Genomic DNA, 230,686 nt, shown 5'->3' on the forward strand with positions numbered 1-230,686 from the left:
TCATTTTGGAAGACTTCTTTAATACTAGTAGCCACTTTCTCAGAAATCCCTAACTTTTTAATGTCATCGAGACTTGCTTGACGAATATTAGTCATAGTTTTAAAGTGACGCAAGACTTTAGTACGTGTTTTAGGACCGACACCATCAATGTCATCCAGTAACGATGAAAAGCTATTTTTACCACGAATCTGACGGTGGAAAGTAATCGCAAAACGATGGACTTCATCTTGGATACGTTGAACAAGGTGGAAGGCCTGACTACGAGGGTCGAGATCAATCACGTCATTGTCATCACCATACATGAGGGAGGCCGTTTTGTGCTTTTTATTTTTAACCATACCTGCAATAGGAATATGAATGCCTAGCTCATCTTCTAGCACTTCCTTGGCCGCTCTAATTTGAACTTTACCACCATCCATCAAAATGAGATCAGGTAATGGTTTGCGTTCTCTCAATAGTCGACTATAGCGACGTCTAATCACTTCTTGGGTAGTCGCAAATTCGTTGGCACCTTCAACCGTTTTGACCTTATATTTACGGTAAGACTTGCGGTCTGGCTGGCCATCTTTATATACGACCATGGCCGATACCGGGTTCGTTCCTTGGATGTTAGAGTGGTCAAAGGATTCAATCGTTTCTAAATAATTCAAGCCGAGTGCCTCAGATAATTCTTGAATCGCCCCAACAGTTTTGTTTTTGCTGCGCTCAATTAACATGAACTTTTCAGTCAGAGCCAATTCACTATTGGTAATTGCTAAATCAAGGATACTTTTTTTACTGCCACGTTTAGGAACGTGAACTTTAATATCGAGTGCTTCAGCTAGTAAGTCCACATCAACGCCTTCAGGAACGAGGATTTCTTTTGGTAAAATATGATTTTGCTCCTGATAGAATTGCATAATAAAAGAAAGCAGTTCTTCCTCAGGATTGCCATAGCTCGGGAAAAGGGCAGCTTCACGTTTGATAACCGTAGATTGACGAAGTAAAAAGACTTGAATCGAAATCCAGCCTTTATCCATATGAAAGGCAAAGACATCCCGGTTGGTATAATCGCGTGACATAATGGTTTGTTTTTCCACTGTTGCTTCAATGTAACGGATTTGGTCGCGGTATTCAGCTGCTTGCTCGAAGTTCATATCATTGGCGGCAACTTGCATTTTAGTGACAAGATTTTGTTTAATCTCTTTCACATCACCATTTAAAAAGTGTGAAATACGTTTGATTTGTTCATCGTATGCTTCTCTAGGAACCTCGTGGTCACAGCAACCGATACACTGTCCCATGTGGTAGTAGAGACAGGCACGCTTTTGTCCCTTATTGCATTTACGAAGGGGATAGACTTTTTGAATAAATTGTTGTGTTTCGCTAGCTGCGTAAACGTTTGGATAAGGTCCAAAATAAACCCCGCCATCATCTTCTACAATAGAGGTGATAATGAGTTGAGGGTCTTTTTCATTGGTTATTTTTAGATAAGGATACATCGTTCCTTGTTTTAATTTAATATTATATTTGGGCTGGTATTGCTTGATTAAATTAATTTCAAGTAGCAAAGATTCTTTGTCCGTCTTTGTTACGATGATTTCAAAATGATCAATATCCGCTACTAACAAAGCTGTTTTACCTTCATGCTTGGAGTGAAAGTAGGATTTCACGCGTGACCGAAGATTTTTAGCTTTACCAATGTAAATAATGTCGTTATCCTTATTACGCATAATATAGCAGCCTGGCAATTCGGGAAGAATCGCCAATTTTTGGTTAATTTCTTCTCTGCTCATATGTTCAAATCCTTTATAATCTAGTACTGACAGTATACCATGACTTGATTGAAAGCAAATAACTGTAAGCTTTAGCAGTTTAGAGTGAATAGAGAGTCAAAAATCAGTTTCTACTCACTCAAAAAGGCATTTTACGGAAGTTCAGTGCAAAAATACCCCCCGAACTTCCAAAACATACACAAACCACACAACATAAAGAGAGCGAAGATGCTAAAACCGTCTTCGCTCTTTTTTTAACTCATTATTACAAACCGCACTTTAATTGTGCAGCACAGTTATTACATGTATTACAGCCACCTAAGTCTTCAACCGTACCAATTCGGCAAATTGGACAAGTATCGCCAATTTCATTTCCGATTGTCACATCTGTTGATTCTAGGTCAGCAATTGTTTCAACTAAGAATGTTTTATCTTTATTCACTTTAGCTGATTCATTTGTTTCGTCAACATCGTCGAATTGATTTTCTTCAGCCTTCAATGTCAACACTTGCGAATCACGGCTACCATCAACATAAACCGTGCCACCCTTAGCACCACCATCATAGAGGCGCTCGTAAATCTTCTCAACTTGCTCAACCGTATAACCGCGAGGCGCATTAACCGTTTTAGAAATCGAGCTATCAACCCAACGTTGAATGGTTGTTTGAACATCAACGTGTTCCTCTGGCGACAATTCCATAGCCGTTGTAAAGAAATCAGGCAGGTTATTCGGATCTGTTTCTGGATGACGATCCAAATACTCCTGAACGATTTCAGCCTTCACCTCAATAAATTTACCAAGACGACCAGAGCGGAAGTAAGAAAAACTGAAGTATGGCTCTAAACCAGTTGAAACGCCAGCCATCGTACCCGTTGAACCAGTTGGTGCCACCGTTAATAGATGAGAGTTACGGATACCGTGTTTCAAGACACCTTCACGTACATGTTCAGGCATTCCTTTCATATAACCTGAGTTAACAAACTTCTCACGGAGTTGTTGTGTTTCACGACCTGTTTCACCAACAAGGAATGGGAAGCTGCCACGTTCTTTTGCCAATTCAATACTTTCTTCATAAGCTGTTACAGCGATCGTTTCAAAGACTTGATCGATTAATTGGTTACCTTCTTTAGAACCATAACGAACACCACAGTAGATTAACATATCAGCCAGTCCCATAATTCCTAAACCAACACGGCGCTCGCCTAAAGCTTGCTTGCGGTTTTCTTCTAGGAAGTAAGGCGTTGAATCAATAACGTTGTCTTGCATATGAACACCCATACGAACTGTTTTTTCCAATTTAGCAAAGTCAACCATTTGCAGGTCTTTGTTGACCATCTCAGCCAAGTTAACAGCAGCTAGGTTACATACTGAATACGGTGCAAGAGGTTGCTCACCACAAGGGTTAGTTGCCACAACTTGTTGGCCGTATGCCGATGCATTTGTCATCTTATTAGCATTATCAATAAAGAAAATACCAGGTTCTGCAGCATAAGTAGCACAAATATTAATTAGTTTCCACAGATCACGCGCTTTAATCGTACGGTAAGTACGGACCGCATGACCCATTTCTTCCCATTTACGGACATCACCAACGTTTACCCATTCCGTGTCGTAAATTGCCATCTCTTCTTTGGAATAATGTTCAACATCTGGGAAGCGTAGAGCATAGTCACTATCCTGTTTAACAGCCTCCATAAAGTCATCGGTAATGCATACCGAAATATTAGCGCCTGTTAAGAATTCAGGATCGTTAACGGAATACGTACCGCCGTCACGTAACTTGATTTCAGCATCACGAATCACTGACTCGTCAAAACCACCGTTACCTGCTATATTTTTGTAATTCACAATACCTGTATACATATTTGTTTCTTTTGCAGTAAATGGGGTGAATTTTAATTTATCATGCGCCAACGTACGGATTTGTTCATCGTCAAAGTTTTCGATAATGTAACGTAAAATACGTGGGTTTTGCATTTTAGAAATAATAAACTCAGCGATATCTGGGTGCCAGTCTGATAACATAATCATTTGAGCACCACGACGTGAACCACCTTGTTCAACTAAGTGAGTTAGCTTCGCAATATCATCTAACCAAGAAACCGATCCAGATGAGCGACCATTAACACCTCTCGCTAGAGCATGACGGGGACGAAGGGTTGAACCATTTGTACCGACACCGCCACCACGACTCATAATTTCCATTACTTCCTTGCGGTGATCAGAAATCCCACCACGTGAATCCGGAACAAATGGCATCACATAGCAGTTAAAGTAAGTCACATCTGTACCCGAACCAGCTCCGTATAAAACGCGACCAGCAGGGATAAAGTTTTTCACTTTTTGTTCTTCATAAAACTTTACAAAAGCGTCATAACGTTTTTTAGGAGAAATCTCAACTTGAGCCAATCCATGGGCATTACGCATGGCGATTTGTTCATAAAATAATTCAAGCGGTTTATCAAGAGTGATAATGGAACGTGTGACAATACCTTCTTCTTCCATTCCAAATGTGTCGATGTTTTGTTGGTATTCTTCAGAAACTAAAATACGAGCGGTTCCTTTATCCCAATCAAGCGATAGAATAGTACCCGTACCACGAGCAGGATATTTAGGATCCTCTTTTACCGTTAAAAGGACGAAGTCTCCCTCTTTTAGAGTGACTTTTTTCGTATCTTTAAAGGAGTAGCGATCCAGCATCACTAAGCGCGCAACACCGTCATAAGTAATATGCATGTCTTCCGTAATTGGAAAGACAGCCTCGAATTGCTCGATATCTTGATTCAATGAGTCAAACCCTTTTTTTAAAGTGGAGGAAATTTCTGTAGCCACTACCATCACTCCTATCATACTGATTAAACACCATATATAGTGTTTATCTATTGAAAACTTCACTATATATACTATATCTAAAGATATATAAAAGCTAGGGGAACATTTTTTGAAAAAAATTGAAAACTGGTGAGATAGATGTTTATAAGAAAAAATAGTCAATTTATAATTTAAAACGAAAAATATGACACAGAATGTTGTATATTTTTACTAATCACTGATGTAAAATGAAGACATATTATAGTAATAGGAGGCTTTACAATGGGAAAACTAGATGGAAAAGTTGCTATTATTACAGGTGGCGCAGCAGGTATGGGCGAAGCACACGTTCGCTTGTTTATCGAAGAAGGTGCCAAAGTTGTCTTAACTGACATTAACGAAGAGAAAGGCCAAGCTATAGCTGAGGAATTGGGCGAAACAGCGCACTTTATTAAGCATGATGTGACCAACGAAGAAGGTTGGAAACAGGTTGTAGCAGAAACAGAAGAACAGTTTGGGCCAGTTGATATTTTAGTAAATAATGCGGGTATCAGCCCTGTACTATCTGTAGAGCATTCTTCATTGGACGATTATATGAAAGTGGTTACAATTAACCAGGTCAGCGTTTTCCTTGGTACCAAGTATGTGGTGCCATCGATGAAGAAAATAGAAAACGGCTCAATCGTTAATATTTCTTCAATCAACGGTTTAGTAGGAGGTGCATTTGGTTATACGGATACTAAATTTGCTGTTCGCGGTATGACTAAAGCGGCTGCAAAAGAATTAGCACAATACAATATCCGCGTTAATTCTGTCTATCCTGGTGTAATTAACACACCAATGGTTCAACAAAGTGATGCCTTCGATCAAATCCAAGCTATGGTTGGTATGATTCCATTGAAACGTATGGCTGAACCTAGTGAAGTCAGCAAACTAGTCTTATTCTTAGCTTCAAACGATTCAAGCTATTCAACAGGAGCTGAATTCGTTACAGACGGTGGGATTACTGCATAAAAAATGAATTGACAAAGCCTATTTTCAAGTGTATCATTCTTTTAAATGAAAAATAAATGAGAATGATTAAAAAAACACAATGAAAAGAAAAGTACAGATAATCAATATATGACAGAAAACCTCGGTAGCTGAGAAGAGGGGATGGCGATTGTTTGGAAAATGATCTTTGAGTGGCTTTGTCGACCGTTTAGCTAGCTAAACCTGAGACATTGACGGGCGTTCCCGTTACAGAAACAGGGTATTATAATTGTACCTGGTGAGGTGCTTGCTGTGAGGCGGCACAAAATAAGGTGGTAACACGTAAAGACTAACTATAATCTTTTCATCCTTAACAAACGGATCTGTTTGTTAAGGACTTTTTTGTGTTCAAGACAATTTTATTTTTCATTCTGATCATTAAAAGGAGGATGTAGACGTGATTCAAATTGATTTAAGTCAGCAGGTGGCTTTAGTCACAGGTGGTAAAAATGGCATCGGGGCAGCTATTGTTGAGAAATTACGCCAAGCAGGTGCCGCAGTTATTTCAGCAGACTATGCTTACCAAGAAGACTTTAAACTAGAAAATAAACAGTTTGCGACCGCAAAAGTCGATATCACTGATGAAGCCGATATTGATAAATGGCTTCAAACAAGCTTAAATTATTTTGGCAAAATCGATATATTAGTCAACTGCGCAGGCATTTCCACTATGGATTTAGTTGTGGATAGCAGTCTAGAAGATTGGGATAAAGTAATGGCCGTTAATGCACGTGGCGTATTCCTCACTTCCAAAAAGGTCGGTAAACTATTGCAGAAAAAGCAAGCAGGTGGGCGTATTATTCAGATTGCCTCCCAAGCCGGAAAAAATGGCTATACCGCAATGGGTAGCTACGTTGCATCCAAACACGCCGTCTTAGGCCTCACCAAAACCATGGCCAAGGAACTGGCGGCCGACCAGATATTAGTCAATGCCGTCTGCCCCGGTATCGTGGAAACAGAAATGAAACACCGTGAAAGAATTGAAGGTGGCCTCATCCGCAAGATGACTGCCGACGACATATATAAAGAAGATTGCTCGCAAGTGCCACTTGGAAGAACCGCTCAGCCCGAAGAAGTCGCTAATGTTGTTCTATTTCTAGCTAGTCCGCTGGCGTCTTATATGACCGGACAAGCGATTAATGTAACCGGCGGCATGACCATGCATTAAAAAATAGGAGATGATGATATGAAAAAGAAGCATTTATTTTTATCAATAACAGCACTATCCACTTTATTTTTAGCAGCTTGCCAAGACCAAGCACCAGCAGAAGAAACATCCCAACAAGCAGCCGAAGAGCGTACTATTGTTGTGGGCTCACAGGCATCAGATGCACAAATTTGGGAATTTATTGCCAATTCAGATGCTGCTAAGGCTGCAGGTATCACAATCGAGGTTGAAGAAATTGATGGCGGTCCACAGTTGAACCTAGCTACAGCTGATAAAGAAGTCGATGTCAATGCCTTTCAATCATGGGCCTATTTAACATCTTTTAATGCTGAGTCGGGGGAATCCTTAGCTGCCTTTGCGACCACTTATTTAGAACCGATGGGCGTTTATTCCGACCAATACACTAGCTTAGACGACTTGCCAGATGGGGCGGTCATTGCGATTGCGGACAATCCATCGAATGCGTCGCGTGGCTTACTCTTATTACAAAAAGCAGGGCTGATTACGTTAACAGATGATTTTGATGCCCTTGGTACAACTAGTGATATTACAGACAATCCTAAGAATTTGGTCTTTAAAGAAATCGACGATACAACAGGACCGCGTGTGTTGGCGGATGTGGATGCGGCTCTTATTAGCAATACGATTGCCCTTGAAGGTGGACTGAATGTGTTGGAGGATTCGCTTTTCTATGAGGAAGCAGGCGAAGATACTAAAAATAATATTAATATCCTAGTCACTCAAACGGAAAACGCTGATGATCCAGACATTTTGAAACTAGGTGAGCTTTACCACAGTCAAGAAGTGCAAGACTATATCGAAGAAGAATTTGGTGGTACGAAAGTAGCCGTTAATATTGAGATTAGCGAACTCGAAAACCAGTGACCAAAGAACTAATGAAAGTTAGAGGATTAAAATGACACAACCCATTATTCGCTTGGCAAAGGAAACGGATATCGATGACCTATTGGCTATTTTCACACCCTATGTGACCGATACGGCGATAACCTTTCAATACGACATTCCAAGCCGGCAAGACTTTCTTGAAAAATACCAGAGCATCAGCCAAGATTTCCCCTTTATAGTGGCAGAGGAAGCGGGCGAAGTGGTCGGTTATGCCTACGCCACACCCTTTCGAAAGGAAGCAGCCTACGCTTGGTCCGCTGAACCGAGCATCTACTTAAAACAAGACAGGCGCGGAAACGGCCTTGGCAAACGACTTTACCAGATATTAGAAGAATTGTTAAAAAAACAGCATATTCTGCAAATCGTTGCTTGCATCGCCTACACAGAAGGAGATAATCCTTACTTAACCAATAATAGCCCCGATTTCATGAGAAGCTAGGCTATGAGACCATTGCCCATTTTCCAAAGTGTGGCTATAAGTTCCAAAATTGGTATGATTGCATTTGGATGAGAAAACTGCTCGTCGAGGAAATCCCCGTCGTACCACAAGAAATCATTCCTTTTTCAAAATTAAATCATGACTTGGATAAGCTTTTAGAGAATAGTGGCGTTCTTTGATGTATAATAAGTAAGAACTCATTATAGAAGCGAGAAGGAGCAAGACATGACGAACAACTATCAGGAACTTCCTGTTAAAAAAAATGAAAAGATTAAGGTAAACTTCGAAGATTTAACCTCTGAAGGCTTAGGCGTGGCGAAAGTTGACGGCTACCCATTATTTGTGGTTGATGGTTTACCAGGCGAAACGGCAATTGTAAAGGTAACGAAATTAGGCAAATCATATGGCTTCGCTCGTATTGAAGAACGCTTAACGACATCGCAAGATCGTATCCCAACGCGTGACGTGTTAGGAACACGTGTCGGAACGATGCCACTTCAACACTTGCGTTATGAAGCGCAACTGGCATTCAAGCAAAATATGGTAACGCAAGACTTCAAACGTATTGCAAAATTACCAGATATCGAAGTTCTACCAACAATCGGTATGAACGAGCCATGGGGCTACCGTAACAAGGCACAAATTCCGGTTCGTGAAAAAGAAGGAAAACTGCAAACAGGTTTCTTCCGTAAAAATACTCACGAATTGATTCCAATGGAAAACTTCCATATTCAAGATCCAAAAATTGATGAAGCGATTGTAAAAGTTCGTGACATTCTGCAAGAATTCAATGTGAAAGCTTACGACGAACGTAAACATATCGGAAATATCCGTCACATTATGGTTCGCCGCGGTTATTACACTGGCGAAATGATGATTGTTTTAGTAACACGTACAGCGAAACTATTCCCTATGAGCAAAATTATTCCAGCTATCTTGGAAGCTTTGCCAGAAGTAGTCAGTATCGTTCAAAACGTTAACCCAAAACGAAGCAATGTGATTTTAGGCGAAGAAACGATTATCTTGCACGGCGAAGATCGTTACCATGACCAATTATTAGGCTTAACATTTGGTGTTAGTTCAAAATCTTTCTACCAAATTAACCCACTACAAACTGAAATCCTTTATAAGCTTGCACTAGAAGCCGCTCAACTAAGCGGTGAAGAAACAGTGATTGATGCTTATTGTGGTATTGGTACAATTTCATTGGCATTAGCTCAAAAAGCGAAACAAGTTTACGCAATGGAAATCGTTCCTGACGCGATTGAAGTAGCCAAAGAAAATGCAGCAAACAACCAAATTGACAATGTTGTCTTTGAAGTCGGTGCTGCAGAAGAAGTTATGCCGAAATGGGCAGAAGCAGGTATTAAAGCAGACGTGATCGTTGTTGATCCACCAAGAAAAGGATTGGATGCAGCCTTCATTGAAGCAGCCGTAGCTGTAAACCCTGAACGCATCGTTTATGTCAGCTGTAACCCAGCGACACTAGCTCGCGATTTAAGAATCCTAGCTGACAACGGCTATGAAGCAACTCAAGCCCAACCAGTAGACTTGTTCCCACAAACACTACACGTTGAGACGGTAGTATTGCTAACTAGACAAAAATAAGGCTAAAATGCTTATTTTATAAGGGGTTAAGGCTCTCAGGATTTCGGACTTGAGGGTCTTTTTTAGTGCTGAAAAGCCCGAAATGACGCGGTTTTAGGGGGTACCCTTGACACTGTAGATTTGCTATTGCGGTCGAGATTGGACTGACATTGTGGAATGGATAGGTTTGAGGAATTTTGTGATTCGTACCGTTCCGGTGCTCTACGGTGAGGATATAATCACAGCGAAATTGATACTAATAAATATGCTTGAGACAGCTTACTACTAAGGCTTTTCACTTGTTATATTGAGTGGGAAGTCTTTTTATTTTGCCTTTTTTGAAAGTGAGGAGAGTGACCGATTTTCAGGGTTGTGTGGGGTGTGTAGGGGATGAATCCTATATCGAAAATAGTGGAGAAAAATTTTCAACACTGTCAATCAAATACAAAAATGTTTACGTTCGCGACTATTATTCACTAATCGGATAAAAATTTTACTCGTTGGATGATATAATAGACAATAGTGAGGTGTAGTTTATGTCGATTTCTTATAATAAATTATGGAAATTATTGAGTGATTTAAATTTGAACAAAACCCAGCTTCGTGAAATATCTGGAGTTAGTCCCAACGTAATAGCTAAACTTGGGAAGAATGAATTAGTGTCGATGGAGTCGTTGCTAAAAATTGCGAAAGCGCTTAATGTTGATGCCAGCGAGATAATTAGCTCGAATGTAGATAGGGCGGAGGGTGACAAGTAAATGGCTAAGAATAAGGTATTAAATATCACAGAGATTGAAGATGGATTAAAGAAGTTAATCTCTGATCGCAGAAGCGGTGAATTCATCACAAGTTTTCTAGGCTTTTATGATATTCCGAAAACTTCAATCACTCGTGCCCTCAAGAAGTTCAACGAAGGCGAGCCGTTTGTTATTAAGAACAAGCTCCACTACGAAGAAATTGAAGGGGATGTCGTTGTAGCAATTGATGCTATCCAGCATGATATAGCCGATCAAAAATCCAAACCAAGATATATTATGGTCAACGATTTTTCGGATATCGCAGCGATTGATACCAAAACTGGTGAGACTCTAAACATTCCGATTGCTGAGCTGCCAGCTAATGCTGATTTCTTCTTAGCCTGGAACGGGATTGAGAAAGCGGATTATCAAGCGGAAAATCCAGCCGATCGGAAAGCTGCGGAACGTTTTGCTAAGTTATACGACGTTGTAGCTAAAGATAATCCGGATGCTAATGAGCATGCCTTCAACCTATTCTTAATCCGAGTACTCTTCCTATTGTTTGCTGAGGATACGGGCATTATGAATAAAGGCTCATTCACTAATGTACTAAAAACAAGAACTTCTGAAGATGGTTCGAATTTCAATGCAGTCATCAAAGACCTTTTCGAAGTTCTTGATATCAACCAATTAGCGAGAAATGGCAAAGAAGCCTGGTTGTTAGAGTTCCCTTATGTCAATGGGAAACTCTTCGGTGAGCCACACGTAGACTTAGTTTTCTCAAAAGTTTCAAGAGAACTATTAATTGAGGCCGGGGAGATGCTAAATTGGGATGAAATCAACCCAGATATCTTGGGAGCAATGATTCAATCAGTAGCTTCTGCAGAAGACCGCCATGTTGCTGGTATGCACTATACGAGCGTGCCAAATATCATGAAGGTCATTAAGCCTTTGTTCCTAGATGAACTTACTGAAGCTTTTGATAGCCTCAAGACCAGATACGAAGGAAATGAACTCAAGGATATTACCGAGAAAACCCGAAAGGAAAATAAGAAGGGAATCATCAGTGAGCTTCATGCATTAATTGATAGGATTTCAAAAATCAAGTTTTTGGATCCTGCTAGCGGATCAGGAAATTTCTTAATCATCGCTTACAAAGAGATCCGACGACTTGAAATTAAGATACTTCAACTATTGGAAGAAATAGAAGATGATCCGAACATGCCGTTATCATCAATTCACTTGGGTAATTTCAACGGTATTGAGCTCGACGATTTTGCTCATGAAGTAGCTAAACTATCACTCTGGATTGCTGAGCACCAGATGAATAAGGAACTCGAAGAAGCCTTGCCGGGTACGATTGCAGAATTGCTTCCACTGAAAGATGCAGGAAATATTCTATGTGCCAATTCACTTAGAGTTGATTGGAATGAAGTTCTCCCACACAAAACTGACGATGAAATATATTTGATGGGGAATCCGCCATATTTGGGATCAAAACTCCAAAATAAGGAACAGAAAGCAGATTTGGAATATGCTCTTGAGGGAAAGATAAACTCGAAAAGGGTTGATTATATAACCGGTTGGTTTTACAAAGGAACCAAGTTCATTGCTAATTCCAGCAATAAGCTAGCTTTTGTCTCGACGAATTCTATTAATCAGGGTGAGCAAGTATCCTATATCTGGCCAACATTGCTTAAAAAATCAGATATTAGTTTTGCATATAGTTCGTTTAAGTGGGGAAATAGTGCTAAAGGAAATGCAGGCGTAACTGTTGTGATAATAGGTTTGTGCGATGCGAAAAATAGTTTGCGGAAGTATCTATTTAATGAGAATGGTAGACTTGAGGTTTCGTATATAAATCCTTATCTAACTTCAGGAAAGATATCACTTGTGTCTACTCATAATAAAAGCATAAGTGGTTTACCTGATATCATGTTCGGAAGCATGCCAAATGCCAATGGCTTATTTGATATTTCTCCCGAAGAATATAGCAAAATGGCAGCAAACGAGACACGATTTGTAAAGAAAATTGTTGGTGGGAAAACCTTTATTGAGGGTACCATCAATTACACTTATTGGTTTGAAGACGATGAGTTTGCAGTTGCTAAGTCAAATCCAAAATTTGTTGCACTATTCAATTCGATAAAAGAATATAGAACGAAAAGCAATCGTGCTGCGACCAAAAAACTTGCAAATAGACCTTGGTCATTTGGTGAAGTTAGATATAAGAAAATGCCTGGGATAATTATACCTGCGACATCATCAGAGGCACGTGATTACGTACCAATGGGCGTGGTTGATGAGGATACGATTGTAAACAATTCCGCATATGTAATCTACGGAGGTGAGATCTGGCTTCTAGGTCTCCTCGAATCTCGCATGCACATGGTTTGGTTGGAGTCTGTAGGAGGGAAACTTGAAACTCGTTATCGATATTCAGCTGGATTGGTTTATAACACCTTCCCGGTAAATAATCTTTCAACACAGCGCAAAAACGAAATCGCACGTGTGATGACAGAAATTCTTGATTTACGTGAATACGAAGGCGGCACGTTAGCGGATTTGTATAATACCGCAACCATGCCTGAATCCCTCCGTAAGAAACATGAAGAGTTAGATGGAATTGTGGACCGTGCCTATCAACAACGAACATTTGATTCAGACGAGGAGCGACTTGCGATTTTGCTCAAACTTTATCAGGAGATGACCAATAATGACTAGTAACCTATTTGAAATTAATTTTGACAAGAACCAAACCAAGACGACGAATGATCTTGGTATGCGCGAGATGCAAGAACGCGTTTATGAAAAACGTAATTCTACGTATCTTTTAGTTAAGGCTCCACCAGCTTCAGGGAAATCACGAGCGCTCATGTTTGTTGGATTAGATAAGCTTCATAATCAAGGTATTAAAAAGGTCATCATTGCCGTTCCAGAACGCTCAATTGGTAAGTCGTTTAGGGATACTGAGCTTACTAAATATGGCTTCTATTGGGATTGGAAGGTTAAACCAAGCAATAATCTGACCATCGGTGGTGGTGAGAAGTCTAAGGTTCAGCATTTTGTTCAGTTTATGAACTCAACTGACCCAAGTGACAATATCTTGATTGCGACCCATGCCACTCTTCGCTTTGCCTTTGAGGAATTGGATGATGCGACCTTTGATGATACTTTACTAGCTATTGATGAGTTTCATCATGTTAGCCGTGACGATAACTCGGTTTTGGGAAATGTTCTCCGTAGTATCATGGCGAATTCAACTGCCCATATCCTTGCTATGACTGGGTCGTATTTCCGTGGTGACTCTGTTCAAATTCTGGAACCAGCTGATGAAGATAAATTTGACAAAGTGACTTATTCCTACTATGAGCAACTCGAAGGCTATAAATATCTAAAATCCTTCGCAATGGGTTATAGTTTCTATCGCGGAAAATATACTGATGCTTTGGATAAAGTAATTGATGTCAATAAGAAATCCATTATCCATATTCCCAACGTTAATTCGGGTGAGTCTACTAAAGACAAGTATGCAGAAGTGGATGAAATACTTGATTTATTAACGGACGGTGGTAATATCACACAGAACGAGGACGGCATTTATGAAATCGAACGTCCTGACGGAAAAAAACTATTAGTGGCCGACCTCGTGAATGAAGAAGGACGTGAAAAAGTCTCAGCCTATCTAGCAAGTATTACGGATGACATCCAGGATCTTGATAAGTTAGATATCATTGTTGCTTTGGGAATGGCAAAAGAAGGCTTCGATTGGCCGTTTGCGGAATATGCATTGACAATTGGCTATCGTAACTCGTTAACTGAGGTGATTCAAATCATTGGTCGCGTTACGCGTGATAGCGCCAATAAGACTCATGCACAGTTTACAAACCTTATTGCGCAGCCAGATGCACAGGATGATGAAGTGCTCTTTGCGGTTAATAGCATCATGAAGGCAATTTCTGCTTCATTGCTTATGGAACAGGTGCTTGCACCAGTTTACAAGTTTAAACCAAAAGATGATAAGCCAGACAAACCAGGGGATCTTTCAATTAGAGGATTGAAACCTGCTGATACTACGGAACGCACGAAAAAAATCATCGAAAATGATATGGAAGACTTGAAATCGAGTATTTTACAAAGCCAGGATATTCAAAACGCCATTGTTTCAGGTGCTGATGCGAAGATGATTAATAAGACGTTGATTCCACGGGTCATCATTGAACGGTATCCTGATTTGACGAATGAAGAGTTAGAAACTGTTCGCCAACATACGGTTGCTGATATCAATATTGCTGCTGGGCGGACAACAACCTCTGAAGACGGTAGTCGTGAAATTATCAAGATGGCCGACCGGTTCATTAATATCGATGAATTGAATATTGATTTAATTGATCAAGTGAATCCGTTCCAACGTGCTTACGAAGTAATTAGTAGCGATATCGACGCACCTACTCTTCGGTTCATTCAGGATTATTTGTCATTAAACAAGTATGATTTTACTGACGAACAATTGGTTGCGGCTTATCAAGCTGCTAAGAAGTTCCGTGCAGAAAATGGTCGAAATCCTGATCGAAATAGTAAAGATGATGGTGAGAAATACTTGGCCTTTGCTTTGCTACGACTTGCTGAGATAAAACGTGAAAGGGAGGCAGCGAAAGAAGATGGCGAATAGTTTAGATAGCATCTTTGAAGATGACGCTTTTGATGATTTAACCAAGCAAGTTGAAAAAAAGAAAGTTGTAAAACAAGATCCTGAAGTTGCTAAATTTCAGGAGATTATAGACTTTGTGAATGAAAACGGACGAGAGCCGGAAAAAACACCTGAATGGTCTAGTGAACGTGCATTGTGGGCCCGTCTTAGCGGATTTCGAGGTAAAACTGAAAGAGCTGAGAAGGTTAAGAAGTATGACACTTTAGGTTTATTGGAAAAAGAATTCGAGCCAGATGGAGAATTTCTTGCTGACTCAGTTGAAATAGATGACGAGTTGAATTTAGATGATATCTTAGGCTCAGATGATATGATTGATGATTTTTCAGACTTGTTGGATGTTTCCCGCTATCGTAGAACTGTGAATGCTGCAGATAAAATTGGTCGGAGAAAACATGCAAGTCACTTTGAGAAATATAAGAACTTATTCGATCAAGTTCATGCAGATATCGCATCTGGTAGACGAAAAATTATCCCGTTTGAACAGTATGATATTCATGAAAATAGATTCTACATCCAAAATGGTGTAATGATGTATATTGTTTCCATTTCAAAGGATACATTTATAGCTGATAATGGGAAAACAAATGCCAGAATGCATGTTGTTTATGAGAACGGAACAGAGAACAAGAATTTGTTGCTGCAATCATTAGCTTCATCGCTTTATTCTACTGAACGTCATGGACGGATGGTGACAGAACCGGTAGATGAAGAAACGTTGGCTGAAAGTTTTGGAGAAGAATTTACGACAGGTTATATCTATGTGCTGAAATCATTAAGTACTAATCCAGATATTAGTAAATGGAACAATCTGTATAAAATTGGATTCACTCGAAATGATGTGGAAAGCAGAATTGCTAATGCAGAAAATGACGTGACCTATTTAAATGCACCAGTGAGAGTTATGCTTTCTGCTGAGGTGCAAAATGTGAATGCTCAGCTTCTTGAGCGCACCCTACATCATGCATTCCAGGACAAACAAGTTGTCTTTCAGGATGGAAATTTCAAAAAAGCGACTGAATGGTACATGGTTCCATTGAATGATATTGAATCAAAAATCAATGAAGTAATCGCTGGATTACAAAAATAGTGAAGTAAAAGGCACTGTATTCGATTATGAGTACAGTGCCTTTTTGATATTTAATCGCGAACGATTTCTACGATATCCGATAAATCACAATCAAGTGCTTCACAGATGCGAAGTAAGATATCTGTTGTTACATTTTCGCCTTTATTTAGTTTTGATAGTGTGGCTGAACTAATATCAGTCATTTTTCTGAGTTGTGCTTTATTCAGTCCTCTGTCGATTAGGAGCTTCCAAAGCGGATTGTAGCTAAACTTCATGTAATCATTCCTGTTCTAGTTATAAATATCGTATAGATATCCATAGCGTCCATTGTTTTTATCTTCAGTGAAAACAATCTGATTTACTTGTTTATCATCATAGTTTAGCGCAGGCAAGTTCGTTGTGTTCTCAACGATGATAAGTTGCCCTTCGTTTTGATGATCCATAAAGTATTTGAAGAGTCCTTCTTTCATACTGTCATCGCCATCTTGTTTTTTTCGTTCGTCCAATCCCAGAAGGGGGGAATCGATAATGAACACAGAAGGTGTGTACTTAGCGTGATTATACAAGAGATGTCGATATGCCATTACCACTACTGAATTGATAAACGCTGTATATCCATGTCCATTTTCGGTCCATTTTAGATTTCCATTGATTTTGATGTCGAAAATATCCTTGGCGAAAAACGCGTTACGAAATTCATTAGGCTTATAATGCATATTACGTAACATCGAGTCCAGTAATTCAGTCATCTCTTTGTAAAACTCTGCATCAAATTTTTCTTTAGGTTTATAAAGGATACGTTCGTCTTCCGGCTCGTTCTCAATTTTTTCAAGATCACTTTTAAGTTTCTTTTGCATTTTTTCCATCGAGATGAGCTGTTGTTTAATATCTCTGTAAGTTTCGATTTTATTGATTCGATCCTTTAACGTCTCAGCTTTCGGCTTCAGTTCATCGTTGATTGAAGCATCAAGTGATTTCTTTCTTGATTTGAGATCATTAAGCTGTTCCATTAGCTCTTGCAGTTCAACTTCGGTATCATGAGATTCTTCCGTCAAATCTGATAATTGTGAGAGCAATGAATGTAATTCTGAACGTGCAGTATCAATGTAGGTTGTTTGAACAGGCTTACTTAAATCGCCATTACAGAAAGGACAGCTATGTGAAGCGTCGTGTTCATTATGATCATTTAATAATCGCTCACCATCTACGATTAGTGTTAGTCGTTCAATATCGGATTGATATTGATAATGTAACTGTTTGTACCTATTCAAAAGTAGTTGAGTTTCATGAAGATACTGTTCCTTTTGATAAATCTCTTTTATTAAGCTTTTGCTGCTGGCTAGCGCATCATTGATTTGCTTTTCAATTGTTTCAAGTTCAGCGAACATTCCATCGACAATTTGTTGAAAATCATCAGAGGGCGCCTCAGGTAATTCTGATTTAGCCACTTCGTAGTTTTCATATAATTCAGAAAGGCTTGAATTGATGTAGTTAATCACCGAGTTCCGTCTAATTTTTTTATGCTCTTTTGTTTCGTTTTCTTCTGAGTTTGAAAAATCTGAACCGTATAGCAGAAGTAACAACGATGATAAAAAAGCTGTACGTTGTGTTGTTTCCCCAGGAAAAAGAACAGAGGAACTGGTATTGACTCTATCTTGTGGAATTAAAGTGCTAGGCGCTAATGTCCGCCAAGTTAATTTTTGACGTTTGAAATCCTCATTCTTGATAATTTGATAATCATCATTGATTCCTAAAAGTCGTAACCAAAAATTGCTAATTGGATTTTTCCCAGTTCGTGCATTATATTTTTCATGATCTACATATTCACCTGAACTTGTTATTTTGGATACTATAATGGAGTTGCTGTCAAATTCACGTGTTAAGGCATATTTATCATTAGTCGATTGAATTATCAGTTCAACTTCACTGTATCCTGTTGCATCAGTTGAAAAGGGAGCGGCGTCTTTTTTCGCGCCATAGAGAAAATCGATTGCCGTTACAATGCTAGTTTTTCCAGTATTTGAAGGACCAGAGATTATGTTTAGCCCCTTAGTGAATTTGACAGTTGCATCTTCACGATCTTTGCCTTTTATGGTAACACGTTCAATATAATAATTTTGCATTATCATTGCTCTCCTTTGAATTCCTTTGCGCGTTGGTTTATTTGTCGCAGAAGCTCAACATCACTTTTATCTTGAATGTATTTAACAGATTCGTCAGCTGTTTGTAAGTATTTTTCCGCATACACTGATATGAACTGTGGAATCAACTTAAGGCCGTCTTCTGATAAAGCATACTTAAAACCTTCTTTGCTTTGTGATGGCTGGATAACATGTTGTAGCACAAGGTTTTTGACTGCATCTTTTACCAATTCACGTCGCGCAATGAATTCACTGAGTCTATAGCTGTTATCACCATTTAAGTTGTAATCAGAAATTTCAAAGTCGCGACCATACGTGGTAATGAAGTCTGTGATTAGAATTCTATCAGCGCTGACAGGCTCTTTAAATTCAGAGAGCAGTAACATGACTCGAACCGAAATTTCAAATGGAGTATTAAATAAACTATTCATCTTCAGTCACCCATTTGATCTTTCCGTCATTAACCAGCATATGACAAATGCCTTTTTTAGCAGAATTTTGCAGCAATCCTGGTATAAACGATAAGATTGAACCATTTAATGTTATGACAGACGACTGCTGTAGAACGGCTTTAAGTCTCTCAACGCCATCATCGTAATCTTCCTCGTATACTTCCTCGATGCCGTCGTACATATCTTCTTTCAAAGCTTCAAAGTGCTCAGTTCCTTCCTCTTGCGTAAAGTTATCACGGACCCCACGACGGATGCTTTCAGCTTTATAGTAATTTCTTCGCTGTCTCTTGAAATCCTTTAGCCGCGAATTTGGCAGGTCGTTTGTATGCTTGTATACTTCGCATCCATCAGCATCCGCGTATGCTGAAAAAAGAGCTATGACATACGTCATCTCCTCAGGTCTGATATCAAGGGGAACAGGCAAATTGTCAAAGAATCTCTTCACGTCATTATTAAAGGAGAAATCACCATTCGTGTTGATTCTTAAACTTGCAATTTCTATTTCGCTAAGCTTCGGCTTGGCCTTTTTTGTTTTGACTTTGGTTTGGGAAGCAATCGAGGTAATTTCATCAATTAAAAGTCGTGCCATAATTTCAGCAACGTCTGTATCTTCTGGTATTACCACACCTTTAGTAATCAATTGTTGCTTAAGGACAGTTGGAGCATCATCTATAAGACGTTCATAAATAAAAGTCGTGCATTTATCAATGTAGAATTTTCCTGACACAAGGACAGCATATTCCTGTGTTAATTTGCGCTTCCCGTTGTAGATTCTTCGTAAGTTATCATCTGAAAATCCAAAAATTGTGGCTTCATCATCATTTGAAACGCTATCCAGCAACTCAATTAGAAATTTTTGTGGCTTTTTATATTCGCTTCCCATGAACGGATAAAGCGTTTGAGCAATTTCACTTATTTCCAAAACACAACCTCCTTTGTTACGTCCGCCGTTGACCGCCGTTTGCCGCCGATGACTGACGAAAACAAGGGAGGCCTTTTTTTATAATTAAAACATAGTAGTTCAACTATTTAATTTTATCATTTATGGTTCATAAACACTACATTATGTTTCAAGAAAGTGAACGAATTTATCTTAAAAGCGAATAGACCTACTAATTAAATATAACAATGCCTGAGTTGCAATAGGGCAAGGTTACAAATACTGAAAAGAACTGGTTACCCAGAAAATTTTTCAGATATTGTATACCTTACTTTATTGCGCTCTTTTTTCGTGATGGGGGACGGTGTACATATTGGCACGGTCCTTGTTTGTTTTCCTTGCTCTAAAACTCTTTCAGGCAAGAGAGAGGAATCTAATGAGTAAATTTAAGAAAACACACCAAAACGACCGCAACACTTATAAGTACGTGTTTGAGCGTACTGATGCCAATGGACGCATCCAAAAAGAAGTAGTTGAAATTCGTCCGGGAGAAGAAGGCGTCACTGAACTTAACATCCAGGAGTTGCACCGCGCTGACGACCGTGCGATTTACAACTTTTATAAAAATGCACGGCCCGAACGTACTGAAGCAGAAAAAGAGAAAATCAAGACTTGGAAAGAAAAGTTCCGTGAAGACTTCAACAACGAGCACGGCTATTATCCACTGGACGAATATGTGGATGGTGAAGCAAACGATTACTTCAAACGTAACTACAATTTGTCTCTGAACGAATTTGATGATGTATGCGATGAAGGTGACAACCCAATTCAATCATTGGTTTACGATGCCTTTCAGACTAATGAAGAAGATCCTCGTGTCGATCGATTGCGCGAAGTCGTGGCGCAATTATCACCGTACCATCAAGAAATCTATCACATGCTCGTCACTGATGAGATGTCTCAGACTGAAGTGGCAGCCAAACTTGGGAAACAAAAACAGTCCATCAATCGCACCTTCGGAATCATCAAAGACAAGATCAAAGAATTATTTTAGAAAAATTTACAGGGAGAGTTTACTTTCCCTGTTTTACTTCGCCTGTATGGTGTAAGGGAGTGAATCCTAAACAAATAAAAATGAAGGAGGAGCCATCATGAACCTAAAACACAAAGTTCGTATCAACGTGACAGATGAGGTCGGCAACAAACAAACTGTGCTGCAAGGTGGCGTGCGTTATTTACCAAGCAAGATTGCCCATTGGTTATTCGGAGAACGCACGTCGATTCTGGTGTTAACGCCAGGAGACTCGGAGTCAATTGAATCAATCGAAATCCATGAAGTTAAGAAGGGAGCGTAATGGCGTGAGTAGAATGAAATTATTGCTTCAGGTTGTTGAGGATGTGCAAGCATTGGCCGATAGCTTACAGGAGTTGGCTGTGGCGATGCAAATCAACGAATCAGAACCGCAACAAGTTGAAACACCAGAACCACCAGTAAAAACAAAGCCGGAAGTCAAACAACCAACGCTTGAAGAAGTCCGCGGCTTGCTGGCTCGTAAATCACAAGAAGGTAAATCATCTGAAGTGAAAGCACTGATTGAAAAGTATGGTGCCAGCCGCTTGAGTGAAATACCAAAAGAGAACTACGCTGCTTTGGTTGCGGATGCGGAGGGATTGTAAATGCCAACACAACATGCCGTCTTATCGGCTTCATCAAGTAACCGCTGGATTCATTGTCCGCCAAGTGTTCGCTTGTCAGAGCACTTTGAAAACAAGTCGAGCCCGTATGCTCAACAAGGCACTGATGCTCATACCTTATGTGAGTACAAACTGAATAAGTTCATTGGTAATGACGTCACAGACCCAACATCTACGCTTGAATTCTACGACGAGGAGATGGAGCAGTGTGCTGAAAGTTATGCGACCTTCGTGATGGAAGAAGTCGCTAAGGCGAAACAGACAACAGTTGACCCTATTGTAATAGTAGAACAGCGGCTCGACTTCTCAAGGTACGTCCCAGACGGCTTTGGGACCGGCGACTGTCTCGTCATTGCGGATGGAACGCTATCTGTTATTGACATGAAATACGGTCTAGGAATTTTGGTAGATGCGTATCAGAACCCACAGATGATGTGTTATGCCTTGGGAGCGTTGGAGCTTTTCGATGGTATTTATGACATTCAAGAAGTCAAGATGACCATTTTCCAGCCAAGGCGTGAGAATGTGAGTACGTACACACTGCTGAAAGAAGAATTACTTCAGTGGGCAAAAGATGTGTTGTCGCCTGCCGCAGATTTAGCTTTCAAAGGTGAGGGTGAGTACCAATGCGGGAAATGGTGTGGATTCTGTCCGGCGAAGAATAGCTGTCGTGCACGAGCAGACCATAACTTGAAACTGGCGCAATATGAGTTCAAACCACCAGAGCTTCTTAGTGATGATGAAATCGAAGAAATCATCGGTAAAGTGGATGACCTGGTTTCTTGGAGTAACGATATCAAGGACTGTGCTTTGAAACTTGCACTCGGTGGCAAACAATGGACTCATCACAAATTAGTCGAGGGTCGCTCTACTCGTAAGTACTCTAATGACAATGATGTCGCTGCGGCGGTCATCAAGGCTGGATACGACCCATATGATAAAAAGTTACTTGGTGTCACAGAAATGACGAAGGCACTCGGTAAAGAGAAATTCAATGAAATCTTGGGCGAATACATCATCAAACCAAAAGGCAAGCTGACGCTAGTCGATAGTTCAGATAAACGACAAGCGGTCACAGTAAACAACTTAAACGAAGAATTTAAACCATTAACGGAGGAACAATAATATGTCTAAAACAAGCAAAGTAATCACTGGTACAAACACACGTCTCTCATACTTCCACGGTTGGGAACGAGCATCCATCAACGGGGGCGCAGAGAAATATTCAACAGCAGTCTTGATTCCAAAATCAGATAAGAGAACGATTGATACCATTGAAAAAGCAATCGATGCAGCAATCGAAGAGGGACTTGCGAAATTCGGTGGGAAGAAACCAAACAAAGCAGCAATCAAGCTGCCATTACGTGATGGGGATATCGAACGCGACGATGAAGCATACCAAGGTCATTACTTCATTAATGCGAACTCAACCACTGCACCACAAATCGTGAATCAGCACGTTCAACCAATCTTGGATCGTTCACAAGTGTATAGTGGTTGCTACGCTCGTGTGTCGATTAATTTCTATGCCTTTAACGCAAATGGAAATCGCGGGGTAGCGGCAGGGCTTGGGAATATCCAGTTTGTACGTGACGGCGAACCACTCGGCTCACAAGTATCTGCAAGCGATGAGTTTGAAACCTTGGCGGATGATGATTTCTTGGCTTAATCATTAAAACAAAAACGGCGATGGCAGAAGTGCTGTCGCCTGTTTGATTGGAGGAAGAAAATGAAACATTTGTCATTGGATTTGGAAACGTATAGTAGTGTCGATTTATCGAAATGTGGTGTCTACAAATATTCAGAGTCCCCCGATTTTGAAATACTGCTATTTGCATACAGTGTAGATAGTGGTCCCGTCGAAGTGGTTGATCTGAAGATGGACGAAACTATCCCGGCTGAAATATTAACTTCGCTATCAGATGAAACAGTGATTAAACACGCCTTCAATGCGAGTTTTGAACGTGTGTGTTTGTCACGCTTTCTGGGGTTGGATGGCTTTTTGAATCCACGAGGGTGGCAATGCACAATGGTGTGGGGTGCGACATTAGGTTTGCCGTTGTCACTTGTAGGAGTTGGTGCTGTTCTTGGTTTGGATAAACAAAAGCTCACAGAAGGAAAAGACCTCATCCGATACTTTTGCGTGCCATGCAATCCGACCAAAGTTAATGGTGGACGCACGAGGAACTTACCACACCATGCGCCAACTAAATGGTCAGCATTTAAGACATACAATGGTCGTGATGTGGAAGTTGAAATAGCTATCCAAGGAAAACTTTCCAATTTTCCAGTGCTTGATTCTGTTTGGAAAGAATACTGGCTGGATCAGGAAATCAACGACCGAGGAATTGAGATTGATAAGGACTTTGTGGAAGCTGCCGTTCAGTTGGATGAATTATCAAAAGCTGGCTTGAATCAACAATTGCAAGAATTAACTGGACTAGAAAATCCAAACAGCGTGCTTCAAATGCGGGGATGGTTACTAGACCACGGACTTGAAACCGAGTCACTCGGTAAAAAGGCAGTGGCCGAACTACTCGAACAACCTATTGATGAAAATTTAAAGCAAGTCCTGGTCTTACGTCAGCAACTCGCCAAGTCATCCGTGAAAAAGTATCAAGCCATGCAAAACTTTGCGTGTTATGATAATCGTTCTCGTGGCTTATTCCAATTCTATGGAGCCAACCGTACCGGACGCTTTGCAGGACGTGGCATCCAGCTTCAAAACTTGCCTCAGAACCATATGTCAGATTTATCTGAAGCGCGTAGTTTAGTAAAACAAAGCAATTTTGAAATGCTTAACATTCTCTACGGCAATGTCCCGAACGTACTCTCAGAACTCATCCGGACAGCGTTTGTACCACGTGAAGGGATGAAATTTATCGTATCTGACTTCTCAGCGATTGAAGCACGTGTGATTGCTTGGCTGTCGGGTGAGAAGTGGCGTCAAGAAGTATTCAAAAATGGTGGCGATATTTACTGTGCGTCTGCCAGTCAGATGTTCGGTGTGCCAGTTGAAAAGCATGGCGTGAATGGGCACCTACGTCAAAAAGGGAAAATTGCTGAGCTTGCTCTAGGGTACGGAGGATCGGTGGGTGCATTGAAAGCAATGGATGCTCTTGAAATGGGACTAACTGAGGATGAATTACAGCCGCTTGTTAATTCTTGGCGAGACTCAAACATTAACATAACGGAGCTTTGGTGGGCTGTTGATAAGGCAGTAAAGACTTGTGTGAAAGAACGACGGAGCACATCGACGCATGGCATCAAGTTTGAATACAAGTCGGGTTTTCTGTTCATCCAACTCTTGTCAGGACGTAAATTAGTTTATGTAAAACCAAAGATTGGTGAGAACAAATTCGGCGGTGAAGCTGTTACCTATGAAGGTGTCGGTGCTACCAAGAAATGGGAACGTCTTGAAAGCTATGGTCCCAAGTTTGTCGAAAACATCGTGCAGGCAATAGCTAGAGACATTCTCTGTTTCGCAATGGAGAATCTTCGTAAGTATCGCATTGTCGGGCACGTCCACGACGAAGTGATTATCGAAGTGCCAACGGAATCGAAGGTTGAAGACATCTGTCAGTTGATGAGTCAAACGCCTAAGTGGGCTGAAGGCTTGCTACTGAACGCTGATGGATACGAGTGTGAATTCTATCAAAAGGATTAGTCAATGTGGAGTCAGAAATGGCTCCATATTTTTTTCAAATTTTTTTATCAAAAATAAGGTTCGAATTGGGTTCTTTCTTCGCTTATAGACGAAGGCAAAAAAATCAAAAATAAATTCGAGCCAGAGTTTACTTTCGACCATTTTCTTCGCCTGTAAGTTAGAAGGGGCAAAATGCCTCTCCTGAAAATTCTATTACAGGAGGTTCACAAGATGAACGAATTGAAAGTTTTTGAAAATGCGGAGTTTGGCTCTGTACGCACGGTGATGATTGGCGATGTCCCTCACTTTGTTGGTAAAGATGTAGCATCAATTCTTGGCTACACAAATCCACAAAAAGCATTACGAGATCATGTTGATGAGGAAGATAAGACGGTGAACGAATCGTTCAGCGTTAATGGGACAATGGCTATCCTTATCAACGAAAGTGGATTGTACTCACTCATCATTTCTAGAAAGATGCCGAACGCGAAGAAATTCAAGCGTTGGGTGACAAATGAGGTCTTGCCGTCTATCCGCCAACACGGTGTGTACGCGACAGAAGATTTCATCACAAAGTCAATCGAAGATCCAGCATGGGCCATTTCAGTGTTGCAGCGGCTACAAGAGAAAAAAGAAATGGTGGCGATGCAACAACAAATGATTTTGGAGATGAAACCAAAAGTTAGCTACTACGATTTGATTCTTCAAAACAATTCTGTGATGTCGATTTCTAAAATCTCGAAGGACTACGGTATGTCACCACAGGCAATGAACAAGTTGCTTCATGAACTGGGAATTCAGTACAAGCAAGGCAAGATGTGGTTGCTTTATCAGAAGTATGCCAATCAAGGCTACACACAATCAAAAACTCATGCGATAGATGCAGAGCGCAGCGTGATGCATACCTACTGGACGCAGAAAGGTCGTTTGTTCTTGTACGACTTGCTGAAATCTAAGAAGAATATCTTACCAGTGATTGAGCGAGGTGATGGCAATGCCTAGACGTAAAGATTATCGCAAGACTGTATATGTCTGCTCGCCGTTTTCAGGGAATGTAGCAGTCAACGTTGCAAACACAAAGCGTTACTGCCGGTTTGCTCTTGACCATGGCTACATGCCAGTCGCATCGCATTTGCTCTATCCCCAATTCATGGATGATAAGACGGAGCGTGATGTGGCGATGCATATGTCTCTTGTCTTAATGGGAAAATGTGAAGAAGTCTGGGTGGTGGGTAACACCATCACTCAGGGCATGGCTGTTGAAATTGAACAAGCAGAGTATTGGAAGAAGCATATCCGGTACTTTGATGAGGAGATGAAGGAGGTCTCAAATGCTTAAGATGACGTTATTTACATCCAACCAGGTGGGAAATTCCAAGAATGGGTTGTTCCCAACGAAGCATGTGGTGACGAATAAAGAATCACTTGCAGCAGCAGTGAGCATTGATCATGTGATGGCTGAGTACAAAGGAAACTATCGCAAAGGTGACAATTTCATCCAGTCTGATGTGATCCCGCTTGATTGCGACAATGACCACTCAGACAATCCTGATGAATGGGTGACACCGTTTGACGTGGCGATGCAATTTCCCGACGTAATGTTTGAGGTCAGCTACTCTCGCAACCACATGAAAGAAAAGGGCGGAAAGTCTGCTCGTCCACGCTTTCACGTTTATTTCCCAATTCCTCTCACAACCGATAAGGTTGAATACGTGGAACTCAAGAAAGAAATTCAATCTAAGTTCCCATATTTTGATAACAATGCGATGGATGCAGCACGGTTGCTTTTTGGGACACCAAATGCTGAAGTTGAAATCTATGAAGGTACTAAGCTAATCACCGATTTTATCGAAGATGATGCTTTCGCTGATTGGGATAATACGCAGTCTGAGATTGGTGAAGGCAGCCGTAACTCGACCATGAGCCACATCGCTGGAAAGCTCATCAAACGCTACGGCGCAACGGAAGATACCTATCACAAGTATCTCGAACAAGCTGAAAAGTGTAACCCACCATTGCCCGATGAGGAACTCAAGACGATCTGGAATAGTGCGGTCAACTTCGGGAAAAAAGTGAAGTAGCAAGATGGATATATCCCACCGGAGCAGTACAACGCTGACCTATCGCTTGAGCCAACCGACTACTCGGATTTAGGACAAGCTACTGTCTTGGCGCGTGAGTATGAGTGCAAACTTCGTTACTCACCATCTACAGACTACCTTGTCTACAACGGTAGCTACTGGGAAGAATCGAAACCAAAAGCTCAAGGTGTAATTCATGCTTTGACAGAACGCCAACTGGAAGAATCAGAAATCGAGATTGAGAAACGCACCAAGGAAATGGTGAGTAACGGTGCGTTTGGTGTACTTGCCAGTGTTGGCCCGAAAAAAGCAGTCACCATGTTTAACTCAGTGCAGCGTCACAGTTTTGATTTGTACCAGCACGCGCAAGAGTATAAGAAGTTTGCGGTAAAACGTCGTGACAGCAAGTATCTCTCGTCTGCACTTACTGAAGCGAAGCCAATGCTTGAAATCGAACAACGATTGCTGGATGTGAACGAATTCTTGCTGAATACACCGACCACCACTTTTGATTTACGAACAGGAGAATCGCAAGAACACAACTCAGAAGATTACATCACGAAGCAAACCGAGTGTGCCCCAAGTGATGCCAATCAACAGATTTGGTTGGATGCACTGAACACCATTTTCGTTGGTGACCAAGAACTGATTGATTACGTCCAGATGATTGTTGGTCTAGCAGCGGTCGGGAAAGTTTACGTCGAAGCTCTTATTATCTCGTATGGTGAAGGGCGTAACGGGAAGTCCACGTTCTGGAATGTCATCAGCCGTGTGCTCGGTAATTACTCTGGCAGCATCTCAGCTGATATTCTTACAAGTCAAATCCGACGCAATGTGAAACCTGAACTTGCGGAAGCGAAGGGGAAACGCCTACTCATCGCAGCCGAGCTTGAAGAGGGGATGCGACTCAACACATCTAACATTAAGCAGCTCTGCTCGACGGATGAAATTGCGGCTGAGAAGAAATACAAAGACCCATTCAAGTATGTCCCAACGCATACTTTGGTGCTCTATACCAACCACCTCCCAAAAGTTGGAGCGATTGATAAAGGAACCTGGCGTCGTTTAATTGTGATTCCATTCCTTACTACGATTGACGGCAATAAGGACATCAAGAATTATGCGGACTATCTTTTTGAAAATGCCGGCGGAGCCATTTTGCAATGGATCCTTGACGGTGCGAAAAAAGTCATCGCCGCAGACTTTCATTTAACGGTTCCACAAGTTGTCGCTAATGCAATTTCTGAATATAAGACGGCGAATGATTGGCTTGGCCATTTCTTAGACGAGTGCTGCGAGACTGCTGTTGATTTTGAAGAAAAATCTGGTGAGTTGTATGCAGAGTATCGTGCGTTTTGTACGCGAACTGGTGAGTACATTCGTAGTTCAGCCGATTTTTACACGGCTCTGGAGGCGGGCGGATTTAAGCGCCGGCGAACTAATAAAGGAAACAAGATTGTTGGTTTGCAACTCAAATCCGAGTTCTTGGAATAGTTGATTTTAAAGGAAAGTGTAACCTGTGTAGGTCTTATATAGAACTTTTCTTAAGGGATAAAAAATTACCACCTATATAAAGTTATGTATTGGGTATTCACGGGTTACACCATACTTGCAGATTGGAGAATATCTAAATGAAATTTAAACAGCGGTTACAAATTGGAATCGGTAAACGTGATTTACGATTTGATGAGTTTTACGAGTTTGCCATGTCGGATGTCACGTATCCTTGGAAGAAATCATTCGATAAGCAAGTCGCACATCTGATGATTCACTGCGCAGAAAAGGAATACTTGGAAATCTTGCGTGATGCGTATTTCGAGTATTTGACGGTGTGGCTATGAGAGAAAAGCAGGTTGAGCAAGCACTAGTGAAAGCCGTCAAAAGGGTAGGTGGTATTTGCCCGAAGTTTACATCACCGGGGCTTGCTGGTGTGCCTGACCGATTGGTACTTATGCCAAATGGGAAACTTGGATTTGTCGAAGTGAAGGCGCCAGGGAAGAAGCCACGGTCTTTACAGCTTTTTCGTATGAAACAACTGACAGATTTAGGGTTTCAGTGTTTCGTGCTTGATGAGATTGAACAGATACCAAAGTTACTTGAAAGAATAGGAGGTGATGCCTAATGAAGTTCATACCACATGACTACCAGAAATATGCGATTGATTTTATCAAGAACAACAAGACAGCAGCACTTCTGTTGGATATGGGTTTAGGTAAGACAGTCACAACACTGACGGCTATCAAAGATTTGATGCACGATGACTTCACAATCCGACGTGTGTTAATTATTGCACCGTTGCGCGTGACGCAATCAACATGGCCAACTGAAATTGAAAAATGGGATCACTTGAAAGGATTAACATATTCGGTCGTTTTAGGAACGCCAAGCCAACGAATAGCAGCTCTACAAAAGAACGCCAATATCTATCTGATTAATCGTGAGAACCTAGACTGGCTGATTAACAAATCTGGATTTGCTTTTGATTTTGACATGGTGGTAATTGATGAATTGTCATCATTCAAAAATTTCAAAGCTAAACGGTTTACGAGTTTCATGAAGGTACGTCATAAAGTTGACCGAGATGAACTTGCAAGCCAAATATTTTCACTAAGAGATGAACGAGATGCGGTTGCAAAACAAATAGCAGCGAATACTAATTTGCAACAACGGGTTGATGAGATGGTAGTCTTTGTAAAAGAACACGATGTCATCAATGAGTATAGTGAAGTGCTTGTTAGAAGGTTGATTGAGAAGGTCACCATTTTTGAAAAGAACATTGTTGTTGATTTCAAAAGTGGGGTGAGAGTGACTGTAGAAATTTAATTTGAATAGATAGGACTAGACGTTAATGTGGGTAGCCATATTAACGTCTTTATTGATTGGATTTCATAAAATGATTGATGATATAATATATTATGTAAAAAATATGCTGGGGGCGAAGTTCTGTGAGCAAATGGAATACGATTGATGAATTAAGGGATATTTTTATTCGTAAATATACGGATTCTGAGTTGAGTAATGAACTTGAAAAGGCCTGCAGCGAAGAATATGAATTGATGCGTGATTATAATGGGCGTCAGATTTTAGAGTTATTACAGAATGTAGACGATGCCTATGGAGATATAAAATCAGAAAATGATGCTAGCAATGACGAAGTGAAAGTTCAGATAACATATAAAAATAATATCTTGGAAGTTGGGAATACAGGCACTTCATTTTCAAAAGATACAATTGAAAGATTGTGCTTAGGAAGAGCGAGTAATAAATCATCACAAAATATCGGAAATAAGGGGACTGGTTTTCGTTCCTTGCTAAACGATGCTGAGTGGGTCGAACTGTATTCGGGAGAATTTGCTATTCGATTTAGTGAAGAATTCACAAAAAAGCTTTTTGAGCAGTATGTATCAAGAGATTCTGACAAATTCAGTGAATTAATTTTTGAGCAGAAGAAAAATTGGAAAAAAGAAGATTATGATTTATGTTTTCCAATAATGAACTGTCCTCAACCAATAAACAAAATTGATTCTGGTTTTGATACATTAATTCGAGTAAAACTAAAAGAAACTAATTTAAGTAAAGGCACGAGTGTTTCTAAACAACTTCAGCAGCCATTTTATAAGTCACTGTTATTTTTACCAAATATAACAAAAATTGTTATTGAAACAACTGATGATGAAAAAATATCAGAGAAAATTGTGGATGGAAATGATGTATTGATAGAAAAAAGTGATGTTACTGGTCAATCGCCGTCTGAAGAATATTTTGTTTTTTACAAAGAATCTAGGATAGGAGATAAAGTTGCTAAAATTGCACTAGCCGTTTCTAAAGATTCTGATTACGATTACTCCAAAGAAAAACTATATTGCTACTTTCCAGTACGTAATTTTGGTACACCAATTCATGCACTTATAAATGCACCGTTTATAACAAATAATTCACGTGATGACGTCCCGGATGATAGTGAACAAATAAATAAGAAAATATTTATTGAGGTGCTCAAATTTATTTCTGAAGTAGCAGAAAAATTATCTAAGCCTGAATATGAAGACATAGCATTAAAAATGGTAACTCCTTTTAAAGAGAATAAACTATGGGACTTAGATGTATTTGACTTAATGAACGAATTCTTGGGTATTTTATCTAATGCCCAAATACTACCGACTGTCAATTGGCAATATATTTCTATCAAAGATAATCCAAAACTTTTCCTTCAAGAATTCCCTGAGGAGCTAATAGGTGAGACATTTTCCACCTTGTTGCAATTATTAGAAACAAACGAAAATGACCAACTAGTACAAGAACTTGCTAACTATAATGAATACACTGGCCTGTCGTTTGATGTAGATGAACTATCTGATAAAATCAACATTCTTTCATCTTCTTGGGAAAATAGAATAAGGACAAAAGTGTTCTTATGGTGGAGTGAGCAATATAAAAGTTCTCCGATTGTCCCTAAGCTATTAAAGGACAATAGTGACAATTGGTTGATGAAATCAGATAAGGTATTCTTACCGACCGATACAGGTGTTACTGTGCTTCCAAAAGAGCTGTCTTCTTGGGTTAGTTTAAGCATTTTGAAACAAACATATTTTGATGAGTTAATTTATCAGATTAAGACTTCATCAAGTTGGCAAAATAAATGGGAAGAAACAGCTAATGCATACAAAGCTGAACGTACAGGAGATAAACGTATTCTAGATGCATTCAGTGAAAAATATCTTGCAATTGAATTCACTGAGCAAAGCAGTTCAGATTTGATCATTGGAACGATTAATCGACAAATTGACACTGTTGAAAAATCTATCAGTTTCATTAATTGGTTTTATGATAACTACAATGAAAAACTATCAGCTGGAAGTGAGCTGTCTAAAGTTCCATTTAATCTTCCAAACGTTGCTGGTGACGTTCAACCTTCCAATAAAATGTATATTGGAAAAGAGTATGGCAATGAATTAGGAGATAAGCTTTTTCAAGATACAGATTACACGGCATTGAAAAAAATAGATTGCTCTAGTTTTGCTGAGGAGAGAGATTTTCTGTCATTTATTCTTCGATGTGGTGTTTCCAAATATCCTAAGATTTATGATAACGATTCTTTAAAAAATGATGTTGGATTTAAAAAGTTTATTTATAACAAATATAAGAATGAAATAAAATTTACGAATATTAATTATTTAACTTCTAAGTACATCAGTAATTTTGAAGAATTAATAGACAAATTAGATACGAAAGACATTGTCAATTGGCTCAATCAAGACGAAGAATTGACAGATTTATTATTTTCGGTAAAAAAAGAATCAAGTGCAAGTCAGCAATCGAACTGGAGTGGATTGTACTTTAATTCAAATGAGTATGTGAAATACATTTTGAATAAAACTGCATGGATTAAGATTGATGGAGAAAAATATAGCCCGAGACAAATTGTGCTATATGAAAAGCTCCAGGCACACGTTCCGGGATTGTATGGAGTTTCTGAACAAAGCTTAATGGAACTCTTGGGGCAACGCATTGTTGAACAGTTGGATTTCAGAAAAAATATGGCGATGTTTTCGGATGATGAAATAAGAGCTATATTAGTTGAGTTACCAAAATTCGATAAAGGCGAAATAAGTCGCAGATTATATAATGAACTTATAAGAAATAAAAAAGGAATGAATCCTACTTATTCTACCGAAGGATTATCAGTCTTAGCCAAAGATGGCTTCTTTTATCCAAACAAAGAATTAAGGTATGCTGATAAGCGACTGCCTAAATCAATAGAAAAACAAATGCGTTTTATTTACGTGCCTGAAAAAGCTAGTACAACTACGATATATGAATGGCTTGGGGTTGAACGCTTCAAAACAAATTTAAAATTGGAAACATTTGAGTTATTGGAAGATTATTCTGAGGATTTCAAAAAAGAGATTGATGATATCAAAACTGCGGTATTATCTACGATAGATGACAATAGTAAGAATGTTAGTTCATTAAAACGTATTCAGATTATTCCATGCAGCAAAATATCTGCTAAAGATGTTGAGCAAGATGGTCAGTCAATCGTTTTTGAAGATTATTATTTTGTGGAAAGTAAAGGAAAATTCTACTTAAAATTACCTGCTAATTCTATTGAAATTAATCAATTACGTTTGATTGATACGTTTTCTTCAACAATCGTAGACATATTCAAGCAGGTGTTAAATCTAAGCTTAGATTTGAATTTGATTGAATTGTTAATTTCCCGAGATACGGAACATAAACAAAGAAAAATAACTGAAGAATTCGGTGTAGATAAGTGGAATGAATCGTTTGAGCTATTGTTTAGCGAAAATGCGTTAAATAAAAAAGTTAATGACTTTTTGTTATCAAATGGACTAAATGAAGAGGAATATCCTACCATTTTTGAAATTGACTATTCATATGCATTAAAAGAAGAAGAGTATCAATTGTTGGCGATAGCTCTAGAAAGCATTTCAAAAGATATTGAGGATTTGAATGGATTGTCAGAATTGATTCATTTGGATATTCGTGAATTTTGGAAACTGAAATTAAGATCTTATCTAGATAAGAAAGCGGAACATTACCGCCAGATTTTATATAGCAATGCAAATAAAAGCGATGATGAAATACTCAAAGAAACATTCCTAGAAAAAACTGATAGATACAAAGATTATCAATTTGAGATTTCTGAAATTCCAAATTCAGTTCAAGTCGACATTGAGAAAGAAAGTAAGAAGAGATTTCCAGAGCTAAGTGTGTCAATTACTGATGAAATTGACATTGATGGCCTGTATGATACTAATGTCGAAGAGTTAGTCACGGTTGCAGCTATTACAATAGATGATTTTGATTATTATATTAGAGGTCATCAAAAAGTTTCTTCCTTACTGTATTTTGGTATTCCGTCCCGTTTAAGAGAAGATATACTGAAATTCGTTACTAAAGAAAATGATGTTGATTTGAACGGAGAAAAATCTGGCATCTCTATTGAAGGAACATCAACTGTTCAAACCATTCTTGAACCATCGAATAGTGTTAGTAGGAAAGGTAAGAACACACGAAATGGAGAAAGAAGTAAACGAGATTATGATAATAGAAACTCCGCAAATGATGATGCTGGTGAAACAGCAGAACAAATTGCTTACGCTGAATTGACTCAGAATCAAAAACTTAATGTAATTTGGAATTCGAAATATTCTAGTAAATCTTCAGATCGTAATAAGCAGCCACCAAACGGAATTGTTTGTGATATGTGGGTTCATGACCCAGAGAATGGGAATATGTACTTTGAGGTAAAATCATCAATTACAGAATTTGAAATGTCGATTAATGAATATAATTCTATGTTAGATAACCCTGACTCTTACGAGGTCGTTTTAGTCAATCGTGATACCAAAGAGATAAGTCGTCATAAATTTGATGAACTTGATGGATTGAAACAGGCAAGTAGCTATCTTTTCAAATTTAAGCAAAAGAGAAGTGACGGTTGAGTGATTTGTTTCCACAAACCTATTCAATCTATCAACTCAAAAATCATAAACAACCATTATTATAGTAGGAAGATACAGAGTGTACTCTCAACGCACGTGGAAACAGTAGTCGCACTAACGCGCGTAGAAAAATAAAAATTTTACCATCCCAAAGCGATTTGGGATGGTTTTTTGGTTCTATAATATATGGTGTTGGTGAATCGAATGAACTGCCCCCTGTCAAGTAGACAGGTAAATAAACAAAATCTTTGTGCCATGTATGATACTTTTCATGCATGGTTTTTTTATGCCGGAATGCTTAAGTCCATTTTTAATGTCACCCGTTGGGTATTATAAAAACCAATATATTGTTCAATATCACGCTCTAATTCTTCAAAGCTCATATAAGTCTTCAGCCGATACATTTCTTCTTTGATAATGCCCCAAAAGTTCTCCATTGGACCGTTGTCAATGCATTTTCCCACACGAGACATACTGTGGGTGAGTTGATGTTTCTTCACAAAATCATTAAAGCCGTATGACGTGTATTGATATCCTCGATCGCTATGAATAAGTGTTTGGGTTGGTACAATATCATCTACTATTTGCTGGAATGTATCACGAACTAAGGCGTTGTTATTGTGTTTAGATAGTTTTAAGGCCACGATTTTATTTTCGCCATAATCCAATATAGCACTAAGATAAGCTTTGCTGTTTTCTCCATACTTAAATTCTGTCACATCGGTTAATAAGACTTCCATCGATTGATATTCCTTCTCAAATTCTCTATTGAGGATGTTTTCAGCGATATGTAACGGGTTGTGGCGCTTGTAGGCGTAGCGCTTCCGACGGATAACGGCTTTCAAGTTCAGTAAATTCATCAAACGACAGACACACTTATGGTTTACTTTAGCGTTCAAGAAATGATTTAAGTAAATCGTGATTCGACGATAACCATAAATACCTTTATGCTCTTTATAGACTTGAAGGATTAATTCAACAAGCTTTCTCAGCCGTTTTTCCGCCACAGTCGGCTTGCGTTTCAGCCACTTATAATAACCAGCTCTGCTCACACCTAAAGCATGACAGAGATGGATTAATTTGAATCCTTCTTTTTGTAATTTCTTAATTGTTTGGTATTCTGCTTCATACCTCGTTTGCGTAATATCAACTCTCTTTCCACTTCTTCTAACTTTTTTAACGCCGTGTTCTCCGTTTCTAGATACTCATTTCGTGCTCTCAAGGCCGCATTTTCAGCCCTGATTCTGTCTTCTTCCGTTTGAACAGAGTTTGGTTTCCCTCGACCTCGTCCATCCACTAGTCCGTCAGGACCATGCTTCTTATATTTTTTAACCCATGAATACACGTTATTGTAGGATACCTGATACTTTTCAGCAGTTTCTTTATAAGACAAATTATTGGCTAGGCAGTCTTGGACTATTTTGATTTTTTCTTCGTGCGTGGATTTTTTACCTATCATCGTATACACCTCGGATTTTGGAGAATAACTCATAATTTCTTCCCCTTTAGTATACTTATTTATCCAGCTCCGAATAGTATTAACTTTTGGTATATTATATTTAACAGCTAGCTGACCTATAGGTAATCTATCTTCTAAATATTCTTTCACGACTAAGTCCTTAAATTCTTTACTATATTTATTAGACTTAGATTTGACTTGAATCCCATTAATACCATGTTCTTGATATCTTAAGACTTTATCCCTAAAGGACGTCCAATTAACTAATAAGCCATAGTCTTCTTTTAATTCTTTGAAACTGAATCCTTCCTTAAGATACATCAAAATATATCTTTCGATTTCTTCAGTTGCATGTCTACTATTTGAACGCATAAAAAATCCCCCTAAAGTAGATTTACTTTTTTAAGTGTCTACTTTAGGGGGAGCATATCACATTTCGATTCACTAACACCATATATTATAGAACCGAAAATATTTAAGTGCGTTTATGTCTCTCAGACTAAGAGTTTGAGAGAATTTTTGTGTAGGTGGTCTAACTATTACGCCGAACTAAGGATATTTTAGTTAAGGCATAGGTTTTCCATAATTATTTATGTAGATAAAAAAACACCCCCTTATATAACTGATTTGGCAAGAGCATAAGGGGGTGACAAAAACTTACTCCGTGGGGTCAAAACCTTTATCAAAAGGGTGAAGTTTAGTGCTAAAGGCAGATTAGATATCTTATTAAACACAATAGACCATAATGAACAAACAATAAAAACTATTTTTACTTAGAGCATATAGTTTTAAAGAATTAGGGCCTTGAAAAGAATAGTCAACGAACTATACTTATATGCATAGATTAACCGATTTGGTCAATAGGAGGAAGTATGAATAAAAGATTTTATCAGTTAGAATCACAAAAGCAGATGGATATAATTAATGCAGGCATTAAATATTTTGCAAGATTTGAATATAAAAAAGCATCTACAGAAGATATAGCGAAAAGCGCTGGGATATCTAAGAGCGTATTATTTCATTACTTCAAGAATAAGGAAACATATTTGCGTTTTTATATAATTATGCAGAGGAACTAATAACCAGTAAAGTCTTTAGAATTGACTTATCTAATAAAACTGATTTTTTTGAAGAATTAGAAATAGTAATAGAAAACAAATGTATTTTCTTTGCTGAGAATCCATATTTGATAGATTTTTTAGCTAAAGTCCGTAATTCTGACCAACAATTCGTTCAGAACATAATAAATTTGGATACAGTTAATTTGGCAGAAGACACAATTAAAAAGTATTTTAGCAATATAGAACTTAAAAAATTTAAAGAAGATATAAAACCAGAACAAATAATAGAAATGTTGATACTATTACTGGATGGCTACTTATCCAATAGATTAAAGTTAAATGAAAAAGTTGAATTGGATGATATTATGGGGAAATATAAGAGATGGGCGAAAGTATTAAAACAGTCTGTATATAAGGAGGAATTTTTATGAGAATAGCAATATTTACACTTGGTTCAAGAGGGGATGTGCAACCTTATGTTGCCCTAGCAAAAGCCGCAATATCAAAAGGGCATAGTGCAGTAATATGTACCGGGAAAAGTTTTCAACATTTTATTGAAGGAAATGGTGTTGCGTTTGAAGCGGCTACAAGTGATTTGATGGCTATGCTTGAGACTGAAGAAGGGAAAATGGTATTTAATGATGCTTTGAAACACCCCATAAAGACTAAGCGCTATTTAAAAGATGTAGTGAATCCAGCATTTAGAAAAACATTAGATGACTTTTATAAAAGTGCACAAGGAGCAGATATAATTATTTATCATCCGAAAGCTTTTGGAGCGCCTGATATAGCAAAGTTTTTAGGCATTCCTTGTATCAGTATGCCGCCCGTTCCAATAACCTATCCAATTGAAGAGTTTCCGAATCTAGCAATATCACCTACCAGAAACTTGGGTAAAGTCATTAATAAATTAACATATAAAGTAATGGATAAGGCAGAAAGTGCTAGTATTAAGGAAGTAAATGATTTTAGAGAGAAAACATTAAACTTACCTAAGCGAAAAAGTGGTGAGTACACATTTAACATTGATGGTAGAGAGATACCTATCATCTATCCTATTAGTTCGTATTTATTTAAAGATGTGAAAAGTTGGGCAGATAAAGTGTATTTACCAGGATTTTTCTATCTTGATACGGAAATTGAAGTACTTGAGGAAGAAATACTTAAGTTTATTAATTTGGGAAAAGAACCCATTGTAATCTCCTTTAGCAGCATGCCCCTGAAGTCACCAGATCTATTCAAGGAGAAATTAGTTAAGGCACTAAAAGAAACCGATAATCGTGCAATTATTATAGCGGGTAATAGTGGAATTACTTTTGAAAAGGAAGAAGAGATTTTAACAATAAAAGCGGCTCCGCATACGTTGTTATTTCCTTTAGCTAAAGGAATAATACATCATGGTGGAGTTGGAACGATGGCAGCTGCATTAAAAAGTGGCAATCCACAAATAATTATACCTTTTGCAGTGGATCAGCCTTTTTGGGCAAATAGACTATATAAGTTAGGATATGCTTTAAAACCCATAAAAGAAATTGAAGTTACAACTGAAGAACTAATTAGCAGATTTAAAGAATTAGAAAAAGCTGAAGTAAAGCAAAAGGCTCAGGATATAAAAAGTGCTCTATCTAAAGAAAATGGGACAGAGAATGCTATGAAATATATTGAGAATTATTGTGATAGATATTACAATAAGTAAGATTAATATTTTTTACAATATGAATTTGATTATTTATAACGTGAAAATAAAAGGTACTTAACGATGTAAGTGTAATCAAAAGGGGTAAAAAATTCTAAATTCACCCCCTAGAGAATTAGTTTTGTTAAATTGTATAAGACTAATGTGATACCGCATGTGGAGACGGTAGTTCTTTTGTCAAGAAAATAGGAAATGAGCCTACGCCTACATACAATATATTCGTAAGAAAGGATAAATTCATTGGAAATAAAACTTGCTGATAAAAACAATTTCGGTCGCAATTCTCTTAATGATTTTAGGCGATATCAAGAAGTGAAGAATGTATACCGTCTAAAAGATGGTCAGCTGAGATTGGTTTACAATCCCTTTACTGAAGACTGGGATGATGAACGCCGCATTGAAAAAGCAGAGGAGATTCTCAGCGGGCAATATGTGACCTACTGTGCTTTTGAAGGAAATCGAGTAGTTGGCGAGATTATGCTACTTCCACGACTGAACAAAGACCGCCTGATTATCGACAGTTTTCATGTCTCTTCAGATTATCGCCGTCGAGGAATAGGACGCGCCTTGCTTGATGCTGCCAGGCAAGAAGCCTTAAAACGGGGGGCGCATGCTTTATATGCTTCCTGCTGCAGTGCGGAAGAAACAATTCGTTTTTACACCGCAATAGGCTTCCGCCGGAGTGCTGATCCCATTGCTTCCTGCATAGAGGACGAGCCCTATGACTTGCAGATGGAATGCAAAATTATCTGACAGTTTTTCAGATTTATTTGGTCGATATGTTCCCGCACACATAGAGGGTGGATTTGTTCCCCTGTACTGTTGTTATTCACGGCATTGTCCGTTCCACGTGGAAACCGTAGTCGCACTAGCACGCGTAGAAAAATAAAAATTTTACCATCCCAAAAAGATTTGGGATGGTTTTGTGTCTCTATGCGGAAAAACGTTCTTTGCAAGCAGATTTTCATTTGCAAAAGCGGAATTTGAGCTAAAAACCTCTCTTGCAAACAGAATTCCATTTTCAAAAACGGAAATACACATCAAAACCTCCTTTGAAAGTAAAAAATAGCTTTCAAAAGAGGGTTTTGCTAGTTTGAACGGAAGTTGAAACCGAAAAGGACTTTCAAATTCTACGATACCAACAATCCTATTCATTGTTGTTAACCTTGTGCTGCTTTACAATAGACTTAACACAGACAGAGGAGGAATTAACATGGCAGAGTTAAAAACTAAGGAAAATGATGGAGATGTTCATGAATTTATCACCACCTTCGCGAACACCCAACAAAAGCGTGAGGATAGTTTTGAACTAGTGAAATTTATGCAAAAAGTGACTGGCTATCCACCTAAGTTGTGGGGTGAGTCGATGATTGGATTTGGAACGTACCATTATAAGTCTGACCGCAGCAAACAAGAAGGCGATTGGCCATTAGTGGCATTTTCCCCTCGCAAAGCCGCCATCTCCTTATATGTCTTTACAGGAAATCCAGAGCACGAGTATTTATTAGAAAATCTGGGTAAATTTAAAATGGGAAAAGCATGCATCTACGCTAAGCGACTCTCCGATATAAACACTGATGCACTAGAAAAATTAATACTTGCTACGATTGCATTCTTAGAAGATAAGTATGGGAAGTCAACTAACCCAATGAATTAGTCACACCACCTTTAAGGAGTGAAACAAAATGAAAAAAGGAGCCGTTATGTCATTATTGCTGCTATTATTTTTCTGATTGTTGGTGCGCTACTATTAATTTATGCTAACTGTCGCTTCACACCTTTAGCAACACGATGGTTTTATACATCATGGATCATCACATACTTGCAAAAGCTCTAGTCAATCAAGTCTTTCCCCATCCAACCATGGCAGAGAACTTAAATGATTTTATTTCAATAGATTATGAGCTGTTAAACCCTATCCTAGAAAAAATAGAATGGGGTTTTTGCTTGATCTGGAGTTTAAAAAAGACCCATCCATTCTCTGAAAAACCTAACACCTGTGCAATCCTAAGAAAAAAAGCATAATAATTTTGCCACATCTCTAATGGCTAAATTAACCACTAAAAGCTATCATGACTAGCCAAATAAGCAATCTTGTCCAAGCGAATGTGATTTTTTTCATTCTCTCATGTAAATATTATAGTGATTTGTATTCTTTTTTAGTATAATAAACAAGATTGAGAAATTTACATGAATGACTGTGTGTCAGTTCAAAGATTTAGTCGTACAACAAACCTTTGAGGTGAATAAATGGAAAAGAAGCGTTATCCAGCAGAAGTACTTGATATTACAATTCAGAAACTTAATTCAGATGGTTACGGTTATGCCCGTCATATCCACCCACCTGACAGAGGGTCCAATGGAAAAAGTTTACATATTCATGTGACCAATGTTGTGGTAGGAGATGTCGTTCGTGTAACAATTGACAACGCAAAAGGTCGTGGTAAAGCAGTCGTTGAGTACGATGAATTATTGAAGCCAGGTCCGTCTCGGAATTTAGCAGTTCCAACGGATAAGTTTGTTCCAGGCGGTACGCCGTTACAGTATATGCATTATAAGGATCAACTTACTTATAAAATGGATATGGTAAAAGACTACTTAGCTGAAAAAAAATTCGATACAAGTCTTGTTAAACCGATTATCGGTATGGATGAACCAAACCGCTATCGAAACAAGATGGAGTTTACCTTTGGCTCAAATGGTGAGCTCGGACTCTTTCAACAAGGTAATTTCCGCCGAGTGATTGACTTGGAGGATTCTATTTTGGCGCCTAAAATGATGATTGAGGTAAAGCAAATCGTTAGTGAGTGGCAACATCATCACCAATTACCTGGTTATGACAAAATCGAACAAGAGGGTCTATTGCGTAATTTATTGCTGCGCTATTCCTTTGCGCTAGACGAGTTAATGGTTGTTATTTATGCAACGAAAAAGCCAGCTGAACTTCAACCAGCAGTGGATGACTTGGTTGATCGCTTAACGAATCAGTTCTCCAATCTAGTCAGCCTACAATGGATTGAACATGCCTCAGCTACAGAACGTGTCCAAGCCGATGCCACTTATGTGTTACATGGCCGAGACTATATGAATGACGAATTAAATGGTTTCCGATACCGCATTTGGCCGGATACCTTTTTCCAAGCCAATCCCGTTCAAGCTGAAAAACTAGTTGAACTGGCACTAGAAATGGCCGACGTTAACAAAGATATGCGCGTCCTAGATTTATTCTGTGGGGTGGGGACATTTAGTCTTCCGCTTGCCGAAAGAAGTAAAGAACTCGCAGGTATTGAAATTGTGGAAAATTCAATTTTATCTGCACGACGAAATGCGACCGACAATGGATTGGACAACACCTATTTTGTGGTAAGTGATGCCCGCCAAGGATTGATCGACTTAAAAGAAACATGGGGATTCCCAGATTTACTCGTATTAGATCCACCCAGAAGTGGGGCTGGTGGAAAAGTGATGCGAAGTATTGCTCGCTTTGGGACGGACAAGGTTGTTTATATTTCTTGTAGTCCAAAGAGTTTAGCCGATGATTTAACATGGTTAAGAGATTTTGGTTATGAGTTGATCACGGTTCAGCCGGTTGATCAATTCCCGCATACGACACATGTGGAGTGCGTAGTGCTTTTAGAAAAACGAAACGAAGTGTAAAAAAATAGGAAATCAAGAAGGGAAATTGGGAGAAATACAATGGAAATTTTAATGGATGTACTGCTTATGCTAGGCGGCGTTGCCGTATTTATGTTTGGTATGAAGCAAATGAGTAATGGTTTAGAACAGAGCGCAGGATCCGGAATTAGAAATATTTTCAAGAAAATTAACAAAAACAGAACAGTGAACTACGGTATCGGTATTGGTGCCACCGCACTTGTTCAATCGTCTTCCGCAACATCAATTATGACAGTTGGTTTAGCCCATGCAGGTATTGTATCTGTGAAGCAGGGTGCTGGCTTTATCTTAGGATCAAAAGTTGGAACAACGTTGTCAGCCTTTATCTTTGCTCTTTCAGGTGTTAGCAAGGGTGGCTTTAGTATCAGTTCTGTATTTGCGGCTTTCGCTTTCGTGGGAGTTTTGATTATTTTCTCAACTGAAAATGAAAAGCTAAATAAAATTGCGCCATTTCTAATCGGATTTGGTATGTTATTTATCGGTATGGAAGTAATGGAATCAGCTATCGGCGGTACTGATTCAATATTGAGTATTGAACTGTCTAAAGTCTTTAAATTTGAAATTATGCAACAACCGATTTTACTTGTTATTTTAGGTATTCTCTTTACAGCGATTATCCAATCGTCTTCAGCAGCAACAGGTATCTTTATTGCCTTTTTAGCAACTGGCGTTATTCAAAACATTGACCAATCATTCTTCCTTGTTATGGGAGCGAACATTGGAACATGTAGTGATGGGATTATGGCATCACTAACAACAAATGCTAAAGGAAAACGCATTGCCTTATTCCACGTACTAACAAGTTTGATTGGGGCAATTTCATTTACTATTATTTTAATAATTTTTAGAGCACCAATTGTTTCCGTTTTTGAAAGAATGTTCCCAGCTCAACCTCAATTTAGCTTGGCAACATTCAACTTGATTTACAATACGATTTACACACTTGCTTTACTTTATTTCTTAGATCCACTCGTTAACTTGGTTAATAAAATGATCAAAGATAAAAAAGAAGACAGTCAAGAGTTGAAGTATATCGACGAACGTTTCTTGAAAACACCAACAGTTGCAATCGAGCAAGCTTTAATGGAATTGTTTGATATGGCTGTTTTATCAAAAGAAAACTTGAACCGTGCCTTTTCAGCATTAATCAACGGTGATACGAGCGAAAAGAAAAAAATTAATGAAGTAGAAGACCGCATTGACTTCTTAACAAATCAACTTGCAGACTACTTTATTAAAATTTCATCTGCAACACAATCTGCTGATGATGAAGCTTTAATCGGTAGTTTACACCACGTTGCCAATGACGTTGAACGTATTGGTGACTATGCGATGTTACTATTTAAAGATACTAACGATTTGAAAAAACGTGAGCTATCCTTCTCAGAACAGACGAAAGAGGAATTACAAGAGATTTACAGAAATATCTCTGATATGTTCGATTTAGGCTTCGACACCTTGAAAACGCGTGAAGTTGAAAACTTCCAAGATGTAGCAGAGCTTCAGAAGAAAATTATTAAAATGATTTCTGCAACACGTAAAGAGCACGTTGCACGTCTGAACTCAGGCGTTTGTTCAGTCGAAGTATCGAAAAACATATACTCTGTTTTATTCTCGCTACAACGTGTATCTGAACATTTCTTGAATATTGTTTACTCTGTTCGTTCAACAACAGGTGACGAAACAGAAGCCTTGCTTGCTTACGAAAAAGAATTTAAATAATCCTTTAAAACCTTGCAATTGTCTACCGGACAGTTGCAAGGTTTTTTTATAGACTAGGGGATTATAAGTTCAGCCATCAATGTCTAGCTCCCAAGTCCTGACCTAGTGAAAAAAAGATAAATTTGCCCCATTGCGCGCTTCGCTGCTCATTCAGGGTCAAATTTCCTATTTTTTCATAGGCCAAGGCGGACTTGTCCGCTTTTCTTATTAAAATAATATAAAAGATCGTATAATAAAGACAAATAATAGATGAGGTGTTCCATTTGAATACAAGAGAAAAAGCGGCACCGTTCATGCACCATCTAGAGATTGATCAGTCTTATCCGACAACGGATAATTATGTATTACACAAAAAGAAGACTTGAAACGATTTAAATTAAAAAGGTCAACTAATACGGCCAGTTTGCGGAAATGGTTTATCATAAATGAAATTAGCGCCAGCGAGAAGGCTGGCGCTACTTTATTATTGCTCGGTATATCGTTTACTTAAACGGTATAAACCGAACCCACAGTAGATAATGATAATGACATAGAGCAGATAGAGGGCTAATAGGAATAGGGATAAAACGTTAATTACACCACTTCCCCCAAAATGAACACGCTGAAACAACAGATTGGTGTTAGGCACGATAATGACTGTAAATATAACCAATATTGGTAACATCCGACTATAAAAAATAGCTTTGACCATATCTAGCCGCGATTGGTTGTCTGAAAATAATTCTGTGTTGCTATCGCTTAATGGTTTTTTGAAGTATGAAAAAGTCGCAAACTCAGTCACATACTCCCAACCGCTATCTGTGAAAAGTTGGATGTAACTGTCAAAATCTTCTTTTTTAGCATCTCTTAAATACAGTCTGTAAGCGTAAGGCTCTGCATCAGCTTTCTCAAAGGTATAAATTCCCGGAAACTGGACAGCTTTAAGCTGGTAGCCTTTTTTGCTCATTTGTGAGAGATAGGCTTCCTCTTTTTCATAATCAGCAATAGTAAAAAATTTAAAAGACTTCAATAGGTTTGGCATGAGTAACAACTCCTTTACTATTTTGGTAGAGCCGCTCAATACGGCTAATTTCTTTTTGTAAGAAAGTTTTTCCGAGTTCGGTAATATGGTAAATTTTTCGTTTCTCTTCTTCTCGAATAAAGCGAATTAGTCCGTCTTTTTCCATTTTTGATAAGCTACCGTACATGGTGCCGGGGCTAATTGTCATATCGCCTCCAGTCAGTGTTTCTATTTTACTGCCAATACTGTAGCCGTGCATTTCTTCTTGTAGGCAGTACAAAATATAGAAACTGGATTCAGTCATTGGTATATAAATGCGTTTCAGTCGTTGATCCATTAAGGTCACCTCATTTTTTGTATCGAGTCTAGATGTATCGAGCTACGATGTATAAATAGTATATCGCACTTCGATACATCTGTCTACTTTTTTACGCTGAGTCAAGTCATTGCAAACCTGCTTTCTTTTTAAAAGTGGATGAGAGTCTGCTAAAAATAGCACTTATTTCTGTTCTAACAGACAAGATTGTGCTAATATAAGTCATTGAAGAAATGTTGCAGACGATACGTTCGATATGTTTTGGGAAAAGCAGATCTTAGACCTGCTTTTTCATTTTGACTAGATAAGAGTAAGGATGAAGGGAATTGACTATGAAAGAGAATTTTTGGCAAGAGCTACCACGTCCATTTTTTATTTTAGCACCAATGGAAGATGTGACTGATGTGGTTTTCCGTCATGTGGTTGCTAAAGCGGCAGCTCCTGATGTTTATTTTACAGAATTTACAAATAGTGAAAGTTACTGCCACCCAGATGGCATTGAAAGTGTGCGAGGTCGTTTGACGTTTACAGAAGACGAACAGCCGATTGTGGCACACATTTGGGGAGACAAACCAGAATACTTTAAACAAATGAGTATCGGTATGGCTGAAATGGGCTTTAAAGGTGTCGACTTGAACATGGGATGCCCGGCACCGAATGTGTTTAAACATGGCCGTGGCGCTGGTCTAATCCGTCGTGCTGAAGTAGCAGCTGAACTGATTCAAGCAGCTAAGGCTGGTGGATTACCCGTTAGTGTGAAAACACGTCTAGGGCATGCTCAAGTTGACGAATGGAAAACATGGTTGCGTCATGTGTTGGAACAAGATATTGCCAACCTATCCATCCATCTTCGTACAAAAGTAGAGATGAGCCAAGTTGACGCTCACTGGGAATTGATTCCAGAAATTAAGAAAATGCGTGACGAGATTGCGCCACAGACGCTGTTAACCATTAATGGTGATATTCCTAACTACCAAGTAGGGCTTGAACTAGTTGAAAAATACGGTGTTGATGGCGTCATGATTGGCCGCGGTATTTTCCAAAATCCATTTGCTTTTGAAAAAGAAGCAAAAGACCATAGTCCAAAAGAACTGATTGATTTGATGCGATTCCACTTAGAGTTGTTTGATGAACATTCGGCAGCTAATCCGCGTTTGTTTAAACCATTGCGTCGCTTCTTTAAAATTTACTTGCGTGAATTTAGAGGTGCTAATGATTTGAGAATCCAATTGATGGATACTCAAACAACTGATGAAGCACGCGCATTGCTAGATGCCTTCGAAGCAAAATATTTAACGAAAGAAACAGTATAGTAAGGTGAAGCTGGGATGAAATCCCAGCTTCTTTTTATCGTAATGTACGATACAGCTTATAAAAAAGTGCTGTATCTTACATTGAGCAGTCAAAATGTAAGATACAAGTCGCTAGAGCTATGCTGTATCTTACATTTCCACCTTCTAGTGTGAGATACAGCCGATTTTGACAGCCTGTATCTCACACTAGAAGCAACCACTACTTCTAACCATCTATTGAGGTCTGTCACGGAATCTGATAAACTGAATGTTGTCTTTCAATATGTTAATAAAAAGCAATGATGGAGGAAACAGAGATGGAAAAGTATCGATTAGCACTGATTGGACCGGGTCATTTAAATGGGATTGTAGCTCAGGCCTATCAAGATGGCTTGTTGCCAGAATTTGAATTAGTTGGCGTTTTAGGACGAAGCGACGAACGCACGCGCACCTTTGCAGAACATTTTAATTGCCAAGCTTGTGCAACAATTGAGGAATTAATGGCTTTAAAACCTGACTTTACATCAGAGGCGGCGTCTCCTCAAGCAGTTCGAGATTACAGTGAACACGTTTTAAGAAGTGGATCAAACTTAGTTGTGGTGACAGCAGGTGCTTTTGCGGATGCAGACCTTTATCAAAGTGTTCAACAAACAGCTAGAGAAACAGGTAAGCGCGTCTATATTGCTAGTGGTGCTGTCGGTGGTTTTGATGTTTTAAGGACCGCTGCTTTGATGAGTCCTATTAAGGCAACGATGACGTCTAAAAAATCAATCCGTTCTTTATTTTATTCACCATTATTTAAGTCACACTATCCCTTTATTACAGAACCAGAGCGTGCCTTTACCGGTTCAACGACCGAAGCGATTCAACAATTGCCGTTCCACTATAATGTTGCTGTTGCGACGGCACTAGCCAGCGCTGGTCCAGACCAAACAACCTTAAACATCGATGTCGTCCCTGATTTTGTCGGTGATGATTATAAAATTGAAATCGAAGGCGATGAAATCAAGACTGAATTGAATATTTATTCGCGCACACCACGTATTGCTGGTTGGAGTATTGTGGCTGCCTTACAAAATGCGGTGGCACCGATCGTCTTTTAAGCCGAACTTCTAGCTTGCAGGCTTAAAATAAAGTAGTATATAAGTATCACATTTAAACATAGATTGGAGAAACACATGAAGTTTATTTCTTGGAATATTGATTCATTAAATGCTGGTTTAACTAGCGATTCAGCACGTGCTTTATTAACACGCGAAACGTTCAAGCACATCATTGCCTTAGACGCAGATGTGGTTGCCATACAAGAAACAAAATTATCAGCGGCAGGTTTAACGAAAAAACATACAGAAGTACTAGCCGACTTAGCACCAGCCTACGAATCAGTTTGGCGTAGTTCGGTTGAGCCAGCTCGTAAGGGTTATGCAGGAACTTTATTTTTATATAAAAAAGAATTAAACCCAATTATCACTTTCCCAGAAATTGGGGCACCTACAACCATGGATTGTGAAGGCCGTATGATTACGCTTGAATTAGACGATTTATTCGTTACACAAGTTTATACACCAAATGCAGGAAATGAATTGGCTCGTTTAGCAGATCGTCAAATTTGGGATGAAAAATATGCTGATTACCTAGCACAATTAGACCAAACAAAACCAGTAGTGGCGATGGGCGATTTTAACGTTGCCCACAAGGAAATCGACTTGGCTCATCCAGACCGTAACCACTTTTCAGCTGGTTTTACCGATGAAGAGCGTCAAGGGTTTACTAACTTACTTGCTCGTGGCTTCACCGATTCTTTCCGTCACTTACACGGAAACATCGAAGGTGCTTATACGTGGTGGGCGCAGCGCGTCAAAACGAGTAAAATCAATAACTCAGGCTGGAGAATTGATTACAGCCTTGTGAGTGATCGTATTGCTGACAAAGTATTGCGTTCAGAAGTTATTGATTCTGGCACCCGTCAAGACCATGCACCACTATTGATTGAATTAGATTTATAAGAGAAGCGAGAATGGCTGGGCAACTGTTGCCCAGCTGTCTTTTTGAAAGGAAGAGATAACATGGATGGAAAAAAACGAGCAGATATTACAATTGGCGCTCACGTTAGCGTCGTTCAAAAACAAGACCAACGTACCGGCAAACTGACAGAAGGTGTGGTTGCTAAATTATTGACCAAATCACCTAACCACCCGCACGGCATTAAAGTGATGCTGGAAAATGGAATTGTCGGCAGAGTGCAAAAGGTTCACTAAAAGCTATTGACGACATTAGAAAACAATGATAAAGTTTCACTAATCATAGTTGATACAGTGAAGAGAAGAGTAACTGCACGCATCACATAGAGAGAGCCCGGCTGGTGGAAAAGGGCAGTGATAAAAGCAGTGAAGATGAACTCGGAGTATATAAGTGGTTTACGCTACTTATACGGCAGCAACCGTTATCTTGTCAGATTTCAGCTTTTTTGAGCGGAATCAATGAGGCAGTTGATTTTAAGCAACTGTGAATAAGGGTGGTAACACGGAAGTATCCGTCCCTTTGTTTATCAATAGTTGATAGGCAAAGGGATGGGTATTTTTTTACTATCTAAACCAAATCTACAACAAAAAAGGAGCGATTTAACATGGAAAAAATTGCAAGTTTTACAGTCGATCATTTAAACCTAAAGCCAGGCCTTTATTTATCTCGTGAGGATAAAGTAGGTGGACAAACGATTAAGTCATACGACTTACGTTTTACAGCACCAAACTTTGAACCGGTTATGAATACAGCAGAGATTCATACGATCGAGCATATTGGAGCAACCTTCTTAAGAAATCATCCAACTTTTAAAGATGATGTGATTTACTTTGGACCAATGGGCTGCCGTACTGGCTTTTATTTAATTTTAACAGAAGCTGTTCAACCAGCTGATGTCCTACAATTACTGAAAGAAACATTCCAATTTGCGGCGAGCTTTGAGGGAGAAATTCCAGGAGCAGCTGCTCGCGATTGTGGTAACTACTTGGATCAAAACTTGCCAATGGCACGCTACTATAGCGAACGCTATGCGAAAGTATTGGATGGCATTACCGATTTATCATTTGAATATTAAAATGAAGGCATTAGGAAGGTAAAAAACTTCTTGATGCCTTTTATTATGGCGTGAACTGTCGACTGGCGTAAATTTTGAGGCTCACTCGACATTTCTCCTTTCTTACTTAAACAATATTGTAACTATACCGATATAAACTATATCGTCATGTCGCTAAGGTTTTTAGGGAGAAGTGGAGAGAGGGAAATGACTAAGAAACGTGTATTGCCAAAGTTAAGTTTTAATTTATTGATGCTGATTATACCAGCTATATTAATTGCAATAACTGCAATGAGTGTGACAACATTTAATTATTCAAGAAATCTCATCTTACATTCTGTAGATGAAAGAATGACCTTACAATTGAGTTCTACAAGCTCAAATGAAATTGCTATAGCGATTGAGAATATTGCTGGCGGCGCAACCTCGCAAGCTATTGATACGCAACATGCGACAGAGAGTGTTGAATATATTAGTGGGATTGTAGAAGATAATTTTATGATTTTAACAGAATTAGTTGATTCAACCGATGTTATGGAAGCAACTAAAGATGAAGGATTCCAAGTCCTAAAAGAATTAATTGATTTGATAGAACTAACGACATTTATTAACGGTCAGGTCAATGAAGCCATTGAACATACTTATGAAGCTGCCCGCGCAGGAGAAGCCGGCAAGGGATTTGCGGTTGTTGCCCAACAAATTAAAAAATTAGCAGAACAATCAAAAGGCTTTAACGAAGTGATTAAACAAGTTATTAAGGAATTGAAAGACACGTCAACAAACAGTGTCGAAGTGATGACTGAAACCAAAAATATGTTGACCCAACAAGGCGAAATTGTAGAAAATACTAGGTCTAAGTTTGAGAATATTGCGACAGCAATCGAAAAAAATAAACAGGTAGTAGGGAAACTGCAAGAGTCTTCGAATGAAATCAAAGTAAAAAATGAAGATTTAGTTGGCGTAGTCCAAAATTTATCTGCCATCGCAGAAGAAAACGCGACAGCAGATTAAACTGCCAATTTAGTCTGATTTAAGGTAAAATAATAAGTAACTAAAGCTCGAAAAGAGGCGGATTAGCATGAAGCACGAATGGCGTAAGCATGAAAAAGGCATTTATATGCCAAAGCGTAAACCGGAATTAATTGATGTGCCAACTCAGCATTTTTTTACGATTACGGGTAGCGGCAATCCCAATAGTAGCGATTTTTCTGAGCGAATTGAAGTGCTGTATGCCTTATCGTATGCTATTCGGATGATGAACAAAACCATGTATGTGCCAGACGATTACTTTGAATACACTGTTTATCCTTTGGAAGGTGTTTGGGATTTATCATTAGAGGGTCGTCAAAAAGACCAATGGGAAAAAGATGACTTACGTTATAAGATCATGATTAGACAGCCAGAATTTGTAACAGCTGAAACCATCCAATATGCTATGGAAACAGTCAAAGCTAAAAATAAAGTTCAGCATATTGATGAGGTAAAGTTTGAGTCTTTAACGGATGGCTTGTGTTTGCAGATGCTACACATTGGACCATATGAGACGGAACAGGAAACCTTTGACCTAATGGATGCCTACGCAGCAGAACAAGGCTATGAACGTTTATCACTGAGACATAAAGAAATTTACTTATCTGATTTTAGAAGGACAAAGGCTGAGAATTTAAAAACAGTCCTTCGTTATCAAGTACGGCCTCTTTAGAAGTTGGAAGTGCTTGCATGATAAATGTTGTCTTGTTATAATCAAGGCAAATAAAGGGAAGGTTGTGTGTAAATGTACACTATCTAATAAATCGGTAATTGAAGAAGAAAAACTGCTTACCGAGCAGCTTTCTTTGTCACGGTTTTTTAGATAGCAAACCATTTTCAAGCAGCCTAGGAATAAAGGTCTTATTCCGCCTACTTAAAAGTGATTGTATAAAACCGTCCACAGAAAGCTGTGGACGGTTTTATTGTTTTAAGGAGGTTTTATTTATGTTACACGTTAATCACCTAACCCTACACCATTTAAAGGATTTAAAAGATCTTGTTCGTGATCTGTCGTTTGTCGTTAATCCAGGCGATAAGTTAGCCATTATTGGCGAGGAAGGAAATGGCAAATCAACCCTATTAAAATGGTTGATGGATGACTCAAAAATTAATGATTATATCAAAGCTGAAGGTCAAAAAATTAACCACTTTAGTAGATTGGCTTACTTACCTCAAAGTTTGCCAGAGCCACTATTTAATCTAACTTTAGAAGACTACTATTTTAATCAAGACGATGTTTTAGAAATGGATTTTAGCTTGCTCTACCAACTGGCTAGTCAGCTAGGCTTTGACGCCGATCGCCTGACGTCAAAACAAAAGCTAGCCGAGTTATCAGGCGGTGAAAAAATAAAAGTTCAGCTACTGAAACAGCTAGCACTGAATCCCGATTTACTCTTATTAGACGAACCATCAAATGACTTAGACTTGGAGACATTAGCTTGGTTGGAAAATTTTATTAAGCAAACACCACTGACAGTCATTTATATTTCTCACGATGAAGCCTTTCTTCAAGCCACTGCTACTAAAGTCATTCATCTTGAACAATTGCGCCATAAAACGGTAGCCGTTGCGACTGTTTCACACTTGTCCTATCAAGATTATATGACCGAAAAACAAAATAAATTTCAAAAACAAAGTGATTTAGCCCTCAAACAACGTGAAGAGCACGAGAAGAAGATGGCTAAGTATCGTCAAATTGAAAGCCGCGTTCACCATGAACAAGAAACCATCAGCCGTCAAAACCCAGCAGGTGCACGCTTGCTGAAGAAGAAAATGCATAGCGTAAAGGCCATGGGAAGGCGATTTGAACGAGAATCCGATCAGTTTGAAGATATTCCGATTACAGAAGATGCTATTCTACTTAAGTTTTCTCATACTCAGCCACTCGCTGATGGGAAAATCATTTTACGACTTGAAGATGAGATGGTCCAAACACCGGATGGTCATACACTCATCCAGTCTGTTCAGTTTTTACTAAGAGGAAAGCAAAAAGTAGGAATTGTAGGAAAAAATGGTATTGGTAAAAGTAGCTTATTAAAACTCATGTGGGGAAAATTAAAAGACCGTCCTGACATAGCTGCAGCTTATATGCCACAAGCCTATCAAGATGAGTTTGACCTGTCTCAGACGCCGATTGCTTTTTTAACAGAAAGTGGTGATAGTGAGGAAAGAACACAAATCATGACTTATTTGGCTAGTATGCGGTTTACAAGGGAAGAGATGACCCATCCGATAGCAGAGTTATCTGGTGGTCAGCAAGCCAAGCTCTTTTTACTAAAAATAGATCTCTTAGGTAAAAATGTCCTGCTTTTAGACGAACCGACGCGTAACTTTTCACCATTGTCTCAGCCAGAACTACGTCAAGTTTGTCGTGATTTTCAAGGGGCAATCATCACTATTTCTCATGATCGTTTGTTTCTAAGAGAAGTCTGTGATGTCGTTTATGAACTAAAAGAAGACGGATTAAGCTTGATAGACGTGGAATAATCAGTCCTCCCTCTTCCATTTTTTAAAATGTTTGATATAATTATTTTTAATCGTATTTTAATTTTATCTCATTTTCCATTGCTGAAAGGGGAGATTGACATGATCAAACACAGACTAAAAATAGTCGATATTATAGATGAATCACAAGGAACAAAAACATATATTCTGGAAAAACCAGAGGATTTTAATTGGGAAGCAGGTGCCATGACACACGTTGGATTAGTCGGCTTTGATGAAGGCGATAGTCCAAATAAAGGGTGGGTAAGGCATATGTCGATTTGCAGTTTACCGAGTGAGAACCATATCGCTTTTACGACTAGAACCAAGTGTTCGTCGGAATTTAAAGAGCGTTTAGCTGAATTAACTGTTGGTGATGAACTGATTTTATTTAAAACAGTCTCTCATTTATCATTGAAAGAAAGTCATAAGCCAGTGGTATTGTTAACAATGGGAGTAGGGATTGCAGCGGTTAGACCGCTAATCATTTCCTTAATGAAAGAACGATCAGATATTCCAACTATTCAAAATATTACCATTGATTCAAGTGGTGAATTTATTTTTAAAGAGGAACTCGATCAATTTTGCAATGGCTGTTTATCGAATCATTGGTTCGAGTGCAGAAAAGACTTTTACGGTATGGTCAATCAAACTTGCCAGCAAAAAGATGCCGTTTACTATGTGATTGGTAGTGACGAATTTATCATCAATATGATTCTAACACTGAGACAGAATGGGATTGAAGACAGCTCTATTGTCATTGATAAACGCCAACAAATGCTACCGAAGTATTTCCAGACAGCTGTTTAAAAATGTGTAAATGATTATTTTTCTCATCTTTTTATCATTTATCGCTTGACTCTGAAAAAAATTACCGTATACTAATAAACAATTACATAAGCATAAAAACCGAAGAAGTGGAGATAACGGTGTAACGTGCAGTTACAGGGAGTGAGGGTTACTGAGAGCCTCGCACAACGCAGTGCATCAAATGGACCACGGAGGGCGCAGTCAAAGGAAGCAATCGCTTCTGAGTATTCTGCGACGTGACGCATACGTCAGTTGCGAGGGATATGGTTGTATCCTGCAGAGCGTACAGGCAGTCGTGTCTGTAAATACAAGGTGGTACCGCGGATTTGTGATAAACAAAACCCGTCCTTGACTTTCATTAGTCATGGGCGGGTTTTTTATTTTGATTTAAGGGAGTGTTAGTAATGATAAAACCGACGTTAGCAGAAGCAAAAGTATTAGCCAGTGAATACAGCGTGATTCCAATTGCCTATGAGATGTTTGCGGATCAAACAACATCCATTCAAGCATTAAATAATATTCGAAAAAAAAGTGATCATTATTACTTGCTGGAAAGTGTTGTCACAAAGGACAACTGGAGTCGCTATTCCTTTTTAGGCTATAACCCAAGCTTAGTATTAAGTTGCACAGATGGTAGAGTGAAACGAACGTTAGCTGAATCATCAACAGAAAAAGTAGAAGACCCGATGGCCGCTATTTCAGACCTCCTTCAAGAGTATAACAGTCCACAACTCGAAGGTTTGCCACCATTTACAGGAGGTTTGGTTGGGTATTTTTCATATGATTGTGTGAAGTATATGGAACCGAGTCTAACATTAACGGACAACAATCCCGAAGGCTTTTATGATTACCAGCTGATGGTTATGGATAAGGTTATTGCCTTTGACCATTTCCGCCAGAAGATGATCTTAATTGCCAACATTAAAATAGATCAACTAGAAGCTAATTACCAACAAGCTGTAGAAGACTTAAAAGATATGGCCGATACGCTATTAACACCAAATGACTTCAAGGACAGTGACCTAAAGCAAAAAGTAGGCGAGTTCGAGCCCTTGTTTACGGAAGAAGCTTTTAAGCGAGTGGTTGAAAAAGTTCAGCACCATATTGTCGAAGGCGATATTTTCCAAACCGTTGTTTCCAATCGTTTTTCAGCTCCTTTTGAGGGTAGCTTACTACAAACTTATCGGGTATTGCGAACCGTCAATCCGTCACCATACATGGTTTATTTTCACTTTGATGATTTAGAAATTGCCTGTGCGTCTCCTGAAACGTTAGTGTCGGTAAGGGATGGCCAAGTATCATCATTCCCATTAGCAGGAACCGTACCAAGAGGGAAAGACGCTGCTGAGGATAAGGCTCTAGTAGAGGGATTGTTAGCTAATGAAAAAGAATTATCAGAGCACGATATGCTAGTTGATTTGGCTCGCAATGATGTTGGGAAAATAGCTGAGTTCGGTAGTGTGAAAGTCACAGAATATCGTGAAATCAAGCAATTCTCTCATGTCAGCCATATTTCTTCAAAAGTAGAAGGTAAAGTTAGGTCAGATGTCTCGGCACTTGAGGTATTAGCGGCTGCTCTACCAGCAGGCACGTTGTCCGGTGCTCCTAAAGTAAGAGCATGCCAGATTATTGATCAGCTCGAACAAACAAAGAGAGGTCCTTATGGCGGAGCGTTAGGCTATATCGACTTTACGGGAAATATGGAAATGTGTATTGGCATTCGGATGGCTGTTCGAAAGAACGACAAAGTCTTTGTTCAAGCAGGAGCGGGAATTGTTTCTGAGAGTGATCCTGCCAGCGAATACCAAGAAACAAAAAACAAAGCTAGAGCAATGATGACGGCTTTAGCTCCTCAGGGGGAACAGTAGATGATTGTGTTAATTGATAACTACGACAGTTTTACTTATAACTTATACCAATTATTAGGAGAGCATAGCCAAACAGCTATTAAAGTCGTTCGCAATGATGACTTACTTGTTGAAGAGCTAGCTGCTCTAAACCCTAGCCATATTGTTATTTCACCAGGTCCTGGACGACCGGAGGAGGCTGGTATATCCGTAGACTTGATTAAAGAACTAGCAGACCGTGTACCGATATTAGGTATCTGCTTAGGACATCAAGCCATTTGCCAAGCTTATGGGGCGGATATTGTTCATGCTAAGCCGCTTGTTCATGGTAAAGCCTCAACCATTCATGTTGCTAGTGGCAGCCCTATTTTCAATGGCTTACCGCCATTGTTAGAAGTGGGACGTTACCATTCTCTAATTGCTGATCGTCACACCTTGCCCGATGATTTATTGGTCATTGCTGAGAGCACGGATGGAGAAGTCATGGCAGTGAAGCACCGTGATCATGACTTGTATGGTTTGCAATTTCATCCAGAATCAATTTTAACGAAACAAGGTAGCCAAATGATTAAAAATTTCATTCAATTAGGGGGAGTCAATGATGATTAACGAGGCCATTAGTGCTATTTTCTCTGGAAAAGATTTAACGACAGAAACAGCTAGAGCTGTCATGGATTTAATGATGGAAGGACAGGCAACGGATGCGCAAATGGGCGCTTACTTGACTGCTATGCGAATGAAAGGAGAAACCATTGATGAGATAGCAGCTAGTGCAGCAGTGATGCGAGAGAAAAGTACTAAACTAAAGACGAACCGAGATGTTCTAGACATCGTAGGAACGGGTGGAGATGAGCTCAATAGCTTTAACATTTCAACCGTATCATCGTTTATTGTTGCAGCAGGCGGCGTACCGGTCGCAAAACATGGTAATAGAAGTGTTTCAAGTAAGTGTGGGAGTGCCGATGTTTTAGAAGCGTTGGGAGCGAATATTAACTTAACAGCAGAGCAAAGTGCCCAAATTCTTCAAGAAACGGATATTTGTTTTATGATTGCGCAAGCTTATCACTCTGCTATGAAACATGTGGCACATGTCAGAAAACAGTTAGGTGTTCGAACGTTATTTAATATTTTGGGGCCACTAGCTAATCCAGCAGGAGCTAGCCTGCAGCTATTAGGCGTTTACGATGAGAATTTAGTTGAACCTTTGGCGAATGTATTAAATAAATTAGCTGTTAAACGTGCCATGGTTGTTCATGGTCATGACGGTTTGGATGAAATTACCATTACGGGAACAACAACCATCTGTGAAGTCAATAATGGTAACGTGACCAGTTACTTTATTACGCCTGAACAATTTGGCTTAGAACGAAGCAATCTATCGGCTCTCATTGGTGGCGAACCAGAAGAGAATGCCCAAATTGCCCTAAAAATATTAGAGGGTGAAAAAGGACCTCGTCGCGATATCGTCGTCATGAATGCAGCCTGTTGTTTATATATGGGCAAAGAAAATCTGTCATTGCGTGATTGTGTTCGCTTAGCAGAAGATTTACTGGATAGTGGGCAGGCAAAGGCTAAACTACTTCAATTTATTGAGGCAACTCAGTCTTTGAAAACGGAGGTATCGGCATGACAATCTTAGATGATATAGTAGCTGCAACAAAAAGACGGCTAGCTAAGGAGCAAGCAGCATTACCCTTAGAACAATTGAAACAACAAGCCTATCCTGATCGACCTGCATTTGCCTTTGAACAAGCCTTAAGAGAAAAAGACCTTTCTTTTATTTGCGAAGTCAAACGAGCATCACCATCAAAAGGATTGATCGCTGAAGATTTCCCCTACCGGACCATTGCTAAAGATTATGAAGAAGCAGGCGCAACAGCTATTTCAGTTTTAACCGAGCCAGACTTTTTTCAAGGTCACGATGCTTATTTAACGGAAATTAGTCGATCCGTTTCAATTCCTATTTTGCGTAAGGACTTTATTATTGATCCTTATCAAATCTACCAAGCTAAGGCAATCGGAGCAGATGCGATTTTGCTAATTTGTGCGATTTTAACAAATGAACAATTAACAGACTATATTACCTTAGCTACTGAACTTGGCTTATCCGTTTTAACAGAAGCTCATAATCAAGAGGAAGTCCAAGCAGCGGTTGCAGCTGGCAGCCGGATTGTTGGTGTCAATAATCGTCAGCTACATGATTTTTCTGTTGATTTCCAAAATAGTATTTCGCTTCGTCAGCATGCACCAGCTGATATCATCTTTGTTGCTGAAAGTGGCATTCAAACGGCAGCTGATATTGACAGTTTAAGAGCAAATAAAGTCGATGCTGTCTTGATTGGGGAAACCATCATGCGGGCAGATGACAAAAAAGCGAAAATTAAAGAACTTAGAGGCGATTAAATGGTTAAAGTTAAAATTTGTGGGCTACAAACGCAAGCAGATATAGAAGCTGCTAATCGCAGTCAGCCCGACTACATCGGTTTTATTTTCGTAAAACAATCAAAGCGTTCTATTTTACCAGACCATGCCAATAGACTTCGTCAGTTATTAAATAAGCCCATTCAAGCAGTGGGGGTATTTGTGAATGAAGAGCATGCACGAATTGTTGACATTGCTCAAGCAGGAACGATTGACCTCGTACAATTGCACGGCGACGAGGACGACAACTATATCCACACACTCAAAAAAGCATTAGAAATACCCGTTATTAAGGCCGTTAGTGTCGGTAAAAAAGTTGAAGCGAGTAGTCAATCAGCTGACTACCTTTTGTTTGATACAGAAACTGTTGAGCGAGGTGGTAGTGGGCAAGCCTTTGATTGGGGGCTTATTTCAGAATTTAACAAGCAGCCATTCTTTTTAGCGGGAGGATTAAATACTGAGAATATTCAAGCAGCACTAGCTGTTGTTCAACCATTTGCTCTTGATGTCAGTAGCGGTGTTGAGACAGATGGCAAAAAAGATCCACAAAAAATGCGAGATTTTGTGGAAAAAGTAAGGGAGCAAACAAGATGACAAAAGGAAGATTTGGAGATTTCGGTGGACAATACATCCCCGAAACCTTGATGACAGAAATTCACCGTGTAGAGGAAGCCTACAATTTTTATAAGGAAGACCCTGAATTTCAAGAGGAGTTAACACAATTATTAAATGATTATGCAGGCCGACCATCACGTTTGTATTATGCTAAAAATATGACCGAAGACTTAGGCGGCGCTAAAATTTATTTGAAACGAGAAGATTTGAATCATACCGGATCGCATAAGATTAATAATGTGCTTGGGCAAGCGCTATTAGCAAAACGAATGGGTAAAACACGTTTAATTGCTGAAACAGGTGCAGGTCAACATGGCGTTGCAACAGCCACAGCAGCAGCTCTTTTAAACATGGAATGCGAAGTTTTTATGGGAGAAGAAGATACGGATAGACAAGCGTTAAATGTTTTTCGTATGGAGTTGATGGGAGCGAAAGTGAATAGTGTGACGAAAGGAACACGTACCTTAAAAGATGCAGTTAATGAAACCATGCGCGAATGGACGAACCGCGTTGACGATACTCACTATGTATTAGGATCAGTGATGGGACCGCATCCTTATCCGACTATGGTACGTGATTTCCAAAGTATTATTAGCCGAGAAATTAAGGAAAGTATGCTCGAAAAAGAAGGAAAATTGCCTGATGCTGTATTAGCTTGCGTCGGCGGCGGATCGAATGCGATTGGGGCTTTCTTTCATTTTATCGACCATCCTGAAGTAGCTTTAATTGGTTGTGAAGCAGCTGGGAAGGGAGTATCAACAGGACAGCACGCGGCAACGATGGCTGAAGGGACAACCGGAATTTTCCACGGTATGAAGAGCCTGTTTTGCCAAGATGAGTTTGGGCAAATTGCGCCTGTTTATTCCATTTCTGCTGGCTTAGATTACCCTGGCATTGGGCCAGAGCATGCGCATCTCCATACTAGCAAACGGGCGAGCTATGAGGCGATTACCGATGATGAAGCAGTAGCGGCATTTGAATATTTATCTAAGATCGAAGGCATTATCCCTGCTATTGAATCATCACATGCGGTTGCCTATGCACAAAAGTTAGCGCCGACTATGTCCAAGGACCAAACCATCGTTATTTGCCTATCTGGTCGTGGTGACAAGGACGTTGCTGCCATTGCGCGCTATAAAGGAGAAGATATTTATGAATAAGATTCAAGATGCTTTTCACAACAAAAAGGCCTTTATTACTTATTTAATGGCGGGGGATCCCAACCTTGACCAGTCAGCTAAGCATATTTTAGCGTCTCAAGCAGCTGGAGCTGATTTGATTGAAATTGGTATTCCTTTTTCAGATCCTATCGCAGAAGGACCAGTCGTAGAAAATGCTAGTGTGCGTGCGCTTGCTGCTGGTGTTCGTTTGAATCATGTTTTTGATATGGTCGCTAGCATCAAAGACCAGATGCATGTTCCCATGGTGTTTATGACCTATTTAAACCCCGTTTTTGTTTACGGCTATGATGCTTTCTTTGCCAAGTGTCAAGAGATCGGTATTTCCGGTATCATTATTCCCGACCTTCCTTTCGAAGAGCAGGAAGAAGTGAAGGCAGTCGCAAAACAATACGGGATTGCAGTGATCACCTTAATCGCGCCAACGTCCCTCTCTCGCATTAAAGAAATTGCCAAGCAAGCAGAAGGATTTATCTATTTAGTATCTTCAATGGGGGTAACAGGTGTTCGCCAAGATATTACGACTGACATCGATACACTTGTTAAACAGATTAAAGAAGTGACAACCACTCCTGTAGCAGTTGGTTTTGGAATTAGCCACCCCCAACAAGTTGCTCATTTCTCCAATATGGCCGATGGCGTTATCGTCGGCAGTGGGATTGTTCGACTGGTTGAAGAACATTTAGAAGAAGCAGAACCTTATGTTTATGATTATATTCATAAAATGCAGGCAGCGCTTCGGTAAATAAAAAGTAGTTAAGGACATTAACCAAAAGGCTAGTGTCGTCACCTAGAGATTCAAATAAAGGAAGAGCGTAGGCATGAATAGCAGCAGATTATGAATGAAACCAAATATCTAAAACTTTAAAACCAAACATTGATAAATATAAAATAATAATCATTCGTCTTTAGAATTTTTAAATTAAATATAGATTAATTTATTTTCAATTAAGCTTTAAAAAACGAACAAAATGTGATAGTATCTATTTATCAAAATGAAAATGAGGTGCCCAATGGAACGCATTTATCAAGGTAAAACCAAAGATGTTTATGCTAAGGAAGACGGCAACATTCGTTTGTTTTTTAAGGATGATATGACAGGGAAAGATGGTGTTTTTGATCCAGGTGAAAATCAAGTTGGCTTAACAGTTGATGGATCAGGACGATCAGGTTTAGCAGTCAGTCAGTACTTTTTTGAACACTTAGAAGCAAACGGTATTGCGACACATTACTTAGCAGCAGACTTGGATGAAAAGACGATGGATGTAAAAAAAGCAACCGTCTTTGGTCAAGGACTTGAAGTCATTTGCCGTTTCAGAGCATTTGGTAGTTTTATTCGTCGCTATGGTGCCTACATTGAATCTGGCGAGCCACTAGCTAGCTATGTGGAAGTCACTATCAAAGATGATGACCGTCAAGATCCAGTTATCAGTGAAGATGCCCTTAATTTGTTAGGTATCTTAAAAGAAGACGAATACCACATTATTAAAGAAAAAACCATTCAAATTTCAACACTTATTAAAGAAGAATTAGCGGCTAAAGGATTAGACCTATACGATATTAAGTTAGAGTTTGGTCGTTCTGCTGAAACTGGCGAAGTTATTCTAATTGATGAATTATCAGGCGGTAACATGCGCGTCTTCAATGGTGATCAATCTGTTTATCCCCTTGATTTAGAAACTTACTTATTTTAGAAAAAAATAACGGCTGAAACTGTCGACTGGGAAATAAAATCACTCTTACTCGACAGATTAAGCAATTATTCTCAAATAAAAAAGGAAGCTACTAGGATAATTATCCTAGCAGCTTCCTTTTTTATAGACTAGGGGATTATAAGTTCAGCCATCAATGTCTAGCTCCCAAGTCCTGACCTAGTGAAAAAAAGATAAATTTGCCCCATTGCGCGCTTCGCTGCTCGCTAACGCATATCATTCGACTAACCCGCTGAAGCGTGAAGTCTCCTGACAATTCAGGGTCAAATTTCCTATTTTTTCATAGGCCAAGGCGGACTTGTCCGCTTTTCTTATTTAATATCTGCATCCACACGGTCTAACACCAAATGGTAGCCATTCTCACCGTAATCTAAACACCGTTTCACACGTGAAATCGTTGTTGAAGATGAACCCGTTTTTTCTTGAATATGGGTATAGGTTTCACCAGAGCGAATCAGTTTAGCTACTTGTAGGCGTTGTTTCATTGACAACAATTCATTTGCTGTGCATAAATCTACGAAAAATTGGTAGCATTCCTCTATAGTTTCCAACGCTAATATCCCTTCAAACAAGTCATCCATTTCCTGATCTTTAAATTGATTCATCTTTCCAACAATCTCCTTTTTTATATCTAACTCTCTCATTATTCACTTTACCACAATAAAGCGGTAAAAAACATTGTTTATTGCTAACCGTTATGTTATTTTAATATTAACACTTTATTGGAGTAAAGTGGTAGAGTAATAAAGCAAACGAGGTGAAAGCATGACCAATCAAACGATATTAAAGCAATACCAGCTTGTTAATGACTATATGAACCGTCTCGACCAAAATGGCTACCGCTTGATCGATTTAAATATGATTGAGCCCTTCCATTTGAAGGATAAACATTTCCAACCATCCAGTATTCTCTTTGAACGTAATGAGCAGATGTTTGCCATTAGGAGTGACTGGACAAGAACACTCTTGAACTATAATGAAAACTTTCTACTAGAAGAACGGCTATTTGGTTATTTTGGTCCCGTTATTCGCGATTATCAATCCTTTAATCAAGCAGGCGTTGAATTATATGATGCTAGCCAAGCAGAGATTATAGCAAGCTTGATGCTCCATCTTTCTTTTGTTGCTGATAATACAAGGAAACCTATGCATTCAATGGTTGTTAACAATGACTTCTTACTAGATTTGTATTTAGAAAAATACAAACTAGATGACAGCATCAAGCAACTCATTTATGAAAAAAACTTATCTGAACTAAGAAAGGAACTAGGAAAGGATCACCGTATCTATCAATTGATGGCAGTCCCTGTCAGCCAGCAATATCAATTAGTGGAAGAAGAGTTTGGGCACCACCAAGAAATGCAATTTATTAAAGCAGTGAAGGAAACCGTTAAAGACTACAAGTTAAAAGTCATTTTAGACTTGTCGTTTCGGTCACCGCAAACTTACTACAATGGCTTTTATTTTCAAGTCTTTTTGAACTACGTTAATCCCTTGTTGAGTGGTGGGAAATACAACAATAATGCATTCGGTATTGCATTAAATCTGTCGGATGGAGGGTTATTATGATAACAGTTGCCTTAAGTAAAGGACGGTTACTGGATGATTTTATCAGCTACTTAGACCATCAAGGCTTGCCTCATTATTTAGATGTCTTAAAAAATCAAAATAGAGCGCTCTTTATTGAAATTGATAACATCAAATTTGTTTTTGCTAAGGGGCCAGATGTACCGACTTATGTGGAGAACGGGATAGCCGATATCGGTATCGTCGGCTCAGATATCATCATGGAGGACACATTCAATATTTTGAACGTCTCTCAATTACCCTTCGGTGAGTGTTACTTTGCCTTAGCGGGACCGCCCGGTATTAAGCACTTCAAAACAGTAGCTTCCAAATATACCAATATTTCAGCTCGTTACTTTAAAGAGAAAAAGCAAGACGTTGAGTTGATTCACTTGCACGGTTCGGTAGAACTGGCACCACTATTAGGACTAGCTGATGGGATTGTGGATATCGTCCAAAGTGGCAATACCCTCCGTGATAATGGACTAGTCGTTTATGAAAAAATTCTCGATATTCACGGACGATTGATAACAAATAAGCAGACCTTTTACACACGAGAAAATGAAATTTATGACTTTTTAAATGAAATTGGAGTGATTAAATGAACGCCCAAGAATTTTTAACCCTCTTCCAAAAAAAGGAAGTCTCACAAAGCTTTGACTACTACGATGATGTGGTGGCTATTTTAAAAGAGGTTAGAGAAAACAAAGATGAAGCCCTAAAAACCTACAGCCAGCAATTTGATCAACAAACCTTAACAAGTCTAAAGGTACCTGTGGAAAAGTTAAAAGCGAGTTATGATACGCTAGAACCGCAAGTAAAAGCATCCCTTGAAACGATTAAAGCTCGTATCGAAGCTTATGAAACTGCCATCAAGTATCAAGACAAGTCACTGGGCGAGTTCCGATACGTTTACCGGCCCCTTGAGAAAGTTGGTGTTTATGTGCCAGGTGGAACGGCGCTTTATCCGTCCAGCGTGTTGATGACGGTTGTGCCTGCGCTTGTAGCAGGAGTTAGCGAAATTCATGTTGTCACACCAACCTTTAGCGACAACAATATTACTTTTGCTACCCTTTACTTATGCGGTGTGGAGAATGTTTATACAGTCGGTGGGGCACAGGCTATTGCTGCTCTTGCTTATGGAACCGAGACCGTTCCCAAAGTTGATAAAATCGTTGGTCCTGGAAATGCCTATGTGGCCTTAGCTAAACGCTTAGTTTTCGGTCAAGTGGGAATTGATATGATTGCCGGTCCAAGCGAAATTTTACTCTATATCGATGAAACCGCCGATTTGGATGCGGTCGTAACTGATGTTTTCGCCCAAGCTGAGCACGATGCCAATGCCAGAACCTTCGTCCTAACAGAATCAGAACACCTTCTTCAACAACTAGAAGAAAAAATACAAGACCAGCTAGCTAAGCAAGTACGCGCCGACATCATAAGCTTGTCACTTAAAAACAACCATTATGGCATTGTGGATAAGCGCGACAATCTCATTGCGGTCCTAAATCAGATTGCACCAGAGCATGTATCCATTCAGCACCAAGATTCAGCTGCTATTATTGCTGCTATCAACTATGCGGGAGCTGTTTTTGAAGGGCATTATTCACCAGAAGCCATTGGTGATTATGCCGCAGGGCCCTCTCATGTGTTACCGACCAATCGAACCGCTCGCTTTAGTCACGGTTTGAATGTAAATGACTTTTTAACAAGCCATGCGGTTATTTCCTTAACTGAAACAACCTATCAAACCATCGTTGGTGCGGCAGAAACGATTGCTGCCAAAGAAGGATTAGATGCTCACTACCAATCATTAGCCATTAGAAAGGGGAAACCAAATGACTAAGCAAAGGATTGTGACTATGGATCGCAATACGAGTCCCATTTTACCCTTAACCGATGGGCAAATCGAACGAGCAGTGAAAGCGACTAGCTTTAATCTTTACCCAGAAGAAGAAATAAAAACCTTTAAGCGTTTGTATGCGAAACGCAATCAATTTTCACCGGACTATATCGAATTAGCGAATGGATCAGATGAATGGTTACAGAAATTTATCTTAACGTTTGGCCAAAATGGTGTTATGACTCTAAATCCTGATTTTGTTATGTACCAAGTTTACAGCCAACAAGTGGCGGTTCCGTTTCACCAAATTGCTTGCCGAGCAGACTTTCAGTTCGATTTTGATGATATTGAGCGCGATATTCAAGCGTACCGACCGTCTTTATTTTTAATTTCGAATCCACATAATCCGACGGGTCGCTTATTTACCGAATCTGAATTAGAGCGGTTAGCAGCTGCCATGGCAGCAGTGGATGGCTACTTAGTCATTGACGAGGCATACGGGGAGTTTGCGCCAGACTATCAGCGGCCGACAGGGGCACATGTGATTATCGTTCGAACGCTTAGCAAGATATACGGTTTAGCTGGCCTTCGCATCGGGATTGCGATTGCAGAGGAAGCGACATTTGAGCAACTGACGCGCTTCAACCATCCTTATCCGGTTAATTCGGTGTCCTTGAATTTGGCCAATGAGCTATTCAGTGATGATGATCATTTGAATGATTTTATAGCCTATCAACAGCAGTCTAAACAGCGTTTGGAAGCAGCCTTAAAAACGGTGGATAAGTGGCTAACAATTGTCCCATCAAAAAGTAATTTTATCTTTACTTACGGCGAACGAGCACCGGAATTAGCAGCCTTTTTATTGGAAAGGGGCTATCAAGCACGTCAGTACGACGAAGCTTTGTTAAAGCAGGCCGTGCGCTATTCCATTATTGCCCTAGAAGACTATGATGGCTTTGAACAAGCCTTAAGAGAATGGAGTGAACAGATTGATTCGTAAAGAAAGAAAAACATTGGAGACTCGAATTGCACTGGCCTTGGCAGAAAATAAAGGTGGAGAGAGCAAGATTCAAACAGGTATTGGCTTTTTTGACCATATGCTCACCTTATTTGCTTTTCACTCTCAGTTGTATGTAGAAGTAGAAGCGGATGGGGATTTAGAGGTTGATTTTCATCACACAGTGGAAGATGTTGGGATTTTATTAGGACAAGCGATTCGTGACTTGTATAAATCAAAGGCATCCTATGAACGCTATGGTTCTTTTTACATTCCGATGGATGAATCCTTAGCTCGGGTAGCACTAGATTTATCGGGCAGACCTTATTTGAATTTTCAAGCTGATTTTTCAAGAGAAAAGGTAGGACAGTTTGATACGGAATTAGTATTGGAATTTTTTACCGCAGTAGCCATGAATAGCCGGATGACCTTGCATATCGACTTATTGAAAGGTGGCAATAGCCACCATGAAATTGAAGCTATTTTTAAAGCATTTGGACAGAGTTTGAAACGTGCTTTGGCAGCAACTGATGGCGGCATTCCATCTTCTAAGGGAGTGATTGAATGATTCAGATTATTCCAGCTATTGATCTGATTAATGGGCAAAACGTTCGCTTGACTAAGGGAGACTACGATAGTAAAACGCCTATGAAGCGGACGCCACAAGAAGCGATCCAATTTTATAGCCAGTTTAAGCAAGTGGCACGGATTCACATTGTGGATTTAATGGGCGCTTTGAATCAAGCGGCAACTGAAACGGACTTGATTACGCAACTCAAACAGCTCACTCACTTGCCCCTTCAAATTGGTGGCGGCTTAAGAGACCGTGAGACGATTGACCACTATGCGAAAGTGGGGATCGATTATTTTATAATTGGCACGCGGGCTTTTACAGATTTGGAGTGGTTAAAGGAGCTGGTTTCCGCCTATCCAGGTCGAATTATTGTCGGTATGGATGCCAAAGACGACCAGATTTATATCAATGGTTGGACGGAAGATAGTGGGTGGACTATTTCCGATTATTTAAAACAAATAGAGGATTTGGACCTTGCTGCAATTATTTATACTGACATTAATAAAGACGGTATGAATCAAGGTCCTAATTTTGAAAAAACAGAAGCCATCAGCAAGCAAACGCGCCATCAAGTGATTGCTAGTGGTGGTATTCGAGATCAAGCAGATTTACAAGAACTAGCAAATCGATCCATTACGCAAGCTGTCGTTGGAAAGGCGAGTCATCAAGCAACCTTTTGGGAGGGAATCAAATGAGTATAAAAAGAATTATTCCATGTTTAGACGTGAAAGATAGCCGAGTTGTAAAGGGGATTAACTTTGTTAATTTAAAAGACATGGGAGACCCGGTTGAACTTGCGAGAGCCTATGATCAAGCAGGGGCAGATGAATTAGTTTTTCTTGATATTTCAAAAACGCAAGATGGCCATGACTTGATGCTAGATGTGATTGAAAAAACCGCACAGGCGATTTCGATTCCATTAACGGTCGGTGGCGGTATCCAAACGTTGGCAGATATTGATCGTATTTTAGCAGCAGGTGCTAGCGCAGTTAGTATCGGTACAGCAGCGCTTAAAGACCCAGGTTTTGTAACTGAAGCAGTAGCCAAATACGGCAGCCAAAAATTGGTCGCAGCTGTGGATATTCAATTTGACCCTGAGCAAGGCGATTTTTATGTGTATTCACACGGCGGCAATCAACGTACAGACTGGAAAGCTTTTGACTGGTTAATCGAATGTGAAAAGTTAGGTTTTGGTCAATTATTGATTACGAATAAAGACAGAGACGGCGTTCAAAATGGCTTTGATTTAGACTTCTTAAAGCAAGCGAGCCAAGTGGTTTCCATACCGATTATTGCTAGCGGTGGCGCTGGTTCGATTGATGACTTTGTGACTCTTTTTGAAGAGACCACGATTTCAGCTGGCCTAGCAGCATCCATTTTCCACAACGGTACAGTGACGATTAGTGACTTAAAGAGCAGATTAGTGGAAGGCGGTATTGCGATTCTGCCAACAAAAAAGCCTAATTTTGAGAAAGCCAATGGGTTGATTTCGGCTATTCTCCAAGATGTAAACACTAAGCAAGTGTTGATGAATGGCTTTATGAATGAAGAAGCCTATCGTTTAACGATTCAAGACAATGTTGTTTGGTTTTATTCACGAACTAAAAATCGCCTGTGGAAAAAAGGAGAAACGAGCCAACACTATCAATATGTTAAAGGTATGAGCTTAGATTGCGACGCCGATGCTTTGTTAATTCAAGTCCAGCCAGCAGGTCCAACCTGTCATTTGGGAACGGCTAGTTGTTTTGACCAAACGGACTTCTCCTTGAATCAGCTTTTTCAAACGGTAAAAAGTAAGCTAGAAAAACGAGAAGAAGGCTCTTATACAGCTTATTTAGCACAAGAGGGACTCGATAAAATTCTAAAAAAATGCGGGGAAGAACTAACCGAAACGGTCATTGCTGCTAAAAACAATGATGCGGAAGAACTGGTTAGCGAAAGTAGCGATTTACTTTACCATCTTTTTGTCCTTTTAGCCTATCAAGGCGTTGACCTATCTGATGTTGAAGCTCAGCTCGCAAGTCGTCATGGTACCAAGCAAAACTATCGTGTAAGAAAAACCATTAATCAATGGTAGGCGAGGAGGATGACTATGACCATTTATGACCAACATGTTCACTCTTATTTATCCTTTGATTGTGATGAAAATCCGGAAAATTATTTAACTGAAGCGACCAAAGAACTCGTTTTAACCGACCATTTCGACTTAAACAATCCCGTCACTGCCTTTCAAGATGATGTGCCCGATTTTGACCAGCTTTTAAAAATAAAAGCCCATTTAAAAGAAAAGTATGATGTGACTTTACGATTAGGTGTAGAAGTCGGTTACGCGCCAGGATTAGCAAATCAGATTCAAGAAAAGCTAGCTGCCTATCCCTTTGAGGTCATTTTACTCAGCTGCCATCACAATAACCAGGATGACTACATGGATGAGAGTATTAAAGCAGCAGTTGCGGATCCGATAGCCGCTTATTTTGACCAAATGATAGAAGCTATCGCGGCCATTCCGCAAGCCAATATTCTCGCCCACTTCGACTACGGTACACGTATTCACCAACTCACTGTTGAAGGATTGAAAAAATACCAAGATCGACTCGAGACGTTATTTGTGGCGGCAATCAAAGCAGACTTAGCCTTTGAACTCAATTCAAAGAGCATGTACCGCTATGGCAACTTTGATTTATATGACTATGCCATTCCCCTTTATCAATCATTGGGAGGGCACTTGTTTACACTCGGATCTGATGCTCATCAAGCAGCAGACTTAGAACTAGATTTTGATAAAAGTAAAGCCTTGTTGAAAAAACATGGTGTTACAGAGGTTGTTGTCTACCGACAAGGTCAGAGGGAACAAATGCCACTATCATGAAAAAGAGCGCCCAGAAGCTGGCGCTCTTTTTTTGAATGGAGAATGAGTAAGTAGAGAGTCGAAACTAGCTTTCTATTCACTCAAATAACAATTAGACGAGCAGAAGACTTAAAATCCATCCACAACGAGAAGCGGGACTTGGTAATAACGAATAAACTGCTAAGATAGAGGCAAATGATAATGGAGGATGAGGAATGACGACATCAAAAGCCAAACAACATGGCTTAGTTTATCAATTACAACAACTCGGCAATCGCTTGAGTGATATGGTAATGCCGAATATTGGCGCTTTTATTGCATGGGGATTGATTACAGCCTTATTTATACCTAGTGGGTGGCTACCCAATCCTGAGCTCAACCAAATTGTTGAGCCAATGCAGCTCTTTTTATTGCCGCTCTTAATTGCTTATAGTGGTGGGAAAATGATTTATGGCCACAGAGGTGCGGTTGTTGGTACGATTGCAGCTATGGGAGGAATAGTGGCGTCGTCAGTACCCATGTTTATTGGGGCGATGATTCTTGGTCCTCTAGGTGGCTTCTTAATTAAACAGTTTGACGAACGCTTTGGGAAAAAAGTCCCTGAAGCTCTAGAAGTTTTGGTGAGTAATTTTTCAGCGGGAATTATCGGCTTTTTACTCACCATCGCTGGCTTTTATCTTATTGGACCAGCTATTGCTTCGCTAACAGCAGTCTTTGCGGCTGGCGTAGAAGCCATGATTGACCGACATTTACTGGCCTTAGCAAATGTCGCGATTGAACCTGCCAAAGTCCTTTTCCTAAACAGCGCAATCAATCACGGCATTTTAACACCACTAGGCATTCAGCAAGTTACGGAAAATGGTAAATCCATTCTTTTTCTATTAGAAACAAACCCGGGACCGGGCCTAGGCGTCTTGTTGGCTTACCTGTTTTATGGTCACAAAGAAGCTAAAGCATCGGCGCCAGGGGCGATACTGATTCATTTTATTGGCGGTATCCACGAGATTTACTTTCCATATGTGTTGATGAAACCACTCTTATTTTTAGCAGTTATTTCAGGAGGTGTTTCCGGGACACTTGTTTTTCAGCTGATGGATGCAGGACTTAGTGGGGCGGCAGCACCAGGATCAATTATTGCTTTACTAGGCATGACCGCAAAGGGCAACCATTTGGCTGTTGTGAGCGGTGTCCTCATGAGCGTACTGGTTTCTTTTCTCATTAGTCGTTGGCTGTTAAAGCGCGACCAATCAATCGAAAAAACTCATATTTAAGTGGTCAGCGGTAGAGAAGTTGTGCTAAAATAAAGCCATTACACTTAGTGGAGGTTATACAATGAAAGTTTTAGTTTTCGATACAGCTGCAGAAGCATCAGCAAAAGCTTTTGATTATTTTGGAGAAGCTTTAGGGAAAGGTGCTAGCGTATTCGGATTGGCGACAGGTTCAACACCGGAAAAACTATATGAGATGATGACTCAATCTGACATTGACTTTACTCAAGCAACATCCATTAACTTAGATGAGTATTACGGCCTAAGCGGCTCTCACCCACAAAGTTACCGTTATTTCATGGAACAACATTTATTTAATGAGAAACCATTCAAACACAATTACTTACCAAATGGTCTAAATGAAAATGTCGACGAAGAAACAGCACGCTATGACCAAATTATTGCGGAAAACCCAATTGATTTACAGTTGTTGGGAATCGGCGTAAATGGCCATATTGGCTTTAATGAACCAGGATCAGACTTTGAGGGCAAAACAGCGCTTGTCGATCTAACAACTTCTACAATTGAAGCAAACAAACGCTTCTTTGAATCTGTAGAGGACGTACCTACGAAAGCCTACAGTATGGGAATTAAATCTATTATGAGTGCCAAGCAAATTTTATTGCTTGCCTTTGGTGAAAGCAAAGCAGAAATCATCAAGGCAATGGTTGAAGGACCAATCACAACAGACGTTCCAGCAAGTATTCTACAAAACCACGATAACGTTGTTGTTATTGTAGACAAAGCTGCAGCAAGCCTATTAAGCTAATCATTAAAAATACTTCAGGACCTTTAAAATGGCCTTGGAGTATTTTTTTTGGTGCTAGACTGTCGAGTCAGCTGATTTTTTAGCTTCACTCGACAGATTCCATATAAAATAAATAAAAGAAGTGATAATTCTTCCATTCTATCTAAGTTGTAGTAAAATGAATTCGCAATCATAAATAATAAGTAAATGGAGACAACTGATAAATGGCAGATATGACAACTGGGAATCCCTTGAAATTGATTATTCGCTTTACCATTCCTTTATTATTAGGAAATATTGTTTCGCAATTATATAGTTTGATTGATACCGTCATTGTGGGAAGGACACTGGGCCTAGGTGCTTTAGGAGCTATCGGTGCTGTGACAGGTTTAGTTGCCTTTGTCCAAGGTTTTATATTAGGGGTGGCATCAGGGTTGTCTTTAATATTGGCTCAGCGCTTTGGTACGCGTAATGATGAACGGATTCATAGCAGCTTTGTGGCAAGCATGTGGATTTCACTCGCGTTTGTCGCAGTATTAACAGCAGCTAGTATGGGTGTCGCCGACTTTATTTTAAAAGCAATCAATATCCCTGAGGCTTTTTATGCTGATGGTCATCGTTATTTCATCACTGTCATGTTAGGTTTAGCGGTTTTGATGTATTACAGCGTTTTAGTAAATGCTCTTCGTTCGATGGGCAGCACGACACAGCTGTTATTTTTTATCACACTATCGCAAGTATTAAATATTGCCTTTGATTTTCTCTTTATTCTAGTCATTCCAATGGGAGTAATGGGTGTAGCCATTGCGACAATTTTATCGCAATTTATTAGCGGCCTCTTATGCCAACTTTACTTAATGAAAAAAGTAGCGGTTTTCCGCTTAAATCGCCATGATTTTAAACTAGATAAAAGAGAAATTAAACTTCATCTGAATATCAGCTTGCCAATCGGAATTCAGTCATCTATTATTTCGATTGGGTCGATTATTCTGCAACTTAAGTTGAATGGACTAGGAACGATGGCTGTTGAAGGGCATGCGATTGGTGCGAAAATTGAATCAATGACGACTATGCCACTTGTCTCCTTTGGTGTGGCAACAGCAACTTATGCGGCTCAAAATTATGGGGCAGGTCAAATTGAGCGAATCTGGCAAGGCGTTAAAACGAGTACCATTATTTCTTTAACCTATAGTTTGCTGGTCGGAGGCTCACTCTTCTTCTTCGGTAAACATCTGGCAGTTGCCTTGTTCAATGCCGAAAACGGTGACAGTCTAGCTTATGTAGATCGCTACTTTAAGGCGACTGCTTTATTTTATTTAGTCTTATCGATTTTATTTGTTTTCCGTTATACCTTGCAGGGGATGGGGAAATCAGTTGCCCCAACAATCGCTGGTTTTATGGAAATGATAATGCGAATCGTTATTCCATTAAGTTTAACAGGATTACTTGGTTTCCAAGCGATTATTTTCAGCCATCCAATGGCTTGGATTGGCTCAACCGTAGCCCTTGTTTATGCACTTTGGCTAGTTAAACGAAATGATCGCTCTAGTAAGTTCAAACGATTTATGGCATCATAATCAAAAGGAGATTGAGTGCGCTCAATCTCTTTTTTTGTGGAAAAAATAATGAAGCGAATGAATAAAATACTGAAAAAGAGTTTCTATTCACTCAAACCTAATTCTATAAAAGTCGGAAAAAAAGAAGCTCGTATTCACTTATTCACCACTCACCTTCTGTATGGTAACCCTTACATTTTATAATTCTATTCTGACATGATTAGTTAGCTAAGTCAACTAACTAAAAAGACATTGTTACATTGAAAAATAGTGATTTTATTAAATATTAATATCAAGTTTGTTAGTTTACCTAAATAATAGTGAGCTAGTCTTTATCAACAAGATAATGGTAAACTAAATAAGATTGAAGGAGGTCGCTTATGATAAATATAGTATTTAGTTACTCAGATTTTATCCACTTAAAAGAAAGTGGGGTGTGCAACGATGAAGATAGCTACGTATTCGATTTACAGTTGGATATGGGTTTTTTGAGCGACGGTGTATTTAAAGAAGAGCGATTAATCAATAGTGGCATTCATTCAAAGTGGATAGATTTCGACAATCAATCTAAACAGTTAGCTAACATCAAATTACATGCTAAAGAGGGCTATCCTCTACGTATTTGGCTATCAAATCGTATTGTGGATCTTTGTCATTTGGCATTTTTATGTGATGAGCTACTTGAGTATAACCACTCCTTAACAGTAGTAGCATTACCCAAAACCGACATACAAGATGAGTTGATTTTTCACTATCTAACATGGTCAGAAGTAAATCAAGAGAGGCTTTTTGACCTTGCTCGGATTGAAACAGTCTTAACGGCAGTAGAAAAAAACAACTATTCTCAGCAATGGCAAGAACTCCTAGGTGATCCTTTACCTTTGCGAACCATCATTAATGGTCAGCTCCTATCCGTTCCGATGGATTTTTATGATTCGTGGATTGAATCTCAAATTCCACTAACGTTCTTTCCAATAGGGAATATTATTGGCAGGCTGATGGGCTATCAAATTGGACTCAGTGATAGCTTTTATTTGAGCCGAATAAAAACACTTATTCAAAATGGGAAACTTATCGTTGAGGGTAATGCAAATAGCCAAAATCTTAAAACAAAAATAAGGCGAAAGTCATGACACTAAGTAACCCACTAGTGAGAGTCCCGCATTCACTTCTTTACCAGGGGCACTCTCGTATTCTCAAACAGAAATTGATACAATGATGAAGAAGACAGAGCAACTATTAATAGATTATGATGATTTTAAAACGGTGATACCAGCTTGGTACCATCAATATTCAGGAGGCAAAAATGGCGAGAAGTGAAGCAGCGGTTTTTACTAATATGTGCATGATTTACGATAAAGAAGGGCGAATATTAATTCAAGACCGACAAAGTAAGCAATGGCCTGGCATCACATTTCCAGGTGGACACGTTGAAAAAGGAGAATCATTTGTCGATTCCGTTATTCGCGAAGTCAAGGAAGAAACGGGCTTGACGATCCAACAGCCCCAACTTTGTGGCGTAAAGCAGTTTCAAGATAGAGATGATGCCCGTTATGTGGTGATGTTTTATAAAACAAATCATTATAGTGGTACTTTAACGGCTTCCGATGAAGGGGAAGTCTATTGGATTAATCGCCGAGAGCTATTGAATTACCCATTAGCAGAAGATTTTGAGCACATGCTTACTGTTTTTGAGAGTGAAGAATTAAGTGAATGTTATTATTATAAAGATGAATCGAACAGCTTTCAGTTGAAATGACTATAGTGGCTGAAAGATGCTTGAAGAGGTGACTATATGGTAACCATTAATGATATTGCGAAAATGGCAGGAGTAGCCAAAAGTACGGTATCGCGCTATTTGAATGGCGGATCAATTAGTAAAAAACAAAGGCCAAACTGGATGCGATTGTAGCAGAAACAGGTTATACGCCTAACACCTTTGCCCAAAGCCTCAAAGCAAAGCGCACAAATATTGTCGGCACAATTATTCCCCGCCTCGATTCTTATTCTTCTAATGCGATTTTAGAAGGGATTGATCAGGAGTTATTGAAGCGGCAGATGCAACTGGTGATTATGAATAGTAGTCAGAGTGTGGAAAGGGAAATTGAAAATATTTATACTTTGGGTCGGCAAAAGGCGGACGCCATTATTTTATTTGGCGGAGTCATCACCGATGCCGGCGAGAGCATGGGGCGTTATATTGCTTCAGGTGGTCATAAACGGATTCTATTACTGAGCGTGACTCGGACTAATTGGCGAACTGGCGAAAAAGAAAGCAGGCGGGTGACGTTGAGAGAACCCTTAACCGAAATCAGACTATTTATGGAAGAAAGCTCTCTAGAAGTCTTTGTCAATCAAGGGCAGGAATGTTTTAGTTTACGTTATATCGCGTTAGCATCGGATAAGAGCTTGTCTTATCACGAAGATACTTCAACCGCAAATAACGAATGGACCATCTATTCTTTGAGTGGATTTACAATGGAGAAGTTGCTAGGAAGTTTTTAAACTTTCTAGCAATTTTTTTGTTGAAAGTGTCGAGTGGGAGCTTTTTTTTCATTCAGTCGACATGTTTTTGAGTTTTTATGTCGACTGGCTAATTATTTTATACCCACTCGACACTTTTTCCCTAAAATCTGTCGAGTGAAGAAAAAAGTCAGCTCGACTCGACAGTTATACTTTCGTAACAGTTGTAATCAGAATGACATAAAGGAGAAAATAGCTTATAATAGGAGTATAAAGAGAAACGCAATCTCAATTAACTTTATTTTGGAAGCGTTTTCTAAAAAAGGGGGCTTATAAGGACGAATGATAACAAAAACGATAGTTCATTATTCCGATAGGGGGAATCATTATGAAAAAGTTGATCTTTATCGCTGCGTTATTGGGAACATTCATGACTGGCAGTCAGCTGTCTGGAACACCGTTTACCGGAGTAACAGCTGGTTCGACCTTATTGAGTCCTCAAGTAGAAACCGTTAACGAAATCGTAATTGTGAAAGAGAGTATTGAAGAAACGGTTGAAGAGAGTGTTATTGAAGATGTAGTAGAGCCTGCTCTGGAAGAAGTCATTATTCCAGAAAAAAACGAAGTAAATGACGCTAGCATAGAAGAACAGCCAGTCGTTGTTGAAAGTACGGAAGAAGAATTAACTTACGATCAAATTCACCAAAAAGATGTCGGTGAAGAAGAGGAAGTTGTTCCTGAAGAAGTCGTAAAAACATGGTATATTGCTGAGACGGCAGAAGAAGGTTTGCAGCTGATTTTAGAAACTTATGAGCTAGAAGAGTATAGCTTTGTTATTGATAGTACACCTTCTAATTTTGTCTACCAATATGATTTTTATATGGATTCGCCGGATGGTGAGCATGCTAACTTAGTCCATATTTTCCAATATGATGCAACAGGAAAAGCACTTTTCCAACTTGATTTAATTACAGGTGAGTGGCAGTAATAACAAAAAGCGGATAAGCTCAGTGAGCTTGTCCGCTTTTTAATTGAGATTGCCGTTCTTTAATCATAGCGCGATAGGCAATTTTTTTATCAGAAATAACCTGATTTGCCAGTTCTCTTAATTTATGTAAGTTTAACGTTGCTCCTTTTCGGTAGAGATAAAAGATAGGACGATGAGCATTGAAATCAAGGGTAGTGGTAGTAACCAAAATGTCGAAATCGTAGTCTTTAATCGTATCTAAATCAATGTAGTGAGGATCATGAATACTAATGGCGATAGTCTGTCCCATCTCCGACTGTATTTCTGCTGCCAACCCTTGCGTGTTTTCCATAGTAAAATGACTATAAAGTAAAATTTTACATGGAGAAAATTTTTCATGCATATGTTTTGATAGCATATACCACTTAGAAAGTAGAATATACACCAAATTGTTTTTGATAAAAAATAGGATACTGGTGCTTAAATTCTTCCATTAAGCCATAATCCTTTGGTTGAAAGAGCAAGTAGGGCGTGGAATAACTTCCACGGGATTTTGACTATAGAAGTCAAGTGCCTGGTTTAATTCGACTTGTAGATAGACAAAGTTATTTGTTGGTAGGTCAAATAAATAAGTCAACTCGTTAATCATTTCTTCAACCGCTGTAACCTCTCTTTGACGAAGAAGTGATTCTTTTTCTCGTTCAAGAGGATTTTGTAATTTTAGTAAGTATTTCCAATAAGAAAACTCATTGAAATAAACCATAATTCTTCAAGTTCACTGGATGTATAGTTGTCATTTAAAAAATAAGTTCTAAAAGTTGAAAAGCAGCTGGCGATGTTTTAAAAATCGACCGTTAGAAAACATCGATACCAATATGGGCAGGTAATTCCATTATAATGCCGTCAAAAGAAGAAATCAGACGACCATTATAGACTGATAGAAATTTTTTTAAATCTGTTAATTCGTACTTAATGGTTCGAATTGACGAATTAGTTTCTTTAGCAATTGTGTTAATGGTTACAGTTTGGTCAGAATCAAATAAAAGCTCAATGATTTTATAAATCCGTTGGTCCTTTGGAGAGACAAGTTGCCAAATCATAATCATACCCATCCTTATGTAATTTATTTGAATAGATTATATCACGATTATGACCGTTTAGAGGTCGTAGAAATGTATTTTATTTATCGATAGTAATGAGTAATATAGAGACTAGTGCTATAATAAAGGCACTATAAAATAAAGAGGAGATTTTTCCATGATATTTTCCGAATATGCTTATGTCAGACCTGAATTTGAAACTTATAAAACCAATGCCCAAAAGGCAATTAACCATATCAAGCATGCTAAAGAAGCTGATGAAGCGGTGAGCGGAGTCATTGAAATGACACGCTTTATGTCTGAACTCAGTCAACAAGGCGAGATTGCTTACATTAGACACAGTATTGACACACAGGATAGCTTTTACGAAGAAGAAATCAACTATTGGGATGAATACTCACCCCTTTACGAAGAAGTGAATAACGACTATTACCGCGCTGTCTTAGAGTCTCCTTATCGCGATGAATTGACAGCTGTATTGCCAGAGCAATATTTTAAAATGGCCGAATACAAATTAAAAATATTCAGCCCACAAGTCATTCAATTATTGCAAAAAGAAAATGAATTAAGTAGCCAATACAATAAATTGATTGCCAGTGCAAAAATTGAGTTCGATGGCAAAACGTTAAATTTATCGCAACTAGGACCTTATCAGCAATCGACTGATCGTTCAGTTCGTAAAGCAGCTGCTGAAGCAGCCTTTGGTTTCTTTGAAGCAAACGAAGCGACTATTGATGATATTTATGATCAATTAGTAAAAGTCCGCGATCAAATTGCGAAAAAATTAGGCTTTAAAGACTTTGTAGAACTAGGCTATATCCGTATGGAACGCTATGATTATGACCGTGAAATGGTTCAAGTTTACCGCCAGCAAATCTTAAATGAAGTTGTGCCGGTAACCAATAAACTGTACCAACGACAAGCTAAGCGAATTGGTGTTGACGACTTGAAATACTATGACTTGAGTTTAGAATTTGTTAACGGCAATGCGACACCAAAAGGAGACCCAGCCTATATTATGGAAATGGGTCGCCAAATGTATCAGGAATTGTCGGCAGAAACGGGCCACTTTATCGATTACATGTATGACCATGATTTGCTTGATTTAGAAACCAAAGAAGGCAAGTCGAGTGGCGGTTATTGTACCTTTATACCGGGTTATGACTCACCATTTATTTTTGCTAACTTTAACGGAACGAGCGCAGATATTGACGTCCTCACCCATGAAGCAGGGCATGCGTTCCAAGTATTTCAATCACGTTGGATTAAACAACATGAACTCGTTTTTCCAACGAGTGAAAGTGCTGAAATTCATTCGATGAGTATGGAATTCTTTACTTATCCATGGATGGAATTGTTCTTTAAAGAAGAGACTGAAAAATACAAGTTTTCTCATTTATCAGGAGCTTTGCAATTCTTGCCATACGGTGTTTTAGTCGACCACTTCCAGCATGAGGTTTATGAAAAACCAGAGATGACGCCTGCTGAACGAAAAGCAACTTGGCGCAAACTCGAAAAAATGTACAACCCTCATAAAAATTATGATGAAAATTCATTCTTGGACCAAGGAACGTTGTGGTATAGACAAGGGCATATTTTTGATACACCGTTCTATTACATTGACTATACTTTGGCGCAAGTCTTAGCTTTCCAATTTTGGAAACGCGCTATCGTGGATAAGGATCCAGAAGCTTGGTCAGACTACTTAGCGATTTGTGACATCGGTGGAACAGAAAGTTTCTTGGAAATCGTCAAACGCGCTAACCTTAAATCTCCATTTGAAGAAGGCTCGTTGACCGATGTGGTTCGAGCTATTGATGAGACACTTTCTGCAATCGACGATCTGAACTTATAGGAGGAGTGATAGCTGTGAAGGGCGAATTGATTTTAGTCAGACACGGCAAGGCAGAAAATAGAGAAGTTAGCAAAGCTGATTTTGACCGCCTGCTCACCGACAAGGGAAAAGCTGAGTTGGCAGAATTCATGCAAACCTTATTGCCTATTTTGGAAAAGAAACCCTACCTCATTTGGACGAGTCCCTTATTAAGGGCTAAGCAAACAGCGGTTGTTTTTCAACAAGCATTGCAGCTAGACCAAGTTGTTGAAAAAGATTTTCTTGCTAGCGGTGATTTGGATGCACTCAAACAAGCCTTAAATCAATTAAATGAGCACTTTGCCGTCATTTGTGTGGGTCACGAACCGATACTCGGCTCATGGGTCAAAACATTGACCGGACAAGCCATTCCTTTCAAAAAAGCAGGCGTTGCTTCTCTATTATTTGAAGAAGAAGTGCGACTGGATTGGCGATTAGCACCTAAATAAGCAAAAACCCGTCAGTGCCTTTATGGCACTGGCGGGTTTTTGGGGGTTCGAGTAAGATTTAGCCCATTAAAATCAGCTTCGTCTAAATGGTTGTTTCGTTGAGGATAGCCATAAATTCTTGGCCTGTCATGGTTTCTTTGACTAAAAGTTGGTGAGAAAGCTCATGGAGCTTATCAATGTTAGCACTTAGAATTTCGTCAGCTTCTTGATGAGCCGATTTAATGAGAGCCATCACTTCTTGATCGACGCGCTCCGCAGTTCCAGCTGAAACAGTCAGACTAGTATCGCCACCTAAATATTGGTTGCTTTGCGTTTCGATTTGCATCATGCCAAAGGTGTCACTCATTCCATAGCGGCTAATCATAGCACGGGCTATCTTGGTCATTTGTTCAATGTCATTGGATGCTCCGGTTGACTTGCTGCCGAAGATAATTTCTTCTGCCACACGTCCACCAGCTAGTGTAACCAGTTTGTTGTAGAGTTCTTCCTTACTCATCAGCGTTTTTTCGCCTTCTTCAATTTGCATGGTGTAACCTAACGCGCCAGATGTCCGTGGAATAATGGTAATTTTATGAACCGGTGCTGAGTGCAACTGTTTAGCAGCAACGAGGGCGTGACCAATTTCATGATAAGAAACAATTTCTTTTTCTTTTGGCGAAATAACAGCACTCTTTCGTTGGTAACCAGCAATAACTGTTTCAACAGATTCTTCTAAATCCATTTGGCTAACTTTTCGGCGGCCTTCGCGAACAGCACGCAAGGCTGCTTCATTAATAATATTCGCAATTTCAGCACCAGAAGCACCGCTTGTTGCACGAGCAATCGTATTAAAGTCGATCTCACTATCTAATTGGTACTTTTTAGCATGGACTTTCAAAATGGCTTCACGACCAGCTAAATCTGGTAGTTCAACAGGCACACGTCTGTCAAAGCGACCTGGACGTAGAAGGGCAGCGTCTAAAGATTCAGGACGGTTAGTTGCTGCTAAAATCACAACACCCTTATTTTCTTCAAAGCCATCCATCTCAGCTAATAACTGGTTGAGTGTTTGCTCACGCTCGTCGTTACCGCTAAATCCGCCACCATCTCTTTTTTTCCCAATGGTATCAATCTCGTCAATAAAGACAATACATGGCGCTTTTTCGTTAGCTTCCTTAAAGAGATCACGAACTTTAGCAGCACCTCGTCCCACAAACATCTCCACGAATTCAGAGCCTGAAATACTGAAGAAAGGAACATCGGCTTCACCGGCAACCGCTTGTGCCAGCAATGTTTTCCCTGTTCCCGGAGGCCCAACTAAGAGCACGCCCTTTGGATTTTTGGCACCAATGGCTTGATATTTCTTAGGCTGATGCAAGTAGTCGACAATTTCGCTGAGGGCTTCTTTGGCTTCATCTTGGCCGGCTACATCGTCGAACGTTTTCGAATCGCCAGCTTTAACATAGACTTTGGCATTTGATTTTCCAAAAGCTAGCGCACTACCAGATCCACCACCGCTCATTTTCTTCATCATTTGGCGAGAAAGTAAGCTTCCCAGTCCCCAAATAAAGGCGAAAGGAAGAATCCATGACAGAAGGAAAGATAGAATAGGTGATGCTTCAGTCGGAATGTCTGTCGCAAAAACTACATTATTATTCTCCAAACGATTAATTAAATCAGGATCATTTAAAGCACCGGTATTGAATACTTGGCGCTCGTTATTCTCATCCTCTGCTACGAAAATAATTTTATTGGATTCGAATTTTACTTCACTCACATCACCGCGGTCAACTTTAGTCAGGAATTCGCTGTAAGGCACTTCCTGAACTTGGCGGTTTTCAATGCTCGGATATAAGAAAACATTCCAAATGGTAATGACCGAAAAAATAATCAAAAAGTAATAAATGAGTGGCTTACGGTTGTTTGAGTTGTTTTGAAAAGGGAAGTTCATATTGGGCTTATTGTTATCTTGGGGCATAGATTCAATCCTCTCGTTTCTGCTTATTAATTTGTAGCATCACATCTTTTAACGCTTGGGTACCTTGGTAAATTTGCACCAAACTATCTTCAGATACACCATGAAAAATAGGTTGATAAGTTTCTTCAATCCGACGATCCAGATCAGTCAAGACCGTTTCACCTTTTTCTGTTAAAAAAAGTGATATAAAGCGCTCATCATCCTCACGGCGCTGGCGAACCAGAAAACCGTTTTTTTCCATTTTTTTACACATGGTTGATGTATTACCACTATTGGCATCTAATGCAGCAGCCAGTTGATTCAACGACAACTCACCACTCTCTTGAATTTCAATCATAGCCTGTAGTTGCAAAGGCGTAATGCCTAATTCCTTGGAAAAAGGAGATACCACCCATTTTTTGGCATCATGAATGGTTTTCATCATCTGCCATATCTCTTCTAATATGATTTCTTTTGTCATCGGTTCATTCCTTTTAGTACATTAGCTTTGATTCAAAACAATTATAAAAGACAAATATGAATAAAAAGTGAAGATTTATGGGGCAATTTAAGATGAAAAGTCCTTCAGTGAGCAAAAAAACCAGTTGAGAAAGTCAAGCGACTCTCTCAACTGGTTTATTCAGCTGTATTGGGAATAACAAAAAATAAATAGCAGCTAATAAAGACTGTTAGTAAACTCAATAGAATTTTAATAATGGTTAATGGCACAATGTAAATAGAAAAAGCCATAAGTAGATAGATATTGAAGAGGATTTTCCATTTTCTATCTTTGGGGATGGTTTTTGTTTCCATATAATCGGCTACATAATGTTGATATAAACGCGTACCTTTCAACCAAACTTCAAATTTTTGAGACCCTCTAGCAAAGCAAAAGGCACTCAATAATAGAAAGGGTGTGGTTGGTAAAACGGGCAGGAGGACACCGATTGAGCCAACTCCCAAAGAAAGTGATCCAGCAATAACAAATAGTATTTTTTTCATATAACAGACTCCTATATATTAAAAGCTTAGCTAGACAAATCGTGATACAATGACTGAAAAGAGAGGTGGTTATCTATGTTTTATCAGATCATCAACAGCCCGATTGGTCCGTACTTAGCAGTAGATAGTGGAAAAGGACTTTCATGCTTAGAGCATGTGAAAGATTTCGATAACATTTCTTCTATAATAGCAAGAATGGAAAGAATATCAACCCCATTATTAATGGAAACAGAGCGTCAAATCACGGACTATTTTAAAGGGGAACTTACGCAATTTAATTTACCTCTAGATACAAACGGGACGGTTTTTCAAGAACAGGTTTGGCAAGCTCTTCGTGATATTCCTTATGGACAGGTCCGATCCTATCAAGACATTGCGATTGCTATCGGTAATCCAAAGGCGGTTCGGGCGGTAGGTGGCGCCAATAACCGCAATCCAATTTCGATTGTCACACCTTGTCATAGAGTTATTGGGAAAAATGGTTCTCTAGTCGGTTATGGTGGCGGGGTAGATGTCAAACAGTCGCTACTCGAGCTAGAAAATAGTGAATACAATCACAAGTGAATACCAGAGAAAGGGCTCAGACATTTGTTTGAGCCCGTTTCGTGTGAGGGTAACAAAAGGAATAATACAATTCCCATTGTTCCGTTTTTCATCATAGCATAAAAATGCTAGTATGAGCCAAATTGTTTTTCTAATTTTCGTTGAAGCACTTCGTAAAGGGAACAAATTGCCCAATAAATGAGTGCAACGAGAATATACATTGTCATATAATCATTTTCGCGGCCACCGACAATTTTAGCATTTTGGAAAATATCGGGTACCGTAATCATAGCAGCCAGCGCTGAGCTTTTTACTAAATCTAAAATAACATTAGATAAAGGAGGAACAGCGATTCGTAAAGCTTGTGGCACGATCACTTTAAACAAGACTTTATTTCTTGGTAGTCCTAATGACATACCCGCTTCCCATTGGCCATAATCAATAGCTTCAAGGGCAGAACGGATAATTTCGGCAATATAAGCTGATGAACTCAAGCTGAAGCCAATAATGGCAGCCGGAACTGCATCGAAATAAACACCGATAAAGGGAAAACCAAAATATAAAATAAACAGTAAAACCAAAGTTGGTGTGCCCCGCATAAATGAAATATAAAGTGTTGCAAATTTATTGAAGAGGAAGAAGCGGGAAGTGCGCATCAAAGCAAGCGTGAATCCCCATACTAAACCAAATAGGAACCCCATTCCAGAAATCAGTAAGGTATAACCAATTCCCGAAAACACATACCCAAAGTTTTCAATGGCGGTTTTCAAGTTGAAGATGTATTCCCACTTAATTGTTGTGATATCCACGCCTAAGCCTCCTCTAAATCAAATCATTAGTTTTGTTCGATTTCAATAACTGGCAATTCATCAACGTTGTCTAATTCTTTCGAAACGTCTTCACCACCGAAGAATTCTTTTGAAAGTTCAGTTAGAACGCCTTCTTCAGCTAATTCAGCTAAAATAGGATCAATTTTTTCTTTAACAGATGTGTCATCTTTGCTTAATACAATCGCTTGTTGACTTGGATTATAATATAAGTCTGACATTTTTACACCTAATTCAGCATAAAATTGAACAGCAGTGTTTGAAACATAATAGTCGTTTGGAATAAAGTCAGTACGACCACTTGCGACATCACGGAAAAAGACATCGTTTGTTGCGTTATCATAAGTAACTGGCTCAGCGCCTAATTGTTTTGCAAGTGCCATATAAACGGTTGTTGCGCCACCAGCAGCTTTTTTGCCTTCCCAGTCTTCCATTGTTTCGATGCCAGAGTTATCTGAGGCACGAACAACAAGTCCACCGAATGAATATTTATAAGGATCAGAGAAATGGTAGTCTTCTAAACGGGCTTCAGTAATATCAAAGCCATTAGCAGCAGCGTCTACTTGACCACTTTGAACAGCTGTTAACATACCGTCAACGCCCATTTCCATAAAGTCAACTTCCAAACCAAGACGGTCAGCGACTTCCTTAACCACTTCAACTTCATAACCGGTTAGTTCATTGTCATCACCGTGGTATGAACTTGGAAATAGCGTACCAGATGTAGCAACTTTTAAGACACCAGATTCTTCAATTCGGTCCCAAGCCGTCTTTTCTGTACTAGTGTTATCGGAGTTAACTGTTTCATTAGAGCTGTTTCCTGTATCTGTATTTCCACAAGCGGCTAAAAATAATGCTGAAAATGCTGCGAAACCGCTTAGTAAAGCTTTTTTATTTCGTTGAATCATTTTGACATCATCCCTTCAATAACTTTTTACTTTTTAACAATAGCATTAAATATGTTTAATTGCAATGAGGAACTGAGGAGGTGTGAAACAGTTTATTTAATCTGTTTTAGGTCTAGACATAGGTGTTTCAAAAGATTTACCTAAATTTTGACGAAAATAAGGTCAAACCGTAAAATAAACAGTAAGATGAGAGAGTCAGAATGATTCTAATGAAGTTTGGAGTGTGACAAATGTCAATTAAAAATAAACTACTAACAACTACAGTGCTTGCTGGTGGCGCAGCTCTTTATTTGCACCAACAAAACACTAGCCTGCAAACAAGCCATTACACATTAGCTGTAACTAATTTAGAAAAGGAGAACGAAGGCCTTAAAATAGCTCATTTATCGGACCTTCACCTGCCTAGAACACAAGTGAACTTAGAGAAAGTTCTTGAAAAAATTGCAGATGAAGCAGTTGATTTTATATTTCTAACCGGCGACCAATTTGATGCCGGCCAATCATTTAACCGTAAGCAGGCGCTTGATTTTTTCTGTTCGCTACGAAAAATAGCAGCTGTTTATGCCATTCACGGTAATCACGACCAACAATCACCGCGGGCAGAAGAAATCCCCGACCTTTATCAGGAAGCAGGTATTACCTTGCTTGAAGACAATGCCTACTCAGTGATGGCTGAAAATCGTCGGCCGATTGTGATCATGGGGGCGGCAGAACCTGCGTCACTTTTGAAAAAGCAAAAAAGAAATCTTCTTAGTAAAGTAATGGTTCGTCCTGACTGGCAAGGGCAAACGCGCTTGTTGTTGGCTCACCGTCCGGAATTGTTTGAACGTTACCATCAAGATAAAACGAAGGCACCCGATATCACCTTTTCAGGCCATGCTCATGGCGGACAAGTGCGGATTCCAAAAGTTGGCGGTCTATTTGCACCTGGTCAAGGGCGGTTGCCTAAACACACTAGCGGTGTTCATGCACTAGCAGCCGATCCAAGTAAACGATTAGTTATCAGTCGTGGTTTAGGCCCATCTCAATTTCCGTTTCGGGTTAATAATCGTCCCGAGTTGATCTTTGTTAGCCTGACAGAAGCGTGAAAGCGTATTTATTTTCTTTGTATTCATATCTCTAAAAGGGTAGAATAAGAGTAAGCTATGCAAATAAAAAAGGGGTGTGAAATCAATGGTAAAAAACGTAATGGATCGATTGCCGCTTAATGATGGATACACAATTCCCGGAATTGGTTTTGGAACGTCGGGAATATCAGAACGTGACGCTGAAGAACTTGTTTTTAAAGCAATCATGCGGGGCTACCGCCTGATTGACACTGCAAGCTGGTACAAAAATGAAGAAGCTGTGGGAAGAGGGATTCATAAAGCAGTGAATGCTGGTATTTCCAGAGACGAGATTTTCGTTGTTTCTAAAGCTTGGAAAGACGAAATGGGTTATGAGGAAGCGACAGATGCCTTTAACCGATCGTTCGACCGACTAGGTTTGGATTACATTGATTTGTATTTAATTCATTGGCCAAGTCCAGAAGACGGTAAAAATTTAGACACTTGGCGCGCCTTGGAAGATTTAACAGAATCAGGGCGGGTTCGTAGTATCGGTGTGTCTAACTTTAACCGCGGTGAACTCAATGAACTCATTAAAGAAGGTCGCATTCGCCCAGCCGTTAACCAAATTCCGGTTAATCCAAGCCAAATGAATGCAGATCTCGATGATTTCTGCTACCGCAATAATATTGTGACTATGGGCTACAGCCCACTTGGTGCCGGCAAGGTGAATAAAAATAAACAGCTGGCTGCCATTGGAAATAAATATGATAAATCACCTGCGCAAATTGCCTTGAAGTGGTGTGTGGACCGCGATGTTGTGCCGATTCCTAAAACCAGTCATGACGAGCGCATGAAAGAAAACCTCGATATCTTTGATTTCGAGCTAACCGATGACGATATTAATACCTTAAATAATATTGATGAGAAAAAAACCGTTACCCATAAAGAAGGCAATAATCAAAATAAACGCCATGGGTCACGGAGATAGTTGAGTTAATAGGCTAGGAGTTTATCCTAGCCTATTTTTTTATGCTCATGTGAGATACAGACCTAAAAAAATAGCTGTATCTTACAGTTGCACCCAAATGTAATTACTATTATGAAAGAATATTTCAAACCACCCTTAAAATGTAGTAGAATAGAGAGGATATAACAGCTTTCAACATCACTTTGAAACAAATGGGGGAGTTCTGATGTTAAGAATAGGAATGATTGGGACAAGTAGTATTGCACACGAGTTTGCGAAAGCACTCACTTTATCCAAACGTTATGAGGTAAAAGCCATATATAGCCGTAGTCTGGAAAAGGCAGAAGAATTTGGTCAGCCTTATGGCGCAACATTATTTTTTGACGATTTAAATGACTTATTATCTAGTGAAGAAATTGATGTCGTTTATATTGCATCACCAAATAGCCTGCACTATGACCAAGCAGTAGCTGCTTTAAATCACCACAAACATGTTATTGTCGAAAAACCGGCATTTTCTAATATGAAAGAGTGGACGGCAGCCTTTGATTTGGCGGCAGAAAAAGGTGTGTTTTTATTTGAAGCGGCACGCCATATTCACGATAAGAACTTCCAGTTAATCAAAAATGAAATTGCTAAGTTACCGCATATTGATGGTGCTATTCTTCATTTTGGGAAATATTCGTCGCGCTACGACCAAGTGTTGGCTGGCGAAGATGCCAATATTTTCTCTTTGAAATTCTCAGGCGGTGCCTTAATGGACTTAGGTGTTTACTTGATTTATGCTGCTCTTTCTTGGTTTGGTGAACCGGAAAGTGGCCAGTATATCGCACGTAAAATTAAAACAGGTGTGGACGGAACAGGAACCATTATTTTCCGTTATGCGGACTATGATGTGGTTATGCATGTATCAAAAATTTCTAATCTGTCAGCGCCATCTGAAGTTCAATCCGGCAAACAAACGCTAGTGATGGACGGTGTGAGTGTGATTACATCGGTTGAATTAGACGACACAGAAACGAATCAACGCCAACAATTAATTTTACCAACGAGCGACCATTTGATGGTGGATGAAGCTATTGCATTTGCGGAAGTTATCGAGTCAGCAGATTCAACTGAAAGCCAAGCTAAGTATCAAGAATGGAAACAACTCAGCTACGATGTATCAAGATGGATCGAAACGCTTCGTAAAGAAGCCGGCATTTATTTTGACGCAGACAATGAATAAAAAGGGGATGATCGTTAACCATGATGATCGAAAAAATGGACACTAATTTCCAACGCTATTGGAAGGGGCTGCGGTTCCAACTGCCAACACCTATCCAAGAATCAGCCTTTGAACCACTAAAGGAAGGCCAAGACGTTGTCGGATTATCTCCAACAGGAACAGGAAAAACACTCGCTTATGCACTACCATTACTGGAACGCGTTAAAAAACAAGACGGTTTGCAATTAGTTATTTTAACTCCGTCTCAAGAACTAGGCGTACAAGTAGGTCGCGTGCTGACCGAATGGGCGGCACTGCTTGATTTAAAGGTGCAAACCATTATCGGGGGCGCAAGTGCTAAGCGTCAAATCGAGAAACTAAAAGAAAAACCAGAAGTGGTTGTCGGCACACCAGGTCGTTTGATGGAATTAGCGAATCAACGAAAATTGAAGTTGCACCAAGTAAAAACAGTCGTATTGGATGAAGCAGATTATTTATTGCAAGATGAACATATGAGCAATTTAAGAGACCTTATCAAAAAAATGCCTGGTCAGCGCCAAATGGCCTTCTTTTCGGCAACGACAAGCCATGCTCTAGATAATATTAGCCGTTGGTTCAACACAGATCCGATTTATTTGGATACTGCTCGTGAAGGTGGTAGCCAGTTTAATCAAACCGCTCATCAATATCTGTTTGTGGAAAACCGTAGACGTGCGGATCAATTGCGCCGTTTAGGTAACATCAAAGGCATGCAAGCTCTTGTTTTCGTGAATTCGGTTCAGGAGTTGGACTATCTAGCTGAAAAAATGCACTTCGAGCGCATTAGCGTGCGCATGCTCCACAGTGATTTCTCAGCGACTCAACGTAAAAAAGCCTTAGAAGAATTCCGTAACGGTAAAGTAACCTTCCTATTAACAACCGATGTTGCAGCGCGTGGGATGGATATTGAGGACCTACCTTATGTCATCAACTACGATTTACCGCTGTCGCAAGACGTTTATTTACACCGTGCCGGTCGAACAGGCCGTATGGGGAAAAAAGGAACAGTCTTGTCTCTTGTTAATGAACGCAGCCGCCGAGATGTGAAAAAGTTCGTGCCGAATCCAACTGAATTCGAGGAAGTATTCTTGCATGCAGGTAAACTGGTGACGGAACTTCCGAAAGTAGAGGAAAAAGCAAAAGTCGATGCTCCTAAGAAAGTTAAGGAAAAACCACTTGCTATCGAGAGAGAAGCTCGCTTCGAAACGAATAACGATCTGAAAAAAGACGTTAAGAAGAATAAAAAGAAAAATCGCGCCCGCAGCCAAAAAAATAAGGGTGCCCGCAAGAAGAGCTAGGGAATTTCCCTAGTTTTTTTGTAGACTAGGGGATTATAAGTTCAGCCATCAATGTCTAGCTCCCAAGTCCTGGCCTACTGAAAAAAAGATAAATTTGCCCCATTGCGCGCTTCGCTGCTCGCTAACGCATATCATTCGACTAACCCGCTGAAGCGTGAAGTCTCCTGACAATTCAGGGTCAAATTTCCTATTTTTTCATAGGCCAAGGCGGACTTGTCCGCTTTTCTTGTGCTTAAATGAGCTATTCTGTCGAGTGGAGCCGGAAAAAGAGCCCAGTCGACAGTTTTTCAGCTAATTATGTCGACTGAGCTTAAAAAAATGTCTCACTCGACATCATTTCAGCTTTTTATGTCGACTAGCGCCAAAAATAAGCTTCACTCGACATTTTCCAGCACTCATTCAAACGCTTTCTTTCCATTGACGAATGGCCTAATAAACCGTATACTGATAAATAATTAGTAAAAAGTTTACTTATCGAAATGGAGGAGCTTATGGCAACTTTAAAAGACATCGCCGAGCGTGCAAAAGTCTCTACAGCAACGGTATCGCGCGTCTTAAATGACGATGCGACCTTATCAGTTGGTGAGGATACCCGTCAGCGGATTATTGATATCGCTGAACAGCTCAATTATAAAAAAATCAAAAAAACTGCCATTAAACGCCGGATTTTATTGATTCAATGGTATAGCCCAGAAGAAGAGTTGGATGACTTATATTATCAATCGATTCGCCTAGCTGCAGAAAAACGAGCAAGTGAAAATGACTTGGATATTGTATCCATCCACCACGAAGTCCCTCAAACGATTGATGATGAAATCGATGGTATTTGTGCGATTGGAAAATTCAGCTCTAAGCAAGTTAAGAAGTTACAACGCTTCAAGAAGCCGCTATGCTTTGTTGATTCAGACCAAATGAGTTTTGGCGAAGATAGTGTGGTCGTTGACTTTGCTTATGCCGTTCAATCGGTTATCGATTTAATTGTGGCGAAAGGCCATCAAAAAATCGGCTTTTTAGGCGGCCAGGAATATACTCAAGACCGCGCACATAAACTGGAAGACCCACGCGAAAATCTATTCCGATACAACCTCCAACTACTTAAGTTGTACCAAGAAGAATACTTTTACACGGGGAATTTTTCTACCCAATCCGGACAGGAAATGATGCAGACGGCTATTCAAGAGCATAGGAATAATCTGCCGACAATCTTTTTTGCTGCCAACGATTCAATCGCCATTGGAGCCATGCGTGAATTACAAGATGCTCAAATTGCCATTCCAGACCGAGTGAGTATTATTGGCTTTAATGATAGCAATGTTGCGCGCTATGTTTATCCAGCGCTAACAACTGTAAAAGTTGAAACTGAAATTCTTGGCGCAAGTGGGATTGACCTCCTAGTTGACCGCATGCAGTCAGAACGCCAAATTGCTAAAAAAGTATCGCTATCAACACGATTGATGAAGCGAGATTCTGCCTAAATCAAAAAGGACATCAGCGCGCTGATGTCCTTTTTATTATAATGATTTTACAAATCGTCTGAAGGCGGCCAGGCCGTTTTCAGTTAACTTATACACACCTGCGTCTTCTAGGACACGTTGGAAAACTTTTCCAACGCCGTTTTCAACAACCTTATCCACATTATCTGCTGTAATAGCATGAGAATCTGCTAGTCGACGAGCCCAATTGAGATGCATCGGTTGAATACTGTTTTCTTTTCCTAATAAGTAGGCTTTTACTTCTTCTAACTCATCTTTTAGGCGAGGCGGTAAAATCGCCAGTCCCATCACTTCAATTAAGCCAATATTTTCTTTTTTAATATGTTGCACGTCAGAGTGCGGATGGAAAAGACCATCTGGATGCTCATCAGTTGTGCGGTTATTTCGCAAAACTAAGTCGCAAATAAAGCTATCGCCATCACGACGAGCAATCGGCGTAATCGTATTATGCGGTGTTTCACCACTAAAGGCCAAAATATCCGCTTCAGGATCACTGTAAGCTCGCCATTTTTCTAAAATATGGACAGCAGCTGCTTCCATTTCTGCTTTATCCTTACCAGATAAACGAATAACAGACAGCGGCCATTTCACCAAACCAAAGGAAGTCTGTGGATAAGCTTCTAGATCAAAATTCTCTATTACAGGAGCTTTGTCCATTGGGAAGCTATAACGGCCCCCTTGGTAGTGATCATGAGATAAAATAGATCCACCAACAATCGGTAAATCGGCATTGGAGCCAACGAAATAGTGGGGGAATTGCTCGACAATAGCGAACAAGTTTTCAAATGTCCGCCCGCTAATTCGCATCGGACGATGATCAGCGGATAAGAAAATACAATGCTCGTTATAGTAAGCGTAAGGCGAATATTGCAATCCCCAGGTTTCATTCAATAATGGAAAACGAATAATCCGGTGGTTTGAACGAGCTGGGTGTTGCAAGTGGCCCGCGTAGCCTTCATTCTCTAAACAAAGTTGACATTTCGGATAGGCCGAAGTAGGCATAGATTTAGCTGCTGCAATGGCCTTAGGATCTTTTTCCGGCTTAGATAAATTAATGGTTACTTCAAAATCCCCATAAGGTGATGCTGTTTTGAAGGCGATATTTTTGGCAATAGCCTCTGTTTGGATATAGTTATTATCTTGGCTTAAGTCGTAAAAGTAATTTGTTGCTTGCTCAGGACTATCAGAGTTATAGACATTCCAAAAGGTTTGATTGAGAACCGATGTGTCGGGTGTCATAACAGCCATAATTTTAGCGCTAAGGATTTCTTTGTCGGTTTGGCTATCGTTAATTAGACCTGTTTGAACGGCAATAGCTAGGAAAGTCGGCAGTAAGTCTTTTGCTTGAGCAACGACAACTGTTTCTTCCGGCTGTATATATTCAGCCACTTTGAACAAGTTTAATAACTGGTTTTGCTTTAATAGTCGATCGAGTGGATGGATGTAACCTTTCTCAATTGCAACATGCAACAAGCTATCAATTGCTTGGCTTAACTGGTTTGTCATAGTTCTGTTGCACCGTCCCCGATTTCAGCAATGTAAAATTCAGCAGGGTAGCCGATGATTGCCTCATATTTTTCACCAACAGCTTTTGTAAAATCAGCTGTTTTGTCTGTAGCAACAATGGCAATGGCACATCCACCAAATCCAGCGCCCGTCATACGAGCCCCTAAGACACCATCTTGTTCCCAAGCTGCTTCAACTAAAGTATCCAGTTCGATACCCGTTACTTCGTAGTCATCTCGTAAGGAGATGTGTGACGCATTTAATAATTTTCCAAAAGCATCTAAGTCGCCTGATTTTAATTTGTCTGCTGCGATAAGTGTACGTTGGTTTTCAGTAACAGCATGACGTGCACGTTTTACTAAGGTTTCAGATGATAAAACAGCTTTGTTAGCTTCAAATGTCGCTTCATCCAAATCACCCAATGAGCTAGCATCCACAACCGTTTGTAATTCCGCTAATGCTTTTTGACACTCTTCTAAACGTTCATTGTACTTAGAGTCAACTAACTCACGACGTTTTTTCGTATTCATAATCACAATCACATGATTACCCAGTTCAACAGGGATTTTTTCATATTTTAGCGTGTTTGTATCCAGTAGAAGGGCCTTGTCTTTTTCACCCATTCCAATTGCAAATTGGTCCATAATCCCTGAATTTAAACCGAAAAATTGATTTTCTACCTTTTTTCCTAATTTCACTAAATCCAAACGATCCACTTTTAAGCCAGCTAAGCGTTCAAAGACAATTCCTGCTAGTAATTCAAGCGAAGCAGACGATGATAAGCCGGCACCATTTGGAATATTACCTTCAATAACAAGGTCAATACCTTCGTCGATTCGGTGACCGTCTTCAATTAAATACTTCACCATACCTTTTACATAGTTCGCCCATGAATGTTCTTTTTTAAATGACAGATCACTTAAATCAAAGGAAATAACGCCGACTTCAGGGAAGTTTTCAGAATAGAGGCGGATTGTCTGCGTGCCGTTCTTTGCTGCCACCGCATAAGTTCCTAGTGTAATCGGACAAGGGAAAACGTGTCCGCCGTTGTAGTCAGTGTGTTCACCAATTAAATTGATGCGTCCTGGTGAAAAAAATGAATGTGTTGCTTCAGTGTTGAATTGTGTTTCGAATGATTGTTTTAATTGTTCTATTAAATTCATTGGTATCGCTCCCATCATTTAGTTGTCTTTATTGTAAAGCCTGTTAAAAATAAAAGCAAGACTTAAGTAAAAAAGTTAGTAAAGTTTTTAACTTTTATTTACTTAATCTAAAAATAAGAAACGTTCTTTGACAAACAGTAAGTGATAGTGTAATGTACTACTGGGACAGGACAATGGTTGTATCAACTGTAATAAATGTTCGTGTTCTGATATCTGTGTAAAGCCATCACTGGTGGTGCACTAACAGAAAGGAATTTATAAAAATGAAAATATTTGATTATGAAGACGTACAACTGATACCAAACAAGAGTATCGTGCAAAGTCGTTCAGAATGCGACACAACAGTAGAACTGGGTGGGCGCAGCTTTAAGATGCCTGTTGTTCCTGCGAACATGCAGACCATTCTTGACGAAAGCTTGGCAGAAAAACTAGCAGCTAACGGTTACTTCTATATTATGCACCGCTTTGATGAGGCAGCTCGTATGCCATTTATCGAAAGAATGCATGAAAAAGGGTTGTTTGCTTCTATCAGTTTAGGTATTAAAGACGCTGAATTTGGATTTGTTGAAGAATTAGTTGAGAAAAACTTAATTCCAGAATACACAACCATTGATGTTGCTCATGGTCACTCAGATCAAGTTATTAAGATGATTAAACACGTGAAAGAAGTTATGCCATCAACTTTCCTAATCGCAGGAAATGTGGGAACTCCTGAAGGTGTTCGTGAATTAGAAAATGCTGGGGCAGATGCTACAAAAGTAGGAATCGGACCTGGTAAAGTATGTACAACTAAAATTAAAACTGGTTTTGGAACTGGTGGCTGGCAATTAGCAGCTGTAAGCTGGTGTTCAAAAGCAGCTCGCAAACCAATTATTGCTGACGGTGGTGTCCGCACAAATGGTGATATTGCGAAGTCTGTTCGCTTTGGTGCAACAATGGTAATGATCGGTTCATTATTTGCTGGTCATGACGAATCACCAGGTGGCATTAAAGAAATTAATGGCCAAAAATATAAAGAATACTTCGGTAGTGCGTCTGAATACCAAAAAGGTGAGCGTCGTAACGTTGAAGGGAAGAAAATTCTAACACCATACAAAGGCCGTCTTGTTGATACATTAACTGAAATGCAACAAGATCTACAATCATCTATCTCTTATGCAGGTGGAAATGATTTAGCATCAATCCGCAAATGTGACTACGTCTTAGTGAAGAACTCAATCTACAACGGTGACAGCTCTAACCAAGCTATTATTGAAGCAGGTCGTTCATCATACGGCGAAGGCGACACAATTTTATAAACTAACGACTCAAGCTAGGGCAAATTGCCCTAGCTTTTTTTGTAGACTAGGGAATTGTAAGTTCGGCCATCAATGTCTAGCTCCAAAGTCCGGGCCTAGTGAAAAAAACAGAAATTTTCCCCATTCAGCAATCAAAAAAAGTTTGACAAATGTAACCGCGATTTCAATCGTGTCATCTACTTGGCATCTGGACCACTAGCTGGTATTGCAAGAGAAGTACAACTTAAAATTTTAGAATTAACGGCTGGGAAAGTAGCGACAGCCTTTGATACATCGCTTGGTTTCCGTCATGGACCAAAATCATTTGTTGATGAAAAATCGCTAGCATTCTTGTTTGTTTCCAATGACCCATACACGCGCCAATATGATCTTGATATGTTGGAGGAACTTTATGGCGACCAAATCGCTAATACGGTGTATAGTATAGAGGTAACACAAGAAAACGGATTTTCTGGACAAGCTTTCCGCTTTGATGAACGTTATAGCAACTTACCAGATGTGTACTTAGCGCTACCGTATACCGTTTTTGGACAAGTTGTATCCATGTTAACAGCACTTAAAGTTGAAAACAAACCCGATACACCAAGCCCAACATGTACGGTAAACCGAGTTGTTAAAGGGGTTATCATCCACGATAACTTGCCAGAATAATCAACAAATTTTAAGAAAAGAAGTGAGAGAAAAAATGAAGACATACATTTATGCAGATACATTTTACATGCCAGACGCTACAAAAGGACCAGGTTACCTTGAAATTAATGACGGTGTTTTTGGTCAATTCTCAACGGAAAAACCATCAGATGGCTCAATCATTGATTACAGCCGCAAGCAAATTGCCCCTGGACTAGTGGATACCCATATCCATGGTTTTAAAGGCCACGATGTTATGGATAATGATGTAGCAGGATTAAATGTTATTGCAGAGGGCATTCTTCAAGGTGGGGTAACTTCTTTCTTACCAACAACCCTAACAGCTTCAACTGAACAATTGAATGATGTTTGCCAAACCATTGGTGACCATGCAGATCAGATTAAAGGCGCAAAAATTCAAGGAATTTTCCTAGAAGGACCATTCTTTAATGAAGTCTATAAAGGGGCTCAAAACCCTAAATATATGGGCGACCCATCAGTTGAAAAGTTAGCGAAATGGCAAGAACTCGCTAAAGGAAAAGTCAAAAAAATTGCGATTGCACCAGAACGTGAAGGAACACTGACATTCATTGACTACGCAAAAAGTCATGATATTTACACAGCTATTGCCCATACAGATGCTACCTATGATCAATGTAAGGCAGCAGTTGACCATGGTGCGAATATATTCGTTCACACCTTTAATGGTATGAAAGGCTTGCACCACCGTGAGCCAGGTGTTGTCGGAGCAGCAATTAGCCTAAAAGAGGCCTTCTCAGAATTAATTTGTGACGGTCATCATGTTCACCCTGTATCAGCAGGTATTGTCATGGATGCGCACGGTCGCGACAAAACAATGTTTGTCACAGACTGCATGCGAGGTGGTGGTATTGGCGATGGTGAATCGAGCTTGGGTGAATTTGACGTTATTATTAAAGACGGAGCAGCACGTTTGAAACACAACGGCAGCCTAGCAGGTAGTGTGCTAGAACTGATTGAAGCCGTACAAAACGTTGTTGAGTGGGGCATTGCGACACCGGAAGAAGCCATTCAGATGGCAAGTTTGGTGCCAGCGCAAAGTGTGGGAATCGACCACCTATGCGGTCAAATTAAAGCAGGTTATGCGGCAGACTTTATTGTCCTTGACCAACACTTAAAACTAGAAAAAACATATTTAGATGGCGAAGTAGCCTATACAAAATAAGGAGGTAATGGAATGATCAGTTGTGTCATCACAGGCACGGGGAATTTGCCCCGGGTCTGTCGCTGGCAGACGAAATGAGTGCTGGTAAACAAGAAAAATTTGAAGTGGTGGCTTTTAGAGAAGACCAACCACTAGAGTTGTAAGAATCAAACTTACGTCAAGCTCAACAATGGACAGAGAAAGTAACAGTTAAATAGGTTAAACGAGCCAATTTTTATGTTATTTCATAAGAATTGGCTCTTATTTTGCATACGATAGTGCAAGTTCTGAATTAATAATGTTGAAACTAAACAAAAGTTTTGTTTACTTGGGAGAATGAATGGGTGTTGGAACGTGCACGTAGCTTGTTGATTGCAGAAGGTCTGGCATTACTTGTTAATAGGGTTCCCCTCATTTTTAATTCTCATTACAAACCATATTATCAAGTAATTGTTAGATACTAGAGGTAGAGTAAAGAGAGTGGGAAAAAAGGCGTTTAGCCCCGAAACGTTGGACCGAAAAAACGCAGGGTGGTCGTAGACCATCCGAGTATTATTCGGGAAACGCATGTCGGGGCTGCCTTTTTGAGCACGTTTGCTCAACAATTATTCGTATATAAAAAAGGGACTGGAGTTATTTTCCAGTCCCTTGCTGTTATTATTTAAGTAAATTTTGTGCTTCTGCAATGGTTTGAGGAAGAACATCCATTGGGTCTTGCATGACAATCCCATGTCCTGTTCCTACATAAGTTGGATTTAAGGTTAAGAAACGTTCAACGACTTCAATACTTTGAGCTAAATCCCAATTCAAACGAGCTGGTTTTGGGAAGGCATCACGGTGAACACCACAAATAGCTGCGCCACCTAATGTTTGCAAAACATCACCAACAAGTAAATAACGTAAAGTAGGGTGGAAGAAACAAATATGGCCTGGCGTATGACCGGGCGTAAAGAGAACGTCTAATTCGCCAACTTTATCGCCTTCTTTAAGTAGGCCGGCAGGTTTAAAAGTCAACGAGTCCGGAATGCCTTCTTTTAAAGGAACTTGCTTGTCAGAAGGGAGTAGCTCTTTCTTTAGGACAAGCTGATACTCACGTTCTGGAAAATAAATGGGTGTGTCTGGGAATGCTTCTTGGAATGCCGGCATGCCATCTAAATGGTCATCGTGGCTATGCGTAATTGCAATTGCTTTTAAAGGGAGGCCAGAAGATTGAATCAATTCAATAACCTCACTAATTTCTTCAGACTCAACAGTTGTATCAATTAAGATGATTCCATCATCTTCTTTTACTAAAAATAAATTATTTTCTTTTTCAATCGTAATTTGCATGACATTCTCAAATGATTCTATTTGAAGCATCCATTCACGACCTTTCTATGTAGTATTAATAATAAATAATACATTGGGTAGAAAATAAGGTCAAACAATATCACTTGTGAAAATAATATTACAGTCCTGAGAAGAATTGAACTTCCGACACCTCGTTTAGGAAACGAGTGCTCTATCCACTGAGCTACAGGACCAAGATATAATAAAAAAATAAGGAATCGGCTGCCTAGCTGATTCCTTTTGGGCTAGTCGATGTTAGATTCGAGTTCCGTTATACGATCTTTTAAGGTCTCGTTTTCATCTTTCAATTCGTTTAGTTCTTGATGCATCGTTTGAACTTGATCCTTCAATTGATCGAAGCTATACGGATCGATTGATTCAACGGGCGGATCATTCAGCTGTTGAAAGATAAACGTAATACCAAAAATAAGAACGATACCCAAAAAAATAATCATCCAACTACGACGTGGTGATTCATTTTCAGGGTCAGGTTTCATGTTTTGAAATCCTCTTTTAGCTGCATTTTTCTCCAAGTTCGTTCACCCATCTTTCTACCTATCTAAGCCTTATTATACAGCATTCAGACTTCAAATAAAAATAAAGATAAGATTAAGAGATTCAGTAAGTTAAATGAACGTACAGGGCTTATTATTAAGAGGTTCAGTGGCTAAATCAGCTTTGAACCTCTTAATTTGGCGAAAATCCAGAGGTTCAGCCGCCAAACAAGCTTTGAACCTCTTAATTTATAGAAAATCCAGAGGTTCAGCCACTAAATCGAGCTTGAAGCTCTTAATTTGGCGAAAATCCAGAGGTTCAGTCGCTAAATCAGCTTTGAACCTCTTAATTTAGAAAGAATCCAGAGGTTCAGTCGTCAAACAAGCTTTGAACCTCTTAATCTAGAAGAAATCCAGAGGTTCAGCCGCCAAACCAGCTTTGAACCTCTTAATTTAAAGCAAATCCAGAGGTTCAGCCGTCAAACAAGCTTTGAACCTCTTAATTTATAGAAAATCCAGAGGTTCAGCCACCAAACCAGCTTTGAACCTCTTTATACAAAAAATCCTCACAGCCAAAAGAGGCCATGAGGATCATTTTTTATTAGAATGCCCAGTCTCCGTTACGGAAGATCGGCATACGGCTACCGTCTTTACGGATACCGTCAATATTTGTTGTTTCAGAACCAATCATGAAGTCAACGTGAACGTTTGAACGGTTCAAACCGCGTTCAGCTAATTCTTCTTGTGACATCTCAGTTCCGCCTTCAATAGAGAATGCGTAAGCTGAACCTAGTGCCAAGTGGTTAGAAGCATTTTCATCAAATAAAGTATTGAAGAATACTAAACCTGATTGCGAAATTGGTGACTTGTGAGGAACAAGGGCAACTTCACCTAGTGAACGAGCACCTTCATTGTCTTCTACAAGGTGTTTCAAGACTTCTTCACCTTTTTCAGCTGAAACTTCAACAACAGCGCCATCTTTAAATGTAAATGTCATACCTTCAATAATGTTTCCGCTGTAGCTTAATGGTTTTGTTGATTTCACAATACCGTCAATACGACGGCCATCTGGAGCAGAGAAAACTTCTTCAGTTGGCATGTTAGCAACGAATTCTTCACCTTGCGCATTGATTGCGCCAGCAGAATCCCAGATATGGTTTTCTGGCATACCAACTGTTAAGTCAGTACCTTCAGGTGTTGTATAATGCAATGCATCGAATTGCTCAGCATTTAAAACGTCAGCTTTTGAACGTAGGCGAGTTTCGTGCTCGTCCCAAGCCAATACTGGATCAGCTTCGAAAACGCGACACGTTTTGAAAATTTCATTCCATAGTGCGTCAACTTGTTCTTCTTCTGTTTCTAATTCTGGGAATACTTTAGCAGCCCATGCAGCACCTGAAGCAGCCGCAACTGTCCAAGATACTTTGTTTGCTTGAGTAGCAATACGTTGCGCCATCAACGCTTTACTGTTTGCTGTCATAACAGCGCCCAATTTTTTGCTATCTACGCCATTTAATGCATCAGGATCAGCAGAACGAACAGATAAACGGCTCGCTTTACGATCTAGCATGTCGTGAGACTCATCAATTTTGTATTGTGGAATGTTTGTTAAACGCTCCTCTGGTGTGTGTAAGTAAGTTTCACGCGTAATCACGTCGTCAGCCCACTTCACAATAACTTCCTCAGCACCTAAAGCATAAGCTTCTTTAACTAACAGACGGGCAAATTGTGCTTGTTCAACATCAATGTTGATAATCACAGTGTGACCTTTTTGAACGTTGATTCCCTTAGAAACCAACAACTTTGCATATTTTTGCAAGTTTTCTTCGAAATTTGGTAAGACCATGTCTAAAAAACGCTCCTTTATATTAAGTTTTCTATCCTACTATCATATCACAATAAAAAAGGATTAAAAATAAAAAATCCCCCAGCCAAGGCCAGAGGAAATAATTAAATCTTTGGGGGGATTTAATTATGTGGTTGCACCGAAGTGAACCATAGTAATTATAGCATAGCGCCAACGCAAAATATAGCTATTCAGCCTTAGAAAAAGACAGGAAATCATGCTCTAATTCATGTTTGCGTTCTAGTAAAATGCTCAAAATATGCTGAACATTTTTTTGAAGAGAAGCTAATAATTCCAAGTTTTTTTCAATAATATGTTTCGTTGACCATTCCGAAAATAAGCCACTGAAAAAGTCATTAATAACCGGCCGACATTCGGTTAGTGTTTGGTATTGGCTATCATAAATATAATCCAAGTCCTTTAACTCGCGAACTAAGGAATGAACCTTTCGTTCCAAATCAATAATCATCGCTTCAGCCACATCTAATTGATGGCGGTCAACGACTGATAACAAAATATCAATTTCCGTAATCATTTCCCAATTATTAATGGCATCGGAGGAATCAACCGTTGTTAAAATATCACTAATGGCATCCAACAATTGATTGGCAGCTTCTTCAGCTTCAACGGTTTGCGTATAGTCGTGTTGCAGTTGAATCATTTTTTGCTCACGTTCGGACACGATATTTAAGAGCTCAGGATTGCGGCGTAGGAGTTGTTCCTTCACATCGCGCAAACGGTTCTTTTTCTCCAAAATATCTTCCTCTAAATCGCCAAGATAGCGGTGAGCATTAATCTTCAAAACATAGGCCTTATCAAATTCAAGTTTGGCACTGATTTTTTCTTCCGATTCACGGTGGTAGCGCTGTTCGTAAGTACCGAGAATTTTCATGACAGAATTAGAAAAGGACTCCTTTTCCATTTTTTCTAGCGTAGCTGTCTTTTTTTCTAGTTGACTAATAGCACCATCCAAAGCCGATTGTTGTTCATCGTGCGTCTCTTTCGTCAACGCTAACTTCCGAGAAAGGGCGCCTAGCTGTAACAACAGCGTTTCATACTCCATTCCCAAATCCACAGCCATACCTCCATCTTCCAACAAGACCATCCGCTTCACCACCTTTAATTAATTGCCGAGCGTTGATTCGTAAGTTTCAACCATAGCTTTAACAAAAGCTTTCAAGTTTTCCACATCTTCTTCTTCAGCGTTCAAGTCCACTTTCACACCAGCTGCACCTTTTGTAGCACCAGTTTTTTCAAACTGTTGCTCAAAATCATCAACCGCCGTACAAAATTGCTCGTAGAATGTATCACCAGAGCCAACAACGCCGTAAATTTTTCCAGTTAAATCAAATTCTTCTAATTCCTCATAAAAATCAACAATTTCATCCGGTAAATCGCCGTCCACACCATACGTGTAGCTTGCGACAACGCAGTAGTCATAATCTTCAAAATCAGCTGGATCAGCTTGAACGCACTCAACCACGTCCACATCCACACCCGCTTCTTCAAATAATTCCGATGTAATATCGGCAATCTCTTCCGTATTTCCTGTTAAACTCGCAAAGACAATCAATGCTTGTGCCATGTTGAACCTTCTTTCTACTATCCTTTTCCAAAGTATACCAAATTTTCACCTAGCTTACACCCACAAAGAAAATGATATAATAGAAAAAAAGGAGGGCGACACCATGAAAGAAATCAAGTGGGCCATGATCGGTTGTGGCGATGTCACCGAGAAAAAGACTGGACCAGCTTTATACTCGGCGCAAGGGTCACGGCTAGTAGGGGTTTACAGCCGAACCAAAGAACGAGCAGAAGATTGGGTTAGACGGCACCAGCACGGCATCGTCTATGATACCATCGAACAGTTACTGGATGATTCAAGTGTTCAAGCTGTTTATATTGCCACACCACCTGATAGCCATTTTGATTATGCCATGAAGGTACTAGAAGCTGGCAAAATTCCGCTTATCGAGAAACCCATGGCCAGTGATTTTGTAGCGTGTCAAAACATTATTAAAAAAGCTAAACAAGTCGAGTTACCCCTCTATGTCAATTTCTACCGTCGTGGCTTGGAGAAGTTTCAAACGATTAAACAGCTTTTAGAAGACGGTGCTATTGGTGAGGTTTTGACAGTGACCATTCGCCATTATTCTCCATTAGATCCAGAACTCAAAACAGCGAATGACTTACCTTGGCGCTACAAGAAAGAAGCTGGTGGCGGTAAAGCCTTGGACAGTCAAATTCATGTCATCGACTATTTAATGTGGTTGTTTGGGGATATCGAAGCCGTTAATGGGTTTGCCGCAAACCGGGCTGATGCTTATGAAGTAGAAGATACCATTGTCGTTAGCTTTAAATTTAAGTCTCAGGTCTTTGGGACGGCGACTTGGTCTTATGCAGCCAGCGAGTATGTCGATCAAGTCGATATTCAAGGCACAAAAGGGACCATGGGTTTTTCTGGAACAGGGGTTAATGACTTAAGAGTTAATGATGAAAATTATCAGTTTGAAGCGCCCGATCATGTGGGATTGCCCTATATTCAGATGATCGTTGACCACTTATTAAGCGGTGGAGATTGTCCAGCAGACACCCATCAGGCCGCCCAAACGGTTTACTTTTTCGATCAGTTGCTGGCTGATTATCGGAGGGGTATTAGTTGAGTTGAGGCGTCATTTTGGTTACCATTAAGTTAAGAAAGGATGGTAGATAAGATGAAAGTATGGAGAACAGTAACGTTTACTGCATTTTCAGCCTTAGCACTCGCTGCTTGTAGCAATGAACCATCTCCGGGTGAAACACCGGTAAGTGATCCAGCGACTGAAAATAATTCAAGTGTTGTGGAGAGTTCAACAACAGATCAGGCGATGGCTGATGTGATTAGCATGGACCAAGCTTTGGATGTGTTTTGGCAAGAATACCCAGATGCTCAAATCAAGGAAGTTGATTTTGATGAGGACTGGGGAGAATGGACTTACCAAATCACGGGTATTTTTGAGGACCGTGAATACGAAGTCGAGATTAATGCCACAACGTCAAACGTTGAAAAAGTGGAAGATGATCGTTTAGATGATGACGACCGCGATGTTTTAACATTGGATGGTTTAATCACGCCAGACGAAGCAGTTTCGATTGCTAGGCAAGAAGTTGAAGCAGATGCGACCTTAGAAGGTTGGAATTTAAGCTTCGATGATGATCGTATGCAAGCCGAATATGAAGTTGAATTTAAAGGTAGTGACGACCGCGATGTTACTATTCATGCCGAAACAGGCGATGTCTTAGAAGTCGAGCGTTAAATCATTACAGTAGAGCTGTTAGGAAGCAAATGCTATTCCTAACAGCTCTTTTTCGCCGGCTGTATCGCATAGGTGCAGAAAAAATGGTTCACTAATCACACCAACTAGACAGAAGGAAGTCGTGTATGCTATAAATAAGTTAACGAATGTAAGCGTTATCAAAAAAAGGAGGTAATGTCATGAAGGTAACTATTATTGGTGCAGGTAATTCTGGTTTAGCCATGGCTGCCCACTTAACTCTAGAAGGCAATGATGTCACCTTGTGGAATCGGACTCGTGACCACATTGAGGCACTGATTGAAAATCCAATCATCCATTGTTCAGGGATAATCAACGGAAATGCCAAAATTCACTGCGTGACAGATGACTTGGCGGTAGTACTCGAAAATCCGGAAATGGTCTTTGTGACAACACCGGCTTTTTCACACGCAACACTAGCCAAGCAATTTGCCCACACCTTAAAAATAAATACGACCATTATCTTAAATCCAGGCCGAACATTTGGTGCCCTTGAATTTCACCATGAACTTAAACAAAACAATTCAACCATTAGTCCACTGATCGCCGAAACCCAAACCATTCTTTATACTTGCCGCAAAACGTCTGATACCGATGTCGAGATTTATGCCTTAAAGCAAGACGTCTTGATTTCGACCATAGAAGGTGCCGGCAATCAGGAATTGGTTCAGGCTTTACCGAGGTGTTTGCGCGATAAGTTTGTACCAGCCCAATCCATCATTGAAACATCTATCGGTAACGTGGGAATGATTATGCATTGCGCACCCATTTTACTAAATACGGGCTGGGTAGAAAGTGATCAACACGACTTTTGCTATTACCGAGAAGGCATTAGCCCGACCATTGCAAAATTTATCGAGAAGATGGACAAGGAAAGGCAAGATGTTGCGCGCTTACTTGGCCATCCGATTGAATCAGCTATGGAATGGATGAAGCGGACCTATGCGATTGAAGGGGATTGCTTTTATGATGTCATTCAAAATAATGATGCCTACCAAACTATTCTCGGTCCAAAAAATTTACACCATCGCTATGTGACGGAAGATATTCCAACGGGTTTAGTGCCACTAGAAGCAGTGGGCAAGGAATTGGGATTGGCGATGACACACATTGGCTTAATTATTGACCTAGCTTCTGCCTTACTAGATATTGATTTTCGCAAAGAAGGCCGTAATTTAAGGGATGTTATTGATAACAACCAACTGTCCCTTCACCATATCTTAAATGAGGAGGGTGCCAAATGACCATTAAAGACCAAGAAAAATTTGCCCTTTTGAAACCGGCACTGGATGCTCACACACTAGGCGTCAATGCAGCGGCCGAGCTATTAAGAGATTGTGGCTACGAAGTTTTAACCGGTGACACAGAACTGTCTCGCATCATTAACGACATCCGTTATGCCACTAACCAAGAAAAATTAATCCGTTGGCTAAAAGAAAACCAGATTAGCTATATTGGATTGAGTTACCGCTTGGACGAGCAAGAAGCGGCTGACATGGTAGGTCATGTGCTCTACAGTTTGCGGTCCCACAATATGTTATCCCAACAAGGCGGACCTATTAATGGCGTTTCTTTTGGAGGGTTACCTGGTGCTTGCCGACTGGTGGAGAAAGTATCAAATGGCTATGTCCTGACCTTTCAAGGGAGTGAAACACCCCAAGAAACGTTAGAAAAATACGGTGTACCTAAAGATAGAATTCCAGCTGACATGAAAGAAGGCAGCAAGTACGATGAGCAGTTATTAACATTTGGCCAATCTATAATCCGCGAAAAAGCCTACTTAGACTTTAAGCCTATTAAACGAAAAACGTATACCGATTTTGGAACAACAAAGGACACCCTTGTAAAACGCTTAGAAGCAACCTTAACTGACAACTTTCCGCCATTGATGCGCGCCCATGTTGGTCCTTATTCCTCCAACTTAAGCCGCCAGGAAAATGTCAAAGACTTCCTCAATTGGTGCCAACACCTGTCCGATACTCGCTATTTAGACATTTTATCTATTGGAAGTTCCCAATTATCTCAGTCCAATTTTGGTGAAGAGTGGGGCGACCAACCTAATGGGGGCGGCGTACCAGTTAATAGTAAAGAAGAATTCGAACAGATTCGAGAAACTGCTAGCCCCATGTTAGTGCGCACCTATTCCGGTACAAAGCGAACGGTTGAAATGGCTCAAGTATATGAAGACCACCTCAATATCGCTTGGCACGCCCTGTCATTATGGTGGTTTAATAAGATGGACGGCAGGGGTCCTAATGATGTCTATCAAAATTTAAAGAACCATATCGAAACAATGGCCTATATCGCTAAAACGGACAAGCCCTTTGAACCCAATACGCCTCACCATTTTGCCTTTAGAGGGGCGGATGATACCACCTATGTCCTGTCTGCTTATCTAGCTGCTAAACTAGCAAAAAAAATGGGCATCAAAACCTTTATCCTGCAAGTCATGTTAAATACTCCCCGCTACACTTGGGGGATTCAAGACTTAGCAAAAGCCAGAGCTATGCTAGCTTTAATCAAACCGCTCGAAGACGACCATTTTAAAGTCATCTTACAACCTCGAGCAGGACTGGATTATTTTTCACCTGACCTAGACCAAGCGCGTGCTCAACTCGCTGCAGTGTCTGCCCTTATTGATGACATTGAGCCAAGCAATGAACAAAGCCCACCGCTACTTCATGTGGTCAGCTATTCAGAAGCCGCTCATTTGGCGACACCGCCCATCATCAATGAGAGCGTCCAAATTACCCACTATGCAATTCAGCGCTACCGCCAACTGAAAAGGGAAGGCCTTGTTGCTGATATGAGCCAAAACGATGACGTCGCCAACCGTACCGAACAACTGATTAAAAAAGTAACCCATTTAGTCAATGCGATTGAATCCCATATTCCAAACCCTTATTCCGCAGAAGGCTTCTATATCATCTTTGCCAGTGGATTTATGCCGACGCCATATATTTGGGCTGAAAAAGAAGAATTTCAATTTGCTACCCATTGGCGGACGAAACCAATAAAAGGCGGCGTCCAAGTTGTCGATCAAGATGGTCAAACAGTATCTGCCCAGCAAATTGCTGATTTTGCTATTAAAAATATCCCTGAAATCACTTATCGATTGCAGCAAAAAAAGGCTATTTTTTTGTCTAATAATCAAAAATTATAAAAAAGTTTCATTTTTTTAACTTCGTGATATAATAACAAAGTAATCGTTTTCTAATCATCTTTTCATCCATTAATTAATGCGGATGTTTTGAATGAAGTGTAGAAAAGTGTTAAGGTATTAGAGAGAAATGACACATTCAGCTATCTTTTGTATCAAAATAAAGCGAACAAATATTTTGGTTGAAATTTCACAATGTCATTAAATAGAAGCGTATGTAGATAGTTGAAAACAAAAAATTGGAGGAATATAGTTTATGCTAATCGGAATACCGAAAGAAGTTAAGAACAACGAGAATCGTGTAGGAATTACACCACTTGGGGTCGAATTGCTCGTTCAAAACGGCCACACAGTTATGGTGGAAACTAACGGAGGCGTTGGTTCCGGATTCACTGATGAGCAATATCGCGAAGCTGGTGCGACCATTGAAGAAACTGCAGAAAAAGTTTGGTCTGCAGAGATGATCATTAAAGTAAAAGAACCTTTAGAATCAGAATATAAATATTTTAGAAAAGACTTAATTCTTTTCACTTACTTGCACTTAGCGAATGAGCCTGCTTTAGCAACGGCTCTAGAAGAAGCAGGGGTTGTCGCAATTGGTTATGAAACGATGATTGGAGAAGCTGGCGACCTGCCACTATTAAACCCAATGAGTGTGATTGCTGGTCGTTTATCAGTACAAATCGGGGCACAATTCTTAGAAAGCCAATACGGCGGTAAAGGTGTGCTTATTGGAGGCGTACCAGGTGTTAGAAACGGAAAAGTTGTCATCATCGGTGGTGGTGTATCTGGACGTAACGCCTTGCAAATCGCGTTAGGTATGGGCGCTCATTGTACCGTTTTAGATGTGAAACCAGAAGTCTTGAGTGAAATCGAAGACCTATACGGAAGTGAAGTCGTAACCTTAATGTCTAACGAAGTAAACATCGCCAATGCCATTAAAGATGCCGATATTGTTGTGGGGGCTGTTTTAATCCCAGGACGTAAAGCACCAACATTAGTTTCAGAAGAAATGGTAGCTGACATGCAACCCGGATCTGTCATTGTCGATATTGCAGTTGACCAAGGTGGTATTTTCGCTACGGAAGATCACGTGACATCTCATGATGATCCGATTTACGTGAAACATGGTGTCTTACACTATGCTGTTCCGAATATGCCAGGTGCAGTATCACGCACATCAACCATTGCTTTGACTAACGTTACCTTGCCATATGCTGTTAAAATTGCTAACCAAGGTCATGTTGAAGCTGCTAAAGCTGATTCAACTATTTTAACTGGATACAACGTCTTCCAAGGTAAAATAACCAATAAAGATGTCGCAGAATCGTTGGAAAAAGAATACGTTGCTATTGAAGAATTAATCAAATAAGAAAAAGCCGCTCGTGAGAGCGGCTTTTTTGTGTCCAAATGTAAGATACAGCTCATTTTTTATAGACTAGGGGATTATAAGTTCAGCCATCAATGTCTAGCTCCCAAGTCCTGGCCTACTGAAAAAAAGATAAATTTGCCCCATTGCGCGCTTCGCTGCTCGCTAACGCATATCATTCGACTAACCCGCTGAAGCGTGAAGTCTCCTGACAATTCAGGGTCAAATTTCCTATTTTTTCATAGGCCAATGCGGACTTGTCCGCTTTTCTTATAGCTGTATCGACAGGATTGTCGGCAGAGTGATCAGCGATATGGGTTACTTTTTTAAATTATTTCAAAAGGAATGTTAAGTCGTTTACTTGAGCCATCTGAAATTGAAGCAACTGCACTATTCTTAGCATCAGACGGTGCCACAGCGATTACTGGCGAATCAAGGAACTTCAGCACATAAAAACATTCTGAACTTCCTCAAACTAGCAAAATGAGTGAATAGAACGTCCAAAATGTATTTATATTCACTCAAACCAGCAAAATGAGTGAATAGAACCGCCAAAAAGCATTTCTATTCACTCAAATCAAGCTAAATAGTTAACAGTGCAGCAAAAAGCCACCCCACAGAGCCTTTTGCTGCACTATTAAAAAAAAAACGAGCTGTTTATTTAGTTTTTTGAAAAAAATAGATTATAATGGTGTCAATTGTTTGAACTTATCTCAACAAAGGGATAAAGTATCAAAATGGGCCGGGAAAAATGAAGCAGCTAGCTGATGATTTTAGCTAGCTACTATCGTTCGATTTTTCTTGTATATAATGAGAGGGGAAAGGGAACATGTTGTAATGTTTCTGAATGATATACAGATAAAAAATAAAAATTGAATATAGGAGATAGAAAAATGTTCTTAGCATGGAATGAAATTAAACACTCAAAAACCAGATTTGCATTAATTATTGGCGTGATGGTGCTTGTATCTTACTTGGTGTATTTCTTAGTGGGACTGGCTTACGGCCTTGCACAGGAAAACCGCACAAGTGTGGATAAATGGGGAGCAGATGCCATTATTTTAACGGATGAATCTAACTCGAACATCAACATGTCAATGATGGCACGTAGCGTTGTGGATGATGTGGAAGCACCTGAAATTGCGATTTTAGGTCAAACACCTAACGTTGTTCGTCAAGAAGGATCAACGTCTGATGACGAAAAAATTACTGTAACATTTTTTGGAATTAATTCTGATGAGTTTATTATGCCAGAAGTGATTGATGGCGAAACTTTTACGAAAGACAACCAAGTGGTAGCTGACATCAGTATGCAAGAGCAATACGGTGTGGAAATTGGTGACACCCTTGAATTAGCAGGGACAGAGTTAACGATTGAAGTCGTTGGCTTTACGGAAGATGCGAAATTCAACGTAGCGCCGGTTCTTTACACAACAGTTGGCACTTACCAAGAAGTTCGTTTTGAACAAATCGATGAATCTGAAACAGGCCGTGTGTCTGCTATCATCGCAAAAAGTGACACAGAAGACCTTAGCGATATTAAACTAAATAACGATAATTTACGCGTTTATTCTATCAAAGATTACATCAATGAAATCCCAGGTTATACAGCGCAAGTTCTAACATTTGGCTTGATGATTGGGTTCTTGATTGTGATTGCAGCAGTTGTTATTGGTATTTTTATTTACGTTTTAACGCTTCAAAAAGCAAGTTTGTTTGGTGTGATGAAAGCACAAGGGATTTCGAACTTCTACATTTCTAAATCTGTTGTTGCTCAAACATTCCTTCTATCAGCAATCGGAGTGGGAACCGGTCTATTATTGACTGTGGGAACATCTCTTGTATTGCCAGCATCCGTTCCTTACCGCACGAATGTCGTATTCCTAGCAGCGATTACAGCTATGCTGATCTTTTTCGCTATTATGGGTGCACTATTCTCAGTAAGAACAGTTGTGAAAATTGATCCATTGGAAGCAATCGGATAGGAGGACATTAAAATGAAATTAATCGAACTACAAGGCGTAACGAAAAAATTTAATGATGGTAATAAAGAAGTACTTGCTTTAAAAGAAACGAACTTCTCCGTAAAATCCGGTGAATTTGTGGCGATTATTGGACCAAGTGGATCAGGAAAAAGTACTTTCCTAACTATTATTGGTGGTCTACAAACACCAACAGACGGAAAAGTATTGATCCGCGAACAAAAATTTAGCGAAGTCGGCATTAAAGAACGTAGTAAAATGCGTTTTGAAGAAATTGGTTTTATCCTACAAGCGTCAAACTTGGTGCCTTTCCTAACCGTTGAAAACCAAATGCGTCTCGTTAACAAAGTCGAAAAAACCAAATATGAAAAAGACAAAGCGGAAAAGCTATTCGAAGAATTGGGTATCACCAAACTAAGAAACAAATACCCAAGTGACTTGTCTGGTGGGGAACGCCAACGTGTTGCTATTGCACGAGCACTTTATCATGATCCTTCCGTTATTCTTGCTGACGAACCAACTGCTAGCTTAGATACAGAAAAAGCCTTTGAAGTTGTGGAAATTTTAGCAAGAGAAACAAAAAGTAAAAACAAAGCGACGATTATGGTTACTCATGATGAGCGCTTGATTGATTACTGTGACAAAGTCTATGTCATGAAAGACGGCGTCCTAACACAACGTGATTAATATAACTAAAAATGTCCTGCATGCGAATAGAGCGATGCAGGACATTTGTTCTATACTAGGGGATTATAAGTTCAGCCATCAATGTCTAGCTCCCAAGGCGGACTTGTCCGCTTTTCTTATATATGAGAAAGGATGACGACCATGAGTATCGGTTACGCTTGTTTACAAGTTGGCAGACCAGACACCACGATTCGTAGTGTCATTCAGAAAAATGCCACAACAGAACGATTAATGGAAGTAATTGACTATAACCTCCAATCATTTGAAAACATGATTGATTATAATATCAAAAATAAGATTAAACTTTACCGTATTAGTTCAGGCCTGATTCCATTTGGATCAAGTCCAGTCAATCAACTAGATTGGGAGCAGATCTTTCACGACCGCTTTATAACAATCGGACAAAAAATCAAACAGAGTGGTATGCGCGTTTCTTTCCATCCCGGTCAATATACCGTTTTAAACTCACCAGATGAAGGTGTTGTGAGCCGAGCTGTGGATGACTTGGTTTATCAAGAAAAAATACTAACTTTACTAGGTGTGGACTACAGCCATAAATTGATTTTGCATGTTGGTGGTGTATACGGCGACAAAGTAACAGCCTTAGAGCGCTTTGAAGAAAACGTTAAAGGCATTCCGCAAGCAGTCAAAAATAGATTGATTATTGAAAATGACGATCGCCTTTTTAATGTCGAAGATGTTTTAGGATTAGCTCATCGCATTGGCATACCAGTTGTTTATGATAATTTACATAACGCCATTAATCCAGCTGATTCAACCAAAGATGATGGCTATTGGATTAGTGAAGCGCGAAAAACCTGGAAGCCAGAAGATGGCAACCAAAAAATTCACTATTCTCAACAAGCATCGGGCAAACGTTTGGGTGCTCATACAGATACTATTTATATAGAAGACTTTCTTGAATTCTATAACAAATTGGAAGACAAAACCATTGATATCATGCTAGAGGTTAAAGATAAAAACTTATCATCCCTGAAATGCCAGAATGCAACAACCGATCAACCAGCCATTTCCCTCTTAGAAAAAGAGTGGGGCAGATACAAGTATTTTATGCTTGAAAAATCCCCCCGAGACTACCAAGTTATTCGTCAACTCTTAAAAGACAAAACAGCCTATCCTGTTCTTGAATTTTATCGTATGATTGAAGCAGCACTTGAAAAAGAAACAGATTCTGGAGCTGCTATTAATACCGCTCACCATATTTGGGGCTACTTTAAAGGCAAAGCTACCAAAAGTGAGCAAGCAACCTTTATAAGAAATTGCACCAACTACCAATCCGGAAAAGCTAAACTGGCGACTGTTAAGCGTCAACTGCATAAATTAGCCATTAAATATGACCAGACCTATCTGATTGAATCCCTTTATTTTTATATCGAAGATTAGAAAGAGAGGACAACAAATGATAAAAGTAGAAGTCTGTGCAGCGAGCTTAGAAGACTGCATCAAGGCAGAACGAGCGGGTGCCGATCGCATCGAACTAAATCAAGCCTTACATCTGGGAGGTTTGACGCCATCTTTAGGCAGTTTAATCGCGGCCAAAAAACATACCACCATTCCTATTATCACCATGGTGCGTCCACGGGCGGGCGGCTTTCACTATAGCGATTATGATAAAGAGACCATGTATACCGATGCCGAGCTCATGATTGATCACGGCGCAAGCGGCCTTGTTTTTGGCTTCCTAAACGAAGATCTGACGGTTGATAAAGCGACAACCAAGCGTTTTGTTGATTTATGTCATCGCAATCGAGTAGAGGCCATTTTCCATCGGGCCTTTGACCGATCGGCGGATCCGCATCAAGCTGTCAGAGACTTGATCGACTGTGGCATCGACCGCATTTTAACAAACGGCCAAGCAGCTAGTGCTGATCAAGGGATTTCTCTTTTGGCCGACTTACAAAAGCACTACAGTGACCAAATCGCATTTTGCGTTGGAGCTGGTGTCACTGCCGCCAATGTTGTGGAGATTATCGAAAAAACTGGCATCAGCGATGTTCATTCTACGTTTAAGGGGTGGTTTACCGATCCAACGACTGCCAGCACGACCGTTTCCTATCGCTATAGCGAAGAAGGCGACTACGACGGTGTTAGCGTTGGGAAGTTAGAACAGTTTATAGAAAAACTACAAGATTATCGCTAATGAAGGAACTTCAGCAACAAAATAAAACCTGAACTTCCTCGTAGCACAAAATCCTCCCAGTTGGTTCTTACCAAACTGGGAGGATTTTCTTATAGGCCAAGGCGGACTTGTCCGCTTTTCTTATTTAGTTGTTTAAAAATAAAGATTCTGTAGCGCCATGAATATGGCGAGCTGTTTCTGCTTGATTCATAGTATAAAGATGGATACCAGCGACTCCCTGTGTCACTAGGTCAACAATTTGATCAATCGCATAAGCAAGACCTGCATCGCGTAAGGCAATGGGATTATGCTCGTATTTTTCAAGAATTGCCAAAAACTTTTTAGGCAAATGGGAGTCGCTCACTTTAATTAAACGCAAAGCTTGTTGGCGATTGACGATAGGCATGATGCCGGCTAAAATGGGGACGTTAATCTCAGCCAACTCACACCCTTCTTTAAATTGATAAAACATATTATTGTCAAAGAACAGCTGACTAATTAATTGATTGCAACCAGCATCAACTTTTTTCTTAAGGTGCTTAATATCAGTGACACGATTTTCTGAATCGGGGTGTACTTCAGGGTAGCAGGCACCAAAAATTTCAAGGTTAGGTGCGAGTGTTTTAATATAGTGAACCAAGTCATTGGCATAGACAAAATCAGTTTTAGCTTCGACGCCATCTAAATAATCGCCCCTTAGTGCGAGCACACGTTTAATACCTGCTTTTTCGATTTTGCTAATAATAGCTGTCACTTGCTCCTTTGATAAATAGCTAGCAGGCAAATGTGCGATTGACGGAATTCGCAAGTCGTTTTGGAGATAGTCTGCAATTCGAACGGTCGTTTCTTCGATTCGAGACTCACGGTTGCTGCAGGTCACACTAATAAAATGAGGTTGTAAATCTTGCAATTCCTGAAGCGTTCCGAATAATTTTTTTGTCGCAACATGGCTGTTGGGTGGAAAGACTTCAAATGATAGAGAAACGTTTGATTGAGAAGTTGACACTCATGACAACTCCTCTCGAACAAGCTTAACCGCTGCAATCATATTTTCTAAACTGGCCTTAGTTTCAAATTCACCACGTGTTTTTAAACCACAGTCAGGATTTATCCATACTTTTTCTTTCGGTACTTTAGCTAAAATAGCATGAATTGTTTCAGTTATTTCTTTAATAGAAGGGATGCGCGGAGAGTGGATATCATAAACACCAGGCCCAACTTGTGTTTTAAATTTCTGGGCTTGTAGGTCGTCTAGAAGACTCAAATTAGACCGTGATGATTCGAAAGAAATAACATCGGCATCCATTTGTTCGATAGACGAAATAATATCACTAAATTCGCTATAGCACATATGAGTGTGGATTTGCGTCTCGGGCTGCACCTTACTGTGAACAAGGCGGAAGGCAGGAATTGCCCAATCTAAATAGTTAGAATACCAGTCACTTTTTCGTAAAGGAAGTTTTTCCCTTAGTGCAGCTTCGTCGATCTGAATGATTCGAATACCGCTTGCTTCCAAGTCTAAGACCTCTTCTTGAATGGCTAAGGCAATTTGCAAGGTTGATTCACGAATACTAATGTCTTCTCTCGGAAATGACCAATTTAAAATAGTTACTGGTCCGGTTAACATTCCTTTAACTAGTTTTGTCGTCTGCGATTGCGCATAGCTTGACCATTTGACCGTAATAGGAGCTGATCGGCTAATATCGCCCCAAATAATAGGCGGTTTAACGCCCCTTGTTCCATAAGACTGTACCCAGCCATTCTTACTAAATAAATAACCCTCTAAATTTTGCCCAAAATACTCCACCATATCATTTCGCTCAAATTCACCATGCACCAAAACATCTAAACCAATAGCTTCTTGCCACTTTAACCAGTCATTTGTTCGCTCGGCAAGATAATTATCGTAATCGACTTCTGTTAATTCGCCAGACTTAAAGCGAGCCCGAACTTGCTTCACTTCCTTGGTCTGAGGGAAAGAACCGATTGTGGTTGTTGGAAGAAGTGGCAATCCGTATAGTTGACTCTGCAAATCTAGGCGCTCGTAAAAAGTAGGCTGTCGTGTAAAGTCAGACTCAGAAAGTTTACCAATTGTTTCTGCAAGTTTACGATTAGGGCTAAAGCGTTCGACCGCAAATAACTGTGTGTTTTGATCTAATAAATCAGTGCGATTATGATCCACTATTTCCTTTAATTCAACAAGCTCTGCTAGTTTTTCTTTAGCAAACGCAAAATGATTCTTAATTTTTTCAGGAAACTCTTCATTCTCTAAGCTAATAGGAACATGCAGCAATGAAGAGGAAGTGGACAAGACAAACGACTTAACATTGAGTTGTTTTAACTTGTCTAATGTCTGCTCATAATGATTGCGCCAAATGTTTTTACCGTTAACCACACCTGCATGGAGGATTTTATCATCTGGAAAACCACTTGCCACAAGATCAACATTTTTCACACCTTCAACAAAATCTAAGCCAACCGCCTCAAGTGGTAGTTGAACAATTACATCGTAAACATCACGAACATCTCCGAAATAAGTCTGCAATAACACCTTTATATCAGCTTTATCAGCTAACAGTTGTTGATAAAGACGTGCAAACAAGTCCTTCTCCTCAGGATTAATATCCTTAACCAAGGCGGGCTCATCCAGTTGAATCCAATCAGCACCAATATCCTTTAACTGACGAAAGACAGCTTGATAAGCAGTCACTAAGTCAGCAACAAAATCATCCGCACGAGCTTGACCGCCGTAGTCACTTAATTGAAGCAAGGTAAAGGGTCCGATTAAGACTGGACGAGTTTGAATACCTAAAGCTTGCGCTTCTAAAAACTCATCGAAAATTTTAGTAGTAGAAAGTTGGATGACTGTTTCTTCCTCGAATTTTGGAACTAAGTAGTGATAGTTTGTATGGAACCATTTCTTCATAGGGAGCGCCTTAATATCGCCCTTATCGCCTTGATAGCCCCTCGCAAGAGCAAAGTATTTTTCCAAATCAGACAGAGAACTATTTTTAACTTGATCGGGAATAATATTAAACAGAAAAGCAGTATCTAAGACTTGATCATAGAAAGAGAAATCATTACTCGGAATCAAATCGATTCCGGCATCCTTGACTAACTGCCAATGGTCTTGACGAATCGTTTGACCGATTTGAAATAGTTCAGTCTCACTTATTTTATTGCGGAAATATTTCTCAGTTGCGAATTTCAATTCGCGCTGGGCACCCAGTCGTGGGAAGCCAATAATGGTTGTTTGTGTCATTGTATTACCTCCTCGGTTGTTAGAAAAAAGATAACACTATCTCAAAAATTGAGATAACTGACAATAACAATGGTTAGTGATAGCTTAAAACTATAAGAAGAGTTATTATAATAATAAAAGTAATAAGGAGGAGTTACATGAGGATTGAGCAATTAGAATATTTAGAAGCAATTGTTAAAACGGGATCGATTAATGAAGCAGCAAAAAACCTTTATTTGACACAGCCCAGCTTGTCCAATGCCATTAAAGAATTGGAGAAGGAAGTGGGCGTTCAGATTTTACTGCGCAGTAAACTAGGTGTCTCACTTACCGAAGATGGTCGAGAATTTTTAATTTACGCCCGGCAAATTCTAGATAATGTTCACCTGCTTGAAGAGCGCTATCAAAAAAATGCTGTCCGTAAACAAGCCCTGTCTATTTCTGCCCAACACTATGCATTCGTCGTTCATGCCTTTGTTGAATTAATTCGTAGCGTTGATTCCGAAGAATACCAGTTTACCTTGAGAGAAACCGAGACCGAAAATATTTTGAAAGACCTAGCTAGCTTTAAGAGTGAGATTGGTATCCTTTATTTAAATGCCTTTAACAGACAAGTCCTTGAAAAATTATTTAAAGACAATGATCTTATTTTTACACCGCTATTTGTTGCTCAGCCTCATGTGTTTGTAGGATCGCAAAATCCCTTAATCGGTCGTGAAAGTGTCACCCTTGAAGACTTAGAGGAGTACCCTTACTTATCCTACGAACAGGGCGAACGTAATTCCTTTTACTTTGCAGAAGAAATACTAAGTACCATTAACCATAAAAAATCGATAAAGGTGAGTGACCGCGCGACCATTTTTAATTTGATGGTTGGTCTAAATGGTTATACCATTAGCTCAGGAATTATTTCGAGCGAATTAAACGATGATAAAATTGTAGCTATTCCATTAGAAGTTGATGATTCGATGACACTCGGTTGGTTGAAGCGCAATAAAATGGAATTAAGCCCATTGGCAAAGGATTATATTGATATATTGAAAGAACATATTGAGCAGTATGGGTTTGAGATAATTAACGGAGAGTAGTGTTAAGTGACTAAATATCCCTTATAAAAAAATAGAATAGATTTAATAAGCGAAAAAACAGAATGGCCATTGATATGCTCCCCCTTAAGTAGTTTTACTTTTTTAAGTGTCTACTTTAGGGGGAGCATATCACATTTCGATTCACCAACACCATATATTATAGAACCGGTCTTTTAACGAGTGCTAATTAGGAGGTAAATAAAAGGGTTTTTGTAACAAACGTACGGCGTTTTCTAGTTCCTGGGCTTGGGTAATGGCTGATATAACAGCCAGTCCTGCGATTTTTTGTGGGTCGATTCTTGGTTTACTTAACCATTCGAAAGAGCCATCTTCAAGGAGTAAAAAGGCTGTGGCATCGGCGACGTCTAGGCGATGTCCTCCTTTGATGAACACGTTTTTAGCGCCAAGGGATTGTATTTTTTTAGCTGCTGTTTCAATGTCCGATTTTATTGTTAATGAAGAAAAGTAAAAAAATGACGTTTAAATTAGTAAAAAGAAAAGAATAAAAAAATCAGATGAGAGCTTCACAGAAAAAACCACACTTTTCGTGTATTATCAAGGAAAGCGTGTTAAACTATTGAAGCGAAAAAAATAATAATAATATTAAGCAAGTCGAAGGAAATCTATGTTGAACTTGTTTAAATAGAAGGATGTTAAATTAAATGAGTCAAAATAGATTTTCAGAATACCTGTTGGATGAATCGATTATCAAGTCACTAACTGTTTTAAAGTATACCGAGCCGACTGCTGTTCAAAAAGAGGTTTTACCTCTCTTATTAAATAAAAAAGATGTGATTGTCAAATCTCAGACCGGGAGTGGGAAAACTGCTGCATTTGGAATTCCACTCTGTCAATTAGTCAATTGGGAAGAACGAGCACCTCAGACCTTGATTTTAACGCCGACACGTGAATTAGCGATGCAAATTAAAGAAGAGATTTTTAATATCGGTCGTTACAAACGTTTGAAAGTCGAAGCCTTATTTGGTAAAAGTTCTTATCAATCACAAGTCAAAAACTTAAAGCAACGGACACATATTGTGGTAGCAACACCTGGTCGTTTATTTGACCATATCGAAAGAGGAACGATTGATTTAAGTAAGATTAAAACCTTAATCATTGATGAAGCGGATGAAATGTTTGCGATGGGCTTTATTGATCAAGTGGAAGATATTTTACATGAGTTGCCACTCGATCGCACAACGGCCTTATTCTCGGCAACCATGCCGGCTGCTGTTAAAAAATTAACGGAAAGCTTCTTAAAAAATCCGAGATATGTTGAAATTGCCGATACAGCACAATCGAAGAAACGCATTCGTCAACAATACATTCGTGTAGAAGAGGACGATAAATTAGCAACATTAAAAGATCTATTAATCGTCGATAATCCAGATAGTAGTATTCTCTTTTGTAATACGAAAATCATGGTTGACCGCCTAATGAAGGAATTAGATAGAGCCGATATTAAAGTGGATATGTTACATGGTGGCATGGAACAAAGAGACCGTACCCAAGTAATCAACGATTTCAAACGTGGTTATTTCCGACATTTAGTCGCAACGGATGTAGCAGCAAGAGGGATTGATGTTTCAGATATCGCTTTAGTCGTCAACTATGATATACCGGACAAACCAGAAACCTATGTTCATCGTATTGGCCGGACGGCACGTTTTGAAAATAAAGGGAAAGCATTGTCGTTAGTTATTCCTCGTGACCGAGGTTCTTTTGCGGCGATTTTAGAAGCCCAAGAGCATGCTCTTGAGGAAATTCCTCGTCCAAGTCGTGCAACCGTTGATAAATATCGTTTAGATTTTGATCAAAAACAAAAGAAAAATCCAATGATTCGTAAAGAAATTGGACTTGATTTTAAAGAAGACATTATGAAAATCCATATTAATGCAGGTAAGAAAACGAAAATGAGACCTGGCGATGTCGTAGGGGCAATCTGTAATGTCGAAGGCGTAACAGGCGAGGACATCGGTGTGATTAATTTAATGGACGTTTCCACTTTTGTAGAAATCTTAAATGGCAAAGGGGAAAAAGTATTAAAAGCCCTGCAAATCATGCCAATCAAAGGTCGCAAGCGTCGAGTGAGTCGTTCAAATGAGAGCGAATATGAAAGAGACTTACGTAACGGTTATTAGTCAATAAGTGATTAAAAGCATCAAAATCTTGAAACAGAGGTTTTGATGCTTTTTTTGACGTTGTGAAATAACTTTTATCAGTCTTGTTCCACTAATTGGCAAATGGAGATTGCAGTAAATATTTTGCTTCCAGAAGCAATCCCAAAACGAGTATGTGCTTTATTTTCGAGTTTTTCTGGCAAATTAGCATAACCAAAGTTGCAAGTGAAACTGTCACTATTTTGGATGACTCTGACATTGCCAGAGAATTGTAATTTTTTTTGTTTTTCATTTAACTTTTTAATAATAAATTGTTTGCGCATTTTAAAATTCCTCCTACTGTAAGTTACAGATAAAATGAATTGTAAATAACATTAGGTTATCCTTTTCATATTTGAAAACGAATCATCTTCATCTCCCCCTTGTACTGAAATGATAACATTCGTTACAAGACTGCGCAAAATATCTCTTTAGAAACAGTTGTATCAGTGTATATTTAATTCTATAAGTCATCGCTGAGTTTTTACGGGGATTTTCTGAATGAACTATTTTTTGGTAGAGTAGGATATTATGGTCTAAGTAAATCTAAAAATTAAGTCAAAATATAAACAAGAACATAATAACAATAAAAAACGGAGGATGGAGATTGTGGATACACAAAATTATGAAAAGATATACATCGATGAAAATCAGGGGTTTTTCTTATTTAGTTTTCAAGCCAAGGATATTAATCGAATTATACCGATGCACTTTCACAAAGAGATAGAAGTACTGTATTGTATTTCCGGAAAAATGAAGATTTGGGTGGAAGGGAAGATCATCATTTTACAGCCAGGACAGTTTTTTGTCATTAACAGCTTGGTTCCTCATTCCACACAAAGTTATGAGCAGGGCGAATTTGTCGTATTCTACTTCCATTCGAAACTTTTTTTAGATAAGGAAGCTCGAATAAATGTATGGGAACAAAAAGAGAAGCAAGACATTTATCAGCAAGAAATCAAATTAATCCAACAAATTTTTGCCTCTACACAAAAAGAAGATTCATATATCGTGTTTCATCAACGAAGTCTGTTGAATGAATTTATCTATATTCTGCTAAAGGAATTCTCGACAAATGAAGTTCTTGATCAACGAACTAAAAATCGTAATAAAAAAATCAAAGATATCATTCATTTAATGCAAGAAAACTATGCAAGCCAACTCACTTTAGAAGAATTAGCCCATCTATCGGGATATACAGCGACGTATCTTTCTCGAATGATAAAAGAAAGTACAGGACAAACATTCTCAGAGTATAAAAAAAGTCTCTGTTTGGAACATGCGATCAATATGATTGAAAATACTGAATTGACATTGGAAATCATTGCACAAAAATCAGGATTTGCTAATGAAAAATCTTTGCGCACCGCATTTAAAGAAGCCATGCTTATGACACCAAGAGAATATATAAAAAAGATAAAAAATGACCGAAATACCATAAAAAAGCAACTGTTTTAGAAAAAGAAAACACTTTATAGTGGTTATAGAAAGAAGGGGTGCGAAAATGAACAAAGAAAAACTAGACCGATTATTCTCAACACTTTCTTTTGAAGAAAAAGTAGGTCAAATGATTCAGCTAACAGGAGATTTCTTTAATATTGACGAAAGAATAATGGAAACGGGACCATTAAAGAAACTAGGATTACACGATAATTTTGAACCGTTTAATGTAGGGTCAGTTCTGAATGTAACCGATTCTAAAAATGTGGTGGAGCTTCAAACTGAATACTTAAAACGAGCCAAACATCGTATTCCGTTATTATTCATGGCAGATGTTATTTATGGCTATAAAAGTATTTTCCCCATTCCGCTAGCACAAACATGTAGTTGGAACTTTGATTTAATTGAAAAAAGTGCACAAGTGATAGCAAAGGAATGTTATGATGCGGGCATTCATGTTACTTTTTCTCCAATGGTGGATGTCGCAAGAGACGCACGTTGGGGACGAGTGATGGAGTCTCCTGGAGAAGATGTTTTATTGGCAAAGAAATATGCAGAGCATATGGTTCGCGGTATACAAGGAAACAGGGAAATGATTGGGGAAAATCATATTGCGGCTTGCGTGAAGCATTTTGCAGCATACGGTGCCCCGACAGCAGGAAGAGAATACAACAGTGTCGACTTATCTATGACATCTTTGAGAAATACTTACCTGCCTAGCTATAAAACAGCAATGGATGCCGGTGTAAAGCTTGTTATGACAGCCTTTAATACCTTAAATGGGATTCCTTGTACCGGAAATGAATGGTTAAACAAAGAACTTTTAAGAGATGAATACGGTTTTGAAGGTGTTTTGATTTCAGATTATGCGGCGATAGAAGAATTGAAATACCATGGCTACACAGCAAATAATCAGGAGTCAGCTCAGAAAGCAATTCAGAGTACCGTAGATATTGATATGAAAACGGCTATTTATGCGAATGAGTTGAAGACGCTAACAGAAGAGAATCCTCTGCTTCTACAATTGGTCGATGAAGCAGCTTACCGTGTGTTGACATTGAAAAATGATTTAGGATTATTTGAAGATCCTTATCGTGGTATGAAACGAGAAGCAGAAGCAGAAACTTCTTCTTTCCCAAGAGAACATGTAGAAGCGATGGAGGAATTGGCAAGAGAGTCGATTGTCTTATTGAAAAATGACGATCAATTACCATTGAAGAAAAAGAAAATTGCTTTGATTGGTCCTTATAGCAAAGAGAAGTCGGTTCTTGGCTTCTGGGCAATCACCGGTGACGAAGAAGATGCCTATTCATTATATGATGGACTGACAGAATTCTCAGACGAAGAAAATCTTGGTTGGGATATTGATGTAGCATTAGGTACCCCTTTGATTCAAGAAAAAGATTTTTATCAGTTTGGGAAATATGCGGATCGTTTTGTGGAAGAGACTCAAAGCCAAGAACAATTGTTGACAGAAGCTCTGGAAGTAGCAAATGCTTCGGACATAGTGTTATTAGCATTAGGTGAGTCTGCCTATCAAAGCGGTGAAGGCGGTTCTCGCGTAAACCCATCACTGCCTGAACATCAAATCGCTTTACTGAAGGAATTAAAGAAAACAGGGAAACCGATTATTCTAATTGTTTTCTCTGGTCGGCCTTTAATTTTAGACAAGGTAGTTGATGAGGTAGAAGCGATTATATACGCTTGGTTCCCTGGGACGATGTCTGGAAAAGTCTTGGCGGAAATCCTATCGGGAAAAGTGAATCCCTCAGCTCGTCTATCGATGACTTTCCCAAGAGCGGTCGGTCAAATTCCGATTTACTATAGTGAGCTTAGTACGGGACGGCCTCATGAGCGCATTGAGCCCTACCATCGCTTTGCATCTCGTTATTTGGATGAAAGCAACAGTCCACTATTTCCATTTGGTTTTGGCCTATCTTATAGTCAAGTGGCGTATACGGAAATGAAGGCTAAGGAAGAAGATGATAAACAGTATGTAACGATTCAAGTCACGAATACGGGTGTCTACCCAACTAAAGAAGTTGTCCAATTATACGTACAAGATAATGCAGCTTCGGTTGTACGGCCAGTGAAAGAATTGAGAGCCTTTGAAAAAATATCTTTAAATCCTGGGGAGACGAGTGAGGTTGCTTTTGAATTAACAGATGACTTATTTTCTTTTATTGATAACGAAGGCAATGAAATCGTAGAAGAAGGAGAATTCACCTTATTTATTGGACAACATGCGCTCGATGATCATTTCCAATTAACCGTGCAGCGGTAAAGGGTGTAACAATCAGTAAAACGATTGAAGAAGTTTTGTGATATGAAATAGTTCTTAAAAAGAAGCTAAAAAAAGATAAGGAGACAGAACATGGCTGAAAAAGAATATTTAAATATAGCAAGAGATGTTATTGACGCAGTAGGTGGGCAAGACAATATTAGTTCAATGGCACACTGCGCAACTCGTTTACGCTTAGTGGTGAAAGACCGTGACAAAATTCAAGACGAAAAAGTGGAGAATATAGACAAGGCGAAGGGCTTTTTCTTCACCTCAGGACAATACCAAATTATTTTTGGAACAGGAATTGTTAACCGTGTATATGAAGCGATGGAAGAAGTCGGTGTTTCTGCAACCACAAAAGAAGGCTTAAAAGAACAAGCTGCTGATAAAGAAGGCAGTTCTTTGAAACGATTGATACGTGTCTTTGGTGATGTGTTTGTACCTATCATTCCTGCTTTAGTTGCGACTGGTTTGTTCATGGGATTACGGGGATTATTAACACAGCCACAAATGTTAGGTTTATTTGGGATGACGCCAGATAGCATTTCGTCTAATTTCATTATGGTGACTCAGATTCTAACAGATACAGCCTTTGCTTTCTTACCAGTTTTGGTTTGTTGGTCTGCATTCCGAGTCTTTGGCGGAAGCCCGCTATTAGGGATTTTACTCGGATTAATGCTTGTTAGTCCTTCACTTCCAACCTCTTGGGATGTCGCTCAAGGAACAGGAGATCCATTGTTATTTTTCGGATTTATTAAAGTTGCTGGCTATCAAGGGTCAGTCTTACCAGCATTTATTATGGGATTCTTAGGTGCCAATATTGAAAAAAAAGTTCGGAAAGTTGTCCCTCCAGCATTAGATTTAATTTTAACACCATTTATTAGCTTATTAGCGATGTTGTTATTAGCATTATTCCTCGTTGGCCCAGTGTTCCACGAAGCTGAAATGTTATTGCTACACGCTGTAGAATGGATTTTGAACTTACCATTTGGTTTAGGTGGATTGATTTACGGAGGTCTGAACCAGATTATCGTTGTCACCGGCTTGCACCATGCGTTAAATTTAATTGAGATTCAATTATTAGCAGAAACAGGCTGGAATCCAGTAAATATGATAAGCACTGCCTCAATTGTGGCGCAAGCAGGTGCAGCCTTTGCAGTAGGGCTAAAAAGTAAAAAAACAAAAGTCAAGGCAGTTGCGTTTCCTTCAACTTTCTCAGCCTTATTAGGAATCACTGAACCAGCCATGTTTGGTGTGAACTTGCGTTATGGTAAACCATTTATCATGGGGTTACTCGGTGGAGCAGTTGGTGGATTCTTAGCAAGTATTTTTAACATGCAAGCAACTGGGATGTCTATTACAGCAATTCCGGGACTTTTACTGTATTTAAATAATCAATTCTTTATGTATATTTTGATCAGTGTCATTAGTTTTTTTGTCGCTTTCGGGTTGACATGGATGTTTGGATACAATGATGGCATGTTAGAAAAATAAGTTAGGAGTCAGACAATGTTGCCACAGAAAGAATGGACGATGGAAGAAAAATACCTACCGTATGATCAATGGTCTGAAGAATATGTGAATCAATTGAGAGCGTCCGTGCAAGCTTCGAAATGGCGACAAACGTTTCACGTGCAGCCTGAAACAGGCTTGTTGAACGACCCAAATGGATTTTCATATCATGATGGGAAATGGCATTTATTTTATCAAGCTTTCCCATATGGACCCGTTCATGGGTTAAAGTCGTGGTATAAAGCAGAATCTAAAGATTTAATCCATTGGGAAAGCCAGGGTTCAGCAATTTTACCAGATACAGTTTATGACAGCCACGGTGCCTATTCCGGTTCAGCTCTTCCAGTTGGAGATGATTTGCGCATTTTCTATACGGGAAACGTACGCGATGAAGAATGGAACCGCTCATCTTATCAGTTAGGTGCTGTCATGAAAAAAGATAAGATTTTAAAACTTGAAAAGCCATTGATTGATCACATACCAGAAGGATATACAGGACATTTTCGTGATCCGCAGGTATTTGAACATGAAAATAGCTATTATCTCGTGATTGGCGCTCAAACAAATCAAGAACAAGGAAAAATTCTAGTCTATCACAGTGCTGATTTGAAGTGCTGGTCGCTTTTAGGACCCTTGTCATTTATCAACGAATCAATGGGATACATGATTGAATGTCCACATTTGGTTGGATTGTCAAAGACACCCATTTTAATATTCTGTCCTCAAGGATTGGATAAGACCATCCTAGACTATGATAATTTGAATCCAAATGCCTATATAATAGGAGATTTCGTTGATTTTCAGTCGCTGACTTTTGAAGGAACAACAGAACTTCGAAATTTAGATGATGGTTTCGATGTATATGCTTCGCAAGCAATTGATGCACCAGACGGAAGAACGCTTTGCGTCAGCTGGTTAGGACTTCCAGAAAATGAGTATCCTGTTTACCAAGATGGTTGGACAAATTGTTTAAGTTTAGTGAAGGAATTGAAAGTAAAAGGAAACCAATTATATCAATATCCTGTAGAAGAAATGAACAAAACTAAACGATTGCTTGAAGAAAAAACAGAGAAAATAAATGGTATGGTAACTTTACACCATCCAGATGAAAATGCTTATGAGTTAGAAATTATACTTCCTGAAAATCAACAAGGGACCCTCTATCTTTTGGCAAATAAAGAGCAGACTCGCTACTTAAAAGTTGATTTTGACTCAAAACAAGGTCTTGTTGAAGTAGACCGCACGAATGTAGGGATTGAAAAAATTAACGAAACAAAATCAACACGTCAAAGTAAACTCCTTCCAAACAAAGAGCTGAAGATGAATATCTTCGTTGATACCTCATCCGTAGAAATCTTTTTTAATGATGGCATGAAAGTATTATCGAGTCTTGCTTTCCCAGAAAAAGAAGATACATTTATCTTTTTGGAAATGAAAGAAAGTCATGTGAGTACGCGCTTTTTTAAAATTGAATAGAAGATTACAAATAGAGACAAGCTCCAAAATTCGGAGCTTGTTTCTATTTTTTTCTTCGAACGTAGCATTACTGCTCGTCGTCATTCATTTCTTTAGGAAATGTGTATGATACAGCTCATAAAAAAGTTCTGTACTATACAAACCTCCCCAAATCCCTATAAACCACCCCAAAAAAATGCAAAACAAGCAGCCTCACATGGAGGGCTGCTTGTTCTAAACTCTCTACTAATTTATTCTTCTTCAATTAAAACGGGAGCTTTTTTGTAGACTAGGGGATTATAAGTTCAGCCATCAATGTCTAGCTCCCAAGTCCTGACCTAGTGAAAAAAAGATAAATTTGCCCCATTGCGCGCTTCGCTGCTCATTCAGGGTCAAATTTCCTATTTTTTCATAGGCCAAGGCGGACTTGTCCGCTTTTCTTATGACTGTCATTTCTTATCCACTGTTGTGCAGTTTTTGACATCGTTAAAATGTGTCTAAGATTTGAATAAAAACCAATAAATTATACGAAGGCGCATGTTCTATTCACAATCCTTTTTGTAATGAAGTTGTTTTAATATGCTTTGTTTATGATTAGGAAAAGATTGTGATTTTTTATAATAATCAACTATTTAAAGGGATAAAATGGAATGAGAAGAAATTTTAGTTTAGTCAAGATTCAGTTGTATCTACAACCACTTATTCATGTGAAGACGGAGTGGCCGTTGGTATAAATCACGTAATGATTTATACCAAACAAGCGGGTGATTTAATTGCAAATGAAACAATAATGGGGTCTTACCAGGTTAATGATCGCCCGAAACTATACTACAAATATAAAAAATAATAGTGAGAAATGCTCATTTCTGCGGATTTATTAATAAAGGGGGCTTTTATAATGGGAAAACCAGAATTACTGACTTATTTAGAAGCATTGTCAAACCGACAAAATTGCGCTACTGATCTGCAAAATGAGCGAAGAGCCGTACAAAAAGGATACGAGGCGGAATTTGAAACTTATCTCGATTTAATGGCTCAAAACTTTCCAGCTATTATTCTGCATGATGTTTTATTGAGGAAAAGCGGCACCGTTCAAATTGACCTCATTGTGATCACGAGTCACCATATCCGGCTGTTAGAAATTAAAAATGTTGAAGGAACCTTTCACCACCGAAATGACAATTTCTATAAAGGCACTTACAAAATGGAACGCAATTTTCTGCTGCGCTCAAAAAACGCCTTCGATGTGATGGACAGCATATTGCGCGACCACCGCATCAATCTAGCATTGGAACGGAAAGTTATTTTTATGAATTGGAACGCCACACTTTACGGACACGATCCCCAATTCCCTATACTGATGCGCCCACAATGGCAAGGCTATTTAGAAGAAATGGAAAAAAGTGCGGGTGCGCTGACCGACTATCATACTGCCATCGCAAAAATTATTTTAGACAGCCGACCTCAAACCAATCCCTATCAATCCAAATATGACTTCACCTATGAAGAACTTGAAAAGGGGATTTGGTGCTCCGATTGTATGGGCAATAAAATGACAGATAAGCACCGCTATCTGGTATGCCCAAAATGTAGAAAGGTTGAAGCCAAGTTGGCTGGCGCACGTCGCATGTTGGCAGATTATGTCCTGCTTTTTCCAGAAAGACGACTAACTGCAGGAGTCTTGCAGGATTGGTGCGGCGGGATGGTGGGTGAAACAGCAGCTCGCAAGCTAGTTAAGCAATTTAAAGCACAAAACCGCTTTTGAAAGCTGTTTTTCATTTGCAAAGGAGGAAATAGGCAGATAAACCTCCTTTGCAAATCGTTTTCCATTTTCAAAAACCGAAAAGGCGGCTATTTCCTCCTTTGAAAGCTATTTATCGTTTTCAAAGACCACTTTTACCGATATACACCTAATAAAATTGAAGAAGAGGTGCGGATATGGCTAAAATAATCTTCAAAATTGCAGCGGCAACACTGGGAGCTACTATCGTAGCCTTCAAACGGTCGCCGAAACCAGCAGCGCGGCTGATTCATCGGCTATTTGACAAACCATTAACCATTACAGACCAGCTAGCCTACGAACAGGCACAACAAAAAGTTACCGTTATACAAAATACACCTTACCAAACTACATACGAGCGCAATGTCTTCGACCTCTATTATCCGACTGACACCACCAATCCGGTAGCTGTTTTATTTTGGGTTCATGGCGGCGGTTACGTCGGCGGCGACAAGACCGATGTCACCGAATTTGCCACTCGGATTGCGGCCGACACCAATATAGCCGTTGTCGCTATGAATTATAGTTTTGCGCCCAAGTCCATTTATCCCGGCCAGCTCCACCAGCTCGACGATGTCGTCCATTTTTTTATGAAAAACAAAGCAGATTACCCCATGCTAAATATGGCTAATTTATACTTTGGAGGAGACTCTGCCGGCGCACAAATTGCCTTTCAATATGTCACTGTGCAAACGAACCCTGACTATCACATTGGTTTTAGCCAAACCGTACTGCCAAAAACCATTAAAGGCGCCATATCCTATTGCGGGCCGCTTGACTTAAAGCAAATGGTAGACGATCAATCGGATAGCTTCTTCTTAAAGTTTTTTGTCAAAACAGTGGCGTGGTCATTGATTGGAAAGAAAGACTGGCAAAGCTCACCGCAATTGTCGGAGGCATCCTTGGTTCATCACGTTACTGCTGATTTTCCAACCGCATTCATTTCAGATGGCAATGCGTTTTCTTTTCCTAAACAAGGGATGGCCATGGTAGAAAAGTTAGAAGAATTAGGTGTGGAAGTCGATCGTTTGTTTTTCCAAGAGTCAGAAAAGGAAATTCCCCACGAATATCAGTTTGACTATGCGACAGATGAAGCGAAGCGATGCTATGAGCAGACGGTGGCGTTTCTTAACCGTAACTAGAAGCATTTCCTCCCCATAGTCCCGATTTGCGTGGTATAATAAGCAAGTGAATACAGAATATTGGAGGAACAAAACCATATGATTACATTGAAATCACCTCGCGAAATTGAAGCGATGGAAGAAGCAGGAAAAATTCTTGCTGATATTCATGTAGCCTTGCGTGACTTTATTAAGCCAGGCATGAATACAATGGAAATAAATAACTTTGTACAAAAACGCATTGAAGACGCTGGCGCAATCGCTGAGCAAATTGGCTATGAAGGCTATGAATTTGCAACCTGCATGAGCTTGAACGATGAAATTTGCCACGGTTTCCCAAGTAAAAAAGAAATCTTAAAAGATGGCGATTTACTAAAAGTCGATACAGTTGTTAATTACAAAGGAGCTATGGCTGATTCTTGCTGGTGCTATATTGTTGGTGAGTCAACAAATCCAGAAGTTGAGCGTTTACTAGAAGTGACAAAAAAAGCTTTATACCTAGGGATTGAACAAGCAATTCCAGGAAATCGTATTGGTGACATTGGTCATGCTATTCAAACTTACGTTGAAGCAGAAGGCTTCTCTGTTGTTCGTGAATTTATTGGACATGGTATTGGACCAACTATGCACGAAGGCCCATCTGTTCCACATTACGGTGAGGCAGGAAAGGGTCTGCGCTTAAAAGAAGGCATGACGATTACTATTGAGCCAATGGTTAATACGGGAACATGGAAATCTAAAATGGATAAAAACGGTTGGACTGCCCGCACACAAGATGGCGGATTGAGCTGCCAATTCGAACATACCATTGCGATTACTGCCGATGGACCAAAGATTTTGACATTACAAGACTAATCCATAAAAGCAACTTACTCTCACAGTAGGTTGCTTTTTTGTTATTTCTTAAGCTCTTGCAAAATAAAATCGAATGGACTACAATGGCAGTGATAGAAGTACCATTCAAAGACAACCAAGGTATGGAAGTTTGGTTAAATCCCAACACGGTCCCGCCACTGTAATCATACGTCACGTATGGAGTCAGATCTTTATCTTGGATTGCTAATATGCATGCGTTCGCTGTTTCGAGGTAAAGCAGTGTCGTTCGAGTCTATGTAATGGCGCATAGACTTTTTTTTGTACCCAAAACAGCTTCATTTTAGCAAAAAATGAAGGAATTCTATCGTCAGCAGTACGCGACTGCTGATGGGAACTGAACTTCAATGACGAAGACAAAACCATTGCCGGTTATTCAGTTCCTAATTTTTATCATAAAAAAATTAGGAGTGGAAAAAATGAAAAAATTTCTAGTATTGCTTGCAGCAGGATTTGTTTTAACAGGATGTTCAACAACAGATACGGCGGTAGAATCATCGAGTGAAGCGGCTGTTTCCTCGGTCGTGGAGGAAAGTATTAGTGTAACCATTCAAGTTTCAGTTGATGGCGAAGGTGTTGATGACTTAACAAAAACACTTGAAGTTGAAGAAGGCGCAATTCTTCTTGATGTGATGAAGGAACATTACGAGATTGAAGAAACAGATACCTTTATCAACACCATCAATGGCTACCAACAAGACGATGCCAACGGAAAATATTGGCTGTTTGATGTGAACGGTGAAATGGGAATGAAAGGCGCAAATGAAACGGAACTCCAAGAAGGAGACGTAATAGAATGGAAACTAGAAAAGATTTAACCAAAAAAATAAGTCATTTTACAGTAAAACGAATTGCCATGCTGTCGATTTTGACAGCTCTCTGCTATGTGGGACGAATTGTTTTTCAATTCTTACCCAACGTTCAACCGATGACAACCATTCTTTTGATTATTACTTTAACGTTAGGAGTGGCTGACGGCTTGATTGTGGCTATGGCATCACTCATCCTATCCAATATGGTTTTAGGAATGGGCCCGTGGATTTTTTATCAGATGCTGACTTATGCCATCATCATGATATTCACCGCCTTCGTCATTAAACCACTCTATGAAAAAAAGAAATCGAGACTGATTTTTATCATATATTCTTTTTTAAGTGGTATTCTGTTCGGTTTTATCATTTCTATTTTTTCAGCCAAACTATACGGTGTTTCTAGCTTTTGGGCTTACTATGTCGTTGGAATTCCCTTTGATTTGGTTCACGCAGCAGGCAATGCCGGCTTCTACATTATTCTAGAACCCATCATCGCCCCAATCATGTTAAAAAATAAAGATCGATTTCATTTAAACTGAGAAGCTGTTAGGCTTTCTCAGTTTTTTTGTATTTTTAAGAGGTTCAACAGCTAAACCAGCTCTGAACCTCTTAAAAATTGTGAAATCCAGAGGTTCAGTACCCAAAGTCAGTTTGAACCTCTTAAAAATTGTAAAATCCAGAGGTTCAAAGCTCAAACCCAGCCTGAACCTCTTTAAAACTGTAAAATCCAGAGGTTCACAGCCCAAAAACAGCCTGAACCTCTTTAAAACTGTAAAATCCAGAGGTTCACAGCCCAAAAACAGTCTGAACCTCTTTAAAACTGTAAAATTCAGAGGTTCAAAGCTCAAACCCATTCTGAACCTCTTTAAAACTGTAGAATCCAGAGGTTCAGCGCCTAAAAACAGTTTGAACCGCCACAAATAGCCAAATTCTTACACCATCTGTAAGTTTTATTCTCTCGCCGGCTCAAGTAAACTAAGAGTAACTTAAACGAGTACCCATTAAAGGAGAATAAACGATGGAAAAATTACTGAAAGTTGAAAACCTTGAAAAAATTTACGACAGCGACGGTAGCCCAACTAAGGCGCTAGCCGGCATTAGCTTTGACGTGATAAAGGGCGAATTTCTTGGCATCATGGGAGCGAGTGGGTCGGGTAAAACGACGCTACTCAACTGTATCGCTACTATTATCAAGCCCACATCCGGCCAAATCCTGCTCAACAATGACAATATTAGCGCCTTTTCAAGCAAAGATCTGTCCCATTACCGCGGCAACCGCATTGGCTATCTCTTCCAAGATTTCGAACTTTTGGACAACCTAACTGCAAAAGAAAACATTCTTCTGCCCTTAGCGATTCGAGGACTCGACGACAAGGAAGCAGAAGACAAGCTCCACCAAATCGCCAGCTACCTAGAAATTGACCACGTCCTTAACCAGTTTCCGTCTCAACTATCAGGTGGTCAGAAACAGCGTGTCGCTGCAGCCCGCTGCCTAGTACCAGAACCAGATATTATTCTGGCTGACGAACCGACCGGTGCACTCGATAGCAAGTCGGCCCGAACCTTGATGGAAAAACTCAAGGGTATGAATCGAGACAAGAACCACAACATCTTGATGGTCACACACGACGCCAATGCCGCTAGTTTTTGTTCGCGCATTTTATTTATTCAAGACGGGGTCATTTTCCATGAACTTCGCCACCAAGCTACTGAATCTCGCCAAGATTTTTATGACCGCATTTTACAGGTGATGGCGCAATTAGGAGGGGGGAGCGCCAATGTTCTTTAGGCTGATTTACCGAAACGCCAAGCGCAGTCGCCAGGAAAACCTCATTTATTTCGCCACCTTGGTGACTGCGGTGGCATCTTTTTATATGATTTTGTCGCTGGAGCGTCAGGACGTCATCCTCTACCTTCGTGACTTCGAGAGCATGGCCGTCGATCGCCTATTCGCACTCATGCCGATTCTCTACGGCATCGCGCTCTTTTTATTATTTTTCTTGGTGCTCTTCGCCAACCGCTACCAGTTAGACCGTCGTAGTAAAGAGTTCGGGATGTACCTTATGATGGGAATGCGCCAGCGCAAACTGTTCGCACTGCTCCTAGCAGAAGGGCTGCTCACATCATTATTTGCCTTAACCATTGGGACAGTCATCGGTGGTATTTTAGCTGAAATGATTAGTTTGGCGACTTCCCGCTTGATTGGGCAAGGGATTATCGATCATCAGCCTAGTTTTTCATTAATAGCAGTGGCTTATACGGCAGTTGGTTTTCTTTTCATTCAAGTCCTAGCTTTACTATTTTTATCAGTCCAATTGTTTAACCGTGAACTGCAACAACTATTAAATGGACAAGTTAGCAAAAAACAAGCATTAGGTACAACAAAAACAAATAGCCTCACCTTTGTGGCTGGACTAATCATTTTGATCGTGGCCTATTATTTGGCGCTACGTTATTTCTGGCTCGTCAATAATGTGATGATTAGTTTGTCGGTTATTTTAGGAATAATTGGAACCATTTTATTAATTCGCGGACTGGCTAGACTGCTTAATAGCCTTGCTATGAAAACCAAGCAAACACAAGGCTTACGGATTTTTACCTTAAGACAGTTACAAGAAAATATCGCCAACCGAGCTATTTCAGTGGCTGTTTCTTCATTATTAATGATGTTGTCAGTCATGTTTCTAGCAGAAGGTGCAGCCACCATTTTAAGTTCGGGTGACAATTTAAACCGCGACTCATCGGTCTACCATTTCACTCTTTTAGGGGACAATAAAGAAATCGAAAAGGTCCTCACGTCAGCTGAACTGGCGCCTTATGTAGATCACCTAAACCCACTGACATTAGGCTATAACCAAACAGCCGATCAAGTCGATTGGTCAGCTTTTAGAAAAGAAATCGTCGACCATTTGCCAGAAGGTGTGGTTGATCCGCAAGTGGCTGAACCGGGAGTTTACAACATTAGTACCGAAATACCGGAGATGGAAAATATTTTAGGATTAGTAGACAGCCAAATTGGCTATCTCATTACTGAATCTGGCTATAACCGGATTCTAGAAGCGTCCAATCAACCAACCATTCAATTGACGGATGACCAAGTGGCGCTCTATGTTAACCCAACAGTTGGCCATGCCAACCAGCCTGAACTTAATCAATTGTTAGTTGAAAACAAGGACCAGCCACTCCTTAAACTAGACGGCCAACAAATGAGAATCCTGCCCAATCTAGCAATGAAAGACCTCGTTACTGACCGGTCAATTACCATCATGGCAGCACTCGTTGTTAAAGACACTCGTTTCCAACAACTAGTCAAAGTAGAAAACAGGGAGACCTATTGGAACTTTAGGTTACCGCAAACGCTAATTGACCGAGACGGTTTGATGACGCCCATGAAAGAGGCCAACGACTTATTAAATGATAAAGGCTTTTACGTCGAGAGTTACCTTCAAAATTTTGGGCGCCATCTCTTTTACGTGGTCGCCGGCAGTTATACCATGCTCTACCTAGCATTCTTGTTTCTTGTCATAGGTTGTACGGTATTGGCCTTGCAGTTCTTGACCCAACTTAAGCAAACCAAATCGCGTTACAAAACGCTGTCCTTCCTCGGAGCCAAGGCTGACCAAATGCAGGATTCGCTGAAAAAACAAGTGGCTAGCTATTTCTTGTTCCCACTCATTCCGGCTATGGTGAGCGGCACGGTGGGGATTACAGCCATGAAAACCTACATCCGCTACAACGCTGACTTTTTACCAAGTATTTCTAACATGTTACCCTTTGTTTTAATGATGGTGGGGACCTTTCTTCTGGTACAATGGGGGTATGCATGGGCGGTTTATAAAACCGCGACACGTGATATCGCATAAGGGGGGATGGAAATGGCGATTATAGTGGTGGAAGACGATGTGATGGTACAGGAGGAATTGGTCCATCTTTTGAAGCGGGCAGGCTATCAGGCGACTGCGATTACCGACTTTAATACCGATGTGGCCAGCCAGCTGATTCAGGCATCACCCGATTTGGTGCTCTTAGATATTAATTTGCCCAACCAAACGGGTTTTGACATTTGCCGCACCCTCAAAACGAAGACTAATATCGCCGTTCTCGTGCTCACCTCCCGCAACCAACTGAGTGACGAGCTACATGCGCTCGATCTAGGTGCCGACGACTATATGACCAAACCCTTTCCAAAAGAAAAATTATTGGCTCGCCTTAAAAATTTGCTTCGGCGATACGAAACGACTCCAAACCTTTTAGATGGCGGTGGGTTTCAGTTGGATCCGGATAGTTATACGATGTATGTGGCCGGAAAATCTCAAGTTCTACCTCCCAATGAAGGGCGGATGCTCGCATTGTTATTAAAAACTCAAAACCAAGTCATTACCAAAGATCAGTTGAGCCGAGAGTTGTGGGGAACAGCAGATTTTATCGATGAAAATGCCCTTCAAGTCAATGTGACACGATTGCGAAAAACACTCCGCCAATGGGGACTAGCAGATCGATTAGAAACCGTTCGTGGTCAGGGTTATCGCTGGATAGAAAGAGAGGTTGAATGATGAAAAAAGACCTCTATGACAATCGCTATTGGTTGGTAGTGATTGGACTTTTGACCATGTTTTTTATTTTCCTAGCGTGGATTGCGTATCCAGAAAGTTTTTGGCTATTGATTAGCTTGATGATTATAGTGAGTGTGGTGTTAACGGCAGTGCCCTTGCTCCTAAATCGTCGGCAGAAGGACAGGCTGGATCCAGTTTATCGGTCCTTTTTAATCGAACCTGATATGGAAAAAGAAGCTGAACTGCGTGCTCTTGTGCCGAAGTCGGAAGTGGATCGATTGAGAATGCTAGGGGACTTGTTGCGGGAAAAGGCGGATGAGTTGAACCGCCAAGACTTGCAGATTAGGGACTACCAGACCTACATTGAAGAATGGGTGCATGAAATCAAAAAGCCGATTTCCTTGATGAGTTTGGTTTTGGATAATCGTGATGATGAGATGTCCACATTGGTTCATCTGCGGATGACTCGTGCTCGCAATGATATCCAAAGTGATGTGGAAAAGATTTTATATTTCGCACGTTTATCGACAGCCCACCGCGATTATTTGTTTCAGCCAATGAGCTTGGTTAAGGTGTGTCAAGAGGCGATTGTCGATCATCAGTCCTTGCTGGATGAAGCGGGATTTGAAGTGGCTTTGGTTGGGGCGGAAGAAGTTTTTGTGGTGAGCGACCGCCATCATGTCTTGTTTATCCTCAGCCAGCTGATTCATAATGCTAGTAAATATGCACGGATTGGCGAGAGTCAGCCCAAACTAGATTTAACGGTCGAAGCAGGTGAGACCATTCAGTTAATCATTAGCGATAACGGCCCAGGTATACCTCAAGAAGATTTGCCATTTATTTTCGATAAAGGCTTCACCGGTGGAAAAGCCAAAGCAACGGGCATGGGACTCTACCTGGTCCAACAAATCGCCCAAGATTTAAAAGTTACTGTCAGCGCTAGCCGCTCAAATAGCAGCGGACTAGCCATTATACTTGAATTTCCAATAATCAATTAAAGCAGACAGCTATGTGGCTGCCTGCTTTTGTGCGTTTAAATGAGTGAAGTAGAAGTTGAAAGCCAAAAATCACATTCAACTTCCACCTTAGCCAGTCCACAACCCCTGAAACCTCCTTTGTAAGCCAAAAACCATTTTCAAAAGCGGAAAATTGACCTAAAACCTCCTTTGCAAACCAAAATCCATTTGCAACAACCGAAAACACCGACAAAACCTCCTTTGCAAACGAAAAAGAGCTTGCAAAAACCGCCCCATCCTACAAACTTCTTCCTAAATCAATCCAAGTTCAATTTTCACCTTCAAAATACGTAATACTGCGGCATCGATAACTTCTTCAGGGATGCGTCCATCTTCAACTGCTGCGATAACGGCAGGAATTTGAACCAAGAAGTCAGAGCTAATTAAAACGTCATTTCCTGCTAACACTGCTAATACAGCGGCCTCTTCAGGCGTGGCAAAGGCCTGAAGACCGTCCATAATTAAATCGTCAGTCATAATTATTCCTTCAAATCCCATGTCATCACGAAGGATGGCAATGACTTTGGGAGACAATGTTGCAGGCCAGTCAGGGTCAATCGCTGTCATCACGTTATGGGCAACGAGAATAGCTTTGCTACCGTTATCTATCCCTGTTTGGAAAGGGATGAGGTCTCGTTCTTTTAATGTCTCCAGCGAGCGGCCATCGTAGGCGACGCCTGTATGAGTATCAACATTACTGCCATAACCTGGGAAATGTTTCAAGACTGTTCCAACCTTGTCATGGGTATAGGATGAAACAAAAAGTTCAGTGAACTTCGTAACGTCTGCTAACTCAGTTGAGAAGGCCCTATGGTACATAAAATCATCAGAGCTATTCGGCATATCCACGACGGGTGCCAAATTCAAATTGAATCCCAAGCTTTTTAGTAACATAGCTTGTTCATGGGCGAGGTCTTCGACACTGGACCAATTGCCTTCTTCAAAGGCTTGTCTTGGTGTTAGGAATGGCGTTTTTCTATACTGAGGAAACGAACTGATTCGAACCACATCGCCGCCTTCTTCGTCGACAGCCATAAACAAATCAATCGGCATGTCTGCTTGGATGGCATTAATTTCACTTTGAACAATCTGAGGATCTTTTTCGCTGAAATCTTTTGCAAACCAGATGTAACCACCTAAATCATAATGAATGGCATAAGCAAGAGAATCTTCATCAGGATATCGTGCGAGAAACATTTGACCCACTTTTTCGTCAAGTGTCATTGTTTCCAACCGTTCATTTTCACGACTTGCAGCAGTATCTTCTACCGTACTTTCTTCAATCAACTGAGAGGATTTCTCAGATTCAATCACCGATGACTCTGATTCAACCACAGATTGATCACCAACCGTTTGTTCCCCGCAAGATACCAATAAAAACAACACCACTGTATATAAAAAATAGAGTAAGATATTCTTCTGTTTATACATGTTTCAACCACCTTATCTTTTGTCCGTATCTTTGTATTATAACAAACACAACAGCTTTAACCATTTTATTTTTAAAACGATTCATTATATAAATAGCTTAATATAATGATGCTTTTCACATTTTGAAATATAAAGATAACTTTTTTCAAGAAAACGCCAAAAAACATGATTATTTTGATATAATGGAGATGTATAGAAAAAATAGAAAGGAGGAACATTAATTGGAACAGAAATGTCCAAAGTGTTCATCAGTTTGTGATGCAGGCAGTAATTTTTGTGAAAAATGTGGTCATTCTTTAGTCTCAATGAATAAGCCAATACCACAAAATGGAAAAAGCAATAAGAAATTATTAAAGGCAATCGCCGTGTTAGGAATCCTGGGTGTATTAGTGGCAGCAGGAACCTATTTGGTTAACTCTAACTCATTAAAGGGAGAATGGTATATCTACGAGGAATACGATACGTTCAAAGTAACAATCCCTAACAATGATGAGTTGGTGCTTAGTTATATGACCTATGGAGAGGAAGGGCGCATAGATGTCTATTATGACATTCAAAAACCACAGTCTAAAAATGAACCCTATTCACTTAGTCAGCCTCTGAAAGCAGAAGTAATCATATCAATCTCATCATTGGAGGATGAAGACGATATTGAGGAAGCTGCTGAAATAGGGTTTATAATCGAGACAAAGGACGACCAATATGTGATGCGTACTGAAGATTCCCGATTAATTGATGAATTAACGGGTTTCATTAAAAGGTTTTATTTTTATGAGGTAAACGATAGGTTAGAAATTATCTATGCGAATGATGAAGGAGAAGAAGTCTTGTTCCTAGTGGCTTTACCCAATCAAATAAGCCCAGAGGAAGGAGACTATATCAAATTATTTGAAGATGTTCTTGATGAATTAAAAACATCAGACTTAGACCGTCCATCATTGGCTAAAGAAAATTTAGCGGAAATCAAAAAAATAGCACCAGACTCTAAACTATTAGTTGCCTATTCAGAATTAAATAAAGAAAATGATGCTTTCTTAGCGGCTGCGAAAAATAAAGATAAAGCAAAACTCCAAGAAATTAAGGATAAAATTGCTGAGATGCCGTTGAGTCAAATAGGTGGCTTATACCAACATTACATAGATAGCACGAATATCCTCTTAGAACGTATCTCGCAGGCCGAAATATTTGATTAGGCAGTTGTAAAAGCTCAAACTTCTTTCGACAATGGGAAAATAGAAGAAGCAATCGAACAGTTAAACGTGAAAGACAGTGTCATTGAAACAGTAGAGATCTATTACCCGGAGTCATTTAAAAAGATTGAGACACTAATCGAAAAAATCCAAGTCGAACAATATGGAACCATCACTATAGATGATTTCTATGGCTATTGGACCAGTTATCCTAGCTACACATCTGAGAGTGAAACGATGGGAAAGCCAGTTTTTTATTTGTCAGAAACATTAGCGATTACCGCGATTAATCATGGTGAAATGAGTGTATCTGCCGTCCTTTCATCAAATGTAAACAAAAATGTAGCGACCATTACCAATCAGCCGGCTAACAGCGGCATGATGTATTCGGAAGAAGAAAAGAATCTAGGTGAGTGGACTTACGATATCTTTTTAGAAAAGAACGAAGAGGGTAAAACACTGACATTTTCAACTAATCCTGACTTAACCTTTTATTATCAAGAAAATGAAGGAACTAATTCAGCTATTTACGATATGTTCGAAGAGAAAGGCAACGCCATCTATAACGCCTATTTAACGGAGCAAGCAGACAAAGCGCTACTAGAAACCAATCCTGCTAGCTACCTGATAGGCAAAACGATTAAGGAAACAACAGCCGATTCAACAATTCTTTATGACTTTAGAGAAAAAAGTCCCAGTTCTAAACATAATGGCATTGGCGAACTCTGGTATTCACGCTCCACAACAAATGGACCAGATGACGTTCAAAGTCGAGGCATTCAATTTGCCATTCATGATATCACCTATCAAGACAACATTATTCGCGTAGAAGCAACTGAATTTATAAATGATACCTTGGATATTCCTATTTATTTCGAATATGTCTACTTAGGGGATAATTACCTCGGAGTCTACAATAGCGAAAGTGAACAAATAACAGCAACAGTCACCATCGAATAAAAAATAAAAATTATAAAGGAGTCATATAACATGATCATATGTCCAAATTGCCAAGCAGAAATGAATGAGGAGAGTAAATTTTGTACGGAGTGTGGCACGCCCTTGGTGGAACAAGCCACACAACAAACACAACCTACTCAACAGCCTAATACGAGTCAAATTACCATCACAGCACCCAATATTGATTTAACAGACGTAAAAAATAAGATGACCAATTACTGGCAATACCTTTTACAAACTGCTGTACATCCTAGCTCAAGTTTCGCTAACACTCATGCCATTATGGGATGGATTCAAGTTTCCGTTATCGCATTATTAACAACCTTTATTCTAGCTGTTTTTGCGAATGAATCGTATCTCGGAGTAGGATTTATTGACTTTGTTAAAATATTCTTCGTTCAAGTGGCAGCAAGCCTTTGTCCGATACTCGTTAGCTTTTTAGTTGTTCGTTTTATGAAAAAAAATCCCATCAGCTTTAGCCAAGCAACCGCTCAATTTGGTGGATTATTGTCACTAAATGTCTTCATTCTTGCTTTAGTGCTTATCTTCAGTTTTTTATCACCATTTGGTTTGGCTGATTTGATTCTCTTACTATTAGGACTTACAGGTATTATCAATATAGCAGCTTTCAATATTTATCTATACAGCACGGATAACAATAGTAAAATAGATTCCTTCATCGCAACTATTATCGGAAACGTTGGTTACTTAATCTTAGTTGTCTTGATTATACGTATCTTATTAGGCCTTTCCTTAGAAGGTGTGAGTGGTGGTTATTTATTTGAAAATATCATGGATGAACTATTTTATTAATATGTGTTGAGGAGAGAATCTAAAATGAAATTTTGTCCAAACTGCGGAACTGAAAATAATAGCGAAACACGCTTTTGTAAAGAGTGTGGTCATGACTTTAATGGTAAGGTGAAAGAAGCCCCTCAGCAACGATCGGTTACCATTAGCAAACCTGAAATGAAGGCATTAACGAAGACCCAAAAAATGATTGCAGCTGTTGTTGCTGTCGTACTAGTAGCCTTATTCGGTGGCTATAAAATCGGCGAAAAAGCCTATAGTAAAGAGAATCAAGTCAACCATTATATCGAAATTTTAGCGTCTGCGGACGCAGAACGAATTGCTGATGCCCTTAAGACGAATGATCCAAACTTTAAAGTAACAGCTGAATCGCTGGCACCCTATGTTCGTTACCTTGAAGAGAATAAAAGCTATGTCAGTCAAATTAGTAGTGTACTACGACGAGGCAGCTTGTACACTGGCGGTGAAATCTATTTAGAGCAAAAGGGTAAGACCATGTTGTTTTTTGACAACTATGATCTGGTTATCAATCCAGTTTATTTCAACGTTGGTGTCAATGTTAAGGATGCTGTTATTAGTATCAATGGCGAGAACGTCGCAACTTCAACTGTGGAAGACTATACAACCGAAGTAGGGCCTTATGCCCCAGGTGTCTTTGAAGTGAATGCTACAGCTGAAATCAATGGTTACGAATTCGAGAATAAAACAAAAGAAACGATTCTATATAGCCACGAGTGGGATGCTTATCTTCATATTGAAGGGGTAGAATTCGAGGTATCAAGTAACCAAGATACTGCCGATGTTTATCTAGATGGCGAAAAGATTGGTAACTTAACAGATGGTTATGGTACATTTGGACCGGTATCTTGGTCAGAAGGGATGATATTAGAGTTAGGCATGGATTTCCCATCTGGTACCCTAAAATCAGAATCAGTGGAATTAAGTGATTATAATTATGATTATTATTACCTAAGCTTCCCCAATGACTTTAGTTACCAGACGGTTGTCGATGAGTTGTTTGGACCACTAACACGTAAAATTGTCTATATGTCTGAAGCAGACGAATCATCCTTAAAAGAAAAAGACAATGAGGATCTGGCTTCCTACTTAACTGGCGGAAAAGACAATGAATTATATACCCGTTTTACTGAATATGCCAAGGTATTTCGTGACAATGCCGATGCCAAATATTTGAGTTGGAACTTAGAAGTAACCGACGTCACACAAACAGATGTGAATTTATATACGGTTACAATGGACTTCGAGCTGACAACGACTTATTCCTATGATTCAAACCGAGATGATTTAGAAGAAGCCTATGAGTATACTTTTGTCATCGAATCGTTTGAAGACCCTGATTCATGGGATGGGATTGGATTCACATTGAGTGAAATAACTAGTAAGATTGATACCTTGAATTAATTTATAAAGTAAAAAAGAAGTAGAATCAGACCACTTCGTCTGTTTCTACTTCTTTTTGTATGCTTGTGGTCACCCTAATAAATGAGAAGCAATACTTAGTTAATGACTATTTTTTTTCGAAATATAGACCTAAATCTCTACCATCTGCAGAGTTTGAGATAAGGCTATAAATTTCAGTTTGCGCCGCTTCTAGCTTTTTTGCTTCGAAAAATGGAACAGAGATTACTTGTCTAGAACCAGATTTGTCGAATGTTAGAGTAGTAAGAATACCAGATCCAGAAATTCCTAATGATATTGCACCTAAAATAAGGCCACCAAAGAAAGACTCACCTAGCATTCCGAATGATACAAATAATAAAAATAGTCCAATTAAAATTGGTTTCATATTAAATGAGTTATCGATTTGAAGATTAGAAATGGTATGAACAGGTACAGAGTCTCTCTTCTTACCTAATGGGAAAATACCTAAAACAGTGTTTGGAATTTCTACGTTAACAAATCTGCTATCAATTTCAATTTTACCTTTTATCCAAAACATTAAAAGACTAGTTGAAAACACGAACATCTTAAAACCCCTTTTCAACAACTTTGTGAACAATCAAGGAGACCACTTCCAAAATGCACACAATGTTGTTATATTTTTATTAGGCTAAAAGTAGTCCCTTTTCCTATACCCCTAGGAAAAGGTTTTTTTGACTATAGGTTATAAATTTTAAGCTATATTGCTTAAAATTTATAATAAATTATTTGTTATGAAATGTCAACACTTATTTTGACAAATTTTATAAGGTGTATATAGAATTCTTGCACTTTGTTCCGATTGCCCTTGACAACGAGCCTCCATGGTCATGAATTTCAACGGCAGAAGCTCAATTGGGAATTACGCTGCCTCGCTTTCGCTATCATGACCATGCTCATTGTCAAGGGTTTGCTGCGCCAATCTCTGATAACGGATATGAATGGGTGTCTCGTAGCCAAGTGTACCGTGCAAACGAAGATGATTCCACCAATGTACGTAATCAAATAATTCTAGTTCTAATTCTTTCAAAGTCTCAAATTTTTTTGAATAAACAAATTCGATTTTGACGGATTTATACGTAGATTCTGCTACGGCATTATCATAAGGACAGCCTTTTTTACTAAGTGAACGTGTGATACCAAATGCTTGTAAAATCATTTCAATTGTTTGATTATCAAATTCTTTCCCACGATCCGTATGAAAAAGTTCTACTTCTGTTAATGGATAAGATATACGGCTGAAAGCTTTTTTTACTAGAGCCGCAGATTTATGCTCGCCACAAGAATAACCAATGATTTCACGATTGAACAAGTCTAATATCAAACAAATATAGTGCCATTTCTTTCCAACTCGTACATAGGTTAAATCCGTTACGATTGCTTCTAATGGATTTTTATGTGAAAACTCACGATTCAATAGATTTTTAACTGGCGCTTCATTACAAGAAGTCCCATGATGCTTATAGTAGGCCATCGTATAAGTAGACTTCAACCCACGATTCTTCATGATTCTGCCGATTTTACGCCGACTAACACGAATCCCTTGATTTTCTAGGCTCTTTTTTATTTTACGCGTACCATATAAAAGGTTTCGGTTACCGCCTCTTCAATTTCAGCTTCACTTTATTTTTTCTTTGGTTGATAGTAATATGTTTGGCGAGAAATCCCTAGACATTGACACATCGCTGATATAGAGTATTTGTGCTTGTTGGCATCAATTACTTGTCGTTTCGTCCGAATATCAGCGCCGCTTGCTTTAAAATATCATTCTCCATTTCTAACTGTTGATTTCTTTTTCGTAAAGCAGCTAATTCTTTTTGTTCAGGGGTTAGGTTGTCTTTTTCTTTGAATGATCCTGTTGTATTGGCTTGTTTGACCCATTTATCAAAAGCTGAGGGGGTTAATTCATATTCCCGAACGATTTCTGCTCGCGGTTTCCCAGCATTGTACAAGTCTACCATTTGTTGTTTAAATTCTTTTGAATAGGTTCTTCTTTGACGTTTTGACATAATTTTTCCTCCAGGTGTTTTCTCTTATTGTACACACCTTATTTTTTCTGTCTAATCCAGTGTAACCTATCCATTAATCAGTGATGTGACAATAGAACAAATTAAACTAAGAGCAATAAAATTCTAAAAATTAAGAAAGCATAACTAGAACACGATAAAAAATGACTGAGACTTAACTCAGTCATTTTTCTATGCAATCAATATAGTTTTGTGGAAGTTAAAAGCCAAAAATCACTTTCAACTCCCAATTTTAGCCTAAAAACGGAAGTTGCAAACGAAAAACAGCTTTCAACCTCCACCTTAGCCAGCCCACACCCCTGAAACCTCCTTTGCAAGCCAAAAACCATTTTCAAAAGCGGAAAACCTCACTAAACCCTCTCTTGCAAACCAAAATCCATTTGCAACAACCGAAAACACCCCTAAACCCTCCTTTGCAAACGAAAAAGAGCTTTCAACAACCAAAACTAACCTAGCAACCAACACTCCAATATCACTAGCAAGAAAAAACAGGTAAAAATAATCTCTCACCATGATTATATACGAGCCTGGGCAGATGAGGAGATTGAGAAAGGCCTTCCCATTGCCAATATCAATACAAACTGTCCGCTTTTAACGTTAATGGATTTTCCAGAATATGAAGACCTTTGCTTAGAACGTGTAGAAATGATTATGGAAAACTTTGACCGAACAAAGGAAGATGGCTTACAGCACAACACAACTGGAGCCACGAAAGACACCATCACGCCATATCCTGAGCTGATATGGGCGGATACCATTTTTATGACCGTTCTCTTTCTTGGCAAGATGGGTATCACGTACAACAAACAGGAATGGATTGAGGAAGCAATTTATCAAGTGTTGCTGCACGTCAAGTATTTGCTTGACCGAGAAACGGGACTGTTTTATCATGCCTGGGATTTTGATAAGAGTTCCAATTTTGGAGCCAACTTTTGGTGTCGCGGAAACAGCTGGTTAACGATGGGGTTACCGCTCTTTATTGAGATGATGAATGACAACTTGCCTCATCATACAAAAAAACACTTAGTTCATATCTATCAAAACCAAGTGGATGAACTATTAAAAATCAGAGATCCAGAAGAGTTGTTATGGCATACCGTTTTAGATGACCCAAGCTCTTACATAGAAGCATCAGGTTCAGCCGGTATATTGACTGGTATTTATATGGGGCTACGAGCAGGATTATTAAACGGAGATCATTATCGTCAAAGTTGCGACGATAGCATGGTTCAACTCATCAATTATATTAACGAACAAGGAACCGTTGAAGGGGTTTCTGCAGGAACAATTATCGGTCACAACAAGGAACACTATAAAAACATCATCATCAAACCTATGGCTTATGGCCAGGCAATGATGCTATGTGCATTAGTGCAATACTTGAACAGCCGTCATCTGTAGAAATAGGAACAAAATAATGACTATATTGATTGCACTTATCCCCATGATTGGGTGGGGACTCATGCCTGTAGTGGCTCGTAAAAATCAAAGTAACACTTATGAAACCATGTTAGGAACGACTTTCATTGTCCTCTTTATGACGACACTGTTATTTCTATGGAATGGTTATAGTTATAGTTTCTCAGTATTTAGTCTGTGTATGTTATCGGGTGTTTTTTGGGGCTTCGGACAACTTTTTCAGTTTGAAGCTCTAAATTATATGGCTGTTTCAGAGGCCATGCCTATCTCCAATGGCAGTCAGTTGCTGTTTACAACAATCACCTCAGGCTTACTCTTAAACGAGTGGCTAACAGTGACTCAAGCAATTCAATCCCTTTTATGTTTGGCGATCATTGTGGGTGGGATCTATCAGATTAACAAAGGAAATATGGAAAAAAAGACCGATTCGGTTATTAAAGCAACGCTTATGATTTTAGTTTCTTCCTTATCTTTAACACTCTATGTTTCGATTACCAATTACTTTGAAATTTCAGGGAGTTTAGTCTTCTTTCCACAAGCCTTAGGAATGACTGTGACGTCTGCTGTCATCGCTTTTAGTCAAAAAAAGGCGACCATACGAGCCCCATATGTTGTTAAGAATTGGCTGACAGGCATTTTATGGTTGATGGCTAATATCTCGATTTTCTATTCCATTCAGCTGATTGGTTTGGGATTGGCTTATTCTATTTCCCAACTTGCAGTCATTGTGTCCGTTGTGGGCGGGATTTTTATTTTAGGAGAGAAAAAAGACGGAGCGGAAGCTAGAAACCTTAAAATTGGCTCAATGCTGATGATTATTGGCATTATAGCCCTAGGATTGAATAAATAATCAACTGGTAGGTGGGGAAATTGGATTTAGATTATATTCAGATGTTACTCGAATTCTTAAAACAAAAAAAGTTTCAGCCCATAAAGAGACTAGAGCATTATCAAGTCGAAAAAGTTGGATACTATGATTGGCACCGAGCAATCGAAGGGCAAGATACCGATTTACGCCACGGAATAGGCGGAATAGATACTCATTATCAAGTTGGTTTTACAATAGATACTGATGGACTCTATCAAGTAGGAAGACCGCTGTGTTTGACGGTTACGACTGCGGATGAAGATATGTGGGATACGAGTAACCCGCAATTTATTGTAAGCGTTAATGGACATGTTATCCGTGCGCTTGATATGAATCATAACTATGTCTTACTTCCAGAAGAAACACAGCACATGGAGGTATCATTAAATGTTTATACCAATACGCCAAAAGAGGATGTTTTCATAGAAGCTGACTTAAGTTACCGCAATGACGCCATTTATCATCTGTACTATCAAGTCAAGGCCTTGCTCGAGGCAACGTTGGTGTCTGAGAGAGAGCGTCAATTTTCTTTTAAAGTTCAAGGAATCCTGAACCGTGTGATTGAAACGGTTGATTTGACTACTCAAGACTTAGACATCTTAACTCAGCAAGCCCAAACGGCATTGGATTTACTCGAAGAGTGGTATCAAACATTGGATCAAGATGAGGATGCGGTTATTGAGTACGTCGTCGGTCATACTCATATTGATATCAGTTGGTTTTGGACGTTGAAACAGACTCGAGAAAAAGTCGTCCGCAGCTTCTCCAACGCTGTTTATCTCATGGATCGCTATCCAGAGATGACATTTATGTCGTCTTCACCACTGCTCTACCGAATGTTAGAAGAGGAAGAGCCGGGATTATTTGAACGCGTTAGAGCATTTGTTCAAGACGGACGCTGGGAGACAGAAGGCAGTATGTTCGTTGAAAGTGATAGTAATTTACCAAATGGAGAGTCCTTAATCCGTCAGATTATGTTCGGAAAAAAATATTTCAAGCAGACCTTTAATAAAGATAATAATGTACTATGGTTACCCGATTGCTTTGGCTTCTCAGCCTCATTGCCTCAAATTATGAAGAAGAGCGGAATAGACTATTTCTTTACGTCTAAGATGGAATGGAACGACAGTAATCGCATCCCTAATGATACGTTTTATTGGAAAGGGATTGATGGTTCCGAAGTGTTAGCGCACCTTTTAACCACTTCAGACTATTCAGAAGATTCCTCAGTAGGAACCACCTATAACGGACGTTTGAATGCCTCTCAAACAAAAGGGACATGGACACGCTATAAAAATAAAAAACTCACCAATAAAGTCATTCAATTGTATGGATTCGGAGACGGTGGTGGTGGGCCGACAGAAGAAATGCTCGAGTACTCAGAAGTTTTTAAGCATGGCGTACCGAACATGCCGATTGTTCAGCATTCAACACCGTTAGAATTTTTTAAAGACATAGCTCATGACCTAGAAGACAAACACGTACCGAGATGGTCTGGTGAATTGTATCTCGAAACACATCGCGGCGTTCTGACCACTGATGGCCGTTTGAAAAAGCTGAATCGAGAAACAGCAACACTCTCACAATGGTCGAATGACAGTCATACCTTAGAAAATGATCACTATATCGTGTCATTTAACACTAAAGGCGAACTTAGTCGCTTATATGCCAAGACGTTACAGCGTGATATGGTGGCAGAAGGAGCGACTATGAATCAAATGGTACTCTATCCAGACTTGCCGAAAGAGTTTGATGCCTGGAATATTGATGCTCATTCACTGAACCACCCTAAAGTAGTTGAAACAGCCGCTCACATTAAACTCGTCAAGAACACACCGTTTAGAACAGTGGTTGAAGTCATCCGTGACATTAATCAGTCACAAATGACCCAGCGAATTATTTTTTATAAACATAGCACGCGAATTGATTTTGAAACCGAAGTCGATTGGCATGAAAAGCACCTGTTACTAAAAGCTAAATTTCCAACCCCGATCCATGTCGGTAAAGCAACCTATGACATTCAATTTGGAAATTACGAAAGACCAACCCATTTGAATACATCATGGGATCAGGCGCGCTTTGAAGTTTGTGCACAAAAGTGGGCTGATTTATCCGAACAATCATTTGGTTTGAGTCTTCTAAACAATGGCAAATATGGGCATGCTATCCAAGAAGAGACACTCTATCTCTCTTTATTGAGAGGAAGCCAGTATCCAGCGCCTGACGTGGATAAAGGTCGGCACCCATTTACCTATTCGTTATATCCCCATCAAGGGACGTTTCGAGAAAGTGATGTTTACAAAGAAGCCTATGATCTCAACTATCCAGCTATAATCCAAGCAGTTGCTGATAAGGAAAATGTAGAAGAAAGCTTGGTAACGATCGATTCAGACAACATTATCTGTGAAACGGTTAAGCGAGCAGAAACTCAACCCGAATCAATTGTGTTCCGATTCTATGAATCTGAAGGGAAAAGTACAGCGGCTAGCATTGAGTTGAAAATAGCCTATAAAAGCTGGCAGGATACAAATTTATTGGAAGAAGTCCTATCGGATATACAGTTGAATCCAATTCATTTGTCATTCAAACCGTATGAAATTAAGACAATTCTAGTCGCTTTATAGAGAGGAGAATCATATGAGTGAGTTCGTACATCAAGAAGACCATTTTTATCCTATTTCAGATTATTCCGAACGCGCTATCGCTGTATATAATGATGATTTGATGGCGGTCAAAGTTCGTTTTAACCAGCTAACGGATGATCGTAATATGCACCAGCATATGCATCAACAATTAACCTATGTTGTAAGAGGGTCTTTTAGATTTTATAAAGACGATGAAGAGATTGTGGTGAAAGTGGGGGACAGCTTATTATTTGAACCTCATGTACGGCATGGATGTATACCACTAGAAGTAAATTCAGAATTATTCGATATCTTTACACCTATGAGAGATGAGTTTTTGGATGTTACGAAATCTAATTGATCTAGCAAAAATAACGTTCTATTTGCATCAAATGCAGATGGAACGTTATTTTTTTATTTTCTGATGATGTTTTTGAACGAATAATGAACGTTTATTAACATGAAAACGATTTATTTTTATGATGAATTGTAATATTAAGTGCAATACCTTCGAGTCAAAATGAAAGAAGCTCACAACGACCTCGTGTAAAATGTTAGTTACCACATTCATTGAGTGTAAAACACGTTGGTATTTCGGTGTATTAATCCCAGATCGTTTCGCTAGATCAATGGAGATCGCGGGAAAGAATTTAGCTGTTACAACGTGCTTGAGCAAAATTTAAACACTCAAGTGTACTTTGTGTATATCTATTCTTCCTGGCAACGTGGCAGTAACGAAAACAGTAATGGTCTTTTACGTGAGTTCTTCCCGAAGAAAACACATTTTGACCACGTAACAGAAAAAGAGATGAAGGAAGCACTTCAACTCATTACTAACCGACCAAGAAAATGTCTTGGCTGGAAAACTGCATATGAGGCGTTTGAGGAAGAATTGTTGGACTTAATATTACAATCCATCAAATAGAAGAAATATAAAAGACTTCATCGTCCTCTCGCAAACTAATTTCTAATTCGAGATGATGTTGTTTATTTATTGTTAGATTAAAGATGTGAATATTTTATGAACACATCGTCGTGAAGAAAGCGGTTCATAAGTTCAGAGAGTCCAATAATAAAGATATGTTTTCATAAAATACATTTTAAGGTGCAATTTTAGCCAGTTAAATGGTACTATAATTGAGTGAATATAATAAATAAAAAACTATGAATTTATTGGCTGAGGTGGAGCAAAGATGTCTTATAAAGTAATAAAAAGAGTGCTTGATTTATTATTGGCTTTTTTAGCAGCAGTAATATTATCACCATTGTTTCTACTATTGATTATTGCAATTAAAATAGATACGCCAGGACCTATTTTGTTTAAGCAAAAAAGAGTAGGCATTAATAAAACGCACTTCAATATTTTGAAGTTTCGTACAATGAGAATTGATACACCAAAAGACACACCTACGCACTTATTATCGAATCCAGATCAATTCATTACCAAAGTCGGTAAATTTTTGAGAAAGACAAGTCTGGATGAACTTCCGCAAATCTTTAATATTCTTAGGGGAGAGATGTCCATTATTGGACCAAGACCTGCTTTATGGAATCAATATGACTTGATAGAAGAACGTGATAAATATGGTGCGAATGATGTGCCAGTAGGCCTTACTGGATGGGCGCAGATTAATGGTAGAGATGAACTTGAGATTGATGTGAAGGCAAGACTTGATGGAGAGTACGCTGAGAAGATTGGTCTTTTGATGGATGTCAGATGCTTCTTTGGTACGATTTTTAGTGTTCTTAGAAGTGATGGTGTTGTTGAAGGTGGGACTGGGGTTAAGGCGAAGTCTACTCAGCCATCAGATGGAGTAAATAAAACAGAGAAATCAAAAATCTGAAGTGTGTAATACAGCCCACTTGATTGAGGTGACAAAATGAAGAATATATTAATCACTGGAAAGAACAGTTACATAGGTACATCTCTAGAGAATTGGCTCATTAGAGAACCTGATAAATATAAAGTCGATACGATTGATATGAAAGATGGGTCATGGAAAGAGAAGGACTTCAGCTCATATGATGTTGTGTTTCATGTGGCTGGGATTGCTCACGTTTCATCTGATCCAAAGATGGAAGACCTCTACTATAAAGTGAATAGAGACCTAACTATTGAAACTGCTGAGAAGGCCAAGGCAGAAGGTGTGAAGCAGTTCATTTTTATGAGCAGCATTATTGTCTATGGCGATAGCAGCAGTAGCAAGCGAGTCATTGACAGAAATACAGTTCCGACTCCAAGTAACTTCTATGGGAACAGTAAGCTACAGGCTGAGGAAGGTATTCGTGGACTTGAGAGTGATGACTTTAAGATAGTGGTTCTTAGACCACCTATGATTTATGGAAAAGGGTCCAAAGGGAACTATCCTAGACTTGCTAACATGGCTAAGAAGATAGCGGTATTTCCTGACATCGATAATGAGCGCAGTATGCTTCATATAGATAATCTTTGTGAGTTCATTAAAATCATGATTGACCATGAAGAGACGGGGCTTTACTTCCCACAGAACAAAGAATATGTGAAGACTAGTGAGTTGGTAAAGACTATTGCTGAAGTACATGGGAAGAAGATATGGATGACTAGAATTTTTAACCCAGTTTTGAGATTGATGTTTGGTGTTGGGATAGTGAATAAGGTATTCGGCAATTTGGTTTATGAGAAGTCCATGAGTGACTACGATAAGGCGAATTACCGAATAAGAACATTTAAAGAATCTATTGAGTTAACGGAGAAATAATTGGGAAGGGTAGGTAAATTGAAATGGGGGAGAAGAACAATAAATCCAATCATTTAGTTTCTATAATTATTCCTGCTTACAATTGTGCAGAGTACATAGAGGAATGTATAGAAAGTGTTTTAAATCAGACATATCAGAACTGGGAAATGCTTATCGTTAATGATAAATCAACTGATAACACACAATTTATTGTAGAGTCTTATGCAAAGAGAGATCATAGAATCAAACTGTTTAACCAAAAAAAGAATGCAGGAGCTGCAGCTGCAAGAAATAAGGCGTTAGAATTATCGCAAGGTAGATTTGTTGCTTTTTTGGATTCTGATGATGCTTGGAAGCCAAACAAGTTAGAAAGACAGCTTGAATTTATGCTTGAGAACAAATATGGTTTTACTTTTACATCGTATGAAATTATGAGTGTTAAACCTTTAGATAAAAAGAAAATTTTTAGAGTGCCAGAGAAGATAAACTATAATCAGTATTTAAGGAATACAATTATTGGAAATCTAACAGTAATCATGGATAAAGAACTACTTGGTGAGATAAGAGTAGAAGTAGGATATTTAGAAGATGTATTGACTTGGATGAAATATTTAAGACAAGGCCATATTGCTTATGGTTTAGATGAGAACTTAGCAATGTATAGAGTCGCAGAAAATTCAGTGTCTAGTAATAAATTTAAGAATGCTAAGAGATATTTTTGGTGTTTAAGAGAAAAACAAAAGTTGTCATTAATAAAAAGTATATTTTGTCAGATAGGATATATGTTTAATGCTACCAAAAAAAGGTTGTTATAGATGATTTTAGACTAATGATAGAGGGAATATTTTAAGGTTTTAAGAAGTATATTATTTGAATGAGATTTGGAGTGTAGCTAATGGATGTTTTGTTTTTAGGTGGAGTTTTTGATAACACAATGGAAAAAGAGATTCTTAAAAAATCAAAAGGTACAGTACACTATGCTGCTAATAAACTTCAGTGGAATCTTATTGAGGGTTTACTTGCAATAAACAACTTGAATCTTGAGATATTATCAGCACCTTTTATCGGCACTTTCCCTAAAGAGTATGAAGATATTCAATATAAAGGACAGAAATCTATTTATAAAAATGTAGTTGAGAGTAATTATGTTGGTTTTAATAATACATGGGGATATAGGAGTGTCTCTAGGAAAAACAATTTAATTAAAGGCATTAAAAGCTTTGCTATTACAAAAGGTGATAATAAGGTAATCATTGTTTATTCTCCTCATACTCCATTTTTACAAGCAGCAGTTTATGCAAAAAAAATTGATCCAACTATACACATATGTTTAGTTGTTCCAGACTTACCTCAATTCATGAATCTGAATGACAAACGAACTTTAATTTACGATAGATTAAAGAAAATCGATATAGATATTTTTGAAAAGAATTCGAAATTTGTAGACTCCTTTGTCTTGTTAACAGAGCCGATGAAAAATATGTTAAACGTAGGAGAAAGGCCATATGTTGTTGTTGAAGGTGCTGTTAAGATAGAAAACAATAACAATGAAGAGGAAAATGATGATTTTCAAAGCACAGATAATATGACTGTGGTTTATACAGGCACACTAAATAAGAAATTCGGTGTAGTAAGTCTAGTTGAAGCCTTTCACAATACGAGTATCAAAAATACTCATCTCAAAATATGTGGCAGAGGAGATTCAGAAGAAATTATTAAGAGTTATGCAGCTAAAGATGAAAGGATTGTTTTTTTAGGTCAATTACCAAATACAGAAGCGGTCAAGCTTCAAAAAAGAGCAACTGTACTTGTAAACCCTAGACAGAACAATGAAGAGTTTACTAAATACTCATTCCCATCAAAAAATATGGAGTATCTATTAACGGGTAGGCCTGTAATCGCATATAAATTAGATGGTATACCTGACGAATATGATAATTACTTTCACTATGTTGAAGATGATTCGATAGATAGTTTTACCAATAAAATTGAAGAAATTTTGTTAATGGATGAAAAAAACCGAAGTGACTTTGGAAACAGAGCTAGATCTTATGTATTGAATGAGAAAAACAACATATCTGCAAGCAAAAAAATAATAGATATGATTCAAAAGAGTAGGAGTAGATAGAGAATGTTTAAAAATAAAACTTTATTAATAACAGGTGGAACGGGATCTTTTGGAAATGCAGTTATGAAAAGATTCTTAGATACAGATATAAAAGAAATCCGTATTTTTTCTCGTGATGAGAAGAAACAAGATGATATGAGAAAACTCTATAAAAACGACAAATTAAAATTTTATATAGGCGATGTTAGAGATCTTTCAAGTGTTAAGAATGCGATGCATGGAGTTGACTATATCTTTCACGCAGCTGCTCTTAAACAAGTACCTTCTTGTGAGTTTTTTCCTCTTGAAGCTGTTAAGACCAATGTGCTTGGTACAGATAATGTACTAACAGGTGCAATCGAAATGGGAGTTAAAAAAGTCATTTGCCTATCTACTGATAAAGCTGCCTACCCAATAAATGCAATGGGTATTTCCAAAGCTATGATGGAGAAAGTATTTGTTGCAAAAGCAAAGACCGTTGATCCTGACAGAACACTGATCTGCGGAACGAGATATGGCAATGTAATGGCTTCAAGAGGGTCAGTAATTCCGTTGTTTATTGATCAGATTAAAAATGGACAACCACTAACGGTTACAGATCCGAATATGACAAGGTTTCTAATGAGTCTCGAAGAGGCAGTTGAGCTTGTTGTATTTGCTTTCCAAAATGCTGAAGCTGGGGACATCATGGTTCAAAAGTCACCTGCGTCTACAGTAGGAGATTTAGCTCAAGCTATCAAAGAGCTTTTCAAAGCAGATAATGAGATCAAAGTCATTGGAACTCGTCACGGAGAGAAGCTTTACGAAACCCTTCTTACAAAAGAAGAACACGTGGTAGCAAAAGATATGGGTGGATTTTATAGAGTACCTGCTGATAAGAGAGACTTAAACTATGACAAGTACTTCGTTGAAGGAGATCAAAAACTTTCTTCAGAAGAAGAATATAATTCACACAACACAGAAAGGCTTAACATAGAACAGATTAAAGAAAAGTTATTACAACTTGATTATGTTAGAGAAGAACTAGAAAGTTGGGATAAATAATGAAAGCATTAGTAACTGGAGCTAAGGGCTTTATAGGAAAAAACTTAATAGCAGAACTAAAGAATAGAAAGTACGATGATATTCTTGAGTTCGATAGAGATACAAATCCTAATTTATTAGACGATTACTGTAAAGAGGCTGACTTTGTATTCCATCTTGCAGGGGTAAACCGCCCAAAAGAACAATCGGAATTCATGGAAGGAAATTTAGGTTTCACATCCGATTTATTAAACTCTCTTAAAAAGCACAAAAATACCTGCCCTGTAATGATTTCATCATCTATTCAAGCTGAGTTTGATAATCCTTATGGTGAAAGTAAAAAAGCTGGGGAAGACCTTCTGTTTTCTTATAGCGAAGAAACAGGTGCAAAGGTATTAGTTTATAGGTTTTCTAATGTGTTTGGAAAATGGTGTAAACCTAATTACAATAGTGCGGTTGCTACTTTTTGTAACAATGTAGCACATGATCTACCTATTCAAGTGAACGATCCAAGTGTAGTAATGAATCTTGTTTATATAGATGATGTAGTAAATGAGCTTATTGATGCTTTGGAAGGTAAAGAAAATAAAGCCGGAGAGTTCTGTGAAGTATCCGTTGTACACACAGTTACTCTAGGAGAAATTGTCGATTTAATTTATTCCTTCAAGAAAAGTAGAGAAGATAGATCTGTTCCAAATATGGAAGATAAATTTACTAAAAAGTTATATAGCACTTATTTAAGCTACTTACCAGAAGATAAATTTAGTTATGGGCTAAAAATGAAGGTAGATCAGAGAGGGTCTTTTACAGAGTTTATAAAAACCCCAGATAGAGGACAGGTATCAGTAAATATATCAAAACCAGGAATTACAAAAGGTAATCATTGGCACCACACAAAAAATGAAAAATTCTTAGTAGTTAGTGGTAAAGGGGTTATTCGCTTTAGGAAAATAGATTCAGAAGAAATAATAGAGTACTTTGTAAGTGGAGATAAAATGGAAGTCGTAGACATACCTACAGGGTATACACATAATATTGAAAATTTAGGTGATACAGATATGGTTACAGTAATGTGGGCCAATGAAGCTTTTGACCCTGAAAAACCAGACACTTACTTTTTGGGGGTATAACTGATGAAAAAATTAAAAGTTATGACAGTTGTAGGCACTAGACCAGAAATTATAAGACTGTCAGCTGTTATCAATAAATTAGATGAATCAGAAGCGATTGAACATGTTCTTGTTCATACAGGTCAGAACTATGATTATGAACTTAATGAAGTGTTTTTTAGTGATTTTAAACTAAAGAAACCAGACTATTTTTTAAATGCTGCTACAGGAACAGCAGTAGAGACAATTGGAAATATTCTGGTGAAGATTGATCCTATCCTTGAAGAAGTTAAGCCTGATGCATTCTTAGTGCTCGGAGATACAAATAGCTGCTTATGTGCGATAGCAGCTAAGAGAAAGCATATTCCAATTTTCCATATGGAAGCTGGAAATAGATGCTTTGATCAGAGGGTTCCAGAAGAGACGAACAGAAAGATTGTAGATCATACTGCAGATATTAACTTAACATATAGTGATATTGCTAGAGAATATCTTTTAAGAGAAGGTCTTCCTGCAGATAGAGTAATTAAAACAGGTAGCCCTATGTTTGAGGTCCTTAATTCAAGAAAAGATGATATCGAGAAATCAGATGTACTTGAAAGATTAGGGCTTAAAAAAGGCAAATACTTTGTAGTGTCTGCTCACAGGGAAGAAAACATTAATTCAGAAGAAAACTTTATGGATTTAGTAGACACATTAAATACAATTGCTGAAAAATATCAAATGCCATTAATAGTGAGTACACATCCAAGAACAAGAAGAATGATTGAAGCTAAAGGAATTGATTTTAATCCATTGGTAAAGACGATGAAACCTCTTGGGTTTAATGACTATGTAAAACTTCAGAAGTATGCTAAGGCTGTTTTAAGTGATAGCGGGACAATTAGTGAAGAATCATCAATTCTTGGGTTTAAGGCACTGAATATCAGACAAGCTCATGAGCGACCTGAGGCTATGGAAGAAGCATCAGTTATGATGGTAGGACTTAAGAAAGATAGAATTCTTCAGGGGCTAGAAGTATTAGAGACACAAGATAAAGATACTTTGAGATTAGTTGGAGATTATAGCATGCCAAATGTATCTGATAAGGTAGTGAGAATTATTTTATCTTATACAGATTATGTAAATAGAGTGGTTTGGGGGATTAGATTGATAAACACTAGAGAAGGGATTAAATGATATGGTACATTTAGTATTTTTAGGTGCTCTATTTTGCACAATCCCAGAACTGAATAAAAAATACCCATTTAGATTTTTCACTTTTGCTATACTCTTTATGTTTATGGCTTTAAGGTATGACTATGGAAATGATTATATGTCTTATTTAGATATTCATACTTCGATAAATGCTGGACTATATGCTTGGGGAGCAGATGATACATTATTTAGAATTTTAAACATTGCAGTACCTAATTTTTTTGTTATGATAGCTCTTATTAGTCTGTTTTACCTAATAGTAGTTTGGTATCTTTTAAAGATTAATTTGAAGGTTAGTCAGTACTGGTTTGCAGTTTTAATATTACTAATTAATCCATATCTATTTTTAATTCATTTGTCAGCTTTAAGACAAACTCTAGCTCTATGTATCTTTGTTTTTGCTGTTAATTTTGCAGTTAAACGGAAATTGATTCCATATGCAATATGTATATTATTGGCAACTGGAATGCATTCAAGTGCAATTATTTTATTTCCAATGTATTTTTTTCTAACAGAAAAACCATTTAACAAAAAATATTTGCTTATCACAATTGTTGGTTTAGGGCTATTACTTCTTACACCTTTATTTGACATAATAGCAAATAATGTATTGGATTACCTTCCAAATCAATATAAGTTTTACTATAATCAAGGGTTGCAAAATAGTATTAGAGCTACAATAATTTCGAGTTTTTATTTACTTTTGATAGCATTTAATTTAGGTAAGTTGAGAGGGAAAGAAATAATATACGGAAAATTATCTTTGATAGCTACAATTTTATCAGTGTTAGCTATTAAAGTTTCAATGATCACGAGGATTGGTATGTATTTTGAATTGTTTTTAATCATAACAATTCCTCACATCTTTAATAGAATAGAAAGAAAAATATATAAACAAATACTTTTCACGGTATTAATTGGAATATATTTACTTAGATACTATTCTTTTTTCACAAATCCTTTGTGGGAAAGTTTTAGAGAATACCAGACAATTTTAGGGAGGTAGGTGAGGAAAATGAATATCCTGTGGCTAATCAATATACCTTTACCAGAAGCAAGTCAATTAATGGGAGAGAATCCATCACCATTTGGTGGTTGGTTAATAAATGCATCAAAAGATTTAGCAAATAAGGAAGATGTGGAACTAGCTATCACATTTCCTAGTAATAAAGCTAATAAATTTAGAGAATTAAAAGGTAAAACGATAAAGTACTACCCGTTTATCCCAGTTAAAGAAAACGACAATAAAGTTATTGAATATAATGAATCGTTTGAAACGTTATTAAATAATCTAAAGCCAGATATTGTACATATCTATGGAACTGAGATAGCTCATACGCTTTCTATGGTTAACATGTGTAAAAAACTTGGAGTAGAAACTATCATATCAATACAAGGCCTTGTGTCAGTATACGCACAACATATTTATGCAAATCTACCATTTAGCGCTGTATATGGTTTTACTATTCGAAATGTATTAAGAAAAGATAGCGTATACCTGCATAAAAAGACTTTTGAGCTTAGAGGCGAAAATGAGGTAGAGTCTTTAGAAAATACAAATCATATCATTGGTAGAACTACATGGGACAAAGCATGTTCAAACCAAATAAATCCAAAGGCTAATTATCATTTTTGTAATGAAACACTTAGAGAAGAATTTTATAAACATCAATGGTCTATAAATGATTGCGAAAAGCATTCAATCTTTTTAAGTCAAGGGCAGTACCCAATTAAAGGATTACACTATATGTTAGAAGCAATGCCAATTATATTAAAAAAATTTCCTGGAGCAAAGGTATATATAAGTGGAAAAGATATAACAAAATCAGATTCCATTAAAGATAAATTATTACTGACATATTACGGTAAGTATATAAGGAAAATGATTAGTAGTTTAGGTTTAGAAGAAAAGGTTGTATTTACTGGTCCCCTCGATGAACAAAAAATGTGCCAAAGATATTTAAAGTCAAATGTATTTGTTTGCCCTTCATCGATAGAAAATAGTCCTAATTCTTTAGGAGAAGCGATGGTATTGGGTGTTCCATGTGTTGCATCAGACGTTGGTGGTGTCTCAGATATGCTTAAGCATAAAGAAGAAGGATTTGTTTATCAAACGGATGCACCTTATATGCTAGCCCATTATGTATGTGAGATTTTTGAAAACGAAGATTTGGCTTTAAAGTTCTCTAAAAACGCTAGAGAACATGCTTTAACAACACATGATAGAGATGCGAATACGAGAAGATTGATTGAGATATATGAAGAAATAACAGGTGAAAATTTAAAGAAGGTGGAATAAATTGAAGAAAAAATATCTTTTTATAAGTAATATGGCGGCTCCATATCAAGTTAAGTTTTGTTATTCGCTTCAAGAATATTTTGATACTGAATTTTGGTTTTATGAATATATAGATGAAACGAGACCTGATTGGTGGAAAATACCGTTAGGTGACAAATGTAAAATAATGAAAGCATCAGGAAAATTTCCGAAAGTAGGCTATTTCTCTTTTGGTTTATTCATCGACATGCTTCGATTCAAACCAGATATTGTAGTACTAGGTGGATTTATGAAATGGCATATTTTAGTTCTTCACTTCGCAAAATTTTTAGGTGCTAAAGTAGCGGTGATGAGTGAACCATTAAGATATGTAAGTAATGACGATCAAGGATCTGCAGATTTATTTACAAAAATTAATTCTTCAAGAAAGATTAAGTTAATAAAAAAATTGTTTGAAAAAGTCGATCTTTATATTGGCATGGGAGAGGTTGCTAAGAATCAGTTTTTAGAGGAGTTTGGCTTCCCTGAGGATAAAGTAACAAGTTTGTCATATCCTCAAGATATAGAGGAGTATTATAATCACCCCTTGAGAGTGAAGAAATTAGGAGACCCTATTACATTATTATTTGCTAATAGACTTGTTGAGAGATATCAGCCTTTAATGGCTCTTGAAGTACTAAGAAGGATCTCCTTAAAGTATCCAAATATAAAAATGTTGATGAATGCAAGCGGATCTCAAAAAGAGCAGTGTGTGGAATTTATTGAAAAAAACAATCTAACTAATATAGAATTCTTGGATAAAATTGACTCTTGGAATGACATGCATCTTATTTATAAAAGGTCAGATATTCTTATTTTACCGTGTGTTTATTCAAATGGAAATGGAACAATAATTGAAGCGAGAGCTTCAGGAATGGGAATTGTGATTAGTAATCAGATAAATAATATTGAAAGACACTCCAAGAATGGAAAAAATTGTTTTATATGCAACCTAGATATTGATGAATTTGAAAAAGCAGTATCTAAATATATTAATAATTTAGATCTTCTAGTAGAGCATGGGAAGTTAAGTAGGGAACTTGTTAAATATAGAAGGAATGATTATACAGCAAAAAAATACTTTGAAGTATTTCAAGAGCATGATCTTGTTGATTAAAAGAGAAGGTGACAAATCTTTGGTTAAAAGAAAAATATTTATAGATTCAATAAAAGATGGCAGTTTTACAAAAAATGTACTAATGATTACCGGTGGGGCTGTTTTTGCTCAAGCTTTAAGTGTTTTATTATCTCCAATAATTACAAGATTGTATTCACCAGCACAATACGGAGTTTTAACCGTATATGTTGCTTTTTTAGGAATGATAAATTTATTGGGTGCACTATCTTATGATTCAGCAATTCCTATAGCAGATGATGATGAAAAAGCATTTAATGTATTAATTCTCTGTTTATTAATTTTACTTTTTGCGACTTCAATTTTATTTTTTGCAGTGGTTATCGCTGGAGATCTTTTTCTGGGACTATTTAAAGCTGAAGAGATTTCACAATTTAAATACTTTATTCCTATTGGTTTTTTTCTAACAGGTTTTTATACAGTTATGTCTCAATGGGCATTAAGGAAGAGAAATTTCAAGTCTATAACTGTTACAAAATATAGTCAAAGTATAACAGGAAATTCCACAAAAATTGGTTTGGGGTTTTTTAACGTTGGAGCTGTTGGTTTAATTGTTGGAAATATTTTAAGTCAAAGTGCTGGGATATTTACTTTGATTAAGCCAAATATAGGCGAATTTAAAATAATGATTAAAAGCGTAGATTATCAAAAAATTAAAAGTTTAGCTAAGCGTTATATTAAATTTCCATTATATACAGCGCCAGGCCTTTTCATATTATCAGCATCTGGCCAACTTCCTACAATTTTCATGTCTTCATTGTATGGTTCAGGTATAGTAGGTCTATATGGTTTAGCACGAGGGATTATATTTTTACCTATGACGATTGTTGGAAAATCAGTTCAAGACGTGTTTTATGGTGAAGCAGCAAGCATAGGTAGGACTAACCCTATGAGGATTAAAGAATTATCAAACAAACTATTAAAGAAGTTGATTCTAATAGCTAGTATTCCAATGTTAACATTAATTTTATTTGGACCAACTCTTTTTGGCTTTGTATTTGGTGCAGATTGGAGAGCTGCAGGAATGTTTGCACGAATTTTATCTATAGAAGTATTTTTTCATTTTATTTTTCATCCAATTAGTACTGTTTTCTCTATATTTGAACAGCAGAAAAAATCCCTATTTATTTATATCCTCAAGCTAATTTTGGTATTAGGTATTTTTACAGGTGCTAGAATATTCGCTTTTGATACTTATCTTACAGTATTAATCTATAGTATTGCAATGGCGATTATTGAATTATTTAAATATATTTTAGCCCAGAAAATTATTGATCAAGAAATAATAAAAAGTTCACTATCCTAAATTCTAGAAAGGGGGCATCAGCGTGAAAAAAATCTTATTACTAGGCGGTTCAACTCAACAAATTCCTGCAATAGAATTCGCAAATAGTCAAGGGTATTACACTGTATTATGCGATTATCTTTCAGACAATCCAGGGCAGAACTATGCTAAAAAATTCTATTGCGTAAGTACAACAGATAAAGATGCAATACTGGAAGTCGCAAAAAACGAAAAAGTAGATGGAGTAGTAGCCTATGCTTCAGACCCAGCAGCTCCTACGGCAGCCTATGTCGCTGAAAAATTAGGACTTCCAACAAATCCATATAAATCAGTTGAAATATTAGCTTTTAAGGATAAATTTAGAGACTTCTTAAGAGAGAATAACTTTAATTGCCCAAAAGCCAAAGGATTTTCATCTCTTGAAAATGCCAAGGAAGAAATAAATCAATTTACTTTTCCAGTAATGGTTAAACCTATTGATTCATCAGGAAGCAAAGGTGTCAGCAAGGCTGAAAAGGTAGAAGATTTTGAAGAAGCATATAAAATAGCTTTAGATAATTCACGAGGTAAAAATATTATTGTTGAAGAGTTTATAGAACAAGATCATGATTATATGATTGCAGGTGACTGTTTCGTTATAGATGGAGAGGTGGAATTTTGGGGGCTATTAAATAGTCATAGGAATGACAATGTAAATCCTTATGTTCCAGTGGGTACAAGCTACCCAATCTTTATAAGTAAAAATAGACTAGATTTAGTTAAAAGGGAAACTCAAAGATTAATTGATTCATTAGATATTGAATTCGGTGCATTTAACATTGAAATTATGATTGATAAAAATGATAAATTATATTTTATAGAGATGGGGCCAAGAAATGGCGGCAATATGATTCCAGACCTTTTATATATGGCAACTGGAGAAGATATGATTGCAGCTACAATTGAATCGGCAATGGGGAACAAGTATGGTTTTAACAATAAAATTATCCAAAATAAATTCATATCTACTTATGTGCTTCATTCAGATAAGGATGGGATATTCCAAACGGTTCAATATAAAAATGGTATCGAAGACAAAATTTTAAAAGAAGTCATATATAAGCAAAAAGGTGACAGTGTTCAGTATTTTGATGGTGCTAATAAAGCAATTGGAATTGTGTTTTTGAAATTTAATACACATGAAGAGCAAATAAATTTCACTAAAGATCCTGAAAATTGGATTGAAGTGATTATAAAGCAGGTGATTTGATGAGAGAAATTGGGGGTTATTTTGAACTGGATCAGTTTATTAATAAACCTTATCATAATAATATGATAGAACTGAATACGGGTCGGAATGCTTTAGCTTATCTTATAAAAGCAAAAGGTATAAAAAAAGTCTATATACCTCACTATTTGTGTAATTCTGTTTCTGGCGTCTTAAAAATGCTTTCTGTGGATTATGAAGGTTATTCAATTGACAAGAACTTTAATCCTTTATTCGATAAAAAGTTGGAAAAGGACCAATATCTATACATCGTTAACTATTATGGTCAAATTAGTAACAGCTCAATAAGATCATTCAAAGAACAATATGGGGCTATAATAATTGATAACACCCAATCATTTTTTCAAAAGCCTGTACAAGGAATAGATACTATCTATTCCTTAAGAAAATATTTTGGAATACCAGATGGAGCCTACTTATCAACGGACAAGATATTAGAGGAGAAACTAGAAGAAGAAAAATCTGGACATCGCATGAACCATATTCTAGGACGGTTTGAAGGGGAGGCATCGACATACTACAACGATTTTAGAAGGAATGATGAGTCTTTCAAAACACTTCCGTTAAAGAAAGTATCTAGAATATCTCGAAATATTTTGGGGGCCATTGATTATGAAGCAGTGCGCTTAAGAAGAAATAAAAACTTTCAATTTCTCAATGAGATTCTTAGTGCTTCAAATCACTTAAATATCTCAGTGCCAGAAGGTCCGTTTGCTTATCCGTATTATGCAGAGAATGGAATTGAAATTAGAAAAAAACTTGCTAGAAAGAAAATATATATTCCTACATTATGGCCCAATGTTTTACAGGATAAAAATGAAAAAAGTATTGAATATGATTATGCAGCGAATATTTTACCTTTACCATGTGATCAAAGATATGGATTAGAGGATATGGAATGTATAGTAAGAGAAATAAATAATTTATGAATTTGATTTGTTGAGCTTATTAAAGGAGAATGAAGATGGATATTAAAGGTAATTTCGTTAAACTCAGAGCAATTGAAGATGAAGATTTAGAACTGATGAGAGAAATGTTAAATGAACCGGAAATTGAGAACTCAGTTGTTGGATGGGCATTTCCGGTATCTAAATATCAACAACAAAAATGGTATGAGAATAATATTAATAATAACACAAACTTAAGATTCATAATAGAAACTCCTGAGAATGGAGCAGTTGGGTTAGCAACTCTCACCAATATTGATTGGAAAAATCGGAGTGCAAATCATGGTATTAAATTAGCTGCCAAAAATAATAGAGGAAAAGGAGTTGGAACTGATACAGTTATGGCAGTCATGAAGTACGCTTTTGAAGAGTTGAACTTACATAGGTTAAATGGAAGCTGGCTGGAAAAAAATATTGGTTCTGAGAAGTTGTACACAAAATGTGGTTGGGTTATTGAAGGTAAGAAAAGACAAAGTGTTTATAAAAATGGTGAGTTTCATAATCTCGTGCAAGTTGGTATTTTAAAATCAGAATACGAAAGTATTGTAAAGCAATTAAAATACTGGGAATAATTTTTCACTTTTAAGCAATTAAGATATTTCGAATCACTTGCATATTTTATACTTAAACTAAATAATTGGATTGGAATGAATTTCATTTTTTATTGTCGTTTCCGTTAGCTAAGCACATTTCTATGATTTTAGTAATATTATGTTTATTCAAACATACCAGAACAGTTTTTTTATATGCAAAAGGTGTTAGGTGAAAATCGGAGAATCTGAGAATTATATTCATAGCTAAGGAAAAGCATGAGATTTGATAAATATTCAAGGCCATTCGAACTTTTTGATATTTGGCGCCTGTTTTACAATTATATATATAATTATGATCAATATATATATTGAATTTAACAACATAAGTTATTTTAAAATATAAATTGTGAGGTGGATATATGAATATAAAGACGGTAACTATTATTGGAGCAAATGGCACGATGGGAAATAATGTTTCGGGTATTTTTGCTTCTTTTGGGAATGCGAAGGTATACATGGTTGGGAGAAATATTGATGATGTTATTAAGGCGAAACAGAAAGCCATTAACTCGGTCAAGTCAAATTCAATAGCTGCTAACTTGATTCCAAAAGATTATTCAAGCTTGGAACAGTGTGTTAAAGAATCTGATTTGATTTTCGAGAGCGTGTTTGAAGATTTTGCAGTAAAAAGTGATGTCTATGCTCTTATTTCTAAATTTATCAAACCAGACACAATCGTTGCCACAGGAACCTCTGGATTATCCATAAATTCGCTGGGGTTATCTTTTGAAGAAGAAGTCAGAAAATCATTTTTAGGAATCCATATGTTTAATCCACCATATAATATGACACTTTGCGAAGTAATCCCAACGAAATTTACTGATAAGGATTTACTAATTGATGTAAAAAGATATTTAACTGATACGTTAAGGCGTAAAGTGGTAGAAGTTGAGGATCAACCCGCATTTTTAGGTAATCGAATCGGGTTCCAATTCCTGAATGAAGCGTTGCAATTAGCTGAAAAACATAAACATCTTGGAGGAATCGATTACATCGATGCTATTGTCGGCCCGTTTACAGGAAGATCCATGGCGCCTCTGGTTACATCAGATTTTGTAGGATTGGATGTTCATAAAGCAATTGTAGATAATATTCACGAGAATACAAGTGACTATGCGAACGGATCATTCGTTCTTCCTTCCTTTACTAATAAGCTAGTTAGAGAGAACCGATTAGGTGCCAAAACTGGTTCAGGATTATACAAAAAAGTTAGAGAAGGCAATGGTACTAGTATTAAATATGTATACGATATAGATTCTGAAGAATATCGGAGAGTACGTAATTATGATTTTCCGTTTGCTCATCATATGATTACAGAAATAAAGAGCGGGAATTACGAATCAGCTTTTCGATATTTAATAAATGATGATTCAGAAGAATCAATTCTTTGTACTCAATTGTTAATTAAATATGTAATTTACAGTATGAAGACTACAAAAACAATCGGTGAAAGCATACATTCTGCAGATGATGTTATGGCTACTGGGTTTAACTGGATTCCCCCTTTAGCAGTAATTGATATTTTTGGTGGGACTGATAATTTTAAAGAGTTGATTAAAGAAAAATTATCGGAAGATTATTTCAATGACAACGACTTGGAAGGGTTATTAGTTGATATTCCCAAATCTAAGTATGATTATAGACCATTCTTGAAAGCTAAATAAGGAGTTTGAAAAAATGAGCGATCATGTGTATGTATTGGGCGGAGCTCAGACTGATTTTGAGCGTAATTGGAGTAAAGAAGGTAAAAATGTAGTTGCACTATTAAAAGAAGTGATAGAAGATGGCTTGGATAATATCGGCTTAACATATGACGATATTGCACGTTTAAATGAGCAAGGAAGAGTGGCTTGTTTTGTTGGGAACTTTGTAGCAGAATATTACATCAATCAAGGGCACTTAGGAGCGTTATTGACTGAAGTTCATCCTGCATTTTATGGAGTTCCTTCTGCAAGATATGAAGCTGCATGTGCTTCAGGATCCGTTGCTTTAGATGCAGGGATTACTAAAATCCGCGCTAAAGACTATGATCTAGTTTTAATAATCGGATGGGAGCTAATGAAAACTGTAGACTCTAAAACATGCGGTGATTATTTAGGGAGGGCAGCCCTTTACGAAGATGAAGCTAAAGGAATTGATTTCCCATTCCCTAAGCTATTCGGTAAATTAGCAGATGAGACAATTAAGAAGTATGACTTAGATGAAGAAAGATATTTAAATAGTCTAGCTAAAATCTCGGTGAAAAATTATGAAAATGCAAAAAAAAATCCTAATTCTCAAACAAAAAAATGGTTTATGAGCGAAGAACAAGCGAAGATGCGCGGAACTGAAACGAATGCCTTAGTTGGAGGAAAATTAGGAATCTCTGATTGCTCTCAGGTAACTGATGGAGCAGCATTTGTCGCCTTAGCTTCCAAAGAATTTGTAGAAGAAAAATATGAAACTACAGATTATCCAATTGTAAAGGGTTGGGGTCATCGCGTTGCTCCAATGAATTTTGAAAAGAAAATACAGGATAGTCATGGTAATGAGTACATACTTCCATGGACTCGACAAGCTATCGTTGATGCATATAATAAAGCTGACCTTGATGTTAATGATATTGACTTTTTTGAAACACATGACTGCTTCACGTCGAGTGAATATGTTGCCATATCATGTTTTGGAATAACACCACCTGGTAGAGAATACGAAGCGATCGAAAATGGCATAACTGCTTTTGATGGAAACAAGCCAATCAATCCAAGCGGTGGTTTGATTGGAGGCGGTCATCCCGTTGGAGCGAGCGGCGTTAGAATGTTCTTAGATTTATTTAAACAAATTTCAGGAACAGCCGGTTCATATCAATTAGAAAAGAAAAATAATGGCATGATGCTGAATATTGGTGGAAGTGGCACTACTAACTATGTATATATAGTTGGTAAGAAATTATCTTAATTTATTGCATAATTCATTAGTCCATACCAAATAATTCTAAATAAAGGAGGGTTAAAGTGGATAAACGGATACAAGTGACAAAGACTTCAATGCCCACTTTTACGGAATACACTAATGAAATTAAGGGGCTCTGGGACAGTCATTGGCTAACGAATATGGGAATAAAACATAAGGAATTAGAAAGGGATTTATTAAAGTATTTAAATGTCCCAAACATAACTTTGTTTACAAATGGACACTTGGCTCTTGAAAATGTAATACAAGCTTTTAATCTTACGGAAGAAGTAATAACTACGCCTTTTACTTTTGCATCAACAACGCATGCGATTGTTCGCAATGGACTTAAACCAGTTTTTTGTGACATTAACTCTGATGATTACACAATTGATGTAGATAAGATTGAGAGTCTAATAAATGAAAGAACCTCTGCCATTATCCCGGTTCATGTCTATGGAAATGTATGCGATGTTGAGGCAATTGATAAAATTGCTAAGAAGCATAATCTTAAAGTGATTTATGATGCTGCGCATACATTCGGAGTCACTGTAAACGGGAAAGGCATTGGATCCTATGGAGATGCTTCAATGTTCAGCTTTCATGCTACTAAAGTTTTTAATACCATCGAAGGTGGAGCAGTTACATTTCAGGATGCTACCTTGAATAAGGTTCTCAATGAATTGAAAAACTTTGGTATTACTGGTCCTGAATCTGTGGGATATATAGGTGGTAATGCCAAGATGAATGAATTCCAAGCAGCAATGGGTATATGTAATTTGAGACATGTAGATAATGAAATTTTGAAGCGTAAAAACGTAGTTGAAAGGTATATGTCTCATTTAAAAGGCTTGAAAGGGATTAAGTTATCTCCGGAGCAAGAGGGTGTTCAAAGTAATTATGCCTATTTTCCAGTAGTTTTTGATGGCTACAAGAAAACCAGAGATGAAGTGTTTGAGCAATTGAAAGAACATGATGTTATTGCAAGGAAATATTTTTACCCATTAACAAACAGCTTTGAATGCTATAAAGGACAATATAATGTCCAAGATACTCCAGTTGCGCAATACATAGCTGAACGCGTGTTGACATTGCCTTTGTATGCAGATTTGGACTTACAAGACGTAGATAGAATCTGCGAAATCATAAAACAATAGGGGGATTGAGATGAAAGGAATCATACTTGCAGGCGGTAGAGGTACTCGACTATATCCGATGACACAAGCCGTATCAAAGCAGTTATTACCTATTTATGATAAGCCATTGATATATTACCCTTTATCTGTGTTAATGTTAGCTGGGATAAGAGAGATTTTGATTATATCTACACCTGATGATATACCTGCCTATCAGAGGTTGTTAGGCGATGGATCTTCTTTAGGGTTGGCGTTTACTTATATCATTCAAGAGGAACCAAAGGGATTAGCAGATGCATTTATCTTAGGTGAAGAGTTTATCGGAAACGATAATGTTTGCTTGATTTTAGGAGATAATGTTTTTTATGGGCAGGATTTAACTAGAGTATTGAATAATGCTCAAAGTGCTAAGGACGGTGCCGTGATTTTCGGATATCCTGTAAAAGATCCTCGTTCATTTGGAGTTGTTGAATTTGACGAACATAAAAAGGTGCTTTCCATAGAAGAGAAGCCAGAACATCCAAAGTCAAATTATGCAGTTCCAGGCTTATATTTCTATGATAATCAAGTAGTCAAAATTGCAAAAAATGTTAAACCATCAGCTCGTGGAGAAATAGAAATCACTTCAATTAATAATGCTTATCTTAAAAAGAAAGATCTGAACGTAGTTTTATTGGGTCGTGGTATGGCATGGCTTGATACAGGAACTCCCGAGGGGATGCTGAAAGCTGCAGAATATGTAGAGGCTGTTCAATCCAGACAAGGATTCTACATTGCATGCCTTGAAGAGATCGCATGGCGAAGAGGTTTTATCGATGATAATAAACTTAGAGAAGTTGGTGAAAGTCTAAAGATGACAGACTATGGCCAGTACATTTTATCATTATTAGAAGAAATATAAATGGAGACGTGAGGTGAAATAAATTGAAAACTATTTTAGTAACAGGCGGAGCCGGATTTATTGGAAGTAACTTTGTAAAGTTAATGCTCGAAAACCATCCGGAATATAAGATTATCAATATAGATGCCCTTACATATGCGGGGAACCTAGAGAATTTAAAAGATATCGATGGCAATCCTAACTATGAGTTCATCAAAGTCGATATTAGAGATGGAGAAAAGATTGAAGAAATTTTCAAGAACAATGATATCACTTCAGTCATAAATTTTGCTGCAGAATCTCATGTTGATAGAAGTATCGAAGAACCAGAAGTTTTCTTAACAACAAATATTATCGGCACTCAAGTGCTCTTAGATATAGCAAAGAAATATTGGAAAGTGAATCCAAGTGATAAGTACTGTAAGGATTACAAGCCAGGAGTAAAGTTTCTTCAAGTGTCAACTGATGAAGTATATGGTGAACTTGGTGAGACCGGTATGTTTGTTGAAACTATGCCGCTCATGCCAAACAGCCCATACTCTGCATCAAAGGCCAGTGCGGATATGATTGTTAGAGCATACAATGAAACATTTGGTATGCCTGTGAACATAACAAGATGTAGCAACAACTATGGTCCATATCAGTTCCCAGAGAAACTAATTCCACTTATGATCAACAACTGTCTTAATGAAAAAGATCTTCCTGTGTATGGAGATGGAATGCAAGTAAGAGACTGGCTTCACGTTTCTGACCACTGTTCTGCGATTGACACAGTACTTCATAAAGGCAAAGATGGAGAAGTTTATAATATTGGTGGTAACAATGAAAAAGCAAATATCGAAATAGTAAAACTGATTATTGGCACTCTTGGCAAAAAAGAAGGGCTAATAAAATATGTAAAAGACCGTCCAGGTCATGATAGAAGATATGCAATCGATAATACCAAAATAACGACTGAACTTGGCTGGGAACCTGCATATACATTTGAGCAAGGTATGAAAGAAACAATTCAGTGGTACCTTGAGAACACTGAGTGGATTGAGAATATCATTTCAGGTGATTATGCAAATTACTATGATAAGATGTATACAGGAGTCTAGAGGTAAGGGGATATTCTTCGAAGGATTCTCCCAACTATCCCCCCAACCCCCAAGAAACTTTTCATCCACATAAGTAAATTTTGGGAATCTTATATGGGACGTTAGAAGTAATAAGGGTTACATCAACTAAAGCTTAGATTTGAGAGGTGCAAGCACGGACAAATAGACAAGTTGATTAGGGTGATGGAGAGATGAGCAGCTATACAGAATAAACAGATAGGCAAATAGGCTGGTATCAAGATCGGTAGTGACGAGGATATTCGAGATAGGCAGTGATGGTAAACATCCCAGATAAGCAGTGAAAGAGAACGGACAAATAAAGAATAAAGACATAACAGAATAATATAGACATAACACATCAAAGAGAACGGGCATGAAGAGAGTAAGTTAGATAGCTTTGCCCGTTTTATCTATAAATTATATGTCAGACTATTTTGCTAATTTTGGGGGGAGTGATTTGATGGATAGTGCATTTATAACATATGCATCGGATGTCTTAGGAGAAACCAATACTGGGTTATCTGGTAGTAAAATAGCTGAGTATTCCACAGCTTATGCGGTTAAATTCGACGTAAATATACCTTATAATAATTATCCGTTTCCAGATTCCGCTCCTAATAAGAGAACTGCACTGAGAAAAAATATAATGGCATTTAATGATGAACAGCAGTTTTTCATCATTAAGGAGCTTTGTGATTTACCTGCTTTTGCAGTTAATGAGGTAACGGTCTTAAATAATTGATCGAAGTTAGCGCCAGCCCGTTCTCTTAGCTGTTGAACCGCTTGGTCCACCGATTCGGTGTCCTTACCGTTCAACTTTAGGATGACTTCAAAGCGTGTCTGCCGTTCAGCCAGCGTTAGCAGCACGGCATCCGACTTGGTCTTGTTTCCCACTACCGTGTCGATTTCCCAATGACCGAACGTTTCCCGTGTTTCAACTTCTTTAGGGCGTTCTTCAATTGACGTCCCGAGAACACGCTTGTTGGGACGGTGTCCTGGGCGGACCGCTTTGATTTTACGGAACAGTTTTTCAAGCAAGTCCATGTTCTTTGTTCGCATGATTCCGCGGTCAATCCATTGATAAATAGCGGTTGTTCCAGGAATGATGGCACAATCGAACAGCTCGTGTTTTCTGGCAAATCCGACCACGACGTCCGGCGACCATTTTTCATTTAACATTTTGTCATCTGCCCAATCAATGAAGGCATCCGTGTTCGCCCATTTAGGGCGTCTCCCACAGTTCAGTCGTTGCTTTTCATAGAAGGCCTGTCCTGCATCAGCGTTATAAACAGAATAGTAGGTGTCATACACTTTTCCATTTTGCGTTTGGCTTTTTAACTGGGTGATGGTCCCGCGAGTAATCTCATTGTTAATGGTTTGCGGAACACGTCCCAGCAATTTGGCATCGTTCTGAGTAGGAAAGGTGTTTTCCCTTGCGTGAAACTGTGTTATCATGGGTTTGCGTCATGTGAATTCATCCTTGTCTATTGAGAGTTAGTGGTAACTTCAATATAACATGGAATTCACGTGGCGGTTTTTTATTTCAAATGGCTAAGTTTATTATAAAATCTGCCTATAAAAAGTTATGAATCTATTGGCTGAAGAGGACTGAAAAGCAAAATTTGCTTTGTTAGTTTTTTTGTGACTAAGATTTTAATGACTAAACTCTTTTATCAACTATGACAATTAAAACCGATACAACTAATCCTCAATTGCCAAGTTGGTAATAGAGCTAACTGAAAAAATGTGTATTCCATTCATTTATTTGAATGGTTTAATAAATAATTGAGGGATACATCTAAAATGTTGATTGAGGTTCATAGTTTTTTGTAGGTTACTATAGTATAATAACGAAGGAAAATAAATGAAATTTATCAAAAATTTCAAAAGTATTTATAAAAAACTTAGGAGGCAATGATGGAAGAAGAAATATCATTAAGCGAGTTATTCGCTATACTTAAGAGACACATAGGTAAAATAATTACTTTGGGTTTAGCGGGTCTTATTCTTGCTGCTGCTTATACATTCTTTTTTGTAACACCACAATATGAATCAACTTCAAAAATTGTAGTGAATCAAACTCAAAATACCGACCAAGCAATTACAAATACTGATATTCAGACTAACTTGAACTTAATTAATACATATCAGAGCATTATTCGGGAGCCAATTATATTGGAAGATGTCATAAATTCAACAGCTTTAGAGTTAAGTCTAGGAGAGTTACGTAATAAAATTAGTGTCCAAACAGAAGCTAACTCACTTGTTTTTGGAGTTAGTGTAAAAGATGCTAGTCCTTATATAGCCAGTGATTTAGCAAATGCTACTGCACAATCATTTCAAACGAAAATTGGGGACATTTTAGAAGTTGAATCGGTCACTATTCTCTCAGAAGCAACACCTAATATGAAACCAGTATCTCCAAATACTATGCTGAATTTGATTATTGGGCTTATTATAGGACTAATGATTGGAGTTGGGCTAGCGTTTCTAATTGAGTTAATGGATAAACGTGTTAAAGATACGAAAATTATTGAAGATTTGGGATGGACTAACTTGGGTTCAGTTTTGGAAATGAGTATTTCTGAGGTTAATGAAACTAGAATGACTAATTTTATTAAAACTGCTAGCATAAATGAAAGAAAGACAAGAAGAAGAGTTTAGTGAGGTGATAGTATGTTTAAAAATAAAAAAAAGAAAATTCAAAAATTAGATCAGCAACAAAAAAAAGGAACAACTTTAATAACTGTAACTAAACCTAATTCTGTCATTGCAGAACAATTTCGTACAATACGTACCAATATTCAGTTTTCAATGATTGATAAAGATTTAAAAACCATTTTATTTACATCCTCAGGACCATATGAAGGTAAGTCCACTGTAGCTGCAAACATTGCTTCTGTGTTTTCAGATCAGGGTAAGAAAGTTTGTCTGATTGACGCAGATATGAGAAAGCCAACTGTAAATAAAACATTTGGGTTACAAAATAATCTTGGACTAAGTAGTTTAATAACTAGTAGAGAACTAACTGTTAATGCAGTTGCACAAACGTTAGAAGAAGTTGGACTAGATATCATTACTAGTGGTCCTATCCCTCCTAATCCTTCAGAGTTACTGAATTCAAATCGGATGAATGAAGTTATTAAAGAGTTGGAACAAGAATATGATTTAGTTTTGTTTGATATGCCGCCAGTTGTTTCAGTAACTGACGCACAAATTATGGCAACTAAGACGGATGGTGTTGTGTTTGTTGTTCGCCGTGGTATTGCATATACAGATGATGTAAAACACGCTAAAGAACTATTAGATATGGTTCATGCGAATGTATTAGGAGTAGTCTTTAACGGAACAGAAAAGAAAAATGATCGTTCATATTCATATTACGGCTACGGTTATACAGACGAGGAGTGATTAAATGATTGATATCCATTCTCATATATTACATGGTATTGATGATGGAGCACGATCGTTAGAAGATTCTTTGGCAATGGCTGAATTAGCTGTTGCTGAAGGAATCACTCATATTTTAGCAACTCCACATCATAAAAATGGAAAATTCGAAAATATAAAGTATGATATTATTAAGCATGTGAATGACTTGCAAGATGAGCTAGATAAACGTCATATTGATTTAACTGTATTTCCGGGGCAAGAGGTACGTTTATACGGTGAAGTGTTAGATGACATCGAAAAAGATGAAATTTTGTTTACTGATGAAGGAAATCATTACCTATTAATTGAATTTCCAACTATGACGATTCCAGCATACGCTGAAACTTTATTTTTCCAAATTCAACAAAATGGTATAACGCCAGTTATTGTTCATCCAGAACGCAATCAAGAGATTATTGATAACCCGGATCGGCTATTAGAATTCGTTGAACGAGGAGCAGTGGCTCAATTGACCGCAAGTAGTTATATAGGGGTTTTTGGAAAAGAAATAGCAAAGCTAAGTTCACAATTGATTGAAGCTAATTTGGTTCATGTCTTGGCTTCAGATGCTCATAATACCAGAGGTCGATCATTTAATATGAAGGAAGCCTTCAGAAAAATGGAAAAAGAATTTGGTTATGAAAAAACAATAATGTTTAAACAAAATGCGAAAGATCTAATTAATGGTGATATGCTTCAATTATTAACACCTACAGAAGTAAGTAAAAAGAGAAAAAAACGATTTGGCTTATTTTAAAAGGAGTTGGAGGATTTGAAGGAAAGGTTATCTCGGAAGCAAAAATCATCCATCTTAATGGTTGTAGATTCGTTTTTTATTCTGTTATCTGCTTTTTTAGCTCATTATATTGTTCAGTTATACGTTAGACCAGATACAAAATTTTATTATGCAATGATTGGGATATGTATTTGTCTTTATTTGATTTTAGGATTTAGGCATCACTTGTTTACGCGTATTGTTAGATATACAAGTGTTTATGAAATAATGAAAGCGACAAAATTAATGACCTATTCATTTGCTGTTTCTGCCTTCCTAACAATTATTTTTATAAAAAGTATTAGTTTTCGCTATATTTTCCTCATGTATATGTTTTGTCTTGTTCTCATACCAGGTTCAAGATTGATTTGGCGTTTTTATCATGAAAATTTTTTTAATAGAATGAAGCAGAGTGTTACTTATGATCACATTATTCGAACACTTGTTGTTGGAGCAGGCGATGGTGGAAATCTTTTTTTAAGTCATATTCTAAAGAACCCAGGCGAGATTGAAATTGTGGGTCTTGTAGACGGAGACATAAATAAAAAACATTCATACCTCTATGATGTTCCCATTCTAGGAAATGAAGAAGACATTCCTGAATTAGTTAAAAAACATCGTATTGATCAAGTAACGATTGCGATTCCTTCAATAAAAGGAGAGCAAGTCGAGCGTATATTAGAGCTTTGTAGCCAAGCAGATGTTGCTGTCAATCAAATGCCAAGTATCGAAGATGTCATAAAAGGTAAACTAAGTGTTAATAAATTTAGAGAAATCGATGTTGTGGACTTATTGGGTAGAGAAGAAGTGAAATTGGATAAAACTATGATAGCTTCCGAATTAGAAGGGAAAATTGTTCTCGTTAGTGGAGCAGGGGGGTCAATTGGTTCAGAAGTTTGCCGTCAAGTTGCTAAATTTGAGCCGAAAAAATTGATTTTACTTGGTCATGGGGAAAACTCAATTTATTTGATTGATAAAGAGCTACGTAATCTCTATGGTCGGACCATTGATATTGTTCCAATCATTGCTGACATTCAAGACCGTGATCGTATTTTTAAATTGATGGAACGCTTTAAACCAGATTATGTCTTCCATGCAGCTGCTCATAAGCATGTGCCATTAATGGAATATAATCCAACAGAGGCAGTAAAGAATAATGTATTTGGTAGTTTGAATATGGCAGAAGCTGCTTTGAATGCTGATGTCAAAAACTTTGTGATGATTTCAACCGATAAGGCAGTGCGCCCAACTAATGTGATGGGGTCAACGAAGCGGATTGCTGAAATCTTAGTAACGACATTAAATCAAGCAGGAAAGACCAAATTTGCTGCTGTCCGTTTTGGTAATGTCTTAGGGAGTCGTGGGAGTGTCATTCCTGTCTTCCGTGAGCAAATTGCTAATGGTGGACCGATTACGGTTACAGACTTTAGAATGATTCGATATTTTATGACCATACCAGAAGCGAGCCGTCTGGTCATTCAAGCTGGTGTATTAGCTAATGGTGGCGAAATCTTTATCCTTGATATGGGAGAACCGGTTAAGATTGTTGACTTAGCTAAAAAGATGGTGAAATTATCTGGTTATACTGAGAGTGAGATTCCTATTATTGAAACAGGCATGCGTCCTGGTGAGAAACTCTATGAAGAGCTCTTAGTTGATGGTCAGTTATCAGAAAATCAAGTTTACGAGAAGATTTTTATTGGCAATAGCACACTCTATAAACAAGAAGACATTCTAGACTTTGTTCACTCATTAAAAGGTATTCCAGATGATGAATTGAGAGAAAAACTAATTACATTTGCTAACGTGAATGTTTAACCTAAGAAAGGATATGTAGCTGCTACATATCCTTTTTTTAAGGTTCTCTGTCAAATCGTGTTGGTGACCCTATAATAGTCAAAGTGAGAATTAAATTCTCACTTTGGCTTTTTCTTTGTGTTTTTTGAAACCCCCCGGCGTAGCCAGGGGTTTTCAAAAAACACAAAAAAACCATGCATGAAAAGTATCATACATGGCACAAAGATTTTGTTTATTTACCTGTCTACTTGACAGGGGGCAGTTCACATTTCGATTCACCAACACCATATATTATAGAACCATTTAAGTAAAGCCTTGTTAAGTAATGGGATGACTGTCATCGGATTAGATAATTTAAATGATTATTACGATCCAGCATTAAAAGATGAGCGACTAAAAACATTATTACCAGAAGAAAAATTCACTTTTATTAAAGGTGACATTTCAGACAAAGACTTTATCATGTCCTTATTTGAAACAGAAAAATTTGATGTTGTTGTTAACTTAGCCGCACAAGTGTTAACGTCAAGTAGAAATCGGCACTTGGGCATGCGGACAAAATCTTAGACCAAATCGATTAGGAGGAAGTCTATGTATGCTTACGCTGAAAAATTAAAAGCCGTCAAACTTTACTTGAAGTACGAATCTTATGCGGCTGTCATCAATGAACTGGGGTATCCTTCGCGTATGGCTCTTCGGGATTGGATAGAGGCTTACCGTACGGATGGAGATGTTCAAAAAGAGATGACGCGAACGCCAAAATACACCGAAGAACAAAAACAAGCAGCAGTCACCCACTATCTTGAGCATGGTAAGTGTTATTCACGTACCTGCAGAAAACTTGGCTATCCAAGCCGGGGCTTATTAACAGAATGGATCATGGAGCGCGCACCTCAACCTCGCCAATTGATTAAAAAAGGGGTAAACTTAACACAACAAGAAAAAGAAGCCGCAGTTCTTGCACTGGTAACTCGGACCACATCCGCACAATCGATTGCGGATCAACTAGGTATTAGCCGAAATTCCCTCTACAATTATAAAGAACGGTGGCTCGGCAAGGACGTGCTTGGTATGGTCAATGACTCAAAGGAAACAGATGTTAATCAATTAAAAAGTCAAGTCAAGCAACTTCAAGAAGAGGTTCACCGCCTTCAGATTCAAAAAGACGTTCTTGAAAAAGCGGGTGAACTACTAAAAAAAGATCAGGGCATCCATCTAGAAGAACTCACCAATCAAGAGAAAACACTCCTGATTGATGCCCTTCGCCCTTTTTATCCGTTAAAGGAATTATTAGCCTGTGTCAGTATCCCTAAAAGCAGTTATAGTTATCACCACACTCAACTCGCTTTACCTGATAAATATTGCAAGGCTCGTACCATGATAATTGAAATTTTTCACAAGAATAAGCGGCGGTATGGCTATCGCCGAATTCATACTGCTCTGAAACATAAAGGGATGACTCTTTCAGAAAAAATTGTTCAACGTATCATGCGCGAAGAAAATCTCTTCGCTAAATCCGTTAAAATTAAGAAGTATAGTTCATACAAAGGAGAAATATCGCCTGCAGTTCCTAACATCCTAGAACGCGATTTTACAGCCAGTAAACCCAATACAAAATGGGTAACTGATCTAACAGAATTCCGTCTCCCTGCTGGAAAAGTTTACCTGTCTCCTATGATAGACTGTTTCGATGGTGCAATAGTGAGTTGGACGATTGGTGCTTCTCCTAATGCTGAATTGACTAATTCGATGCTAGATCAAGCGGTTTTAACGCTAAAAGAAGGTGAAAACCCGATAGTTCATTCGGACCGAGGGGCTCATTACCGCTGGCCAAGTTGGATTGAGCGAATGGAATCGCATCACTTAACTCGTTCTATGTCTAAAAAAGGTTGCACGCCTGATAATGCTGCGTGTGAAGGTTTTTTTGGGCGGTTAAAAAACGAATTCTTTTACGATGAGAATTGGTTAGATGTGTCAATTGAGCACTTTATACAACTTTTAAACAACTATCTTCATTGGTACAATCACGAAAGAATCAAGCTATCTTTAGGTGGGATGAGTATTATGGATTTTCGAAAAACACTTCCTTTAATAGCTTAAGGAATAATACCAATTCTTGTCCACTAGAAGTAAACAAACCTATTCAATAGGTTGCAACAAAAACAATCAACCGTATTTAGTGTCAGTGCTAAACTAAATTGAACAGTTTTCGATGAACAAGATTGAACACTTTCGGCAAAAAATATCTCCAATCCTGTATACTTTTAAAGGTATCTTAGGTTATTGGAGGACGAAAGGTGAAGAAGAAGTTAATGTTATATTTGGAAATTCAACAGATGAAGGAGCGGGGCTTTTCCATCCAACAAATCGCAAAGCAGTTGAAGGTATCCCGCACAACGGTTTATAACTACATGGAGAAGACACCGGAAGAAGCTTTCGAATGGGTCAATTCATTAGGTTCGAGGAAGAAGAAATTGGACCCATACAAGGATTGGATTGTTGCTTGGCTTCAAGAATATCCGCATCTGAATGCGTCTCAAATACAGGATTGGCTGCTTGAGAAATTCCCCGACTTCACCGTTGGTGAAAGTACGATGCGGTTATATGTGAATCAAATACGCGAAGAATATCAGATAGCTAAAACTAAAGTTGTAAGGCAATATGAAGCGGTCGAAGAGCAACCGATGGGAAAACAGGTGCAAGTCGATTGGGGCGAAACGCGTCAAAAGACACAGGATCAAAGAGAAATCAAATTATACTGCATTTGTTTCTTACTTTCCCATTCACGCTACCGCTATGTGGAATGGCAAAACCGCCCCTTTACGACTCGTGATGCCATTCGAAGCCACGAGAATGCCTTTGAATTCTTTGGTGGCATGCCGGAAGAAATCGTTTATGATCAGGACCACCTCATCACTGTGAGTGAGCACGCTGGAGACATGATTCTGACCGCTGAATTTCAAGCGTACAAACAGCAACGGAAGTTCAGAGTCCATTTATGCCGCAAAGCCGACCCCGAATCCAAAGGAAAAGTGGAGAGTACGGTAAAGTATGTGAAACGAAATTTCGCCGATAGCCGGATTTATACGACAATCGAGAACTGGAATGAGCGCTGTTTAGCCTGGTTGGAAAGAACGGGCAACCGAAGGGTTCATGGAACAACAAAAAAGAGACCGGTAGAAGTGTTTCTCCTCGAAAAGCAACACCTAAAACCAGTCTCTAAACTACTCTCAACCGAGAGTATCACCGGTTCAAGTATAACAAGAACGGTAAACAAGGACAATACAGTTTTTTATAAATCAAACCGTTATTCCGTGCCACTAGGCACTTACAGACCGAAAGGTCTGAATACAGTGGCTATTGAAATCAAGGAAGATACGAACGATCAACAACGGCTTATTATCAGAAAACAGCCCGATGGGGAAATTCTGGCGAACCATCCTCTGGAAACTTCAACAGGCAAACTGATCAAAAATAAAAACCATGGGCGCGATCGTTCGAAGGGCATTCAAAGCTATAAGGAAACCGTTGCGCAGCAGTTCAAAGATTTGGAGCTTGCCTCACGATACATTGATATCTTGATGGAGAAGTATCCGCGCTATAAAAGAGACCAACTGGCCGTTCTACAGAAAGCGGCCCTCGAATACCCCACTGTCATTGATGAGGCCCTACAGAAGTGTATGTCTGAACATCTGATGAGTGCGAATGACTTTACGGATGTGGCTAAATACTTGGCTGCCCCTCGGAAAGAGACGCCGCCTGTTCCACCCGTACAAGCAGTCCGATCGGATTGCGCTGATATCAACGTGGAGACGCATCCGATGAGTACCTATACGGAAATTCTGGGAGGTGCCGCCTCATGAATGATAGCATGGACGCGCTGCAAAGCCAGTTCAGACAGTTGCGGTTGGTGGAAACTGCGAGCGAGTTGCCCGAGCTGTTACGTAAAGCCGAACAAGCCTCCTGGACCTACCGGGAACTGGTGCAGGAGATTGTGTGCTTCGAATTAAGGAAGCGCGAGGAAAAAAGTGTTCAGAAACGATTGAGATGGGCTAAGTTCCCGTACCACAAAACACTGACGGAATTCGACCTATCAGATCAGACTTCTCTGAGCAAACGGCAGCTTACCCAGCTCCAAGAGCTTACTTGGCTTGAGCAGCAGTATAATCTCATCTTTTTGGGTCCGAGCGGTGTGGGGAAAACGCACTTGTCCATTGCCTTAGGCATGGAGGCCATCCAGAAGGGGTTTCAGGTAACATTCGTGACAATGGGAGAACTACTCTCCCTTCTGAAAACTGAAGAATTCACGCGGAAATCGCAGGTCCAGCTCAATCGGATCCGAGCATCTGATTTAGTGATTATTGATGATTTGATGTATATGGCAATGGATCAAAGGGAAGCTACCCTGTTTTTTCATTTGATCAATCATCTATATGAACGGAGTTCAATCATCTTGACCTCCAATAAGAGCCCCGACCAATGGGGAGAATTATTGGGCGATGAGGGAGTCGCAATGGCTATCTTAGACCGTATTCTGCATCGAGCGGAGGTCGTTCACATGAATGAAGCTAGCTACCGTATGAAACATCGCCAGAGCATGTTTGTGAGCGAAAGTGTTCAAAATTAATTGGCGTTAACTGTTCAATTCTACTTGACGCTGACATTTAGGTCCAAAATAATATCCGCACCCCCCTTTTTGCCAATTAGTTTTCTGCAAATTCTGCCAGATAAGATTCGGCACTTTCTGTCTAATCAAAAACTCTTTGTCGATGTTTCATTCGATAACTCTCGTCGTCCATTTGAACCAATTCTACTCGGTGGAGAAGGCGGTCGAGGATTGCTGTTGCGACCCCTTCATCGCCTAAGAGTTCACCCCACTGATCCGGGCTCTTATTTGAAGTCAGTATGATGGAGCTCCGCTCATATAGGTAATCCACTAACTGGAAGAACTGGTTGGCCTCTGCTGGATCCATTGCCATGTACATCAAATCATCAATAATAACTAAATCGGATTTCTTAATCCGGTTTAATGCAATCTGTGATTTCCTTAGGTAGTCGCTTGTTTTCAGTATGGTTGTCAGTTCTCCCATCGGGAGAAACATGACTTGATACCCTTGTTCGATCGCTTCTAAGCCCACGCCTACCGCTAAATGTGTTTTGCCGACACCAGGCGGTCCAAGGAGGATGAGGTTGTACTGTTGCTCCAGCCAATTCATTTCTTTCAATTGGCGCATCTGCCTCTCAGTGAGACTCGTTTGCTCACTTAGATTATAGTCCTCAAGTGTCTTTTGATAAGGAAATTTCGCCCATTTTAAGCGACGAGCTTTGTTTTTTTCCTCCCGTTTAGTCAATTCATAATTGAGTAAATGATTTAATAGTTCATAATAAGTCCAAGATTTCTGTTCAGCTTCACGCATTAAGACGGGAAGTTCAATAGAAACTTCCGATAAACGGAGTTGCTTAAAGGCATGCTGTAGTTCTTCAAGGCCATTACTCATTCACTTCACCGCCTAAAATTTTCGCATATTCACTAAATGAACGAGTAGAGACTTCAATCCCAGTATAAGTTGTAGAGATACTTTCAATTCCATTAGGAATTTCTATTCGCTTATGCTGAGATAAATAAGCAGCGACATCTCTAAAGTCGTTGGCACTCCATAATTCATTTTCGATACAATATTCAAGGGCTGCGTCGCGTTCTGCTGGATACAGTTGAATACTTTTTTCCAACACCATAAACTGATCTCGAGCGTATCGCTTATACTTTTCAACGATTTTATCTATAAAGAGAATCGCTTTTTCTTCTGGTTCGAATAAGTCAATCATTGCTGTGCGATATTTTTGTAATGTTTTTTCTCGGTTCCGGCCATGATTGCGATTTTTTACCAGCTTTCCTTTTTCCAAAGAAATGGTATGTCGTGCAATCTCATCACCAGTGATCTTATGTAAAATGATTAATTCTTGATCCTTTTCATAGAGGTGGACTTGATTGGAACCAACCGTTTTATAGGTACCAAGCGGTACCGAGTAGCGGTTTCCTCTAAATCGAATCGTGTTGTCTTTATTTACGGTAGCTGTTATACTATTTTGGAAAGATATATCTTTGTGTTTGATTGAAGAGACTGGTTTCAAGTGTGCTTTTTCCAGAAGGAACACTGAATCTGGTCTCTTTTTTGTGGTCCCGTGAACTTTATGATTCCCTGTACGTTCCAACCATGCGCAGGATTTTTCATTCCAATCCTCTAGACCATCATAAACTCGATTTTTTGCGAAATTTGATTTTACATACCCAACGACTTTTTCAATCTTTCCTTTACTTTCAGGATCCCCGCCACGACACAAGTAAACATTAAAGCCAAGGGCTTGTTGATAAGCCTGGAAGTCTTGAGTGAGTAAAAGATCACCGGCATTTTCGTTCACTGCGATTAGATTGTCTTGGTCATAGACCATCTCTTGAGGCAGGCCCCCAAAATGACGAAAGGCATTTTCATGTGAGCGAATCGTATCTTTAGTCGTAAAAGGCCGATCTAGCCACTCAATATATTTATAACGGCTATGCGATAAAACAAAAGAGATAAAGTGTAGTTTGATTTCTTCTTCGTTTCTTGTTTTTTGCTTGGTTTCTCCCCAATCCACTTGTATTTGAGCACCCATTTCAACTTCAGGAACCGCTTCGTATTGTCGTATGTTTTTATGCTTAGGTATCGCATATTGATCTCTTAAATTCTTCACATAGGATCGAACGGTACTCGAGCTCACTTTGAAGTCCGGATATTCCTCCAACAACCAATCTTCGATTTGAGCTGCTGATAAATCGCTATGTTCCTTTAGCCACTCAAGAATCGTATCCGCATAAGGATCTAATTTTTTTGTCCGGTTTTGTAAACTGTATGTCCATTCGGACATTTCTTCAAAGTCCTTTTCTAAATACTTTCTTACTGTATCTCGGTTTACTCCAACTTTTCTTTCAATTTGACTTTTGTTGAATCCCAATCGATGCAATCGATGGACCTCATGATAAAAACTCATCTTCTTTTCGTTCACCTTTCATCCTCCAATTCAATTGATACTTTAAAAGTATAACTGAATTGGCTATATTTCTGGAATAAAGTGCCGAAACTTATTTGGCAATAATTGACTATTCTAATTTAGCATTAACAACAAGCAGGGGTACGCTATTCTATTGAGAACCCCGATGCGTACATCTAATCGAATATGATCGGCTTCTACAATATTTTAGAAGCTTGCCGTCATCATCCAGTTGACCACTTAATTTATGCATCATCGAGCTCAGTTTACGGATCGAATAAGAAAGTTCCCTTTGAAGAAACCGACTTTGTTGATCATCCGGTATCATTGTATGCATCTACTAAGAAATCAAATGAATTAATGGCCCATACCTATAGCCACCTTTACAATATTCCAGCTACAGGATTGCGCTTCTTTACGGTATATGGTCCAATGGGTCGTCCAGATATGGCCTACTTTGGATTTACTGACCGTTACTTTAATAACCAACCTATTAGTATTTTTAACAATGGAGACTTTGAGAATGACTTGTACCGCGACTTTACATACATTGATGACATTGTAACGGGAATCGTTAAACTAATTCCACATGCGCCAGAGAAATCAGCAGACAAAGTAGCTCATGACGTTTATAACATTGGGAATAACAACCCTGAAAAACTAATGGTCTTTATTCATGCTCTAGAAGCAGCATTAACGAATGCTTTAGGTAGAGAGGTTGAATTTGAGAAGATTTTTGAACCGATTAAGGCAGGAGATGTACCAGCAACCTATGCATCAACTGATAAATTACAAGCTGCAATTGGATTTAAACCACAAACCTCCATTCAAGATGGACTTCAAAAATTTTCGGACTGGTATGTCGCATACTATAACAAAAAATAGGAGGCTGCACTGTTGAAAGAATTGATCCAAACATTCAATCATCGTTATAAAGAGACTGATGTTCGAGCGGTTAAGTCACCGCTTCGGATTTGTCCTATAGGTGCCCATTCGGACCATCAAGGTGGTTTAGTGACGGGCATGACCTTAGATGCTAGTGTGATATGGTTTATACACCGACTGAAGATGGTTATGTGCGTATCGAAAGTATGGACTTCCCTGATAAAGAGTTGTTCCATGTTACTCATGATTCTGACTATATTCCCGGTTTTTGGGGAACCTACATTCGCGGTGCAGTGATGGCTATACGTCAAGACTACGTCCTTAAAAAAGGCATTAATGCCATTGTTAGTGGAAAATTACCAATTGGTGGACTTAGTTCATCAGCTGCTGTGACGACGGCTTACTTGATGGCATTATGTGACGCAAATGATATTGATGTTTCAAAGTTAGACTTAATTCAATATAGCCACTGGGTTGAAACGCAATTTATCGGATTGAAAAATGGTATTTTAGACCAATCCGCAAATATATTAAGTATGGATAATCAATTGTTAGTGATGGATTGCTTATCAAACGAACATCAACTTGTTTCAAAAGGCAAAGCAATGCCAGACTTTGACGTTGTTGTTGTTTATTCAGGTATTTCTAAACAACTGATTTCGACTGACTTTAATAATCGTACCGATGAATTGCGTGTAGCTGGCTGGTTGCTTCTAGATGCGAAAGGTGAAGGCTACACGCCAGCTTTGGAAGATGTTAAATTACGTCAGATTTCATCTAAGATTTACGATGAGTTTAAAGATCAGCTGCCCGAACGCTTCCGTAAACGTGCAGCTCATTATTATACCGAACAGGCTCGTGTTGAAAAAGGGGCTCAAGCTTGGGCTGAATGTGACTTACATACCTTTGGTCAGCTGATGTTTGAATCGGGTGAGAGTTCGTTCTATCAGTATGAATCTGGTATTCCTGAAATGAAATCAATCTTCTATATTTTAAAAGATTGTCCAGGTGTCTATGGGGCACGTCCTAGTGGAGCGGGATACCGAGGCGCTGTCATCGGTCTGATTGATCCAGCTTATAAAGAACAAATTAAAGCGAAAATTGATGAGATTTATCCCGCTCGCCATCCAGAATACAAGGATAGCTATGCGGTCAACTTTTGTAAGACTGCAGATGGTGCCCATTTAATAAACGATTTGGTGGTGGAATAAAATGAAAGTTGTTATTTTAGCGGCAGGCTATGCCACACGTTTGTATCCTTTAACGGAGAATCAACCGAAACCACTACTAAAGGTGGCGGGCAAAAGTATTTTAGACCATGCAATGGAAAAGATTGACCGTGTTAAAGAGATTGATGAAGTGATTATTGTGACTAATGATAAATTTGCTGGTCATTTCGAAGAGTGGAAAAAAGCTGTGACCTATTCAAAATCATTAACTGTGGTTAATGATGGTACATTAACAAATGATACACGCCTAGGTGCTATCGGTGATATTCAATTTGTGATCAATCAATTGAAGATTGATGATGACTTAATGATTATTGCAGGAGACAATTTATTTGAATTTGAATTGGCAGATTTTGCAAGCTTCTTCTATGACAAAGCTTCTGATTGCATCACCACTTATCATGAAGCTAATGAGGCGCAGTTAAAACGCGCAGGTGTGATTGAAATTGATGATGAGAGTCGCGTATTATCCTTTGAAGAGAAGCCAGAACAGCCAAAATCTTCATTCTGTGTACCTGCTTTTTATCTTTATCGAAAAGATACACTGCCTTTCTTCCAAAAATACCTAGAAGAAGGCAATAATCCAGATGCGCCAGGGCATTTTGTACCGTATTTAATTAAACATAAAGCCGTTCACGCCTTCCAATTCCAAGGCAAACGTTATGATATTGGAACGCTTGAAAGTTATGAAGCAGTTCAAAAAATCTTTGAAAAATAACACAATAGATAGGTTTGTCTGAAAAGACGAGCCTATTTTTTACGATTCTGTTAAATTGTTCACTTTAGAATTTTGTTATTTCTAAAAGTAACATATACTATAGCTTAGTATTATCAATTTTTATGCTTTTTTAAGGCGAAAAGAGGAACTATATTTATATGAGTGAGAACAGAAGGACTTTACATCGAAAAAAGAGAAGAAATAAAAAAATTATATTTGTAGCTATTGCTTTATTTTTGATGTTTTATACCGGAGCTTGGTTTATTTTTAACCAGGTTAACTCTTCAATAGGTAATATATTTAATGATATTAGTGTTAATGATAAGAGAGATGGTAGTAGTGTAGTCATTAATCAGACGCAACCCATATCTTTTGTTTTTCTAGGTGTAGATAATGGTGTTGATGGGAGAGAAACTGATGTAGGTAGATCAGATGCAATTATAATAGCTACTTTAAATCCTAATACAAACAAGACGACTTTAGTCAGTATTCCTAGAGATACGTATGCATTGATGGATGGTTATGAATCAGAATATGGATGGATTTTCTATGATAAGATTACCCATGCCTATGCTTACGGAGAAGCTGAAATGTCTATTAATTCTATACAAGAGTTGATTAATGTTCCAATCGATTATTATGTGGAAATAAATATGCAAGGTTTAGTTGATATAGTAGATGCTATAGATGGTATTGAAGTAACGAGTCCTTTAACATTTGAATCTAGCGGACACCTATTTAATGAAGGCGTTACAGAAGTGTTAAATGGAACTGAGGCTTTGGTGTTTGCTCGTATGAGGAAAGAGGATCCCGAGGGAGATTTTGGTAGACAAAAAAGAGAGAAGCTTGTTATAGAAGCAATTATTAATAAAGTTCTTAGTTTTGAAACACTTACAAACTACCAAACTATTTTACAAACGATGGAAGATAATGTAAAAACAAATCTTTCTTTTAAACAAATGACTGACATACTAGCTGGGTATAGGGGCGCCTTGGAGAATATTGAGCAAGATAACTTAATCGGAGAAGAGCTGTGGTTAGATGAGATTTATTACTTGTATGCTAATCCAGAAAATCGATTAGAAATATCCAATATTTTAAGGGAAGAACTAGAACTAGATTCTATTGAAATTGAAGAATTGACTCTGTCTGATACAGACTGGAACTATTTATATAATTATTATTATGTAGAAGACGATACTAGTGAAGAAGTTTATGAAGATAATAATATTTACGCTGAAGAATATTTAGAAGAAAACCAATATTAAATAAGATGGGATGTGCAAAAATGGAAGAAGGAAGACGCTCTCGTTCAAGAAAAAGAAAGAAAAAGAGAACAGGACTTAAAATTGTTTTATTTTTATTATTAGTCGCACTTATTGCTGTAGGAGGATTTGCATTTAATGTTTTTAGACATTTAAATGATGCAACAGATGATATTTATACACCTATTGCTGAAGAAGAAGTGGATGATATTCGTGGAAGTGCGGTCACTTTAAGTAGTAAAGAACCCATTTCTATTTTATTATTAGGCGTTGATTCAGGAGACTTAGGTCGTACTGAACAAGGCCGTTCGGATTCAATTATGGTGGCGACAGTTAACCCAACAACCAAGAAAGCAACATTGATGAGTATTCCACGTGACACCTACGCTGAAATTGTCGGATATGGGACTTGGGATAAAATTAACCACGCCTATGCCTTTGGTGGAACAGGTATGTCAATTAATTCTATTCAAAATTTCTTAAATATACCCATTGACTATTATGTAACAGTTAATATGGCTGGGATTCAAGAAATTGTCAATGCAGTTGGGGGAGTAGATATTGTTAGTCCACTTACCTTTACACAAGATGGCTATACCTTCTATGAGGGCCAAGTTAACCACATGGATGGTGAGGCTGCACTGGCATTTGCTCGTATGCGCTATGCAGATTTAGATGGTGACATGGGACGTCAAAGACGTCAGCAATTAATTATTGAAGGCGTCATCGACAAAGTAATTAGCCCATCGACCTTATTTAATTACCAAGATATTTTAGGATCATTGTCGAATAATATTCAAACAAATTTCCAATCATCAGATTACTTGAAGCTACAGAGTAATGACTATCTTGCGGCAGCGAGAAATATTCAAAGTGAGCAATTGTCAGGTAGCGGTAGTACGTTATCAGACGGTATTTGGTACTATTTTGTACCAGATGAAGAGCTATACCGGATTCAAACTTTATTGCGTACTGAGTTAGAATTAAACTAAGATAGCAAAGGATGAGTGATAAGATGGCAGTTTTAGTAACAGGTGGCGCAGGTTATATCGGAAGCCACACCGTAGTTGAATTATTAAATAATAATTATGAGGTTGTCATTGTTGATAACTATTCAAACAGTAAACCAGAAGTGTTAAATCGAATCAAACAAATTACTGGTAAAGATGTTACCTTCTATGAAGCAGACTTATTAGACAAGCCAGCTTTGGAAGCTATTTTTGAAAGAGAAACCATTGATTCGGTCATTCATTTCGCCGGCTATAAGGCAGTTGGGGAATCCGTTGCAATGCCGATTAATTATTACCACAATAATATTACGGGTACGTTAATGTTGTTAGAGGCTATGAAAGCCAATAATGTGAAAAAAATTGTCTTCAGTTCATCTGCAACAGTTTACGGTATGAATAACGTGTCGCCATTAACGGAAGACATGCCTACTAGTGCAACAAACCCTTACGGCTATACAAAAGTCATGATTGAACAAATCCTTCAAGATGTTCATGTCTCTGACAACGAATGGGATATGGCACTCTTACGTTACTTCAATCCAATTGGTGCTCATGAATCTGGTTTAATCGGTGAAGACCCATCAGGAATCCCGAATAACTTGATGCCTTACATCACTCAAGTAGCTGTAGGCAAACGACCACAATTAAGTGTCTTTGGTAACGATTATGATACACCAGACGGCACAGGTGTCCGTGACTACATTCACGTTGTCGATTTAGCTAAAGGCCACCTGAAAGCTCTAGAGAGCTTTGAAAAGCTGCCTGGTGTTGGTATTTATAACCTGGGTACAGGAGTTGGTTACAGCGTTCTTGACTTGGTTCATAACTTTGAAAAGGCAAATGACCTTGCTATTCCTTATACAATTGTGGACCGTCGTCCTGGCGATATTGGAACTTGCTATGCAGATGCGACTCGTGCGTCAGAGTTGTTAAACTGGCAAACAGAAAAAGATTTGGAAGACATGTGCCGTGATTCGTGGAACTGGCAAAAAAACAATCCAAATGGGTATTTAAAATAATAATTTTATTAATTGTGACAAAAAATATGTTATATTCATAAAATATTCTGTGATAAAATAAGAAAAGATTCATTTTTTACTAATTACGAGAGTATGTTGTTAACAATTTTATTATAATTAAAAAGGAGAATAACTTAAAAATGGAATTATATGATAGTTTGATTTCAAAAGAAAAAAAACTAGCCTTAGTTGGTTTAGGGTATGTTGGAATGCCGATTGCTGTAGCCTTTGCTGAGAAAGTAAATGTTATCGGATTTGATACAAATAAAGAAAAAATCGCTTTATATAAAAAAGGAATTGATCCAACCAACGAAGTAGGAAATGAAGTTATTAAGAATACTTCAGTAGATTTTACATATGACGAAAATAGACTTAAAGAAGCTAATTTTATTGTCATTGCGGTTCCTACTCCAATTAATCAAGATAAAACGCCTGACTTATCTCCAGTTGAAGGTGCTACTAGAACTGTGGGTAGAAATCTTAAAAAAGGTTCAGTCGTGGTTTACGAATCAACAGTGTATCCAGGAGTTACAGAAGATGTATGTATCCCTATTCTCGAAGAAGAGTCGGGCTTAAAGTGTGGCGTGGATTTCAAAGTAGGATACTCACCAGAGAGAATAAATCCAGGTGACAAAGTGCACAGGCTAGAAAATATTATTAAAATTGTTTCTGGAATTGATGAGGAGAGTTTAGAACTCATTGCAAAAGTCTATGAGTTAGTGATTGAGGTAGGAGTTCATAGAGCAAAGAGTATTAAAGTAGCAGAAGCTGCTAAAGTTGTAGAAAATAGTCAAAGAGATATTAACATTGCGTTTATGAATGAGTTAGCAATGGCTTTTGATCGAATGGGAATTAATACAATGGAAGTTGTAGAAGCTATGAACACTAAATGGAATTCTTTAGGTTTTACTCCTGGTTTAGTAGGAGGACATTGTATAGGTGTAGATCCATATTATTTCGTCTATGAAGCTGAAAAATTAGGTTATCACTCTCAAATAGTATTGTCTGGTAGGCAAATAAATGATGGGATGGGTAATTTTATTACAGATTCTATTATCAAAAAACTAGTTCTTTCTGGGAAAAAAGTTAGAGATGCGCGAGTAGGGATATTTGGCTTGACTTTTAAAGAAAATACACCAGACATAAGAAACACAAAAGTTACAGATATTATTAGTGGTTTAAATAGTTATGGAATCGAACCGATTGTAACGGATCCTATAGCTGATATCAGTGAGACTAAAAGAGAATATAATATTGATTTAATTTCTCAAAGTGATATTAGAGATTTAGATTGCGTTGTACTTGCTGTAACTCATGATGACTATAAAGAAATGTCATTCTCAGATTTTGAAAAATTCTACTCTAATACTGATGAGAAAGTATTCATAGATATCAAGAGTATGTTTGAAGAAAATGAGATTGTTAGCAAAGGTTATCATTACTGGTCGTTATAATTATACGGGAAGACCTCTAAGTTATCATAAAGATGACTCAGAGGTCTTTCTTATTTCCATGGATATTTGGTATAATAATAAAAGAGAGATTATGAAAGAGGGGTCAGCATGCAAAAAATAAGAAAAGCTGTCATTCCTGCTGCAGGATTAGGAACACGCTTCTTACCAGCTACAAAAGCTATGGCTAAGGAAATGATGCCAGTTGTCGATACACCAAGTATCCAATATGTAGTTGAAGAAGCGCTAAAAAGTGGTATTGAGGAAATTCTGATTATTACGGGAAAAGGGAAAAATGCTATTGAAGATCACTTTGATGCGAATATTTCTCTTGAAAACAACTTAATTGAAAAAAATAAAGATGATTTATTAAACAATGTCCAGTCTACGACTATTCCATCCATTCATTATGTCCGCCAAGCTTATCCTAAAGGATTAGGAGATGCAATCCTACAAGCACGAGCGTTTGTAGGAGATGAGCCATTCGTTGTTCTGCTAGGTGATGATATTATGCCTAATGACGTGCCATTAACTAAAACATTAATGGGCTTAGCAGAGCAATACGACAAAGGTGTTGTTGCAACGATTCAGATTCCAAAAGAGAAATCGGACCGTTTTGGTGTCATTGATATTCAAGATGAAATTGGTCCGCATCTTTACAATACAAAACATTTTGTGGAAAAACCATTACCAGAACAATCACCAAGCACACTTGGCATTGTTGGACGTTATGTTTTGCCAGCTGAAATCTTTACGATTCTTGAAAATCAAGAACCTGATCAAGGTGGGGAAATTCAGTTAACAGATGCCTTGGAAACGTTGAACAAGCAAAATTCATTGTTGGCGTACGAGTATACAGGGACTCGTTATGACGTAGGAGATAAATATGGCATGCTTGTTGCCAATATTGAGATCGGTTTACAACATGAAGAAACCTCTGAAAAAATGAAAGAACATATTATAGAGCTAGCAAAAGCCTTAAAAAAATAGAAGAAAGAAGTGTATGAAAACAATGAACATTACCGTAGTTGGAACAGGATATGTTGGATTATCAAATGTATTCTTCTGGCGCAACACAATAAAGTGATTGCATTGGATGTTATCGAAGAAAAAGTGGCAATGATTAACAACAAAAAGTCACCAATCATAGACAAAGAAATTGAAGAATACTTAGCAACAAAAGAATTAGATTTATTAGCGACTACTGATAAGGAAGAAGCTTACCGAAACGCTGAATTTGTTGTTATTGCGACACCAACTAATTATGATGACAAGAAGAACTTCTTTGATACATCAACGGTTGAAACAGTTATTGAAGATATATTAGAGTTAAAACCAGATGCAACCATGATTATCAAATCAACTGTGCCAGTTGGTTATGTCACTGAAATGAAAGAAAAATACCAAACAAATAATATTATCTTCTCACCTGAATTTTTACGTGAAGGAAAAGCACTGTATGATAATCTTTACCCATCACGTATTATCGTAGGAGAAGTTTCAGAAAAAGCTCAACAGTTTGCGAATTTATTAGTTGAAGGTGCTGTAAAAGAAGATATTCCAGTTAAGTTAATGGCATCAACCGAAGCAGAAGCAGTTAAGTTATTCGCTAATACTTATTTAGCTGTTCGTGTTGCTTACTTTAACGAATTAGATACCTATGCAGAAGTCAGAGGTCTAGATACAAAATCAATTATTGAAGGTGTTGGACTTGATCCACGTATCGGAACGCACTATAATAATCCATCATTTGGTTACGGTGGTTACTGCCTGCCAAAAGATACCAAACAATTATTGGCCAACTACGATGATGTACCAAACAACTTGATTCAAGCTGTTGTTGAATCAAACCGTACGCGTAAAGATCACATTGCAGATATGATTTTGAAAAAGAACCCAAGTGTCGTTGGTATTTATCGTTTAACAATGAAATCTGGCTCAGATAATTTCCGTTCATCATCCATTCAAGGGATTATGAAACGGATTAAAGCAAAAGGGATTGAAGTTGTTGTTTACGAACCAGCTTTAAAAGAGGATGACTTCTTCAAGTCTCGCGTTATTCGTGACCTAGATGAATTCAAAGCTATTTCCGATATGATTGTTTCAAATCGTCATGAAGAAGCACTGGAAGATGTTGTTGGAAAAGTCTATACTCGTGATTTATTTAATGAGAACTAGAGCATACAGAGTATTGGAGTTTTAAATTTATGAAAAAAGATGTATTATTTATGTGCCAGTTTTTTTACCCAGAATATATTAGCTCAGCTGTACTACCTTCTGAAACGGCTTTTGATTTGGCTAAAAGTGGTTTTGAAGTAGGAGCGTTGTGTGGTTATCCTCATGAATATGGATTAGGAGCAGACCCAACTACGCAAGAAATTGTGGATGGGGTCTTTATTGAGCGGATTCAGTATCGTGATTTTGATAAAAGTAAATTTTATGGACGATTACTTAATTATTTTTCATTCACAGGAAAAATGCTTTTAAATATAAAAAAAATAAAGAATTATAAAACGGTAATTGTATATTCTAATCCGCCAGTTTTACCGCTAGTTGCTGCACTAGCTAATATACTTTATAAGACAAAAATCATTTTCGTAAGTTATGATATTTATCCTGAGATTGCAATAGAAACAAAAGTAATCAGTGAGACTAGTATTATAAGTCGAATGATGACATTTATTAATAACCGTGTTTTTAAACGATTGAGCAGAGTGATTGCATTATCGACAGAAATGAAAGATTATATTGAAAAAAATCGTTCAATTCCTTCATATAAAATTGAAGTAATTCCAAATTGGGATAATGAAAGAACATTAAAGGAAAAAGAAAATGTAGATAATTCACTGTTTAACCATCTACTTGATGAGAAAAAGACGATTATATCTTATTTTGGTAATATGGGAACTGCTCAAGATATGGAGACCATTTTGTCTGCGATACGCCGCTTAAAGGGAAATAATGACATTCATTTTCTACTAGCGGGGCATGGAAATAAGATGGAGTTACTTAAAGAAAAAGTAAATTCAGAAAAATTAAAAAATGTTACAATATATGAATTTTTACATGGAGAAGATTTTGCAGATGCACTTGCAATCACTGATGGTTTTATTGTTAGTTTAGTTGAAGGACTAACAGGTTTATGTGTTCCAAGTAAGACATACTCCTATTTGGCTGCAGGAAAGCCTGTTCTAACAATAATGGATTCGATTTGTGATATAACTGAAGATTTGTTACAATATCAAGCGGGTTTCTCTATCAAAAACGGTGAATCTGAAAAAATGGCTGAGATTATTTTGAAGTTAACTGATGATAAACTTGTTAGTGATATGGGAGCAAATAGCAAGAAATTATTTTTAGAAAAATATACTCGTCAAATTAATACTGAAAAGTATGCACGAGTATTAAAAGAAGTACTGGAGGAAATCTAATGTTTACTAACAAAACTTTACTTATTACAGGTGGGACAGGATCATTTGGAAATGCCGTATTGGATCGTTTCTTAGACACTGACTTGAAAGAAATCAGAATTTTTTCCAGAGATGAAAAAAAACAAGATGATATGCGTAAAAAATATAATAATGCAAAAATTAAATTTTATATTGGAGATGTGAGAGACATTAGCAGTGTTCAAACTGCTATGGGTGGTGTAGACTTTGTTTTTCATGCAGCCGCGTTAAAACAAGTTCCGTCATGTGAGTTCTTCCCGATGGAAGCCGTAAAAACAAACGTTATTGGAACAGATAATGTATTGACTGCTGCAATTGAAGCAGGTGTAAAAAAAGTTATTTGTTTATCAACTGATAAAGCAGCATATCCAATTAATGCAATGGGAACATCAAAAGCAATGATGGAAAAAGTATTTGTTGCAAAATCACGTAATGTTGATCCAGAAGAAACCTTAATTTGTGGAACTCGTTATGGAAATGTCATGGCTTCTCGTGGATCAGTTATTCCATTATTTATTGAGCAGTTAAAATCAGGTAAACCTTTTACAGTAACAGAAGGATCAATGACTCGTTTTATGATGAGCTTGGAAGAAGCTGTCGACTTAGTCATGTTTGCATTTGAGAATGCTGAACAGGGAGATATTATGGTTCAGAAAGCTCCTGCTGCAACAATTACAACTTTAGTACAAGCTATTCAAAATATCTTTGGAACAAAACTATCTGTAGAAACAATTGGAATACGCCACGGTGAAAAATTATATGAATCATTGTTAACGAAAGAAGAAGCAGCTCGTGCAATTGATATGGGTGGCTTTTATCGTGTGCCTTCAGATAAACGAGATTTAAACTATGGTAAATTCTTTGATGAAGGCAATAAAGAAGCTGTTCATTTAGATGAATATAACTCAGACAATACGGAACAACTAACTGTAGAGGCAATGATGGAAAAATTATTGGAATTGAAATATGTTCAAGAAGAATTAAAAGGTTGGGTTAAATAATGAAAATTCTAATAACTGGAGCAAACGGATTTATTGGCCGAAACCTTGTTGCCCACTTAAAGGCAACGAGTGATGACACATTGTTTTTATATGATAAAGAGACAGATCCAATGTTATTGGATACCTATTGCAAAGAGGCTGAATTCGTCTTTCATCTTGCAGGCGTGAATCGTCCTGAAGTTGAAGAAGAGTTCATGGAGGGGAATTTTGGATTCACTTCGATTTTATTAGAAGCTTTAAAGAAGTATGAAAATAAAGCTCCAGTGATGATTTCATCTTCCATTCAAGCAGAGTTAGATAATCCCTACGGGAGAAGTAAACAGGCTGGCGAAAAACTTCTACGTGATTACGGTAATGAGACAGGTGCGAGAGTTTTTATTTACCGTTTCCCAAATGTTTTTGGAAAATGGTGTCGTCCCAACTACAATAGTGCCGTAGCGACTTTTTGTCATAATATTGCTCGTGATTTGCCTATTACCATTAATGATCCAAGTGTTTTGATGCAATTGGTCTATATTGATGATGTTGTAAGTGAGTTAATTAGCGCCTCAAAAGGGTTGGGAAATCAAAAAAATAATTTTTACGAGGTTCCAGTTGTTCATGAAGCGACTCTTGGAAGAATTGTTGATTTGATTAAATCGTTTAAAGAAAGTCGTTCATCATTAACAATAGCTAATATGGCAGATGGATTTGAGAAGAAATTATACAGTACTTACTTAAGTTATTTGCCTCAAGAAAATTTTTCATATCCCTTGAAGATGAATGTTGACCAAAGAGGCTCTTTTACTGAGATTTTGAGAACGCCTGATAGAGGGCAAGTCTCTATTAATATTTCAAAAGCGGGTATTACTAAGGGAAATCATTGGCACCATACTAAGAATGAAAAATTTGTAGTTGTCAGTGGTGAAGGTGTTATTCGATTTCGACCGCTCGATTCAAAAGAAGTAATTGAATATAAAGTGAGTGGAGAAAAAATAGAGGTCGTTGATATCCCTGTTGGTTATACTCACAATATTGAAAATATTGGTGAGACAGACTTAGTAACGCTTATGTGGGTAAATGAACCGTTTAATCCTGAGCAACCAGATACATATTTCTTGGAGGTATAAACTAAAAAATGAAAAAATTAAAAGTTATGACTGTTGTCGGAACACGACCAGAAATCATTCGCTTAGCTGCAGTCATTAATAAATTGGAAGAATCAGAGGCGATTGAACACATTCTCGTTCATACTGGACAAAATTATGACTACGAATTAAATGAAGTATTCTTTAACGACTTTCATTTAAGAAAACCAGATTATTTCTTAAATGCAGCAACTGGAACGGCAGTAGAAACAATTGGAAATATCTTAGTGAAGATTGACCCTATTTTAGAAGAAGTTCAACCCGAAGCTATGTTAGTTTTAGGCGATACAAACAGTTGCTTATGTGCTATTGCAGCAAAAAGAAGACATATTCCTATTTTTCATATGGAAGCAGGAAACCGTTGCTTTGATCAGCGTGTTCCAGAAGAAACAAACCGAAAAATTGTTGATCATACAGCAGATATTAACCTGACTTATAGTGATATTGCTAGAGAATATCTTTTGGCAGAAGGATTACCAGCAGATCAAATTATTAAAACAGGTAGTCCAATGTTTGAAGTATTAAACTCTAGAAAAGCAGATATTGAAGCTTCAGATGTACTATCTCGTTTGAATTTAGATAAGGGACACTACTTTTTAATTTCTGCCCATAGGGAAGAAAATATTAATTCAGAAAAGAACTTTAATGGACTTGTAGAGACGTTAAATGCTATTGCAGAGCAATACGATATGCCTGTTATTGTCAGTACACATCCTCGTACTCGAAATAAAATTGAAGAAAAAGGAATTAAATTCCACAGCAATGTTCAATTAATGAAACCCTTAGGGTTCAATGATTACAATCATTTACAAGTACATTCTAAAGCCGTGTTAAGTGATAGTGGTACAATTAGCGAAGAATCTTCTATTTTAGGATTTAGAGCGTTAAATATTAGAGAAGCTCATGAAAGACCAGAAGCGATGGAAGAAGCTAGTGTGATGATGGTTGGCTTAAACAAAAATAGAATTATGCAAGGACTATTAGTACTTGACACACAGGAAAAAGAAACATTACGTTTGGTGGCAGATTACAGTATGCCGAATGTTTCTGAAAAAGTATTAAGAATTATCTTATCTTATACAGACTATGTGAAACGAGTAGTTTGGAGAGAATGCTAATGAAAAAGAAAGTTCTAATTTTTGCTCCTTTCTTTACACCAAGTGTAAAGGGAGGAGGTCCTATTGTTTCTACTAAGAACTTAGTAGAGAATCTTTCTAGTGACCTTGATTTCTACATTTGTACTTCAGATAGAGATCTAGGTGATTCTAAACCATTTTCGAATATTAACAACGACATCTGGATGAATGTAGGAAATGCAAAAGTAAGATATTTAAATAGAAAAGATTTAAATCTGGCTAAAGTTATTGAGATAATGAAATTAGAAGAATTTGATCATTTCTACTTAAATAGTTTCTTTGATTTCCACTTTAGTATATTGCCAGTTATCGCAAAAAGAATAAGTAATAGAATTAAAGGAACCATTGTTCTAGCTCCTAGAGGTGAATTCTCTCCAGGAGCTTTAAGTCTTAAAGCTACAAAGAAGAGACTATATATTAACTTTTTTAAAAATTTAGGGTTTTCTAAGTCAATCAGTTGGCATGCAACTGCAGACACAGAAAAAAATCATATTGAAAAAATCATGGGAAATCAAACTCGTATTAAGGTTGCTAGTAATTTAACAGCTAATTACTCTCATTTAGATTATTCAAAAAAACTTATAAAAAATAGCAATGAATGTAAATTCATATTTATTTCTAGAATACATCCTATGAAAAACTTATTAGGAGCACTAACTTATTTGAAAAATGTAAAAGGAAATGTTCTGTTTTCTATTTATGGTCCTATTGAGGATGACGAATACTGGACAGAATGTCAGATGTATATTAAAAAATTACCTTCAAATGTAAAGGTTGTTTATAAAGGTATTTTGAAACATTTTGAAATCTTTGAGAAGTTTCAAGAAAACCATTTCTTTCTACTTCCCACATATGGAGAAAATTTCGGACATGTTATTTCGGAAGCTCTTGTTGGAGGGTGCCCTGTTATTATTAGCGACCAAACACCATGGCTTCAATTAGAAGAAAAAAATGTAGGTTGGGATATTGCTCTTGGAGAAAAAGATAGATTTATTTCAGCTATAAATGAAGCAATAAAAATGAGCAATGAAGACTATCAAATAATATCTCATAAAGCCTTTGAATATGGTAAAGAAAAATCGACAAATAAAGATAGCATTATGAAAACCTTAAGTTTATTTGAAATTTAAACACTAAGTCATAAAATAGATAAATATGTGATAAAGTAAGTAAGATTTAAGGAGGGATATTATAATGTTAGAGCGAAAAAAAATTCTTCATATTATGAGTGGGTATGGTGGCGGAATATCGTCTCACATCAGAAATTTAGCTCAAGTTGTAGACCCAGAGAAAATTTCTTTTGATGTTATTGGATTCACCGATTATACAGATGAGTTTCTAGAAGAAATAGCTCTACTAAATGGTAAGGCATTAACATTTCTTAAACCTAAAAAAGTAGGATTTAGAAAATTTTACAAACATGCAATTGAAATGTTAAAAGAAAATGGCCCATATGATGTGATTCAATGTCATACTTCTGGGCACTATGCCCTTGTTTTTAAAATGATGGCCCTTCAATTAAAGGTAAATCGATTTATTGTACATGCTCATAAAACACAGTATGACAATATGGATAGCTTTAAAGATAAAATAAGAGTGAAGCTAGATCAATATATATCGCGCTATACAGCTGATCAGTTAACATCATGTAGCAGTGAGTCTTCAAATTTTGTTTTTGGAGAAGACGTTGTTAAAAAAAATAAAGTTATGCATATACCTAACAGTATTCCATTAAATAAATATATGTTGCAGATGACTGATAAAGAAATCATTCAATTTAAAACGGTAAATGATATTCCAACGGATCGATTAATACTTGGAAATATAGGTCGATTCAATCTTCAAAAAAATCATTATTTCATGGTTAAGTTGATTAAATATTTAGCAGAAAATAACCAAGAATTTATGTGGTTGTTTGTAGGTGCCGGAGAACTAGAAGATGAAATCAAAAAATTAATAGAGGAAAGTAACCTCTCAGAGTATGTCATGTTCTTGGGAAGAAGAGAAGACGCTAATATTTTGTACCAAATTTTTGATGTCTTTGTTTTACCCTCATTTTACGAAGGTCTTCCTACAGTTATTGTAGAAACTCAAGCAGCAGGTATACCTGCTGTTATTGCAGATACAATCACTAAAGAAGTAGATTTAGGCTTAAATCTTGTTTCATATCTGCCTTTAGAAGCATCTTTAGGAGAATGGGAAGATGAAATTCTCAGAGTGAGTAAAGAAGAGTTACCAACAGTTGAAGAACGTAAATCAGCGCTCGATGAAAAAGCGTTTAATAATGTTATAGCTGGTAAATTGTATGAAGATTTTATTTTTAAAAAAATAAGTACATTTAAAATTGGAGAAAGCTACACAAAATAAATATATGTAAGAAAAAGGCTGGGATTTTATGATTAAGTACTTGTTGTATGTAATTGTTACAGTAACATTATTTCCTTTTCAGGGACATTTATTGATATTAGCAGGACTATCTTCTATCCTAATAGGAATTTTCATTTTAAAGGCTGTTAAGGGAACGATTACTATCAACCAATCTGATTATCACAATAACCGTTATTCTATTCTATTTATGTTAGTGCTATTGATATATTCTTTGATAAGTATTATATGGTCAGAAGATTTAAATGGATGGTTAAATTACAATATATATATATATATTGCGACATGTGTCATGGTTGTTATCAATTATATATTCAAATCAAGTGAGGATTTCTATGAACTTTTCAACTATGTAGGGTTGCTTACTATTATTCACAATATTATTGGTTGGGTTAATGTAACAACTGGTAAATATATTTTTTCTACGTCTCCATTAATTCCAGATTTTAAGGAGAGGGGTAATCCACTATCATTATTTAATAATACAAATGATTTTGCTACGTTTTTAGTATTCTCAATTTTTATTTGTTTTGCAATAATGATGGTTGAAAAAAACAAAAAAATTAAATTACTATACCTATTTACAATTATGTCGTCTATTTTTTTAATCTATAAAACTATGTCTCGCGCTAATTATTTAGCTCTTGCTTTGGGTATTGCTACATATATCTTATTTATTTCAAATAGAAAAAAAGTATGGTTAATGGTTATTGGTTCGACTCTCTTATTCATCGTATCTATTTACGTTATTCCCTCTGTTTCTTTTACAGTTAATCATGTACTATTGAATAAATTTTTTAATTCAGGTGATGAGATAAGAATTAATTTGATAAAAAATGCATTTGTCTTTTTAAGAGATTCGAACGGACTGGGAATAGGCGCTGGAAACATTGCTTACTATTTAGAAAACCATAGTATTTATAATACTAATAACATCAACTCAGTACATAATTGGTGGCTAGACATTCTTGTTAACTATGGTTATGTAATCTTTATCTTTTATATCATTTTTTACGGAAATTTGATTTGGAAACTAAACAAAATTAGATTGCAAAGTTATACAAACCCATTTATAAAATATACATCAGTTTCGTTAATCAGTATTCTCGTATCGTATATTATGGGATCAACAAGTTCAAGTTCGAATTTTCCTATTATCTGGATATGGGTGTTTTTTGGAATTGTCGTTTCCTACTTAAATATTCTATCTGTGGACAAAATAAGCTATAAACCAACAATAGAGCAGAAACTCTTGATAGTATTTACTAATAAGGAGGCAATAAATTGGAAACATTAAAAAGTATATTTAGAGTTGCCTCTGCTAACATTTTCAGTTTAGGTAGTAGTTTTATTTTAGGTTTTATATTACCTATATACATCAGTACATTTGATTATGGGAAATATAAAGAATTTACGTTGTATTTAACATTTATTTACATTTTTAATATTGGATTTAACGATGGAATCTACATTAAATACGGTGGTAGTAATAAATTTGATTTAAATCTTAGCGAACTGAATTCAGAAGTTAAGTTTATAAAAACTTTTCAAACAGTTATGTTTGTTGCTGTTTTAGCTTTTGCGCTTCTTAAACAAGATATTGTTTTGCTATATTTTTCAATAGCTACATTTTTAATGAACTTAATTCAGTTCCACAAAAATTTATTACAAGCGATTGGAGAATTCAAAGATTACTCTAAATTAAATATGTATAATACGATCTTTAATGTTTTGATGATGATCATCGCAATATTTTTAGTTTCAAGAAATGACTATTCTGTATATATCTTTGCTCACGTTTTTGCTTTGTTATTAGCATATATTTTTTATGAAATTAACTTTAGAAAAACATTTAACTTTAAAAAAGAAAAAGTTAGAAAACTATCTGCTGAAGATATTTATCATTTATTCAAAGTAGGAATTGTTATCTTACTTTCAAATATGATTGTTACCTTTATAGCGAATATTGGGTCCTGGTTTGTAAATTTTGGTTTTTCGACAGAGGAGTTTGCTCAATATTCATTTTCTACATCGTTGTTAAATATTATTCTATTAGTTGTCAATGCAATTAGTCTGGTTTTTTATAACTTAATCGCAAAAAAAGAAGATCAAGAGATGTTAATAAATTTGAAAAAGATATTATTGCTGATTGGATGTTTTGGAGGTTTAGGCTTTTTCGTATTTAGCTTTATCATTACAAACTATATTTCCAAATATGTACCAGCCTTAGCAATACTATCTATAACATTTATTTCGATACCGTACATTATGGAATCAAATGTCATTTTTAACAACATTTATAAAACAAGAAATAATAAAAAACAGTATTTGAAAGATATGCTAGTTTTTTTAGCAATCGCAATAACTTTAATTGCAATAACTTCATCTATTTCTTCAAAAATGGAACACATAGCGATGGCTACTACTCTTTCCTACTTAATATGGTACTTTATAGTAACCAACTTTAAATATCGGTATTTACGTGATGGAATAAAAGAAAGCATATTTATTCTTTCTCACATTATTATCTTTTATATATGTGCGAATCTTCTTTCTTTACCTATAGGGTTTATATCATATTTCTTATATGTATGTGTGATTTTACTGTTGTATAAAAAAGAACTTTCTGAGATGGTAAGTAAATATATGAGGCAAGCGTAGAGCTTGTTATTTTAAGATGAGGAGACTATTATGAACAACCAAATAATGATATCTGAATTATCTAATTTCTTTAAAAAATTCAGAAAAAGTCTAGTTGTATTAACGATTTTATTTACTGTTATTATTTTTGGAGGATCAATTGGGTTAAGCTATCTAAATAGTAGTAATACTGACGAAGAGTTACCAATTTCAGATACCAAAGAAAGTAATCCTGGTATTTTTAGAATGTATGTGGAACAAGAAGACGGTACAATTTATATTAACTCTATGATTATAGAAGAGTATATGCTTCTACCTGATGTTCTAGAGAAAGCTGAGAAAGAAACTGGTGTTGAAATAACAGATGTGTTGCTAGAAGAAGTTAGAAACGATTTTCAAAAGACACAATATGATAGAGGTGTTTTAGGTTTATCGAGAAATGGTTCTACACATATATTTACGTTTATTGCTAATGTAGGAACAGAAGAGGAGAATCTAAAAGTTTCTGAATTCTTTTATGATTATATACTATCTGGCGAAATCAACATGCTAGATAATAAATTAGTTTATATTGTATCGGAACCAGAAATTTATGATTCAGAAAGTTTCGCTGCTAGTGATATTGAAGCAATTCCTGAATTTAGCAGAGAAGAATCATTTAATTTAAAAAATCTAGTGTTAACATTGGTTGGAAGCGTAATTGCTGCTGTAATGTTAGCAGTTTTGATTACTATTGCTAAAATATTCAGTTCTAAAAAAATAACATATGCATTTTCTTACAGTGTAGCTGATCGAGACCGTTTAATCTTATTAAATGATAATACTGAGAAAAATCTAATTAGGTTATTGCAAAATGAAAATAATCCGGTTATTTTATTAAGTGAATTTGAGATTGAAGAAACGTTAAAAGATAAAATAGATAATGTGACTAAAGCTATTTATATAAATGATCTTAATGAGCTTGCTACTGATGTAGAAATTACAACACCATACATTTTTGTTGAAAGAGAAAAAACAACAAAGAAATGGTATAAAAAACAATTTAAGGCTGTACATCTGTATTGTGAAAGTATTACTATTTTACATAAATAATAGAGGAAAGATTCGTTGATTAGCAATAATCAAGAATCTTTTTTGTTTCCATTTTATGAATTTTTCAGAAAGTGAAATAATATGTTATGCGAAAAAGGTTAAAAATTAGATAGTATAATGTTATACTGATTTAGTAATAAAATTATTGGAGGTAAAAAATTGATTAAAAAGAGTAGATGGATTTCTAGTTTGCTTGTATTCCAGTTACTTTGCGCACCGGTTCCTAATATATTGGCTGTTGTTACAGATAATAATATTGAAACCACGTCAGTTGTAGAAGAAGACCGTCAAGTTTTTATTGACTCGCATATAGATATAGCAAATGAGGTAGGACTTCGTTTGCACGTGTTGCCAGAACTTATTATTTCGGAAATGGCAATTTTAAGCGATTGGGGCAATCATGACTTTGTCCTAAATAACAATTATTTTGCTATGGTAGACGAAGAGGGAACATATAAAGAATACCCCAGTATAGAGGATTCGATAGAAGACTTCTATATAAACATTAATTCTAATGTTATAGGTGTAGAATCTTTAGATGATGTCATTGAATTAATAGAAGATGATGCTTATAAAGTTTTAGTGTCGGATGTTCTAACAAACTACGATTTGAGTTATGAAAATGATGAAGTCGTAGAAGAGCCTAAAGAAGAAGCTTCAGAGAGTGATAATTCTGAAGAATCAGCTACTGATATTGAAAATTCAGAATCAGAACTTATAGAAGATGTTATCGAGGAAGATATCCAAGAGAATATTGAAGTTGTTGAAGAAAAAGAAGAAGTAGTTCAAGAAAGTTCTCCAAAAAAATTAGCAAGAGTTTTTATTGCTAATGACATTTTAAATGAAAAGAATACGAGCTATGCAGCAAGGATAAGAGACTATAGCTTCGATATATATACTTTGCCTGAAGAATTGATAAATGCTAAAAAAGTTGCAAATGCTACAAGTCATAAAAATAGTAATTTTGTAATAACTAAAGAAGCGGAAACACTTAATGGAAAATATAGTTATCTAACTTTATATGGAAAAGATATTGGTTGGATTAAAACGAATGCACTTGAACCGGAGGTAACAATTAGCACGAAAAATGTTACTTATGGGGCTCAAATTGTAGCAAAGAATAACACAGTAGATACGTTACCATATGGTTTAAATGGGTTTAAAACTTTACACCGCACAAGCGAATTTCTTGGAAATAACATTGTAGTTACACAAGAGATGGTAACAAGAAGAGGGACTTTTGCATATGTCTATCGCTATGGCAAGGAGTTAGGTTGGGTAGATATTAATGCACTATCAAAAGAAGTTATCAATAAAAGAATAAAGGTTAATTATGCAGCCAAAATTGTAGGTGTAAATAATACTATTGATACGCTACCATACGGTATAGAAGGATTTTCAACAATTGGAAGATCACCGGATTACAAAAATGTAAAAGTAATTGTGAATGAAGAAGCTACTACAAGCAGAGGAACTTTTGCATTGATATCTATAAATGGAAAAGAAGTAGGCTGGATAGATAAAAAAGGTCTTGAAATTGAAACAGTTTTAAAAACGACTAATGTCAACTACGCTGCAAAAATAAGCACTAAAAATAATACGATAGATACACTCCCATATGGTGTATATAATTTTAAGACAATTGATCGCACATCAAAGTATTACAATAAAAATATTGTGGTTTCTCAAGAAAAAGAGACAAGTAGGGGAACTTTTGCTTTAATATCAATTAGTGGAAAAGAAATAGGTTGGGTAGATACTAACGCATTAAGCCCAGAAGTTATCACTTCTACAAAAGGGGTTCATTATGCTGCTAGAATTGTTACCAAAAACAATTCAATAGATACATTACCATATGGGGTTAGAGGGTTTACAAAAATTGCTGCTTCATCTCAATATTATGGTACCGATATTGTTGCTACTGAGGAAGTTGTAACCGTTAGAGGAACGTTTGCGAAAGTTTATAGATATGGTAAGCTATTAGGCTGGATTGACACTAGAGCTCTTAATAAAGAAACAGTTAGCTCTACTAAAAAGACAAGCTATACAACTATAATTAGTAAAACTGGATTTACGATTGATACATTACCATATGGTATTTCAGGTTTTAAAAATGTAGCAAAATCAGCGCAGTATTTAAAGCAAAAGGTTACTGTTGTAGAGGAAAAAACAACACGTAGAGGAACCTTTGCTTTGATTAAAGTAAATGGTAAAGAGTTAGGTTGGCTTGATACCAAAGCATTTGGATATACTGTTTTTATTGATCCTGGTCACGGCGGTTCCGATCCTGGGGCGACTTATTATGGCGTTCAAGAAAAGAAAATCAACTTGCAAGTTTCACTAAAACTACAAAAACTCTTACAAAATATGGGATACAATGTCATAATGTTAAGAACAACTGATACATCATTTGACTTTAAAACAGAAAGATCTAAAATTGCTAATGCAAGTGGGGCCGATATTTTTGTAAGTGTCCATCACAATGCGATGCCTAATAATTCGACAGCACATGGTATTGAAACTTACTACTATGAGTATGATCCAGATTATCCTTCAAAAATAAATGGAGCTTTTCATAATGATCCACAAAGAATTTTACAAAGCTCAAAACTTGCTAATTCTATTCATAATAGTTTAATTAGTAGTACAAAGGCATACAATCGCGGGGTAAGAAGAGATACCTTTGCTGTTCTTAGAGAAACAGCGATTCCTGCTGTATTGTTAGAATTAGGCTATATGAGTAATCGAAATGAACTTAATAAATTGACTACAGATAGTTACCAAAATACGCTTGCACAAGCGATTGCTAAGGGTATTGATAATTATTTTAAATAATTATTAAAATAAATAGGAAGCTGTTTTTGTAAATATACAAGAACAGCTTCCTATTTATAGGAGAAACGGAGAAAACGATGAAGAAAAAGAATAGACTAAGTGCACTGGTTTTATTTTCAAGTTCTATTGTTCTTAGTACATTTACAGAAGAACCAATTGTATATGCTGATACAGTAGACCAAACAAGTATTTTAGAATCAGAAGAAAAAGTGTCGGTTATTGAACAGGAAGAAACAATATTAATTGAAGAAGAATATTTGTTAAATCTTGAAATCAATGAAGATAAAACTGAAATTAAAGGCGAAACAAATCCAGGTTTAAGTATTCTATTAACCATTGATGATGGGGAGTTTAGTACCATCATTCCTGATGAGATAGGTCAATTTACAATTGATTTACTTAGTTATTCAGAAAGTAAGGTTTTGAAATTTGATGCTATAGATGAAGAGTCAGATGTAAAAATTAGTAAAGAACTAAAAATAACCGACTCCCAAAGAGAAGTATTATTGGCGCCTATTATTATTGATGAAAGTGAAGCAATGATTTTTGGACAATCATTGCCAGATAAAACAGTTGAAATTTGGCAAAATGACATGTTAATTGAAACTGTTATGACAGATGAACTAGGTCAATTTTCTTTTGAAGTAAGTGAAGAATTCCACAATATTGACTTAGTATTCTACACAGTATCTGATCAGGGAGAAAAAAGTGAAGCTACTGTATACAAAAAAATAGTTGAAGTTGAAGAAGAAAATGACAGCATAGAAATACCCGGAAAAAGTGAAGATGAAAAAAAAGAAGATACAGTAGTTGAGAAACCTGTGACAGATGTTCAACAGCCGAAAAGCGAGATAAAGGAAGTTGCACCAATAGCAAAGATAGTTGTTCAAAAAGCTAAGATAGCTGAAGTAAATGGAAAGACTTATCATTATGTTCAATCAGGCGAGACACTATCTAAAATAGCTACTGCGTATTCCACAACAGTTGATCAGATTTTAAAATGGAATCCAAATATAAAGAATGCAAACCTTATTAGCACAGGTGATTTAATTAGTGTTGACGGAGTGAACGTCTATGATCAAATAGATAAAGAAAAGAAAACATTCTCTACACCGAGTGATTTCATAAATTATATTTCACCAATTGCTCAAGAATTAGCAGCTAAAAATAATATATATGCCTCAGTTATGATTGCTCAAGCTGCACATGAGTCTGGATGGGGGAAAAGCGCATTAGCTACTGTTGGTAATAATCTGTCAGGTGTTAAGGGTAGCTATAATGGTAATTCCATTGTAATGTTAACGTGGGAAGAGGTTAACAATGAAGTTATTTGGATTCAAGATTACTTTAGACTTTATTCATCATATAGAGAGGCATTGTTAGACTACGTAGATAAAATTAAAAATGGCGTCTCTTATAATCCAGAGATTTATAAAGGTGCGTGGGTTGAAAATACAGCTTCACATATGGATGCAACAGAGTGGTTGACCGGGAGATACGCAACAGATTCAAAATACGGTTCAAAATTGAATGCGACAATCTCTACAAATAATCTAACTCGTTTTGATACGCATGTAAAAATTACAAATCCTATAACAGAACAATATACAACGAACTATAAAGCAAGAATTGACAAAAAAAATATTACAATTTACTCTGAGCCATACGGAACTGCTAGTTATGAATCACTAGGAAATACTAATAAATATATAGGGCAGACTATTACAGTAAAACAAGAAAAAATTAATAATTTAGGTACATGGTCGAAAATGTATTTAGGGAATACCTTTATAGGTTGGGTAAAGAAATCAGATTTAAGTACTGATGTTGTTAAATCCTCGAAAACCGTAAATTATGCTGCTAAAGTAACGTCTGGATCTTATACGATTCAGACTGACTTTTTAGATAATTCAAATACAATTAGTAGCTCAAAGTATTTAAATACTAACATTATTGCAACTGAAGAAAGAACAATGAATTCGGGTGTAACTTATGTTTTAATCACTCAAAATGGAAAGAAAATAGGTTGGGTAGATAAAAAAGCTATTGTAGCTGAAACAGTAACAAAAACTGTAAGCGTGAATTATGTAGCGAAAATAGTTACAAAAGTTCATTCAATAGATAGTTTACCTTATGGTGTAAATGGATTTAAAAAGTTAGGTATGACATCTTCTTATTACAATAAAAATATTATTGCGACAGAAGAAAAGACGACACCACGCGGAACATTTGTATACGTAACGCTAAATGGAAAAGGTTTGGGCTGGGTAGACAAACGAGCCCTATCTGTAGAAACCGTCCAATCAACACGAAGTGTTCATTATGCAGCGAAAATTGTTACAAAAAATAATTCAATAGATAGTTTACCTTATGGTGTAAATGGGTTTAAGAAATTAGGTATGACATCTTCTTATTACAATAAAAATATTATTGCGACAGAAGAAAAGACAACACCACGCGGAACATTTGTGTATGTGAGTATAAATGGAAAAGGTTTGGGTTGGGTAGACAAACTAGCCCTATCTGTAGAAACCGTCCAATCAACCCGAAGTGTTCATTATGCAGCGAAAATTGTTACAAAAAATAATTCAATAGATAGTTTACCTTATGGTGTAAATGGATTTAAAAAGTTAGGTATGACATCTTCTTATTACAATAAAAGTATTATTGCGACAGAAGAAAAGACGACGCCACGCGGAACGTTTGTATACGTAACGCTAAATGGAAAAGGTTTGGGTTGGGTAGACAAACAAGCCTTATCTGAAGAAACTGTCCAATCAACCCGAAGTGTTCATTATGCAGCGAAAATAGTCACAAAAGTTCATTCGATAGACAGCCTTCCTTATGGTGTAAATGGGTTTAAGAAATTAGGTATGACATCTTCTTATTACAATAAAAATATTATTGCGACAGAAGAAAAGACAACACCACGCGGAACGTTCGTGTATGTGAGTTTGAATGGAAAAGGATTAGGCTGGGTAGACAAACGTGCCTTATCTGTAGAAACTGTCCAATCAACCCGAAGCGTTCATTATGCAGCGAAAATAGTCACAAAAGTTCATTCGATAGACAGCCTTCCTTATGGTGTAAATGGATTTAAAAAAATAGGTATGACATCATCTTATTTTAATAATACTGTAACTGCAACAGAAGAAAAGACGACACCACGTGGCACATTTGTATATATTAAATTAAACGGAAAAGGACTAGGTTGGGTAGACAAGAGAGCTTTGTTAGGATAATATAATTAATTGGGTAGATTTTTCTACCCAATTTTTTTAACGAAGCAATAGGTAATAATCCTTATATTTCAGATGAGCAAGCATATAAAGAAGTTTTAGATGTTTTAAAAGATTCTGAAGAGAAGGATTTTATTCACTTAGTAACGATGCAAAATCATTTGTCATATAGTGGTAATTATAACCAAGTAGATTATAAAGTGACTGGTTATATTAATACGGAGGAAGTCGAACAATATTTACAAGGCATGACATACAGTGATATTGCAATTAAAGAGTTATTAACTCAATTAGATGACTTTGAAGAGAAAACCATTGTTGTATTTTGGGGAGATCATCTCCCAGCGTTCTATAGCTCAAAGATAATTGAGCAGAATGGTTATCTAAATACTCATGAAACACCATTATTGTTTTACAATAATTTTAAGCAAGAAGAAGGCCAGGATATTGGAACAATTAGCCCAATATACTTTATAAATCATGTTTTAGAACTAGCAAACGCTGAAGTAACACCTTATATCGCTTTGTTAGAAAGGCTAGAAAACGCTCTCCCTGCTTTTGAAAAAGGTAATTATTTAGAGCGAGAAACAGGGCTTAAAACTAATAGAAGCGAATTGAAACCATCTACTCAGCTATTATTAGAAGAATATGATTTGATTTTATATGATTTAACAACTGGTAAAAATTATGCAGAGAAAATGAATTTTTATTAATGTTAAAAGGAGAATCTTCGATAAATTAAATTCGGAGGTTCTTTTTTTATGTTAAGATATTGGAAAGATGTGTATTGAATAGACGGAGCTGATTGCATGCAGAAAGATCTTATATCCTTAATTATCCCCTGCTTCAACGAAAAAGAAATGGTACCTATTTTTTACAAAACTATGATAGCAGTTATGGAAGAACTGAATCAATGTGATGTCGAACTCATCTTCATCAACGATGGCTCCACAGACAACACCCTAGACCAAATGAGAAGCTTATCGCAAGCTGATTCGCGTGTGCATTATTTGTCGTTTTCGCGTAATTTTGGAAAAGAGGCGGCGATGTATGCTGGTTTGAAGCACGCAAAGGGAGACTTTGTGGCTGTGATGGATGTGGATCTTCAAGACCCGCCAAATTTGTTGCCGACCATGTATCGGACTTTGAAAAATAGCGACTATGATTGCGTGGGCACTAAACGTGTGGACCGCCAGGGAGAGCCGGTTATTCGTTCCTTTTTTGCTAAGGGATTTTATAAATTGATTAACCGAATTTCGGATAACCATATTGTCGATGGGGCGAGGGACTATCGCTTGATGACACGGCAGATGGTGGATGCGGTACTGGAATTGACGGAGTATAATCGCTTTTCTAAGGGGATTTTTACATGGGTTGGTTTTGAGACCAAGTATATTGAATATTCTAATATCGAACGTCCAGCTGGGAAAACATCATGGTCATTTTGGGGATTGATGAAGTATTCCTTTGATGGGATTATCGCTTTTAGTGCGGTTCCACTGGCGATTGCGTCTTTCATCGGCTTTATTGCCTTTGTAGTGGCAGTTCTATTGGCGCTCTTTTTCGCTATTCGAACGTTGTTGTTTGGTAACGCGACGAGTGGGTGGACATCCTTAATGGTCATGATTCTGGGCATGGGTGGTTTGCAGCTCCTATGTTTGGGTATTCTAGGCAAGTATTTAGGTCAAACCTTCCTAGAAACGAAGAAACGACCGATTTATATTTTAAAAGAAACAGATGAAACGCTAAAAAAATAATATGTCACTCAGATGTCACCACCATGTATTTTCCGTGACACAAAGGCTTTTAGTTGCTTTTAAACCAGCTTTCCCGTTACCATGTGTTATAAACATGAACGAGAGGCTGGATTTTTTTATGCAAACAAAAACAACTAAAAGCCGTCGTATTGAGGTTTTTGACGGTATGAGAGGGCTGGCAGCCATCATCGTGATGGTTTTTCACCTGATTGTAATGGTTGAAGCGGGGCATGCCAGCAATGCATCCTTAGACTTTAAAAATAAACTGTGGGCTATTTTTACACTGACACCTTTGAAACTATTGTGGGCAGGTAATGAAGCCGTGATTCTTTTTTATATGATTGGTGGATTCGTCATTGCTAAACCTTATATAGAAGGGCGACGAATTGATTTTTTAGCCTTTGTGAAAAAACGTTTTTCACGCTTGATTCTACCCTATTGGTTGATTCTCATCGTCACCCTAATCTGTATCGCTTTGTTTTCAAGCTTGAAAAGCACGATCTCATTGAGCGGCTCATTCAACATTAAGTGGAGCAGTATGCCGTCTTTATTTGAGATCCTTGCGCAATTTTTAGCCTTTGATGTGAATATGGATGTGACTGCCGGTGCTTTTTGGAGCATCGTCCAAGAATGGCGGATTGCCCTCCTTATTCCTTTCATTGCAGCTGCCTTATCTCGCTACTCTACCATGCGTGTGGTGGCTGTTGTCGCATTGGCCAACTGGACTCTAAATGATAGCTTTAGTCAACTTGGTGGCTATTGGGGCGAAAGCTTAAGTCGTACGAATTATTATTTTATCTTTTTCTTTATCGGTGCGGTCTTGTGCAAGCATATTGAACAACTGCGAGCGATTGTCGCCAGCCGCCCATGGGTAAGGATGGTCTCTGGAATCTTGTTACCATTTCTTATTCCATTCCAATGGGTAGCAGCTGGTTTGGGAATCGACTTAGGTAGACGAGATGCCATGCCTGTCACCGCTCTAGGAATTGTTCTTTTATTATTAGTTGTGATGGAAACACCTTGGCTAAGCCGCTTATTCAAGCAACCAATCTTTTTATATTTAGGAAAAATTTCCTTTAGCTTATATTTAACCCACACCTGTCAGTGCTAAACTAAATTGAACAGTTGGGCATGCGGACAAAATCTTAGACCAAATCGATTAGGAGGAAGTCTATGTATGCTTACGCTGAAAAATTAAAAGCCGTCAAACTTTACTTGAAGTACGAATCTTATGCGGCTGTCATCAATGAACTGGGGTATCCTTCGCGTATGGCTCTTCGGGATTGGATAGAGGCTTACCGTACGGATGGAGATGTTCAAAAAGAGATGACGCGAACGCCAAAATACACCGAAGAACAAAAACAAGCAGCAGTCACCCACTATCTTGAGCATGGTAAGTGTTATTCACGTACCTGCAGAAAACTTGGCTATCCAAGCCGGGGCTTATTAACAGAATGGATCATGGAGCGCGCACCTCAACCTCGCCAATTGATTAAAAAAGGGGTAAACTTAACACAACAAGAAAAAGAAGCCGCAGTTCTTGCACTGGTAACTCGGACCACATCCGCACAATCGATTGCGGATCAACTAGGTATTAGCCGAAATTCCCTCTACAATTATAAAGAACGGTGGCTCGGCAAGGACGTGCTTGGTATGGTCAATGACTCAAAGGAAACAGATGTTAATCAATTAAAAAGTCAAGTCAAGCAACTTCAAGAAGAGGTTCACCGCCTTCAGATTCAAAAAGACGTTCTTGAAAAAGCGGGTGAACTACTAAAAAAAGATCAGGGCATCCATCTAGAAGAACTCACCAATCAAGAGAAAACACTCCTGATTGATGCCCTTCGCCCTTTTTATCCGTTAAAGGAATTATTAGCCTGTGTCAGTATCCCTAAAAGCAGTTATAGTTATCACCACACTCAACTCGCTTTACCTGATAAATATTGCAAGGCTCGTACCATGATAATTGAAATTTTTCACAAGAATAAGCGGCGGTATGGCTATCGCCGAATTCATACTGCTCTGAAACATAAAGGGATGACTCTTTCAGAAAAAATTGTTCAACGTATCATGCGCGAAGAAAATCTCTTCGCTAAATCCGTTAAAATTAAGAAGTATAGTTCATACAAAGGAGAAATATCGCCTGCAGTTCCTAACATCCTAGAACGCGATTTTACAGCCAGTAAACCCAATACAAAATGGGTAACTGATCTAACAGAATTCCGTCTCCCTGCTGGAAAAGTTTACCTGTCTCCTATGATAGACTGTTTCGATGGTGCAATAGTGAGTTGGACGATTGGTGCTTCTCCTAATGCTGAATTGACTAATTCGATGCTAGATCAAGCGGTTTTAACGCTAAAAGAAGGTGAAAACCCGATAGTTCATTCGGACCGAGGGGCTCATTACCGCTGGCCAAGTTGGATTGAGCGAATGGAATCGCATCACTTAACTCGTTCTATGTCTAAAAAAGGTTGCACGCCTGATAATGCTGCGTGTGAAGGTTTTTTTGGGCGGTTAAAAAACGAATTCTTTTACGATGAGAATTGGTTAGATGTGTCAATTGAGCACTTTATACAACTTTTAAACAACTATCTTCATTGGTACAATCACGAAAGAATCAAGCTATCTTTAGGTGGGATGAGTATTATGGATTTTCGAAAAACACTTCCTTTAATAGCTTAAGGAATAATACCAATTCTTGTCCACTAGAAGTAAACAAACCTATTCAATAGGTTGCAACAAAAACAATCAACCGTATTTAGGTCCAAAATAATATCCGCACCCCCGTTTTCGATGAACAAGATTGAACACTTTCGGCAAAAAATATCTCCAATCCTGTATACTTTTAAAGGTATCTTAGGTTATTGGAGGACGAAAGGTGAAGAAGAAGTTAATGTTATATTTGGAAATTCAACAGATGAAGGAGCGGGGCTTTTCCATCCAACAAATCGCAAAGCAGTTGAAGGTATCCCGCACAACGGTTTATAACTACATGGAGAAGACACCGGAAGAAGCTTTCGAATGGGTCAATTCATTAGGTTCGAGGAAGAAGAAATTGGACCCATACAAGGATTGGATTGTTGCTTGGCTTCAAGAATATCCGCATCTGAATGCGTCTCAAATACAGGATTGGCTGCTTGAGAAATTCCCCGACTTCACCGTTGGTGAAAGTACGATGCGGTTATATGTGAATCAAATACGCGAAGAATATCAGATAGCTAAAACTAAAGTTGTAAGGCAATATGAAGCGGTCGAAGAGCAACCGATGGGAAAACAGGTGCAAGTCGATTGGGGCGAAACGCGTCAAAAGACACGGGATCAAAGAGAAATCAAATTATACTGCATTTGTTTCTTACTTTCCCATTCACGCTACCGCTATGTGGAATGGCAAAACCGCCCCTTTACGACTCGTGATGCCATTCGAAGCCACGAGAATGCCTTTGAATTCTTTGGTGGCATGCCGGAAGAAATCGTTTATGATCAGGACCACCTCATCACTGTGAGTGAGCACGCTGGAGACATGATTCTGACCGCTGAATTTCAAGCGTACAAACAGCAACGGAAGTTCAGAGTCCATTTATGCCGCAAAGCCGACCCCGAATCCAAAGGAAAAGTGGAGAGTACGGTAAAGTATGTGAAACGAAATTTCGCCGATAGCCGGATTTATACGACAATCGAGAACTGGAATGAGCGCTGTTTAGCCTGGTTGGAAAGAACGGGCAACCGAAGGGTTCATGGAACAACAAAAAAGAGACCGGTAGAAGTGTTTCTCCTCGAAAAGCAACACCTAAAACCAGTCTCTAAACTACTCTCAACCGAGAGTATCACCGGTTCAAGTATAACAAGAACGGTAAACAAGGACAATACAGTTTTTTATAAATCAAACCGTTATTCCGTGCCACTAGGCACTTACAGACCGAAAGGTCTGAATACAGTGGCTATTGAAATCAAGGAAGATACGAACGATCAACAACGGCTTATTATCAGAAAACAGCCCGATGGGGAAATTCTGGCGAACCATCCTCTGGAAACTTCAACAGGCAAACTGATCAAAAATAAAAACCATGGGCGCGATCGTTCGAAGGGCATTCAAAGCTATAAGGAAACCGTTGCGCAGCAGTTCAAAGATTTGGAGCTTGCCTCACGATACATTGATATCTTGATGGAGAAGTATCCGCGCTATAAAAGAGACCAACTGGCCGTTCTACAGAAAGCGGCCCTCGAATACCCCACTGTCATTGATGAGGCCCTACAGAAGTGTATGTCTGAACATCTGATGAGTGCGAATGACTTTACGGATGTGGCTAAATACTTGGCTGCCCCTCGGAAAGAGACGCCGCCTGTTCCACCCGTACAAGCAGTCCGATCGGATTGCGCTGATATCAACGTGGAGACGCATCCGATGAGTACCTATACGGAAATTCTGGGAGGTGCCGCCTCATGAATGATAGCATGGACGCGCTGCAAAGCCAGTTCAGACAGTTGCGGTTGGTGGAAACTGCGAGCGAGTTGCCCGAGCTGTTACGTAAAGCCGAACAAGCCTCCTGGACCTACCGGGAACTGGTGCAGGAGATTGTGTGCTTCGAATTAAGGAAGCGCGAGGAAAAAAGTGTTCAGAAACGATTGAGATGGGCTAAGTTCCCGTACCACAAAACACTGACGGAATTCGACCTATCAGATCAGACTTCTCTGAGCAAACGGCAGCTTACCCAGCTCCAAGAGCTTACTTGGCTTGAGCAGCAGTATAATCTCATCTTTTTGGGTCCGAGCGGTGTGGGGAAAACGCACTTGTCCATTGCCTTAGACATGGAGGCCATCCAGAAGGGGTTTCAGGTAACATTCGTGACAATGGGAGAACTACTCTCCCTTCTGAAAACTGAAGAATTCACGCGGAAATCGCAGGTCCAGCTCAATCGGATCCGAGCATCTGATTTAGTGATTATTGATGATTTGATGTATATGGCAATGGATCAAAGGGAAGCTACCCTGTTTTTTCATTTGATCAATCATCTATATGAACGGAGTTCAATCATCTTGACCTCCAATAAGAGCCCCGACCAATGGGGAGAATTATTGGGCGATGAGGGAGTCGCAATGGCTATCTTAGACCGTATTCTGCATCGAGCGGAGGTCGTTCACATGAATGAAGCTAGCTACCGTATGAAACATCGCCAGAGCATGTTTGTGAGCGAAAGTGTTCAAAATTAATTGGCGTTAACTGTTCAATTCTACTTGACGCTGACAACACCACAGCCATTGTTCTCTTTACTACTATTGTTGGACAGTTTATCGAACCACAATGGGCACTAATGCTATCGCCGGCATTTGCCCTGGGGTTTGCAGCGCTCTGGTATACTTTTGTTGAAGAGCGTCTAGGTGCTGTTAAATGGCCTAAATTTCAAACACTTAAAAAAGTTCTCAGTTAGCTGAGGGCTTTTACTAATGTTATTTTTGTTACCGCTATCAATGGATAACAGCTTGTTCTTATTGTGTGTTTTGTTAAGATGATAAGAGAAGAAACGACAAGTACGTTTAATGATTGATTGGAGGATTTTTTAATGGAAACTGCAGCATTTTTTCACCGTCCAGAGAGCGAGTACGCTTATATTTATTCACCAGGGCATGTTCACATTCGACTTCGCACGAAAAAGGGTGACGTTGCTAAGGTTGGCTTTATTCAAGGCGATCCCTTTAACTTACATTTGAAAGATTGGTATCAGGAAGAAAAGGAAATGGAATTGTTGTCATCAACGGACTTGCATGACTATTGGTTGATTGATACGGATGAACCAGTCAAGCGGATGGCTTATGCCTTCCATGTTTATGGTAAAGATGGTACGGATGTTATTTACAATGACCGTGGCGTTTTCCCTTACTTGAAAGAGCAGCTGACCAACTCAGGAACGTATTTCCGCTTGCCTTATTTCCATGAAACTGACCGTTTTAAAGCGCCAGAGTGGGTGAAGAAAACCGTTTGGTATCAGATTTTCCCGGAACGCTTTAACAATGGGGATAAGAAAAATGACCCAGACAATGTTTTAGAATGGGACAGCAAGGAAGAACTATCGACCATTGATTTTTACGGTGGTGATATTCAAGGGATTATTGACAAGTTAGACTATTTAGAAGATTTGGGTATTAATGGGATTTATTTGACACCTATTTTTACAGCGCCGTCAAACCATAAGTACGATACGACTGACTATTATGAAATCGACCCGCATTTTGGGGATAAGGCTTTATTCCGTCAGTTTGTAGAAGAGGCTCATCGCCGTGATATGCGAGTGATGTTGGATGCGGTCTTTAATCACATTGGGGCTGAATCAACGCAGTGGCGTGATGTCGCTGAATATCAAGAAGAGTCTCGTTTCAAAGATTGGTTCTTTATTAAGGAACATCCAGTGCCAAGTGCAGAAGAGATTCGTTCTCATGGCCCAATGTATATGGAGCATGCAGAAGGCCTACCTTATGAGACTTATGCCTATGTGCCGATGATGCCGAAAATTAACACCCATAATCCAGAAGTGCAGGAGTATCTATTGAATATCGCGACTTACTGGATTAAAGAGTTTGATATTGATGGCTGGCGTTTGGATGTGGCTAATGAAGTTGACCACTCATTCTGGCGTAAGTTTAACCAAGCCTGTTTGTCCTTGAAAGATGATTTTTATATTTTAGGGGAAATTTGGACCTCATCTCGCTCTTGGCTAGAAGGGGACGAATTCCACGGTGTCATGAACTATTCATTAGTTGGAAATATTATCGACTATTTTGTTGGTAAGACCATTCCGACTCGTAAAATGGCTAACGTCATGAACGAACAGCTGGCTCAATATCGCAAGCAAACCCATGAAACCATGTTTAATATGCTGGATTCTCATGATACAGCCCGCATTTTAACCATGGCAGAAGGTGATATTGATTTGGTGAAATCAACCCTAGCCTTTATGTTCTTGATGCACGGGTCGCCATGTATTTATTATGGGACTGAAGTCGGCATGAAGGGTGGTCCCGATCCACAATGCCGCCGTTGTATGATTTGGGAAGAGGACAAGCAAGACCGTGATATGTATGACTTTACTAAGGGCTTGATTCAATTGCGTAAAGACTATCAGCCGCTTCTCTCTCACGGTATGCTGAGATGGGAAGTTGTCTTGGATGAAGAGCAAGTGGTTGGTGTGCGCCGTGATTTAGGTGATGATGAAATTGTTGGCTACTTTAATCAAGGAACAGAAGACTATGTCGTTGACCATACTGAATCAACGAAAGTGGTTTATCATCATTTGAGTAACGAATCGGATAACCAATCAGTTGTCGGACCAAATGGTTTCAGTATCCAAATTCGCCGTAAATCATAGCCAAAAAAAGAAATATGGACAAATTTAGCGCAAAAAAGAAATTTTTTCGTAACCAGTTTGAAAGCAGTGAGAGATGATTATTCTCACTGCTTTTTTGTAGACTAGGGGATTATAAGTTCAGCAATCAATGTCTAGCTCCCAAGTCCTGACCTAGTGAAAAAAAGATAAATTTGCCCCATTGCGCGCTTCGCTGCTCGCTAACGCATATCATTCGACTAACCCGCTGAAGCGTGAAGTCTCCTGAAAATTCAGGGTCAAATTTCCTATTTTTTCATAGGTCAAGGCGGACTTGTCCGCTTTTCTTATTTACAGAGTGAAATCGGATTCATTTATGCTATAATAGTCGAGAAGGAGGGATCATGATGTTAATCGAACTAGTTGTTGAGAATTTTTTTTCTTTTCGAGATGAAGCGACCTTTTCCATGTTGGCCGCGACTATACCCGAACATCCAGAAACGATTGCCAGCCATCACAACCTCCAACTCAATAAAGTGAGTAGTATTTACGGTGCCAATGCTAGTGGTAAGAGCAACTTGCTACGGGCGATGGCGCTTATTAAAGAGGGACTATTTATCAAAAAAGGTGAGGAAGAAAAATGGATTATGCAAATCCAACCCTTCCATCTCGACGAACGCAGTGAACAAGAGGATAGCTTGTTGGAGGTTAGTTTTCATATAGACAACAGCCTTTATCGCTATGGCTTTTATGTCAATCATGGCGTAATAACCGAAGAATACCTGTATGAGGGAGCGACAATTTGTTTCCACCGTAACCAAGATGGCGGTGTGGAAGGTAGTTGGGCAATTGCTATTGATTTGGCAACGAATCGTTTGTATTTAGCAGAATTGATTAGTATGAAGGTTAGTAAGGTAACGTCAATTGAAAAGTGGTTTAGCCAAATGCGGATTATTGTAGGCGTGCAACATCCTTATTTTTCGATTTCCTTAGCTAAGATGCATTTGAAAAAATACAAACATAATTTATTATCACTGATTCAAGTCGCAGACCCATCCATTCACGACATTGAAGTGAGGGAAACGACTGATGCAACGAGTTTGAAAAAGCGGGATGATTTCTTTGTGATTAAAATGAAACGTTTGCTAGATGGCAGTCTTCAGCCTTATCCAGAGGGCTTCCGCTTTAAGGATGTGGAGTCTGCCGGCACGGTTAAACTTCTGGCCTTAGCGGGTCCGATTATTGAAGCTTTGGAGCAAGGTAGTCTCTTAATGATTGATGAAATGGATCAAAGTTTCCATACGCTGATGACACGCTATGTATTGGAGCTATTCCGCGGCGAGTTCAACCCCCACTGTGCCCAATTGGTTTTTTCGACTCATGATATTTCGAATTTGGATAGTGAGTTGTTCAGGCGCGATCAGGTGTGGTTTGTGGAGAAAAAGCGTGAGGGTAACAGCGAATTGGTTTCCTTGGTGGAGTACCAGTTTGACCAAGAGGAGCGGAAAAATTCCTTTTCATTTGAACGGCATTATTTGAACGGCAAATACGGGGCGGTGCCTTATTTACCGCCAACGGATTGGTGGTTGGACAATGGGGAAACGACATAGACAAAAGCGGCGGCGTGAAAAACGAGAGAGCTACGAGCGTGAAGTCGCTACTCGACTGCCACGAAAAACTTTTTTGATTGTGTGCGAAGGGACGAAAACTGAGCCCAATTATTTTCGGAGTTTTGAAGTTCTGTCTGCCAAGGTTGAGATTAGGGGAACTGGTCGCAATACCTTGAGCCTCGTTCATTATGCGGAACGGATTTTGGATGAGCGTGATGAGGAGTTTGATGAGGTTTGGTTGGTTTTTGATAAGGATTCTTTTTCTAGTGTGAGTTTTAATAATGCTGTTTTTTTCTGCCAAGCTCATCACGATGAGGGCTTTAGGGTTGCATACAGTAATGAAGCCTTTGAGCTTTGGTACTTGCTGCATTTTGAGCTAATTACCAAACCAATTAGCCGCTTTAACTATAATGCTATGCTTAGTAAACGCATGAAGACTTACTATAAGAAGAACCTACCCAATATGTACCAGCAATTACTGCCTCGTCAGCCACTAGCCATTGAAAACGCCAAACTACTCTATGAGAAACGGTCGAATTCACCAGCCAAGGACAATCCCTCAACAACAGTCTTTCAACTGGTCGAGGAACTTAACAGTCACCTACGCGATTAAATTAGGAGGAACACATGTATAACAACAGTTTTTTAGGAATGACACTGACAGATGATGGCCTAGCAGTCGCTATCTATTTTTTATCAGACGACAACCTAGCTCAAGAATACCTTTTTAAAAGTAAAGAAGAAGCGGCTCTCTTCCACGATTCCTGCCTACGATTTTTAGAAATGATGGAAGACAACGAAGTCACTGAAGCCGAACAACTATTTAGAGAATTTCTCGACAAAAATGTTGTTGAAATGAATTATAAAAGAATCATTTATAAATAAAAAGAAGCCGTTTGCGGCTTCTTTTTATTTATAAAGCTTTTACCTTTAAAATTTGGCCGATGAGAATAAAATCGGAGCTCAAACTGTTCCACCTTTTCAAATCGGTCACACTAACTTGATTTTTACGTGCGAGCGACCAAAGTGTATCGCCTTTGACGACGAGGTGAAGCAGATAACGATTGGTTAGAGCGGGTGTTTCAATATCCTGCTTGAATTGCGCCATGGAAATGCCCCAAGAAGCGAGATAGCCATCGGGATCGACATGGGTGGTGCCGCCGATATGTTTGCTAATCCATGAATGCGTCTTAATGCCAGGTTCAGCTAAATTATAGCCAGTATTTAAGGTAACGGGAAGGCCAGCTTCAATAGCAAGCTGGCGCAGCAGCCAAACGTAGGCGGCATAGTCTTTATTGAAGGTAGCTAAGTTAGTTGTCCTTGCTAACTCCACTTGTGCATAGGCGTAAGGATTGGCATAGGGACCAGCGCCCCATTGGACTAAGCCAACCTTTGCCAGCTGGATAATTTTCCCGCCACCCCCAACCCAGTGAGAGACAAATGCTTGATGAGCGTTACGTTTCATATAAGCAATTTCATTAGCTAAACTATTTGCGCCAACGTTATTAGGGTTACCCGATTCATGGGCGATAATACAGAGCGATTTTCTTAGAGGCTGCTGGTTAATAGCCAGCAGTTGTTTTTCAATTGGATAAGTCATGATCATTCTCCTTTCAAAAAAAGCCGGGAATCAAGTCCCGGCTCGCTAGTTATTATGCTTCTACTTCAAAAATATCAGTCACGGTGCGCTCAATGTAACGGGCACTGTCTAGACCGGAATAAGGGTTGACGCCTTTCACTTCAAACGCGTCTGTATCCACAATCGTTTGCATGGCGCTCTTCACGTCCTCTGCAGCTAAATCAGCTACAGGGTTTTTCAAGCTTAAGTTACGGTTTTTACCTTCAGCAGTTTTGAATTTTAATTCCAAAGTTTTTGTCGTTGTCATTTTTTATTCCTCCTCGAATGTGATTAAGCTCTTAAGTAGCGGTGCTTTTCAGTTACAACAGCATGCATATCCGGCAAATCAACTAGACTTGCGACCGCTGCTTGAAAATCACCAATTTGCTGTTCAGATACATTTTCTTTCAAATTACTAAAACGTTGCTTCACTTCTTTTTCATTTTCAAAATCATTAAAATACAGCTCTAAGTTTGCTTCTTCCCATTGTTTAATCATGTTAATGCCTCCTAGTTGTTAGTGTGTAGTGTCATGACTGCCTACACTTATAACAACGAATTAACTTTAAAAAGTGTTACCCTCTTTTAAAAATAAAGCCTTTTTCTGCAACGACTGGCGCCACCGATAAACTGTTTTTCGTGAGACAGCGTGTTTCTTGGCAATAGCTGTTATAGAGAGCTGGCCCAGCAAACGGTCTGCTAGAAATAGGCGTTCTTTAGGAGAGAGAAGGGTCATTAAGTGTGTCAATTGGTCGGCAAAGATCAGTTCATCAAAGGCGGGATCTTCACTAGCCAAATCAGTTATGTCATCGGAATCTGCTTCTTGGCGCTCAATTCGGCGATTTTCTTTTCTCATTTCATCTAAGAATGCCCAATGGAGGCGTTGGCTGGCATAATAAACAAAGGGATAACGGTTTGTTTCATCAAAGGGGTCTTTGTCAAAGTCATGGTAAGCATCGAATAGTTTCAAACAGCCTAATTGGTAAAAATCATCATAATCTTGCTTGCCTTTGTGGATGGCTAACTTTTTAAGGCTGGCGTAAATGACGCCTTCGAATTGTAAGAGTAGGGCTTGCATGGTTTCTTCAGTAAGTTTGTTCATCTCGATCATTCCTATTCGTGAAGTTTTGAACTTACTGAGGCCTCAGAGGTGTTCGAGCTAACTATAATCCGAGTGTGTATAGTTAGACAAAACGCCAAAATAGATAAGATTTATTACCAAAAAGGTGGCAGATAATAAATATGGCTATTTTTGTGAAAAAATAAACATAATGTGGTTTATTTCCAACAAGTGGGGTATAGTTAAGGGAGCGATAAAAGAGGAGGACATTTATGGACTATTTTTTTGATTTTAAAAACCGTCATTATAAAAAATCAGAGCAAGAGGACTTGAATCATCCGTTGTACCGTACGTTTCCAGAACGTACCCCTTTTTTTAATCGAACAAGTGAATGCGCTTACTTCGAAGGGAGTAACTATCTTTTTGAGGGAGGTGTAGAGTCGAGGAGTTTGTCCCCATTACCAACGATGTTTCGGATTACTGACAAGGAAAGTATTAGTTATTATTTAAATTATGCGAAAGATTATGATGAAGTCTTTATTGATATGGGGATATTTTGTGTGATTAATGTTTCGGATTATTTAGATCATTATGATTATCAGACTTTGGTTTTCTATGAAGATGGTGTTGTGATTAAATCAAATGAGTCGGCTAATACTGTGATGGAAAAATTATTTTGTAAAGCTGGTGTGGGCTACAATCAAATTCGGTTTATTATTCAGTCTATTGAGGGGAAAGCTCATCATGGCAGTCCGTATGTTTTAGGTAAGGCGAGTTACTTACCGCTTAGAGGTCCAAGTAAAAAAGATGTGACATGGGTTAGCTTGGGGCACTTGGTTCATTTTAGAAAATTATCGAAAAAGCATAAGCGTATTCGTCTTGAATTTAAAAAGCGGCATTCTATCGATATTGATATGGCTATGGATGTATTTCAGCGTCATATTGATTCGGCATCGTATTTCTTTTCCTGCCAGCATTTATTTTTAGATAGGGCGTGTCACTTATTTGGGATGTTTCCACTGCCACATGATGAGGCAGTGAATCCAACTTTATTGCACCGAATCCATCACAGTAATCGTCTTAACAAGCAGCACACTTTGGAGGAAATGGTCATTTTGATGATGTTGTCTTTATGGCGAGAATTTGTTCGAGATGAGCCCTTCAAAGAAAATCCACTGGTTGATGACATCAACGACTTCTTGGCCAGAAAGTTTCCTTCTTACTTTTAAGGGTTAAATGGTTATTATTTGTTATTTGCTAGGTGCTGTCTTAAAATGAGGGTAGTTGAACGGGAAGGAGTGGCAAGTTTGGATAAGAGAGTTGAAGGTTCATTTGCGAGTTACGACGATATTCAGCTAGCAATTCAGAATATGCTCGATCAGGGGTATACGCCCCAACAGCTTGTTGTTATTAGCCGAAACGAGGAAGCACGTCAATTGGTAGCTGAGTCTGCGGTCGAAGTTGTTGTGACGTCAGACGAAGAAGAAAGTTTATGGGACAAAATTGTAGCGTTCTTTACAGTTGAATTGGACGATGACGATGACGATGAGGAAGAGTTGTTCGAGAACTACGGCATTGACGAAGACACTTACGAACGCTTTGAAGATGCGCTGGAAAATGGCGAATATGTCCTCTTAATTGACAATGCGCCGCCAGCCCAGCAAGAGCACACACAATACTTAGTACGCGACGGCATCTTACCAGGGGAGGAAGATACAATGAATCATGTCAAGCCAGATTGGACAGACGCTGACGACAATGTAAAAGGTGATGTAGAAAAGCACTCAATTGAAGCAGGGAAAAAAGCAACCCATCCAGACCCAAAACCCGGTGTTTCTGCCGGCGATGAAGGTGACGAAAATGAGGACGGCGAAGCCCCAGACTTAAAAGAAGATGTAACCGGCCAACCCATTGAAGCTGAAGAGGTTGAAGGCGATCCAACCATGGCTGATGACAACCAAAATCTAGCCGATATGCAGTTTGATCATTCGGACTCCCACCCTGAAGTAGAAGAAGATGGTACACCTATTTCGACTGACCCATTTGGTGGCGAAACTGTTGTAGAAGACGATGCATCTGACGTTGAACCTGACTATAAAAAATAAAACAAAACTACCAGTGTTGCGCTGGTAGTTTTTTGGTGTGGTTAGAGTGAGTAGAAACTAGTTTTGTGTGTTCTATTCACTCGAAGTGGCGGGAATGAGTTCGAGGCAGGAAACGCACTACTTTTATTAAAAGTCTTTTGTTTGATATAATAGAAGAACTGGAAGGGGGGATTTTGTGGAAGAGAAGACTGAGCAGCTGCCGGAGATTACGATGATTCAGGTTCAGAAGCGTCGGAAGGATCGGTTTAATATTTATTTGGACGGGGAGTATGCGTTCCCGATTTCGGAGGCAGTTTTGATTAAGACGGGTCTCTATAAGGGGATGACATTGACCAAGGAGCGGCAGGAAACCATCGAGGAGGAAAATTCTCAGTATTTGGCTTACACGATTGCGGTAGATTATTTGTCTTATGGCTTGAGAAGCGAGAAGGAAGTCCGGCAGAAGCTGCTGGATAATGAGATTGAGATGCGTTATATTCATACCACGCTCGAGCGGCTGCGTGATCAGATGTATATCAATGACCAGATTTATGGAGAAAGTTATACTCGGACGGCTGCCAATATCAACCGCAAGGGCCCGCGTCAAATTGCACAAGATTTGAAAGCGAAAGGGCTGGATGATGAAACAATTAGCCATTCATTAATGGAGTATCCTGATAACCAACAATTAGAAAATGCGCAATATCTGGCGGAAAAAGCGATGAACAAGCAAAGCCGAACCTCTTCGAAAGATGCGCAGATGAAAGTCCGCCTGCACCTCCAACAAAAAGGATATCCTAAAGAGATTATTAATCAGGTCTTTGACGGATTAGATAGTGAAAAAAGTGAAGAAGATGAGCTGTTCGCCTTGCGCATTCAAGGTGATAAAGTTTGGCGGCGATACAGTCGCAAGGCTGAGGGCCGTGAGCTCGAGCAAAAAGTAAAAGGAAACCTCTATCAAAAGGGCTTCCCCGGTGATTTGATTAATCAATACATAGAAGAAAAGAAACAGGAAATGGATGTAGAATGACAATTAATAGAAACGACTTAATAAATGAATTAAAAGAAAAATACGGCATCACCATGTGGCCAGAAGAAAAAATTCAAGCTTTTCGAAAAGCCTTGCTTGATTGGTATGACGCAGCAGGGCGCGATCATTTACCTTGGCGTCTGAACAATGATCCTTATCGCATTTGGGTATCAGAAATTATGCTCCAACAAACGCAAGTGATTACGGTAATTCCCTACTATAATCGCTTCATGGCACTCTTTCCGTCAATTAAAGAATTAGCTGAAGCCGAAGAGGATGTTTTATTGAAAGCATGGGAAGGGCTGGGCTATTATTCCCGTGTCCGCAATCTCCAAAAAGCAGCCCAACAAATTATGGCTGACTACGATGGCGTTTTTCCTAACCAGCCGGAAGAGATTATCAAGCTGAAAGGCATCGGTCCTTATACAGCCGGCGCTATTTCCAGTATGGCTTTTGGCTTGCCGGAACCAGCTGTCGACGGCAATGTCATGCGCGTGTTTAGCCGCGTCTTTGAAATCGGTGACGATATTGCTAAACCTGCAACACGGAAAATATTTGAAGGTTTGGTTCGGGTATTGATTGATCCAGACCGACCAGGCGATTTTAACCAAGCCATTATGGACTTGGGGACGGACATTTGCGCCCCGAAAAATCCGCGTCCGGAAGAAAGTCCCATTAAGGATTTCAACCAAGCCTATCAAAATGGCACTATGCACCTTTATCCTTTTAAATCAAAGGCCAAAAAGCCTGTTCCTAAAACGATGCAGGGCATTGTTATTCAAAGCGGCGACCATTTCCTTTTGGAGAAGCGTCCCGAGAGCGGCCTGCTAGCTAACTTTTGGACCTTCCCCCTCGTCGAGGAAAACTGGGGCGATTGGCCTAAAATCGAGCAGATTAACTTTTTGGTGGCCGAACCCGCACCTCTTAACGAAGAAGGAATGCATGCTTTAAATACGTTTTTGGATGAAAAAGTAAAGATGACCGCTGAACAGATTCAGCCGGCAGTAGGATCGCTCACCCATGTTTTCAGCCACCGCAAGTGGCATATTACGGTTCATCATGTGGTGGTTGAAGGGATGAAAGAGGACTTGCCAGAAAATATGCAGTGGGTGAGTCGATTTGATTTTCCTGACTATGCCTTTGCGGTTCCGCAACAGAAAATGTGGGAAATTATCTGGAAAGAAAATCGAAAATTCTTGCAATCATTTTAATAAGAATGGTCACAGCCTTTCAAACTTATGTTATACTACTTTGTGAGTGTAAAACTGTTAGATTAAAAGGATTCGCCTTTTAATCCATAAAAGATATAGAAAGTTGGGCACCGTGATGCATCATCCAAAAGAAGGAGAATTCATCACTATTAAAAGTTATAAGCATGACGGCAGCCTACATCGCACCTGGCGTGATACGATGGTGTTGAAAACAAGTGATCAATCGATTATTGGTTGTAATGACCATACTTTAGTGACGGAGGCAGATGGCCGTCGCTGGGTAACGCGTGAACCGGCGCTATTGTACTACCATAAGCATTACTGGTTTAACGTGGTAACGATGATTCGTCAAAAGGGTGTTTCTTATTACTGTAACTTGGCATCTCCTTATGCCATTGACGAAGAAGCGTTGAAATATATCGATTATGACTTGGACATCAAAGTATTCCCAGATGGTGAAAAACGATTGTTGGATGTGGATGAGTACGAATTGCACCGCAAGCGTATGAGTTATCCAAATGAAATTGACCATATCCTAAAAGAGAATGTCAAAATCTTAGTTGATTGGATCAACGAAGAAAAAGGTCCATTTTCCAAAGAGTACGTTGAACTTTGGTATGAAAGATATTGTCAGCTGTCGCACCAGAAAAATAACAAGTGATGAAGTAGATGGACAGCCTCTGACGAGGCTGTTTTTTTTGTGGTTAGTTGTTGGTGGAGTGAATAGAGCGGCTAAAACCAGTTTCTATTCACTAAAATTACCGTTTTGAGTGAGTAGAGTGCACGAAATTAGTTTCTACTCACTCAAATTACCATTTTGAGTGAATAGAACAGCTAAAACAAGTTTGTATTCACTCAAGACGCTAATTGAGGAAGTTCGGCATCAAATAACCTTTTGAACGTCTACAAAACTCAAGATAATAAAGACGACTTTAAAATAGAATTAGTATATATCGTGCAATTGTCAAACATTTATATTATTATAATAAAGGTATAAAGAGACTAGAACTAAATACTATTACAGGAGCGAATATAATTGAAGAAAAAGGAAATTTTTCTTGTAGTGGCTATGGGGATCTTAACAGTCGGTGTGATTGTTTTTGGATTTATTTATAGTCGTAACCAAAGACAAGAACTAGCAAACAGCCAAGACTATCAAGAAATCAGCCAAGCAGATTCATTTGAAGAACGTAAAAAGAAAAAAGAAGAAGAAAGACGTGCAGCTTTCCTTGCAGCATTTGACGAGAACAGGGAAGAAAGTACGGTCGCAGATTTCTTACAATATGTGAAATACGGTAAAGGCGACACAGCGATTACCTTTTTCGGTGAAGTAGAAACAGATGCGGCATGGATTGTTGATAATATGAATGCCTTATCTAACGAGCGCTTGTTCAGCGAAATGAAAATGAATTTTGTTAGCAGCCTTGAGTTAGATGAAGGGTTAGAAAGTAAAACGGACGAATTAGTTGCAAGTCAGCCAGATGTTATTTTCTATTTTTCACCATTGCCAGTTAATGAAATCGTTGATTGGACTTGGGAAGGCGAAGCAGTTTACGAAAGTAACATCACAGAGGTTTTCACAACCTATGATGCGATTAAGGAGAGCTTGCCTGAAACGCTAGTCGTTCTAGTCACACCTCCGCCAGTTGAATCTTATGAAGGTGAAAATGGTGTGGGATCCTACCACCAACCTGAAATTAATGAGATGATCACTATCAGCGAAGAAAATGGCTTGCCTGTTTATAACTTACACGACCAAGTGATGGAAAGTCTGACAACCAATAATGCGACGATTGAAAGTTTATACACAGAAGATGGTAGCTTGACTGAAGAGGGTCAAACATTAGTAAAAGATTTCTTCTTTAAAAATTTAAAAGAGTTAAAAGTGAATTCGACGACTGCCTACCATTTAGATGGCGAGCCAGCTGAAGTAGATATCGTTTTTGACGAAGTTTTAGAAGAAGAGTCTTCTGAGGAAGAGAGTGTTGAAGAAGTTGTTGAGGAAGAATATGTAGAAGAATGGTCAGAGGAAGAGACTGACTGGGGATGGGA

At 38.3% G+C, this 230,686-nt stretch carries 203 protein-coding genes, 1 tRNA gene, 10 pseudogenes, 1 riboswitch and 1 other annotated feature (2 of these 216 running past the window's edge); of the genes and pseudogenes, 171 read left to right on the top strand and 43 right to left on the bottom strand.

What is annotated here, in order from left to right; all coding sequences use genetic code 11:
• A protein-coding gene (gene uvrC / locus G7057_RS07450; protein ID WP_166162449.1) for an excinuclease ABC subunit UvrC crosses the window boundary here: on the bottom strand, nt 1-1,775 show its 5' portion. 28 nt of this gene lie to the left of the window's left edge; 1,775 of the gene's 1,803 nt are visible here — the first part of the coding sequence; its start codon is at nt 1,773-1,775; its stop codon lies off the left edge, out of view.
• Between the two features lie 244 nt (nt 1,776-2,019).
• Entirely contained in the window at nt 2,020-4,587 is a 2,568-nt protein-coding gene (locus G7057_RS07455; RefSeq protein WP_227004574.1) for a vitamin B12-dependent ribonucleotide reductase, read from the bottom strand.
• Between the two features lie 261 nt (nt 4,588-4,848).
• Here G7057_RS07455 and G7057_RS07460 point away from each other — a divergent pair, with 261 nt between their 5' ends.
• The 9 genes from G7057_RS07460 (at nt 4,849) to G7057_RS07500 (ending at nt 16,233) form a co-directional block, all read left to right on the top strand.
• Nucleotides 4,849-5,580, top strand: coding sequence for a glucose 1-dehydrogenase (locus G7057_RS07460; RefSeq protein ID WP_166162453.1), 732 nt, complete (start codon nt 4,849-4,851; stop codon nt 5,578-5,580).
• 415 nt (nt 5,581-5,995) lie between these two features.
• Nucleotides 5,996-6,766 carry an SDR family NAD(P)-dependent oxidoreductase gene (locus tag G7057_RS07465; protein ID WP_166162455.1) on the top strand — a complete coding sequence of 257 codons (771 nt, stop codon included), beginning with the start codon at nt 5,996-5,998 and terminating at the stop codon, nt 6,764-6,766.
• Nucleotides 6,767-6,784: 18 nt separating this feature from the next.
• Complete coding sequence (locus G7057_RS07470) at nt 6,785-7,651, top strand: MetQ/NlpA family ABC transporter substrate-binding protein (RefSeq protein WP_166162457.1); 867 nt, start codon at nt 6,785-6,787, stop codon at nt 7,649-7,651.
• A 31-nt stretch (nt 7,652-7,682) separates the two neighbouring features.
• Entirely contained in the window at nt 7,683-8,111 is a 429-nt protein-coding gene (locus G7057_RS07475) for a GNAT family N-acetyltransferase (RefSeq protein WP_227004575.1), read from the top strand.
• A 225-nt stretch (nt 8,112-8,336) separates the two neighbouring features.
• Entirely contained in the window at nt 8,337-9,719 is a 1,383-nt protein-coding gene (gene rlmD, locus G7057_RS07480; RefSeq protein ID WP_166162459.1) for a 23S rRNA (uracil(1939)-C(5))-methyltransferase RlmD, read from the top strand.
• Nucleotides 9,720-10,234: 515 nt separating this feature from the next.
• Nucleotides 10,235-10,456, top strand: a complete 222-nt coding sequence (locus G7057_RS07485; RefSeq protein WP_166162460.1) for a helix-turn-helix domain-containing protein — start codon at nt 10,235-10,237, stop codon at nt 10,454-10,456.
• The gene (locus tag G7057_RS07490; protein ID WP_166162462.1) at nt 10,457-13,159 is read left to right on the top strand and encodes a class I SAM-dependent DNA methyltransferase; all 2,703 of its coding nucleotides are present in this window, start codon (nt 10,457-10,459) and stop codon (nt 13,157-13,159) included.
• Entirely contained in the window at nt 13,152-15,107 is a 1,956-nt protein-coding gene (locus tag G7057_RS07495) for a DEAD/DEAH box helicase (protein WP_166162464.1), read from the top strand. The genes G7057_RS07490 and G7057_RS07495 overlap by 8 nt, the downstream gene beginning before the upstream one ends.
• On the top strand, nt 15,097-16,233 hold the full coding sequence (locus tag G7057_RS07500; protein ID WP_166162466.1) for a GIY-YIG nuclease family protein: 1,137 nt from the start codon (nt 15,097-15,099) through the stop codon (nt 16,231-16,233). Before G7057_RS07495 ends, G7057_RS07500 begins: the two co-directional genes overlap by 11 nt.
• Before the next feature lie 50 nt (nt 16,234-16,283).
• Here G7057_RS07500 and G7057_RS07505 read toward each other — a convergent pair whose 3' ends face one another.
• The 4 genes from G7057_RS07505 to G7057_RS07520 are packed head-to-tail and all read right to left on the bottom strand — an operon-like array spanning nt 16,284 to nt 19,727.
• Nucleotides 16,284-16,487, bottom strand: coding sequence for a helix-turn-helix domain-containing protein (locus G7057_RS07505; RefSeq protein ID WP_003731102.1), 204 nt, complete (start codon nt 16,485-16,487; stop codon nt 16,284-16,286).
• A gap of 15 nt (nt 16,488-16,502) precedes the next feature.
• A complete protein-coding gene (locus tag G7057_RS07510) occupies nt 16,503-18,335 on the bottom strand; it encodes an AAA family ATPase (protein WP_166162468.1) in 1,833 nt (610 codons plus the stop codon).
• Nucleotides 18,336-18,337: 2 nt separating this feature from the next.
• The gene (locus tag G7057_RS07515; RefSeq protein ID WP_166162470.1) at nt 18,338-18,784 is read right to left on the bottom strand and encodes an ABC-three component system middle component 2; all 447 of its coding nucleotides are present in this window, start codon (nt 18,782-18,784) and stop codon (nt 18,338-18,340) included.
• Complete coding sequence (locus G7057_RS07520; RefSeq protein WP_166162472.1) at nt 18,777-19,727, bottom strand: ABC-three component system protein; 951 nt, start codon at nt 19,725-19,727, stop codon at nt 18,777-18,779. Before G7057_RS07520 ends, G7057_RS07515 begins: the two co-directional genes overlap by 8 nt.
• A gap of 394 nt (nt 19,728-20,121) precedes the next feature.
• On the opposite strand from G7057_RS07520, the gene G7057_RS07525 reads away from it, so the two are divergent.
• The 13 genes and pseudogenes from G7057_RS07525 to G7057_RS07585 all read left to right on the top strand — a co-directional run bounded on the left by G7057_RS07525 (nt 20,122) and on the right by G7057_RS07585 (nt 34,576).
• Nucleotides 20,122-20,739: a hypothetical protein gene (locus G7057_RS07525; protein WP_166162474.1), complete on the top strand. Its 618-nt coding sequence runs from the start codon at nt 20,122-20,124 to the stop codon at nt 20,737-20,739.
• 97 nt (nt 20,740-20,836) lie between these two features.
• Complete coding sequence (locus G7057_RS07530; RefSeq protein WP_166162476.1) at nt 20,837-21,040, top strand: hypothetical protein; 204 nt, start codon at nt 20,837-20,839, stop codon at nt 21,038-21,040.
• Between the two features lie 13 nt (nt 21,041-21,053).
• Nucleotides 21,054-21,362: an rRNA biogenesis protein rrp5 gene (locus tag G7057_RS07535; RefSeq protein ID WP_227004703.1), complete on the top strand. Its 309-nt coding sequence runs from the start codon at nt 21,054-21,056 to the stop codon at nt 21,360-21,362.
• Nucleotides 21,363-22,505 (top strand): DUF2800 domain-containing protein, encoded by a 1,143-nt coding sequence (locus G7057_RS07540; protein ID WP_166162480.1) that lies wholly within the window; start codon nt 21,363-21,365, stop codon nt 22,503-22,505.
• A gap of 1 nt (nt 22,506) precedes the next feature.
• Nucleotides 22,507-23,049, top strand: coding sequence for a DUF2815 family protein (locus tag G7057_RS07545; RefSeq protein ID WP_166162482.1), 543 nt, complete (start codon nt 22,507-22,509; stop codon nt 23,047-23,049).
• A 60-nt stretch (nt 23,050-23,109) separates the two neighbouring features.
• Nucleotides 23,110-25,047: a DNA polymerase gene (locus G7057_RS07550; protein WP_166162484.1), complete on the top strand. Its 1,938-nt coding sequence runs from the start codon at nt 23,110-23,112 to the stop codon at nt 25,045-25,047.
• Between the two features lie 210 nt (nt 25,048-25,257).
• A complete protein-coding gene (locus tag G7057_RS07555; protein WP_166162486.1) occupies nt 25,258-26,028 on the top strand; it encodes a phage antirepressor in 771 nt (256 codons plus the stop codon).
• Complete coding sequence (locus G7057_RS07560; RefSeq protein WP_166162488.1) at nt 26,021-26,365, top strand: DUF7768 domain-containing protein; 345 nt, start codon at nt 26,021-26,023, stop codon at nt 26,363-26,365. Before G7057_RS07555 ends, G7057_RS07560 begins: the two co-directional genes overlap by 8 nt.
• A pseudogene (locus G7057_RS07565) lies at nt 26,358-28,601 on the top strand (phage/plasmid primase, P4 family). The gene G7057_RS07560 and the pseudogene G7057_RS07565 overlap by 8 nt, the downstream one beginning before the upstream one ends.
• Nucleotides 28,602-28,738: 137 nt before the next feature.
• Nucleotides 28,739-28,948, top strand: a complete 210-nt coding sequence (locus tag G7057_RS07570; protein ID WP_166162490.1) for a hypothetical protein — start codon at nt 28,739-28,741, stop codon at nt 28,946-28,948.
• Nucleotides 28,945-29,229, top strand: coding sequence for a VRR-NUC domain-containing protein (locus G7057_RS07575; protein ID WP_166162492.1), 285 nt, complete (start codon nt 28,945-28,947; stop codon nt 29,227-29,229). Before G7057_RS07570 ends, G7057_RS07575 begins: the two co-directional genes overlap by 4 nt.
• A complete protein-coding gene (locus tag G7057_RS07580) occupies nt 29,229-29,930 on the top strand; it encodes an SNF2-related protein (RefSeq protein WP_166162494.1) in 702 nt (233 codons plus the stop codon). The genes G7057_RS07575 and G7057_RS07580 overlap by 1 nt, the downstream gene beginning before the upstream one ends.
• Nucleotides 29,931-30,052: 122 nt before the next feature.
• Nucleotides 30,053-34,576, top strand: coding sequence for a protein NO VEIN domain-containing protein (locus G7057_RS07585; protein ID WP_166162496.1), 4,524 nt, complete (start codon nt 30,053-30,055; stop codon nt 34,574-34,576).
• A 284-nt stretch (nt 34,577-34,860) separates the two neighbouring features.
• On the opposite strand, the gene G7057_RS07590 is transcribed toward G7057_RS07585, so the two are convergent.
• Both G7057_RS07590 and G7057_RS07595 read right to left on the bottom strand, forming a co-directional pair.
• Nucleotides 34,861-35,721, bottom strand: coding sequence for an IS3 family transposase (locus G7057_RS07590; protein ID WP_166164159.1), 861 nt, complete (start codon nt 35,719-35,721; stop codon nt 34,861-34,863).
• Nucleotides 35,652-36,407, bottom strand: a complete 756-nt coding sequence (locus tag G7057_RS07595; RefSeq protein ID WP_166162498.1) for a helix-turn-helix domain-containing protein — start codon at nt 36,405-36,407, stop codon at nt 35,652-35,654. The genes G7057_RS07590 and G7057_RS07595 overlap by 70 nt, the downstream gene beginning before the upstream one ends.
• A 500-nt stretch (nt 36,408-36,907) precedes the next feature.
• Between G7057_RS07595 and G7057_RS07600 the strand changes: the two genes are divergently transcribed.
• From G7057_RS07600 to G7057_RS07630, 7 genes are all read left to right on the top strand, one after another.
• Nucleotides 36,908-37,114 carry a TetR/AcrR family transcriptional regulator gene (locus G7057_RS07600; RefSeq protein ID WP_166162500.1) on the top strand — a complete coding sequence of 69 codons (207 nt, stop codon included), beginning with the start codon at nt 36,908-36,910 and terminating at the stop codon, nt 37,112-37,114.
• 107 nt (nt 37,115-37,221) lie between these two features.
• On the top strand, nt 37,222-37,527 hold the full coding sequence (locus G7057_RS07605) for a hypothetical protein (RefSeq protein ID WP_166162502.1): 306 nt from the start codon (nt 37,222-37,224) through the stop codon (nt 37,525-37,527).
• Complete coding sequence (locus G7057_RS07610; RefSeq protein ID WP_166162504.1) at nt 37,524-38,792, top strand: glycosyltransferase; 1,269 nt, start codon at nt 37,524-37,526, stop codon at nt 38,790-38,792. The genes G7057_RS07605 and G7057_RS07610 overlap by 4 nt, the downstream gene beginning before the upstream one ends.
• 240 nt (nt 38,793-39,032) lie before the next feature.
• A complete protein-coding gene (locus tag G7057_RS07615; protein ID WP_166162506.1) occupies nt 39,033-39,545 on the top strand; it encodes a GNAT family N-acetyltransferase in 513 nt (170 codons plus the stop codon).
• 460 nt (nt 39,546-40,005) lie between these two features.
• Nucleotides 40,006-40,449, top strand: a complete 444-nt coding sequence (locus G7057_RS07620) for a DUF1801 domain-containing protein (protein WP_166162508.1) — start codon at nt 40,006-40,008, stop codon at nt 40,447-40,449.
• A gap of 593 nt (nt 40,450-41,042) precedes the next feature.
• Entirely contained in the window at nt 41,043-42,449 is a 1,407-nt protein-coding gene (rlmD, locus tag G7057_RS07625; protein ID WP_166162510.1) for a 23S rRNA (uracil(1939)-C(5))-methyltransferase RlmD, read from the top strand.
• Nucleotides 42,450-42,488: 39 nt separating this feature from the next.
• Nucleotides 42,489-44,189, top strand: a complete 1,701-nt coding sequence (locus tag G7057_RS07630) for a Na/Pi cotransporter family protein (RefSeq protein ID WP_166162512.1) — start codon at nt 42,489-42,491, stop codon at nt 44,187-44,189.
• A 463-nt stretch (nt 44,190-44,652) separates the two neighbouring features.
• On the opposite strand, the gene G7057_RS07635 is transcribed toward G7057_RS07630, so the two are convergent.
• A complete protein-coding gene (locus G7057_RS07635; RefSeq protein ID WP_076767203.1) occupies nt 44,653-45,210 on the bottom strand; it encodes a DUF2812 domain-containing protein in 558 nt (185 codons plus the stop codon).
• The gene (locus G7057_RS07640; protein ID WP_076767201.1) at nt 45,185-45,526 is read right to left on the bottom strand and encodes a PadR family transcriptional regulator; all 342 of its coding nucleotides are present in this window, start codon (nt 45,524-45,526) and stop codon (nt 45,185-45,187) included. Before G7057_RS07640 ends, G7057_RS07635 begins: the two co-directional genes overlap by 26 nt.
• A gap of 311 nt (nt 45,527-45,837) precedes the next feature.
• On the opposite strand from G7057_RS07640, the gene G7057_RS07645 reads away from it, so the two are divergent.
• From G7057_RS07645 to G7057_RS07725, 17 genes are all read left to right on the top strand, one after another.
• Nucleotides 45,838-46,818 (top strand): tRNA dihydrouridine synthase, encoded by a 981-nt coding sequence (locus G7057_RS07645; protein ID WP_076767199.1) that lies wholly within the window; start codon nt 45,838-45,840, stop codon nt 46,816-46,818.
• A gap of 296 nt (nt 46,819-47,114) precedes the next feature.
• On the top strand, nt 47,115-47,900 hold the full coding sequence (locus G7057_RS07650) for an aspartate dehydrogenase domain-containing protein (RefSeq protein ID WP_166162514.1): 786 nt from the start codon (nt 47,115-47,117) through the stop codon (nt 47,898-47,900).
• A 75-nt stretch (nt 47,901-47,975) separates the two neighbouring features.
• Nucleotides 47,976-48,803 carry an exodeoxyribonuclease III gene (locus G7057_RS07655; protein WP_166162516.1) on the top strand — a complete coding sequence of 276 codons (828 nt, stop codon included), beginning with the start codon at nt 47,976-47,978 and terminating at the stop codon, nt 48,801-48,803.
• A gap of 60 nt (nt 48,804-48,863) precedes the next feature.
• Nucleotides 48,864-49,055 carry a YwbE family protein gene (locus G7057_RS07660; protein WP_076767193.1) on the top strand — a complete coding sequence of 64 codons (192 nt, stop codon included), beginning with the start codon at nt 48,864-48,866 and terminating at the stop codon, nt 49,053-49,055.
• A gap of 48 nt (nt 49,056-49,103) precedes the next feature.
• Nucleotides 49,104-49,341, top strand: a binding site (T-box leader).
• Nucleotides 49,342-49,423: 82 nt separating this feature from the next.
• Entirely contained in the window at nt 49,424-49,894 is a 471-nt protein-coding gene (locus G7057_RS07665) for an S-ribosylhomocysteine lyase (RefSeq protein WP_076767192.1), read from the top strand.
• Nucleotides 49,895-50,080: 186 nt separating this feature from the next.
• Complete coding sequence (locus G7057_RS07670) at nt 50,081-50,884, top strand: methyl-accepting chemotaxis protein (protein ID WP_166162518.1); 804 nt, start codon at nt 50,081-50,083, stop codon at nt 50,882-50,884.
• Nucleotides 50,885-50,951: 67 nt separating this feature from the next.
• Nucleotides 50,952-51,575, top strand: coding sequence for a GyrI-like domain-containing protein (locus G7057_RS07675; protein ID WP_166162520.1), 624 nt, complete (start codon nt 50,952-50,954; stop codon nt 51,573-51,575).
• Between the two features lie 272 nt (nt 51,576-51,847).
• Nucleotides 51,848-53,389 (top strand): ATP-binding cassette domain-containing protein, encoded by a 1,542-nt coding sequence (locus G7057_RS07680; RefSeq protein WP_166162522.1) that lies wholly within the window; start codon nt 51,848-51,850, stop codon nt 53,387-53,389.
• A 99-nt stretch (nt 53,390-53,488) separates the two neighbouring features.
• Nucleotides 53,489-54,196, top strand: coding sequence for a ferredoxin--NADP reductase (locus tag G7057_RS07685; protein WP_166162524.1), 708 nt, complete (start codon nt 53,489-53,491; stop codon nt 54,194-54,196).
• Nucleotides 54,197-54,600: 404 nt separating this feature from the next.
• Nucleotides 54,601-56,064: an anthranilate synthase component I family protein gene (locus G7057_RS07690; protein ID WP_166162526.1), complete on the top strand. Its 1,464-nt coding sequence runs from the start codon at nt 54,601-54,603 to the stop codon at nt 56,062-56,064.
• On the top strand, nt 56,065-56,652 hold the full coding sequence (locus G7057_RS07695; RefSeq protein ID WP_166162528.1) for an anthranilate synthase component II: 588 nt from the start codon (nt 56,065-56,067) through the stop codon (nt 56,650-56,652).
• Nucleotides 56,645-57,673, top strand: coding sequence for an anthranilate phosphoribosyltransferase (gene trpD / locus G7057_RS07700; protein WP_166164161.1), 1,029 nt, complete (start codon nt 56,645-56,647; stop codon nt 57,671-57,673). The genes G7057_RS07695 and trpD overlap by 8 nt, the downstream gene beginning before the upstream one ends.
• Complete coding sequence (gene trpC, locus G7057_RS07705; RefSeq protein ID WP_166162530.1) at nt 57,670-58,446, top strand: indole-3-glycerol phosphate synthase TrpC; 777 nt, start codon at nt 57,670-57,672, stop codon at nt 58,444-58,446. The genes trpD and trpC overlap by 4 nt, the downstream gene beginning before the upstream one ends.
• The gene (locus G7057_RS07710) at nt 58,447-59,058 is read left to right on the top strand and encodes a phosphoribosylanthranilate isomerase (RefSeq protein ID WP_166162532.1); all 612 of its coding nucleotides are present in this window, start codon (nt 58,447-58,449) and stop codon (nt 59,056-59,058) included.
• Nucleotides 59,055-60,239, top strand: coding sequence for a tryptophan synthase subunit beta (trpB, locus tag G7057_RS07715; RefSeq protein WP_166162534.1), 1,185 nt, complete (start codon nt 59,055-59,057; stop codon nt 60,237-60,239). The genes G7057_RS07710 and trpB overlap by 4 nt, the downstream gene beginning before the upstream one ends.
• Nucleotides 60,232-61,002 carry a tryptophan synthase subunit alpha gene (gene trpA, locus G7057_RS07720; protein ID WP_166162536.1) on the top strand — a complete coding sequence of 257 codons (771 nt, stop codon included), beginning with the start codon at nt 60,232-60,234 and terminating at the stop codon, nt 61,000-61,002. Before trpB ends, trpA begins: the two co-directional genes overlap by 8 nt.
• 268 nt (nt 61,003-61,270) lie before the next feature.
• Nucleotides 61,271-61,951, top strand: a complete 681-nt coding sequence (locus G7057_RS07725; protein ID WP_076767175.1) for a phosphoribosylaminoimidazolesuccinocarboxamide synthase — start codon at nt 61,271-61,273, stop codon at nt 61,949-61,951.
• Nucleotides 61,952-62,280: 329 nt separating this feature from the next.
• On the opposite strand, the gene G7057_RS07730 is transcribed toward G7057_RS07725, so the two are convergent.
• Nucleotides 62,281-62,574, bottom strand: a complete 294-nt coding sequence (locus tag G7057_RS07730) for a YerC/YecD family TrpR-related protein (protein ID WP_227004576.1) — start codon at nt 62,572-62,574, stop codon at nt 62,281-62,283.
• Between the two features lie 160 nt (nt 62,575-62,734).
• Here G7057_RS07730 and G7057_RS07735 point away from each other — a divergent pair, with 160 nt between their 5' ends.
• The 16 genes and pseudogenes from G7057_RS07735 to G7057_RS07805 all read left to right on the top strand — a co-directional run bounded on the left by G7057_RS07735 (nt 62,735) and on the right by G7057_RS07805 (nt 76,820).
• Nucleotides 62,735-63,538 (top strand): ATP phosphoribosyltransferase regulatory subunit, encoded by an 804-nt coding sequence (locus G7057_RS07735; protein ID WP_166162540.1) that lies wholly within the window; start codon nt 62,735-62,737, stop codon nt 63,536-63,538.
• Complete coding sequence (hisG, locus tag G7057_RS07740) at nt 63,535-64,140, top strand: ATP phosphoribosyltransferase (protein WP_166162542.1); 606 nt, start codon at nt 63,535-63,537, stop codon at nt 64,138-64,140. Before G7057_RS07735 ends, hisG begins: the two co-directional genes overlap by 4 nt.
• Nucleotides 64,137-65,381 carry a histidinol dehydrogenase gene (hisD, locus tag G7057_RS07745; protein ID WP_166162544.1) on the top strand — a complete coding sequence of 415 codons (1,245 nt, stop codon included), beginning with the start codon at nt 64,137-64,139 and terminating at the stop codon, nt 65,379-65,381. The genes hisG and hisD overlap by 4 nt, the downstream gene beginning before the upstream one ends.
• A complete protein-coding gene (locus G7057_RS07750; RefSeq protein ID WP_227004577.1) occupies nt 65,374-66,378 on the top strand; it encodes a pyridoxal phosphate-dependent aminotransferase in 1,005 nt (334 codons plus the stop codon). The genes hisD and G7057_RS07750 overlap by 8 nt, the downstream gene beginning before the upstream one ends.
• Nucleotides 66,368-66,943: an imidazoleglycerol-phosphate dehydratase HisB gene (gene hisB, locus G7057_RS07755; RefSeq protein WP_166162546.1), complete on the top strand. Its 576-nt coding sequence runs from the start codon at nt 66,368-66,370 to the stop codon at nt 66,941-66,943. Before G7057_RS07750 ends, hisB begins: the two co-directional genes overlap by 11 nt.
• On the top strand, nt 66,940-67,644 hold the full coding sequence (hisA, locus tag G7057_RS07760; protein ID WP_166162548.1) for a 1-(5-phosphoribosyl)-5-[(5-phosphoribosylamino)methylideneamino]imidazole-4-carboxamide isomerase: 705 nt from the start codon (nt 66,940-66,942) through the stop codon (nt 67,642-67,644). Before hisB ends, hisA begins: the two co-directional genes overlap by 4 nt.
• Complete coding sequence (gene hisF / locus G7057_RS07765) at nt 67,641-69,026, top strand: imidazole glycerol phosphate synthase subunit HisF (protein WP_166162550.1); 1,386 nt, start codon at nt 67,641-67,643, stop codon at nt 69,024-69,026. The genes hisA and hisF overlap by 4 nt, the downstream gene beginning before the upstream one ends.
• Before the next feature lie 15 nt (nt 69,027-69,041).
• The gene (locus G7057_RS07770) at nt 69,042-69,818 is read left to right on the top strand and encodes a PHP domain-containing protein (RefSeq protein WP_166162552.1); all 777 of its coding nucleotides are present in this window, start codon (nt 69,042-69,044) and stop codon (nt 69,816-69,818) included.
• A 194-nt stretch (nt 69,819-70,012) separates the two neighbouring features.
• Nucleotides 70,013-71,047 (top strand): annotated as a pseudogene (gene mtlA / locus G7057_RS07775) (mannitol-specific PTS transporter subunit IIC); the annotation flags it as partial.
• 82 nt (nt 71,048-71,129) lie between these two features.
• A complete protein-coding gene (locus tag G7057_RS07780; RefSeq protein WP_166162556.1) occupies nt 71,130-71,834 on the top strand; it encodes a glucosamine-6-phosphate deaminase in 705 nt (234 codons plus the stop codon).
• A 203-nt stretch (nt 71,835-72,037) separates the two neighbouring features.
• Complete coding sequence (locus tag G7057_RS07785) at nt 72,038-73,390, top strand: MATE family efflux transporter (protein WP_166162558.1); 1,353 nt, start codon at nt 72,038-72,040, stop codon at nt 73,388-73,390.
• Between the two features lie 359 nt (nt 73,391-73,749).
• Nucleotides 73,750-74,502, top strand: a complete 753-nt coding sequence (locus tag G7057_RS07790; RefSeq protein ID WP_166162560.1) for a DUF3658 domain-containing protein — start codon at nt 73,750-73,752, stop codon at nt 74,500-74,502.
• Between the two features lie 173 nt (nt 74,503-74,675).
• On the top strand, nt 74,676-75,128 hold the full coding sequence (locus G7057_RS07795; RefSeq protein WP_076767147.1) for an 8-oxo-dGTP diphosphatase: 453 nt from the start codon (nt 74,676-74,678) through the stop codon (nt 75,126-75,128).
• A gap of 36 nt (nt 75,129-75,164) precedes the next feature.
• Nucleotides 75,165-75,281, top strand: a complete 117-nt coding sequence (locus G7057_RS11850; protein WP_227004579.1) for a LacI family DNA-binding transcriptional regulator — start codon at nt 75,165-75,167, stop codon at nt 75,279-75,281.
• A gap of 146 nt (nt 75,282-75,427) precedes the next feature.
• Complete coding sequence (locus G7057_RS11855) at nt 75,428-75,874, top strand: type 1 periplasmic-binding domain-containing protein (protein ID WP_227004580.1); 447 nt, start codon at nt 75,428-75,430, stop codon at nt 75,872-75,874.
• Nucleotides 75,875-76,220: 346 nt separating this feature from the next.
• Nucleotides 76,221-76,820: a hypothetical protein gene (locus G7057_RS07805; protein WP_166162562.1), complete on the top strand. Its 600-nt coding sequence runs from the start codon at nt 76,221-76,223 to the stop codon at nt 76,818-76,820.
• A gap of 19 nt (nt 76,821-76,839) precedes the next feature.
• Here the strand turns inward: G7057_RS07805 and G7057_RS07810 are convergent, their stop codons facing one another.
• Both G7057_RS07810 and G7057_RS07815 read right to left on the bottom strand, forming a co-directional pair.
• Nucleotides 76,840-77,151 (bottom strand): hypothetical protein, encoded by a 312-nt coding sequence (locus G7057_RS07810; RefSeq protein ID WP_166162564.1) that lies wholly within the window; start codon nt 77,149-77,151, stop codon nt 76,840-76,842.
• 502 nt (nt 77,152-77,653) lie between these two features.
• Nucleotides 77,654-77,899, bottom strand: a complete 246-nt coding sequence (locus G7057_RS07815) for an HTH domain-containing protein (protein ID WP_166162566.1) — start codon at nt 77,897-77,899, stop codon at nt 77,654-77,656.
• Nucleotides 77,900-78,056: 157 nt separating this feature from the next.
• Here G7057_RS07815 and G7057_RS07820 point away from each other — a divergent pair, with 157 nt between their 5' ends.
• Both G7057_RS07820 and G7057_RS07825 read left to right on the top strand, forming a co-directional pair.
• A complete protein-coding gene (locus G7057_RS07820) occupies nt 78,057-79,754 on the top strand; it encodes a M3 family oligoendopeptidase (RefSeq protein WP_166162568.1) in 1,698 nt (565 codons plus the stop codon).
• Nucleotides 79,755-79,768: 14 nt separating this feature from the next.
• Nucleotides 79,769-80,221 (top strand): SixA phosphatase family protein, encoded by a 453-nt coding sequence (locus G7057_RS07825; RefSeq protein ID WP_166162570.1) that lies wholly within the window; start codon nt 79,769-79,771, stop codon nt 80,219-80,221.
• Between the two features lie 82 nt (nt 80,222-80,303).
• On the opposite strand, the gene ftsH is transcribed toward G7057_RS07825, so the two are convergent.
• The 3 genes from ftsH to G7057_RS07840 form a co-directional block, all read right to left on the bottom strand.
• Nucleotides 80,304-82,178: an ATP-dependent zinc metalloprotease FtsH gene (gene ftsH, locus G7057_RS07830; protein WP_166162572.1), complete on the bottom strand. Its 1,875-nt coding sequence runs from the start codon at nt 82,176-82,178 to the stop codon at nt 80,304-80,306.
• Between the two features lie 4 nt (nt 82,179-82,182).
• Nucleotides 82,183-82,638, bottom strand: coding sequence for a MarR family winged helix-turn-helix transcriptional regulator (locus G7057_RS07835; RefSeq protein WP_166162574.1), 456 nt, complete (start codon nt 82,636-82,638; stop codon nt 82,183-82,185).
• Between the two features lie 155 nt (nt 82,639-82,793).
• Entirely contained in the window at nt 82,794-83,159 is a 366-nt protein-coding gene (locus G7057_RS07840) for a YbaN family protein (RefSeq protein WP_166162576.1), read from the bottom strand.
• Nucleotides 83,160-83,234: 75 nt separating this feature from the next.
• Between G7057_RS07840 and G7057_RS07845 the strand changes: the two genes are divergently transcribed.
• A complete protein-coding gene (locus G7057_RS07845; RefSeq protein WP_166162578.1) occupies nt 83,235-83,723 on the top strand; it encodes a methylated-DNA--[protein]-cysteine S-methyltransferase in 489 nt (162 codons plus the stop codon).
• Nucleotides 83,724-83,830: 107 nt separating this feature from the next.
• On the opposite strand, the gene G7057_RS07850 is transcribed toward G7057_RS07845, so the two are convergent.
• Together G7057_RS07850 and G7057_RS07855 are read right to left on the bottom strand one after the other, a co-directional pair.
• Nucleotides 83,831-84,505 (bottom strand): amino acid ABC transporter permease, encoded by a 675-nt coding sequence (locus G7057_RS07850; RefSeq protein WP_166164163.1) that lies wholly within the window; start codon nt 84,503-84,505, stop codon nt 83,831-83,833.
• A gap of 32 nt (nt 84,506-84,537) precedes the next feature.
• Nucleotides 84,538-85,437 carry a transporter substrate-binding domain-containing protein gene (locus tag G7057_RS07855; protein ID WP_166162580.1) on the bottom strand — a complete coding sequence of 300 codons (900 nt, stop codon included), beginning with the start codon at nt 85,435-85,437 and terminating at the stop codon, nt 84,538-84,540.
• Nucleotides 85,438-85,667: 230 nt separating this feature from the next.
• On the opposite strand from G7057_RS07855, the gene G7057_RS07860 reads away from it, so the two are divergent.
• The 5 genes from G7057_RS07860 (at nt 85,668) to G7057_RS07880 (ending at nt 91,472) form a co-directional block, all read left to right on the top strand.
• Nucleotides 85,668-86,525: a metallophosphoesterase gene (locus G7057_RS07860; RefSeq protein WP_166162582.1), complete on the top strand. Its 858-nt coding sequence runs from the start codon at nt 85,668-85,670 to the stop codon at nt 86,523-86,525.
• Nucleotides 86,526-86,610: 85 nt separating this feature from the next.
• Entirely contained in the window at nt 86,611-87,474 is an 864-nt protein-coding gene (locus tag G7057_RS07865) for an aldo/keto reductase (RefSeq protein ID WP_166162584.1), read from the top strand.
• A gap of 205 nt (nt 87,475-87,679) precedes the next feature.
• Nucleotides 87,680-88,681 carry a Gfo/Idh/MocA family protein gene (locus G7057_RS07870; protein ID WP_166162586.1) on the top strand — a complete coding sequence of 334 codons (1,002 nt, stop codon included), beginning with the start codon at nt 87,680-87,682 and terminating at the stop codon, nt 88,679-88,681.
• A gap of 20 nt (nt 88,682-88,701) precedes the next feature.
• Nucleotides 88,702-89,997 carry a DEAD/DEAH box helicase gene (locus G7057_RS07875; RefSeq protein ID WP_166162588.1) on the top strand — a complete coding sequence of 432 codons (1,296 nt, stop codon included), beginning with the start codon at nt 88,702-88,704 and terminating at the stop codon, nt 89,995-89,997.
• A gap of 491 nt (nt 89,998-90,488) precedes the next feature.
• Nucleotides 90,489-91,472 carry a LacI family DNA-binding transcriptional regulator gene (locus G7057_RS07880; RefSeq protein ID WP_166162589.1) on the top strand — a complete coding sequence of 328 codons (984 nt, stop codon included), beginning with the start codon at nt 90,489-90,491 and terminating at the stop codon, nt 91,470-91,472.
• Between the two features lie 36 nt (nt 91,473-91,508).
• Here the strand turns inward: G7057_RS07880 and galT are convergent, their stop codons facing one another.
• The gene (gene galT / locus G7057_RS07885) at nt 91,509-92,996 is read right to left on the bottom strand and encodes a UDP-glucose--hexose-1-phosphate uridylyltransferase (protein WP_166162591.1); all 1,488 of its coding nucleotides are present in this window, start codon (nt 92,994-92,996) and stop codon (nt 91,509-91,511) included.
• A complete protein-coding gene (locus tag G7057_RS07890) occupies nt 92,993-94,159 on the bottom strand; it encodes a galactokinase (RefSeq protein ID WP_166162593.1) in 1,167 nt (388 codons plus the stop codon). Before G7057_RS07890 ends, galT begins: the two co-directional genes overlap by 4 nt.
• A gap of 263 nt (nt 94,160-94,422) precedes the next feature.
• On the opposite strand from G7057_RS07890, the gene G7057_RS07895 reads away from it, so the two are divergent.
• The 3 genes and pseudogenes from G7057_RS07895 to nagA all read left to right on the top strand — a co-directional run bounded on the left by G7057_RS07895 (nt 94,423) and on the right by nagA (nt 97,291).
• On the top strand, nt 94,423-95,457 hold the full coding sequence (locus tag G7057_RS07895) for a GMP reductase (protein WP_166162595.1): 1,035 nt from the start codon (nt 94,423-94,425) through the stop codon (nt 95,455-95,457).
• 159 nt (nt 95,458-95,616) lie between these two features.
• A pseudogene (gene agaS, locus G7057_RS07900) lies at nt 95,617-96,108 on the top strand (SIS domain-containing protein); the annotation flags it as partial.
• 34 nt (nt 96,109-96,142) lie between these two features.
• On the top strand, nt 96,143-97,291 hold the full coding sequence (gene nagA / locus G7057_RS07905; RefSeq protein ID WP_166162597.1) for an N-acetylglucosamine-6-phosphate deacetylase: 1,149 nt from the start codon (nt 96,143-96,145) through the stop codon (nt 97,289-97,291).
• A gap of 636 nt (nt 97,292-97,927) precedes the next feature.
• Here the strand turns inward: nagA and G7057_RS07910 are convergent.
• The 6 genes from G7057_RS07910 to G7057_RS07935 all read right to left on the bottom strand — a co-directional run bounded on the left by G7057_RS07910 (nt 97,928) and on the right by G7057_RS07935 (nt 102,524).
• A complete protein-coding gene (locus G7057_RS07910) occupies nt 97,928-98,629 on the bottom strand; it encodes an MBL fold metallo-hydrolase (RefSeq protein ID WP_166162599.1) in 702 nt (233 codons plus the stop codon).
• A 91-nt stretch (nt 98,630-98,720) separates the two neighbouring features.
• Nucleotides 98,721-98,793: transfer RNA gene (locus G7057_RS07915), tRNA-Arg, on the bottom strand.
• Nucleotides 98,794-98,844: 51 nt separating this feature from the next.
• Nucleotides 98,845-99,132, bottom strand: a complete 288-nt coding sequence (locus G7057_RS07920; protein WP_166162601.1) for a hypothetical protein — start codon at nt 99,130-99,132, stop codon at nt 98,845-98,847.
• 562 nt (nt 99,133-99,694) lie between these two features.
• A complete protein-coding gene (locus tag G7057_RS07925; protein ID WP_166162602.1) occupies nt 99,695-100,939 on the bottom strand; it encodes an aminopeptidase in 1,245 nt (414 codons plus the stop codon).
• Between the two features lie 187 nt (nt 100,940-101,126).
• Nucleotides 101,127-102,044 carry a hypothetical protein gene (locus tag G7057_RS07930; RefSeq protein WP_166162604.1) on the bottom strand — a complete coding sequence of 306 codons (918 nt, stop codon included), beginning with the start codon at nt 102,042-102,044 and terminating at the stop codon, nt 101,127-101,129.
• A gap of 18 nt (nt 102,045-102,062) precedes the next feature.
• Nucleotides 102,063-102,524, bottom strand: a complete 462-nt coding sequence (locus tag G7057_RS07935; protein WP_076767088.1) for a flavodoxin — start codon at nt 102,522-102,524, stop codon at nt 102,063-102,065.
• Between the two features lie 103 nt (nt 102,525-102,627).
• On the opposite strand from G7057_RS07935, the gene G7057_RS07940 reads away from it, so the two are divergent.
• From G7057_RS07940 to G7057_RS07980, 9 genes are all read left to right on the top strand, one after another.
• Nucleotides 102,628-103,602: a Gfo/Idh/MocA family protein gene (locus G7057_RS07940; RefSeq protein ID WP_166162606.1), complete on the top strand. Its 975-nt coding sequence runs from the start codon at nt 102,628-102,630 to the stop codon at nt 103,600-103,602.
• A 51-nt stretch (nt 103,603-103,653) separates the two neighbouring features.
• A complete protein-coding gene (locus G7057_RS07945; protein WP_166162608.1) occupies nt 103,654-104,235 on the top strand; it encodes a PepSY domain-containing protein in 582 nt (193 codons plus the stop codon).
• A 179-nt stretch (nt 104,236-104,414) separates the two neighbouring features.
• Nucleotides 104,415-105,497: an NAD/NADP-dependent octopine/nopaline dehydrogenase family protein gene (locus G7057_RS07950; protein WP_166162610.1), complete on the top strand. Its 1,083-nt coding sequence runs from the start codon at nt 104,415-104,417 to the stop codon at nt 105,495-105,497.
• Nucleotides 105,494-107,416, top strand: coding sequence for a cobalamin B12-binding domain-containing protein (locus G7057_RS07955; protein WP_166162612.1), 1,923 nt, complete (start codon nt 105,494-105,496; stop codon nt 107,414-107,416). The genes G7057_RS07950 and G7057_RS07955 overlap by 4 nt, the downstream gene beginning before the upstream one ends.
• Nucleotides 107,417-107,669: 253 nt before the next feature.
• Complete coding sequence (ald, locus tag G7057_RS07960; RefSeq protein WP_166162614.1) at nt 107,670-108,785, top strand: alanine dehydrogenase; 1,116 nt, start codon at nt 107,670-107,672, stop codon at nt 108,783-108,785.
• 890 nt (nt 108,786-109,675) lie between these two features.
• Nucleotides 109,676-110,767: an ABC transporter permease gene (locus tag G7057_RS07965; RefSeq protein ID WP_076767079.1), complete on the top strand. Its 1,092-nt coding sequence runs from the start codon at nt 109,676-109,678 to the stop codon at nt 110,765-110,767.
• 12 nt (nt 110,768-110,779) lie between these two features.
• Nucleotides 110,780-111,451, top strand: coding sequence for an ABC transporter ATP-binding protein (locus tag G7057_RS07970; protein WP_076767077.1), 672 nt, complete (start codon nt 110,780-110,782; stop codon nt 111,449-111,451).
• A 141-nt stretch (nt 111,452-111,592) separates the two neighbouring features.
• A complete protein-coding gene (uvsE, locus tag G7057_RS07975) occupies nt 111,593-112,855 on the top strand; it encodes a UV DNA damage repair endonuclease UvsE (protein ID WP_166162616.1) in 1,263 nt (420 codons plus the stop codon).
• A gap of 16 nt (nt 112,856-112,871) precedes the next feature.
• Nucleotides 112,872-113,612, top strand: a complete 741-nt coding sequence (locus G7057_RS07980; RefSeq protein WP_227004581.1) for a copper homeostasis protein CutC — start codon at nt 112,872-112,874, stop codon at nt 113,610-113,612.
• Between the two features lie 124 nt (nt 113,613-113,736).
• On the opposite strand, the gene metF is transcribed toward G7057_RS07980, so the two are convergent.
• Together metF and metE are read right to left on the bottom strand one after the other, a co-directional pair.
• A complete protein-coding gene (gene metF, locus G7057_RS07985) occupies nt 113,737-114,597 on the bottom strand; it encodes a methylenetetrahydrofolate reductase [NAD(P)H] (RefSeq protein WP_166162618.1) in 861 nt (286 codons plus the stop codon).
• Complete coding sequence (metE, locus tag G7057_RS07990) at nt 114,598-116,853, bottom strand: 5-methyltetrahydropteroyltriglutamate--homocysteine S-methyltransferase (RefSeq protein WP_166162620.1); 2,256 nt, start codon at nt 116,851-116,853, stop codon at nt 114,598-114,600.
• A gap of 137 nt (nt 116,854-116,990) precedes the next feature.
• Here metE and G7057_RS07995 point away from each other — a divergent pair, with 137 nt between their 5' ends.
• On the top strand, nt 116,991-117,920 hold the full coding sequence (locus G7057_RS07995) for a LysR family transcriptional regulator (protein ID WP_166162622.1): 930 nt from the start codon (nt 116,991-116,993) through the stop codon (nt 117,918-117,920).
• Between the two features lie 183 nt (nt 117,921-118,103).
• On the opposite strand, the gene G7057_RS08000 is transcribed toward G7057_RS07995, so the two are convergent.
• Nucleotides 118,104-118,370, bottom strand: coding sequence for a bifunctional hydroxymethylpyrimidine kinase/phosphomethylpyrimidine kinase (locus G7057_RS08000; RefSeq protein ID WP_166164171.1), 267 nt, complete (start codon nt 118,368-118,370; stop codon nt 118,104-118,106).
• 212 nt (nt 118,371-118,582) lie between these two features.
• Here G7057_RS08000 and G7057_RS08005 point away from each other — a divergent pair, with 212 nt between their 5' ends.
• A complete protein-coding gene (locus tag G7057_RS08005) occupies nt 118,583-120,061 on the top strand; it encodes a DEAD/DEAH box helicase (protein ID WP_166162624.1) in 1,479 nt (492 codons plus the stop codon).
• A 77-nt stretch (nt 120,062-120,138) separates the two neighbouring features.
• On the opposite strand, the gene G7057_RS08010 is transcribed toward G7057_RS08005, so the two are convergent.
• Nucleotides 120,139-120,363 carry a serine hydrolase gene (locus G7057_RS08010; protein WP_166162626.1) on the bottom strand — a complete coding sequence of 75 codons (225 nt, stop codon included), beginning with the start codon at nt 120,361-120,363 and terminating at the stop codon, nt 120,139-120,141.
• Nucleotides 120,364-120,688: 325 nt separating this feature from the next.
• On the opposite strand from G7057_RS08010, the gene G7057_RS08015 reads away from it, so the two are divergent.
• From G7057_RS08015 to G7057_RS08055, 9 genes are all read left to right on the top strand, one after another.
• Entirely contained in the window at nt 120,689-121,537 is an 849-nt protein-coding gene (locus G7057_RS08015; RefSeq protein ID WP_166162628.1) for an AraC family transcriptional regulator, read from the top strand.
• A 46-nt stretch (nt 121,538-121,583) separates the two neighbouring features.
• Nucleotides 121,584-123,803, top strand: a complete 2,220-nt coding sequence (locus G7057_RS08020; protein WP_166162630.1) for a glycoside hydrolase family 3 N-terminal domain-containing protein — start codon at nt 121,584-121,586, stop codon at nt 123,801-123,803.
• 90 nt (nt 123,804-123,893) lie between these two features.
• Nucleotides 123,894-125,297, top strand: coding sequence for a sucrose-specific PTS transporter subunit IIBC (locus G7057_RS08025; protein WP_126110671.1), 1,404 nt, complete (start codon nt 123,894-123,896; stop codon nt 125,295-125,297).
• A gap of 18 nt (nt 125,298-125,315) precedes the next feature.
• Nucleotides 125,316-126,791: a sucrose-6-phosphate hydrolase gene (locus tag G7057_RS08030; protein WP_405002616.1), complete on the top strand. Its 1,476-nt coding sequence runs from the start codon at nt 125,316-125,318 to the stop codon at nt 126,789-126,791.
• A gap of 877 nt (nt 126,792-127,668) precedes the next feature.
• Nucleotides 127,669-128,535, top strand: coding sequence for a nuclease-related domain-containing protein (locus G7057_RS08035; RefSeq protein ID WP_166162634.1), 867 nt, complete (start codon nt 127,669-127,671; stop codon nt 128,533-128,535).
• Nucleotides 128,536-128,708: 173 nt separating this feature from the next.
• Nucleotides 128,709-129,692 carry an alpha/beta hydrolase gene (locus G7057_RS08040; RefSeq protein WP_166162636.1) on the top strand — a complete coding sequence of 328 codons (984 nt, stop codon included), beginning with the start codon at nt 128,709-128,711 and terminating at the stop codon, nt 129,690-129,692.
• Between the two features lie 78 nt (nt 129,693-129,770).
• Nucleotides 129,771-130,526 (top strand): type I methionyl aminopeptidase, encoded by a 756-nt coding sequence (gene map / locus G7057_RS08045; RefSeq protein WP_166162638.1) that lies wholly within the window; start codon nt 129,771-129,773, stop codon nt 130,524-130,526.
• Nucleotides 130,527-130,623: 97 nt separating this feature from the next.
• Nucleotides 130,624-130,776: riboswitch (adenosylcobalamin (AdoCbl) riboswitch) on the top strand.
• Between the two features lie 187 nt (nt 130,777-130,963).
• Nucleotides 130,964-131,362, top strand: a complete 399-nt coding sequence (locus tag G7057_RS08050; RefSeq protein ID WP_166162640.1) for a DUF4430 domain-containing protein — start codon at nt 130,964-130,966, stop codon at nt 131,360-131,362.
• Nucleotides 131,341-131,895 (top strand): ECF transporter S component, encoded by a 555-nt coding sequence (locus G7057_RS08055; RefSeq protein ID WP_166162642.1) that lies wholly within the window; start codon nt 131,341-131,343, stop codon nt 131,893-131,895. The genes G7057_RS08050 and G7057_RS08055 overlap by 22 nt, the downstream gene beginning before the upstream one ends.
• Here G7057_RS08055 and G7057_RS08060 read toward each other — a convergent pair.
• Entirely contained in the window at nt 131,887-132,210 is a 324-nt protein-coding gene (locus tag G7057_RS08060) for a hypothetical protein (RefSeq protein ID WP_166162644.1), read from the bottom strand. The genes G7057_RS08055 and G7057_RS08060 overlap by 9 nt on opposite strands.
• A 164-nt stretch (nt 132,211-132,374) precedes the next feature.
• On the opposite strand from G7057_RS08060, the gene G7057_RS08065 reads away from it, so the two are divergent.
• From G7057_RS08065 to G7057_RS08080, 4 genes are read left to right on the top strand one after another with little or no spacing between them, the layout of a single operon-like run.
• Nucleotides 132,375-133,145, top strand: coding sequence for an ABC transporter ATP-binding protein (locus G7057_RS08065; RefSeq protein ID WP_076767057.1), 771 nt, complete (start codon nt 132,375-132,377; stop codon nt 133,143-133,145).
• Nucleotides 133,135-135,219, top strand: a complete 2,085-nt coding sequence (locus tag G7057_RS08070; protein ID WP_166162646.1) for an FtsX-like permease family protein — start codon at nt 133,135-133,137, stop codon at nt 135,217-135,219. The genes G7057_RS08065 and G7057_RS08070 overlap by 11 nt, the downstream gene beginning before the upstream one ends.
• A gap of 12 nt (nt 135,220-135,231) precedes the next feature.
• Nucleotides 135,232-135,909 carry a response regulator transcription factor gene (locus tag G7057_RS08075; protein ID WP_166162648.1) on the top strand — a complete coding sequence of 226 codons (678 nt, stop codon included), beginning with the start codon at nt 135,232-135,234 and terminating at the stop codon, nt 135,907-135,909.
• Nucleotides 135,906-136,907, top strand: a complete 1,002-nt coding sequence (locus tag G7057_RS08080) for a sensor histidine kinase (RefSeq protein WP_166162650.1) — start codon at nt 135,906-135,908, stop codon at nt 136,905-136,907. The genes G7057_RS08075 and G7057_RS08080 overlap by 4 nt, the downstream gene beginning before the upstream one ends.
• On the opposite strand, the gene G7057_RS08085 is transcribed toward G7057_RS08080, so the two are convergent.
• Complete coding sequence (locus tag G7057_RS08085; RefSeq protein WP_166162652.1) at nt 136,900-137,112, bottom strand: hypothetical protein; 213 nt, start codon at nt 137,110-137,112, stop codon at nt 136,900-136,902. The genes G7057_RS08080 and G7057_RS08085 overlap by 8 nt on opposite strands.
• A gap of 65 nt (nt 137,113-137,177) precedes the next feature.
• On the bottom strand, nt 137,178-138,356 hold the full coding sequence (locus G7057_RS08090) for a glycoside hydrolase family 3 protein (protein ID WP_166162654.1): 1,179 nt from the start codon (nt 138,354-138,356) through the stop codon (nt 137,178-137,180).
• Between the two features lie 221 nt (nt 138,357-138,577).
• Between G7057_RS08090 and G7057_RS08095 the strand changes: the two genes are divergently transcribed.
• From G7057_RS08095 to G7057_RS08110, 4 genes are all read left to right on the top strand, one after another.
• Nucleotides 138,578-139,549 (top strand): zinc ribbon domain-containing protein, encoded by a 972-nt coding sequence (locus G7057_RS08095; RefSeq protein ID WP_166162655.1) that lies wholly within the window; start codon nt 138,578-138,580, stop codon nt 139,547-139,549.
• Nucleotides 139,550-139,615: 66 nt separating this feature from the next.
• Complete coding sequence (locus tag G7057_RS08100) at nt 139,616-140,506, top strand: hypothetical protein (protein ID WP_166162656.1); 891 nt, start codon at nt 139,616-139,618, stop codon at nt 140,504-140,506.
• Between the two features lie 30 nt (nt 140,507-140,536).
• Nucleotides 140,537-141,319 carry a zinc ribbon domain-containing protein gene (locus G7057_RS08105; protein WP_166162657.1) on the top strand — a complete coding sequence of 261 codons (783 nt, stop codon included), beginning with the start codon at nt 140,537-140,539 and terminating at the stop codon, nt 141,317-141,319.
• 24 nt (nt 141,320-141,343) lie between these two features.
• The gene (locus G7057_RS08110; RefSeq protein ID WP_166162658.1) at nt 141,344-142,738 is read left to right on the top strand and encodes a zinc ribbon domain-containing protein; all 1,395 of its coding nucleotides are present in this window, start codon (nt 141,344-141,346) and stop codon (nt 142,736-142,738) included.
• A gap of 106 nt (nt 142,739-142,844) precedes the next feature.
• On the opposite strand, the gene G7057_RS08115 is transcribed toward G7057_RS08110, so the two are convergent.
• The 3 genes and pseudogenes from G7057_RS08115 to G7057_RS08125 all read right to left on the bottom strand — a co-directional run bounded on the left by G7057_RS08115 (nt 142,845) and on the right by G7057_RS08125 (nt 145,296).
• Nucleotides 142,845-143,303, bottom strand: coding sequence for a hypothetical protein (locus G7057_RS08115; protein ID WP_166162659.1), 459 nt, complete (start codon nt 143,301-143,303; stop codon nt 142,845-142,847).
• A 315-nt stretch (nt 143,304-143,618) separates the two neighbouring features.
• Nucleotides 143,619-144,765 (bottom strand): annotated as a pseudogene (locus tag G7057_RS08120) (IS3 family transposase).
• A gap of 300 nt (nt 144,766-145,065) precedes the next feature.
• Nucleotides 145,066-145,296 carry a hypothetical protein gene (locus G7057_RS08125; RefSeq protein ID WP_166162660.1) on the bottom strand — a complete coding sequence of 77 codons (231 nt, stop codon included), beginning with the start codon at nt 145,294-145,296 and terminating at the stop codon, nt 145,066-145,068.
• Nucleotides 145,297-145,353: 57 nt separating this feature from the next.
• Here G7057_RS08125 and G7057_RS08130 point away from each other — a divergent pair, with 57 nt between their 5' ends.
• From G7057_RS08130 to rfbB, 24 genes and pseudogenes are all read left to right on the top strand, one after another.
• Nucleotides 145,354-146,184: a glycoside hydrolase family 88/105 protein gene (locus tag G7057_RS08130; RefSeq protein ID WP_264372195.1), complete on the top strand. Its 831-nt coding sequence runs from the start codon at nt 145,354-145,356 to the stop codon at nt 146,182-146,184.
• A 16-nt stretch (nt 146,185-146,200) separates the two neighbouring features.
• Complete coding sequence (locus tag G7057_RS08135; protein WP_166162661.1) at nt 146,201-147,052, top strand: GRP family sugar transporter; 852 nt, start codon at nt 146,201-146,203, stop codon at nt 147,050-147,052.
• Between the two features lie 20 nt (nt 147,053-147,072).
• Nucleotides 147,073-149,694, top strand: coding sequence for an alpha-mannosidase (locus G7057_RS08140; protein ID WP_166162662.1), 2,622 nt, complete (start codon nt 147,073-147,075; stop codon nt 149,692-149,694).
• Nucleotides 149,695-149,707: 13 nt separating this feature from the next.
• On the top strand, nt 149,708-150,055 hold the full coding sequence (locus tag G7057_RS08145) for a cupin domain-containing protein (RefSeq protein ID WP_166162663.1): 348 nt from the start codon (nt 149,708-149,710) through the stop codon (nt 150,053-150,055).
• A 273-nt stretch (nt 150,056-150,328) separates the two neighbouring features.
• Nucleotides 150,329-150,619 (top strand): annotated as a pseudogene (locus tag G7057_RS08150) (IS30 family transposase); the annotation flags it as partial.
• 268 nt (nt 150,620-150,887) lie between these two features.
• Nucleotides 150,888-151,538: a sugar transferase gene (locus G7057_RS08155; RefSeq protein ID WP_166162665.1), complete on the top strand. Its 651-nt coding sequence runs from the start codon at nt 150,888-150,890 to the stop codon at nt 151,536-151,538.
• A 36-nt stretch (nt 151,539-151,574) separates the two neighbouring features.
• Nucleotides 151,575-152,432: an NAD-dependent epimerase/dehydratase family protein gene (locus G7057_RS08160; RefSeq protein ID WP_166162666.1), complete on the top strand. Its 858-nt coding sequence runs from the start codon at nt 151,575-151,577 to the stop codon at nt 152,430-152,432.
• 23 nt (nt 152,433-152,455) lie between these two features.
• Nucleotides 152,456-153,226, top strand: coding sequence for a glycosyltransferase family 2 protein (locus G7057_RS08165; RefSeq protein WP_166162667.1), 771 nt, complete (start codon nt 152,456-152,458; stop codon nt 153,224-153,226).
• Nucleotides 153,227-153,306: 80 nt separating this feature from the next.
• Nucleotides 153,307-154,539, top strand: a complete 1,233-nt coding sequence (locus G7057_RS08170) for a glycosyltransferase (protein WP_166162668.1) — start codon at nt 153,307-153,309, stop codon at nt 154,537-154,539.
• Between the two features lie 3 nt (nt 154,540-154,542).
• Nucleotides 154,543-155,562, top strand: a complete 1,020-nt coding sequence (locus G7057_RS08175; RefSeq protein WP_166162669.1) for a polysaccharide biosynthesis protein — start codon at nt 154,543-154,545, stop codon at nt 155,560-155,562.
• On the top strand, nt 155,562-156,671 hold the full coding sequence (locus tag G7057_RS08180) for a capsular polysaccharide biosynthesis protein CapF (protein WP_166162670.1): 1,110 nt from the start codon (nt 155,562-155,564) through the stop codon (nt 156,669-156,671). Before G7057_RS08175 ends, G7057_RS08180 begins: the two co-directional genes overlap by 1 nt.
• Nucleotides 156,672-156,674: 3 nt before the next feature.
• A complete protein-coding gene (gene wecB, locus G7057_RS08185; RefSeq protein WP_166162671.1) occupies nt 156,675-157,829 on the top strand; it encodes a non-hydrolyzing UDP-N-acetylglucosamine 2-epimerase in 1,155 nt (384 codons plus the stop codon).
• Between the two features lies 1 nt (nt 157,830).
• A complete protein-coding gene (locus G7057_RS08190; protein WP_166162672.1) occupies nt 157,831-158,853 on the top strand; it encodes an EpsG family protein in 1,023 nt (340 codons plus the stop codon).
• Nucleotides 158,854-158,862: 9 nt separating this feature from the next.
• Nucleotides 158,863-160,146, top strand: a complete 1,284-nt coding sequence (locus G7057_RS08195) for a glycosyltransferase family 4 protein (RefSeq protein ID WP_166162673.1) — start codon at nt 158,863-158,865, stop codon at nt 160,144-160,146.
• 1 nt (nt 160,147) lies between these two features.
• Nucleotides 160,148-161,281 carry a glycosyltransferase family 4 protein gene (locus G7057_RS08200; RefSeq protein WP_166162674.1) on the top strand — a complete coding sequence of 378 codons (1,134 nt, stop codon included), beginning with the start codon at nt 160,148-160,150 and terminating at the stop codon, nt 161,279-161,281.
• Nucleotides 161,274-162,605 carry a lipopolysaccharide biosynthesis protein gene (locus G7057_RS08205; protein ID WP_166162675.1) on the top strand — a complete coding sequence of 444 codons (1,332 nt, stop codon included), beginning with the start codon at nt 161,274-161,276 and terminating at the stop codon, nt 162,603-162,605. Before G7057_RS08200 ends, G7057_RS08205 begins: the two co-directional genes overlap by 8 nt.
• A 22-nt stretch (nt 162,606-162,627) precedes the next feature.
• A complete protein-coding gene (locus G7057_RS08210; RefSeq protein ID WP_166162676.1) occupies nt 162,628-163,833 on the top strand; it encodes an ATP-grasp domain-containing protein in 1,206 nt (401 codons plus the stop codon).
• Entirely contained in the window at nt 163,833-164,780 is a 948-nt protein-coding gene (locus tag G7057_RS08215) for a hypothetical protein (RefSeq protein WP_166162677.1), read from the top strand. The genes G7057_RS08210 and G7057_RS08215 overlap by 1 nt, the downstream gene beginning before the upstream one ends.
• Before the next feature lie 35 nt (nt 164,781-164,815).
• Nucleotides 164,816-165,370: a GNAT family N-acetyltransferase gene (locus G7057_RS08220; RefSeq protein WP_227004582.1), complete on the top strand. Its 555-nt coding sequence runs from the start codon at nt 164,816-164,818 to the stop codon at nt 165,368-165,370.
• Nucleotides 165,371-165,750: 380 nt separating this feature from the next.
• Entirely contained in the window at nt 165,751-167,055 is a 1,305-nt protein-coding gene (locus G7057_RS08225; protein ID WP_166162679.1) for a 3-hydroxyacyl-CoA dehydrogenase family protein, read from the top strand.
• A gap of 13 nt (nt 167,056-167,068) precedes the next feature.
• Nucleotides 167,069-168,328 (top strand): acetyl-CoA acetyltransferase, encoded by a 1,260-nt coding sequence (locus tag G7057_RS08230; RefSeq protein ID WP_166162681.1) that lies wholly within the window; start codon nt 167,069-167,071, stop codon nt 168,326-168,328.
• Nucleotides 168,329-168,384: 56 nt separating this feature from the next.
• Nucleotides 168,385-169,479 carry a DegT/DnrJ/EryC1/StrS family aminotransferase gene (locus tag G7057_RS08235; protein WP_227004583.1) on the top strand — a complete coding sequence of 365 codons (1,095 nt, stop codon included), beginning with the start codon at nt 168,385-168,387 and terminating at the stop codon, nt 169,477-169,479.
• A 10-nt stretch (nt 169,480-169,489) separates the two neighbouring features.
• The gene (gene rfbA / locus G7057_RS08240) at nt 169,490-170,359 is read left to right on the top strand and encodes a glucose-1-phosphate thymidylyltransferase RfbA (RefSeq protein ID WP_166162683.1); all 870 of its coding nucleotides are present in this window, start codon (nt 169,490-169,492) and stop codon (nt 170,357-170,359) included.
• 23 nt (nt 170,360-170,382) lie between these two features.
• Nucleotides 170,383-171,438: a dTDP-glucose 4,6-dehydratase gene (rfbB, locus tag G7057_RS08245; protein ID WP_166162685.1), complete on the top strand. Its 1,056-nt coding sequence runs from the start codon at nt 170,383-170,385 to the stop codon at nt 171,436-171,438.
• 717 nt (nt 171,439-172,155) lie between these two features.
• Here the strand turns inward: rfbB and G7057_RS08250 are convergent.
• Nucleotides 172,156-172,906: pseudogene (locus G7057_RS08250) on the bottom strand (IS30 family transposase); the annotation flags it as partial.
• 449 nt (nt 172,907-173,355) lie between these two features.
• On the opposite strand from G7057_RS08250, the gene G7057_RS08255 reads away from it, so the two are divergent.
• From G7057_RS08255 to istB (G7057_RS08290), 9 genes and pseudogenes are all read left to right on the top strand, one after another.
• On the top strand, nt 173,356-174,102 hold the full coding sequence (locus G7057_RS08255; protein ID WP_166162689.1) for a YveK family protein: 747 nt from the start codon (nt 173,356-173,358) through the stop codon (nt 174,100-174,102).
• Nucleotides 174,103-174,114: 12 nt separating this feature from the next.
• Nucleotides 174,115-174,849 carry a CpsD/CapB family tyrosine-protein kinase gene (locus G7057_RS08260; RefSeq protein ID WP_166162691.1) on the top strand — a complete coding sequence of 245 codons (735 nt, stop codon included), beginning with the start codon at nt 174,115-174,117 and terminating at the stop codon, nt 174,847-174,849.
• A gap of 4 nt (nt 174,850-174,853) precedes the next feature.
• On the top strand, nt 174,854-175,627 hold the full coding sequence (locus G7057_RS08265; RefSeq protein WP_166162693.1) for a tyrosine-protein phosphatase: 774 nt from the start codon (nt 174,854-174,856) through the stop codon (nt 175,625-175,627).
• 57 nt (nt 175,628-175,684) lie between these two features.
• A complete protein-coding gene (locus G7057_RS08270) occupies nt 175,685-177,463 on the top strand; it encodes a polysaccharide biosynthesis protein (protein ID WP_166164181.1) in 1,779 nt (592 codons plus the stop codon).
• A 291-nt stretch (nt 177,464-177,754) separates the two neighbouring features.
• Nucleotides 177,755-178,009: pseudogene (locus G7057_RS08275) on the top strand (GDP-mannose 4,6-dehydratase); the annotation flags it as partial.
• A gap of 24 nt (nt 178,010-178,033) precedes the next feature.
• Nucleotides 178,034-179,542: an IS3 family transposase gene (locus tag G7057_RS08280; protein WP_166162085.1), complete on the top strand. Its 1,509-nt coding sequence runs from the start codon at nt 178,034-178,036 to the stop codon at nt 179,540-179,542.
• Nucleotides 179,543-179,654: 112 nt separating this feature from the next.
• A complete protein-coding gene (locus G7057_RS11860; RefSeq protein ID WP_227004714.1) occupies nt 179,655-179,849 on the top strand; it encodes a hypothetical protein in 195 nt (64 codons plus the stop codon).
• A complete protein-coding gene (istA, locus tag G7057_RS08285) occupies nt 179,755-181,305 on the top strand; it encodes an IS21 family transposase (protein ID WP_227004697.1) in 1,551 nt (516 codons plus the stop codon). Before G7057_RS11860 ends, istA (G7057_RS08285) begins: the two co-directional genes overlap by 95 nt.
• Nucleotides 181,302-182,069, top strand: a complete 768-nt coding sequence (gene istB / locus G7057_RS08290) for an IS21-like element helper ATPase IstB (RefSeq protein WP_068561764.1) — start codon at nt 181,302-181,304, stop codon at nt 182,067-182,069. The genes istA (G7057_RS08285) and istB (G7057_RS08290) overlap by 4 nt, the downstream gene beginning before the upstream one ends.
• A 121-nt stretch (nt 182,070-182,190) precedes the next feature.
• On the opposite strand, the gene istB (G7057_RS08295) is transcribed toward istB (G7057_RS08290), so the two are convergent.
• Nucleotides 182,191-182,940: an IS21-like element helper ATPase IstB gene (gene istB / locus G7057_RS08295; protein ID WP_166162697.1), complete on the bottom strand. Its 750-nt coding sequence runs from the start codon at nt 182,938-182,940 to the stop codon at nt 182,191-182,193.
• Complete coding sequence (gene istA / locus G7057_RS08300) at nt 182,933-184,471, bottom strand: IS21 family transposase (protein WP_166164184.1); 1,539 nt, start codon at nt 184,469-184,471, stop codon at nt 182,933-182,935. Before istA (G7057_RS08300) ends, istB (G7057_RS08295) begins: the two co-directional genes overlap by 8 nt.
• A 132-nt stretch (nt 184,472-184,603) precedes the next feature.
• On the opposite strand from istA (G7057_RS08300), the pseudogene G7057_RS08305 reads away from it, so the two are divergent.
• From G7057_RS08305 to G7057_RS08455, 31 genes and pseudogenes are all read left to right on the top strand, one after another.
• Nucleotides 184,604-185,356, top strand: a pseudogene (locus tag G7057_RS08305) (NAD-dependent epimerase/dehydratase family protein); the annotation flags it as partial.
• A 21-nt stretch (nt 185,357-185,377) separates the two neighbouring features.
• A pseudogene (locus G7057_RS12010) lies at nt 185,378-185,464 on the top strand (hypothetical protein); the annotation flags it as partial.
• 53 nt (nt 185,465-185,517) lie between these two features.
• The gene (locus G7057_RS08315; protein ID WP_227004585.1) at nt 185,518-186,567 is read left to right on the top strand and encodes a GHMP family kinase ATP-binding protein; all 1,050 of its coding nucleotides are present in this window, start codon (nt 185,518-185,520) and stop codon (nt 186,565-186,567) included.
• A gap of 1 nt (nt 186,568) precedes the next feature.
• Nucleotides 186,569-187,303 carry a nucleotidyltransferase family protein gene (locus tag G7057_RS08320; RefSeq protein WP_166162703.1) on the top strand — a complete coding sequence of 245 codons (735 nt, stop codon included), beginning with the start codon at nt 186,569-186,571 and terminating at the stop codon, nt 187,301-187,303.
• A 158-nt stretch (nt 187,304-187,461) separates the two neighbouring features.
• A complete protein-coding gene (locus G7057_RS08325; protein ID WP_166162705.1) occupies nt 187,462-188,571 on the top strand; it encodes an LCP family glycopolymer transferase in 1,110 nt (369 codons plus the stop codon).
• Nucleotides 188,572-188,591: 20 nt separating this feature from the next.
• On the top strand, nt 188,592-189,560 hold the full coding sequence (locus tag G7057_RS08330) for an LCP family glycopolymer transferase (RefSeq protein WP_166162707.1): 969 nt from the start codon (nt 188,592-188,594) through the stop codon (nt 189,558-189,560).
• A 23-nt stretch (nt 189,561-189,583) separates the two neighbouring features.
• Nucleotides 189,584-190,597 carry a UDP-glucose 4-epimerase GalE gene (gene galE / locus G7057_RS08335; protein ID WP_166162709.1) on the top strand — a complete coding sequence of 338 codons (1,014 nt, stop codon included), beginning with the start codon at nt 189,584-189,586 and terminating at the stop codon, nt 190,595-190,597.
• Between the two features lie 140 nt (nt 190,598-190,737).
• Nucleotides 190,738-192,051 carry a nucleotide sugar dehydrogenase gene (locus tag G7057_RS08340; RefSeq protein WP_166162711.1) on the top strand — a complete coding sequence of 438 codons (1,314 nt, stop codon included), beginning with the start codon at nt 190,738-190,740 and terminating at the stop codon, nt 192,049-192,051.
• 108 nt (nt 192,052-192,159) lie between these two features.
• The gene (locus G7057_RS08345) at nt 192,160-193,038 is read left to right on the top strand and encodes a UTP--glucose-1-phosphate uridylyltransferase (RefSeq protein WP_166162713.1); all 879 of its coding nucleotides are present in this window, start codon (nt 192,160-192,162) and stop codon (nt 193,036-193,038) included.
• Between the two features lie 22 nt (nt 193,039-193,060).
• Nucleotides 193,061-194,226 (top strand): annotated as a pseudogene (locus G7057_RS08350) (nucleotide sugar dehydrogenase).
• A 29-nt stretch (nt 194,227-194,255) separates the two neighbouring features.
• Nucleotides 194,256-195,479 carry a glycosyltransferase family 4 protein gene (locus G7057_RS08355; protein ID WP_166162715.1) on the top strand — a complete coding sequence of 408 codons (1,224 nt, stop codon included), beginning with the start codon at nt 194,256-194,258 and terminating at the stop codon, nt 195,477-195,479.
• Nucleotides 195,479-196,498, top strand: a complete 1,020-nt coding sequence (locus G7057_RS08360; RefSeq protein WP_166162717.1) for a polysaccharide biosynthesis protein — start codon at nt 195,479-195,481, stop codon at nt 196,496-196,498. The genes G7057_RS08355 and G7057_RS08360 overlap by 1 nt, the downstream gene beginning before the upstream one ends.
• Nucleotides 196,498-197,607 carry a capsular polysaccharide biosynthesis protein CapF gene (locus G7057_RS08365; protein WP_166162719.1) on the top strand — a complete coding sequence of 370 codons (1,110 nt, stop codon included), beginning with the start codon at nt 196,498-196,500 and terminating at the stop codon, nt 197,605-197,607. Before G7057_RS08360 ends, G7057_RS08365 begins: the two co-directional genes overlap by 1 nt.
• 8 nt (nt 197,608-197,615) lie before the next feature.
• Nucleotides 197,616-198,743: a non-hydrolyzing UDP-N-acetylglucosamine 2-epimerase gene (wecB, locus tag G7057_RS08370; protein WP_166162721.1), complete on the top strand. Its 1,128-nt coding sequence runs from the start codon at nt 197,616-197,618 to the stop codon at nt 198,741-198,743.
• On the top strand, nt 198,743-199,891 hold the full coding sequence (locus G7057_RS08375; RefSeq protein WP_166162723.1) for a glycosyltransferase: 1,149 nt from the start codon (nt 198,743-198,745) through the stop codon (nt 199,889-199,891). Before wecB (G7057_RS08370) ends, G7057_RS08375 begins: the two co-directional genes overlap by 1 nt.
• Before the next feature lie 64 nt (nt 199,892-199,955).
• The gene (locus G7057_RS08380) at nt 199,956-201,128 is read left to right on the top strand and encodes a glycosyltransferase (RefSeq protein WP_166162725.1); all 1,173 of its coding nucleotides are present in this window, start codon (nt 199,956-199,958) and stop codon (nt 201,126-201,128) included.
• Between the two features lie 28 nt (nt 201,129-201,156).
• Nucleotides 201,157-202,443: an O-antigen ligase family protein gene (locus tag G7057_RS08385; protein ID WP_166162727.1), complete on the top strand. Its 1,287-nt coding sequence runs from the start codon at nt 201,157-201,159 to the stop codon at nt 202,441-202,443.
• The gene (locus G7057_RS08390; protein ID WP_166162729.1) at nt 202,431-203,807 is read left to right on the top strand and encodes an MATE family efflux transporter; all 1,377 of its coding nucleotides are present in this window, start codon (nt 202,431-202,433) and stop codon (nt 203,805-203,807) included. The genes G7057_RS08385 and G7057_RS08390 overlap by 13 nt, the downstream gene beginning before the upstream one ends.
• 30 nt (nt 203,808-203,837) lie before the next feature.
• Nucleotides 203,838-204,878 (top strand): hypothetical protein, encoded by a 1,041-nt coding sequence (locus G7057_RS08395; RefSeq protein ID WP_166162731.1) that lies wholly within the window; start codon nt 203,838-203,840, stop codon nt 204,876-204,878.
• 159 nt (nt 204,879-205,037) lie between these two features.
• A complete protein-coding gene (locus tag G7057_RS08400) occupies nt 205,038-207,713 on the top strand; it encodes a GW dipeptide domain-containing protein (RefSeq protein WP_166162733.1) in 2,676 nt (891 codons plus the stop codon).
• A gap of 77 nt (nt 207,714-207,790) precedes the next feature.
• Nucleotides 207,791-210,955 (top strand): GW dipeptide domain-containing protein, encoded by a 3,165-nt coding sequence (locus G7057_RS08405; protein WP_166162735.1) that lies wholly within the window; start codon nt 207,791-207,793, stop codon nt 210,953-210,955.
• Nucleotides 210,956-211,020: 65 nt separating this feature from the next.
• Entirely contained in the window at nt 211,021-211,665 is a 645-nt protein-coding gene (locus G7057_RS08410) for a sulfatase-like hydrolase/transferase (protein WP_227004706.1), read from the top strand.
• Between the two features lie 96 nt (nt 211,666-211,761).
• The gene (locus tag G7057_RS08415; protein WP_166162737.1) at nt 211,762-212,709 is read left to right on the top strand and encodes a glycosyltransferase family 2 protein; all 948 of its coding nucleotides are present in this window, start codon (nt 211,762-211,764) and stop codon (nt 212,707-212,709) included.
• 118 nt (nt 212,710-212,827) lie between these two features.
• The gene (locus G7057_RS08420; RefSeq protein ID WP_166162739.1) at nt 212,828-213,820 is read left to right on the top strand and encodes an acyltransferase family protein; all 993 of its coding nucleotides are present in this window, start codon (nt 212,828-212,830) and stop codon (nt 213,818-213,820) included.
• A 62-nt stretch (nt 213,821-213,882) separates the two neighbouring features.
• Complete coding sequence (locus tag G7057_RS08425) at nt 213,883-215,391, top strand: IS3 family transposase (protein WP_166162085.1); 1,509 nt, start codon at nt 213,883-213,885, stop codon at nt 215,389-215,391.
• A gap of 196 nt (nt 215,392-215,587) precedes the next feature.
• Entirely contained in the window at nt 215,588-217,153 is a 1,566-nt protein-coding gene (istA, locus tag G7057_RS08430; RefSeq protein ID WP_166162741.1) for an IS21 family transposase, read from the top strand.
• Nucleotides 217,150-217,917 (top strand): IS21-like element helper ATPase IstB, encoded by a 768-nt coding sequence (gene istB, locus G7057_RS08435; protein WP_166162743.1) that lies wholly within the window; start codon nt 217,150-217,152, stop codon nt 217,915-217,917. The genes istA (G7057_RS08430) and istB (G7057_RS08435) overlap by 4 nt, the downstream gene beginning before the upstream one ends.
• Before the next feature lie 350 nt (nt 217,918-218,267).
• Entirely contained in the window at nt 218,268-220,067 is a 1,800-nt protein-coding gene (locus G7057_RS08440) for a glycoside hydrolase family 13 protein (protein ID WP_166162745.1), read from the top strand.
• Nucleotides 220,068-220,429: 362 nt separating this feature from the next.
• Complete coding sequence (locus tag G7057_RS08445; protein WP_166162747.1) at nt 220,430-221,632, top strand: AAA family ATPase; 1,203 nt, start codon at nt 220,430-220,432, stop codon at nt 221,630-221,632.
• Nucleotides 221,616-222,245 (top strand): RloB family protein, encoded by a 630-nt coding sequence (locus G7057_RS08450; protein WP_166162749.1) that lies wholly within the window; start codon nt 221,616-221,618, stop codon nt 222,243-222,245. Before G7057_RS08445 ends, G7057_RS08450 begins: the two co-directional genes overlap by 17 nt.
• 14 nt (nt 222,246-222,259) lie before the next feature.
• Nucleotides 222,260-222,517 (top strand): hypothetical protein, encoded by a 258-nt coding sequence (locus tag G7057_RS08455; protein ID WP_166162751.1) that lies wholly within the window; start codon nt 222,260-222,262, stop codon nt 222,515-222,517.
• 28 nt (nt 222,518-222,545) lie between these two features.
• On the opposite strand, the gene G7057_RS08460 is transcribed toward G7057_RS08455, so the two are convergent.
• The 4 genes from G7057_RS08460 to G7057_RS08475 all read right to left on the bottom strand — a co-directional run bounded on the left by G7057_RS08460 (nt 222,546) and on the right by G7057_RS08475 (nt 224,351).
• The gene (locus G7057_RS08460; RefSeq protein WP_166162753.1) at nt 222,546-223,232 is read right to left on the bottom strand and encodes a LysM peptidoglycan-binding domain-containing protein; all 687 of its coding nucleotides are present in this window, start codon (nt 223,230-223,232) and stop codon (nt 222,546-222,548) included.
• 52 nt (nt 223,233-223,284) lie between these two features.
• Nucleotides 223,285-223,518 (bottom strand): DUF2922 domain-containing protein, encoded by a 234-nt coding sequence (locus tag G7057_RS08465; RefSeq protein ID WP_166162755.1) that lies wholly within the window; start codon nt 223,516-223,518, stop codon nt 223,285-223,287.
• A gap of 23 nt (nt 223,519-223,541) precedes the next feature.
• Nucleotides 223,542-223,748 carry a DUF1659 domain-containing protein gene (locus G7057_RS08470; protein ID WP_166162757.1) on the bottom strand — a complete coding sequence of 69 codons (207 nt, stop codon included), beginning with the start codon at nt 223,746-223,748 and terminating at the stop codon, nt 223,542-223,544.
• A gap of 66 nt (nt 223,749-223,814) precedes the next feature.
• Entirely contained in the window at nt 223,815-224,351 is a 537-nt protein-coding gene (locus tag G7057_RS08475) for a sigma-70 family RNA polymerase sigma factor (RefSeq protein WP_166162759.1), read from the bottom strand.
• Between the two features lie 230 nt (nt 224,352-224,581).
• Here G7057_RS08475 and G7057_RS08480 point away from each other — a divergent pair, with 230 nt between their 5' ends.
• The 6 genes from G7057_RS08480 to G7057_RS11765 all read left to right on the top strand — a co-directional run.
• Nucleotides 224,582-225,538: a competence protein ComK gene (locus tag G7057_RS08480; protein WP_166162776.1), complete on the top strand. Its 957-nt coding sequence runs from the start codon at nt 224,582-224,584 to the stop codon at nt 225,536-225,538.
• 78 nt (nt 225,539-225,616) lie between these two features.
• Nucleotides 225,617-226,414 carry a general stress protein gene (locus tag G7057_RS08485; protein ID WP_166162778.1) on the top strand — a complete coding sequence of 266 codons (798 nt, stop codon included), beginning with the start codon at nt 225,617-225,619 and terminating at the stop codon, nt 226,412-226,414.
• 175 nt (nt 226,415-226,589) lie between these two features.
• Nucleotides 226,590-227,423: a recombination regulator RecX gene (gene recX, locus G7057_RS08490; protein ID WP_166162780.1), complete on the top strand. Its 834-nt coding sequence runs from the start codon at nt 226,590-226,592 to the stop codon at nt 227,421-227,423.
• Nucleotides 227,420-228,634 carry an A/G-specific adenine glycosylase gene (gene mutY / locus G7057_RS08495; protein ID WP_227004586.1) on the top strand — a complete coding sequence of 405 codons (1,215 nt, stop codon included), beginning with the start codon at nt 227,420-227,422 and terminating at the stop codon, nt 228,632-228,634. Before recX ends, mutY begins: the two co-directional genes overlap by 4 nt.
• A 115-nt stretch (nt 228,635-228,749) precedes the next feature.
• Nucleotides 228,750-229,295 (top strand): nucleoside tri-diphosphate phosphatase, encoded by a 546-nt coding sequence (gene ntdP / locus G7057_RS08500; RefSeq protein ID WP_076766939.1) that lies wholly within the window; start codon nt 228,750-228,752, stop codon nt 229,293-229,295.
• Nucleotides 229,296-229,670: 375 nt separating this feature from the next.
• Nucleotides 229,671-230,686, top strand: the 5' portion of a protein-coding gene (locus G7057_RS11765) for an SGNH/GDSL hydrolase family protein (RefSeq protein ID WP_193566082.1). The gene runs 277 nt beyond the window's last position; only the first 1,016 of its 1,293 coding nucleotides appear in the window; the start codon lies at nt 229,671-229,673; the stop codon falls past the right edge of the window.

The organism is Jeotgalibaca arthritidis (assembly GCF_011100465.1).
Classification (GTDB): Bacteria; Bacillota; Bacilli; order Lactobacillales; family Aerococcaceae; genus Jeotgalibaca; species Jeotgalibaca arthritidis.

Excerpts from the sequence above, each read along its gene's own strand:
- G7057_RS07460 (WP_166162453.1), top strand. The coding sequence starts at position 4,849 with ATGGGAAAACTAGATGGAAAAGTTGCTATTATTACAGGTGGCGCAGCA.
- G7057_RS07470 (WP_166162457.1), top strand. The coding sequence starts at position 6,785 with ATGAAAAAGAAGCATTTATTTTTATCAATAACAGCACTATCCACTTTA.
- G7057_RS07475 (WP_227004575.1), top strand. The coding sequence starts at position 7,683 with ATGACACAACCCATTATTCGCTTGGCAAAGGAAACGGATATCGATGAC.
- rlmD (WP_166162459.1), top strand. The coding sequence starts at position 8,337 with ATGACGAACAACTATCAGGAACTTCCTGTTAAAAAAAATGAAAAGATT.
- G7057_RS07485 (WP_166162460.1), top strand. The coding sequence starts at position 10,235 with ATGTCGATTTCTTATAATAAATTATGGAAATTATTGAGTGATTTAAAT.
- G7057_RS07490 (WP_166162462.1), top strand. The coding sequence starts at position 10,457 with ATGGCTAAGAATAAGGTATTAAATATCACAGAGATTGAAGATGGATTA.
- G7057_RS07495 (WP_166162464.1), top strand. The coding sequence starts at position 13,152 with ATGACTAGTAACCTATTTGAAATTAATTTTGACAAGAACCAAACCAAG.
- G7057_RS07500 (WP_166162466.1), top strand. The coding sequence starts at position 15,097 with ATGGCGAATAGTTTAGATAGCATCTTTGAAGATGACGCTTTTGATGAT.
- G7057_RS07505 (WP_003731102.1), bottom strand. The coding sequence starts at position 16,487 with ATGAAGTTTAGCTACAATCCGCTTTGGAAGCTCCTAATCGACAGAGGA.
- G7057_RS07510 (WP_166162468.1), bottom strand. The coding sequence starts at position 18,335 with ATGCAAAATTATTATATTGAACGTGTTACCATAAAAGGCAAAGATCGT.
- G7057_RS07515 (WP_166162470.1), bottom strand. The coding sequence starts at position 18,784 with ATGAATAGTTTATTTAATACTCCATTTGAAATTTCGGTTCGAGTCATG.
- G7057_RS07525 (WP_166162474.1), top strand. The coding sequence starts at position 20,122 with ATGAGTAAATTTAAGAAAACACACCAAAACGACCGCAACACTTATAAG.
- G7057_RS07530 (WP_166162476.1), top strand. The coding sequence starts at position 20,837 with ATGAACCTAAAACACAAAGTTCGTATCAACGTGACAGATGAGGTCGGC.
- G7057_RS07535 (WP_227004703.1), top strand. The coding sequence starts at position 21,054 with ATGAAATTATTGCTTCAGGTTGTTGAGGATGTGCAAGCATTGGCCGAT.
- G7057_RS07540 (WP_166162480.1), top strand. The coding sequence starts at position 21,363 with ATGCCAACACAACATGCCGTCTTATCGGCTTCATCAAGTAACCGCTGG.
- G7057_RS07545 (WP_166162482.1), top strand. The coding sequence starts at position 22,507 with ATGTCTAAAACAAGCAAAGTAATCACTGGTACAAACACACGTCTCTCA.
- G7057_RS07550 (WP_166162484.1), top strand. The coding sequence starts at position 23,110 with ATGAAACATTTGTCATTGGATTTGGAAACGTATAGTAGTGTCGATTTA.
- G7057_RS07555 (WP_166162486.1), top strand. The coding sequence starts at position 25,258 with ATGAACGAATTGAAAGTTTTTGAAAATGCGGAGTTTGGCTCTGTACGC.
- G7057_RS07560 (WP_166162488.1), top strand. The coding sequence starts at position 26,021 with ATGCCTAGACGTAAAGATTATCGCAAGACTGTATATGTCTGCTCGCCG.
- G7057_RS07570 (WP_166162490.1), top strand. The coding sequence starts at position 28,739 with ATGAAATTTAAACAGCGGTTACAAATTGGAATCGGTAAACGTGATTTA.
- G7057_RS07575 (WP_166162492.1), top strand. The coding sequence starts at position 28,945 with ATGAGAGAAAAGCAGGTTGAGCAAGCACTAGTGAAAGCCGTCAAAAGG.
- G7057_RS07580 (WP_166162494.1), top strand. The coding sequence starts at position 29,229 with ATGAAGTTCATACCACATGACTACCAGAAATATGCGATTGATTTTATC.
- G7057_RS07595 (WP_166162498.1), bottom strand. The coding sequence starts at position 36,407 with ATGCGTTCAAATAGTAGACATGCAACTGAAGAAATCGAAAGATATATT.
- G7057_RS07600 (WP_166162500.1), top strand. The coding sequence starts at position 36,908 with ATGAATAAAAGATTTTATCAGTTAGAATCACAAAAGCAGATGGATATA.
- G7057_RS07610 (WP_166162504.1), top strand. The coding sequence starts at position 37,524 with ATGAGAATAGCAATATTTACACTTGGTTCAAGAGGGGATGTGCAACCT.
- G7057_RS07620 (WP_166162508.1), top strand. The coding sequence starts at position 40,006 with ATGGCAGAGTTAAAAACTAAGGAAAATGATGGAGATGTTCATGAATTT.
- rlmD (WP_166162510.1), top strand. The coding sequence starts at position 41,043 with ATGGAAAAGAAGCGTTATCCAGCAGAAGTACTTGATATTACAATTCAG.
- G7057_RS07630 (WP_166162512.1), top strand. The coding sequence starts at position 42,489 with ATGGAAATTTTAATGGATGTACTGCTTATGCTAGGCGGCGTTGCCGTA.
- G7057_RS07635 (WP_076767203.1), bottom strand. The coding sequence starts at position 45,210 with ATGCCAAACCTATTGAAGTCTTTTAAATTTTTTACTATTGCTGATTAT.
- G7057_RS07640 (WP_076767201.1), bottom strand. The coding sequence starts at position 45,526 with ATGGATCAACGACTGAAACGCATTTATATACCAATGACTGAATCCAGT.
- G7057_RS07645 (WP_076767199.1), top strand. The coding sequence starts at position 45,838 with ATGAAAGAGAATTTTTGGCAAGAGCTACCACGTCCATTTTTTATTTTA.
- G7057_RS07650 (WP_166162514.1), top strand. The coding sequence starts at position 47,115 with ATGGAAAAGTATCGATTAGCACTGATTGGACCGGGTCATTTAAATGGG.
- G7057_RS07655 (WP_166162516.1), top strand. The coding sequence starts at position 47,976 with ATGAAGTTTATTTCTTGGAATATTGATTCATTAAATGCTGGTTTAACT.
- G7057_RS07660 (WP_076767193.1), top strand. The coding sequence starts at position 48,864 with ATGGATGGAAAAAAACGAGCAGATATTACAATTGGCGCTCACGTTAGC.
- G7057_RS07665 (WP_076767192.1), top strand. The coding sequence starts at position 49,424 with ATGGAAAAAATTGCAAGTTTTACAGTCGATCATTTAAACCTAAAGCCA.
- G7057_RS07670 (WP_166162518.1), top strand. The coding sequence starts at position 50,081 with ATGACTAAGAAACGTGTATTGCCAAAGTTAAGTTTTAATTTATTGATG.
- G7057_RS07675 (WP_166162520.1), top strand. The coding sequence starts at position 50,952 with ATGAAGCACGAATGGCGTAAGCATGAAAAAGGCATTTATATGCCAAAG.
- G7057_RS07680 (WP_166162522.1), top strand. The coding sequence starts at position 51,848 with ATGTTACACGTTAATCACCTAACCCTACACCATTTAAAGGATTTAAAA.
- G7057_RS07685 (WP_166162524.1), top strand. The coding sequence starts at position 53,489 with ATGATCAAACACAGACTAAAAATAGTCGATATTATAGATGAATCACAA.
- G7057_RS07690 (WP_166162526.1), top strand. The coding sequence starts at position 54,601 with ATGATAAAACCGACGTTAGCAGAAGCAAAAGTATTAGCCAGTGAATAC.
- G7057_RS07695 (WP_166162528.1), top strand. The coding sequence starts at position 56,065 with ATGATTGTGTTAATTGATAACTACGACAGTTTTACTTATAACTTATAC.
- trpD (WP_166164161.1), top strand. The coding sequence starts at position 56,645 with ATGATTAACGAGGCCATTAGTGCTATTTTCTCTGGAAAAGATTTAACG.
- trpC (WP_166162530.1), top strand. The coding sequence starts at position 57,670 with ATGACAATCTTAGATGATATAGTAGCTGCAACAAAAAGACGGCTAGCT.
- G7057_RS07710 (WP_166162532.1), top strand. The coding sequence starts at position 58,447 with ATGGTTAAAGTTAAAATTTGTGGGCTACAAACGCAAGCAGATATAGAA.
- trpB (WP_166162534.1), top strand. The coding sequence starts at position 59,055 with ATGACAAAAGGAAGATTTGGAGATTTCGGTGGACAATACATCCCCGAA.
- trpA (WP_166162536.1), top strand. The coding sequence starts at position 60,232 with ATGAATAAGATTCAAGATGCTTTTCACAACAAAAAGGCCTTTATTACT.
- G7057_RS07725 (WP_076767175.1), top strand. The coding sequence starts at position 61,271 with ATGGAACGCATTTATCAAGGTAAAACCAAAGATGTTTATGCTAAGGAA.
- G7057_RS07730 (WP_227004576.1), bottom strand. The coding sequence starts at position 62,574 with ATGAATCAATTTAAAGATCAGGAAATGGATGACTTGTTTGAAGGGATA.
- G7057_RS07735 (WP_166162540.1), top strand. The coding sequence starts at position 62,735 with ATGACCAATCAAACGATATTAAAGCAATACCAGCTTGTTAATGACTAT.
- hisG (WP_166162542.1), top strand. The coding sequence starts at position 63,535 with ATGATAACAGTTGCCTTAAGTAAAGGACGGTTACTGGATGATTTTATC.
- hisD (WP_166162544.1), top strand. The coding sequence starts at position 64,137 with ATGAACGCCCAAGAATTTTTAACCCTCTTCCAAAAAAAGGAAGTCTCA.
- G7057_RS07750 (WP_227004577.1), top strand. The coding sequence starts at position 65,374 with ATGACTAAGCAAAGGATTGTGACTATGGATCGCAATACGAGTCCCATT.
- hisA (WP_166162548.1), top strand. The coding sequence starts at position 66,940 with ATGATTCAGATTATTCCAGCTATTGATCTGATTAATGGGCAAAACGTT.
- hisF (WP_166162550.1), top strand. The coding sequence starts at position 67,641 with ATGAGTATAAAAAGAATTATTCCATGTTTAGACGTGAAAGATAGCCGA.
- G7057_RS07770 (WP_166162552.1), top strand. The coding sequence starts at position 69,042 with ATGACCATTTATGACCAACATGTTCACTCTTATTTATCCTTTGATTGT.
- G7057_RS07780 (WP_166162556.1), top strand. The coding sequence starts at position 71,130 with ATGAAAGTTTTAGTTTTCGATACAGCTGCAGAAGCATCAGCAAAAGCT.
- G7057_RS07785 (WP_166162558.1), top strand. The coding sequence starts at position 72,038 with ATGGCAGATATGACAACTGGGAATCCCTTGAAATTGATTATTCGCTTT.
- G7057_RS07790 (WP_166162560.1), top strand. The coding sequence starts at position 73,750 with ATGATAAATATAGTATTTAGTTACTCAGATTTTATCCACTTAAAAGAA.
- G7057_RS07795 (WP_076767147.1), top strand. The coding sequence starts at position 74,676 with ATGGCGAGAAGTGAAGCAGCGGTTTTTACTAATATGTGCATGATTTAC.
- G7057_RS11850 (WP_227004579.1), top strand. The coding sequence starts at position 75,165 with ATGGTAACCATTAATGATATTGCGAAAATGGCAGGAGTAGCCAAAAGT.
- G7057_RS11855 (WP_227004580.1), top strand. The coding sequence starts at position 75,428 with ATGCAACTGGTGATTATGAATAGTAGTCAGAGTGTGGAAAGGGAAATT.
- G7057_RS07805 (WP_166162562.1), top strand. The coding sequence starts at position 76,221 with ATGAAAAAGTTGATCTTTATCGCTGCGTTATTGGGAACATTCATGACT.
- G7057_RS07810 (WP_166162564.1), bottom strand. The coding sequence starts at position 77,151 with ATGGAAAACACGCAAGGGTTGGCAGCAGAAATACAGTCGGAGATGGGA.
- G7057_RS07815 (WP_166162566.1), bottom strand. The coding sequence starts at position 77,899 with ATGATTTGGCAACTTGTCTCTCCAAAGGACCAACGGATTTATAAAATC.
- G7057_RS07820 (WP_166162568.1), top strand. The coding sequence starts at position 78,057 with ATGATATTTTCCGAATATGCTTATGTCAGACCTGAATTTGAAACTTAT.
- ftsH (WP_166162572.1), bottom strand. The coding sequence starts at position 82,178 with ATGCCCCAAGATAACAATAAGCCCAATATGAACTTCCCTTTTCAAAAC.
- G7057_RS07835 (WP_166162574.1), bottom strand. The coding sequence starts at position 82,638 with ATGACAAAAGAAATCATATTAGAAGAGATATGGCAGATGATGAAAACC.
- G7057_RS07840 (WP_166162576.1), bottom strand. The coding sequence starts at position 83,159 with ATGAAAAAAATACTATTTGTTATTGCTGGATCACTTTCTTTGGGAGTT.
- G7057_RS07845 (WP_166162578.1), top strand. The coding sequence starts at position 83,235 with ATGTTTTATCAGATCATCAACAGCCCGATTGGTCCGTACTTAGCAGTA.
- G7057_RS07855 (WP_166162580.1), bottom strand. The coding sequence starts at position 85,437 with ATGATTCAACGAAATAAAAAAGCTTTACTAAGCGGTTTCGCAGCATTT.
- G7057_RS07860 (WP_166162582.1), top strand. The coding sequence starts at position 85,668 with ATGTCAATTAAAAATAAACTACTAACAACTACAGTGCTTGCTGGTGGC.
- G7057_RS07865 (WP_166162584.1), top strand. The coding sequence starts at position 86,611 with ATGGTAAAAAACGTAATGGATCGATTGCCGCTTAATGATGGATACACA.
- G7057_RS07870 (WP_166162586.1), top strand. The coding sequence starts at position 87,680 with ATGTTAAGAATAGGAATGATTGGGACAAGTAGTATTGCACACGAGTTT.
- G7057_RS07875 (WP_166162588.1), top strand. The coding sequence starts at position 88,702 with ATGATGATCGAAAAAATGGACACTAATTTCCAACGCTATTGGAAGGGG.
- G7057_RS07880 (WP_166162589.1), top strand. The coding sequence starts at position 90,489 with ATGGCAACTTTAAAAGACATCGCCGAGCGTGCAAAAGTCTCTACAGCA.
- galT (WP_166162591.1), bottom strand. The coding sequence starts at position 92,996 with ATGACAAACCAGTTAAGCCAAGCAATTGATAGCTTGTTGCATGTTGCA.
- G7057_RS07890 (WP_166162593.1), bottom strand. The coding sequence starts at position 94,159 with ATGAATTTAATAGAACAATTAAAACAATCATTCGAAACACAATTCAAC.
- G7057_RS07895 (WP_166162595.1), top strand. The coding sequence starts at position 94,423 with ATGAAAATATTTGATTATGAAGACGTACAACTGATACCAAACAAGAGT.
- nagA (WP_166162597.1), top strand. The coding sequence starts at position 96,143 with ATGAAGACATACATTTATGCAGATACATTTTACATGCCAGACGCTACA.
- G7057_RS07910 (WP_166162599.1), bottom strand. The coding sequence starts at position 98,629 with ATGCTTCAAATAGAATCATTTGAGAATGTCATGCAAATTACGATTGAA.
- G7057_RS07925 (WP_166162602.1), bottom strand. The coding sequence starts at position 100,939 with ATGGTCTTACCAAATTTCGAAGAAAACTTGCAAAAATATGCAAAGTTG.
- G7057_RS07930 (WP_166162604.1), bottom strand. The coding sequence starts at position 102,044 with ATGGTCTTGTTGGAAGATGGAGGTATGGCTGTGGATTTGGGAATGGAG.
- G7057_RS07935 (WP_076767088.1), bottom strand. The coding sequence starts at position 102,524 with ATGGCACAAGCATTGATTGTCTTTGCGAGTTTAACAGGAAATACGGAA.
- G7057_RS07940 (WP_166162606.1), top strand. The coding sequence starts at position 102,628 with ATGAAAGAAATCAAGTGGGCCATGATCGGTTGTGGCGATGTCACCGAG.
- G7057_RS07945 (WP_166162608.1), top strand. The coding sequence starts at position 103,654 with ATGAAAGTATGGAGAACAGTAACGTTTACTGCATTTTCAGCCTTAGCA.
- G7057_RS07950 (WP_166162610.1), top strand. The coding sequence starts at position 104,415 with ATGAAGGTAACTATTATTGGTGCAGGTAATTCTGGTTTAGCCATGGCT.
- G7057_RS07955 (WP_166162612.1), top strand. The coding sequence starts at position 105,494 with ATGACCATTAAAGACCAAGAAAAATTTGCCCTTTTGAAACCGGCACTG.
- ald (WP_166162614.1), top strand. The coding sequence starts at position 107,670 with ATGCTAATCGGAATACCGAAAGAAGTTAAGAACAACGAGAATCGTGTA.
- G7057_RS07965 (WP_076767079.1), top strand. The coding sequence starts at position 109,676 with ATGTTCTTAGCATGGAATGAAATTAAACACTCAAAAACCAGATTTGCA.
- G7057_RS07970 (WP_076767077.1), top strand. The coding sequence starts at position 110,780 with ATGAAATTAATCGAACTACAAGGCGTAACGAAAAAATTTAATGATGGT.
- uvsE (WP_166162616.1), top strand. The coding sequence starts at position 111,593 with ATGAGTATCGGTTACGCTTGTTTACAAGTTGGCAGACCAGACACCACG.
- G7057_RS07980 (WP_227004581.1), top strand. The coding sequence starts at position 112,872 with ATGATAAAAGTAGAAGTCTGTGCAGCGAGCTTAGAAGACTGCATCAAG.
- metE (WP_166162620.1), bottom strand. The coding sequence starts at position 116,853 with ATGACACAAACAACCATTATTGGCTTCCCACGACTGGGTGCCCAGCGC.
- G7057_RS07995 (WP_166162622.1), top strand. The coding sequence starts at position 116,991 with ATGAGGATTGAGCAATTAGAATATTTAGAAGCAATTGTTAAAACGGGA.
- G7057_RS08005 (WP_166162624.1), top strand. The coding sequence starts at position 118,583 with ATGAGTCAAAATAGATTTTCAGAATACCTGTTGGATGAATCGATTATC.
- G7057_RS08010 (WP_166162626.1), bottom strand. The coding sequence starts at position 120,363 with ATGCGCAAACAATTTATTATTAAAAAGTTAAATGAAAAACAAAAAAAA.
- G7057_RS08020 (WP_166162630.1), top strand. The coding sequence starts at position 121,584 with ATGAACAAAGAAAAACTAGACCGATTATTCTCAACACTTTCTTTTGAA.
- G7057_RS08025 (WP_126110671.1), top strand. The coding sequence starts at position 123,894 with ATGGCTGAAAAAGAATATTTAAATATAGCAAGAGATGTTATTGACGCA.
- G7057_RS08035 (WP_166162634.1), top strand. The coding sequence starts at position 127,669 with ATGGGAAAACCAGAATTACTGACTTATTTAGAAGCATTGTCAAACCGA.
- G7057_RS08040 (WP_166162636.1), top strand. The coding sequence starts at position 128,709 with ATGGCTAAAATAATCTTCAAAATTGCAGCGGCAACACTGGGAGCTACT.
- map (WP_166162638.1), top strand. The coding sequence starts at position 129,771 with ATGATTACATTGAAATCACCTCGCGAAATTGAAGCGATGGAAGAAGCA.
- G7057_RS08050 (WP_166162640.1), top strand. The coding sequence starts at position 130,964 with ATGAAAAAATTTCTAGTATTGCTTGCAGCAGGATTTGTTTTAACAGGA.
- G7057_RS08055 (WP_166162642.1), top strand. The coding sequence starts at position 131,341 with ATGGAAACTAGAAAAGATTTAACCAAAAAAATAAGTCATTTTACAGTA.
- G7057_RS08060 (WP_166162644.1), bottom strand. The coding sequence starts at position 132,210 with ATGGGTTTGAGCTTTGAACCTCTGAATTTTACAGTTTTAAAGAGGTTC.
- G7057_RS08065 (WP_076767057.1), top strand. The coding sequence starts at position 132,375 with ATGGAAAAATTACTGAAAGTTGAAAACCTTGAAAAAATTTACGACAGC.
- G7057_RS08070 (WP_166162646.1), top strand. The coding sequence starts at position 133,135 with ATGTTCTTTAGGCTGATTTACCGAAACGCCAAGCGCAGTCGCCAGGAA.
- G7057_RS08075 (WP_166162648.1), top strand. The coding sequence starts at position 135,232 with ATGGCGATTATAGTGGTGGAAGACGATGTGATGGTACAGGAGGAATTG.
- G7057_RS08080 (WP_166162650.1), top strand. The coding sequence starts at position 135,906 with ATGATGAAAAAAGACCTCTATGACAATCGCTATTGGTTGGTAGTGATT.
- G7057_RS08090 (WP_166162654.1), bottom strand. The coding sequence starts at position 138,356 with ATGTATAAACAGAAGAATATCTTACTCTATTTTTTATATACAGTGGTG.
- G7057_RS08105 (WP_166162657.1), top strand. The coding sequence starts at position 140,537 with ATGATCATATGTCCAAATTGCCAAGCAGAAATGAATGAGGAGAGTAAA.
- G7057_RS08110 (WP_166162658.1), top strand. The coding sequence starts at position 141,344 with ATGAAATTTTGTCCAAACTGCGGAACTGAAAATAATAGCGAAACACGC.
- G7057_RS08115 (WP_166162659.1), bottom strand. The coding sequence starts at position 143,303 with ATGTTCGTGTTTTCAACTAGTCTTTTAATGTTTTGGATAAAAGGTAAA.
- G7057_RS08125 (WP_166162660.1), bottom strand. The coding sequence starts at position 145,296 with ATGGTGAGAGATTATTTTTACCTGTTTTTTCTTGCTAGTGATATTGGA.
- G7057_RS08135 (WP_166162661.1), top strand. The coding sequence starts at position 146,201 with ATGACTATATTGATTGCACTTATCCCCATGATTGGGTGGGGACTCATG.
- G7057_RS08145 (WP_166162663.1), top strand. The coding sequence starts at position 149,708 with ATGAGTGAGTTCGTACATCAAGAAGACCATTTTTATCCTATTTCAGAT.
- G7057_RS08155 (WP_166162665.1), top strand. The coding sequence starts at position 150,888 with ATGTCTTATAAAGTAATAAAAAGAGTGCTTGATTTATTATTGGCTTTT.
- G7057_RS08160 (WP_166162666.1), top strand. The coding sequence starts at position 151,575 with ATGAAGAATATATTAATCACTGGAAAGAACAGTTACATAGGTACATCT.
- G7057_RS08165 (WP_166162667.1), top strand. The coding sequence starts at position 152,456 with ATGGGGGAGAAGAACAATAAATCCAATCATTTAGTTTCTATAATTATT.
- G7057_RS08170 (WP_166162668.1), top strand. The coding sequence starts at position 153,307 with ATGGATGTTTTGTTTTTAGGTGGAGTTTTTGATAACACAATGGAAAAA.
- G7057_RS08175 (WP_166162669.1), top strand. The coding sequence starts at position 154,543 with ATGTTTAAAAATAAAACTTTATTAATAACAGGTGGAACGGGATCTTTT.
- G7057_RS08180 (WP_166162670.1), top strand. The coding sequence starts at position 155,562 with ATGAAAGCATTAGTAACTGGAGCTAAGGGCTTTATAGGAAAAAACTTA.
- wecB (WP_166162671.1), top strand. The coding sequence starts at position 156,675 with ATGAAAAAATTAAAAGTTATGACAGTTGTAGGCACTAGACCAGAAATT.
- G7057_RS08190 (WP_166162672.1), top strand. The coding sequence starts at position 157,831 with ATGGTACATTTAGTATTTTTAGGTGCTCTATTTTGCACAATCCCAGAA.
- G7057_RS08195 (WP_166162673.1), top strand. The coding sequence starts at position 158,863 with ATGAATATCCTGTGGCTAATCAATATACCTTTACCAGAAGCAAGTCAA.
- G7057_RS08215 (WP_166162677.1), top strand. The coding sequence starts at position 163,833 with ATGAGAGAAATTGGGGGTTATTTTGAACTGGATCAGTTTATTAATAAA.
- G7057_RS08220 (WP_227004582.1), top strand. The coding sequence starts at position 164,816 with ATGGATATTAAAGGTAATTTCGTTAAACTCAGAGCAATTGAAGATGAA.
- G7057_RS08225 (WP_166162679.1), top strand. The coding sequence starts at position 165,751 with ATGAATATAAAGACGGTAACTATTATTGGAGCAAATGGCACGATGGGA.
- G7057_RS08230 (WP_166162681.1), top strand. The coding sequence starts at position 167,069 with ATGAGCGATCATGTGTATGTATTGGGCGGAGCTCAGACTGATTTTGAG.
- rfbA (WP_166162683.1), top strand. The coding sequence starts at position 169,490 with ATGAAAGGAATCATACTTGCAGGCGGTAGAGGTACTCGACTATATCCG.
- G7057_RS08255 (WP_166162689.1), top strand. The coding sequence starts at position 173,356 with ATGGAAGAAGAAATATCATTAAGCGAGTTATTCGCTATACTTAAGAGA.
- G7057_RS08260 (WP_166162691.1), top strand. The coding sequence starts at position 174,115 with ATGTTTAAAAATAAAAAAAAGAAAATTCAAAAATTAGATCAGCAACAA.
- G7057_RS08265 (WP_166162693.1), top strand. The coding sequence starts at position 174,854 with ATGATTGATATCCATTCTCATATATTACATGGTATTGATGATGGAGCA.
- G7057_RS08270 (WP_166164181.1), top strand. The coding sequence starts at position 175,685 with ATGGTTGTAGATTCGTTTTTTATTCTGTTATCTGCTTTTTTAGCTCAT.
- G7057_RS08280 (WP_166162085.1), top strand. The coding sequence starts at position 178,034 with ATGTATGCTTACGCTGAAAAATTAAAAGCCGTCAAACTTTACTTGAAG.
- G7057_RS11860 (WP_227004714.1), top strand. The coding sequence starts at position 179,655 with ATGAACAAGATTGAACACTTTCGGCAAAAAATATCTCCAATCCTGTAT.
- istA (WP_227004697.1), top strand. The coding sequence starts at position 179,755 with ATGTTATATTTGGAAATTCAACAGATGAAGGAGCGGGGCTTTTCCATC.
- istB (WP_068561764.1), top strand. The coding sequence starts at position 181,302 with ATGAATGATAGCATGGACGCGCTGCAAAGCCAGTTCAGACAGTTGCGG.
- istB (WP_166162697.1), bottom strand. The coding sequence starts at position 182,940 with ATGAGTAATGGCCTTGAAGAACTACAGCATGCCTTTAAGCAACTCCGT.
- istA (WP_166164184.1), bottom strand. The coding sequence starts at position 184,471 with ATGAGTTTTTATCATGAGGTCCATCGATTGCATCGATTGGGATTCAAC.
- G7057_RS08315 (WP_227004585.1), top strand. The coding sequence starts at position 185,518 with ATGGTTTATACACCGACTGAAGATGGTTATGTGCGTATCGAAAGTATG.
- G7057_RS08320 (WP_166162703.1), top strand. The coding sequence starts at position 186,569 with ATGAAAGTTGTTATTTTAGCGGCAGGCTATGCCACACGTTTGTATCCT.
- G7057_RS08325 (WP_166162705.1), top strand. The coding sequence starts at position 187,462 with ATGAGTGAGAACAGAAGGACTTTACATCGAAAAAAGAGAAGAAATAAA.
- G7057_RS08330 (WP_166162707.1), top strand. The coding sequence starts at position 188,592 with ATGGAAGAAGGAAGACGCTCTCGTTCAAGAAAAAGAAAGAAAAAGAGA.
- galE (WP_166162709.1), top strand. The coding sequence starts at position 189,584 with ATGGCAGTTTTAGTAACAGGTGGCGCAGGTTATATCGGAAGCCACACC.
- G7057_RS08340 (WP_166162711.1), top strand. The coding sequence starts at position 190,738 with ATGGAATTATATGATAGTTTGATTTCAAAAGAAAAAAAACTAGCCTTA.
- G7057_RS08345 (WP_166162713.1), top strand. The coding sequence starts at position 192,160 with ATGCAAAAAATAAGAAAAGCTGTCATTCCTGCTGCAGGATTAGGAACA.
- G7057_RS08355 (WP_166162715.1), top strand. The coding sequence starts at position 194,256 with ATGAAAAAAGATGTATTATTTATGTGCCAGTTTTTTTACCCAGAATAT.
- G7057_RS08360 (WP_166162717.1), top strand. The coding sequence starts at position 195,479 with ATGTTTACTAACAAAACTTTACTTATTACAGGTGGGACAGGATCATTT.
- G7057_RS08365 (WP_166162719.1), top strand. The coding sequence starts at position 196,498 with ATGAAAATTCTAATAACTGGAGCAAACGGATTTATTGGCCGAAACCTT.
- wecB (WP_166162721.1), top strand. The coding sequence starts at position 197,616 with ATGAAAAAATTAAAAGTTATGACTGTTGTCGGAACACGACCAGAAATC.
- G7057_RS08375 (WP_166162723.1), top strand. The coding sequence starts at position 198,743 with ATGAAAAAGAAAGTTCTAATTTTTGCTCCTTTCTTTACACCAAGTGTA.
- G7057_RS08380 (WP_166162725.1), top strand. The coding sequence starts at position 199,956 with ATGTTAGAGCGAAAAAAAATTCTTCATATTATGAGTGGGTATGGTGGC.
- G7057_RS08385 (WP_166162727.1), top strand. The coding sequence starts at position 201,157 with ATGATTAAGTACTTGTTGTATGTAATTGTTACAGTAACATTATTTCCT.
- G7057_RS08395 (WP_166162731.1), top strand. The coding sequence starts at position 203,838 with ATGAACAACCAAATAATGATATCTGAATTATCTAATTTCTTTAAAAAA.
- G7057_RS08405 (WP_166162735.1), top strand. The coding sequence starts at position 207,791 with ATGAAGAAAAAGAATAGACTAAGTGCACTGGTTTTATTTTCAAGTTCT.
- G7057_RS08415 (WP_166162737.1), top strand. The coding sequence starts at position 211,762 with ATGCAGAAAGATCTTATATCCTTAATTATCCCCTGCTTCAACGAAAAA.
- G7057_RS08420 (WP_166162739.1), top strand. The coding sequence starts at position 212,828 with ATGCAAACAAAAACAACTAAAAGCCGTCGTATTGAGGTTTTTGACGGT.
- G7057_RS08425 (WP_166162085.1), top strand. The coding sequence starts at position 213,883 with ATGTATGCTTACGCTGAAAAATTAAAAGCCGTCAAACTTTACTTGAAG.
- istB (WP_166162743.1), top strand. The coding sequence starts at position 217,150 with ATGAATGATAGCATGGACGCGCTGCAAAGCCAGTTCAGACAGTTGCGG.
- G7057_RS08440 (WP_166162745.1), top strand. The coding sequence starts at position 218,268 with ATGGAAACTGCAGCATTTTTTCACCGTCCAGAGAGCGAGTACGCTTAT.
- G7057_RS08445 (WP_166162747.1), top strand. The coding sequence starts at position 220,430 with ATGTTAATCGAACTAGTTGTTGAGAATTTTTTTTCTTTTCGAGATGAA.
- G7057_RS08450 (WP_166162749.1), top strand. The coding sequence starts at position 221,616 with ATGGGGAAACGACATAGACAAAAGCGGCGGCGTGAAAAACGAGAGAGC.
- G7057_RS08455 (WP_166162751.1), top strand. The coding sequence starts at position 222,260 with ATGTATAACAACAGTTTTTTAGGAATGACACTGACAGATGATGGCCTA.
- G7057_RS08460 (WP_166162753.1), bottom strand. The coding sequence starts at position 223,232 with ATGACTTATCCAATTGAAAAACAACTGCTGGCTATTAACCAGCAGCCT.
- G7057_RS08465 (WP_166162755.1), bottom strand. The coding sequence starts at position 223,518 with ATGACAACGACAAAAACTTTGGAATTAAAATTCAAAACTGCTGAAGGT.
- G7057_RS08470 (WP_166162757.1), bottom strand. The coding sequence starts at position 223,748 with ATGATTAAACAATGGGAAGAAGCAAACTTAGAGCTGTATTTTAATGAT.
- G7057_RS08475 (WP_166162759.1), bottom strand. The coding sequence starts at position 224,351 with ATGAACAAACTTACTGAAGAAACCATGCAAGCCCTACTCTTACAATTC.
- G7057_RS08480 (WP_166162776.1), top strand. The coding sequence starts at position 224,582 with ATGGACTATTTTTTTGATTTTAAAAACCGTCATTATAAAAAATCAGAG.
- mutY (WP_227004586.1), top strand. The coding sequence starts at position 227,420 with ATGACAATTAATAGAAACGACTTAATAAATGAATTAAAAGAAAAATAC.
- ntdP (WP_076766939.1), top strand. The coding sequence starts at position 228,750 with ATGCATCATCCAAAAGAAGGAGAATTCATCACTATTAAAAGTTATAAG.